General features: G+C 64.4%; 128 protein-coding genes, 2 tRNA genes, 2 pseudogenes and 1 riboswitch. Of the genes and pseudogenes, 47 read left to right on the top strand and 85 right to left on the bottom strand.

Annotated features, from left to right (window positions below; translation table 11 throughout):
* Positions 1-183: 183 nt before the first annotated feature.
* Positions 184-2289 (bottom strand): acyltransferase family protein, encoded by a 2106-nt coding sequence (locus tag BN2476_RS03685; protein ID WP_087732793.1) that lies wholly within the window; start codon positions 2287-2289, stop codon positions 184-186.
* A 554-nt stretch (positions 2290-2843) separates the two neighbouring features.
* On the opposite strand from BN2476_RS03685, the gene BN2476_RS03680 reads away from it, so the two are divergent.
* A complete protein-coding gene (locus BN2476_RS03680; RefSeq protein ID WP_087732792.1) occupies positions 2844-3905 on the top strand; it encodes a glycosyltransferase in 1062 nt (353 codons plus the stop codon).
* A 145-nt stretch (positions 3906-4050) separates the two neighbouring features.
* On the opposite strand, the gene BN2476_RS03675 is transcribed toward BN2476_RS03680, so the two are convergent.
* The 13 genes from BN2476_RS03675 to BN2476_RS03615 form a co-directional block, all read right to left on the bottom strand.
* Complete coding sequence (locus tag BN2476_RS03675; RefSeq protein WP_235850682.1) at positions 4051-5154, bottom strand: glycosyltransferase; 1104 nt, start codon at positions 5152-5154, stop codon at positions 4051-4053.
* A 26-nt stretch (positions 5155-5180) separates the two neighbouring features.
* Complete coding sequence (locus BN2476_RS03670) at positions 5181-6326, bottom strand: DegT/DnrJ/EryC1/StrS family aminotransferase (protein WP_328590274.1); 1146 nt, start codon at positions 6324-6326, stop codon at positions 5181-5183.
* A gap of 130 nt (positions 6327-6456) precedes the next feature.
* The gene (locus BN2476_RS03665) at positions 6457-7323 is read right to left on the bottom strand and encodes a glycosyltransferase family 2 protein (protein ID WP_143810892.1); all 867 of its coding nucleotides are present in this window, start codon (positions 7321-7323) and stop codon (positions 6457-6459) included.
* 77 nt (positions 7324-7400) lie between these two features.
* Positions 7401-8624, bottom strand: a complete 1224-nt coding sequence (locus BN2476_RS03660) for a glycosyltransferase family 4 protein (RefSeq protein ID WP_087732790.1) — start codon at positions 8622-8624, stop codon at positions 7401-7403.
* The gene (locus tag BN2476_RS03655; protein ID WP_235850681.1) at positions 8612-9745 is read right to left on the bottom strand and encodes a glycosyltransferase family 4 protein; all 1134 of its coding nucleotides are present in this window, start codon (positions 9743-9745) and stop codon (positions 8612-8614) included. Before BN2476_RS03655 ends, BN2476_RS03660 begins: the two co-directional genes overlap by 13 nt.
* Positions 9729-10769: a glycosyltransferase family 2 protein gene (locus tag BN2476_RS03650; protein ID WP_087732789.1), complete on the bottom strand. Its 1041-nt coding sequence runs from the start codon at positions 10767-10769 to the stop codon at positions 9729-9731. The genes BN2476_RS03655 and BN2476_RS03650 overlap by 17 nt, the downstream gene beginning before the upstream one ends.
* Positions 10766-12988, bottom strand: a complete 2223-nt coding sequence (locus BN2476_RS03645) for a GNVR domain-containing protein (protein ID WP_160111666.1) — start codon at positions 12986-12988, stop codon at positions 10766-10768. Before BN2476_RS03645 ends, BN2476_RS03650 begins: the two co-directional genes overlap by 4 nt.
* A gap of 83 nt (positions 12989-13071) precedes the next feature.
* Entirely contained in the window at positions 13072-14337 is a 1266-nt protein-coding gene (locus tag BN2476_RS03640) for a polysaccharide biosynthesis/export family protein (protein ID WP_235850680.1), read from the bottom strand.
* Between the two features lie 538 nt (positions 14338-14875).
* On the bottom strand, positions 14876-15940 hold the full coding sequence (locus BN2476_RS03635) for a sugar transferase (protein WP_087732786.1): 1065 nt from the start codon (positions 15938-15940) through the stop codon (positions 14876-14878).
* A gap of 154 nt (positions 15941-16094) precedes the next feature.
* Positions 16095-16955, bottom strand: coding sequence for a helix-turn-helix domain-containing protein (locus tag BN2476_RS03630; protein ID WP_087732785.1), 861 nt, complete (start codon positions 16953-16955; stop codon positions 16095-16097).
* 495 nt (positions 16956-17450) lie between these two features.
* Positions 17451-18551: a glycosyltransferase family 4 protein gene (locus BN2476_RS03625; protein ID WP_087732784.1), complete on the bottom strand. Its 1101-nt coding sequence runs from the start codon at positions 18549-18551 to the stop codon at positions 17451-17453.
* A gap of 193 nt (positions 18552-18744) precedes the next feature.
* Complete coding sequence (locus BN2476_RS03620) at positions 18745-20220, bottom strand: flippase (RefSeq protein ID WP_160111665.1); 1476 nt, start codon at positions 20218-20220, stop codon at positions 18745-18747.
* 38 nt (positions 20221-20258) lie between these two features.
* On the bottom strand, positions 20259-21806 hold the full coding sequence (locus tag BN2476_RS03615) for an O-antigen ligase family protein (protein ID WP_087732782.1): 1548 nt from the start codon (positions 21804-21806) through the stop codon (positions 20259-20261).
* Between the two features lie 185 nt (positions 21807-21991).
* On the opposite strand from BN2476_RS03615, the gene BN2476_RS03610 reads away from it, so the two are divergent.
* Entirely contained in the window at positions 21992-22873 is an 882-nt protein-coding gene (locus tag BN2476_RS03610) for a glycoside hydrolase family 16 protein (RefSeq protein ID WP_087732781.1), read from the top strand.
* Between the two features lie 6 nt (positions 22874-22879).
* Here BN2476_RS03610 and BN2476_RS03605 read toward each other — a convergent pair whose 3' ends face one another.
* The 3 genes from BN2476_RS03605 to BN2476_RS03595 all read right to left on the bottom strand — a co-directional run bounded on the left by BN2476_RS03605 (position 22880) and on the right by BN2476_RS03595 (position 27291).
* Positions 22880-24229: an acyltransferase family protein gene (locus BN2476_RS03605; RefSeq protein WP_143810890.1), complete on the bottom strand. Its 1350-nt coding sequence runs from the start codon at positions 24227-24229 to the stop codon at positions 22880-22882.
* Positions 24216-25688: an AMP-binding protein gene (locus tag BN2476_RS03600; RefSeq protein WP_087732779.1), complete on the bottom strand. Its 1473-nt coding sequence runs from the start codon at positions 25686-25688 to the stop codon at positions 24216-24218. The genes BN2476_RS03605 and BN2476_RS03600 overlap by 14 nt, the downstream gene beginning before the upstream one ends.
* A gap of 91 nt (positions 25689-25779) precedes the next feature.
* On the bottom strand, positions 25780-27291 hold the full coding sequence (locus tag BN2476_RS03595; protein ID WP_143810889.1) for a hypothetical protein: 1512 nt from the start codon (positions 27289-27291) through the stop codon (positions 25780-25782).
* Positions 27292-27525: 234 nt separating this feature from the next.
* Here BN2476_RS03595 and BN2476_RS03590 point away from each other — a divergent pair, with 234 nt between their 5' ends.
* Positions 27526-29202, top strand: coding sequence for a DUF8728 domain-containing protein (locus tag BN2476_RS03590; RefSeq protein ID WP_087732777.1), 1677 nt, complete (start codon positions 27526-27528; stop codon positions 29200-29202).
* 12 nt (positions 29203-29214) lie between these two features.
* Here BN2476_RS03590 and rpiA read toward each other — a convergent pair whose 3' ends face one another.
* The 4 genes from rpiA to rnr all read right to left on the bottom strand — a co-directional run bounded on the left by rpiA (position 29215) and on the right by rnr (position 34276).
* On the bottom strand, positions 29215-29910 hold the full coding sequence (rpiA, locus tag BN2476_RS03585; RefSeq protein ID WP_087732809.1) for a ribose-5-phosphate isomerase RpiA: 696 nt from the start codon (positions 29908-29910) through the stop codon (positions 29215-29217).
* A gap of 123 nt (positions 29911-30033) precedes the next feature.
* On the bottom strand, positions 30034-30900 hold the full coding sequence (locus tag BN2476_RS03580) for an N-acetylmuramoyl-L-alanine amidase (RefSeq protein WP_162849228.1): 867 nt from the start codon (positions 30898-30900) through the stop codon (positions 30034-30036).
* 70 nt (positions 30901-30970) lie between these two features.
* Positions 30971-31714: a 23S rRNA (guanosine(2251)-2'-O)-methyltransferase RlmB gene (gene rlmB / locus BN2476_RS03575; protein ID WP_087732775.1), complete on the bottom strand. Its 744-nt coding sequence runs from the start codon at positions 31712-31714 to the stop codon at positions 30971-30973.
* 105 nt (positions 31715-31819) lie between these two features.
* Positions 31820-34276, bottom strand: a complete 2457-nt coding sequence (rnr, locus tag BN2476_RS03570; RefSeq protein WP_087732774.1) for a ribonuclease R — start codon at positions 34274-34276, stop codon at positions 31820-31822.
* 346 nt (positions 34277-34622) lie between these two features.
* Here rnr and BN2476_RS03565 point away from each other — a divergent pair.
* The 10 genes from BN2476_RS03565 to BN2476_RS03520 all read left to right on the top strand — a co-directional run bounded on the left by BN2476_RS03565 (position 34623) and on the right by BN2476_RS03520 (position 47857).
* Positions 34623-34709 (top strand) — tRNA-Leu (locus tag BN2476_RS03565).
* A 233-nt stretch (positions 34710-34942) separates the two neighbouring features.
* Positions 34943-35029, top strand: a tRNA-Leu gene (locus tag BN2476_RS03560).
* A 564-nt stretch (positions 35030-35593) separates the two neighbouring features.
* Positions 35594-36817 (top strand): MFS transporter, encoded by a 1224-nt coding sequence (locus BN2476_RS03555; RefSeq protein ID WP_087732773.1) that lies wholly within the window; start codon positions 35594-35596, stop codon positions 36815-36817.
* A gap of 293 nt (positions 36818-37110) precedes the next feature.
* Entirely contained in the window at positions 37111-38040 is a 930-nt protein-coding gene (locus BN2476_RS03550) for a TetR/AcrR family transcriptional regulator (RefSeq protein WP_087732772.1), read from the top strand.
* 294 nt (positions 38041-38334) lie between these two features.
* Positions 38335-40845 (top strand): acyl-CoA dehydrogenase, encoded by a 2511-nt coding sequence (locus tag BN2476_RS03545; RefSeq protein ID WP_087732771.1) that lies wholly within the window; start codon positions 38335-38337, stop codon positions 40843-40845.
* Between the two features lie 145 nt (positions 40846-40990).
* Positions 40991-42463: a 3-oxoacyl-ACP reductase gene (locus tag BN2476_RS03540; protein ID WP_087732770.1), complete on the top strand. Its 1473-nt coding sequence runs from the start codon at positions 40991-40993 to the stop codon at positions 42461-42463.
* Positions 42464-42468: 5 nt separating this feature from the next.
* Positions 42469-43386, top strand: a complete 918-nt coding sequence (locus BN2476_RS03535; RefSeq protein ID WP_087732808.1) for a MaoC family dehydratase — start codon at positions 42469-42471, stop codon at positions 43384-43386.
* 182 nt (positions 43387-43568) lie between these two features.
* Complete coding sequence (locus tag BN2476_RS03530; protein ID WP_087732769.1) at positions 43569-44879, top strand: acetyl-CoA C-acetyltransferase; 1311 nt, start codon at positions 43569-43571, stop codon at positions 44877-44879.
* A 108-nt stretch (positions 44880-44987) separates the two neighbouring features.
* Positions 44988-46844 (top strand): AMP-binding protein, encoded by a 1857-nt coding sequence (locus BN2476_RS03525; RefSeq protein ID WP_087732768.1) that lies wholly within the window; start codon positions 44988-44990, stop codon positions 46842-46844.
* Positions 46845-46924: 80 nt separating this feature from the next.
* Positions 46925-47857, top strand: a complete 933-nt coding sequence (locus tag BN2476_RS03520; RefSeq protein ID WP_087732767.1) for a DUF1571 domain-containing protein — start codon at positions 46925-46927, stop codon at positions 47855-47857.
* On the opposite strand, the gene BN2476_RS03515 is transcribed toward BN2476_RS03520, so the two are convergent.
* The 6 genes from BN2476_RS03515 to BN2476_RS47150 form a co-directional block, all read right to left on the bottom strand.
* Positions 47858-48262 (bottom strand): hypothetical protein, encoded by a 405-nt coding sequence (locus BN2476_RS03515; RefSeq protein ID WP_087732766.1) that lies wholly within the window; start codon positions 48260-48262, stop codon positions 47858-47860. It abuts the gene before it with no gap.
* A gap of 45 nt (positions 48263-48307) precedes the next feature.
* Positions 48308-49888 (bottom strand): FAD-binding oxidoreductase, encoded by a 1581-nt coding sequence (locus tag BN2476_RS03510; protein WP_087732765.1) that lies wholly within the window; start codon positions 49886-49888, stop codon positions 48308-48310.
* Positions 49889-49997: 109 nt separating this feature from the next.
* Positions 49998-50555, bottom strand: a complete 558-nt coding sequence (locus BN2476_RS03505; protein WP_087732807.1) for a hypothetical protein — start codon at positions 50553-50555, stop codon at positions 49998-50000.
* Between the two features lie 266 nt (positions 50556-50821).
* The gene (locus tag BN2476_RS03500; protein ID WP_087732764.1) at positions 50822-51622 is read right to left on the bottom strand and encodes an anti-sigma factor family protein; all 801 of its coding nucleotides are present in this window, start codon (positions 51620-51622) and stop codon (positions 50822-50824) included.
* Positions 51619-52158 (bottom strand): sigma-70 family RNA polymerase sigma factor, encoded by a 540-nt coding sequence (locus tag BN2476_RS03495; protein WP_087732763.1) that lies wholly within the window; start codon positions 52156-52158, stop codon positions 51619-51621. Before BN2476_RS03495 ends, BN2476_RS03500 begins: the two co-directional genes overlap by 4 nt.
* 28 nt (positions 52159-52186) lie before the next feature.
* Complete coding sequence (locus tag BN2476_RS47150) at positions 52187-52336, bottom strand: hypothetical protein (protein ID WP_162849227.1); 150 nt, start codon at positions 52334-52336, stop codon at positions 52187-52189.
* A gap of 437 nt (positions 52337-52773) precedes the next feature.
* Between BN2476_RS47150 and hfq the strand changes: the two genes are divergently transcribed.
* The gene (gene hfq, locus BN2476_RS03485) at positions 52774-53217 is read left to right on the top strand and encodes an RNA chaperone Hfq (RefSeq protein ID WP_087732761.1); all 444 of its coding nucleotides are present in this window, start codon (positions 52774-52776) and stop codon (positions 53215-53217) included.
* 132 nt (positions 53218-53349) lie between these two features.
* Here hfq and BN2476_RS03480 read toward each other — a convergent pair whose 3' ends face one another.
* Positions 53350-53592 carry a hypothetical protein gene (locus BN2476_RS03480; RefSeq protein ID WP_087732760.1) on the bottom strand — a complete coding sequence of 81 codons (243 nt, stop codon included), beginning with the start codon at positions 53590-53592 and terminating at the stop codon, positions 53350-53352.
* Positions 53593-53867: 275 nt separating this feature from the next.
* Between BN2476_RS03480 and BN2476_RS47145 the strand changes: the two genes are divergently transcribed.
* Complete coding sequence (locus BN2476_RS47145) at positions 53868-54038, top strand: hypothetical protein (RefSeq protein ID WP_162849226.1); 171 nt, start codon at positions 53868-53870, stop codon at positions 54036-54038.
* 237 nt (positions 54039-54275) lie between these two features.
* Here the strand turns inward: BN2476_RS47145 and BN2476_RS03475 are convergent, their stop codons facing one another.
* From BN2476_RS03475 to BN2476_RS03410, 14 genes are all read right to left on the bottom strand, one after another.
* Positions 54276-54974: a DUF2968 domain-containing protein gene (locus BN2476_RS03475; protein ID WP_087732759.1), complete on the bottom strand. Its 699-nt coding sequence runs from the start codon at positions 54972-54974 to the stop codon at positions 54276-54278.
* Between the two features lie 47 nt (positions 54975-55021).
* Complete coding sequence (locus BN2476_RS03470) at positions 55022-56413, bottom strand: sigma 54-interacting transcriptional regulator (RefSeq protein ID WP_087732758.1); 1392 nt, start codon at positions 56411-56413, stop codon at positions 55022-55024.
* 70 nt (positions 56414-56483) lie between these two features.
* Entirely contained in the window at positions 56484-58292 is a 1809-nt protein-coding gene (locus tag BN2476_RS03465; RefSeq protein ID WP_235850679.1) for a TadG family pilus assembly protein, read from the bottom strand.
* Between the two features lies 1 nt (position 58293).
* Positions 58294-58680 carry a DUF3613 domain-containing protein gene (locus tag BN2476_RS03460; protein ID WP_235850678.1) on the bottom strand — a complete coding sequence of 129 codons (387 nt, stop codon included), beginning with the start codon at positions 58678-58680 and terminating at the stop codon, positions 58294-58296.
* A gap of 47 nt (positions 58681-58727) precedes the next feature.
* Positions 58728-59576, bottom strand: coding sequence for a tetratricopeptide repeat protein (locus BN2476_RS03455; RefSeq protein WP_087732806.1), 849 nt, complete (start codon positions 59574-59576; stop codon positions 58728-58730).
* Positions 59577-59602: 26 nt separating this feature from the next.
* Positions 59603-60658 carry a type II secretion system F family protein gene (locus BN2476_RS03450; protein ID WP_087732755.1) on the bottom strand — a complete coding sequence of 352 codons (1056 nt, stop codon included), beginning with the start codon at positions 60656-60658 and terminating at the stop codon, positions 59603-59605.
* Positions 60659-60660: 2 nt separating this feature from the next.
* Positions 60661-61722 carry a type II secretion system F family protein gene (locus BN2476_RS03445; protein ID WP_087732754.1) on the bottom strand — a complete coding sequence of 354 codons (1062 nt, stop codon included), beginning with the start codon at positions 61720-61722 and terminating at the stop codon, positions 60661-60663.
* On the bottom strand, positions 61715-63118 hold the full coding sequence (locus tag BN2476_RS03440) for a TadA family conjugal transfer-associated ATPase (RefSeq protein WP_087732753.1): 1404 nt from the start codon (positions 63116-63118) through the stop codon (positions 61715-61717). Before BN2476_RS03440 ends, BN2476_RS03445 begins: the two co-directional genes overlap by 8 nt.
* A 3-nt stretch (positions 63119-63121) precedes the next feature.
* Positions 63122-64393: a fimbrial protein gene (locus BN2476_RS03435; RefSeq protein WP_087732752.1), complete on the bottom strand. Its 1272-nt coding sequence runs from the start codon at positions 64391-64393 to the stop codon at positions 63122-63124.
* A gap of 93 nt (positions 64394-64486) precedes the next feature.
* Positions 64487-65923, bottom strand: coding sequence for a type II and III secretion system protein family protein (locus BN2476_RS03430; protein WP_087732805.1), 1437 nt, complete (start codon positions 65921-65923; stop codon positions 64487-64489).
* Positions 65924-66052: 129 nt separating this feature from the next.
* Positions 66053-66985, bottom strand: coding sequence for a Flp pilus assembly protein CpaB (cpaB, locus tag BN2476_RS03425; RefSeq protein WP_173819580.1), 933 nt, complete (start codon positions 66983-66985; stop codon positions 66053-66055).
* 85 nt (positions 66986-67070) lie between these two features.
* Positions 67071-67556: a TadE/TadG family type IV pilus assembly protein gene (locus BN2476_RS03420; RefSeq protein WP_087732804.1), complete on the bottom strand. Its 486-nt coding sequence runs from the start codon at positions 67554-67556 to the stop codon at positions 67071-67073.
* A gap of 14 nt (positions 67557-67570) precedes the next feature.
* The gene (locus tag BN2476_RS03415) at positions 67571-68065 is read right to left on the bottom strand and encodes an A24 family peptidase (RefSeq protein WP_087732750.1); all 495 of its coding nucleotides are present in this window, start codon (positions 68063-68065) and stop codon (positions 67571-67573) included.
* A 145-nt stretch (positions 68066-68210) separates the two neighbouring features.
* Positions 68211-68399, bottom strand: a complete 189-nt coding sequence (locus tag BN2476_RS03410; RefSeq protein ID WP_087732749.1) for a Flp family type IVb pilin — start codon at positions 68397-68399, stop codon at positions 68211-68213.
* Between the two features lie 590 nt (positions 68400-68989).
* Here BN2476_RS03410 and BN2476_RS03405 point away from each other — a divergent pair.
* From BN2476_RS03405 to BN2476_RS03390, 4 genes are all read left to right on the top strand, one after another.
* Entirely contained in the window at positions 68990-70486 is a 1497-nt protein-coding gene (locus BN2476_RS03405; RefSeq protein ID WP_087732748.1) for a collagen-like triple helix repeat-containing protein, read from the top strand.
* A gap of 178 nt (positions 70487-70664) precedes the next feature.
* Positions 70665-71957 (top strand): collagen-like triple helix repeat-containing protein, encoded by a 1293-nt coding sequence (locus BN2476_RS03400; protein ID WP_087732747.1) that lies wholly within the window; start codon positions 70665-70667, stop codon positions 71955-71957.
* A 281-nt stretch (positions 71958-72238) separates the two neighbouring features.
* Entirely contained in the window at positions 72239-73930 is a 1692-nt protein-coding gene (locus tag BN2476_RS03395; RefSeq protein WP_087732746.1) for a ShlB/FhaC/HecB family hemolysin secretion/activation protein, read from the top strand.
* Positions 73931-74126: 196 nt separating this feature from the next.
* The gene (locus tag BN2476_RS03390; protein WP_087732745.1) at positions 74127-74612 is read left to right on the top strand and encodes a DUF2147 domain-containing protein; all 486 of its coding nucleotides are present in this window, start codon (positions 74127-74129) and stop codon (positions 74610-74612) included.
* Between the two features lie 118 nt (positions 74613-74730).
* On the opposite strand, the gene BN2476_RS03385 is transcribed toward BN2476_RS03390, so the two are convergent.
* From BN2476_RS03385 to typA, 6 genes are all read right to left on the bottom strand, one after another.
* Entirely contained in the window at positions 74731-75189 is a 459-nt protein-coding gene (locus BN2476_RS03385) for a transposase (RefSeq protein WP_087732744.1), read from the bottom strand.
* Positions 75190-75345: 156 nt separating this feature from the next.
* A complete protein-coding gene (zapE, locus tag BN2476_RS03380) occupies positions 75346-76443 on the bottom strand; it encodes a cell division protein ZapE (RefSeq protein ID WP_087732743.1) in 1098 nt (365 codons plus the stop codon).
* A 96-nt stretch (positions 76444-76539) separates the two neighbouring features.
* Positions 76540-77970, bottom strand: a complete 1431-nt coding sequence (gene lpdA / locus BN2476_RS03375; protein ID WP_087732742.1) for a dihydrolipoyl dehydrogenase — start codon at positions 77968-77970, stop codon at positions 76540-76542.
* A 143-nt stretch (positions 77971-78113) separates the two neighbouring features.
* Positions 78114-79397 (bottom strand): 2-oxoglutarate dehydrogenase complex dihydrolipoyllysine-residue succinyltransferase, encoded by a 1284-nt coding sequence (gene odhB / locus BN2476_RS03370; protein WP_087732741.1) that lies wholly within the window; start codon positions 79395-79397, stop codon positions 78114-78116.
* Between the two features lie 142 nt (positions 79398-79539).
* Positions 79540-82395 carry a 2-oxoglutarate dehydrogenase E1 component gene (locus BN2476_RS03365; RefSeq protein WP_087732740.1) on the bottom strand — a complete coding sequence of 952 codons (2856 nt, stop codon included), beginning with the start codon at positions 82393-82395 and terminating at the stop codon, positions 79540-79542.
* A 364-nt stretch (positions 82396-82759) separates the two neighbouring features.
* A complete protein-coding gene (typA, locus tag BN2476_RS03360; protein WP_087732739.1) occupies positions 82760-84586 on the bottom strand; it encodes a translational GTPase TypA in 1827 nt (608 codons plus the stop codon).
* 313 nt (positions 84587-84899) lie between these two features.
* Between typA and BN2476_RS03355 the strand changes: the two genes are divergently transcribed.
* From BN2476_RS03355 to BN2476_RS03340, 4 genes are all read left to right on the top strand, one after another.
* A complete protein-coding gene (locus tag BN2476_RS03355; protein ID WP_087732738.1) occupies positions 84900-85415 on the top strand; it encodes a MarR family winged helix-turn-helix transcriptional regulator in 516 nt (171 codons plus the stop codon).
* A gap of 58 nt (positions 85416-85473) precedes the next feature.
* A complete protein-coding gene (locus BN2476_RS03350) occupies positions 85474-86985 on the top strand; it encodes an efflux transporter outer membrane subunit (protein WP_087732737.1) in 1512 nt (503 codons plus the stop codon).
* A gap of 81 nt (positions 86986-87066) precedes the next feature.
* Entirely contained in the window at positions 87067-88287 is a 1221-nt protein-coding gene (locus BN2476_RS03345) for an EmrA/EmrK family multidrug efflux transporter periplasmic adaptor subunit (protein WP_087732736.1), read from the top strand.
* 38 nt (positions 88288-88325) lie between these two features.
* Positions 88326-89891 (top strand): DHA2 family efflux MFS transporter permease subunit, encoded by a 1566-nt coding sequence (locus BN2476_RS03340; RefSeq protein WP_087732735.1) that lies wholly within the window; start codon positions 88326-88328, stop codon positions 89889-89891.
* Positions 89892-90029: 138 nt separating this feature from the next.
* Here BN2476_RS03340 and truB read toward each other — a convergent pair whose 3' ends face one another.
* The 9 genes from truB to BN2476_RS03295 form a co-directional block, all read right to left on the bottom strand.
* Entirely contained in the window at positions 90030-90959 is a 930-nt protein-coding gene (gene truB, locus BN2476_RS03335; protein WP_087732734.1) for a tRNA pseudouridine(55) synthase TruB, read from the bottom strand.
* Between the two features lie 24 nt (positions 90960-90983).
* Positions 90984-91349: a 30S ribosome-binding factor RbfA gene (gene rbfA, locus BN2476_RS03330; protein WP_087732733.1), complete on the bottom strand. Its 366-nt coding sequence runs from the start codon at positions 91347-91349 to the stop codon at positions 90984-90986.
* Between the two features lie 155 nt (positions 91350-91504).
* On the bottom strand, positions 91505-94393 hold the full coding sequence (gene infB / locus BN2476_RS03325; RefSeq protein ID WP_087732732.1) for a translation initiation factor IF-2: 2889 nt from the start codon (positions 94391-94393) through the stop codon (positions 91505-91507).
* 96 nt (positions 94394-94489) lie between these two features.
* Positions 94490-95965 (bottom strand): transcription termination factor NusA, encoded by a 1476-nt coding sequence (nusA, locus tag BN2476_RS03320; RefSeq protein WP_087732731.1) that lies wholly within the window; start codon positions 95963-95965, stop codon positions 94490-94492.
* Positions 95962-96420, bottom strand: coding sequence for a ribosome maturation factor RimP (gene rimP, locus BN2476_RS03315; protein WP_054926524.1), 459 nt, complete (start codon positions 96418-96420; stop codon positions 95962-95964). The genes nusA and rimP overlap by 4 nt, the downstream gene beginning before the upstream one ends.
* 456 nt (positions 96421-96876) lie before the next feature.
* On the bottom strand, positions 96877-98646 hold the full coding sequence (gene rluB / locus BN2476_RS03310; RefSeq protein WP_087732730.1) for a 23S rRNA pseudouridine(2605) synthase RluB: 1770 nt from the start codon (positions 98644-98646) through the stop codon (positions 96877-96879).
* 60 nt (positions 98647-98706) lie between these two features.
* The gene (scpB, locus tag BN2476_RS03305) at positions 98707-99765 is read right to left on the bottom strand and encodes an SMC-Scp complex subunit ScpB (protein WP_087732729.1); all 1059 of its coding nucleotides are present in this window, start codon (positions 99763-99765) and stop codon (positions 98707-98709) included.
* Positions 99766-100089: 324 nt separating this feature from the next.
* Positions 100090-101277, bottom strand: a complete 1188-nt coding sequence (locus BN2476_RS03300; RefSeq protein WP_087732728.1) for a pyridoxal phosphate-dependent aminotransferase — start codon at positions 101275-101277, stop codon at positions 100090-100092.
* Between the two features lie 89 nt (positions 101278-101366).
* Complete coding sequence (locus tag BN2476_RS03295; RefSeq protein ID WP_087732727.1) at positions 101367-102269, bottom strand: LysR family transcriptional regulator; 903 nt, start codon at positions 102267-102269, stop codon at positions 101367-101369.
* A 421-nt stretch (positions 102270-102690) separates the two neighbouring features.
* Between BN2476_RS03295 and BN2476_RS03290 the strand changes: the two are divergent.
* Both BN2476_RS03290 and BN2476_RS03285 read left to right on the top strand, forming a co-directional pair.
* A pseudogene (locus tag BN2476_RS03290) lies at positions 102691-103086 on the top strand (transposase); the annotation flags it as partial.
* A 415-nt stretch (positions 103087-103501) separates the two neighbouring features.
* A complete protein-coding gene (locus BN2476_RS03285; RefSeq protein ID WP_087732726.1) occupies positions 103502-103774 on the top strand; it encodes a hypothetical protein in 273 nt (90 codons plus the stop codon).
* Between the two features lie 352 nt (positions 103775-104126).
* On the opposite strand, the gene BN2476_RS03280 is transcribed toward BN2476_RS03285, so the two are convergent.
* A complete protein-coding gene (locus BN2476_RS03280) occupies positions 104127-104441 on the bottom strand; it encodes a hypothetical protein (protein WP_087732725.1) in 315 nt (104 codons plus the stop codon).
* A 251-nt stretch (positions 104442-104692) separates the two neighbouring features.
* Here BN2476_RS03280 and BN2476_RS03275 point away from each other — a divergent pair, with 251 nt between their 5' ends.
* The 3 genes from BN2476_RS03275 to BN2476_RS03265 all read left to right on the top strand — a co-directional run bounded on the left by BN2476_RS03275 (position 104693) and on the right by BN2476_RS03265 (position 106526).
* Positions 104693-105424 carry a YdcF family protein gene (locus BN2476_RS03275; protein ID WP_438942855.1) on the top strand — a complete coding sequence of 244 codons (732 nt, stop codon included), beginning with the start codon at positions 104693-104695 and terminating at the stop codon, positions 105422-105424.
* 326 nt (positions 105425-105750) lie between these two features.
* The gene (locus BN2476_RS03270) at positions 105751-105990 is read left to right on the top strand and encodes a hypothetical protein (RefSeq protein WP_087732724.1); all 240 of its coding nucleotides are present in this window, start codon (positions 105751-105753) and stop codon (positions 105988-105990) included.
* 278 nt (positions 105991-106268) lie between these two features.
* The gene (locus tag BN2476_RS03265) at positions 106269-106526 is read left to right on the top strand and encodes a DNA-binding protein (protein WP_087732723.1); all 258 of its coding nucleotides are present in this window, start codon (positions 106269-106271) and stop codon (positions 106524-106526) included.
* A gap of 211 nt (positions 106527-106737) precedes the next feature.
* Here BN2476_RS03265 and BN2476_RS03260 read toward each other — a convergent pair whose 3' ends face one another.
* Complete coding sequence (locus tag BN2476_RS03260) at positions 106738-107028, bottom strand: putative quinol monooxygenase (protein WP_087732722.1); 291 nt, start codon at positions 107026-107028, stop codon at positions 106738-106740.
* Between the two features lie 325 nt (positions 107029-107353).
* On the opposite strand from BN2476_RS03260, the gene BN2476_RS03255 reads away from it, so the two are divergent.
* Positions 107354-108628 (top strand): EAL domain-containing protein, encoded by a 1275-nt coding sequence (locus BN2476_RS03255; RefSeq protein WP_087732721.1) that lies wholly within the window; start codon positions 107354-107356, stop codon positions 108626-108628.
* An 84-nt stretch (positions 108629-108712) separates the two neighbouring features.
* On the opposite strand, the gene arfB is transcribed toward BN2476_RS03255, so the two are convergent.
* Positions 108713-109120 (bottom strand): alternative ribosome rescue aminoacyl-tRNA hydrolase ArfB, encoded by a 408-nt coding sequence (gene arfB, locus BN2476_RS03250; protein ID WP_087732720.1) that lies wholly within the window; start codon positions 109118-109120, stop codon positions 108713-108715.
* 163 nt (positions 109121-109283) lie between these two features.
* On the opposite strand from arfB, the gene BN2476_RS03245 reads away from it, so the two are divergent.
* Positions 109284-109943, top strand: coding sequence for a VC0807 family protein (locus BN2476_RS03245; RefSeq protein WP_087732719.1), 660 nt, complete (start codon positions 109284-109286; stop codon positions 109941-109943).
* 156 nt (positions 109944-110099) lie between these two features.
* Here BN2476_RS03245 and recD read toward each other — a convergent pair whose 3' ends face one another.
* Genes recD through recC form a run of 3 tightly spaced genes read right to left on the bottom strand, consistent with a single transcriptional unit; the run spans position 110100 to position 119232 of the window.
* The gene (recD, locus tag BN2476_RS03240) at positions 110100-112124 is read right to left on the bottom strand and encodes an exodeoxyribonuclease V subunit alpha (protein ID WP_087732718.1); all 2025 of its coding nucleotides are present in this window, start codon (positions 112122-112124) and stop codon (positions 110100-110102) included.
* A complete protein-coding gene (recB, locus tag BN2476_RS03235; RefSeq protein ID WP_087732717.1) occupies positions 112121-115849 on the bottom strand; it encodes an exodeoxyribonuclease V subunit beta in 3729 nt (1242 codons plus the stop codon). The genes recD and recB overlap by 4 nt, the downstream gene beginning before the upstream one ends.
* Positions 115846-119232 (bottom strand): exodeoxyribonuclease V subunit gamma, encoded by a 3387-nt coding sequence (gene recC, locus BN2476_RS03230; RefSeq protein ID WP_087732802.1) that lies wholly within the window; start codon positions 119230-119232, stop codon positions 115846-115848. The genes recB and recC overlap by 4 nt, the downstream gene beginning before the upstream one ends.
* 224 nt (positions 119233-119456) lie before the next feature.
* Between recC and BN2476_RS49885 the strand changes: the two genes are divergently transcribed.
* Entirely contained in the window at positions 119457-122006 is a 2550-nt protein-coding gene (locus BN2476_RS49885) for an FUSC family protein (protein ID WP_087732716.1), read from the top strand.
* A gap of 83 nt (positions 122007-122089) precedes the next feature.
* On the opposite strand, the gene BN2476_RS03220 is transcribed toward BN2476_RS49885, so the two are convergent.
* Together BN2476_RS03220 and BN2476_RS03215 are read right to left on the bottom strand one after the other, a co-directional pair.
* On the bottom strand, positions 122090-122293 hold the full coding sequence (locus tag BN2476_RS03220; protein WP_087732715.1) for a hypothetical protein: 204 nt from the start codon (positions 122291-122293) through the stop codon (positions 122090-122092).
* A 132-nt stretch (positions 122294-122425) separates the two neighbouring features.
* Complete coding sequence (locus BN2476_RS03215) at positions 122426-122908, bottom strand: Lrp/AsnC family transcriptional regulator (RefSeq protein ID WP_087732714.1); 483 nt, start codon at positions 122906-122908, stop codon at positions 122426-122428.
* Between the two features lie 132 nt (positions 122909-123040).
* Here BN2476_RS03215 and BN2476_RS03210 point away from each other — a divergent pair, with 132 nt between their 5' ends.
* Positions 123041-123679, top strand: a complete 639-nt coding sequence (locus tag BN2476_RS03210; RefSeq protein WP_087732713.1) for a cysteine dioxygenase family protein — start codon at positions 123041-123043, stop codon at positions 123677-123679.
* An 87-nt stretch (positions 123680-123766) separates the two neighbouring features.
* Here the strand turns inward: BN2476_RS03210 and BN2476_RS03205 are convergent, their stop codons facing one another.
* The 4 genes from BN2476_RS03205 to BN2476_RS03190 form a co-directional block, all read right to left on the bottom strand.
* The gene (locus tag BN2476_RS03205) at positions 123767-126385 is read right to left on the bottom strand and encodes a mechanosensitive ion channel family protein (protein WP_087732712.1); all 2619 of its coding nucleotides are present in this window, start codon (positions 126383-126385) and stop codon (positions 123767-123769) included.
* Between the two features lie 164 nt (positions 126386-126549).
* Positions 126550-127194, bottom strand: coding sequence for an NAD(P)-dependent oxidoreductase (locus BN2476_RS03200; RefSeq protein ID WP_087732711.1), 645 nt, complete (start codon positions 127192-127194; stop codon positions 126550-126552).
* A gap of 94 nt (positions 127195-127288) precedes the next feature.
* A complete protein-coding gene (locus tag BN2476_RS03195; RefSeq protein ID WP_087732710.1) occupies positions 127289-127747 on the bottom strand; it encodes an Rrf2 family transcriptional regulator in 459 nt (152 codons plus the stop codon).
* A gap of 107 nt (positions 127748-127854) precedes the next feature.
* Positions 127855-128322, bottom strand: a complete 468-nt coding sequence (locus BN2476_RS03190; protein ID WP_438942854.1) for a BCAL1086 family glycoprotein — start codon at positions 128320-128322, stop codon at positions 127855-127857.
* Positions 128323-128501: 179 nt separating this feature from the next.
* On the opposite strand from BN2476_RS03190, the gene BN2476_RS03185 reads away from it, so the two are divergent.
* The gene (locus tag BN2476_RS03185; protein ID WP_087732709.1) at positions 128502-129083 is read left to right on the top strand and encodes a DJ-1/PfpI family protein; all 582 of its coding nucleotides are present in this window, start codon (positions 128502-128504) and stop codon (positions 129081-129083) included.
* 125 nt (positions 129084-129208) lie between these two features.
* Complete coding sequence (locus tag BN2476_RS03180; RefSeq protein WP_087732708.1) at positions 129209-129532, top strand: hypothetical protein; 324 nt, start codon at positions 129209-129211, stop codon at positions 129530-129532.
* Positions 129533-129556: 24 nt separating this feature from the next.
* On the opposite strand, the gene BN2476_RS03175 is transcribed toward BN2476_RS03180, so the two are convergent.
* Positions 129557-131215: a sensor histidine kinase gene (locus BN2476_RS03175; RefSeq protein ID WP_087732707.1), complete on the bottom strand. Its 1659-nt coding sequence runs from the start codon at positions 131213-131215 to the stop codon at positions 129557-129559.
* A 458-nt stretch (positions 131216-131673) separates the two neighbouring features.
* Between BN2476_RS03175 and BN2476_RS03170 the strand changes: the two genes are divergently transcribed.
* From BN2476_RS03170 to BN2476_RS03155, 4 genes are all read left to right on the top strand, one after another.
* Positions 131674-132876 carry an ammonium transporter gene (locus BN2476_RS03170; RefSeq protein ID WP_087732706.1) on the top strand — a complete coding sequence of 401 codons (1203 nt, stop codon included), beginning with the start codon at positions 131674-131676 and terminating at the stop codon, positions 132874-132876.
* A 196-nt stretch (positions 132877-133072) separates the two neighbouring features.
* Positions 133073-133133: riboswitch (Fluoride riboswitch) on the top strand.
* Positions 133134-133208: 75 nt separating this feature from the next.
* Entirely contained in the window at positions 133209-133589 is a 381-nt protein-coding gene (gene crcB, locus BN2476_RS03165) for a fluoride efflux transporter CrcB (protein ID WP_087732705.1), read from the top strand.
* A 210-nt stretch (positions 133590-133799) separates the two neighbouring features.
* Positions 133800-134051 (top strand): hypothetical protein, encoded by a 252-nt coding sequence (locus tag BN2476_RS03160; RefSeq protein WP_087732800.1) that lies wholly within the window; start codon positions 133800-133802, stop codon positions 134049-134051.
* Positions 134052-134065: 14 nt separating this feature from the next.
* Positions 134066-134332, top strand: a complete 267-nt coding sequence (locus BN2476_RS03155; RefSeq protein ID WP_235850677.1) for a hypothetical protein — start codon at positions 134066-134068, stop codon at positions 134330-134332.
* Between the two features lie 26 nt (positions 134333-134358).
* Here the strand turns inward: BN2476_RS03155 and BN2476_RS49470 are convergent, their stop codons facing one another.
* Positions 134359-135006, bottom strand: coding sequence for a hypothetical protein (locus BN2476_RS49470; RefSeq protein ID WP_087732704.1), 648 nt, complete (start codon positions 135004-135006; stop codon positions 134359-134361).
* A 91-nt stretch (positions 135007-135097) separates the two neighbouring features.
* Positions 135098-135955, bottom strand: a complete 858-nt coding sequence (locus BN2476_RS03145; protein WP_087732798.1) for a CHAD domain-containing protein — start codon at positions 135953-135955, stop codon at positions 135098-135100.
* Between the two features lie 461 nt (positions 135956-136416).
* Here BN2476_RS03145 and BN2476_RS03140 point away from each other — a divergent pair, with 461 nt between their 5' ends.
* From BN2476_RS03140 to BN2476_RS03130, 3 genes are all read left to right on the top strand, one after another.
* The gene (locus BN2476_RS03140; RefSeq protein WP_087732703.1) at positions 136417-136884 is read left to right on the top strand and encodes a PRC-barrel domain-containing protein; all 468 of its coding nucleotides are present in this window, start codon (positions 136417-136419) and stop codon (positions 136882-136884) included.
* Positions 136885-137120: 236 nt separating this feature from the next.
* Positions 137121-137762, top strand: coding sequence for a 2OG-Fe(II) oxygenase family protein (locus BN2476_RS03135; protein ID WP_087732702.1), 642 nt, complete (start codon positions 137121-137123; stop codon positions 137760-137762).
* 300 nt (positions 137763-138062) lie between these two features.
* The gene (locus BN2476_RS03130) at positions 138063-138350 is read left to right on the top strand and encodes a GYD domain-containing protein (RefSeq protein WP_087732701.1); all 288 of its coding nucleotides are present in this window, start codon (positions 138063-138065) and stop codon (positions 138348-138350) included.
* A 134-nt stretch (positions 138351-138484) separates the two neighbouring features.
* Here BN2476_RS03130 and BN2476_RS03125 read toward each other — a convergent pair whose 3' ends face one another.
* Together BN2476_RS03125 and BN2476_RS03120 are read right to left on the bottom strand one after the other, a co-directional pair.
* Positions 138485-138952: an MTH938/NDUFAF3 family protein gene (locus BN2476_RS03125; RefSeq protein WP_235850676.1), complete on the bottom strand. Its 468-nt coding sequence runs from the start codon at positions 138950-138952 to the stop codon at positions 138485-138487.
* A 1299-nt stretch (positions 138953-140251) separates the two neighbouring features.
* Positions 140252-141061 (bottom strand): annotated as a pseudogene (locus BN2476_RS03120) (MFS transporter); the annotation flags it as partial.
* A gap of 447 nt (positions 141062-141508) precedes the next feature.
* On the opposite strand from BN2476_RS03120, the gene BN2476_RS03115 reads away from it, so the two are divergent.
* The 4 genes from BN2476_RS03115 to BN2476_RS03100 all read left to right on the top strand — a co-directional run bounded on the left by BN2476_RS03115 (position 141509) and on the right by BN2476_RS03100 (position 150814).
* Entirely contained in the window at positions 141509-142345 is an 837-nt protein-coding gene (locus BN2476_RS03115; RefSeq protein WP_087732699.1) for an IclR family transcriptional regulator, read from the top strand.
* Positions 142346-142931: 586 nt separating this feature from the next.
* The gene (locus BN2476_RS03110) at positions 142932-144341 is read left to right on the top strand and encodes an MdtA/MuxA family multidrug efflux RND transporter periplasmic adaptor subunit (protein WP_087732698.1); all 1410 of its coding nucleotides are present in this window, start codon (positions 142932-142934) and stop codon (positions 144339-144341) included.
* Positions 144342-144356: 15 nt separating this feature from the next.
* Complete coding sequence (locus BN2476_RS03105) at positions 144357-147482, top strand: MdtB/MuxB family multidrug efflux RND transporter permease subunit (protein WP_087732697.1); 3126 nt, start codon at positions 144357-144359, stop codon at positions 147480-147482.
* Between the two features lie 17 nt (positions 147483-147499).
* A complete protein-coding gene (locus tag BN2476_RS03100) occupies positions 147500-150814 on the top strand; it encodes an efflux RND transporter permease subunit (RefSeq protein WP_087732696.1) in 3315 nt (1104 codons plus the stop codon).
* A 144-nt stretch (positions 150815-150958) separates the two neighbouring features.
* Here BN2476_RS03100 and BN2476_RS03095 read toward each other — a convergent pair whose 3' ends face one another.
* The 3 genes from BN2476_RS03095 to BN2476_RS03085 form a co-directional block, all read right to left on the bottom strand.
* Positions 150959-151423 (bottom strand): hypothetical protein, encoded by a 465-nt coding sequence (locus BN2476_RS03095; protein ID WP_087732695.1) that lies wholly within the window; start codon positions 151421-151423, stop codon positions 150959-150961.
* 54 nt (positions 151424-151477) lie between these two features.
* Positions 151478-152041, bottom strand: coding sequence for a redoxin domain-containing protein (locus tag BN2476_RS03090; protein ID WP_087732796.1), 564 nt, complete (start codon positions 152039-152041; stop codon positions 151478-151480).
* A 229-nt stretch (positions 152042-152270) separates the two neighbouring features.
* The gene (locus BN2476_RS03085) at positions 152271-153632 is read right to left on the bottom strand and encodes an EAL and HDOD domain-containing protein (RefSeq protein WP_087732694.1); all 1362 of its coding nucleotides are present in this window, start codon (positions 153630-153632) and stop codon (positions 152271-152273) included.
* A gap of 304 nt (positions 153633-153936) precedes the next feature.
* Here BN2476_RS03085 and BN2476_RS03080 point away from each other — a divergent pair, with 304 nt between their 5' ends.
* On the top strand, positions 153937-155778 hold the full coding sequence (locus tag BN2476_RS03080; protein ID WP_087732693.1) for a putative bifunctional diguanylate cyclase/phosphodiesterase: 1842 nt from the start codon (positions 153937-153939) through the stop codon (positions 155776-155778).
* Between the two features lie 82 nt (positions 155779-155860).
* Positions 155861-157318, top strand: coding sequence for an HDOD domain-containing protein (locus BN2476_RS03075; protein WP_087732795.1), 1458 nt, complete (start codon positions 155861-155863; stop codon positions 157316-157318).
* A gap of 98 nt (positions 157319-157416) precedes the next feature.
* Here BN2476_RS03075 and BN2476_RS03070 read toward each other — a convergent pair whose 3' ends face one another.
* From BN2476_RS03070 to BN2476_RS03030, 8 genes are all read right to left on the bottom strand, one after another.
* Complete coding sequence (locus BN2476_RS03070; protein ID WP_087732692.1) at positions 157417-158775, bottom strand: EAL and HDOD domain-containing protein; 1359 nt, start codon at positions 158773-158775, stop codon at positions 157417-157419.
* A 346-nt stretch (positions 158776-159121) separates the two neighbouring features.
* On the bottom strand, positions 159122-159913 hold the full coding sequence (locus BN2476_RS03065) for an ABC transporter substrate-binding protein (RefSeq protein ID WP_087732794.1): 792 nt from the start codon (positions 159911-159913) through the stop codon (positions 159122-159124).
* Between the two features lie 1035 nt (positions 159914-160948).
* Positions 160949-162001, bottom strand: a complete 1053-nt coding sequence (gene astE / locus BN2476_RS03055) for a succinylglutamate desuccinylase (protein ID WP_087732690.1) — start codon at positions 161999-162001, stop codon at positions 160949-160951.
* The gene (gene astB / locus BN2476_RS03050) at positions 161985-163325 is read right to left on the bottom strand and encodes an N-succinylarginine dihydrolase (protein WP_087732689.1); all 1341 of its coding nucleotides are present in this window, start codon (positions 163323-163325) and stop codon (positions 161985-161987) included. Before astB ends, astE begins: the two co-directional genes overlap by 17 nt.
* A 9-nt stretch (positions 163326-163334) precedes the next feature.
* Complete coding sequence (gene astD, locus BN2476_RS03045; RefSeq protein WP_087732688.1) at positions 163335-164798, bottom strand: succinylglutamate-semialdehyde dehydrogenase; 1464 nt, start codon at positions 164796-164798, stop codon at positions 163335-163337.
* Positions 164799-164827: 29 nt separating this feature from the next.
* The gene (astA, locus tag BN2476_RS03040) at positions 164828-165868 is read right to left on the bottom strand and encodes an arginine N-succinyltransferase (protein WP_087732687.1); all 1041 of its coding nucleotides are present in this window, start codon (positions 165866-165868) and stop codon (positions 164828-164830) included.
* Positions 165865-166917, bottom strand: a complete 1053-nt coding sequence (aruF, locus tag BN2476_RS03035; protein WP_087732686.1) for an arginine/ornithine succinyltransferase subunit alpha — start codon at positions 166915-166917, stop codon at positions 165865-165867. Before aruF ends, astA begins: the two co-directional genes overlap by 4 nt.
* Before the next feature lie 40 nt (positions 166918-166957).
* Complete coding sequence (locus BN2476_RS03030; RefSeq protein ID WP_087732685.1) at positions 166958-168187, bottom strand: aspartate aminotransferase family protein; 1230 nt, start codon at positions 168185-168187, stop codon at positions 166958-166960.
* Between the last annotated feature and the right edge of the window lie 755 nt (positions 168188-168942).

The following is a 168942-nucleotide window of genomic DNA, read 5'->3' as shown; positions in this document are numbered from 1 at the left end:
TCAGGGAGTGCGAAGCGACACACTGAACACATGCATCGTCATCCGCTGCCGCTCATGCTCGACAAGCGTCGAGCATGAGCGTTGCGCATCGCTCGCGACCTTCCCATCTGTCGAACAAGACGGCACCGCGGATCTGTCCGGGGACCCGCAGCCGACGCTCGCGCCCCGAAGCCCCGCTCACGATCAGCTCTTGCGCCCCGCATCCATCAACTCGCCGACGAATTGCTCGAAGCTCGGCAACAGAAGCCTGTTCGCGTAGCCACTGATGTGATCGCCATCGAAAAACAGCGGCCGGCCGTCGGCGCGCGCGGAGCACACGGCATCCGGGCACAGCGCCGGCAACGGGTCCCATACGCTGACGTCAGGGACGAGACGGGCGATATGTGCGTATGACTCGAGCACGGGTGAGCGCAAGGCCTCCAGCTCGGTCCTGGCGATACGGTCGCCGCCCGAGCAGATCGGATTGCCACGATTGAACCAGTCAGAGCACCGGAACGGCTGACTCCGGAACACGGGCGTCGGCGCTTCCAGTACGACCTTCGCGCCCTTGGCCGCGAGCTTCTGGAGGATCGGCACGGCTTCTCGCACGCCCTGCTGCCGGCTTTCGACCGCCTGTGGCCCGAACATGCCTTTCCATGCACTCGCGTCGTCGAAACGTGCAAACTCGTCTGAGAACCGCGGCAACCGCAACGATGGCATGAACACTACGTCGCCGCGGCCGACGTCCGCGGTGATTTGCGCGATTGCCGCGTCACTCAGCCGTTTGCAGCGATCGAGGTCGTCGTGCCCGCGCGGCAGCAAGCCGATGAACGGACAGCCCCCGTTGTTGTACGCGAAGACCTTCACGCCCGTTTCCAGGGCGAACTCGCGCAACATCATGCTGTATGCCATCGCGTGCGAGTCACCGATCACATACAGTCGTCCCCGATGACTCGGGGCGATCTCACACCCCGAACGCGAATAGATCCACAGCAGCCCTCCTTCGACCTGGGTCGAATCCCATGTGCCCCGACACCCTGCAGAGCTGGCCTCGATAGGCCGGTACGCGGACCAGTCGTATGCACGCTGCGAAACCACGCTCAGCGACAACTGCGGCTGCGCGGCATGAATGCCGAGCGACAACAGCGCCCCGCACATCAGCGCACCCGCGCCCGCGCCCACGACGAACGGACGTCGCATGTTCTTCAGGATCATCGAGCGACGCACAGGGTTCTCGACGAAGTACCACGACGCCGTCGCCAGCACGAACGTCACGACGATCGCCACGACGCGCCATATGGGAGCATCCAGCCCCGTGGTCCACCGCAGCAGCACGATCACGGGCCAGTGCCATAGGTAGAGCGAATACGACACCTTGCCGATAAAGGTCGCGACTGGCGAGATCAGCAGCCCGTGCAGAAAACCTTGCGGCGCCCTTCCGTGCAGCGCGTACAGTATGCCAAGCGTGCCCATCACCGGTAGCAGCGGACCCGGGAAAGGAAACGAATCCGGCCTCGACGTCGCAAAGCTTGCCGCCAGAAGAACGAACGAGCCCGCAAGCACCGCCTGCGAGCGCAGCGTACGGTCACGGTCGATCACCCCGAGCGGGTGCTTCGCAAGCGCGAGTAGCTGATAGAGCAGAATGCCCGACGCCAGCTCCCAGAAACGTCCCGGGATCATGTAGAAGTCGAGCGCCTCGTTTCTCGTCGAGAGCCACCAGCCGTTGAGCAGCGACAAGACGAAACCACCAGCAAACAAGGCGACGCACAACTTCTTTCTGGGCCGTTTGCTGACCCACACGAAGAAAAGCAACGGAAATAGCAGATAAAACTGCTCTTCTACGCCGAGCGACCAGGTATGCAGGTACGGATTGAACTCGACACGCGGGGAAAAATAGTCGTTGCCGGTCCTGACAAGAATCAGATTGCTCAATCCAAAGAAAGCGAAGAGGCCTGTTTTCGTATTGGTGTCGCTCAACCACGCGGCCGGAATGAACAACGCGGACCATAACGCGGTGACCACCAGACAAACCACGAGCGCGGGCACAATCCGCTGCACCCGGCGCGAATAGAAATAAAGCACGAAGCTGAAGAACTGCATCGACTCGAGATCGCCAACCGATGCACTCACAACAAATCCGGAAATCACGAAAAAGATATCGACACCGGCAAATCCGCCGGGCAGCCATTGCGTGTGCAGGTGATACACGATGACAGACAGCACTGCAATCGCGCGCAAGCCGTCGATATATGCAGCGTGCGCTGGACGTTTCAGTCGCGCCGTGCTGATCTCGTGACAGCGTGGATTCATGTTGCGAGCTATCCGCCCCGTTATGTTGAGTGGTCCCGGCACAGGCCTGTGCCCGTTTCTGATTTTTTCATGTCGCGCCGCATGGGAATCGGCATCCCCCGGCCGCCCCCTTTAGATAACGTCAATAGTGCGTTGCCGGCTCCGTCCACCCTGGCCATTCGCCCGTCCTGAACGGTCAGAGGCGCATCTGTAAGCAAAAAGGCGGTGTGACACCGCACAAACGTCAACTTGCGGAATGGCAACTGAAAGCAGATATGACTCCGCCTGTCCGGCCTGTGAGGAATCAGGCGCGGGTTAGCACTTCTGCTAGAGAGGCCAGCCTCCGCCACGCGGAGCCATACCGACTGATGCACGCTGATCGCCGACTGACCCTGGCGCCCGATGGGCCGATTCTGCCCGGCGATGCGAGCTACGCCACATAGTCGGGCCATTCATTCGTGATAGAAACACTACGACGGGTTGCTCGCACGCCAGCCGGCCGGGCTGGGCGCGAGACGTACAGGAACGTGGCGCGTAACGCTGTGCAAATCTCCCCCAACGCTGGAGGTCGGGTCATGAAGTCTGTATCCGTGGCAATGGCCACCTACAACGGTGCGCTGTATCTGCGCGGGCAACTGGAGAGTATCGCGTCGCAACTGCGCTTGCCTGCGGAGCTGATCGTCACGGATGATGGCTCGACCGACGACACGCTGCTCATCCTTGCCGAGTTCTCCCGCACGGCGCCGTTTCCCGTGCGTGTCCACGAGAACGCGCAGCGACTCGGCTATCGAGCCAATTTCATGCGCGCGGCTAGCCTGTGCGGATCGGACATCATCGCGTTCTGCGATCAGGACGACGTATGGTCGACGGACAAACTCCAGCGCTGCGCAGGCGCACTCGAGTCGACGGGCGCGCTCATGGTCTGCCATAACGCGACCGTAACGGACAGCGACCTGAATCCCATCGATACCCTCGCAAGGGATGCACTCCCGAGGCCCTACAACCCGCCGCTGAGCATCGACCCGATGCGGCACAGTCTGGGGTTCACGCTGGTTTTCGATCGGCGTCTCCTACAATTTTCTGCCCTTTGGGATCGCTCCATCGACCTGAATGACGAATACAACCGCGAAGGCCACGACCAGTGGTTCTTCTTTCTCGCCAATGTCTTCGGCGCACTGGTCTACGTCGACGCGACTCTCGCTCAATACCGGCGGCACGCGTCGACTGCAACATTGACGAGCTGGGCCGGCGCATCACAGGCATCGCAGGCCATCCATTTTCTCTTCGAGTGCCTGCCTCGCTGGGAGAATCACGCGCTTGCCTTCGAACGGCGAGCCGCGATTCTGGACGAGATTGCGAAGTGGCCTTCGAGCCCGCACGAAGGCGCCGCACGGACGGGCGCAGAAAAGTATCGCGCGCTCGCGCGTCTCTACCGCGAGCGCGTCGAGCTATACAACGGCGCCACGATCGTTCGCCGATTCCGTCAGTTCATGCGCATCTTCGCCTCCGGCGGCTACCGGACAGGCGACGTGTGGGCCAAGGGACGAAAGAGCGCACTCAAGGATCTGCTGGCCGGCGTCTTGCGCCTGAGTCATATCATGCCGAGCGCGACGCGAACCAGGCTGCGCGGATATTGAACGCCACCCGGTGCCATGAAGAAGTGGCTGGCGAGGCGCCGTGCGGTGTCGGCACCCGGTGCCGCGGCCCGATCGTCCCGGCGTGGCCGGCTTACCGGCGATCATCCGTGAGCCGAACCGGACTCAGACTCTTCACGGCATGCCATCATCTGTCTGTCCGGGCGCCGACGACATCGCAGAAGAACTCGCGGTAGGATCGTCTGCATGCCTGCCAGCCGAACGCCTCGATCACCCGGTGTCGTGTCGCTCGCCCCTCCATGAGATCCGGCCATCTCTGCGCGACCTCCCGAACCAGATCGGGCACCTGCTCGATCCTGTCGAACAGGAATACGTTCTCGAATCGCTGCGCTGCCCAGACCATGAACGGCACCGAGCGCGCGATCAGCACAGGCACCCGACCGATAGCCTCGAAGAAAGCGCCGCTCACCAGCATTGAATCCGCCGCGTGGGGAAGAATGAGCACATCGGCTGCACAGACCTTGTCCTCGAACTCGCCATTGCTCAGAAAACGCGCGTCGATCGTGACCGTGTTCGACATTGCCCGCTCGCGCACAATCGTACGCAACGTATCGATGTAGGTCGCATCGCCCCTTCCGGCGATTTCGAGCACCTGTTCCTCGGGCCACACCCGGAGAAGCGCCGCGACATCCTTGTAAGGCTCGATGGTTCCCAGCAACGCGAAAGACGGTGCGGCGCACCTTCGCGACGCCAGCGCCGAAGTTCGCCCTGGTGCGTCCCAGTACAGCGGGTGAGGAAGATAGCGCGCTTCATATTTCGCTTCGAAATCGGGGGCGTGCACGACGCGATGATCCGCGAGCCGGCGCACGAGCGACATCAACCGTACTGAGAATTCCCGCACCTTGCCGCGCGCGTTATGGACTGCATGGTCGTGAACAAAATAAACGACCTGAGCCCGACCGACAGCCATGATCAGGCAATAGAACAGAAAGACGAGCACCCCTCTGAGAGAGAGCGATACCTTGCCGCCGCCACTGGTGAACGCGCGCAACTCGATCCAGTGAAACACGAGCACGGTGGAGGGACGAAACAGGTCGACGAAGCCGCCCCGCAGCATGCCTTTGGCCGAGAGAGGCTGCACGTCGTAGCCGATATCGACCAGCAACTCCTTTAATAGATCGATATAGGCGTTCGTCGTGTTCGTGAACGGCGAGAGCAGGATGCGCCGCCCCCTTGCCGGCATGCTCGTGCCGGCCGTCTCGCCGTCCCGCATGGGCTCCATCGTGGACATGTGCAGGCACGCCGTGGCGATGAACGTCAGGCTCGCAACGTCGCGGCACCCGCGAGCGCCACGATGATATCGACGATACGCTCCTGCACTTGTGCTTCGAGCATCGAGAAAATCGGCAAGCACAAAACCTGATCTGCAATGGTGCACGCCACAGGCAGATTGTCCCGATTCGCCGAAGGCAGACCGCGATAGTCGACGAACTCGCTTATCAATGGATAAAAGTACTTTCGCACCGCAATCTGGCTCGCACGCAGTTCTTCATACAGGGCATCCCGACTGAGCGGAAATTCGGGCGTGACCAGTATTGGGAAGTACGCAAAATTGCGGGTATTGATCGCGTCGATCTCAAGAAGGCGCAGCCCGCGTATTTCGCCAAGTGCTTCCCGGTATCGCCGATCGACGCCCGCGCGCGCCTCTTGAGCGCGTTCCACGTGCCTCAGCTGGAGCAGGCCGAATGCCGCCTGCACTTCATTCATCTTTCCGTTCAGGCCGGGGGCGACGACGGTCACTTCGTCTTCGATACCGAAGTTCTTCAGCCGGTCGATGCGACGCTTCATTTCCGCATCCCGGCAGATGATCGCTCCGCCTTCGAATGTGTGAAATATCTTGGTGCCGTGGAAGCTGAGCACCGACATGTCGCCGAAACTCAGAATCGATCGGCCGTTCCTGCGCACGCCAAACGCGTGCGCGGCATCGTAAATGACGTGCAAGCCATAGGTATCGGCGATCTTTTCGATTTTCTCGACTTCGCACGGATTGCCATACACATGCACGGGCAAGATGGCACGCGTTTGCGGTGTAATCGCGGCTTCGATCCTGGACGGATCGAGGTTCATGCTCACGGGATCGATATCGACGAATACAGGCTTTGCGCCATTCCAGTGGATTGCATGCGTCGTGGCAACGAAAGAATAAGGCGTGGTGATCACTTCACCCGTGATGTTGAGCGCCTGCAACGCGGTTATGAGCGCAATCGTGCCGTTCGAGAACAGGCACAGATGCTCGACGCCTAAATGCTCACACAGCGCGTCTTCCAGCTGGCGATGAAACGGGCCGCCGTTCGTCACCCAACGGTTCAACCAGATCTGCTCGAGATATGGCATGAACTCGGCAAGCGGCGGGAGGTACGGTTGCGCTACTGGCACGACGGCAGCCTTCATATCGTTCATCATGATCTTCTCGCTCCATCCGGTTTGGCCAGGCAACGCTCATCCCAAAGAGAAATGACGCGCCCCTCAACTACACTTTCGCTACGCGGCTCGCCACTGCTTGCCATCGACGGCCCGATGCTCATCGCTTTCGTCACATCTTCAGAATGCGTTGCGGGTGACTCGTACCCGCCAGAAGGTCCGCAAAGGCCAGCAGGTTTCCCCAGAGACGCCCGCGATAGTCGAAGAGAGGATCGCGACGCAAGCTATGAAACAGATTCGACAGGATGTGACGGCTAATGAATACACACGCTGTCTTGCGCGCCATCGTGTTCTTCTTCACGAGAAAGACGGGATTGGCGATCTGCGAATAGCCAAGACGCACCCCTGAAATGCGCCCCTTCTTTATGCCGAGATGCACGCCGCGGCACGCCGGCTCGTAGACGAACTTGCCGAAACGCTGCGCCTGCGAGGTGTAATCCTGGTCCTCCTGCCATCCATATAGCGGCAACGCTTCTTCGAACCGGCATACGCGTGCGACGCGATCGACGAATGCCATGTTGCAGCCGTAAGCCGAGGAGATTTCCCTGCGCTCCGTGCCCGACGCCCAATGCTCACGCGGCGCCAGGGCCCCACTCAAATACCTGCGCGCGTCGGCCTCGCAAACACCCGCTGTTTTCACGCCGTCCGCGAGAATCTGACCTGTCACGCCGACCACGTCCGGGTCTTGCGACAACAGCGTCTCGCAGCTCGACAGCCACTCGGCATGCGGCCGAAAGTCGTCGTCGAAGAACGTGAGGAACCATGACTTGCCGGCGTTCGCCCGATCGACCTCGCGCAGCATTGCGCTCACGCCGTAGTTGCGCTGTGCCGTCAGTCCCGCCGTCTCCGAGATGAGCAGGAACACGGGCAAGGCATCGCACATTGGATGTGTGTCGAGCCCTGCTATGTCCGCCTCTCCCGCACCGACCACATAGACGGCATCGGGACGGCGAACCTGGCCCAGAAGATAGTCGAACAATGTGGCCGTCTCCGCAGCTCGGCCTCGCGTCGCAACTATCACAAAGCTCTGCATGGTCATCCCCGGCCTTAAAGGTTCTATTCGCGCGATTCCACGAGTGCCTGCTGGTCGTCCGTGAGCAGACCCGCATGTCGTCCCATTGCACACTCGACGACGCCAGCAAAGTCCCGTCGAAACCGGGCCACTGAAAAGCGGGCTGCATTCAGCCGGCACACCTCTTCGTCGAACGGCGCACGAGCTTCGAACCGCTTGATCGTATCGACGATCGCTTCGATGCTCTGTTCGTAAAAGAACACTCCTGTGCCGAAACGTGGATCACTGGAATCGATCACTGTCTCCAGCACGCCGCCCCGCCCATAGGCGATCACGGGCGTCCCACAGGCCTGTGCCTCGACGACCGAAATCCCGAAGTCCTCCTCGGCGGCAAATACGAACGCTCGCGCGCGTTGCATGTAGTCGATCAGCACGTTCGAAGGCTGATAGCCAAGCAGCGTGATGTTCGGCCTTGCGAGCTCGCGCACCCTCGCGAACTCCGGACCGTCGCCTATCACGATCAGACGGCGCTCTGGCATCTTCGAGAAGGCCTCGACAATGAGTGGAATTCGCTTGTACGGCACCATCCTCGACGCCGTCAGATAGAAATCCCCGCGATCGCGGCCGCCCGGCACGAAACGCTCTACATCGACAGGCGGATACACGACCTGTGCAGCGCACCCGTAAATCTTCCGGATGCGACGCCCGATAAACGCCGAATTGGCGACGAATTCGTCGACGCCATTTGCGGTGCGCATGTCCCAGATCCGCATGTAATGCAGAACGGCCCTTGCAGCCCAGCTTTTTGGCCCGCGCAGCTTGCGTGTCTCGGCAAGATACTGATGCTGCAGATCCCAGGCGTAACGAATGGGCGAATGCACGTAGCTGACATGCACCTGGTTCGGGCTGGTGATGACGCCCTTGGCAACTGCATGGCTGGAAGAAATCACAAGGTCGAATCCGGAGAGATCGAACTGCTCTACCGCGAGCGGCATCAGAGGCAAATAGGCACGAAATGCAGTGCGTGCTCTCGGCAGCTTCTGAATGAACGAGGTAGTCGCGCGCTTGCCGCCAAGCACATCGGAACGAAGAACTTCCGGAAAGAAATCGACGACGCTGAACAGTTCCGCGTTGGGCCAAAGCTTGAGAATCTGCTCAACGACACGCTCGGAACCTGCGTAACTCACGAGCCAGTCGTGCACGAGCGCGACGCGACCGAAGCGCCGCGGATCAACGGCAACCGTCTCGTTGTTGGCTAGTTGAGCCATGGCAATACCTCTTCGAGCAGTCTGACGGCCGTCGCACGCCACGTTAATTGAGCAGACCGGGCGTACCCGTTCTTGCGCATGCGTTCGCGCAACGCCGAATCAGATGTGACACGATGCAGCACTTCTGCGAGTTCGCGCGGATCATCCGGCGAAAAGTAAAGCACCGCGTCGCCGCAAACCTCGACGGTGGAAGGCAGGCGCGAAGCAACAACCGGGCATCCGAGCGCCATGGCTTCGACGGGAGGCAGTCCGAAACCTTCGTAGCGTGACGGGAATACGAAACACGCGGCATCGCGGTATAGCGCGCCCAGATCCGCATCGCTGACATAGCCGAGATGCCGGACGAACGACGGCAGCGCGTCCTGCTCTTCACCATAGACGCGCGGGTCGGAACCTCCCACCACTACGATGTCGAATGGCGCGCCCACCATCAGCCTTGCGGCCTCGGCGACAAGCCTGAAGTTCTTGTGCTGGTTGCGACTGCCGACGGCCAGTACATAAGGGCGCTTCTGTCCGCGACAGGGATGGTTGCGGGCCGCCTGTACACGCAGCATATGTTCGCCGCTCTCCGACACGACGCCGATCTTGCTGGCCTGAATGCCATAGGCTTCGCATAGCTCGGTCCGGGCAAATTCCGACACCGTGACGATGCGGCGCGCAACCCGTCCGATCGTGGGCGCCATGCAGCGATACCACGCCGAAAACGCGCGGCTGTAGCTCTGAGGAACACGCACGGGCGCGGCATCATGCAGCACCGTCACCTGTCGCCGGTACACAATGGGTCCCGAATTGCAAAGGTTGAGCAACAGCGAGCCGTTCGCAACGAACGGCAAGCTCAGTTGTTCCCAGCACGTGCCCCGGCCGTGTCCGGCCGTTCTGAGCGGAATGTGAGCGAAAGGGCTGTGCGAGCGCCCGGCGTGAGCCGGTGCGACGAGCTCCACCTTCAAGCCGGCCACGATGCGATCTTCCGCACTCAGTAGTGCATCGATGGCCCTTACCGTCTCGAACGCAAAGCGGTCCACCCCGGTGGCCGGACGTCCGAGAAATCGACCGTTGATCACCAGTCGCCTGGTCGCCGACGAGGTCATGCGCAGCGCCCCCGTCTCATGAGCGGCGCGCATGCGCCTGGCGCGCAAGCGGATTCGCTATATACAGCACCGCCAGATCGCTGATACGGCGCAACGGCACGAGGCATGCGAACGTCAGCGCGATCGCCGAAATCTTCTTGCGGACGCTCCAGAAAGGATTCGCGACGATCGATCGGAAATACTGCCCTGATTCAAACAGGACCCATTTCCAACGCTTCCAGAGCGGCGCATTGTAGACGCGCATGCACAGATGCGCTTTCTCATACGAGAAGTCGAGCCCGCGCTCAGGAAGCTCTTCTCCCAGCCGCTCATTGACCAGTTGACGCAGTGCGGCCCAGCGGTGCGGGAACGCATTCACCACTTCATTGACGTCCTGGCAGTTGGCGATCGACAACCCAACCTGTCGATCCGTTCCTTGCTTTGACTCGGGTTTCGGACCATGGACACGGTAACCGCCGAGTTCCTCATCGATCGCCATCACGTCGCCGAGCAAGGCGATGCCGTAGATCGCGAAGAAGTCCGCGGCGATGCCACGCCCTTTCGCTTTCGGCAGCGGAAGGATTCGCCTGAGCGCACTGACCCGGTACACGTTGCCCGACGCCGGCGGAGATGGATAGAGCCACCCGCGCCGCAACAATTGCCCACACCCGGCAGGCGGCGTCGAGTTCGGCACGTGTGCGCCCGTCCGCACGCTCTCGCCATCGATCACGCTCAACCGGAACTGCACCTTCGCATACTGCCCGCTCTCGAACGCATCGAGAACCCGGGCGATTGCGCCTTCATACAAGACATCGTCGGAGTCGAGGTAAAGGATGTACTCCGTGTCGGCGAGCTCGAGCCCGAGGTTATACGCGCTTGCCTGACCGCCGTTTTCCTTCATCACGGACGCGATGCGGTCTCCATAGCTTTCGATGATTGCGCGCGATCCGTCCGTCGAACCGTCGTCGATGACGACGACATGTGTCCTGTCGGGCTCCTGGGCCAATGCCGAGTCGATGGCTTCCCGCAGAAACCGTTCATAGTTGTAGCTGCATATCACGATCGTGATGTCTTTCACGGCTGGCTTCCCTCGCTTTTGGGGTTCGGCAATGGGGCGGTGTAGCGATACGTTCCGTACTCCCGGCCGTACCTGGCGGGGCGCGAAATATCGTTGAACACGACGCCTCGAACGGGCACGCCGATCTGCGCGAATCGCCGCGCCGATTCGCGGATGTCCGCAAGACTCGTCACGCCGTGGCGTGCCACCATGAACACCGTGCCCGAATGCTTCGCGACGATGCCGGAGTCAGCGACGGGCAGAATGGGAGGCGAGTCGATCAGCACGACGTCATATTCGGCTTCCACCTGACGCATGAATGCATGGAAGCTGGGATGCAGGAGAATCGCACTCGGGTTCGGGCCGTAAGCGCCACAGGCTATGAAGTCCACGCCCGGCAGCACCGCGCGCCGCACCACGTCGTCGAACCGCAATCGCTTTGCCACCAGTTCGGCCAGACCCGGGCCTTGTGCGGCACCCAGACACCGGTGCAGCGTGCCCCTGCGCAAGTCGGTGTCGACGAGCAGCACACGCTGGCCCGATGCACCCATGAGCGCGGCAAGATTGACAGAGACGAACGACTTGCCGACGAACGGCGTCGGACCAGCAATCTGGACAATGCGGTTTGGCGCATTCAATAGCGCAAATTCCAATGCACTGTGGAAGGCGCGCAGGCTCTCGATCGCCGCGTCGTCGGCCGATGCATGGGCCAATACGAGGCTTCCCGGCTCAGCCGATGGATCACTGCGCGTAAGCAGTTCCTGGGCTTTGCTTCGCGGCACTTTCGCGAGGACGCTCAGCCCGGTACCGAACTCGATTTCCTCCGGCGCGTCGACCCGGTCGATCACCGCGCGCTTCAGAAGTGCAAGAACGATGCCGACGAAGATGCCAGACAGCAACGCTCCCACCACGGCCAGTGCCCGTTTGGGACGAATGGGGCTTTCGGGCACGACGGCCGCATCGAGCATCCGCACGTTGCCTACTTTGCCCGCCTTCACGAGGCGAAGTTGCTCCTGCGTGTTGAGCAGGTTCGTGTACAGATCGGTGTTGACCTGCACGTCCCGTTGCAGACGCAACAGACTCTGCTCGAGTGGCGGCAGCTTCTGCGTGTTGGAAGCCAGATCCGACACGTGACGTTTCGCCTCCGCCAGCTGGTCTTCAATGCTGCGTACGGCCGGATGTTCCGGCATAAAGCGCTCGAGCAGCAGCGTCCGTCTTTGTTCGAGATCCACTACGGCACTCTGCGCTTCGGAGGAGCGCGAGAGCAGCGCATTGGCCTCGGCGTTCAGGTCGACCGTGCCGTGCAGCGCGCGAAACGCATTGAAGCGGCTTTCTGCAGCCTCGAGTTGCGTCTTCAGCTCGGGCAACTGGCGATCGAGGAAGGCAATGGATTTCTCCGCCTCCTCGGCCGTGCGGCGGATGTTCTGCCGCACATACTCGGTGCCGATCGCATTGAGCACCTGGCTGATCTTCAGCGGATCGTTTCCCTGCAACGCGACGCCGATGACATCGGAATCCCGTCCCTTTTCGCTAATCAGCAAGCTACCCTGCAACGCCTGGATGGTTGCAAGCCGCGAGTTGCACACGACCGTGAAGCGGACTCCGTGCTTGCCGACCAGATCGGTGACGAGCAGAGACAGTTCACCTCCCGCCAGTGACGCCCTCAATGGTTCCCCGACATGCCCCAACAGATCGACGTTGTGCGTCTTCTCCGTGAGCCTGAACGCGCCGCCGCCCAGCGCGGTCAGCGTGAGCTTCATGCCGGCAAGCGCGTCCGGCACATCGATGGAGGCGACGTCGATGCGCTCCGCTCCCCACGCGTAACCGCCGATCCCCGAGTAGTCGAGATTGCTCAGATGCCTGGCAAGCCACTTTCCGACGACGGGGAAATAGCGTGGCTCGGCGCTCATGTAAAGGCTTGTTCTTTCGACCGCACGTGCTATCACCATGCGTGAACGGAGCACCTCGATTTCCGCCGAAGCCGCCGTCTTGACCGCGAACATCGACGAGAGGTCGGTCAATGCATTCTTCGCAGAATGGTCGTTCTCCTCGACCTGAATGAGAATATCCGATTGGTACACGGACTCGGCGAGCGTCGCATACGCCAGACCGCCCAACAGAAAGACAGCCGTCACAGCGCCGATCAGGAAGCGGCTCTGATAGAGCATTTCGCGATAGCTGCGCGCCTGTCCGCCCTGTTCCGCTTCGACATCTATTGCGGGCGTGCCGGGGTAGTTCATGCTTTTTCTCCACTTCCTCAAGCCTTCCAATGGTGCGCTCCCGCGATCGCAGGCGCGCATCGGACACATCTCGCACGCTCGTCTCAGTAGCCGATCATCCGGCCCGTCGCCGCAGCCTGCGTGCTTGGCAAGATCAGATTGATCACGCGGCTCCACCTGACGAGGCCCGATGCGTCCACGAATACGACATCGCTAGGTTTGAGATTGAAGCCGTCCGCAATGGCCATCGCAGTTGGCGATGTCGCATCGAGATGAAATACGGTCGGATCTGCGCCGTCTTGCCGGCGCACGACATACACCTGGGAGGCGTCACCGGACGCCTGATTGATTCCGCCCGCGCTGCCGATTGCGTCGCTCAACGACAGGCGCCCATTGTTGAACAGTACGTTCCCAGGATGCCCAACCTCGCCGAGCACATATGCCTTGCTGTCGTTCTGCGAGAAAACCCGCACCAGGTCGCCGTTTCGCAGAAGAATGCTGTCGGGGTTGACGCCCTTCTTGATCATGTCGGGAAGATTCACGACTACCGTTTTCTTGCCGCGCGTGATGCTGACCTCCGAGCGGTCCGCAGTGGTCGTGAAGCCCCCCGCCCGATTGATCGCCTCGGGCAATGTCATCGGCATGTCGTTGAGAACCTGCAAGCCGGGATTGCGCACCTCGCCGTCGAGATAGATCCGTTTGCCGCGATAGGCCGCGATACGCAATGTCACCTGCGGTTCACGCAGATAACGCGACAGCTTCCGCGCAACCAGGTCGCGAGCTTCCAGCTCAGTCAAGCCGATCACCTTGACGGGGCCGACGTAGGGAAGCTGGATGATTCCCGTGGAGTCGACGGTATAGCCCGATACGACGGAACTCGTTCCCGAATCTGCGCCGCCGCCCGTCGATGTGTTCGGCTGGTTCATCTCAGGGTGATCCCACACCATAATCTGAAGCACATCACCGTATCCGAGCGTGTATGGCGCAGGTTCTGCAAAGAGTTCTGCGACGTTCTGCGAGACTTCCGTCGAGCGATTCGACAGTTCCTGAGCAATCAGCTCGCTGTTGATTTCGACGAGCGCATGCGGCGGCGGAGCATCCGCGCCTTGCGCTGCTTTGGTTTGCGTCGCAGCCAGTGCGGTACCGGCTTCGCCACCCGTGCGCGGGTCGCCGGCAGCGCGCCCCATCGTCCCATAGCTCATGCCGGGCGACATCGCACATCCGGAAAGAAGCAAGGCCACCGCCGCGATTGCAGCGACGGTATGCCGCCAGGCACCCGCCTCGATACCTTCACGCGACTCGCCTTCCGACACGTGCGCAAGCCGGTCCGGCTGCGTGAACCTGCAACTGGATGGATCACTTCCCTGCACCGCCTGTGCAAAATCAGGTCCACTGTGTAACATTGTCTTAACCCCGCGCACGTGTCATTTTTTCGCTCAACGTTTTCAGCAATATCGCCAACTCTCATGAACAAGCGGCTTTCCCTTACGGTATTGAGTTCGTGCATGGCATTGGCGTTGACGAACGCCGTGGCACAAACAGTCCCTGCACATCCAGCCCCTGCGAGCGGGCCCGCCCAACACGCCGGCCGTTCCGGTGCCAACTACCACCAGTACCCGCAGTTTTCCTATCCACCCTCGACAGCGTCGCGTCGATCGCCATCGCGCACGGCCGCCCCTTCCGCCCAGCGGCGCCACCCGTCCGCGGCCGCCGCACAGAGCACCTCCGACCTGTATTCCTACGATGGCTGGAACCCCATGTCCTACGATCCTCCATCGCTGGACACTCCGTCGCTGAGTGCCCCTTCGGTGAATGCGCCGTGGACGGCTCACGGGCCTGCGGATCAGCCACCGGGACAGTCGCAGTAGTTCACTTCCCCAATGCTGTCCGCGAACGTCAGCTCGCGGGTCAATACGCGCCGCTGCCTTGCAGCACCACCTTGCACGTCTTGAAGAGAATCGCGATGTCGCGCGACATCGACCAGCTCCTCACATATGCGACGTCCAGCGACACTCTCGTTGCGTAGTCGGTATCGCTACGCCCACTGACCTGCCACAGGCCCGTCATCCCGGGCTTGGCCATGAGGTAGTAGTCCACATCATCGCCATAACGGGCCAGTTCCTGGTCGACGATGGGCCGAGGGCCCACCAGGCTCATGTCGCCGCGCACCACGTTCCATAGCTGCGGTAATTCATCAAGACTCGTGCGCCGCAGAAACCGGCCAATCGGCGTGACGCGCACATCGTCCTTCAGCTTTAGATCCCGCTCCCATTCGGCCCGAACTCGCGGGTCGGTCTCCAGCAGTTCCTTCAGCACCCGGTCGGCGTTCACGACCATTGACCGGAACTTCAGACATCCAAACTTTCGGCCGTTTCGACCGACCCGCTGGTGCACGAACAATGCCGGCCCGCCGTCGCGCCTGACCGTAAGCGCCAGGATGCCCAGTAACGGAGAAAGCACAACAAGCAGCACGATTCCGACCACGAGATCGAATGCTCGCTTCGTCATCTGCCGCACGATCGGCGCCCCCGTCACCGTCTGAACGGAGGACGCCATCCTCGCCTTGTTCTGCCACGCGCGCACGACAGCCGGCCATACGACGCGCAACAAAACAAACATGGCGGTGTGCGAGACGAGCAGCGATACGCCTGTGGTCAACGTCCAATAAATGAACCACGGCAATGCAAGGAGTTGAGTTCGACTGATCACGTAAAGAAGCACGAGTCCACAAAGCTGAACGACCAGCCATGCCATAGCGGTGCGGCCCGCAACGCTGACCATCGAGCCACTCTGCCCGGCGCGGTATGTTCCAAAGGCCGGAAAGACCGACAATGCAAGAGCCGAAACGAACGCGACCAGCGTCATCTCCATCTCATGAGGGTGGGCCGAAACCGGGAGGCGCAGGTGCAACGCGCTCACGCCGCCGAACACGATCAACAAAATATCGAAAGCTCGATGAAATAGTCCAGACATGTCTTGAACTCCAAACCAGCACGTCCGCCTGCCGAATTCAACTCCGGAGTACCCACCCCGATGTTTCTATAAATTTCGTAATCCTGCTTTTTTAAGTAGCACACACTTCACTTCTCTTTGTTGCACCATGAGCCAATGCGAGTTGACGAGGCCGCTAGATCGCCTGAAGTGAACTCCAATCTCGCTGGCTGCGGCGCGCCGGCATATCCACGACCACGCATTTGCCGCGACGATGGTGCTCGCGATATTCAGTCGGCGATATCGACAAACGCTTGCGAAAGATCTTCGCGAGGTTGTCCCCGTTACCCATTACGCAGCGCCGTGCGATCTTGTCGACGGGCAGCTCTGTCTCAGCCAGCAACCTGCAGGCCAATTCAAGGCGCGCCCGCAGCAGGTATTCGGATGGCGTACTACCCATTTCGAGCCTGAACCTGCGCAAGAAATTGCGCCTGCTCATTGCGACCTCCTGAGCCGCATCTTCGATTGTGATCGGCCGGTCGCAGTTTTCCATCAACCACTGTGCGCCCCAGCGCACCTTACGGTTGACGGCGTCGCCGCCACTCGCCGCCGGAAGCAGCCTGCCTGCCGCACCGGGAAGGAGACGCTCGGCAATTTCGCAAGCGACCGTTTCCCCGAAGTCGCGCGAGACGATCGCCAGTGCGTCACGCACTGTTTCGTACGACTCGCTCCATCGGGCATCGGATGGGATATGCACGGTACCGCTCACGGCCGGGCATGCCGTCCTGGTTCGATTACCCGCACCGCCGACCGACGACGCGATCTCGTTTCCCATCACATCCGGCGCCTTGAACGGTCCTGCCACCAGCAGGGTATCGCCGCATTCCTGACTATAGTCGTCGGGGGCGCAAGTCCAGATCCTTGCGCCCGCGGAACCCGTCACAGCCCCGCCGTCTTTCGACAATATCTGCACCGTGTATATCGCGCCTGCCATGCGCCCTTCACCCGTGCCTGCGCCCTTCATCTCTTGCACAAGCCTGAACACTTCGAGCAGCATGCCGAGACTGAGCAGCGAAAATCCATCAGCCACGACGACCCCGACTCGACGCGCCGCAGGCCGGAATTCTTCACATGGCGTATGCGATCCGTAGATTCGCGAGGTGTTGGCATGCACGATCAGTTATCCAAAGTAGAAAACGTCGATTCCCTCTACCTGTTGCGACGATCAGACGACACGATCACATCGTGGTCAGACATTTGCGCAGCCTGGGTACTGCGCGCATGACCTTCTGAATGTCGGCAATTGATTTATATCGTAGAGCGTGCAACCAGCACCACCGAGATCGATGAGCAAGTGTGCGGTCCTCAACACATGAGTTGGGAAAGGCGATAGCGCGGCGATACGAGGCAATCACCCGATTAGCGCTGGAATTTCAACCGACAATTTCCTTGTGAAGCTGGCCGCCGTTTCGTCTCGTATATAGTTCGCAAGCAACGGGTTGTGTGTACTGCCGAACGGTCTTTTTCCGCGCGTATGTCTAATCGGCCGCGCTCATCGCAGAACGCTTATCCAGATTTTTTCGATCTCAGGAAGTGCGAACCGCTGCGAATCTTCGATGGCATTTTTCGTCAGGAGCATCAGTCGCACACTGTCGTGCTGCAACTTCGATAGCGCGGCTGTAGCACCTTCCAGAAACTCGTTCTCGGCGAAGATGAATTCCTTCAAGGCGGAATCGCGAACGATGGTGCTCGGACCGGTATGATTCGTCGCCATGGGGATGCACCCGCATGCCATCGCCTCGACGAGGACCATACCGAATAGCTCTTCCCAGGCAGTGGTCCGCTTCGACGGAAGAACAATGACATGGTGTTGTCTGTAAATGGACGAGATGGCAGCGCGACCATTGACGCGTCCAAACAGCGTGACGTTAGGCAAGCCAGTCCATTCGATCCTTCTTTTGAGCGGGCCGTCACCGACCAGTCCGAACTCGACGGAAGGCAATCGTCTCGCGAGTTCGAGCACATCTTCCACACCTTTCGAATCATCGAGCCGCCCGGCGAAAACGACTTTCAACGGCGCCTGCTTCCGTGCGCAAGCAGGTCGAAAGATGACCTGATCATAAGAATGAAAAACGATGAAGATACGCTTCCTGTCGATCTTGAATCGACTCTGGATCTGCTCCGCGACGCGTGGCGTCACCAACGCGAAGCGCTCGACTCTTCGAGTTAGAAAATTAGACCAGACCCTGCCGATCGTTTTTCTGAGAACAGGCGGATTCTTTGCAAAGCGCGCCCCTCCCCAATCGGTCCACGACGAATGGTAGATGACTCGTGCGCGCTTCAATGCACGAGAAAGCATGGCAATTCGCCAGTCGAGAGGGGCCATGCCCAGAATCACTGTCTTGCCCTTGAGCGCCTGAGGAAACAGTATCCAGAAAACAAGAAAACAGGCATCTCTAAGGGCCTTCTTCATTGTGTCGTGATCGCCATGCTTGAGAGCATGCTTCAGCTTTCGCAGCGGCGTGAATTCGAGCTGCGCCACCGATGCGTAGTTGAGCGCCACGGCAGCACTCATTGCGCCCACGTAGTGAGAGGGTTCGCCATATTCATGCAGGATCAGCAGATCTGCATCAGCGACTTTTCGCAGCGCCATTTGAATATTCCAATGCGGTTCACGAAGGGAACGCGAAAGGAAGAAGCGTGTTGAACGCCAATCGTTCCGGATACCGAAGTTAAAAAAAACGGCAAAGACCTTGCATGAAATAAATCCGTAACACGAGTCATTCGTCTAACAACAGGCTAATCAAGTCTTATGTCACTCTCATTCAATGCGTTTGTCGCGTCCGTCACTGACCCGTCGCCCATCGCCGTGTCTGTCGGAACACCAGCGTGATGAAGCGCACCAGACGCACACGGGCCTGCGGTTCGGCCCTGCCCGCCCACGCGAGCGCCAACGCGGTGAAGAAGAGCCAGGCGGCCATGCGCAGCCACGAAGGCGACGTAAGGAGTCCGGCCGCGCCGTAAGTGGCGAGAATCAGTAATGCCGGTGCGGCGAGGTGCAGCATGACCTTTTTGCCGAATCCCGCAGCGCCGAACAGGAGGATGCCGTCGAACGCACATCGTGCGCTCCACGCGATAGCGGCGCCGACCAGGCCGAAGCTATGCAGCGCCCACCACAGCAGCGCGACGAACGGGACCAGTTCGACAAGATGGAGTCGCGCGATGACGTCGGGCCGCCCCATTGCCTGCAAGTGGTTGGCCGGAAGGAAAGCCAGTGAATTGATCCAGACGCCAAGCATGATCGTTTCGCCGACGACACTGGCTTTCGCAGCAAATTCGTCCCCTGTCCACAAAGTCAGGAACGGCCGCATCAGGAAGATGCCAATGACGATCATCGGCGTGGTCGCCGCGGCCAGCCCGCGCACGGCAGCAATGGACAATTCCTTCGCACTCTTCGATTCAAGCGCTGACAGACGCGGAAACAGCGTACGTGTGATGACGCCAGGCAGAATCCGCGCGCGCATCGCGAGATTGAACGGCACCTGATAATAGGCCACGGCCTGTGCGCCTATCGTGCCGCTGATCAGCAACCGATCGGCGGTCGAGAGCAGCGGGCTCAGAAGATTCGTGACCGTCACCCACGCACCGTAGGAAAACAGCGGCTTCACGAATCGCCGTTGCGGTCCGTGCGCGAAGCGCAACGGCGTAACCCGGCAGACCACGACAGCGAGCAGCACCACCGATGCCGCGCTCGACAGGATCGCGGACGGAATGAGTAACTGAAGCTTCGGCCCGGCGACGATGGCCGTCGCGAGCGGCACGATCTGGAACAGCATGCCCGCCGGCACCTGCACGGCATTGAGCGCCGCGAATTGCTCGCGCCCGATCAGCGCGCCGTAGAGCACGCCGCTGATCGTCGCGAGCGGCACCGCGCCCGCGAGCCACGGCAGCGCCGCCATGACTTCCGTATAGATGCCGGGACTGATGTGAAACTGCGCAAGCAGCAGGTCGCCCACTGCAAACAGCGCGACGCCGCCCAGCGCGCCGAATCCGGCGTTCAACGCGAGTGCCGTCCAGATCAGCGATTCGCGTTCGGCGTGATCGGCGAGCTGCGCCACACGGTTCGATGTCGCGGCCGCGAGACCGAGGTCGAAATAGCCGAAATAGCCCTGCAACATCCAGACGATCGCGAGCACGCCGTAGCGGGCCGTGCCGACGTGGTCGAGGTAGAGCGGGACGGTGACGAGCGAAACGACGAGCGGGAGCACGCTCCCCAACAGATTGAAAATCGCGTTTCGCGTCAGGCTAGGGCTTGAATTCACGATGCTTTGTCAGCCGGCATTGCTGCGTTGTTGTTGGGTCAACCTTTGTATGGCCATGCGGGCAGGCGGCTCTCGCGTTTGGTTTCAAGCAGTGGCGCCGCGGGACTCGCCGTATCGCCGGGCACCTTCGGCGGCAGCCACGCGTGCCGCGGCAGAGGCGCTGCCGGTGGCGGGTCGTCAAGACGGGCGCCGTTCGCGCGACGAACGGGCGCTGCCCTGCGCGCGGTGAACGACACCGTGGTCGCCGCAGCGGCGAACAGATAAAAACACGATCCGAGGTTGAACATCGTGCCCGCTATGGACCCCATGATCAGCGATGCGAACATGGACTGCCGCACGGCGTAGCAGACCATGCGATCGAACAGCGGCGCCCGCGCCGGGATCGCGGCGGCGAGGCAGTTCCACGCGAACACGCCGAACAGCACTGCGCCGACGAAGCCGAGGTTCGAAAGCAGCGCGAGGACAAAACTGGAGGTCCGCGCGCTACCGAGCCCGATACCAAACCCATAGGTCTCGACCAGATTGGTGAGCGCCTGCTGGTTCCACGCGCCGCGTTCGCGTCCAGAATCGCTGTCGGCCTTGGCAACAACCGAGTCGTTGAAGAAGTTGGCCACCGATTCGACGAGGCCCGGCTTGAATACCAGACCTAATATCAGCGCAACGATGGCGATCCAACCCACGGCGGCGAACAAATATCCCTTTCTCGCGCGGCTTCGCGGGAAAATCCGGTCGCAACGGCTGAACAGCAGCACCATCAGATAGGCGACGAATCCGACATATGCGGTGGCCGACGTGGACAGCAAGACCAGCACGGCCGACCCGAAGGCAATCAGGCCGGTGACACGCGGCCGGTAACCGAACAGCCACATATTGGCCGTGAACGCGAATAACAGCATCGTGAAACCGGCAAACGTGGACGCCTCCGTAAATGTCCCTGTAAGGCGCCGAAGCCCGCCCACTTCCTCGCCGTCGTGAATTGCGTAGTCCGCAGTCTTGAGCACGCTCAGCACGTTCATCCCGGCGGCACCCGACACCATATCGATGACGCCTGCGACCACGTTCAACCCCGCGAGCACGAGCATGGCTTGCGCAAGATGCCGGTAGCCGTCCTTCCTGACGAGAAGAATCGTCATGCAGCAATAGACCGCCACGTCGTTGATGAAATACACCGACTGCGTGAAGTTTCCGGACACCGGGCCGAGCGGCACTGGCCCAATCGCATTGGGATCGGCGGGGCCGTGGCTGATCGCGAACACGTTGGTGGCGCCCGCGAACGCGCGCGGCAGGAACCACGCGCCCACCAGCGCCACGATGGCGAGGCATAGCAGCGGAAAACCGGGGCTGCCGGGCGCCAGCGGCCGCCACAATCCCGCCGTGCCGCCTATATTGAACGCGCGGATGAAGATGAAGAGAAGAAACAGATTATCGGCAGGAATGCCCATGCCGCCCAGTGCCGGCAGCGAAAGGCTGGCCGCGCTCGAAAAAAGCCAACTTACGACGAGAAAGTAGATGGACCACCGGGAATCGACGTTCAGCGCGAGCAGGCCCAACACGAGCACGAGCACGCCGAATATATGAATTTCCATGTTGTCGATCCTTCGCAGACGCATTTTCCAGTATCCGTTTATATCGTGCGCCACGGCCGGCCGCCATCTGGATCAATCTCTGAGAGTGCGTTGCATAACAAAGCGCTCGCGCAAAAAAACGCATGATGCAAGGCACGCTTTACATGCCGCCTTGTTGAGCGAAAGACAGAGAAAGGAGATTGGCGATGAACCGTCCGGTGTCGATGGTGATGGTGTTGATCGCGGCTTGCGTGATGAAGGGAAATCCGGCCATCGGGGCAACTGACTCGACAACGGCGCATGGCGACATCGACCTGACCGGCTACACGCTGACCTTTTCCGACGAGTTCGACCGCCTGAGCGCAACCACCCAATCGCCGAAGGGCAATGCGACGTGGTACTACGCGCCGCCCTATGGGCCGGCCGGAAACTACTCCGCGTCGCGGTGGGACATTGGCGCACTTGGCGTTGCGAATGGCGTGCTGTCGATCAAGGCGTTCAAGGACACGGCCGGCAACTGGCGCTCGGGCAATATCTCGTCGATTGACGGACAAGGCAACGGATTTTCCCAGCTTTACGGCTATTTCGAAGTGCGCGCGAGAATGCCGCAATCGGGCACCGGTTCATGGCCCGCGTTCTGGCTCGTGAGTTCGACGAACCTGAATTTCGGCTCGCAAAACACGTCCGAAATCGACATTTTCGAGTGGTACGGCAATACGTACACGGACGGCAACGCCGTCATCCAGCAGGCGAGCCATAACTGGCCGGCAGGTGGCGCGCAGCCGACGGGCAAGCAGCTTTATTCGCCGTTCACGCGCATGCCGAACGGCGCGAAGCCCTGGGAGGATTTCCACATTTACGGCTGCCAGATCGATCCGGAGCACATTACCTGGTACATCGACGGCGTAAAGACGAACCAGATTCCGACCTCGGGCAGCGCCGGCTATATGACGGGGCCGTACTACATGATGATCGACTACGCGCTCGGCGGCGGCTGGCCGCTCTCCAAGGTGGTGGACGGCTCCACGTTCGCTGTCGACTGGGTACGCGTTTATGCGCTGCCACCAACCCGAAGCGCCCGCAAGTGAAACCGTTTACCCCTGACGATCCACGCCAGTCATCCGCAAAACGAATCCGCCCATCGCGTTCAGCCCTCTTTCGAACCGCGACCACAGCAGACTCACCGCAACCCCGCCAAGAATCCCGGCAAGCAGGTCGACGACCAGCATCTCCTTGCGAAGCAGCCCGTTGGCGGTCGCGAAGAAAATCTGGTGCGATAGGTAGATAAAGAGCGCACTGCCCGCGATCGTGCGAATGAATCGCGCAGCAAAACGCGGCACCCGTATGGTTGGCTGCCAGACCATGCACAATCCGGTGAAGGCCATCGCCAACCCACGGTAAAGCCCGAAGATCTGCGCATCGACCAGGCCATATGCGAGAAGCACAATCGTGGCCATCACGCGGTTGCCCCCGCGTATCCATTGCGTGAGCGTCATGCCTAACGCGAAAGGCGCCAGATTGCCAAGTGACGAGAGCTGCCAAACCGACAGTTCTTCGATCCCGGTCCTGAAATATTCCGGATGCAGCGCGAGCAGAAACGCGACCCGCAACACCACCCCGAGCGCGAAAAGGCAGACCGCAAAGCGCGTCGCGCGGATCGTGACCGAGGCAGCCCTTGACAGGAATTTCGCCGCCAGGGCAGCCAGGGTGGTCAGCGCGATCACCTGCAGCAGGCTATCGACGTACCAGAAGATCGAGGCAAGCGGCTCCACCTGCCCGCCGTGCGCCGTCAATTCGGCGTAGTCAATCCAGTTTGCGTAGAACTGCAGCGCCTCTGTCGGAAACCGTTTGCCCAGGGCCACCTTGATCGCACACGTCAATAGCGCGAAGACCAGCGCCGGCACGAAAATCCGCTTCATCGCGCTCAGCGAATCGGCCGCGCGGAACTCGCGTAGATCGGCTGGGAGCTTGAGCGTGCCGAACACGTAGCCACTGATCAGGAAGAACACGCTGGTCAGCCCGTTCCCTCCCGGGAACAGTTGAGCGTGATAGGCGATGATCATCAGAATAGCCACACAGCGGATCACGATCGTCGAGTCGATAACGGCCCAGAACGAATGCCCGGTGCGCCGCAGCCGCGCGAGCCGGGCGATGGGCTGGTCGGCCCAATCCGCGGGGAGCGTTCCCGGCAACGCCTCTGCTGCCAGATAAGCCTCCACATAGCTCAGCGAGTCGCCGCCGAGCGATTTGAAGGTATTGCGCGCCGAAAGCGTCTCGCCGGGAAAAATCGCCGCCCATTTACCGATCAGCGCGGCCTCCTCGCCTGATTGAGGCGCGCTTTCCACTACTGCTGGCATCGGCGTGTGCGCTTGCGCGAGGCGCTTCAATGCGAGGCGGTCCACCTTGCCGTTCGGCAGGAGGGGCGGCCCGTCAAGAAAGTGCACGCGCGCGGGCACCATGTAGCCATGGCAGGCGCCCAGCCAGCGCGCGCTGCAATCCATTCGCGTCCCAGAGATGGCCCGACACCTGCAAGAACGATTCGATGCGTTGACCGTTCGCTTCGTCGAACGGCAGCGACATGGCCCATTCGACACCGTCAAGGGCCCGCAATCCCGCGCTGATCTCGTTCAGGTCGACGCGAAACCCGCGTATCTTGACCTGATCGTCGCGGCGCCCCATCACGCTGAAAATGCCATGCTTGTCGCGTGCGCCAAAATCGCCGGTGCGGTAGAAATCCGGCTGCTCCGCCGCGACGAGTTCGCCCTTCGACATGTATCCCATCGACAGGAACGGCGAGCGCACGCAGATTTCCCCCGGCGTTCCCGGCGCCGCGGGTTCGCCGCTTTCATCGGAGATAAAAAGCTCGAAGCCATCGACGGGCCGGCCGATCGGAATGTCCTCACCTACGGCGTCCGGCTCGACATCGAAACAGCAGATGGCCTGGGGCGTCTCCGTGCAACCGTAATAGTTTGTCTGCAACGCGCGAGGCGCTACGCCGTGGAGGGCTTTCACGACGTCCCGAGTCAACCGTTCTCCACCCCAGAACACCCGGCGCAACGCGCTCAACTCCGGCGCCGCCTTTGCCTGCGCGCATAGCAGGCGGCCCATCGACGGCGTGAGGTGCGCGATCGTGATCCCTTGCTCATGGAACCACTGACGCAACTGTCCCGGTGCGACGATCGCTTCCTGAGCCGGAATCATCAGCCGCGCGCCGACCGATAGGGGCGTGAAGATATCCCTCATGACAGGGTCGTGCGAGAGGCCCGACAACAGGCTGAAGCGATCCGATCGCGACACGCCGGCTTTTTGCGCGTGCCACTCGACGAAATGAATCAGCGGCGCGTGTGAAACCGCCACGCATTTGGGCGCACCCGTCGAACCCGACGTAAAGAGAAGATAGGCGGGCTGCCCCGGAATGCTGTGGTCCGGTTCGTCGTGCCTGTCGTCCAGGCGCAACCGCGGGATGGGCGGACACGCCAGCTCTGACTGCACACTCTGCACGCTCATGACGGCCTTACCCGAAGCACGCGCGATGCTGCGACACCGCTCGACGAGACCGGCTCCGCCAGCCGCGAGTATCAGGCCTGGCCGGCAAATGTCGAGCAACTGTCCGATACGTGCATCGGGATAAGCGGCATCCAGTACGACGAACGTTCCATTGCTGAGGCTGCAAGCGAGCACCGCTACGACGAAGTCAGCCCCGCGCCCGGCGATGACCGCGACACGGCGCACGGGCGACTCGCAGCTGTCGCGGATGCGATCCGCAAGCGACGTCGCCCGCTCATGAAGCGAGCGATACGTCAGCTCGCCCGCCACGGACGATAGGGCGATCGCGTCAGGCGCCCGCGCTACCTGCTCCACGAAGCGGTCGGAAATGCGCTTGCCAGGTGCTTTGTGATTCATCGTCGCCTGCCCGTGCGATGGAATTCGGCCAGCAAGGGTAATTCCCACGGTCGGCGTGACTCTGTTCAGCAAACCACATTGAATCGCATTCTCATGAAGGGCACGGAACAAATCGTCCTGGCTGAAAGATCGACAGGAGGTAATCTCTCATGCCCGGATCGAAACTCCGCTGATACACGGTAGCGGGCAACCATCCGCCCGAACCGGACGAAAACGCGACGGGAAACGACCCGTCGAGGTGACGCTTTAAATCCTCGCGCGTCGCGAATGACGTGAAATCGATCACGCACGCATGGGCATGACGGCTGGCGATGTCCTTCCTGATATCCGCCACGCTATCGGGCTTCGAGTACGGGCCGGTACGAATCTCGACGACTGTTGCATGTTTCGGATAGTAGAGGCGCGCTTCATCGTCCACGGTCTCGGCGACGCGGGGGGGCCGCCGCACTGTCACGATCAGGTCAGCGTTCGTTGCAGGGCTGTGATAGCGCGCCAACGGGGCGACGGGTGATGCGTACCCGTTCGCCAGCGCGTCCTTCAGCATCGGCAGCAATGCACTACCCGAGTACGCCACCGCGTCGGCCGGGGCCGCCAGCGCGACGAGCAGGCCGTAGATCAGCACCGGCCCGGCCGGAAACCTGGGCGTCGGGATGTGCGTCCGCAATCCGGCCATCCCGGCGACGACGAACGTCAGCCCATAGCTGAGCGTTCGGGGGTCGTACAGGTCGTACTGGGTCCGCAACCGTAGAGAGAAAGCAAGCAGCAGAAAGCCCCCACCCACGAGGGCCAGCAACCGTGATTCGGGCACGCCGGTCTCGCCCCCGGTTCTGTCCTCCGATCGCTTCGACCAATATTTCCGGGTCATCCGCAACAGCGCCGAGACCGAAACGCCCAGGACCACCACCTCCTTCGTCAGTTGCCGAACGAAGCGGAACACCAGGAAAGCGGGCGTCTCCGGCGCGGGGATGCGCGGCATGCCCGTGGCCATCCCGGTGAGCGCCATGTTGAACTTCAGGTAGGCCACGAAGAACAGCGCCGCGACGACAAACGCGGGCAATGTCCTGATCGCGGTGCGCGAGCCATACACCAGCCACGCGCACAAGAAAACAACCGCCGCGAAAGGCGCGAAAAAGTAGCGCGACGACACGCCTACGAGCAGGAAGAACGTCAGCAGCGCGACCGCGCCATACGGATATCGCGCGCCGCCCCGATGCGCGCGCGAGAGCGCGAACAGGCTACCGCAGCAGGCGAGCAGAAACAGGTTCTCGGACCACGTATACAGAAACAACGCGATCGTGAACGGGTTGACGATCACGAATGTGGGAACGAGCACGTTGTGGAACGTACGCTTGAGCAACAGGAACGCGAAGAACAGCAGGATTACGTTCGTGCCCTTGCTGCTCATCATCAGGCTCGCCATGTCGGCGGAAGGCGCGGTCAGTGCGATCGCAAGCGGATAACCGCACGGAAACATCGCGAAATACGAGCCAGCGATCGAACACCCTTCCCCGCGCTTGAGCGATTGCGCGAGAAGCAGGTAATTCCACGAGTCGTGCGTCAGGAAGCCGAATGCCGCCCCGATCGCTGCGCCCAAAGCCAGCACGACCAATATCGCCAGCGGGTACGCGGATTTCGTCGAGTACCAGCGTTCCCTGGACTTTTCGTCCCGCGGTCGTGAGTCAAGCTGAGCCGTTCGCATCGTTGCGTGAATCCCCTCTTTAGCGACTCATTTATATCGCACGCACAGCCTGACTTTCGTGCGCCGGAGCACTTTCCCTGGCAACGAAACCGCCTAGCATCGCCATGCTTATCCACTGACACCCGCCCCCGCCTGCCAATGGAAACCACCCTCGACGCCGCCACCCGTCAACGCGGCCGCACGCACATTTTCCCCGCGCTCGTTGCAATCGGCGGCTTTGTTGCCGGCGTCATCGCCATCGGGTGGCCCGTGCTGAAGAACCACGGCTTTCCACTCGACGATTCTTGGATTCACCAGGTGGTCGGGCGAAATGCGGCGGAATACGGCATCCCGGGATTCATTCCCGGCATCGCGTCCTCGGGTTCGTCGAGCGCCATCTGGCCATGGATCATCGCCGTCAACTACCGGTTCCTGCCGGGTGTGGAGCCCTCGACTTTCCTGCTCGCGCTGAACGTCGCGCTGTTCGCGGTCGTTCTGGTCGCGCTGTGGTTCGCGGCGCAACGGGACGAGTTGCCGCCGCTGGAACGCATGGCGCTCGTCGCGCTGCCGGCGCTGTACGGCAATTTCGCGTGGCTTGTCTCGACGGGCATGGAGCACTTGCTGCTGGTGGCAACCACCTTCCTCTCCGCCCATTTCCTGTTCACGCGGCGACCCGTTGCGGGTCTGCCGCCGATCCTCGTGGCGGGCGTGTTGCTGGGCGGCGCGATCGTGACGCGTCCGGAAGCCGTCGTTTTCGTACCGCTGTTCCTCGCTGGCGCTTACCTGACCACGAGGCGCTGGCGCTCGCTCTTCGTGCTCGCGTTACCATGCGTCGCGGCGATTTCGTTCGTCGTCGCGAACAACTGGCTGACGTCCCATTCGCTGCTTCCCGTCACGGTGAGCGGCCGTAAGTGGCTGAACTTCGGCACCACCGATACGTTCCGGCTCGGCATCATTCTCCACTTCATCAAAGCCTGTCTTTTCCAGGTGGCCAGCACATTCGTCGATTTTGGCAAGGGCGAACTGTCGACTGTCGCCCGCATCGTCATCTCCGTTGCGATCGGCGCACTCGCCGTATTCGCCACGATAAGGCTCGTCAGGAGGCGCGCGTGGCGCACGCTGTTCCTGATCGCCCTCTCGCTCGCGAACTTCGGCGCGTATTTCTTTCTTTTTCCGACAATCGGCCACGGCATGAGGTATCAGGCGATGCTGCTCGTGTTCGTGCTCCCGATGATCGCGCTGGGACTGCTCGAACTCGGCCGTGCTCTTGCACGTCGCGGGGGGAAAAGGGGCGCGGCGGGCTGGTCGCAACAGGCGCGGCGCCGCTATGACTCACTCGCGCTCTGCTTCACGTTCGCGCTGGCGCTCGCTTCGCTCGTCGAATGGTCGAACATCGCCGACGACGGCATTCAGCACATCAACGGTACTCACGTACGGATGGGCGAGTGGCTCGCGGACCACCTTCCAGCCGACGCGAAGGTCGCGTCGTTCGACATCGGCGGCATCGGCTTTTACAGCCACCGGCGAATCTACGACCTCGGCGGGCTGGTCGATAGCGAATTCACGCCCTACCTGTTCGCCGGCAAAACGGCCGAGTACCTGCGGAAGGAAGGCATCGAATGGCTGGTGTTGCCGTATCCGCCAGCACGGCCCGGTACTGGCGAGGCCGCGTCATGCGCGGGATTCGAAATCCTGCTGAATCTGTGCGACGGCAACGGCTTCACCAAGCGCGAAGTAGTGGCGTATTACACGCCAGACGGCATCTGGGAGAAAGCGTATCAGGCCACCGGCCACGCATGGCAGGGGCAGATTCTCTACGAGATCGACTGGCACTGACGGCGGTGCGGCTCAGCGTGCCTCGTACTCGATCCGCTCGACGCCCTTCTCCGTGCCGAGCAGGCACAGGTCCGCGCCGCGCGCGGCGAACAGGCCCACCGTCACGACGCCCGGCCACGCGTTGATCTGCGCTTCGACGGCGCGCGGATCGCCGATCCGCAGCCCCTTGACGTCGATGATCTCGTTGCCGTTGTCGGTGATATAGGGCGAACCGTCCTTCGTCACGCGCACGACGGGTACGCCGCCCATCGCCGTGATGCGGCGGCCGATCGCCGTGCGCGCCATCGGCACGACCTCGACGGGCAGCGGAAACTGGCCGAGCACATCGACGCGCTTGCTCGCATCCGCGATGCACACGAATTTCTCCGCTACCGACGCAACGATTTTTTCGCGTGTCAGCGCACCGCCGCCGCCCTTGATCATCGCGCCGCCGTGGTCGATTTCATCGGCGCCGTCGACGTACACGGGCAGCGATTCGACGTCGTTCAAATCGAAAACCTGGATACCGTGCGATTGCAGGCGCGCCGTCGTCGCGACCGAGCTGGACACGGCGCCGCGATAGCGCGACTTGTGCGCGGCCAGCGCGTCGATGAAACAGTTCGCGGTCGAGCCGGTGCCGACGCCGATCACGGCGCCTTGCGGTACGTTCGCGAGGACATAGTCGGCGGCGGCCTGGCCGACCAGTTGCTTGAGTTCGTCTTGAGTCATGGTGAGGAAATGCGAAGGCAGGCGGAAAAGCGCAAGTTTACCGGAGTCGGAGCGCGAAGCCGGATTTATTGCTCGCGGCTCGTCGCCGATGTCGCGCACGTGCCCATCGCGCGCGAAGTGCATTCATGGCGCCGGCTGAGCCGGTTCTGACGCCGCCTGCGGCATGTACTTGTCGAGCAACGCCTGCGCAATCGCATCCGTTTGCGCGTCCGGATCGCCTGAATAGTCGGCGGGACGAAAGTGCATCTGGAACGCGGCGAAGACGCGGCGCGTCTTGTCGTCGAGCACGCCGTCCGTCGCGACTTCATAGCCGTAGCGCGCGAGCTTCTGCTGAAGCGCGCGCACATCGGCGCTCGCGTGCGGATCGCGGCCCGCGAGCTCTTTCGCGACCGTCGCATCGTCCGGCCACGCGCCGACGCCCGCGTCGTACAACTGCTTCCACGGAAAGAGCGGACCCGGATCGATCTTGCGTTGGGGCGCGATATCGCTGTGGCCGACGACGCGCGCCGGCGGAATGCCATAGCGCGTGACGATGTCCTTTGCGAGGCGGATCATCGCATCCACTTGCTCGGGCGGATACGGCTGCCACGTGCGGCCTTGCGGCGTGTCGACCGGGCCGAGGTTCACGTTCTCGATGCCGATCGACGCGGCGTTCAGCTCCGTCGTGCCTTGCCAGTAGCTGAGCCCTGCATGCCACGCGCGCTGCGACTCGGGGACGAGCTGCCAGACGATGGGCTCGCCGCCTTTCTCGCGCGGATGATCCGGCACGACGTAGTGCGCGCTGACCTGCTCATTCGTCAGCACGTCGAGCGACTGCGTCTCGTCGATTTCGGTGTAGTGCATCACGAGGAAGCGGATGCGGGTGTCGGCGTACTGCGCGTGGCGAGAGGTGTCGGCGTAATAGGTGCCGCGCTCGACGATGTTCGTCGTGCACGCGGCCGTGAGCAGCGCCGCGAGCGCAACGACGACCGCGCGGAGGACGGCTTCGATCTGGAAAGCAGCTTGTCGATTCATGAAATCCGGGCGCTACGGCCCCGGTCGTGGCTTTGCATCGTGAGGGCTACTTCTTCACCGACCTCTGCCGCACAGCCTCGAACAGGCACACGCCCGAAGCGACGGAAACGTTCAGGCTCTCGACCGAGCCGGCCATCGGAATGTGCATCACCTCATCGCACGTGTCGCGCGAGAGCCTGCGCATGCCCTCGCCCTCCGCGCCCATCACGAGCGCAACGGGACCATCGAGCTTCGTCTCGTACAACGACGCCGTCGCATCGCCCGCCGTTCCGACGACCCACACGCCCGCATCCTTCAGTTCGCGCAATGCGCGCGCGAGATTCGTGACGGTGATGTACGGCACCGTATCGGCTGCGCCGCTCGCCACTTTCGCCGCCGTCGCGTTCAGGCCGACTGCCCGATCGCGCGGCGCGATCACGGCATGCGCGCCCGCCGCATCGGCGACGCGCAGACACGCGCCGAGATTGTGCGGATCGGTGATGCCATCGAGCACCAGCAGCAACGCCGAGCCCTGAATCCCGTCGAGCAGTTCCGCCAGGTTCTGCGCGAGCGGCAGATCGCCGGCGCGCGCGACGACGCCCTGATGCCGCTCCGTATGCGCGAGGCCCCACAGGCGCGTTTCGTCGGCGGCGATCACGCGCACGCCCGCCTCTTTCGCCACGGCGAGAAACTCGTTCATCCGGCGATCGCGGCGCGACTGGTCGTAAAAGATTTCTTCGACCGTCGATGGATCGTGACGCAAGCGTGCCGTCACCGCGTGAAAACCGTAGAGAACCTTGAGACGTGACATGACTGAAACAACCTTTGAATGAGCGCGCCTGGCGAAAACGTTTGAGGCGCACCCGATGAGAACGGCGCCGCGCGCAGTGAAAACGCGCGCGGCGTTACAACAGAATCAACGCTTCTTGCGCGCGGGCTTCGCGGACGACTTCGACGCCGCGCGCTTCTTCGATGCGCCCGCCTTGCGCGCCGCACGCGCTTCCTTTACGGCCGCCGTCTGCGCGGGCGCGGCCTTCTTGCGGCGCGCGCCGTCGACGGGCTCCGCGCGGTCGATCGAACGCACGCGCGGACCGCCGAGATCGCTTGCCTTCTCCGCCGACGTCGCGCGATGCGCTTGCGGCTTCACGGGCAGATCGCGCACGAGACGGAAATCGATCTTGCGCGCGTCGAGATCGACGCGGCTTACCTGCACGCGCACGCGATCCGACAGGCGATAACGAATGCCCGTACGTTCGCCGCGCAGTTCGTTCTTGATCTCGTCGTACTGGAAGTAGTCGGAGCCCAGTTCCGTCACATGCACGAGCCCTTCGATGAAGAGCGCATCGAGCTGCACGAAGATGCCGAACGACGTCACGCCGCTCACCATGCCGCCATATTCTTCGCCAAGCTTGTCGCGCATGAAGTAGCACTTGAGCCACGCTTCGACATCGCGCGATGCCTCGTCGGCACGGCGCTCGTTCGACGAGCAGTGCAAGCCGAGTTCTTCCCAGATCGCCGTGTTCGGGCGGCCGCGGCCGCCGCGTTTTTCGTCTTCGGCCTGCAGTGCGCGGGCGCGCTGCGACAGCGCCGTGTTCAGCTCGACGCCATGCGGCGTCTTCGGCTCGTACTTGCGGCCCTGCAGGATCGCGTAGATCGCGCGGTGCGTGAGCAGATCGGGATAGCGGCGAATCGGGCTCGTGAAGTGCGCATACGCCTCGTACGCGAGACCGAAGTGGCCAATGTTGTCCGGACTGTAGACGGCCTGCTGCATCGAGCGCAGCAGCATCGTCTGCAGCATCTGCGCATCGGGCCGGTCGCGGATGTGCGCCATCAGCGCGGCGTAATCGCTTGCATGCGGCGTGTCGCCGCCGCCGAGCGTGAGCCCCATGCCGCGCAGGAACGTGCGCAGGTTTTCGAGGCGCTCCGCCGTCGGACCCGCGTGCACGCGATACAGGCCCGGATGCTTGTTGCGCTTCATGAAGTCGGCCGCGCAGACGTTCGCGGCCAGCATGCACTCCTCGATCAGCTTGTGCGCGTCGTTGCGGTGACGCGGCACGATCTGCTCGATCTTGCCCTGCGCATTGCAGACGATGTACGTCTCGGTCGTGTCGAAGTCGATCGCGCCGCGCTTCTGGCGTGCGGCGAACAGCGACTTGTAGACGCCGTACAGGTGCTGCAGTTGCGGCAGCAGCGCGGCGCGGCGCGTGGCTTCCGGACCCTTCGTGTTAGTGAGGATCGCGGCGACTTCCGTGTACGTGAGACGCGCGGCCGAATGCATCACGCCCGGATAGAACTGATACGCCTTGATCTCGCCGCGCGCGGTGATCACCATGTCGCACACGAGCACGCAGCGGTCCACTTGCGGATTGAGCGAGCAGAGTCCGTTGGACAGCTTTTCCGGCAGCATAGGAATCACGCGGCGCGGAAAATACACCGACGTGCTGCGCTCGATCGCATCGACATCGAGGCCGCTGTCGGGCAGCACGTAATGCGACACGTCGGCGATCGCGACGATCAGGCGAAAGCCATCGCCTCGTCCGACCTTGATCGGCTCGCAGTAGACAGCATCGTCGAAGTCGCGCGCGTCTTCGCCGTCGATCGTCACAAGCGGCACGTCGCGCAAGTCGACGCGATGTTTAATGTCGACGGGACGCACTTCGTCCGGCAGCTTCGCGGCATCGTCGAGCGCGGCCTGGCTGAACTCGTGCGGCACGCCGTACTTGCGCACGGCGATTTCGATTTCCATGCCGGGATCGTCGATATCGCCGAGCACTTCGACGACGCGCCCGAGCGGCTGCGAATGGCGGCTCGGAAAATCGGTCAGCTCGACGACCACCACCTGCCCGACCTTCGCCTTCTTCGTGTTCTGCGTGATCAGGATGTCGTGGCCGATGCGCTTCTCTTCGGGCACGACGATCAGCGCGCCATTCTCGTTCAGCAGGCGCCCGATCACGCGCTTGTTCGCGCGGTCCGTGACCTCGACGATGTGGCCTTCGGGCCGACCGCGCCGGTCATAGCCGACGATGCGCGCAAGCACGCGATCGTTGTGCATGACCTTCTGCATTTCGCCCGTCGGCAGGAACAGATCGTCCTGGCCGTCGTCGCGGATCAGAAAACCGTAGCCGTCGCGATGGCCCTGCACGCGGCCCGCGACGAAGTTCGACGGATGGGTCAACTGATAATGCCCGCGCTGATCGAGTCTGATCTGGCCATCGCGCTCCATCGCGGCGAGGCGCTTGAAGAACCCTTCGCGCTCCTGGCGCTTGATCGACAGTGCTTCGGCGATGTCGTTCGCGGCAAGCGGCGCTTCACTCGTGCGCAGCACGCCGAGGATTTCTTCGCGGCTTGGAATCGGATACGGATATTTGCTCAAGGGCTTGTCGATGATTGTTCTCGTTGCGTGGACGTCGGCGGGTGTGATGACGCTGCTCTATCTGACTGCAACTGCACTCGTGACTGCGACTGCTCTTTCTGACGGAAGACGACGGCGCGGCCCCCGTTGCCTGCCATGCGCGCGACGGGCCCATGCGCCGTGCCTGCGTACTATTGCGGGGATTCTAACACCCGTCTTGCCCGCCACGCGCCGCCCGGCGGGCGATTGCGCGACATGCGTGCGGCGTGTTCACCGGCATCGCGCGTGCCGCGCAGGCGATTTCGAGAAACGCTTGACACGGTTCGCCGACACGCTATAATCGCTGTCTCTGCTTCAAACGCACCTTGCCCAGGTGGCGAAATTGGTAGACGCACTAGGTTCAGGTCCTAGCGGTGGCAACACCGTGGAGGTTCGAGTCCTCTCTTGGGCACCAGATTCAAATGAAAAACCGCCTTCGGGCGGTTTTTCATTGTTGTGAGAGCAGCGCTTTGTGCTGCGGTTCAGGAACCGCAGCACAAAGCGCTGTGGAAGTTGCAGGTCGGTTGTTCACCGCGTCGCATCGAGTCATTTGATGCGCGAACAACCGGCGAAAAGATGAAGCGTTTTTCGAAATACCGATTGACACGCAGATTCTTCTCGCTAAAATAGCGGTCTAGCTTGAGACGTGCCCAGGTGGCGGAATTGGTAGACGCACTAGGTTCAGGTCCTAGCGGTGGCAACACCGTGGAGGTTCGAGTCCTCTCCTGGGCACCACGTATTTAAAAAGGTCGGCACATGCCGGCCTTTTTTCATTTCTGGACCAGGAAGCAAAGCCGACCGAGTCCTCTCCTGGGACCACGCTAGCACAGCTAAAACAGATCACCCCGCAAAGCGAACAGCCAGCGGGGTTTTTTGTTTTTGCGGTTCTTGTTCTGCGGACTCTGATCGCAAGACGCCCTGTCACGCCGGACTTGATTCCCATCGCGCTGCCATCGCAAACAGAAGGACCGGAAATTGAGCATTTCTCATTCCCGATAATTACAAAATAAAAATACCAAACAATCAAACCAACTACATTAATTACATTCATCAAACATTATTCCCGTTTCCACATCTGATTTCCCGGGGATTACCATCGACAAAGCGGTGTCGTTACATGCAGCCGCTTAATGGTCGGCGTACACTCGCTCGAAGCCTTCGCATACGGGGCGCGGCGTCCCGTGCAATTGCCCTTTAAACGGCATTGGGCGGCACGGGATATCGGAGACTGCAACCAGGTTGCATGGGACCAGAGCAGGCGTTAAAGCGTTGACTCCGGTCGACAGGAGAACAATTGAAATGAGCTGGACTCGGGAACAGAGAAACGTCACGATCGCTGCATATCTGGGCTGGACCCTCGACGCATTCGATTTCTTTCTGATGGTTTTTATTCTGAAAGATATCGCGGCCGAATTTAATACGAAAATCCCGGAAGTCGCATTCGGCATTACGCTCACGCTGGCGATGCGCCCGCTCGGCGCGCTGATTTTCGGACGTCTCGCCGATAAATTCGGCCGCCGTCCGACGCTGATGGTCAACATCGCGTGCTACTCGCTGCTCGAACTGCTGTCCGGCTTCTCGCCGAATCTCACGACGCTGCTCGTCTTGCGCGCCCTCTTCGGCATCGCGATGGGCGGCGAATGGGGCGTCGGCTCCGCGCTGACGATGGAGACCGTGCCCCCGAAAGCGCGCGGCTTCGTATCGGGCCTGCTGCAAGCGGGCTATCCGAGCGGCTATCTGTTGGCGTCGATCGTGTTCGGCGTGCTCTATCAATACATCGGCTGGCGCGGCATGTTCTTCGTCGGCGTGCTGCCCGCGCTGCTCGTCATGTACGTGCGCGCGCACGTGAAGGAATCGCCCGCGTGGGTCGCGATGGAAAAGCATGCGCGTCCCGGCCTGCTTGTCACGCTCAAGCGCAACTGGGTGTTGTCGATCTACGCGATCGTCCTGATGACGGCCTTCAACTTCTTCTCGCACGGCACGCAGGATCTGTATCCGACCTTCCTGCGCGAACAGCATCACTTCGATCCGCACACGGTGTCCCTGATCACGATCACGCTGAACATCGGCGCGATCGTCGGCGGGCTTACGTTCGGCGCGTTCTCGGAGCGCATCGGCCGCCGGCGCGCGATCTTCATCGCCGCGCTGATCGCATTGCCCGTGCTGCCGCTGTGGGCGTTCTCGAGCACGGCCATCGCGCTCGCGGCGGGCGCGTTCCTGATGCAGATCTCCGTGCAAGGCGCGTGGGGTGTGATCCCCGTGCATCTGAACGAGATCTCGCCCGACGAAATCCGCGCGACGTTCCCCGGACTCGTCTATCAGCTCGGCAACCTGCTCGCTTCCGTCAACGCGACGATGCAGGCGTCGTTTGCCGTCAGCAACAACAACAACTACGCGATGGCGATGGCCGTCGTCGCGGGCGTGGTGGCCGTCGTGATCGCCGTGCTGATCCTCTTCAGCCGTGAACGGCGTGGCATCGATATGACACAATCCGCCGAACAGGTCACAGCGACGGTAGACTGAGCACCGCGCCGTAACGACACACAGCAGCACACGACATCACATAAGGGCGCCGCGCGGCGCCCCAGCCAACGCAGCAACCACGAGGCCGCTCCGATCCGAATCGGAGCGGCCTTTTTTGTCCGCGTCGTCCGCGAGGGGATGCGCGGTCGGACGCTTTTTAGAGGAGTCCATCGACACTCATCTCTTGCCCGATCACGAGCTCCATTTTTATCCTGAAAAAAACGCACGTTTCAAAATCGAAATTCAATCGATCGTTTGCGGCCGGCAAAAAAGCCGACAGAGGGAGACGCAACATGGCAACTCGCACGACGAGCCGGCACACCGGCGACACGAAATCGCGCATCCTCGACGCATCCGAAACGCTCTTCATCGAATGCGGCTACGAAGCGATGTCGTTGCGGCAGATCACATCGAAGGCCGAGGTCAACCTGGCCGCCGTCAACTATCACTTCGGCAGCAAGGAAGCGCTGATGCACGCGATGCTGTCGCGGCGTCTCGATCTGCTGAACCAGGAGCGCCTGAAGCTGCTCGACCGCTTCGACGCGCTGCTCGGCCCGCGGCTCACCTGCGAGCACGTGCTCGGCGCGATGTTCATTCCGGCGCTGCGCGTGTCGCGCGATACGCGCATCGGCGGCAAGGCGTTCCTGCGGCTGCTCGGCCGCGCGTACACCGATCCCTCCTCGTTCATCCGCGACTTTTTGAGCGCACATTACGCATCGGTATCCGAGCGCTTTTTCGAAGCGTTCCAGCGCGCGCTGCCGCATCTTCCGCGCGAGGAACTCGGCTGGCGTCTGCACTTCGCGATCGGCGCGCTGTCGGGCGTGCTCGCGGGCGCGGACACGAACAACCTCATCACCGAATTCTCGCAAGGCAAGTCGATGAGCGATCTGCAACTGATCGCGCGGCTCGCGTCGCTGATCGTGTCCGCACTGAAGGCGCCGTTGCCCGATGCGAGCCAGCTCGCCACGTTTGCCTCCGTGCTCGGCGACGCGGGCAGCGCCGACATCGCTTGCGACGCCGTCCGCGACGCACAAGCGGATGTCGCGACAAACGGCACGTCGCCGGCCGCTGTTCACGCGCAGATGCCAGCACCTGGCACACCGCAGCGACCGCCGATGCGCGCCGAACCCAGGCCTGACGCGCAACCGTACGGGGAGCCGGCGCACGGCGGCGAGCAAGCGGACGCACACGATGCCGGCTCACGCTTCGCCGCGCACGGTTGACGCGGCGGATCATCCCTTGCGTGGGTAGATAGCGCGCGGTTCTCTCGCGCGGCGCAGCGCAGCACGGGCTGAAAGAATGGCCAAACCCAAGGCCAGCGAATCAGCCATCCACGGCGCGCGACGATGCGAGGAACCGCGCGGGCACGCCGGCTGCAACGGATAACCGCAGATGACGGCAGACACACTCGCCGCGCATCGAACAACTCGAGAACAACGCGAAGAACACGCGAGCCGCCCGCGCATCGAGGGACGCGCACGCGGCCAGGTTCGCGTCGTCGAACAGGAGGGGTCGTCATGCCGTGGTTCATCGTTGCACTGATCGTCGCTGCCGGGGCGCTCGTCTACGCGCGGGCGCGTACGTCGTGGTGGCTCGCGTTTCTGATCGTGTGGGTCGCGGCCGCGCGCCTGACGGGCGCAGCGGGCGCGCTGACGACTACTTGCCTCGCGATCGTGCTGATCGTTCCCGCGCTCGTGCTGACGATCAGGCCGCTGCGCCGCGCGTGGGTGAGCCGGCGCGTGCTCGACGTCTTCCGCAAGACCCTGCCCGACATGTCGCAGACCGAGGGCGACGCGATCGAAGCAGGCACCGTCTGGTGGGACGCGGCACTCTTCTCGGGACGCCCTCATTGGGACACGCTGCTCGGCCACGGCCCGGCAAAGCTCACCGCGCAGGAGCAGGCGTTTCTCGACAACGAATGCGAGCAGCTGTGCGATCTGGCGAACGACTGGGAAACGACGGCCGTCTGGCAAGACCTGTCGCCGCAGGCCTGGCAGTTCATCAAGGACAAGGGTTTCCTCGGGATGATCATTCCGGCGCAATACGGCGGCAAAGGCTACTCCGCGTACGCGCATTCGCAGGTCATCATGAAGCTCGCCTCGCGCTGCTCGGTGGCCGCCGTGTCGGTGATGGTGCCGAACTCGCTCGGCCCCGCCGAACTGCTGCTGCAATACGGCACCGATGCGCAGAAGAACCACTATCTGCCGCGTCTCGCACGCGGCGACGAAATACCCTGCTTCGCGCTGACGAGCCCTTACGCGGGCTCTGACGCCGCGGCGATTCCCGACATCGGCATCGTCTGCAACGGCACGTTCGAAGGACGCGAGACGCTCGGCTTTCGCGTGACGTGGAGCAAGCGCTACATCACGCTCGGGCCCATCGCGACGGTGCTCGGCCTCGCGTTTCGCGCGCTCGATCCCGATCATCTGCTCGGCAGCGAAGACGAGCCCGGCATCACGTGCGCGCTGATTCCGACTAGCCACCCGGGCGTGAACATCGGACGCCGTCACTGGCCGTTGAACGCCGTGTTCCAGAACGGCCCGAACTGGGGCAACGACGTGTTCATCCCGCTCGACTGGGTGATCGGCGGACGCGACCAGGTTGGCAACGGCTGGCGCATGCTGATGGAATGCCTCGCGGCGGGGCGCGCGATCTCCCTGCCGTCGTCGAATGTGGGCATGTCGAAAGTCGCGGTGCGCGGAGTCGGTGCCTATGCCGCCGTGCGACGGCAGTTCCGCACGCCGATCGGCAGGTTCGAAGGCGTGCAGGAAGCGCTCGGGCGCATGGGCGGCAATCTGTACGTGATGGACGCCGCGCGCCGCCTGTCCGCGCAGGCCGTCGATCTCGGCGAGAAGCCGTCGGTGATCTCGGCGATCTCGAAGTACCACATCACCGAGCGCAACCGCGAAGTGATCGACGACGGCATGGATGTCCTCGGCGGCAAGGGCATCTGCATGGGCCCGTCGAACTTCCTCGCGCGCGCGTATCAGCAGGTGCCCATCTCGATCACCGTCGAAGGCGCGAACATCCTCACGCGCTGCCTGATCATCTTCGGCCAGGGCGCGATCCGCTGCCATCCGTATCTGCTAAAGGAAATGGCCGCGGCGCGCGAGGCGGGCAATGAAGCGGGCCACGCGAACGCGCTGCGTGATTTCGACGAGGCGCTCTTCGGGCACATCGGCTTCACGCTGTCGAACGTCGTGCGCTGTTTCGTTGATGGCGTGACGGGCGGCGCGCTGATCGCGAAGCCGCAGCGCGCACATGCGCCGCTCGCGGGCTACTATCGCGCGACAACACGCCTGTCGACGACATTCGCGCTGCTCGCGGATGTGTCGATCTTCGTGCTGGGCGGCGACCTGAAGCGGCGCGAGCGTATTTCGGCGCGGCTCGGCGACGTGCTGTCGCAGCTCTATCTGATCTCGGCGACGCTCAAACGTTTCGAGGACGAAGGCCGCGAGGCGAGCGATCTGCCGCTCGTGCAATGGGGCGTCGAAGACGCGCTGCATCGCGCGCAAACAGCCCTCGATGGCGTGCTGCGCAACTATCCGAGCCGCGTCGCAGCGGGCTTCGTGCGGGCGCTCGCGTTCCCGTTCGGGCTGCCGTATCGCGCGCCGTCCGACGCACTCGGCAGCGCCGTCGCCGAGCTGATGCAGACGCCTGGCGCCGCGCGCGACCGGCTGCTCGCGGACTCGTACGTGCCGCATGTCGAGGTCGACGCGCTCGGTTGCGGCGAACTCGCGTTGGCGCTTGCGCCGCGTGTCGCGCAGATCGAACAGCGCCTGCGCGAAGCAATCCGGCATGGCCGTATCGATCCGCTTCCGCAAAGCCTCGCCGATCTAGCTGGCTGGAACGAAGCGGCGCAGCAGCGCGGTTTCATCGACGAAGACGAGCGCAAGGTGCTCGACGACTACGCGCGCTTTGCGGCCGAGATCGTGAAGGTCGACGATTTCCCCGCGGACTTCGGCATGCTCGCCGATCTGCAGCGGCGCAAGGACGCGCTCGACAACGCGACGCAGCTGGCCGCCTGATGTCAGTCACCTCGATGGCATCCTGATGGCCGTGCGATGAACATTCGATGAACGCGGGACGAATGCACGATTTAGCCACGCTTGCGGCAAGTCACGCGCACCGTGCACACTGACGCCATCCGTCAGGCCAGGAGCCAACAACGCGATGAACGATTCCTACCTGAACTTCGTCAATTCGCCGCTGGGCGCGCGGGTCGCGCGCTCGCTCCACTTGCCGAAGCCCGAAGTGCTGCGCCGCTACCGCGCCGATGCGCCCGAATTCGACGGCATCGTGGCCGTCGGCGCGGGGCCGTCGCCGCAACTGCTCGACGCGCTCGCCGGCGTGATCGCGCGTATCGGCATGACGAGCGTCGCGCACGCGGGCGCGAGCGCGTGGATGCCGCTCGCGAACCGCCACGGCCTGATGACGGGCCGCTTCGAGCCCGCCCAGCTCGCCGGTCACGCCGCTGGCTCGCAGGCGAGCGTGCGGGCGCTCGTGTTCGACGCGAGCGGCATCGCGGACAGCGCGCAGCTCGACACCGTCTACGCGTTCTTTCACGACGCGCTGCGCTCGCTCGACAAGTGCGGACGGATCGTCGTGCTGGGCCGCCCGCCCGAGGCCTGCGCGAGCCCGCGCCAATGGACCGCGCAGCGCGCGCTCGAAGGCGTGACGCGTTCGCTCGGCAAGGAAGCGCGGCGCGGCATCGCGTCGAATCTGGTCTATGTCGCCGAAGGGTCCAAAAGCAGCGCCGAAAGCAGCACCACAAGCAGCGTCGAACATCACAACGACAGCGGCATCGAATCGACCTTGCGCTTTTTCCTGTCGCCGCGCTCGGCCTATGTGTCGGGCCAGGTCGTGCGGATCGGCACGGCGCCTTCCGCGCCCGGCGAGGATTTCGACTGGACCCAGCCGCTCGCGGGCCAACGCGCCGTCGTGACGGGCGCGGCGCGCGGCATCGGCGCGGCGATCGCGAACGTGCTCGCCGCGCAAGGCGCGCACGTGACGGGCATCGACGTGCCCGCCGCCACTGACGCACTCGACGCCACGATGCGCCAGATCTCCGGCACGGCGCTGCCATTCGACATCGCCGCGCCCGAAACCCCCGCGCAGATCGCGGCGGCCCTCGACGAGCTCGGCGCCGATGTGTTCGTGCACAACGCGGGCATCACGAAGGACAAAACCATCGCGAAGATGGCCGAGCCGGCGTGGCGCGACGTGATCGACATCAATCTGTCCGCGCAGGAACGCATCGACGACGCGCTGCTCGAAGCGGGCACGCTGCGCGACGGCGGACGCATCGTCTGCGTTTCGTCGATCGGCGGCATCGCGGGCAACCTCGGGCAGACGAACTACGCGGCATCGAAGGCGGGCGTGATCGGACGCGTGCAGAGCATGGCGCCGCATCTGGCGAAACGGCGCATCACGATCAACGCCGTCGCGCCCGGCTTCATCGAAACGCAGATGACGGCGAAGATGCCGCTTGCAATACGCGAAGCCGGCCGCCGGATGAACTCGATGAGCCAGGGCGGCCAGCCCGTCGATGTCGCGCAGACCATCGCGTGGCTCGCGCATCCGGGCTCGGCGGGCATCACGGGTCAGGTCGTGCGCGTGTGCGGCCAAAGCCTGATAGGAGCGTGACGGTCATGGCCCTGTTCGACTCCCGCCCGATGTTCGGCGCGCCGCGCCCGAAAACAGTGGTCCTGCCCGAACTGCCGCAGCCCGCGAAGCTGTATGCGCGCGCGTTGTCGGGCGTGGCCAAGCGCTTTCAGCGCAACCGGCCGACGGAGCTGCCCGCGCTGCGCCTCGTGCGCCCTGCCGTCGCGCTAGATTCCGTCGCGATCGAACGCTATGCGCGCGTCTGCGGCTTTTTTCCCGAGCAGGGCATTCCGTTCACGTATCCGCATCTGCTCGCGTTTCCTCTGCATCTGCTGTTGCTGACCGACCCGGCATTTCCGTGGCCCGCGCTCGGCATCGTCCATCTGGCGAACAGCGTGCGCATGCGCCGCCCGCTTTCGTTCGACGACACCCTGCGCGTCGAAGTCGAATTCGGCGCGCGCCTGCGTCACGACAAAGGTCAGGCGTTCGTGATGCAGACGCGCATCTACCGGCGCGGCGAAGCCGTCTGGGACGGCGACAGCGTGTACCTGAAGCGCGGCGTCGCGGCGAACGGCGATCCGCTGAGCCCGCTCGAAACGGACGGCAGCGCGCTTGCGCGCAACTCGCGCTGGCAGCTGCCCGCGCAACTGGGCCGCGACTACGCGCGCGCATCGGGCGACTACAACCCGATCCACCTGTCGATGCTCTCCGCAAGGGCGTTCGGCTTTCGGCGCGCAATCGCGCACGGCATGTGGACGCTCGCGCGCACGGCCGCCGCGCTGCAGCCGCCGAAGCGGCTCGCCGATGCGACGCTCGCAGGCGAATTCAGGGCGCCGATGCTGCTGCCCGGCGAAGCGTCGCTGTGGACGGCATCGCCGTCGCCGACTGCGCGCGAGTTCGAAGTGCGCGATCCGCAGAGCGGCAAGCCGCATCTGCGGGGCCGGTTCCAGTGGAATCCGCTATGAGGCGGCCGATGTTCGGCGCAGACCGCGCAGAATCGCGCCCGCACCCCCCGCAAACCCGTCACGCACGCAATTCGCCATCACGATGGAATCATCGCCCCGCCTGATTCGTTCTGAAGCAGGCGCCGGGTGTTTCATGCCGACCTGATCCGTCGCACAGACGGACGCGACCACGGAGCTTCCCGATGCCTCACCCGTCACAACCGCTTCCCGCCGCGCGCCGCGTCGCGATACTGGGCGGCAACCGCATCCCGTTCGCGCGCTCGAATACGGCATACGCGACGGCCTCGAACCAGGACATGCTGACTTTCACGCTGCAAGGTCTGATCGACCGCTACAACCTGCACGGCGAGCGCCTCGGCGAAGTCGCGGCGGGCGCCGTCATCAAGCATTCACGCGATTTCAACCTGACGCGCGAAGCCGTGCTGTCGACCACGCTCGCGAAGGAAACACCCGCGTACGACGTCCAGCAGGCGTGCGGCACGGGCCTCGAAGCGGCGATTCTCGTCGCCAACAAGATCGCGCTCGGGCAAATCGACGCGGGTATCGCGGGCGGCGTCGATACGACCTCCGATGCGCCCATCGGCGTGAACGAACGGATGCGCAAGATCCTGCTCGAAGCGAATCGCGGCAGATCGGCGGCGCAACGCGTCGGCGCGCTGACGAAGCTGCGGCCAGGCATGTTCTTCAAGCCGCTGCTGCCGCGCAACAGCGAGCCGCGCACGGGGCTGTCGATGGGCGAGCATTGCGAGCGGATGGCCAAGCGCTGGAGCATTTCGCGCGAGGCACAAGACGTGCTCGCCTACGATAGCCACCGCAAGCTGACGGAGGCCTACGCGCGCGGCTTCCTGAACGACCTGATGACGCCGTATCGCGGACTCGCGCGCGACAACAATCTGCGCGGCGATCTGACGCTCGAAAAGCTGGCGTCGCTCAAGCCCGTGTTCGACCGCGACGCGGGCACGATGACGGCGGGCAACTCGACGCCGCTGACGGACGGCGCATCGGCCGTGCTGCTCGCGAGCGAAGAGTGGGCGGCCGCGCGCGGCCTGCCCGTGCTTGCATGGCTGACATGGTCGGAGACGGCCGCCGTCGATTTCTTCGACAAAAAGGAGGGCTTGCTGATGGCGCCTGCGTACGCCGTGCCGCGCATGCTGAAACGCGCGGGCCTGACGTTGCAGGACTTCGACTTCTACGAAATTCACGAGGCGTTTGCCGCGCAGGTGCTCTGCACGCTCGCGGCCTGGCAGGACGATGATTACTGCCGCACGCAACTGGGACTCGAGGGCGCGCTCGGCACGATCGATCGCGAGAAAATGAACGTGAACGGCGGATCGCTTGCGACAGGCCACCCGTTCGCCGCAACGGGCGGGCGCATCGTCGCGGGCCTCGCAAAGCTGCTCGCGCAGCTCGACAAGCCGGCGGGCACCGCGCGCGGCCTGATATCGATCTGCGCGGCGGGCGGCCAGGGCGTCGTCGCGATCCTGGAGCGGTAGAATCGCGCTCCCGACCGTTGCCACCCAATCGCCGGCTACCTTTGGCAACCCGAACGGTTCATGCCCAACCAGCACACAACGACGCCCAGAGACCCAGGAGACGCCACCATGACCGAGCCCACCGCTTCGCATTCCGCGCAGACGCAGACGCAAACGCAGTCCGGGTCGCCGTCGCAATCCCAGTCGCCGTCGCCGGCACAGCCGCCGTTGCAGCCATCCACACAGCCACCTGCCGCGCCCTCCTCCGCCCACGCCGCGCCGAACACGGACGGTATCTGGTTCGCGTCGTACTCGCCCGAAGTGCCGCGTGAGATCGACGCGTCGCAGTACGCGTCGCTCGTCGAGTTCTTCGACGATTGCACGACGCGCTTTCGCGAGCGCGTCGCCTATGTGAGCGTCGGCGAGAGCCTCACGTATGCGGAGCTTGCGCGCAAGGCGACGGCCTTCGCTTCGTACTTGCAGAGCATCGGCGTGAAGCCCGGCGAGCGCGTCGCGATCATGCTGCCGAACACGTTTCAATATCCGATCGCGCTCTTCGGCGTGCTGAAGGCGGGCGCGATCGTCGTCAACGTGAATCCGCTGTACACGGTGCGCGAGCTGTCGCATCAGCTGAAGGACAGCGGCGCGCAGACGATCGTCGTGTTCGAGAACTTCGCAAAGACAGTTCAGGATTCGCTCGCGGGCACGCGGGTGCAGCACGTGATCGTCACCGCGCTCGGCGATCTGCTGAAGGACGGCCTGAACCTGAAGGGCAAGCTGATCAACTTCATGCTCAGGCACGTGAAGAAGCTCGTGCCCGCGTACGAACTGCCGCAAGCCGTTCAACTGCTCGACGCGCTCGCGACCGGCTACGGCCGGGCGCTCACGCCTGTCCAGATCGCGCCCACGGACCTCGCGTTCCTGCAATACACGGGCGGCACGACGGGCGTCGCGAAAGGCGCGATGCTCACGCACCGCAACGTCGTCGCGAATCTGCTGCAGGCGAAGGTATGGGCCGAGAGCCAGCTCACCGACGACATCGAAACGGTGCTCACGCCGCTGCCGCTCTATCACATCTACTCGCTGACCGTGAACGCGATGATCTTCATGGGGCTCGGCGGGCGCAACATCCTGATCGCGAATCCGCGCGATACGAAGCGCGTGATGAAGATCCTGCGCCACGAGACGTTCACGGGCATCACGGCCGTCAATACGCTTTACAACGCGTTCCTCGACGACGAGGAATTCCGCCGACGCGACTTCTCGAAGCTCAAGCTCGCGATGGCGGGCGGCATGGCGATGCAGAAAGCCGTCGCCGACCGTTTTCGCGAAGTGACGGGCAAGCCGATCATCGAAGGCTACGGGCTCACGGAATGCTCACCGATCGTATCGATGAATCCGGTGGATCTGAAGCACATGCGCGAATTCGACGGCTCGATCGGCCTGCCCGCGCCGTCGACGCAAGTGCGCTTTCGCAAGGACGACGGCAGCTGGGCGAATATCGGCGAGGCGGGCGAGCTGTGCGTGAAGGGACCGCAGGTGATGAAGGGCTACTGGAACCGACCCGAGGAGACCGCGAAGGTGCTCGACGACGAAGGCTGGCTTGCGACGGGCGATATCGGCGTGATGGATTCGCGCGGCTACATCCGTCTGATCGACCGCAAGAAGGACATGATTCTCGTGTCGGGTTTCAACGTCTATCCCAACGAGGTCGAGGACGTGATCGCGATGCATCCCGACGTCCGCGAAGTGGCCGCGATCGGCATTCCCGATGTCGCGCAGGGCGAGCGCGTGAAGGTGTTCGTCGTGCGGCGCAATCCGTCGCTCACTGAAGAGCAGGTGATCGCGCACTGCCGCAAGAATCTGACGGGCTACAAGGTGCCGAAAGTCGTCGAGTTCCGCGACGAGCTTCCGCAAACCAATGTCGGCAAGATCCTGCGGCGCGAGCTGCGCGAGCAGGAGCTGGCGAAGCTGAAATCATCGTGACGGCCTGACTGACGCGTGCCCTTGCGCGTCTGAACGCGCAGCCGGGGCGACGAAGCCGTCCGCGCTTTTTGGAGCGATGCATGCATCAACCGATGTTTGTGAACAAACGCTCGCGCTGGACCCGGCTTCGCGCCGCCCATCTCGTCTGCGCGCTGATGGTGGGCATGGCGGGCGCGGCCTTCGCGCAGACCGAGGCAGCAGCACTGGCGCCGAATACCCCGCAGATCGCAAACGATGCCGCCGCGCAAGTCGCGAAGCTGCCGCTCGAACGGCAGGTCAAATGGCTGCGTCGCGCCGCCCAAAGCGGCGCGCTCGAACAGATGGACGATGCGCAACTCGTCGCGCTGTTCGAATCGATCGATCCGTTGACCGTGCCGCGTTATATCGAGGAAGGCCCGAACGGCTATCCGTCGTACGAGTTCACGATGCTGCGCCAGGAGCGCATTCGCGGCGTGTGGCCGCGCAAGCCCGATCATATGCTCGTGCGGCTCACGCGCGATCCGCTGCGCATCTACAGCAAGTGGCTGCCGGGCGGCCCGCACTCGGGCCAGGAAATCATCTACGACGAGTCCAGGCGCAGCGACGAAATGTACGGCCACCTCGGCGGCCTGTTCAACATCATGCCGCTGTGGACGTCGATCGACGGATCACTGGCGCGCGCGCAGTCGAATCATCGCGTGCGCGATCTCGGCACCGAATTCATCGCGCAGCAGTTTCTCGACGAAGGCAGAAAGTTCGCCGAGGCCGGCATCACGCATCCCGCGCAGATCGAGGTGAAGACGCTCGACGGCGTGCGCGTCGTCGCGTTCACGTACGAGACGCCGACGGGCCAGCCCGAGTTCTATGCGAAGAAGGAAGTGCTCGGGCTGGATCTGCGGCATCCGTATTTCAGAATGGTCGAATCGTATGGCAACGATGGACAGATCTTCGAGCGCATCGTGTTCGTGACGATCACGCCAAAGACCTTCGACGACATGGCGTTCGATCCGAAGAACCCGGAGTACAAGTTCTGATCAGGTCGTGAGCGCGAAGGCGACGGCCGCGCTCTGCGCCTGTGCAGACATCGAGGCATGTGCCCGCGTGAGCGCAGCGCCCGGCTGCAGCGCGAGACGCGCAAGCACGAAAAAGTCGGCGGCGCGCGTGACGCCGATCAGCGTAAGGCGCCCGCCCGCCTGCGCCGCGCGCGGCGCGAGCGTTTCGTACCACAGCGCAGCGATATCGGCGTGCGGCGCGTCGTTGATGTCGAAGGCGGGCAGACGTACGCGTGCCGCATGCGCCGACAAGGCCGCGGATTCCGGCAAGCTCGTATCGATCAACGCGATGTCGGCAAGCAGGCCATCGGCATGAAGCCACGGCACGCCCCAGGCCGCCGTCGCCGATAGCCACGCGCCCGCCGCGATGAATGTGCGACGTTTCATGTCGACGCTACCTCCTTCCCCCTGCATGCGGCGTCATCACGCCAATCACGTATAACCGCGCCTGTCGCGATACGCCTTCGGCCAGATGCCCTGCTTGCCCGGCGACAGAATGCCCGCGGGATCGAGCGTGTCCTTGATCGTCTCCGACAGCCGCAGCAGCGCGCCATCGTTGAAGTTGTAGCGCGCCGCCGCGAAATCCATGTAGACGAGATGCGAGCGGTATTCGCCATAGCCCGCGCCGTGCGCATCGCTCATCCATGCGCGCAGCAGATCGCCGGCCTGTTCGCTTTGCCGTGCGTCGCTGTGATCGAAGATCGCCGCCGCGATGTGATGCAGATGCCGCTCGCCCGCTGTGAAGCCGCCGTAGTAATCGAAGCCGTATTCGTTCGCGCGCGCCTGCGCCATCGTGTACTGGCGCATCGCATCGCGCCCCGTCGCCGGACATAGGGGCGAAAAATCGACATGCGCGCCGCTGCCGCCGCGCCAGTCGAGCATCCTGAACGCCGTCATCGCCGGAATGCCCGCCAGGTTGCGATCGCCGCCCGCTTCGGGCTCCGCTTTGCCGTCGTACACCTTCGACATCGTCCGCGCGCCCGGAATGCGGCCGAACGCGCGGCGCACGAGCGTCTCTTTCGCGTCGATCACGTCGCGATCGCCGTACAGCGCATAGTGCAGGTTCCAGCGGCCGATCTTCAGCGCGTCGGTCATCGACGCGATCGCGCTTTCCGGCATCGCGCCCTTGCCCCGATACCACTGCGAACGCGGCCCGAGGCCCGCCGCGCGCCGCAACGCGCCTTCGATCACGGCATGATTGGCTATCGTGCCGTCGAGGCGCAGCGGCCTCAGCGTCTCGACGATGGCTTCCAGATCGCCGTCGCGCTGAAACTGGATTTCGCCCAGCAGATACGCGCTCGGCGCAGGCATCAGCCAGACGCCCATCTTCGTGACGATGCCGTAGTTCGACTGCATGAACATCGGATCGAACGACGGCCCATAGCCGTACCTGAAGGCCTGCCACGACGTGCCGATCTCGATGCCGCCCATGCCCGTGCGCACGATGTCGCCGTTCGCGAGCACGACCTCCATCCCGCACTGTGTCGCCGCGTGATCGCCGTAGGCCGTCGTGCCGAAGCCGCGCTCGAGCGTATTGCCGACGATGCTGCCCCAGCCCGCCGCGGGCGGATCGACCCACAGCCTGTAGCCGCGCTCGCGCAAATAGTGATGCAGATCGAAGTAGCTGACGCCGGGCTCGACGAGCGCGTACGCGAGTTGCTCGTCGACGGCGAGAATGCGGTTCATCCGTTGCAGGTCGAGCACAACCGATCCCGTGAGCCGGGGCGCCGCACCGCCATACGCGAAGTTGCGCCCCGTCGACACCGTCCACAGCGGAATGCGATATTCGTTCGCGACGCGCAGGATCGCGCGGATCTCGTCGACGTTCGCGGGCAGCAGCGCCGCCGACGGCACGAACGACGCGGCGAGCGTGCCCGGCGCGAAAGGGTCGGCATAAGGCGCGAGGCTCGCCGCCGACGACGCGACCTGCGTCGCGCCGACGATCGCTTCAAATGCGGCGAGCGCGCGATCGAATGTCGCGGCGGAAACGTCCGGCGGCAAAGTGCGTGTCAAGGCGCCTCCATATGGCGTCGGCCATGCTGCGTTGAGTTCTGCGTCGAGTTATTGTTGCTCGTGGCGGCATTCGGCAGACGGCGCCCATGCGGCACGCGAGACGGCGTGTTCAGCGTCCGCGCGCGCCGCCTCCATGCATGCCGCCCATGCCGCCCCACGTGGGCGATCCGCCGCCCCAGCCGTGCATGCCGCCCCCACCGTGGAATCCACCGTGTCCGTTGAAGCCGCCGTGTCCGTTGAAGCCGCCGTGTCCGACGAAGCCGCCGTGCCCGTTGAAGCCGCCGCCCGGATGCCCCCAATGCACGTGATGCATGTGGTGAAAATGATGGAAGTGGTCGACGAACACGAACGATCCGCCGATACCAATCGCGACAGGCGGTCCCCAATACCACGGATCATAGTAAGGATAGGCCGGAACGGGATAGACGACGGTCGCGTCCGTGCCGTCGCCCTGCTGGATCTGCCACGTGCCGTCCGGCTGCCTGCACGCGATGCCGCTGATCTGCTGCATCGTGCCGTCGATTTCCGCCTGGCCCACGACGGGCTGACATACGGTGTCGCTCGCGTTGTCGATGAACTGCTCCTGCGCGGCGACGGGCTGCGCGGTGGGCACCGCGCAACTGGCGCATACGCACATCGCCGCGCCCATTCCTAACAAAGTACGCATGATTGATCCTGCTTCGACGGTGCGGTGTCGCGGCACGCGTCGCGCGCCGACGCCGTGAAGACGCCATCGATTCGCCTTGCAGGCAGGCGACAAGCCACTATTTCGCGCCCGTCGAAGCCGGCGGAACACCCGCCTGCATAACGACATAAACGCACACGCGTGCGGCGCTATTCCTGGGGCGCGGATTGCGGCGCGGCCGGTTTTGTTACCCGGTATTTCGGTTATATGGGCCAGACAAGGCGAAGCGAAGAGAAGCCCGGCGCGCGCTACTGCCACGCCTCCGGACGTCCGCCGAGCTCCCCGCAGACTTCGATCGCAATGGACCGCAGCTTGGCTTCCTCGATCGGTCCCGAGAGCGCGTAGCCCATGTGGTCGCTGATCCAGTAGAACGTGCGGCGATTGCCGTCACGGAACAGACGGAACGCGGTTTCGTCCTTAGGAATACCCGTCACGTAGAGCGTGAGCCGCGCGCCGCTCTGGCTTTCGTACATGAATTGCGCGGCGGGCCCCGCTTCGCCCGGCAGCAGCCGCCCGCCGACGAGCGTATAGCCGTATTCCTGCAGCGAAGGCACGGACAGATGACGGTTGAGCCGCTTCGACAGCCACGCGATCAGATGCTCTTCCTCGCTCGCGGCGACTTCGACGGGATGCCGGCTCTCCGGCGTGTAGACGGCGTAGGCGATATCCGCGCGCTTCGCGAACGACATGACGTCGCCGTTGCTGCCGCCCGTCAGATGCGGGACGAGCGGCCCCAGCGCGAGCGCAAGCCCCGCGCCCGCGATCACCCAGCACGCCGCAATGCCCACGCGCCGCCACCACGGCACGCGGGCACGCAGCACGATCACCGGTGGCTCCTCGCGCTCGCGCTCGTTTACGCCGCACAGCGCCTGCAAAGCGGCCTTTTGAGCGCGCCACGACGCGACCTGCGCGGCCGCCTGCGGATCTTTCGCAAGATGCTCGCGCACGGCCGCGCGTTCGCTCTCCGGCAATTCGTTATCGACGAATGCCGACAGCGCGCGCAGATCGGGCGCGCCCGTCGAACCGCTCGAATGTTCGTCGTTGTTCATTGCCCGTTCCCCGCCCCGTTTCTCACCACTTTCAGCGACGGCGACTTGTGTTGCACTGGCCCTTCCGTCAACAGCGCCCTCATATGCTCCCGCGCGCGGGACAGCCGCGACATCACCGTGCCGATCGGCACGCCGAGCGCGGCCGACGCCTCCTGATAGCTCAACTCCTCCACGCACACGAGCAGCATCACTTCACGCTGCTCGACGGGCAGACAATAAAGCGCGCGCTGCACGTCGCGCAACACCAGCCCGTCGACTTCGCCGTGCGGCGCTTCGAGATTGCGCCACGGCGCGCTTTCGTCGTCCACCGCGATCTCGCGGCGCACGCGCAACTGGTCGATGTAAAGGTGGCGCAGGATCGTGAGGAGCCACGCGCGCAGATTGCTGTCGGGTCGGAACCCCTTCCATCGCGCGAGCGCGCGCTCGGCCGTATCCTGAACCAGATCGTCCGCCCAAGCCGGGTCGCCCGTCAGTGCGCGCGCGTAGCGGCGCAACTGCGGGAGCCACGAAATCACCTCCGCTTCGAACTTCTTCACCCGGCGCTAGCCGTCAAGCGAGCGCGCATCAATAGCCGCCGCTGCTGCCGCTCGTGCCGCTGTTGCTCGCGCCCGACGAATTCATGTCGCCGGTGGACTGACACGCGCTCAACGACAGCGAAGCAAACCCTAACGCAATGATCACGAATGCTGCAGATACCAATCTGGACACTTTCATGAAGACCCTCCTGTATGGACCACGCCATACGTGACGCAGCCATGCGTTGAATGGACAAATCATGCGGAATCGCACGATGCCGGCAGCGAATGCCGCAGCCTTGTGTGCGATGCCTGATTGATGAACGCTCATGGCATGCGATTTATTCCGGAGCATCGGCCATTTATTACCTTTCCGCCTTCCGGTCTTGCCCTGAGTTACATGCTTTGCACGCGGCATGCTCATTGCCCGATGACGCACGCGAACGTTGGATGGCGCGCATTGCGGGGCAAGATTTGGTAACTCAACGTTACACATGGGCTTTAAAGGATGCTTCCGCGCTCACAAGTGGTTATAGTGGGCGTCAGTCAGTTCGCGTTTGGCGCCCGTCACGCCGGCCCGCGGCCACAACGGGTAAAATCCCCGGCGAACAACCGATTTTCTATACATAACTGTCCATGCCTCCCGCAGAATCGCATCCGCAAAACGACTTCATGAACGCGGCGCGCAAAGAACGCAAGCGCGTCGAAATTTACCTCGTCAACGGTATCCGGCTGACGGGCTGCATCGAGTCGTTCGATCAGTACCTGGTGATGCTGCGCACGCCCGTCGGGCTGCAAGGCATCTACAAGCGCGCCATCTCGACGATCCAGCTCGACACGGGCACGCGTCCCGCGCCGCGCGCAGGAGGACGGCCGTCGCATGGCGAACATGCCGCGCGCGGTCCGCACGGCGCGCGTGAGCATCGCGAGCCGCGCGAACAGCGCGAGCCGTATGGCGGCGCGCCGCAAGCGCCCTCGGACCGGTCGTCGTCGGACGGCCCGGTGGTCGTCACGCGCCGCCGGCGCTTGTATGGCGCGGGCAACGATCAGGGCAACAACAACGGCGGGAACGCGGAATAAGCGGCCCGAGCCGCCCGATAGCCCACCCCAAAGCCACCACCCAACGCGCCGCGCTCGATGAGCGGCCGAACGAGCCGCCGAACGAACGGGCGGCGACACGTCGAGAACCGGCGCGCGCGGCGCGCCGGCGTTTCAAGCGACGGACGAGCCGGCGCGATCGGCCAGCTGCTTCAGCATCCTCTCGATCCGCACGCCCTGCTGCGCGGTCAACTCATAGCCGCCCTTCACTTCCAGCACCCTGCGACGCCAATAGCGTGCGTTGAGCCTGCGCATCATCGGTTGACGCGTCGCCCATTCCAGATGCTGCAATTCCGATTCGACGAAGTGCGTCGCGTGCAGGCGCTGCCTCCTGCTGTGATATCCGTCCGGTTGCATGGGTCTCCTCGCATGTCCGCCGCCACATCGGCACGCTGCGCGCGCCGCCGTCCCGATGCGGAAAGAACGAATCGTCAGGCGAGCAATTCCATCGGCCTGCATCGACAGCCTCTTCTGCCTATTGCCACTTCATGACGCTTTCCGAATGTCGAATGACGGCGCGCGCGACGAGTGCGCATGCGCATCGTCCTATGCCATTCGGCGAGGCGGTCGCGTTCGCGCGATTGAGCTATTCTGATTGCTCGATACCGTAGAACGTCATAGCGGAGCACGTCATGTCAAACACGAAGCCGAAAGCACCGAAGCCAGCCGAGGAACCCCACACCACGGAGGATCGCCTCGACGAGGCGCTCGAAGAAACCTTTCCCGCGAGCGATCCGATCGCCGTCGATCCCGACGAACCCGACGAAGGGAGCCATCAGCGCAAGCAGAAGAAGTCGCGTTGAGAGCGGCTTTCGAACAGGAGCGAGCAGTCCGACGCGCGCGCGGCAATAATGCGCTCGCGGTCCGCGCATTCAGGCAATGGCGCCTAGGACGCGTGAACGATCGCGCACAAAACACGCACGCAAACACGCGCATGATCTCCGGCGACGCCGATCGGCGAGCGAGCCGCGAACGACCCGTGAACAAGCCGCGCGACCACAAAAGGCTTGCGCGGCTCGCACAGAAGTGGCCGCACGAAATCAGTGCGCAGGCAACCCGCTTTCGAGTTGCCGCTGCAGATCGCGCACCTGGCGCTGCGCGGCGCGCAACTGCTCCTGCGCCTGCACCTTTTGCTGCGCAAGCGTCGCCGCTTCCGCGCGGGTCTGCTGCTGCATGCTGTTGACGATGGTCTGCTGCTCGTGCGCGACATTCAGGTCGGCTTGCAGACGGTTCGCGCGTTCCTGCGACAGCGCGACGAGGCGATCCGTATACGCCTTTTGCGCTTCGAGTCTCGCGCGGCGAATTTCGATGTCGGACAGTTGCACCGTCTGGCGCGCGAAGTCGCGATAGATCTGCTCGGCGCGCACGTCGTCTTGCGTCTTGATGACGCGCCAGAAGTTCTTCTGCTGGAACAGCGCGACGTAGTACGTCATCTCCTTCGCGTTGAACAGCAGGCTTGCCCCGTAGCTGCCGTTGTATGTCGTGCGCAATTCAGCGATGTCGCCGCCGTGGATCATCTGTTGCAGTTCCGCGACGTTGCCCGTCGCTGACTGCCTGGCCTCGTCGGGCGTGAGTGCAAGCGTTTGACCCGCCGATGAGGCGGGAGCCACGGCGGTGGCGGCGGTGGCGGCAAGCACTGCGCCGTTTTCCTCTGAAGCCTGCGCGTGTGTTGCGTGAACAGCCCCGAAAAGAATGCATGCCGACAGCGCGATGTGTCGAACTTTCGACTTCTGGTCCATGTAATTCTGCCCGTATCGTGTTGTAGTTTTGCAAAACCGGCTAATTATTACTCACTTTCGCGCGCTTCGGGTTCCTCGTCGAAAATCTGGTACTTGCGCATCTTCTCCCACAGCACCTTGCGGCTGATCCCGAGATAGTGCGCCGTGTCCTGGCGGCGCCAGCTGTTCGCATCGAGCGCCGCGATCACGCGGCTGCGTTCGGCCATGTCCCATTTGCTGCGGTCGACGAGCACTTCCGCCGCGCTCTCGGCGGGCACGGGCTGGCTGCTGCGCGCGATCGCCAGCAGCCGGTGCAGCCGCGCCGCGTCCCACGCGCCGATCTGCCGCACGGTCACGCCGATCCGTTCGGCGAGATTGCGCAGTTCGCGCACGTTGCCGGGAAAATACGTATCGGCGACGGCGTCCGCAAGCCAATACGGAAGGTCGGACAGCGTCGCGAGCCGCTCGGCGCCGACGACGGCCGCAATGAAAGCCTTGAAGATCGCGATCTTGTCGACGGCGCCCCGCTCTTCCAGCGACGGAATCCTCAGTTCGATCACCGCGAGCCGGTAGTACAGGTCCGCGCGGAACGTGCCGTCCTTCACGAGCTGCGGCAGGTTCCTGTTGGTCGCCGCGACGAGCCGGAAGTCGAGCTTCACGGGCGTCGCCGAGCCGATGCGCGTGACGGCGCTGTCCTCGAGCACGCGCAACAGCTTGACCTGCTGATACAGCGGCAGATCGCCGATTTCGTCGAGGAATAGCGTGCCGCCGTCGGCCTGCTCGAAATAGCCCTTGTGCGCGCCGACGGCGCCCGTGAACGACCCTTTCGAGTGTCCGAAAAAGAGCGATTCGAACAGCCCGTCAGGAATCGCGCCGCAATTCACCGCGACGAACGGTCCCTGCCCGTAGCGCGAATGTTTTTCGTGCAGCAGTTGCGCGATGCGCTCCTTGCCGACGCCCGTTTCGCCATGCACGAGCACGCTCGTATCGCAGTCGGCGAATGTTTCGACTTCGTGCAGCAGCGCCTGCATGCATTCGGAGTTCGCGACGAGCGCGCCCGAATCGAGCGTCTGCGCCGAATGCGCGCGCAGTTGCGCGACAAGCTTCGACACCATGCCGCGCAACTCGGCGCACGTGAAGTCGAGCGGCAGCACGTGCGAGTACTCGGCGGGGAACATCGCCGGATCGTGGTCGCGTGGCGCCGCGCCGACCCAGATCACGGGCATCGCGTGCGTCGCCTGCAGATCGCGCACGGCGAAGCCCGCTGTATCGATCACCGACACGCTGATGATCGCGAGCGACGGTCGCGCCGACGTGCGCTCCGGCGAGAGCGCGATATCGTCGGCGCGAATCACTTCGACGTCAAAGCTCGCCATGCAGCGCGCGACGCGATCGACGATATCGGCCTTGCCTTCCCAGACATACAGGTCCAGCTCCTCGATCCTGGTCGTGGTTCTCATAGGCGAAGAATCCGTTCACCTTCGATTGATGGGATGGCCATGGGCGTTTTCTGTTGATCCGTTGATCTGTTCAGTTGACGAGCCGCGCGTCGCTGCACGTCTGCGAGATCGCGTGGACCGTGCTCACGCCGACCTGCGCGCCGAGCAGCTGCAAAAGCGGGACGAGCAGCGTGTCGAGTCCGTTGAGGAGCGGCGTCAGCGCGCCGACCAGAAAGGTCAGCAGCGGCTGCACCGCGCTCGACACCGCCGGATTCGCCGTGGCGCCGCCCACTGTCACGAAGAGCGTGTCCGGCTGTTCCAGTCGTGCCGCGAGTTGGGCCAGCAGTCCGCTCGTCGCCGAGCCAAGGCCGTTGGTGTTGGCCGATTGATAGTCGTCGGCGTCACCTGCGACGCCGTTGAACGTGAGCGTCGCCGGCTCCGCGGCCTGCAGCGTGGCCGGCAGACCCGACGGCGGCGAAAAGCCGCCGACATTGATATTCGCCGACACGGACGTCAGAAGCAGCGGCACCGTCAGCGATGCGATCGTGGCCGGCTGCTGGCACGTCGACGGCGACGTCGGGTTGCTCATGTTCGACGCGGCATCGCCGCCAATGCATGCGTTCGCGATGCCAGTGTGCACGACGATTGTGCTCGTGCTCGCCGCCCTCGATGCCGCGCACTGCGTCGCGGCCAGATCCGCCGTTCCCTGCGCGGCTTCGACATAGAGCGGCAGATCGACGGTCACGCCGGGCAGCAGCAGGATCGGCGGCACCTGCAACTTGAGGTCCAGATACACGCGCACCTGTGCGGCGTGCGCGCTCGTGCGGTAGTTGGCGCTGCTGTCCACGCCCGCTTCGCCTACTGCGATCACGGGCGGCTGAAGGATTGCGGCCTTCGCCGTCAGGCCGACCGGCAGCGTGACGCCCGGTATCGCCGACGGATCGAGCGCCGCGCCCAGATCGAGAGCCGAGTTGCCATGCGCGAGTTCAGCGGCGACGAGCAGTGCATCGAGCGCGCTGATCGTCGCGGACGCGGCCGCCTGCTTATCGGCGAGCCCGATCGCGAGCAGTCCAGGCGCGCCCGCGCTGTCTCCGAGCGCGAGCTTCGGCCCGCCGTTCGCCGCCGCCTGGATCGTGGCGAGCGCCGACGTCACACTCGCGCTCGCGGCGCGGTTGCGGCTCAATACCGTCGCCATCGCGCCCGCAAGATCGGCGACGGTCGTGTTCGAATCGAGCAGATCGTTCATCGAGGCCACGCCGAGCTGCGTCGCCAGATCGCCGAGCTTCACGTTCGCGGAAGCGAGCGCCTGCCATGCCGCGACATCCAGCGACACGTTCGCGCCGAGCAGCGCGCCCAGCAATCCGTTGATCGCGCCGCCTGACAGCGTGGCGAGGCTCGTCGACAGCGCGAACGACGCGGTATCGACGGCTTTTGCCGTTGCGACCGCCTGTACGTCGCGCGCGGGCCCGATGAAGAAGTGACGCACGCTTTGCGTGGCCGTTACCTGCACTGCGTTCAACGGCGCCGCGCCCGACGTATCGAATTGCGCGGCGCCGCCCGTCGCGCTCCATCTGCCGCATAGGACACTGACTGGGTCCGTGCCCTTGTAGCCGTTCTGTGCCGCGCTCTGTCGCGCGGAGGCCGTCGCCGTCGCGCAGCCGCCCGCCATGCCGATGGTCTGCGCGCCCGCGACGGCGGCCATGTCGGCCGCGCGCTGCAACTGACGGCGCACGAGGTACACGTTGCCGACGTCGATCACGCCCAGCGCGGCAACGGCCGCGCCGATCCACACGGCCGCCAGCACGGCCGCCGCGCCGCGCTGACGGCGCACGCTCGCGCGAAGGAAGCGCTCTCGCCGCAACGGCATCGACGGACGGCAACGAATGTCTGTCAACGCCATCTCAGTTCTGCGACGCCCCGCCGACGTTCGTGTAATCGACGTGCAGCATGTTGCCGTTTCCGTTCAACGACGAACCAAACGATGCGGGAATCTTCGTCCTGAACGAGTCCATGTAGCGCTGATACGCGAGGCCCGCTTCTTCGCCGAGCATCGGCAGCGCGGGGGCAGCCGCCGCGCCGCTGCGCTGCAGGTCGAGCCAGTCGTGGGTCGAGTGGCCTATTTCGCTGGCGAGCATGGGTGCGCCTGCGCTGCTCGCGCTGCCATTCACGCTGGCGCTCGCCGTGCCATTGCTCGCGTCCTGCGCACATGCGCTGCCCATTACGCAACAGGCTGCCGCCGTTACCCAGCACGCTGCCGCGACACCTCGCCATCCCATAGCCGTTTTCATCGTTCGCTCCTTTGCCTCGCAGCCCGTCAATCGCGTCACGCGCGCCTTCACTGTGCAAACCGTTGCAGCATGCGCTGCGACTGATCGACGTCCTGAACGCTCGCGACGGGCCCACCGGATGCAGACGCCGCGTGCGGCTTCTGCGCGCGCGGCTCGCTGTTCCGGCGCGCGCGGCTCGCGGCCGTCACCTTCGCCGCTTCGTCGCGAATCTGCGTGCGCACGTCCGGCGCGATCTTCTGGTCCTTGATGAGCGCCTGCGCGCGCGCCGTCTGCCCGTCGGCGAGCAGGTACAGCACCACGTTGCCAATCACCTTCTGGTTGTGTCCGTCGAGTTCGGCGGCCTTCATCAGCGGTACGCGCGCGCCCGCGATATCGCCCGCGCGCAGCCGCGCGTAGCCGAGATCGGAGAGCGTCGCGACATCCGTCGGCGCAAGCTCGACGGCCGTCTCCAGCGCCTGCGACGCACGTTCGAAATCGCCCGACGCGCCCGCCAGCAGACCTAGCCCGCGATAGCCGCGCGCCGCGAGCGGCGTGTTCAGCAATTGCGTGTAGGCGGCTGCGCTCGCCGCGGGCTGATCGGTCGTGCGCAATGCGTCGGCGCGCAGCAGGATCGAATCGGGCGACGCGCCGTACTGTTTTTCGTACGCGTCGATATGCGCGAGCGATGCGTAATACAGCCCCTGCCGCTGCATCCCGTCGATCAGGCCGAGATACATGCCGGGCGTATCAGGCGCGGCATCGCGCGCGGACTGCTGGAGCTTCGCTTCGCGCTCGGCCTGCACGCCGACGCCATAGCCCGCTTCCTTCACGGCGCACGCGCCGAGAAGCCCACAGACAGCGGCAAGCGCAGCGAGCCGGATCGCATGTGCGCGCACCGTGCGGCGAGATGGGTTCATTCGATCGTCCATGATGTTTCGTATCCCTAGCGATGCACGGCTGACGATGCCGCCAGCGAATGCACGACGGCGAGCACGCCCGGCCCTGCCGTCACGATCAGCAGTGCGGGCAGAAGCGTCACCACCATCACGCCTGTCATCTTCACGGTGAGACGGCCGATCCGTTCGCGCAGCATCGAGCGGCGCGCTTCGCGCAGACGGTCGCCGAACTGCCTGAGCGGCTCCTGCACCGCGCCGCCGTGGCGGTCCACCTGGATCAACAGACGCACGATCGCGCGCAGGTCTTCGTTCGCATAGCTCGACGCGAGGCGCTGCAACGACTGCTCACGCGTGCGGCCCGCCGCGGCCTGACGCTGCGCGATCGCGAGTTCGCCGGACAGCACGGGCAGCACGCCGCGAAAATCGTTGACCATCACCTGCAGGCTCTGATCGAGCGACAGGCCGACGCCTTGCAGCAGGCGCAGCAGATCGACGAGCATCGGCAGTTCGTCGACGACGGCCGCGCGCCGCGCGGTCGCGCGCCGCTGCACGGCGATCTTCGGCAACATGAAGCCCGCGAGCAGCGCGATCACGACGACGGCGGGCGCGCGCGGTCCATGCAGCTCGAAGCCCATCAGCGCGAGCGCTGCGAGCGGCAGCAAAAGCGCGCCGCCAATCCGCGCAAAGAGGAACAGGCCTCGCGCCCGCGCGTCGACGAATCCGCACTGCTCGAGCAGGCGCCGGTCCTCATCGGCGACGACATGGCGGCCAAGCGGCGAATCGAGCCAGCGCATGCCCGCGCGCGACGCCCGCTCCAGCAGCGGATGCGGACTTGCGACTTGCGCGGAGGCATCGGCATCGCGCTGCGTCGCGCCGTGGACAGCCCCTGTTGTGCTCGTGTTGGCGTTGGCACCTGCATTGGCGCTCGACGCCGCGCGCATCGCCGCCGCCTGCGCCTGCGACGCGCGCTGACCGAGCACGTCGGCGAGCATGCGCGCGCTGCGCCGGCCGGTCAGATGGCGCTTCCATAACGTCACGCCCGCCAGCAGCGATGCGAGCGCGGCAAACGCGAGCGCGAGAGCAGCAAGCGAAAACGCGCTCATCGTCAGCCCTTCAGCCGCGCGAGGCGGTACAGCAAAAACGCGCCGAACATCTGCAGCGCGAACGCGAGCCAGACGAGCTTGCGGCCCGTCGCATCGTTCCACATCCACGCGAAGTAGTGTGGGTTCGATGAGATCAGGAACCCGCCGATGCCGAGCGGCAGCAGCGTCAACACCCACGCGGACAGCCGCGTCTCCGCCGACAACGCAACCAGTTCGCGCTCCGCCTGTTCGAGATCGCGCATGAACGACGCCATCCGATCGAGCATCACGTCGGCGCGTCCGCCGTATTTCACCGACAGGCGCAGCACCGCGCCCACCAGCTCCAGTTCGCTCGTGCGGTAGACCTGCGCGACGTGATACAGCGCGCGGTCGATCTCGACGCCGGCGCGCAGCATCCGCGACACGTGATCGAGACACTGGCGCAGCGGCGCTTCCGTCGTCTGCAGCGATGCCTGGAACGCAGCGGGCACGCTGTTGCCAAGCACGATCAGGCGCACGATGCCGTCGAGAAACGACGGCAACTGACGCACGATCGTCTGACGCCGCTTCAGGATGCGGCGCGACATCAGCACGTGGAGCAATACGACGCACATCGCGAGCGTCATGAAGAACGCGCCCGCGCCGCCGCGGCTGCCCGCGAATGCGGACAGCGCGAGCGAGCCGAGCACCGGGGCAAGCGCCGCGACCTTTGCGTTCGAGATCCCCGCGCGGCTCATCGAGTGATCGAGCACGAGCGCGACGCGTGCGTTGAGCTTGCGCCAGTGGCTCGAATCGGTGGCCGTCTGTGTGAGCGGTTGCGCGCGCATCGGCTGCGTGGTGTGAGGCGCTGCGCGTGGCTGCGTGCGCGTTGCGCCCACGGGATGCATGCCCGCCGGATGCAAGCCCACCGCCGCTGCACCCGCCGATGCCGAAGCCGACGCCATCTGTACCATGCGGCTGTCGATGAAGCGCTCCGTGCCCGCACGCTCCTTGCGTTGCGCGCCGCGCCGCACGACGAGCAGCGCGCCCGCCACGCACAGCAGCGAAAGCGCGGCAACCAGCAGCGCGGCGCTATCGCTAGACATTGAAGCCTCCGTCGCCGCCTCTGCCGCCGAAGCCGCCACCGAATCCGCTCGTCATCGGCTCGCCGAATCCGCCGCCGAAGCCACCGCCCATGCCGCCGCCCATGCCGCCGCCGAGCGCCTGCCTGAACCGCGCAAGCTTCGGCGAATGCGGATGAATGCCGAGCGACGTCCAGTTGTCGGCCTCTTCGCCTTCGGGCGTCGTTAGCGGCTCGTAGCGATACAGCTCCTGTGTTGCGATGATGTTGTCCGACAGCCCCGTGACCTCCGTGACGGACAGGATGCGGCGCCGTCCGTTCGACAGCCGCCCGATCTGCACGATGAAGTCGATCGCGTTCGCGATCTGCCGGCGCAGGCTCGATTCCGTGCCTTGAAAGCCCGCGAAGCCCGCGAGCATTTCGAGCCGGTAGAGACACTCGCGCGGCGAGCTCGCGTGCACGGTGCCCATCGAGCCGTCATGGCCCGTGTTCATCGCTTGCAGCATTTCGAGCACTTCGCCGCCGCGCACTTCGCCGACGATGATGCGGTCCGGGCGCATGCGCAGCGTGTTGCGCAACAGGTCGCGGATCGTCACGACGCCGCTGCCGTCGAAGCCGCCCGGACGGCTTTCGAGCCGCACCACGTGCGGATGGTTGAGCGACAGTTCGGCTGTATCTTCGATCGTAACGACGCGCTCGACATCGGGGATATGAAACGCGAGCGCATTGAGCAGCGACGTCTTGCCCGAGCTCGTGCCGCCCGACACGAGGATATTGCAGCGCGCCTTCACGGCCGCGTCGAGCAGCGCGCCGATCTCGGGGTTGTATGTGCCGTTCGCGAGCAGATCGTCGGGACGCAGCGGGTCCTTGCGGAACTTGCGGATCGACACGACGGGACCGTCGATGGACAGCGGCTCGATCACGACATTCACGCGGCCGCCGTCGGGCAGACGCGCGTCGACCATCGGATTCGATTCGTCGAGCCGTCTGCCGATGGGCGCGAGAATGCGCCGCACGATACGCAGCAGATGCGCGTTGTCCGAAAAGCGCACGGGAATTTTCGTGAGGATGCCTTGACGCGACACGTACACGTCGTTGTAGCCGTTCACGAGAATGTCCTCGACGGCGGGATCGTCCAGCAGATCCTCGATCGGCCCGAAGCCCGCCAGTTCCTTCGTCAGCGCCTGCGCGATCAGCCGCACTTCGCTCTCGTTGATGGGAATCCGGCGCAGCCGCACGAAGCTGTCCATTTCCAGATCGACGAACTGATGAATCGCGTTGCGCGACCAGCGGCCGAACTCGGCGCCCAGTTCCTCGATGCGCGTGAGCAGATGTTCGTGCGCCGCGTTCTTGATGTCCTGGAACAGCTGGCTCTGCGCGAACGCGGGTGCGTCGTCGGCAAATTCGATTTCTTTTGCCATCGTCTATGACCGTTTGCTGGAAAGTGGAATGAAGCGCCGCAACGCATCGAGCGCGGCCTTGCCGTGCGGGCTCGCAGTGCGCGCCCCCGCGCCCGTTGCGGACGGCGCGCCCGCGACGCGCGTCACGAGCGCATCGAGCGCGCGCACGTAGGCGTCGCGCGGCGCGGCATCGGCGAGCAGATTGCCCTGGTTCATCGACTGCCCGAGCGCGACGCGCCGCTCGGGCAGCGTCGCGATCAGTTCGAGCTCGAGCCGCTGCGCGATCTGCGCCGCCGTGAGTCCCAGCTCCGGCTCGTACTTGCCGACGACGAGCCGCACCTTCTGCCGCAGCGTCTCCATGTCGATGCCGTGCTCGCGCAAGCCGTCCAGCACGGCGGCAGCCGACACCACCGACGGCACGCCCTGATCGCAGACGAGCCACGCTTCGTCGGCGGCCTGCACGACGTTCGCGATGAATTCGCTATTCGTGAAGCCGCCGAGATCGACGATCAACTGATCGAAGAACGCGCGCAGCCGGTTCAGCAATCCGATCGACGACGTGTGCGAGACCTCGCGCATCTCCGCGAGATCAACGGGCAAGCTCGTCAGCGCGAGGCCGCTCGCGTGATGCGACAGCGCCGTGTGCACGAAGGTCTGATCGATGCGGCGCACGTTGCGCACGGCTTCGACGAAGCTGAAGTCGCTGCGCGTGTTGAGCAGCAGCGTACCGTCGCCTGCGGGCAGGCCGAGATCGAGCAGCAGCGCTTCGCGCCCTTGCGCGGCATCGCGCCGTTGCAGCCGCACGGCAAGATTCGCGGCGAGCGTGCTCACGCCCACGCCGACGCGCGCGCCGATGAGCGCCGTCAGCTTGCCCTGACGGCTCACGGGCTCGACGACGTTGTCGAGCACCTGGCGCGTGATGCGCAGCGCGTCCGCGACGGGCGCGCACAGGTCGATGAAATCGCGCACGCCCGCGCGCAGCGCGGCGAGCGCGCTCTCGGGCTCGCTCACCGCACCGACCGCGACGATCTGCAAGCCCGGATACGCGGCGCGCGCCGCGTTCGCCGCCGCGCTCGCGGCCGCCATCTGGCCGCCCGAAAAATCGACGAACACGAGTGACGGATTGAGCGTGCCGATGCGCTGCACGAACGCCTTCGGATCGAGGCTCACGCGGTCGACGGCGCCCGCCGCGACGAGCGACTCGGCGAGCCAGCGCGCGTGTTCGTCGGCGAGCGTCGCGAACACGAAGCAGTCGCTGACGGCGCGCTCAGCCAAAGCGTCGGTTCTCGCGTTCATGGTGTGCTTTCCTTGCTGGCCGTTGCCTGCGCGACTGTCGTTCGCTTTCGGTCGGCCGCGTTTCGCATGCGCTGCTCGCCACGTATCGCGCGTTCATTTCGAAAACCCCGGCGCGGCATCGCGCGACGCTGCGCCGCCCAAGAGCGACCGCCAAACGGGTGCATCGCGCTGCTCGGACTGTTCGCCCGGCGTCGACGGCAACGCCGCGCCCCTTGCGAGCGGCGACACGAGATGCGGCGAGACGATGATTAACAGTTCCTTGTCGCTCTGCGAATAGTTCAGTTGCTTGAAGAACGCGCCGAGTATGGGGAGATCGCCGAGCACGGGCACCTTGTCGACGTTCGACGCCGTCTCGCGATCGATCAGTCCGCCGATCACGTAGCTCTCGCCGTCGCCGAGTTCGACCGTCGTATCGGCGCGGCGCGTCGTGATTGCGGGCACGGAGATGCCGTTCACCGTCACCGCGTGCACGAAGTCGAGCTGGCTCGCCTCGGGCGCGATCTTGAGCGCGATGCGCTGCGGGCTCAGCACCGTCGGCGTGAGCGTGAGGCCGACGCCATACGGCTTGTATTCGATCGACGTCGTGCCGAGCCCTTGCGGCACCGGCACGGGAATCTCGCCGCCCGCGAGAAAGCTCGCGCTCTGTCCGGACAGCGCGACGAGCGTCGGCTCGGCGAGGATGCGCGCGAGGTTGTTGCTCTCCATCAGGCTCAGGTCCGCGAACAGATCGTGCGCGACCGAGCCGAACACGAGATTGAACGCGGACGCGATCGGCATCGTCGAATCGAACGACGCGCCCTGGCCCGGCGTGAACGTCGCCTTGTTCAGCGACGACGGCGCAAACGAGCCGAACGCAAAGCCGTTGCTTCCCTTCGAGAAGTTGAAGCCGATCTGCTTGAGCACCGCGCGGCTGAATTCGACGACGCGCACATCCACCTGCACGACGGGGCGCATGGCGAGCGTCGATGTATCGACTGTCGTGCCGACTGTTGTGCCGGCGCTCTTGGCATCGCCGCCTTTGCCATTCGATGCGACTGACGCGACGGCTCCCGCCGCCACGCCTGCCGCGCGTTGATGCGCCTGCATCGACGCGGCCGTGCCCTTGATCACGGCCGTGCCGCCGAGCACTCTCACTTCAGGCGTGCCGCCGTCGAGCAGATCGGCCGCCGAGGCTGTCGCCACGTTGACGGTATAGGTGAGCGGCGTGTCGCGGTTGCGCTCCCACAGCATCACGCTCGTCGTGCCCGCCGATTTGCCGACGAGCAGCACGCCGCCACGCGGGTCCGCTTTCGCGCCGCCTTTGAGGATCAGCACATCGGCGACGTTCGGATCGCCGATGGCCACGCGCTGCAGCGTGTGCCCCGCCGCGAGCGTCCGCTGCGCGCCGACGGCGAGATCGATCGCCGGCGCAGCGGCGGGCGTTGGCGAACCTGCTGCGATGTCGGCGGCGCCGCTCACGACGGGCCACGCGATCATCGGCAGCATGCACACGCGGGCGGCCACTCGCCACGCAAGAATCCGTTTCCTCATGTTCCCCTGGACGCGCATTTGCGCCCTCTCCCTAAACACTCTTTTTTCGTTCGCCGGCGAATGCGTCGCCGGATTGTCTCGCTGTTTGCCCTGCTTTTTGCTCGTTTTCCCGTCGCACCTGGCGCGCCATTACCATGCGACCGTTTCCGAGCGGCCGCCCCGTATCACTTCGATTCCGCCGCCTGCGTCGTGAGTGCGCGCGACGAGCCTTGCCGGCACGGGCGCGCTTTTCGAAGGACCTGACGACGCATGACGCGCGCTGGTCCCCGACAGTTCGTCGAGCGCCACGCCTGCCGCCGCGCGCGTCGATGCGGGCGCATCGGCGCTCGCCGCAGTCTTCAGCACGCCGGCATAAGCGGGCAACGCAGCGGCGTCGAGCACGTCGGTATCGCGTGGATTGCGCAACGCAAGCATCAGATGGCCCGCGCCTTCGGCCAGCACGAGCCGGTCGACATCGGCAAGCGGCACCGCGAGAACGGCCGTGCGCGCGGGCGTGTTCGCATCGGGCGCGCCGCTCGCCGTGACATTGCCCCACGCGAGCACGCGCACGCGCGACAGCAGCAGACGCGCCTGCGTGCGCTCCACTTCCGCCTGGCCCGCTGGACCGGCGCTCAGGCCATCGCGCTTCAACGTGAAGAACACATCGACGACATTGCCGGGACGCAACCGGTTGCCGACGGCTGTCTGCTCATCGACGCGCACAGCCACCGCACGCTCGCCAGGCTCGATGCGCTCGGCAATACCCGACGACAGTTGCGTTTCGAGCACAGGCGCCTGCGCGCCGATATCGGCGACGGGAACACGGCCCGCGATCAGCGACGGATCGGCGAAGGCGCCCGACGGATCGATGGGAAGCCGCTGGATGCGCAGTGCGTCGGCGGGAATCGTCTGGCCGGCAGGCAGCGTGCGCATCGCGACGACGACGGGAAACGCCGGCTGCGTCTGCGCAACGGGCGCCGGCGCGGGCGGTTGGCGACGGGCCAGCGTCATCGCCAGCGCGCCGAGCACCACGGCAAGCACGATCAGCGCCCCTGCGGCGATACGAGTCAGATTCGGCATGATTCGCTGCCTTTCCGGTACGGCGCACGGCGCGCGGATTCACGGGTCTCGCGTGCGTGATATGGACGATGCAAGCGCAGTGTCGCGATCACAGCACATACCCCGGGTTGAGTTGAACCATCGACGTGCTCGTCAATCGCGACGGCAACGCCGCATCGAGCAGCGGAATCGGCGGGACGAGCGGATGGCTCCCGTAGTCGTACGTGAGCGTGACGGTGACGCAGCGCATCGTCGCGTCGAACGTACATGCCGCCCAGCTCGCGTCGCAGTTCGCCCTGGCCGCGAGCCAGTTCGTCAGACTCGACGCGGCCTGGCAGGCGGCCGCCGTGCGATCGTCGAGCGCCGTCTTCACGTCTTGCGCCTGCTGGTAGTTCAGCGCAGCGCGCGCGCCCTCTTCGGCTGCGAGCGTCAGGCTTTGCTGCGCGACGAAAATCAGGCTGAACGTCACGATCGCGTAAAAGATCATGAAGAAGAACGGAAACACCAGCGCGAACTCGACCGCGCTCGAGCCGCGCTGACGGGACGAAGATCCGCGCGCGCCATGGCGTCGAGGAGCGGGCGGCAGCGGTTGCATCGGCGTGTTCAACGTCAGCCTCCCCGGATGCATCGCGAGGCCAGCACGCCGAGCGCCGCGACGCCGAGGCACGTGACATAAGGCGTCGCGCGATGGCCGCGCAACGCGAATGTGGCCAAGCCGCCGCTGCCAGGCGCGGCAGGCCACGTTCGTGTCGCGACTAGCAGCGCGAGCGAATGCAGCCCGGCCATGACGGTCGCCGCGACCCAGAGCCCCGGCAGCGCATGCGCGCCACACCACGCGCCGAGCACGGCGAACGCTTTGACGTCGGCGGCACCCATCACGCGCAGCGCGTAAAACGGCAGCAGCGCCGCGAAGCCGAGCAGCGCGCCCAACGCGGCTCGCCCAGGCGGCACGCCGAACGGCGCACGCACGGTGAACGCGCATGCGAACGCCGCGGCCAGCCCAACGGCGATCCACGCATTCGCGACGCGTCGATGACGAAGGTCGCTCACCGCCGCCGTCGTTGTCCATGCAACGAACAGAAGAATTTCGATCCATGCAGCCATAAGAATCCAGCAGGCAATAGCGAGCAATGCGAAGCTTTCTGAAAGCTCGCATGACATCAAATCGTTTGAACAGACGCAAAGACTCCGCGAGCGTCGTGCGCGGACGCTCGCATCGTGATGCTTTGGAAATAACCTGATTGAGTCTTTACGACGATTTCGCCGGTGTGCTCGACGAAATGATTCCAGCAATGGAGTCGAACAGATTCGACAGATTGGTCCCGACCGAACCGGCAGCCGTTGCGATTGCGATGGCTACCACCCCCGCAATCAGGCCATATTCGATTGCCGTCACGCCCTCGTTGTTTGTCAGAAACCGGCTGATGATGTTTTTCACGTTGTAACCCTCGGACTTTCCATATTCGTTACTGGGGATGCGGCTCGCGCCGCCCGCAGTGGCATTGTCGTGGGCGTTCTCGTGTGCCCTTTATGTTTCTCTACGCTGGCGTTTACAGATTTTTTCCTGCGCGAGATGTGCCGGCTTTATAACCGAGCAACGATTTGTAAGCAATCCTGACGCGTGACGACTATCCGTGCCTGTTGCGTTTGAACATTTAGCACTTGCTTTAGCGTACCGGCAGTCTGTGCGTCGCAGCACATAGGGCTAACCATGAGTTAGAACGCTTGCACTAAGCACCCGTTTAAGCCGTTTGTTTCAAGCATCGCGTTACGCAGCGTTACCCGTCCTCACGTAACGAATCCCCCTTGCTGTTACGTTACGCCGCCGTTCGCCTCCTTGTCTTCCAATCACGTTAGCGTTCCTTATCAGTTTTCATGCGAGCCGCGCGATGGCTCGCGAACGCGCGCCCGTGCTGAGTTGAAACGCGCTGCGCAAGTCGATGCCGCAAATCGCCACACGGGTTGGCACAGACGTTGCAGATAGGGCGCCCGGCATCACTCGACACAAACGGCATATCCGAGGACGAAATGAAAATTCAAACGACACAAGGCCTGGTACGTGCATCGATGATCGCAGCCGCGGTGACGGCAATGTTGTCTCTTGCCGCTTGCGGCGGCTCGGGATCGTTGAGCCAAGGCACGGGGAGCGGCGGCAAAGGCGCGATTTCGACGGGAGGCACGAGCGGTTTAGGAGCCGGCGGTTCAGGCGGTTCGGACGGTAGCGGTTCGGGAAGCAGCGCTTCGGGCGACAACGGTTCGGCGGGCGCGGGCGGCACTGCAAGCAACGGTTCGGGCGATGGCTCCGGCAGCGGATCGGGCAGCGGATCAGGCGGCAACGGTGGATCGAATCCGACGCCGAAGGCAGCCAACCAGATCGGCAACGTCGTTGCCGGCGCAGGTGGCGTCGTTGCCGACGCGGGCTCGACGGTATCGGGTGTCGGCGAGGTGATCGGCGCGCAGACGCTGCCGGGCGTCGGCAACGGAACGACTCAGGCGGCGGGCGCCGTGGTCTCGGATCTCGGCGCGGCTGTGTCGACGCTGGGCAACGGCGTCGCGCAGGGGCTCGGTGAACTGGGCGCATCGGCCGATCCCGTCGGCACGACGGTCGCAAGCGTCGGCGGCGTGGTGAGCAATGCGGGCAGCGCGGTGACGAGCACCGGCGATCTCGTGAAAAGCCTCGGCAGCGGACAACTCGCACCGCTCGCAGCCGTGACGAACCCGCTCGGGGACGCGGTCGAGATGGTCGGCGGCGCGGTGACGAACGGCGGCGGCACGCTGACAGGCGCGCTGTCGTCGGGTCCCGTGCAGCAGGTCACGCAACAGGTCAGCACGGCCATCACGCCGATCACGTCGATGCTCGCGGCAACCACGCAGACGGTCGGCAACACGACGGGCATCGGCGCGCCCGTCGACGGCCTGCTGTCGACGCTCGGCGGGCAGCTCGCGAAGACGGGCGGCATCGTCGCCTCGACGGGCGGCAATCCCGTATCGACGGGTCTCGGCAACGTCGTCGCCGATACGGGCAAGACCACGATCGCAGTCGGTGGACTGCTGCAAGGCGGCGCGGCTGGCGGCAATCCGCTGGGCGCAGTAACGGGCGCGCTTGGCGGGCTCGCAGGCGGCGCGGGCGGCGGCAACCCGCTCGGCGCGGTGACGGGCGCGCTCGGAAGCGTTGCAGGCGGTGCGGGCGGCACCAGTCCGCTCGGCGCTATCACGGGTGCCGTCACGGGCGCGGCAGGCAACTTGACGGGCAGCGCAGGCAACGCGAGCGGCGGCAATCCGCTGTCCGCCGTGACGAGCGCCGTCACGGTCGTCGTCTCGACGGTAACGGGCACGCTCAACGCGCCCGCCATCGCCGCGCCGACGCCGTCGACCTCGTCCGCGCCAACGCCGTCGGCTTCGTCCGCGCCCGGCGGGCTGTCGCTCACGTCGACGGCGGGCGTCAACGCGAGCGCTCCGTCGAATCCGCTTTCCGCGGTCACGTCGCTCGTCGGCGGCGTGCTCGGCGGCGGCGCGAAGAAGTAGCGGCCGCGTCGGGGCGCGGCAGCCTGCTCGCGTCCCGGCCCCCCAGGCGCACGTCGATACAGGCAGCACGCTGCCTGCGTCGTGCGCGGCCGCGTCGGCAACCGCCGCGGCCTTTCACCCAACGCTTCAAGCCAACGAAGTTTTCAGGCGACATCCACAAGACAAAGAGGAGCATTCCATGCACACGCAACGTCTTCTTATTTCTCATGCCGCGCGCGCCACGGTCCCGTCGCTGCGCGCCCCGCTTTCCGCGTTCGCGCTCGCGTGCCTGCTCGCGGCTTGCGGCGGCCACAGCGTCACCTCCGGGCCGTCGCCCGCGCCCACGCCGTCGAGCGGCACGGGCACGACGGGCGGCAGCGGCACGGCGACTACGGGCACGTCGGGCGCGGTATCGACGCTGGCCAAGACAGTTGACGACCTCGGCGACACGATCGGCTCGACGAGCGTGCCGGGCGTCTCGCCGCAAGTCACGCAAGGGCTCGGCAACACGGTATCCGGCGCGGGCGGGACGGTCGGCGCGCTCGCGGACGCCGTCAGCAACGGCCTCGGGCAAATCGGCTCGACCTCCGACCCGGTCGGCACCACCGTCGCGGGACTCGGCCCCGTCGTCAGCTCGACGGGCGGCGTCGTGCACGGCCTTGCGGAGACCGTCGATGGTCTCGGCACGGGCACTCTCGCGCCGCTCTCGCCCGTCACGACACCCGTGGCCGGCGTGCTCGACAGCGTGGGCAACGCACTCGACGCAGCCGGCGCGGGTGGCTCCAGTCCGCTCGGCGCGTCGCTGTCGTCGGTGCCCGTTCAGCAGGTAACGCAACCGCTCAGCACCGCGATCACCCCGCTCGTGATCGCGCTCGGCCAGGCGACGCAAGCCGTCGGCACGACGACGGGGCTCGGCCAGCCAGTTTCGGGCGTGCTCGCGCAGATCGGCGGCGCGTTGCAGAACACGGGCGCGACCGTTGGCAGTACCACGCAAAATCCGCTCGGCGCGGATGTGGGCCTGCTCGTCGGCTCGCTGGGCAACACGGTGACGAACGCAGGCGGCCTCGTGAATCCCAACGGGCCGAATGGCTATGCGCCGATTCCCGGGCTGATCGTGAGCCTCGTCGGCGGACCGGCGGCTGTCGTCAGACCGGGGCCGCCGCCCTCGTCCGCGCTCGGTCCGCTTGGCCCGCTCGATGGCGTGCTGTCGAGCATCGGCCTGGGCGGCAACCCGCTCGGCTCCGCGACGACGCTGCTCGGTGGTGCACCGGTGCAAGGCGCAACGGGGACGACGGGCGCAGCGACGGGCGCGGGGTCGCTGTCGACGGTGACGAGCGCGCCCGGCGGCGGTGCGTCGAGCGGCAGTCCGCTCGCGCCCGTGACCAGCATCGTCGGCGCGCTCACAGGCACGCTCGCCGCCGCGGCCGGAAGCGGCACGACAGGCGGCGGTGCATCGCTGATCGGCGGACTCGTGCCGTCGGTGAAGAAGTAAAGCGCTCACGCAAACGAAGCGCGTGCTTCGCGCCAGACGGAGCACGCGACGCTGCGGCAACCGCGAAACCCGGCGTCGCAATGCGCGCGTGCCCGATGCGCGGGCAACGATCTCGCGCACGCGAGCGGCAGCAGCAGCAGAAGCAACGAAGCACGAAAGAAGCCGCAGCCGCACCACCACACGAAGCACACAAAACAAGACACGCGTCACATAAGCAGGCGCGACGCCCAGCCAGGCACCGCACCCGCAACGACAAAAACAGGCCAACGAGGACCCAACCGATGAAACTCGGTCACAAGCAATGGACACTGTTGCTCGCGGCAGCAATCGTGAGCACGACACAGACACACGCGCAAACGCGCCCGATCGTCAGCGGCAATCCGCTCGATGCGCTTCCGCAAATCAAGGCGCCCGACAAAGGACCCAGCGCGACGACGCAGATCCAGCCTCAAGCGCCGCAGCTTCAGGAACTGCTCGCGCGGCATCTCACGCCCGCAAAGTTTCAGGTCCAAGGCGTGAAGTCGATTCCCTTCGACGAGGTCGCGCAGCGCTTCACGCCGCTCGTCGGCAAGGACATCACGATCGGCGAACTGATCGAAGTCGCGAACGGCGTCACGCGTCTGTACCAGGAGCGCGGCTATGCGTTGTCGTTCGCGTTCGTGCCGGCGCAGACGTTCGAAAACGGCGTCGTGCGCGTGACGATCGTCGAGGGCTACGTCTCGAACGTGAAGATCACCGGCAAGCCCGGCAAGACGGAGGACAAGCTGCGCGCGATCGCCGCGCACATCACGGCCGACCGGCCGCTGCGCCGCGCGACCTTCGAGCGCACTATCAACGTGATGGGTCTCTTGCCCGGCGTGAAAGTCACGGCGAACGTGCCGCCGCCGCAAAGCACCGACGGCGCGACGACGCTCGAACTGAGCGTCGACAGCAAGCCTTTCGACATCAGCACGGGCATCGACTTCAATCACCCGGGCGTCCAGGGCCTGCTGACGGCGACGGAGAACGGGCTCACGTCGCTTGGCGAGCAGCTCAGCGTATCGGCGCTGCTGCCGAAGGGCCGCGACAACGTCACGTATCTCGCGGCGCACGGCGCGCTGCCCATCGGCACGGGCGGCATGACCGCGAAGATCGACGCATCGCACTATCGCGGCAATCCGAAGAACAACCCCGGCCTGCCCTCGTTCGTGGAACGCACGGTGATCAACGACAGGATCGGCGGCTCGCTGTCGTATCCGCTGATGCTGAGCAACACGCGCAGCCTGACGGGCACCATGACGGCGTATGCATCGCACGACGAAGACCGCTTCAACAACACGATCACGGGCGCGGCCATCGGGCTGCGCTCGCAGGTACGCGTGCTTCAGATGCAAGCCGACTATGCGCAAGTGCAGACAGGCCAGGTGCGCAAGGTCAGCATCAACGTCGCGAAAGCGTTCGACATACTCGGCGCAGGCAAGGCCGGCGACTCGAACATCCCCGGCACGACGACCGTCAATCCCGCTTCGATCACGTTCGTGCGCACGGGCGCGAGCGTGTCGCAAACCAACGAGTGGCCGTTCGGCATCGGCACGTCGGTCGCCGCGACGGCGCAATACAGCCCCGACACGCTGCCGACTTCCGAACAGATTTCGTTCGGCGCGCAACGCTTCGCGCAGGGCTATCAGCCGGGCGAGACATCGGGCGATTCGGGCTGGGGCGCATCGTTCGAAATCAATCGCGCGGTCGCGCTGGGGTTCACGTATCTGCGCACGCTCACGCCGTATGCTTCGTTCGACATCGCGCGCGTCTATCTGCATGCGGGCACGCCACAGCCGAACAGGCTGTCATCCGTTGCGATCGGCTTTCGGCTCTCCGACGCGAAGTACTACAGCCTCGATCTTTCGCTGGCGAAAGCAGTCGGCGATGCGCCCATCGAAAGCGCGTCGCGCAGTCCGCGCGTCAATGCGACGTTCTCGTATCAGCTGAACTGACGGCGGCATCGCAACCATGAAGCGCTCGCGAAATGGCGGCTTCGATTAGAGGCTTCACTATCAAACGACGCGCACGCTTTCACGTATTCTGCCCTCTCCAACGCAACACATAAAAGGCAGGGCGCCACCTCGCATCGATATTCTCACGGCGCCGCGCGAGTCCCGATCGCGACGATTTTCAACAAGGAGGAAGACGATGACATCACTCGCCCAGCTCGCGCATTCCGCGCTCGGCAAGACGTTGAAACAGGTGGCTGTTGCGGGCGTGCTGCTCGCCGGCGCCGTCACGGCATTCGCGCAGGCCGACAGTCCCGTCGGCACATGGCAAACCATCGACGATCACACGGGCCAGCCCAAGGCGCTCGTGCAGATCACGCAGGACGCGAACGGCACGCTGAGCGGCAAGGTCATCAAGGGACTCAACCCGAACGATCAGCCCGACCGGCGCTGCACCTCCTGCACGGACGCGCGCAAGGATCAGCCGATTCTCGGCATGACGATCATCAACGATATGAAAAAGGACGGCGACAACTGGGACGGCGGGCAGATTCTCGACCCGGAGAACGGCAAGCTCTACAAGTGCAAGATGCATGTAGAAGACGGTGGACAGAAGCTCGTGGTGCGCGGCTATATCGGCGTATCGCTGCTGGGACGCTCGCAGACGTGGGTCCGGCAGAACTGATGCAGCGGCGCGGCGCTTCGTTCTCGACGACGAAGCACGACTGCAAAAAAGCCGGCCTGGCGATTACTCTCGCGAGGCCGGCTTTTCGTTATTGCGTGCGTTCAATTCGTTCGATCCGTCAAGCCGCATTCATGAAGGGACTGGAGTAGTCGAACACCAGCGGCGCCGCGGGCGCGCCCGATGACGGGAACAACGGCGTGGCGGGCGTGACCGGTTGCGCGGTGGCCGCATCGTTTTCGGCTGACCCAACTGCGTTCGGCCCGTGGATGCGCATGCGCGCTTCCATCGTGTTGCACAGTTCGCTGCCGGCATCGCCGAACAGCTGGTCCATCACGCGCTTCAGCACGCCTGCCTTATGCCACGCCTTGAAGCGGCGGTGACAGGTTTGATACGACGGGTATTTGCGCGGCATTGCGGACCAGGTGGCGCCGCTATAGATCACCCAAAGCACGCCGTTGAGCACGGAGCGGGTGTTGGCGAGTGGCCGGCCGCGCAGCTCGGAACGCGGGCGCAGTTCCGGCAGCAGCGGCGCGACCTGCTGCCATTCTTCGTCGGTGATATCACGGTAAGGGGTCATGTTTTCTCCTTCGTCAAGGGTGCCTCGACGATATAGAGTTGACCCACTACCGGATATCAGACCAATCCGAATCCTGAAAATGCACGGCTAGCCGCTGCCACAAGGGTCAGCGCGGGTTGCGCTATCCCAAACGGCGTGCCGTCCGAAGCAGATCGATCAGGTGAGCGATGTATCGACGATCCGTCGCGGCGCATCCAGATACTCCTGCGACTGCATCTCGACGATACGCGACACCGTGCGCGTGAACTCATTGGCCATCGGCCCTTCCGTGTAGAGTTCTTCGGGCTGCACGGCCGCGGACATCAGCAGCTTGACCTTGTGATCGTAGAAGACGTCGATGAGCCACGTGAAGCGCCGCGCTTCCGATTGCATGCGAGGCGTCATCTGCGGAATGCCGGAAAGGATCACCGCATGGAAGCGGCTCGCCAGCTCGAGGTAGTCGTTTTGCGAACGCGGGCCGCCGCACAGCGTCGCGAAATCGAACCAGACGACGCCGTCCGCGCGCCGCAGCGCCTTCAGCTCGCGCTTCTCGATGTGCAGCAGCGGGCTTTCGTCGGGCACGGCCGCGAGCTTCGCGAACGCATCGCGCAACGCCTTGTCGGCGGCGGCGCCGAGCGGCGTGTGATACACCTCCACCTGCGACAGTGTGCGCCTGCGGTAATCGATGCCCGCGTCGACATTGACCACGTCGAGCCTGCTCTTGATGAGCTCGATCGCGGGCAAGAGACGGTCGCGATGCAGACCATCGGGATACAGCGTGTCGGGATCGTAGTTGGACGTCATCACAAACTGCACGCCATTCGTGAACAGGCGGTCGAGCAGGCGATACAGGATCATCGCGTCCGCGATATCGGACACGTGGAACTCGTCGAAGCAGATCAGCCGGTAGCGCTTCGCGATGCGCCGCGCGAGTTCGTCGAGTGGATCGGCCTGGCCTTTGAGTTCTTCGAGTTCGCGATGGACCTCTCGCATGAACTCGTGAAAATGCAGACGCGTCTTACGCACGAGCGGCACAACCGCATAGAAGCTGTCCATCAGGAAGCTCTTTCCGCGCCCCACGCCGCCCCACATATAGACGCCCTTCGGCAGATCAGGGTGCATGATCAGCTTCATAAAGGCATTCGGACGACGCGCCTTATACGCAGTCCACTCTTCATAGCACCGCTGCAGACGATCGACGGCGGCGCGTTGCGCCGGATCGGACTCGTATCCCCGTGTCTGCAGTTCCTGTTCGTAGTATTCGGTGACGTTCATTATGTGACGCAGCAATGAAGAAGGCGGGAGGGATTGAACCCACCCGCCTTCGTCGTGATTCGCGTTTGCCCGGATAAGACTCCGGGCAGAAGCTACTTACATATTCAGCGCGCGCTTGTCGACGGCGAGCGCCGCTTCACGCATCACTTCAGACAGCGACGGGTGCGGATGGCAGATGCGGCCGATGTCTTCCGACGCAGCCTTGAACTCCATCGCCACGGCGGCTTCGGCGATCAGATCCGACGCATTCGCGGAGATGATGTGCACGCCGAGCAGCTCGTCCGTCTTCGCATCGGCGATCATCTTGACGAAGCCATCCGCCTTGTTGATACCGAGCGCGCGGCCGTTCGCCATGAACGGGAACTGGCCCGTCTTGATCTCGCGGCCTTCCGCCTTCAGCTGCTGTTCCGTCTTGCCGACCCACGCGATTTCCGGTTCCGTGTAGATGACCCACGGAACGCAGTTGTAGTCGATGTGCGGCTTCTGGCCGTCGATGATCTCGGCCACCAGCACGCCTTCGTCTTCGGCCTTGTGCGCGAGCATCGGGCCGCGCACCACGTCGCCGATCGCGTACACGTTCGGCACCGACGTCGCGCAGTGGTCGTCGACGTCGATGAAGCCGCGCTCGTTCGCCTTGAGGCCGATCGCCTCGAGGCCCAGGTTATCCGTGTTCGGCACGCGGCCGATCGACACGATCAGGCGGTCGGCGTCGAGCGTCTGCGCGTTGCCGTCCTTGTCCGTGTACGCGAGCGACACGCTGTTGCCCGAGTTTTTCACTTCGCTGATCTTCACGCCGAGCTGAATGTCGAGGCCCTGCTTCTTGAACTGCTTGGCGGCTTCCTTCGCGAGCGCCTGGTCGGCGGTGCCGAGGAATTCCGGCAGCACTTCGAGCACGGTTACTTCCGAGCCCAGACGGCGCCACACCGAGCCCAGCTCGAGGCCGATCACGCCTGCGCCGATCACGGCGAGCTTCTTCGGCACTTCGGTGAACGACAGCGCGCCTTCGTTGTCGGCGACGATCTTGTTGTCGACGGGGACGTTCGGCAGGTGACGCGCCTTCGAGCCCGTCGCGATGATCACGTTCTTCGCCGTGACCACTTCGGTTTCGCCTTCGCCCGACACTTCGATCTGCACGCCGGCGTCCGTCTTGCCCGTGAACTTGCCGTGACCCTTGAGCCACGTGATCTTGTTCTTGCGGAACAGGAACTCGATGCCCTTCGTCATCTTGTCGACGATGCCTTCCTTGCGGGCCAGCATCTTCGTGATGTCGACCTTCACGTTTTCCACGACGATGCCGTGGTCCGCGAGGTGATGCGACGCGTTCTCGAACTCTTCCGACGATGCGAGCAGCGCCTTCGACGGAATGCAGCCGACGTTCAGGCACGTGCCGCCCAGCTTGAGCGCGCCGGCCGGGTTCTTCCACTTCTCGATACAGGCAACCGTCTTGCCGAGCTGCGCGGCGCGAATGGCTGCGATATAGCCGCCGGGACCGGCACCGATCACGACGACGTCAAATTCTTTGGACATGACTATCCTTTTGATGGCTAGCCGACGCGGCCGCGCTTCGCGGCGCGCGTGGCTTCAGGTACTGCGGAAATGCGAGAGGCACTGTCCTCATATCACGACGGCGGCGCGCGGTTTCAAGCCGCGGCCGCGTCGCGAGACAGGCATTACAGGTCGAGCAGCAGACGAGCCGGATCTTCCAGCGCGTCCTTCATCGCTACCAGCGACAGGACGGCTTCGCGGCCGTCGATGATACGGTGGTCGTACGACAGCGCCAGATAGTTCATCGGGCGGATCACGATCTGGCCGTTTTCGACAACGGCGCGTTCCTTCGTCGCGTGCACGCCGAGGATCGCCGATTGCGGCGGGTTGATGATCGGCGTCGACAGCATCGAGCCGAACACGCCGCCGTTCGAGATCGAGAACGTGCCGCCCGTCATTTCTTCGATCGACAGCTTGCCGTCACGTGCCTTCGCGCCGAACTCGGCGATCTTCTTCTCGATGTCGGCGAGGCTCATCTGATCCGCGTTGCGCAGGATCGGCACCACCAGACCGCGCGGCGAGCCGACCGCGATACCGATGTCGAAGTAGCCGTGATAGACGATGTCGTTGCCGTCGATCGACGCGTTCACGAGCGGGAACTTCTTCAGCGCGTGGACAGCCGCCTTCACGAAGAACGACATGAAGCCGAGCTTCACGCTGTGTTCCTTCTCGAACTTGTCCTTGTACTTGTTGCGCAGATCCATCACGGGCGCCATGTTCACTTCGTTGAACGTCGTGAGGATGGCGTTGGTCTGCTGCGACTCGAGCAGACGCTCGGCGATACGCGCGCGCAGACGCGACATCGGCACGCGCTGTTCCGGACGGTCCTTCAGCCACTGCTCGGCCGATGCCGGCGCGCCGACTTGCGGCAGCGACGGCTTCGCGGCACGTGCGGGCGCTGCGGCGGGTGCCGGCGCAGCCTTCGCAGCCGGTGCCGCGGCGCCTGCGCCCAGCACGTCCTGCTTCGTGATGCGGCCGTCGCGGCCCGTGCCGGCGACGTCGCCTGCTGCGATGCCCTTCTCGGCCATGATCTTCGTCGCGGCCGGCGATGCCGTCGCGCTTGCGCCTGCAACAGCCGCGGCCTGCGCAGGAGCGGCAGCCGCCGTTGCCGGCTCGGCTTGCGGAGCCGGCTTCACTTCGGCTTCGACAGCCGCTTCGCCCGGCTTGCCTTCCGTGTCGATCTTCGCGATCACTTCGTCGGCGACCACGATATCGCCGTCGTTCTTGATGACTTGCGCGAGCACGCCCGCCGACGGAGCCGGCACTTCGAGCACGACCTTGTCGGTTTCGATTTCGATCAGGATTTCATCCTGGGCGACGGCTTCGCCCGGCTTCTTCTTCCACTGCAGCATCGTCGCTTCCGAGACCGACTCGGACAGCTGGGGAACCTTGACTTCAACAATAGCCATTTGATTTCTCTGAATACGTATCGGGTGACAACGAACCTTGTGCGAGCCGCGTCTGATTGGTGCGCGTGCTATCGCGCTTACATGGGTGTTTCAGACGCGGGGCGGGAAAGCGCTCAGCGCTTTCCCGGTTCGCTCTCGTTGGTTATTTAACGATGGACGCGCCTTTCAGGCGGCCAAACGCGCCTTCGACCAGCGCCTTCTGCTGCTCGTAGTGCTTCGCGTAGTAGCCGACAGCCGGCGAGGCCGAAGCGGGACGGCCGCTGTACGCGAGCTTCTGTCCTTCCTTCATGCCTTCGCGCAGGTGATGCTCGATGTAGAACCACGGGCCCTGATTCTGCGGCTCGTCCTGCACCCACACCACTTCGGTTGCGTTGTCGTACTTCTTCAGTTCCGCTTCGAACTGCTTGTGCGCGAACGGATAGAGCTGTTCGATACGGAAGATCGCGACGTCCTGTGCCTTCGCTTCGCGGCGATGCGCGACGAGGTCGTAGTACACGCGGCCCGAGCAGACCAGCACGCGCTTGACCTTCTTCGCATCGATCGACGCGTCCGTTTCGCCGAGCACCGGCTGAAACGAGCCCTTCGCCAGTTCCGACAGATCCGACACGGCTTCCTTGTGACGCAGCAGCGACTTCGGCGTGAAGACGATGAGCGGCTTGCGGAACAGACGGATCATCTGACGGCGCAGCAGATGGAAGATCTGCGCCGGCGTGGTCGGCTGGGCGACCTGCATGTTGTGGTCTGCGCACAGTTGCAGGAAGCGCTCGATACGCGCCGACGAGTGCTCCGGACCCTGGCCTTCGTAGCCGTGCGGCAGCAGCATCGTCAGGCCCGACACGCGGCCCCACTTCACTTCGCCCGACGAGATGAACTGGTCGATCACGACCTGCGCGCCGTTGACGAAGTCGCCGAACTGCGCTTCCCATGCGACGAACGTATTCGGTTCCGCCGTCGAGTAGCCGTATTCGAAGCCGAGCACGGCTTCTTCCGACAGCACCGAGTCGATCACCGAGAACTTCGCCTGGTTTTCAGCGATGTTCTGCAGCGGAACGTACGTGCCGCCGTCCCAGCGCTCGCGGTTCTGGTCGTGCAGCACCGCGTGACGGTGCGTGAACGTGCCGCGGCCCGAGTCCTGGCCCGTCAGGCGCACGGCGTAGCCCGATGCGACCAGCGATGCGAATGCCAGATGCTCGCCCATGCCCCAGTCGAGGGACGCCTCGCCACGGCCCATCGCGCGGCGATCGTTGATCACACGCTCGACGAGCGGGTGCAGCTTGAAGCCTTCCGGAACCGTCGTGATGCGCTCGGCCAGACGCTTCAGCTCGGCGAGCGGCACAGCCGTGTCGGCGGCATCCGTCCACTTGCGGTTCAGGAACGGCACCCAGTCGACCGCGTACTTGCTCTTGTAGTTCGACAGGACGGGGTCGACCGTGTGGTGGCCTTCGTCCATTGCCTTGCGGTAAGCCTTGACGAACTCATCGCCTTCGGTGGCGGTGATGACGCCCTGCTGCACCAGCTTTTCGGCGTACAGCGCACGGGTGCCCGGGTGCTTCGCGATCGTCTTGTACATCAGCGGCTGCGTGACAGCCGGCGTGTCCTGCTCGTTGTGGCCCAGCTTGCGGAAGCAGATGATGTCGAGCACGACATCCTTGTGGAACTGCATCCGGAAGTCGATGGCCAGCTGCGTCGCCAGCACGACGGCTTCCGGATCGTCGCCGTTCACGTGCAGAACGGGCGCCTCGATCATCTTGACGACGTCCGAGCAATACAGCGTCGAACGCGCGTCACGCGGGTCGGACGTCGTGAAGCCAATCTGGTTGTTGATGACGATGTGCAGCGTGCCGTGCGTGCCGTAGCCGCGCGTTTGCGCGAGGTTCAGCGTTTCCATCACGACGCCTTGGCCCGCGAAGGCGGCGTCGCCGTGAATCTGCACGGGCAGCACCTGCAGGCCCTGCTCGTCGCCGCGGCGGTCCATGCGGGCCTTCGCCGAGCCCTCGACTACCGGGTTCACGATTTCGAGGTGCGACGGGTTGAACGCGAGCGACAGGTGAACCGGGCCGCCTTCCGTGGCGATATCCGACGAGAAGCCCTTGTGGTACTTCACGTCGCCTGCCGGCAGGTCGTCGACGTGCTTGCCTTCGAATTCGGCGAAGAGGTCGGCGGGCATCTTGCCCAGCGTGTTGACCAGCACGTTCAGACGGCCGCGGTGCGCCATGCCGATGACGATTTCCTGCACGCCGTTCTTGCCTGCGTGATGCACGACTTCGTCCATCGACGCGATAAAGCTTTCGCCGCCTTCCAGCGAGAAGCGCTTCTGACCGACGTACTTGGTGTGCAGGAAGCGCTCGAGGCCTTCCGACGCCGTCAGACGGTTCAGGATGTGCTTCTTCTTGTCGTTCGAGAAGTTCGGCGTCGAGCGGATCGACTCGAGCTTCTCCTTCCACCAGCGCTTCTGCTCCGGATCGCTCAGGTACATGTACTCGGCGCCGATCGTGCCGCAGTACGTGTCGCGCAACGCCTTGACGATGTCGCGCAGCGAAGCCTGCTCAAAACCGAAGTACAGGTTGTTCGTGTTGAACACCTGATCCATGTCGGCTTCGGTGAAGTCGTAGAACGCGGGTTCGAGCTCGGGAATGTTCGGACGTTCGCGGCGCTTCAGAGGATCGAGGTTGGCCCATTGCGAGCCGAGGAAGCGATATGCGCCGATGAGGGACTGCACATAAACCTGCTTTCGCGCGGTCGTGAGGTCTTCGCCGGCGACTCGCGGAAGGAACGCATTGGCCTTCGCGCGTTGAGCAAACGATTCGACGATCGGGCCGTGGGCCACATCGTTGGCCGCGGTGCCATCCGATGCAGGGACGTTCTGCAATGCGTCGAAATAGTTGCGCCAGGTCTCGGGCACTGACGCGGGATTGTCGAGATATGCTTCGTACAACTCTTCTACGTACGGAGCATTGCCGCCGAACAGATACGAGTTCGACTGGAATTGCTTCATCATTTTACGCTCACCTTTCTTCGAGCTTCTCGAGAAATAGCGGGTTACTGAACCTTCCGCGACACGGCCTGACCGTTTAGCGGATTGCGCGAATCAAGTCTTGCTTGGAAGGACCTAAAACTTGCATTCGCCGGAGCATATCACATAACCAATGGTTGATATAGGACAGCTCCCAATTGAAATCCCCGTCCCACGGGGCTTTGCGGCAAGTTTTATGCTTTCGCAACAGTCTTTGCCGCACTGCGCAAGAATATTCTAGGCGCATATTCGAACACCGTCCGACGAGGTGCCACGCGCAATGTAAAAAGCCGCCCGAAGGCGGCTTTTTACTGACGCATGAAACACATGCCCGCACAGGCACGCGACCTTAGCTGGCTGTTGCTTCGCGGCTCGCGCGGCGACGCTCGTGCTCCTTCAGGTGACGCTTGCGCAGACGGATGCTTTGCGGCGTCACTTCGACGAGTTCGTCGTCGTCGATGAATTCGACCGCGTATTCCAGCGACATCTGGATCGGCGGAACGAGACGCACGGCTTCGTCGGTGCCCGACGCGCGCACGTTGGTCAGCTGCTTGCCCTTGATCGGGTTCACGACGAGGTCGTTGTCGCGGCTGTGAATGCCGATGATCATGCCTTCGTACAGCGCATCGCCCGGCTTCACGAACATGCGGCCGCGATCCTGCAGCTTCCACAGCGCGTAGGCAACAGCCGCGCCGTCGTCCTGCGAGATCAGCACGCCGTTGCGACGCTCGCCGAGCGACCCTTCCTTCAGCGGCAGGTACTCGTCGAACACGTGGCTCATCAGGCCCGTGCCGCGCGTGAGCGTCATGAATTCGCCCTGGAAGCCGATCAGGCCACGTGCCGGAATGCGGTATTCGAGACGCGTGCGGCCGCGGCCGTCCGACGCCATGTCCAGCATTTCGCCCTTGCGGCGACCCAGTTCTTCCATAACGCCGCCCTGGTGCGCGTCTTCGACGTCGACCGTCAGCAGTTCGTACGGCTCGTGCTTCACGCCGTCGACTTCCTGCAGCACCACGCGCGGACGCGACACGGCCAGCTCATACCCTTCGCGGCGCATGTTCTCGACCAGGATCGTGAGGTGCAGTTCGCCGCGGCCCGACACTTCGAACACCGTTTCGTCGCCCGTGTCCTTCACGCGCAGCGCGACGTTGTGGTTCAGCTCCTTCATCAGGCGATCGCGGATCTGGCGGCTCGTGACGAACTTGCCTTCCTTGCCCGCGAGCGGCGACGAGTTGACGAGGAAGTTCATTGTCAGCGTCGGTTCGTCGACGGTGATCATCGGCAGCGCTTCGGGATTGTCGGGCGCGCAGATCGTCGCGCCGATGCCGACGTCTTCGATGCCGTTGATCAGCACGATGTCGCCCGCTTGCGCCTCATCGACCTGGACGCGCTCCAGGCCCTTGAACGACAGCACCTGGTTGATCTTGCGGTTCAGGCTCTCGCCTTCCGGACCGAAGCGCAGCGCCACCTGCTGGCCCGGCCTGATGCGGCCGCGCGTGATGCGGCCCACGCCGATACGGCCGACGTACGTCGAGTAGTCGAGCGACGTGATCTGCAGCTGCAGCGGGCCGTCCGGATCGGCCGGACGCACGGGCACATGCTCGAGAATCGCTTCGAACAGCGGGCGCATGTCGCCGTCGCGCACGCTCGGATCGAGGCCGGCGTAGCCGTTCAGGCCCGACGCGTATACGACCGGGAAGTCGAGCTGCTCTTCCGTCGCGCCGAGCTTGTCGAACAGCTCGAACGTCTGGTTGATCACCCAGTCGATGCGCGCGCCCGGGCGGTCGATCTTGTTGACCACGACGATCGGCTTGAGGCCCAGCGCGAGCGCCTTCTTCGTGACGAAACGGGTTTGCGGCATCGGGCCTTCGACGGCGTCGACGAGCAGCAGCACCGAGTCGACCATCGACAGCACGCGCTCCACTTCGCCGCCGAAGTCGGCGTGGCCCGGGGTGTCGACGATATTGATGTGCGTGCCTTCGTATTCGACTGCGCAGTTCTTGGCGAGAATCGTGATGCCGCGCTCTTTTTCGATGTCGTTCGAGTCCATCACGCGTTCCGCGATCTGCTGGTTTTCGCGGAAGGTGCCGGACTGGCGGAGCAGCTGGTCGACGAGCGTGGTCTTGCCGTGGTCGACGTGAGCAATGATGGCGATGTTGCGGAGAGCGCGGGACATAGGAACCTGGAGACGCTTGATACGAGTGGAGTGCGCCACCTGCCCAGCTACCTCGCCAAGCCCAAAGCGCACTTTTGGGAGCCAAAAATTATAGCACGCGCGCATGACGCGTTTCTGGTATTCCCCGATGGCGTGCCCCATTGTCTCGATAACGCGACGCGCGCGCCCTGCCCGCCCGCCGCGCCGGACAAGCTTTCTCCCGGCTTTCACCCGGCATGAGATAGATCCTTGCCTAAGCTGTAATAACGCTTGCCGCGTCAATTAATCGATTCTACAATCGTGCATAGTCAACCATTGCAGTCGCACGAGAATCATGACCGAACCGTCCAACACGCCATCGCCCGAGGTCAGCGAATACCAATTAGGCGAAAGCGTCGGCTATCTGATTTCGCGCGTGAAATCGGCGATGTCGAACCTCGTGACGCAACGCACGATGGCCGAACTCGGTATCACCAGTCAGCAGGCCAGCGTGCTGTTCATGGTCGCGAGCGGCAAATGCCTGCTCGCGGCCGAACTGGCGCGCGAGTACGGCATCGACGCGAGCGCGGTCACGCGCCTTGTCGATCGCCTCGAAAAACGCGGGCTGCTTACGCGGGTGCGCAGCGACGAGGACCGGCGCGTCGTCCGGCTGGCGCTGACGGGCGAAGGCCACGCAATCGCCGCGCGCATGCCGGCTGTCTTCACAGGCGTGACGGAGAAGCTGCTATCCGGTTTCACGCCGGAGGAAACAGGATTCCTCAAGAGTCTTTTGAGACGTGTCCTAGCAAACAGCTGCGAATTACTCGGCGAAAACCGTGACTCGGCAAGCAATGTCGATAGCAAATCGTAAGAAAATAGTTGCACCGTCCATTAAAGAAAAAATGCCATTACACGCAAAGAGTTCAGCGATGAAATTCCTGTCCAGGCGGGCGCACGCATCGTCGTACCGGGCGGCTGTCGCTGCCGTCGCGGCGCTGGCCCTGGCCGGCTGCGCGAACTACTTCGATCTGAAGGACGACAAGCAGATCGCGCCCAGCTCGCAGTTCGAGGCCTCGCAGAGCCTGCCGTCCGAAGGCGGCCAGTGGCCGACGTTCGACTGGGCGAATCAGTTCGGCGATCCGCAGCTGTCTCAGCTGATCGCGGAAGCACTCGAAGGCAGTCCGTCGATCGCGCAGGCGCAGGCGCGGATCGCGAAGGCATCGTCCTATATCGAATCGTCGAAATCGGCGCTGTATCCGAAGGTCGAAGGCAGCTACTCGTGGACCCGTGAGCTTTATTCGGCAAATGCCCTCTTCCCGCCGCCTTTCGGCGGGACGTGGTACAGCGAAAACAATGTGCTCGCGAGCGCCTCCTGGGATCTCGACCTCTGGGGTAAGAATCGTGAGCGGCTCGGCCAGGCCGTGTCGCAGGAAAAGGCAACCGAAGCGGACATGCAGCAGGCACGCGTGACGCTCGCCGCGTCCGTCGCGCGCACGTACAACTCGCTCGCGCAGCTGTACGCGCTGCGCGACATCGCCGAGCGCGAGATCAAGAACCGCCAGACGGTTGGCTCGATCACGAATGGCCGCGTCGCCGCCGGTCTCGATACGAACGTCGAACGTCAGACGGCGAACGGCAACATCGCGACCAGCCAGTCGAACCTGACCGAACTCGACGGCCAGATCACGACCACGCGCTACCAGCTCGGCGCGCTGCTCGGCAAGGGCCCGGACCGCGGCCTGCAGATCGCCAAGCCCGTGTTCAATCCGGGCGGCGCCGTCACGCTGCCCGACAACGTGCCCGCCGATCTCGTTTCGCGTCGCCCCGACATCGTCGCCGCGCGCTGGCAGGTCGAAGCCGCGATGCACGACGTGAAGGAAGCGAAGGCCGAGTTCTTCCCCGACGTGAATCTCGCCGCCGCGTTCGGCTTCGATGCGTTCGGCTGGAGCCGCTTCCTGACGTCATCGAGCCGTCAGATCCAGTTCGGCCCCGCGATCCATCTGCCCATCTTCGACGCCGGCGCGCTGCGCTCGCAACTGAAGGGCCGCTACGCCGACTTCGATCTCGACGTCGCGAACTACAACCAGACGCTGATCAACGCACTGTCCGACGTGGCCACGCAGATTTCGTCGATCCGTTCGATCGACCGCCAGCAAGGCGATGCGCAACGCGCGCTGGACGCCTCGACGAAAGCGTACGAACTCGCCGTGATCCGCTACAAGGCAGGATTGTCGCCGCAACTGCAGGTGCTGAACGCCGACGAGAACCGCCTCGCCGCGGAGCAGACGGTGACGAACCTGAAGATGCGCCGGCGCGACTTGCAGATCGCGCTGATCAAGGCGCTCGGCGGCGGCTTCGACGCCACGCAGACGGGCCTCGTCGTCCCGACGGATGCACCCGCGTCGGCGGCTGCGGCATCGACGGCCCATGCTGCGAACTGAGCGCGCCAAGCGAGCAAGCACACGCACAGCACATTGCGATCCGAATAAACGATACAGACTGACAGAATCCGGAGCCTATTCATGAGCACGCCCCAACAACCCGCTAACGCGCAGCCGGCCAGCAACGGCAAACGCAAGCGCATGATGACGCTGCTCGTCATCGTGATCCTGATTGCCGCGATCGCGTACGGTCTCTACTACTTCCTCGTCGCGCGCTTTCACGAGGACACCGACGACGCGTACGTGAACGGCAACGTCGTGCAGATCACGCCGCAGGTCACGGGCACAGTGATCGCCGTGAACGCGGACGACACCCAGACCGTCAAGTCCGGCGACCCGCTCGTCGTGCTCGATCCCGCCGATTCGCGGATCGCGCTGCAATCGGCGGAAGCGAATCTCGGCCAGGTCGTTCGCCAGGTGCGCGGCCTCTACGCCGACGACAGCCAATACCAGGCGCAAGTCGCCGTTCGTCAGGCCGATCTGTCGCGTGCCCAGGACGACTTGAAGCGCCGTATGACCGTCGCGCAAACGGGCGCGGTGTCGCAGGAAGAAATCTCGCACGCGCGCGATGCCGTCAAGAGCGCGCAAGCCGCACTGGACGCCTCGCAGCAGCAGCTCGCGTCCAACCGCGCGCTGACGGCCAACACGACGATCGCGAGTCACCCGAACGTGCAGGCCGCGGCCGCCAAGGTCCGCGATGCCTATCTGAACAACGCGCGCAACACGCTGCCCGCGCCCGTCACGGGCTATGTCGCGAAGCGCTCGGTGCAGGTGGGCCAGCGTGTGTCGCCGGGCAATCCGCTCATGGCGATCGTGCCGCTCAACGCCGTGTGGGTCGACGCGAACTTCAAGGAAGTGCAGTTGAAGCACATGCGCATCGGCCAGCCCGTCGAACTGACGGCGGATGTGTACGGCTCGTCGGTCAAGTATCACGGCAAGGTGGTCGGCTTCTCGGCGGGCACGGGCTCGGCGTTCTCGCTGCTGCCCGCGCAGAACGCGACGGGTAACTGGATCAAGGTCGTGCAGCGTCTGCCCGTGCGTATCGCGATCGATCCGCAGGAGCTCGAAAAGCATCCGCTGCGCATCGGCCTGTCGATGCAGGTTGACGTGAGCATCAAGGACGATACGGGCGGCGAGCTCGGCAGCGCGCAGAACACCGTCTATCAGACCAACGTCTTCGACAAGTACGGCGACGAAGCCGACACGGAAATCGCACGCATCATTTCGGAAAACGCAGGTCCGAACGCCGGCGTGCCGCAGAAAGCGGCATCCGGCGCGAAGGCCACGCCGAAGCTGATGTGAACGGCGTCCGTCGGCATTCAACAAGGTTCGAACAATAGATGGCTCAGGCTCAAGCGCACGCCCTTCATCCGCCGCTCGAGGGCGCGCAACTGGTGATCGGCACCATCGCGGTGTCGCTCGCCGTTTTCATGAATGTGCTGGACACGTCGATCGCGAACGTCTCGATTCCGTCGATTTCCGGCGACCTCGGCGTGTCGGCCGATCAGGGCACGTGGGTGATCACGTCGTTCGCGGTCGCGAACGCGATCTCCGTGCCGCTGACCGGCTGGCTCACCGACCGCCTCGGTCAGGTGCGGCTCTTCATGGCGTCGATCGTGCTGTTCGTGATCTCGTCGTGGATGTGCGGCCTCTCGCCGAATTTACCCTTCCTGCTCGCGTCGCGCGTGCTGCAGGGCGCGGTCGCCGGTCCGATGATTCCGCTGTCGCAGACGCTGCTGCTCGCGAGCTATCCGCGCGCGAAGGCGCCGATGGCGCTCTCGATGTGGGCGATGACGACGCTGATCGCGCCCGTCGCCGGTCCGATTCTCGGCGGCTGGATCTCGGACAACATCTCGTGGCCGTGGATTTTCTACGTGAACATCCCCGTCGGCATCATCGCCGCCGCCGCGACGTGGGCGATCTTCCGCAACCGCGATTCCGTCATCAAGAAAGCGCCGATCGATATCGTCGGCCTCGTGCTGCTGATCACGTGGGTCGGCTCACTGCAGGTCATGCTCGACAAAGGCAAGGACCTCGACTGGTTCTCGTCGACGACGATCGTCGTGCTGGCGCTCACCGCGCTGATCGCGCTGGCGTTCTTTATCGTGTGGGAGCTGACGGACAAGCATCCCGTCGTCGACCTGTCGCTCTTCAAGCTGCGCAATTTCACGGGCGGCACGGTGGCGCTGGCGATCGGCTATGGTTTGTACTTCGGCAATCTGGTGCTGCTGCCGCTCTGGCTGCAAACCGACATCGGCTACACGGCGACGGACGCCGGTCTCGTGATGGCGCCCGTCGGCTTGTTCGCAGTCCTGCTCTCGCCGATGACGGGCAAGATCCTGCCGCGCACCGATCCGCGTTATATCTCGACGGCGTCGTTCCTCGTGTTCGCGCTGTGCTTCTGGATGCGCTCGCGCTACACGACGGGCGTCGACACCTACTCGCTGATGCTGCCGACGCTCATTCAAGGCATCGGCATGGCTGGCTTCTTCATCCCGCTCGTGTCGATCACGCTGTCCGGTTTGCCGGGCCACCGGATTCCAGCGGCTTCGGGCCTGTCGAACTTTGTGCGGATCATGTGCGGCGGCATCGGCACGTCGATCTTCGAAACTGCGTGGGACCATCGCTCGATCCTGCATCACGCTCAACTGACCGAGCGCGCGAACGCGTACAACCCCGTGTTCGACCAGTCGATCACGCAGATGGGCGGCGTCGGGCTGAACCAGGCGCAAGCGTACGGACTCTTCAACTCGATGACGACACAGCAGGCCGCGCAACTCGGTGTGAACGACCTGTTCTATGTATCGGCGGGAATTTTCGTCGCGCTGATCGCGCTGATCTGGGTCACGCGTCCCGAACGCGCGGCGAGCGGCGATGCGAGCGCGGCGGCTTCAGCGGCGCATTGATTCTGCTGTTGGCCGACTGATGCCTCGATTCGTCGCGGCATTGGTCGGCAAGAAAAAAGCGGAGCCGCTCGATTGCGGTCCGCCTTTTTTGCTTCTTGCGCAGATTGTCTGGTAGCGGGTCTTGCTGCCGTCAGGTCGTCACGCCGTCACGATCAGGCGTTCGGGCGCAAGCACGCCCTCGCCCACTCTCGCCACGCCAAGCAATTTGCCTTCGCTCGCATAAACGCGCGTGCGGGCGGCTTGCAGCACATCGTCGCCCACGGAAAGATCGGCAAGCCGCAAGCGCTGGCCGTGCATGAAACGACGTGTCGCTTCCGCATCGAGCCGCACGGACGGGAACGTCGACAGCAACGCGTCGACAGGCTGCAGCCACGCGTCGCGCTCGCTCTCTGTCGCGCCGGACAGCGCGTCGAGCGGGACCGAATGCTCGAGCGTCAGCGCGCCGACGCCCGTACGCCGCAGCATCACCAGATGCGCGCCGCAGCCGAGCGCCTCGCCGATGTCCTCGGCCAGCGTGCGCACATAGGTGCCCTTGCTGCACGTCACGCGAAACGTCACGTCGGGCAGCGCGCACGCGACGAGTTCCAGCGCATGGATCGTCACCTGACGCCCTTCGCGCTCGACCGTCTGCCCGGCGCGCGCGTACTCGTACAGCGGCTTGCCGTCGCGCTTGAGCGCCGAATACATCGGCGGCACCTGCACGATGCCGCCGCGAAATTGCGCGAGCGCCCGTTCGACGGCGGGCAGGTCGCACGCTACGTCGCGCGTTTCGATCGCTTCGCCTTCCGCATCGCCCGTCGTCGTGCGTATGCCTAAGCGCATGGTCGCTTCGTAGGTCTTGTCCGCGTCGAGCAGGTCTTGCGAAAACTTCGTCGCTTCGCCGAAACAGAGCGGCAGGAGCCCGGATGCGAGCGGGTCGAGCGTGCCCGTGTGTCCCGCCTTCTTCGCGAGATACAGACGCTTCGCGCGAATCAGCGCGTCGTTGCTCGACAAACCCACTGGCTTGTCGAGCAGCAACACGCCATCGAGCGCGCGGCGCGGCACCTTGGGGCGTGGATTCTGAGTCATATGCGCGCGTGCCTCGACCTTCGATCAGTCGTCTTTCGCGCGCGTGGCGTTCGCCTCGTCGATCAGACGCGACATCTCCACCGCGCGCTCGATCGTCTTGTCGTAGTGGAAATGCAGCGTCGGCACTGTGTGGATGTGCAGGCGCTTGAACAACAGGTTGTGCAGATGACCGGCCGCGTGATTGAGCGCGTCCTGCGTCTGCAGCGGATCGCCCGTCAGCGTCGTGAAGTAGACCTTCGCGTGCGCATAATCCGGCGTCAGCTCGACGCTCTGAAAAGTGACGATACCGATGCGCGGGTCTTTGACCTCGCGAATCAGTTCGGACAGATCGCGCTGAATCTGATCGGCGATCTGCACGTTGCGGTTGGGAGAAGTACGTTTCTTAGGCATGGTGAATCCGTAATCCGGTGGCAATGTGTTCGCGCATTCGGCGGCAACGAGCCACGGACTCCAACGCAAACACAACAACACAACTCGATGCAAAAACAAAGGGGCGGGATTGGGCTCTAGCGCCCGCCCCGCCCCTCATGCGCTCGACGCCTGAATTACAGCGTACGCGCGACTTCTGTGACTTCGAAGACTTCGAACTGATCGCCTTCCTGGATGTCGTTGAAGTTCTTCACCGACATACCGCATTCGAAGCCCTGGCGCACTTCCTTGACATCGTCCTTGAAGCGCTTGAGCGAATCGAGCTCGCCCGTGTGGACCACGACGTTGTTGCGCAGCACGCGCACCGACGACGTCCGCTTGACGAAACCGTCCGTGACCATACAGCCCGCCACCGTGCCGACCTTCGGCACCTTGAAGACCTGACGGACTTCGACCATGCCCGTGACGACTTCGCGCTTCTCCGGGGCCAGCATGCCCGACATCGCCGCCTTCACCTCATCCACTGCGTCGTAGATGATGTTGTAGTAACGGATGTCGATGCCGTTGGTCTCCGCCAGCTTGCGAGCCTGGGCGTCCGCGCGGGTGTTGAAGCCGATGATGACCGCCTTCGACGCCGTCGCCAGGTTGACGTCCGACTCGCTGATGCCGCCGACCGCGCTGTGCACGATCTGCACGCGCACTTCGTCCGTCGACAGCTTGAGCAGCGCCTGCACCAGTGCTTCCTGCGAACCCTGCACGTCGGCCTTGACGATAAGAGGCAGATGCTGCACTTCGCCTTCGCCCATCTGCTCGAGCATGTTTTCGAGCTTCGCGGCCTGCTGCTTCGCGAGCTTCACATCGCGGAACTTGCCCTGACGGAACAGCGCGATTTCGCGAGCCTTGCGGTCGTCCGGCATGACGATGACTTCTTCGCCCGCCGCCGGCACTTCCGACAGACCCTGGATTTCCACCGGGATCGACGGACCCGCCGTCTTGGTCGGCTTGCTGGTTTCGTCGAGCATCGCGCGCACGCGGCCGTAGGCGCTGCCTGCCAGCACGACGTCGCCGCGATTGAGCGTACCCGACTGGACGAGGATCGTTGCAACCGGACCCTTACCCTTGTCGAGCTTCGCTTCGATCACGAGGCCCTTCGCCGGTGCTTCGACGGGTGCCTTCAGTTCCAGCACTTCGGCTTGCAGCAGCACGTTTTCGAGCAGATCGTCGATGCCCGCGCCCGTCTTCGCCGACACCGGGACGAACGGCGAATCGCCGCCGTATTCTTCCGGCACCACGCCTTCCGCGACGAGTTCCTGCTTCACGCGTTCCGGATTCGCTTCCGGCTTGTCGATCTTGTTGATCGCGACGACGAGGGGCACGCCGCCCGCTTTCGCGTGCGAGATCGCTTCCTTCGTCTGCGGCATCACGCCGTCATCGGCTGCAACGACGAGAATCACGATGTCGGTTGCCTTCGCACCGCGCGCACGCATTGCCGTGAACGCTTCGTGACCCGGCGTATCGAGGAACGTGATGACGCCGCGCGGCGTTTCGACGTGATATGCGCCGATGTGCTGCGTAATGCCGCCCGCTTCGCCCGCCGCGACCTTCGCGCGACGGATGTAGTCGAGCAGCGAGGTCTTGCCGTGGTCGACGTGACCCATGACCGTGACGACGGGTGGACGCGGCAGTTGCGGCGCGTCCGAGACCTCGCCTTCGATCAGCATCGCTTCCGGATCATCCAGCTTCGCCGCGACGGCATGGTGGCCCAGTTCCTCGACGACGATCATCGCCGTTTCCTGGTCCAGCATCTGGTTGATCGTGACCATCTGGCCGAGCTTCATCATCACCTTGATGACTTCCGAAGCCTTCACCGACATCTTGTGAGCAAGGTCGGCAACCGTAATGGTTTCCGGCACGTGCACTTCACGCACGATCGGCTCGGTCGGCGCCTGGAAGGTCGTGGCTTCCTGATGCTTGCCACGGCCCTTCGGGCCACCACGCCAGCCGCGATCGACGCCGCCACTGGTGTCGCCGCGCGTCTTGATGCCGCGACGCTTCGCAGCGTCGTCCTGCCAGGTGCCGCCCTTGCCGCCCGCCTTCTTCTTGTCGCCGCCGGGACCCGCCGGCTGCGCAGTCGCCACCGGTTGCGCCGCTGCTGCGGGCGCCGGCTTCTTCGCTGCGGGGCGTGCCGACGTTTCACCAGCCGGACGCGCCGGCTTGTGCAGCGTGCCCTTCGCTTCGGCGGGCTTGGCCGGCTCGGCGGGCTTCGGTGCCGGTTCCGGCGCCTTCACCTGCGCCTTGCGCGGCGTGCTCATCATTTCGCGGATCGCGCGTGCTTCGGCTTCAGCCGCCGCGCGGCGCTTCGCGATTTCTTCCTGTTCGAGGCGTGCCTTCTCGGCCTGCTCGCGTGCAGCGTCTTCGGCCTTCTTCGCCGCTTCGCGCTGCGCAGCGCGTTCCGCCGCCGCGCGCTCTTCGTCCTGCGATGCGCGCTCCTGCTCGGCCTGCTCGCGAGCCGCCGCTTCGGCCATGGCCGCTGCGCGCTTCTTCGCCGATTCCTCTTCGGCGCGGCGACGCTCCGCCTCGGCCGCCTGTTCGCGTTCCTGGCGCTCGGCTTCTTCGCGCGCGAGGCGCTCCTGGCGCTCCTTCAGCTCCAGCGCCTGCTTTTCGAGCAGCTCCGCCGCATGACGCGCTTCTTCCTCGCGACGCTGCAGTTCGAGATCTTCCGCTTCCTGACCGTTGCCCGCTACTTCCGCCTGTTCGGCCGCTTCATCGCGGCGGACGAACGTGCGCTTCTTGCGCACTTCGACCTGAATGGTGCGAGCTTTACCCGTGGCGTCGGACTGCTTGATTTCCGACGTATGCCGGCGCGTCAGCGTGATCTTGCGCTTGTCAGCATCGTTCGAGCCGTGCGACCTGCGCAAGTGGTCGAGCAGACGCGCCTTGTCCGTCTCGGACAAAGCATCGTCTTCACTCGCTTTCTGGACGCCCGCCGCCTGCAGCTGCTCGAGCAGCACGCCTGCAGGCATTTTCAGTTCCGCGGCAAATTGGGCTACGTTGTTACTCGCCATTCATTCCTCTTAGTGCAAGGACCGATTCCTTGCGGTTAGCATCGGGTCATGCAGCCTTGCGGCCGCGATCAGATCAGTGGTTCATGGTCGTGGATCTCATTGAAACCAGTGTTCACGGGCCTTCATGATCAACGCCTTCGCGGCGTCCTCATTCATCCCCGTCATCTCGACCAGCTCGTCGACAGCCAGTTCTGCCAGTTCGTCGCGCGTCTGGATCTGATGTTCAGCCAGCTTCGCGAGCAGGTCGGCATCCATGCCTTCCAGGCTCTTCAGGTCGAGCGCAACGCCTTCGACCTTTTCCTCATTCGCAATCGCCATCGTCAGCAGTGCGTCACGAGCGCGATTACGCAGTTCGTGAACCGTGTCTTCGTCGAATGCTTCGATTTCGAGCATCTCGTTGAGCGGCACGTACGCAATCTCTTCGAGACTCGTGAAACCTTCGTCGATCAGGATGTCGGCGACTTCTTCGTCGACATCGAGACGAGCCATAAACAGGTCGCGCAGTACGCCGCGTTCCTGGTTCTGCTTTTGCGCAGACTCGTCCGGCGTCATGATGTTGATCTGCCAGCCGGTGAGCTCGCTGGCAAGACGCACGTTCTGGCCGCTGCGGCCGATAGCGACGGCCAGTTCGTTCTCGTCGACGACGACGTCCATCGAATGCTTTTCTTCATCGACGACGATCGACTGGACGGCTGCCGGCGCGAGCGCGCCGATCACAAACTGGGCCGGATCTTCCGACCATAGCACGATGTCGACGTTTTCGCCACCGAGCTCGTTGCGCACGGCCTGCACGCGCGAACCGCGAATGCCGACGCAGGTGCCGATGGGATCGATGCGCTTGTCATAAGCGACGACACCGATCTTCGCGCGCACGCCGGGATCGCGTGCCGCCGCCTTGATCTCCAGGAGGCCCTGCTCGATTTCCGGCACTTCCATTTCGAAGAGCTTCATCAGGAACTCGGGCGCCGTGCGCGACAGTTCGATCTGCGGGCCGCGCGCAGTGCGGTCGACCTTCGCGATATAGGCGCGAACGCGGTCGCCGACGCGCAGGTTTTCCTTCGGAATCAGCTGGTCGCGGCGCAACAGCGCTTCGACGCGGCCCGATTCGACGATGAAGTTGCCCTTGTCGAGACGCTTGACGGTGCCCGTCATGATGTTTTCGCCGCGCTCGAGGAAGTCGTTCAAGATCTGCTCGCGTTCCGCGTCGCGCACCTTCTGCAGGATCACCTGCTTGGCGGCCTGCGCGCCGATACGGCCGAATTCGATCGACGGAACGGGCTCTTCCAGGAAGTCGTCGATCTGCGCGTCGGCCTTCTGCTCGCGCGCTTCGAACAACAGGATTTCCTGATCCGGCTCCTGCAGGCCCGCTTCATCCGGCACGACCTTCCAGCGGCGGAACGTCTCGTGCTCGCCGCTTTCACGGTCGATATGGACGCGGATATCCGCGTCCTCGTCGAAGAGTTTCTTGGATGCAGACGCGAGCGCTGCCTCGAGCGCGGCAAAAACCACGTCCTTGTCGACATTTTTTTCGCGTGCCAGCGCATCCACCAGCATCAACACTTCGCGACTCATTGTTTGCGGCTCCTAAAGTCAACTTTCGGAACGAGGCGTGCCTTGTCGATATCCGCGAGCGTGAAATCCAGCATCGCGGCGCCTTCCTTCCCTTCAAATTCCAGACCGATCGTTTCGCCTTCGGGTGCATGCAGGATGCCCCGGTACGATTTCCGTCCGTCCAATGGTTTTTTCAATGTGATGACCGCCTCGCTGCCCGCGAAGCGTTCGAAGTCCGCCAGTTTCTTCAGCGGGCGGTCGAGACCCGGCGACGATACTTCAAGCCGCTCGTAATCGATATTTTCGACCGTCAGAACGTGCTGGAGCTGACGGGTAACTTTTTCGCAGTCTTCGATCGCGATGCCCGCGGGCTGGTCGATATACACGCACAGCATGCCGCGCCCGGTGCGCTCGAGATCGACGAGCTCGTAGCCGAGGCCCACGACCGTGGTTTCAATCAGTTCCGTCAGTTGCACAGTGCTGCCCTTTAAGATGTTCGCGCTGCAAGCCTTTGCGATACACCCGCGGGCTGCGCGCCAAGCCGGCGCACGTTCGTGCTACCCGAGATGCCGACCCACGTAAGAACTGAGCGGCAAAAAAAAATGGGCGAAACGCCCATCATCTTATTGCCGGTGGTCGCACCTGAGCCGCACATGAAACCGCACGCCCAGTGACTTTGCGATTGTAGCCATTTTTCAGGACAAACGCAAACCGCCTGCGGGCTCACCAACCGCACTTGCGGCTGATTTCGCCGCAATCAAGGGTTAAAGCCGGGCCTTTTCGTGCGGTTCGCGCAGGCTTGCGGCCGCGCTTGAAACGACTTGAAAGTGCTGCAAACGGTGGAGGTGCATCCAGACACAAACACGGCGCAATCACAGCATCGCCGCAGACGGCTCGGCTGGAACCGGAGACCGTCCGCAGCGACTGAACCATCAACGTCCGCGCGAACGGTTGCGCGGAGCGCCGCCGCTGCGGTTGCCCCCGGCGTTCGGGTTGCCGCCAGCGCGATTGCCGCTGTTCGCACGATTACCGTTCGGCGTGCGATTGCCGCCGCCCCCACGCTTCGCATTGCCGCCCGCTGCCGCGTGGTTGCCCGACGGCGCGCGATTGCCGTCGACATCACGGCCTCGGCCACGCCCTTCGCGATTGCCGTTCGTGTTGCCGAATCCGCCCAAGCCGGAATTCAACGCGCCGAACGTGCCCGGCGCCTTGCCGCGGCGACCCTGCCCGCCGCGCGGCGGCTGCTGGTCGAAGCGACCATGCGACATCAGCACGGGCTCGCGGCTGATGAAGCCCATCGACGTCTGCATCGGATCAGGCTGACGACGCTCCTGCTCGTTGCGGCGGCCGCCGCCTTTCTCTTCGGTCGGCGCCTTCAGACCAACCGACGCCAACAGGCTGCGCACCTGATTGTCCTCGAGCTCTTCCCAGCGGCCACGCTTGAGACCGCGCGGCAGCAGGATCGGGCCGTGACGCGTGCGGATCAGCCGGCTGACCATCAGGCCGACGGCCTCGAACATGCGGCGCACTTCGCGGTTGCGCCCTTCGGCGAGCGCGACGTGATACCAGTGATTCGTGCCTTCGCCGCCGCCATCGCGGATACGCAGGAAGTTCGCCGGACCGTCGTCCAGTTCGACGCCGTGCAACAGCTTTTGCCGGTTGCCTTCCGTCAGCTCGCCGACCACGCGCACCGCGTATTCACGCTCGACGCTGTAGCGCGGATGCATGAAGCGGTTGGCCAGATCGCCCGACGTGGTGAGCATCAACAGGCCTTCCGTATTGAAGTCCAGACGGCCGACGGCGAGCCACTTTGCCGTCTTCATCGGCGGCAGCTTGTCGAACACGGACGGACGGCCTTCCGGATCGGCGTGACTGACGATCTCGCCCGTCGGCTTGTGATACAGCAGCACGCGCGGCGGCTTGTTCTGCAGCTTGCGCTTGACGGGCTTGCCATTGATGCGCACGAGATCGGTCGGCATGATGCGCTGGCCGATGTGCGCCGGCTCGCCGTTCACCGACACGCGGCCCGCGACGATCAGCTCTTCCATCTCGCGGCGCGAGCCCATGCCCGCTTCCGCGAGCACCTTGTGCAGCTTCGGTGCGTCGTCGTCCGGCGCCAGCACGCGCTTGGGCGCAGCGGCGCGGCCACGACGCAGCATCGGCGCGCGCACGCCGCCCGTCGTGGAGTTGTCCGCATCGAACGCCGGCGACGTCACGTACGCGAACAGATCGTCCTGCTTCTCACCATCGGCTGCCGCGGGCGCCGCAACGCTGCCGCCGCGATTCTTGCGCTGGCCGCCCTGGTGGCCGCCTTGCTGCCCACCCTGCTTGCCGCCCGCGCGGCGTCCGCCCTGGCCGCCTTGTCCCTTCGCGCCCGCGTCCTTGCGCGGCATGCGCACCCGCGCGACGACTTCGCCGTCGGGCGGCGCTTCCGCCGCGATGGGCGCCGGCTGCGCGTCGGCGGCTTCGCCCGTCTTCGCCTCGGCCGTCTTCGCCTTCGTGCCGGCGCGGCGACGCGCGATCAGGCTACGCGGACCACGGCGCAGGCCGCGGCGCGGACGCTCTTCGCCTTCGGCGTCGTGCGATTGCGCGGGCCGCTCGCTGTCGGTGGCCGATGCTTGCGCCGTACGCGTCTCGTCGGGGCGCGCGGCGGCAACGGCGCGCTCGGATTCGGGCGAATCGGTGTCGTGGATGTCTGTCAAAACAACCTCAAAATGTCTGGTCGCGCGCCCGTTGCGGGCGCGTTAAAAGGTATGGTTACGTCAAGCGCTGCGCGACTCGGCTTCGTCGTCGGTCAGTTCGCCTGCGTCCTGAGCGGTGTCGCGGCGATCGTGCAGATCGTCATGCACCGCGTGAGTCTGGTCTGTTCCGGCCGGATTGGCGCGCAGCGCGTGCCCGGTCTCGTTATGCGATTCGCGCGTGTCTTCGTGTTGGTCTTCCGACTGCGCGGCAGATCCGGCCCGGTGAGCCGGCTCCATTTCATGCGCCGCCTGTGCGGCGCCGTGCTGTTCAGCGGGCCGCAACACATCCGTTTGCCCAATGTTGCTTTTAGCGTCGTCGGGCGCGGCGTCTTGTGCATCTTGCGTTGTGCCGTGCATTGCTTGCGCTTCTTCCGCAGGCTCCGATTGCTCGCCGGCCTGCTCCGCTTGAGCGTCGGCTTCCGCGAGACCGGCGGGTTCCGCTGCTTCCGATGCAGCATGAGCCGTGCCATCGACGTCGCCCATATCCGCTGCAACGCTCTCTTCGCCCGTTTCGCCGTCTGCGAATTCGATCGCGTGCTGCGCGAGCAGATCCATGTTCGACTGCGCCGACGGATCGTCGAGCGGCGGCAGCTCTTCGAGCGACTTCAGGCCGAGGTCGTCGAGAAACGAACGCGTCGTCGCATACAGTGCCGGGCGCCCCGGCACGTCGCGATGGCCGATCACTTCGATCCAGCCGCGGTCTTCGAGCTGCTTGACGACCTGCGTGTTCACGGTCACGCCGCGAATCTCTTCGATATCGCCACGCGTGACGGGCTGCCGGTACGCGATGATCGCGAGCGTTTCGAGCACCGCGCGCGAATACTTCGGCGGCTTCTCGGGATGCAGGCGGTCGAGAAACGTGCGCATCGCGGGCTTGCTCTGGAAACGCCAACCGGAAGCGAGTCCGACGAGTTCGACACCGCGTCCGGACCAGTCCTGCTTCAGGTCTTCAAGCAACGTGCGAACCGTGTCTGCCGACACGCCGTCGGCAAAGAGCTTACGCAAATCGCCGATCTTCAACGGCTCCTGCGCGCAGATCAAGGCAGTCTCGAGGACGATCTTCGCCTCTTGGGTATTCATGCAGCTAGGTCAGACCCTGTGGTCAAAGAACCGGATCAAACAGACGATGTGGAACTGAAGACGCGCTCGCCCGATTTTGATCGGTCATATTGATGGGAGCACGCACCGGGGGGAGGCGAAACAGGCATCGAGCCATACCCAGCCGGACGACGGAGCAGCGAAATTCCGCGAGGGAACCGCGTGACTGGCTGCCATATTACGCAAAAACAATCGGTGCGTAAAGACGAAATCCAAACTGCACCTTAATCGCATACTCCGCTGCGCATCACGGTGCGGAGCGCCGCGCCGTTGCACCGCCCCGCGTTCTGAACTCTGACGATGCGCTCAATAGCGCGCGAGATAGTCCTTGAGCCGTGCGACACCCGCATCGAGACGCGCCGTGTCGCACGCATAACACCAGCGCACGAAGCCCTCACCCTCCGGCCCGAACGCGCTGCCCGGCGCAAGGCCGAGCCCCGCCTCGCGCACGAGCGCCTTGCACAGATCGAGGCTGCGCGAAGCGCCCGGCAACGAGAAGAACACGTACATCGCGCCCGGCGGCGCTTTCACGTCGACGCCCGGCAGCGCCGACAACGCCCCGACCAGATGATCGCGCGACACCCGCAGCTCGCCGACCAGCTCCCGCGTGAACTGCCCGCCCTGCTCGATGGCGGCGATGCCCGCCTGCTGCACGAACGCTGGCGCACACGACGTGTTGTACTCGACGAGCTTGCCGAGATCGTCCATCAGCGACGCCGGCGCGACGATCCAGCCGAGCCGCCAGCCCGTCATCAACCAGGCCTTCGAAAACGAGTTCACGCAGATCACGCGTTCGTCCCGGCCAGCGAGATCGAGGAACGACGGCGCGCTTTGTCCGGGCTCGCCCGCGTAATAGAGACGTTCGTAGACTTCATCGGCGACGATCCAGATGCCCAGGCGTCGGCAATGCTCGAGTACGGCGCGTTGCTCGTCGCGGCTCATCACCCAGCCCGTCGGATTGTTCGGCGAGTTCAGCATCAGCAGCTTCGTGTCGGGCGTGAGCGCCGCCAGCAGCCGCTCCAGATCGAGTTGCCAGCCGTTTGCACCGTAGACGAGCGACACGGTTTCGACGTGCGCGCCGAGAATCTTCGGAATCTCGACGAGATTCGGCCACAGCGGCGTCACGGCCACCACGCGGTCGCCCGCCCCGACGACCAGCTGCGCGGCCAGCATCAGCGCGTTGACGCCCGCGCTCGTGACGGCCACATGCTCGACCGACGTCGGTCCGTGCAGCGTGCTCACGTAGCGGGCGAGCGTCTCGCGCAACGGCGCAATGCCGAGGTTGTGCGTGTAGAACGTCGCGCCAGCCGAAAGCGCTGCGCTCGCGGCATCGCGGATGAACGGCGGCGTCACGCGGTCCGATTCGCCGAACCAGAACGGCAGCACGTCCGGCACGCCGAAGCCGGCGTTCGCCACTTCGCGGATCTGCGACGCGCGCAGCGAGCGCACGGCATCGCGTGCATTGGGGAACTGGGGCAAATCGGTTTCGCTCATCGAAGATCCCGGCGGGTCGGTGAAAAATGCGAGTGTAGCGTGCCGCAAAACGCGCGGCCTGGAAGCCGGCAACGCGGCCAGGCCCGCGCTCAGCGCAAGTCCTCGGTGCGGCCCGGCACCTGGTGGATCAGGTTCCACACGGCGTCGGCAGCCGGGGACAGCGAGCGGTCGCGCCGCCGCACCAGCTCGACGGTCCGCTCGGCGCGCGGCACGAGCGCCCGCGTGACCAGCGACGACCCCGCCGGCAACGGCATCGCGAGCCACGGCAGCACGCTCACGCCGATACCCTCCTGCACCAGTCCGTACACCGTCGACGGATGACCCAGCTCCTGCACGACGTTGGCGCTGACGCCGTACTCCTCCAGCGCGGCATCGATGATCGGCCGGCTGCCCGACGCATGGTCGAGCAACACGAGACGCTCGCCTTCCAGCTCGCGCCACGCCACCTCGCTGCGCCCCGCGAGCGGATGATCGTCGCGCGAGACGAGGCAGAACGAGTCGGTCATCAGTGCCTCGGCGATCAGATCGTCGGCGGACACGGGGCCGATGATCACGCCGAAATCCACCTCGCCCGACTTGACCTTGCGCACCACATCGCTCTGCACGTCGTCGCGCAGGCCGAGCGTGATGAACGGATACTGCTTGCCGCAAGCCGCGACGATCGGCGGCATCAGCCGGCAAGCGATCGTCGGGCTGGCGGCCACCATCACGCGGCCGCGCCGCTGCTCGCCGATCTCGCGGATCTCGCGCAGCGCGTCGTCGAGATCGCCGAGCAGCCGCGACACGCTCGCGACCAGATTGCCGCCGACGTCGGTGAGCTGCACTTCGCGCGTCGTCCGGTCGATCAGCTTCAGGCCGATTTCCGCTTCGAGTTCGCGCACGCACCGGCTCACGGCCGACTGCGTCAGCCCGATTTCGCTCCCCGCCCGGCTGAAGCTCTGCAGCCGCGCCACCTCGATGAACACGCGCAGTTGACGCAGCGTCACATTCATCCGCTCCCCTCATGAATGATGTTGTTTGATGCCGATTTTATGACCTGCGATGGGTTTACGCATCGCTTGTTTCGTGTCGCTGCAATGCAGCAAGAAGGCGCAAACGCACGCGGGGCGGGCCTGATTGCACAAGATTGGTGATTGTCCCGATTTGCTGAATGGTTTTTTTGGATTCTCATACGGGCCAGGCTAACGCCCGTAACGGCTTGATGCGGCGAGGCTTCGAGGCGGTTGGGTGAAAGATGGCACGCTTCGTGCGTTTCCTCCTGCACAAGAGTCGGCGCCGATTCGGACTGGCGAAAAAAGCGGTTCGCAAAGGTACAGGCCGGCTCTCCGCCGGCGCCCGATATGGATTTGGGTGCATGAAGAGTGCGCAGCGCGGGGCAGCGCACCGGAGTTAGCTTCGCTGAGGTGAAACATGATGGTGTTCGACGATTTGAGAGACAACGAGTGGGCGCTGGTCGAGGCGTTGTTCTGTGCGGAGCCGGCACGGAGCGAACGCCGTGGTCGACCACGCGTCGAAGCTCGCGCGGTAGTCAACGCCGTGTTGTGGGTTTTGTCGACGGGAGAAGGCTGGTCCAAGCTGCCGGGCCGCTATCCGTCGCCGCCGACGTGCCGTCGCCGTTTCGACGAATGGCAAGCCGACGGCACACTCGCTGAGATAGTCAAGCGGCTGGGCACGAGCGGCCGTGAGATTTCGTTGCGCGGACGCATTGGCGCAACGGCGGCCAAACCACCGGCACCGCCGAGCCGCGACCGTCTGCGCGGCGCGTTCTGGACCAATCCGGAATCCTGGCGCGCACCCGTCAAGATGGCCTGAGGCACTACATCACGCCGCCGGGCGCCCCTTGGGGCGCCCGGTGCGTTTCCGGGACCGGGCTTTCGCCCAGTTTCGTCCCTTGCCTCCCGCTTCCGAACTGAAAACGACCCGCTGAGGGATCGACGGCGCCGCACGCCCATTCCAATCGCGACGCCTCGCACCCTTCGCTGACGGCGCATCACGCGTGCCGCGGATTTTTCCACCCGTTACCACGCGCGTTGGTCAGCTTCGCAGTTCTTCCTCGTACTGCACGCGCTTGCCCTTGCCGCCCGCCGAACTCCGTTTTTGCGGCCTGCATGCCCGCCGTGACGGGACGAAACATCCATTTACTTTTATTTACAGCACGCTTTCGCAGTGCGGCATACCGTACAAGTATGCAAACAAGCCCCGACTGGCTTGTCGGGAGTCGATCATGAGGCCAATGTCACTGCGTGTCTGCGGCATGGTCGCTTCAGTGATTGCCGCGACTGCGTTCGCGCAGCAACGCCCGCAGCAGGGCTGGAACTGGCGGCCGGAACAGCCGGCCACGCTTCAGGCGTGGCAGCAGACGGAAGCGCGTAATCAGGGGTTCACGCCACCCTCGCCGCGTGGGGATTTGCGCGGTGATATCGCCAGCAACGTTCGCGCGCGGCCCGACGGGCAGCGAGACGAGCCCGTGCAACGGCGGGCGGCGGACGCGCGCTGAACCGCGCCGCGAGCAGGCGGATTGCCTTGCCGCTGCGCCGCTTTCGCAGCAGCGGCAACGAAGATGTGCGAAATCGGGAACCACCTGCCGGGTCGCCAGTCTCACAAATGCCATAAGCACAGCGTGGCAGAAGTAATTCCGGTACGCCCGTATCCTCGCGATACGGGCTTTTTTTCGTCCAATTTTTCTGCGGAGCCAGTCGGCGCGGATGCCGCGCGACGCCGCCCGGCATGTGTAAAGAAAGTGCTAAAACGCAGAAATGGCGGCGACATGCCCTCGACGCGCCCCGCACGACGCGTTTTCCGCACGCCGCACTGTCATGGTGAGCGCGCGTCCAGCAAGAGCCCGTCGTCTAGACGGCAGCTGCCCTCTCTCCGGCGACCGCGCCGGCAAAAACGTAGTTGCGCATGCGGCGCGCGTCCCAGTCGAGCGAACGCTCGTCGCGAGCGAGCCGCGCGAATTCGGAGCGGCCACTTTCGGTCAGCACCGCGATGTCCACGGGAGCATGGAAACCCGGCGCGGGAGCGACCGTCCGTTGACGAACGGTGTCCATCATGCCAAGCGAACGCAGATATTCAAAAACGCCTGGGCGCTTGGCCCATGGCACCTGACGGTATTGCGCCCGTCGCAGCGCCTCAAGTACGGCTTCGTTGGAATAAGTGGTCATCTCACTTCTTTCTTTAAGTGCAGCCATGACTTATTTGTTCGCGACACAATGGCGCGCCTGTCGACGCGCGCATCGCGGATGGCCGGAGATTTCCCCCGTAGGTCCGCGATTTCGGCATTGGCCGCCGTTTTTTTCGGTCCCCGTGTGAACGCTGTGCTAGCGTTCTGCTTCCAACCGGCGGCGATGCGACCGTATCGGCGCGATGGCCCGCGGGCGGAAATGTCCGAATACCATACGTTACCCCAATAAAATTGATTCTCTTAACTTTATTGCTGCTTTTTTTTGCAGCTTTCGTGCTGCTGCGCAGCGCACGCACGATAATCGGCGCGGCAGCGATTGCGTTCTACTGGGCGCTTGGCTCGGGCTGGCTGACCCAGCCGCTGCTCGATCTCACCCAGCGTGACGCGCCACCCGGCGGGCAGACGGTTGCCCCCGCAACGTACGCGCCCCATACGGCGATCGTGCTGCTCGGCACGGGCACCATCCATGACCATGACGGCAAGCTCGTTCCGCCCAGGGACGCCTACGCCCGCATCGCCAAGAGCGCCGACCTCTACGCCCACTGCAAGCAGGTCAGTCCCGTTTGCCACGTGATCGTAAGCGGCGGCAATCCGCAGGAGCATGAGGCGACGGAAGCCGACACCTACCTGCCCTACCTGCTGCGCGATCAGGTGCCGCGCGGCGACATCATCCTCGAGAACCGCAGCCTGACGACCTACGAAAACGCACGCAACGTCAGAGCGATTCTGCACGACGGATATTACGGTTCGTTGATTCTCGTCACATCCGCCTATCACATGCCGAGGGCGCTGCTCAACTTTCACCGTTTCGGGATGCAGCCGCTGCCTGTCGTGTCGAACACGCGTCACGCGAAACTCGGCTTCTTGCCGCGCGGCGAAAACCTGTTTGACGCGGAAATCGCGCTGCACGAACTGATCGGCCTCGCACAGTTCCATGTCTACAGGGAGATCGGCTGGTTCTGAGCGCGGCCAACCGACAGTCGCGCCACGATTTGCTTAGCTATCCGATGGAATTTTTGAGCCCATTGAAGAATCATCGGCACAACACTCACGAACGGGAAAATCTGACTTGTCGAGACGGATGCGGCGAACAGAAGCACAATACGTTTCATGCGCAATGGCTTCTGGGAAGCGGCTCTGTGACGACGATCCGCCGATGTAACAAAACGTAACCGTCTGTGAATTCTGTTACAGACAATACGCTGGATCAAACATTGCTGGCTAGAATGCACTGTCGTTCCAACGGACAGCCATACTCGGGTCCACAACCACTCTCTACGGAGGCAGCGATGAAGAAAGTGTCCCTGGCAATCCTGGTTTCCTTTTCGGCACTGACGGGCGCGGCGTACGCGCAGCAGGACCAAGGGGTGACGATGAGCACCGATCCGGCGAAGGCCGCCGACGTCGAGCAGCGCGCGCAAGAACTGCAATCGAAGCAGCAGGCAATGGAAAGCGCGCCGCCGCCTGCGCCGATGAAGCATCACAAGGGCTCGGCGCATCATAAGAAGCAGGCTGAGCCGGCGCAGTAAGCTGCCGCTGCAGCAAGTCCTCGCAGTTAGGCTCTATGCGCAACCGCGCGCGGCTGCGTTGATGGCGGGCATGTCGCGCCCGCTGTCGTCGCTCGATGCCAACGTTCGAACAGAAGCCGAAGCCGTCCCGCACGGCCTCGGCTTTTTCATTGCCGCCGCGCGCTTTCCGCGAGCGGCCAGCCGCGCAGCGCATGTCGCGGGATGCGCGCTGACGGTATGCTAAAGTCGCGCACCGAAGAACCCACCCAACCCGTGCGCACCCTGGTGCGGAGGACAGAATGAGCAACATCCAGCTGGACATCGAATGGACTGAAGCAGCATCCCGCAAGATCGAAAAACTCATGCCGCGCGGCAGTCAGGATGCGTTCCTTGCGCTGCCGCCCGTCGAATGTCTGCCGATGGAAGGCGATGTGCTGTTTCTCGGACCGGCCGGCAAGCAGCAGCCGTTCATCGTCGCGGAACGTCAGTACCATCACGACGGCGACGCGGACTGGACCATCATCCTGATCCTCGACGTGCCGCATTCGACGCATTGATCGCATGACGCCTCATGCGCGCGCCGGCGGAAATGGCATCGACCACACGAAGGCCGCGTGAAGGCCGCATGACCCCGCGCGAAGCGCACGAAAACGAAATGCGCATAGAGAAGCCGCAACCATCCACGGTGCTGCCAACGCCAGCATGCTCGAGCCCGGCAACGGCATTGCCGGGCTTTTCTCTTTCGGCTTCGCCCGCTGCCCTTTCGCTTCAGGCGATCTTCGACACGATGCGCAGCTCCGCGTACTCGATCCAGTCCGCCGACACCTTCCTGTACGCCTCGATATGCGCGGACTTCGCATGCGCAGCGAGCGCCTCTTCGCTTTCCCATCGCTCGAAGAAGACGAAGCGGCGCGGCTCGCGCAGATCGCGGTGCAAGTCGTACTGCAATGCGCCGCGTTCCTTGCGCGTCGGCCCGACGATGCCTTCGAGCGCCTTGCGCAACTGCTCCTCGTGCCCCGGCTTCGCCACCGAGATCGCCACCACTGCGATTTCCGACATGCTGGACTCCATTTTTGAGAAATCAGCAGCATAACGCCGCTGCCATAGATGCACCGTTCCTCAGCGCCAACATCAAGACGAAACGGCACAGACTCTCACTCCGTCTGTGATTACCCGAACATTCATTACGCATGCGAACTGCTAGACTGATTCGACGAACTGGACTGCACCCGAGCTGCACAACTGAGCGGAGTCGCGCGTGACGGGCATTGATCCGACTGCCTTCAGGCCCGACCTCCATTGCGCCGAAGTTGCGCATGCCTGCCGCGGACATGGCGCCTCTTCCGGGCGCGCGCCGCACGCTGCATAGGACAAATCTGCCGTCATGCCAAACGTCGAAGATACGACGCTCCCTGGCCTCCTGCAGCATATGGTGCAGGACGAAGCCGGATGGGCCGCGCCGTGGCGAACCATTACGTTGCGCAGCGTCTTCCAGCCGGTCATCTCGGTGACGCATCAGCGCGTGGTCGGCTATGAAGCGCTCCTGCGCGCCTTCGATCCCGTCGGCCACCCCATCTCACCCGCCGTGCTGTTTTCGGGCACCCGCTCGACGGCCGATGCGCGCGCGCTCGACCGGCTCGCGCGCTGCCTGCATGTCGCGAACTTCATGGCGCAAGGCATTGAGTCGGGCTGGCTGTTTCTCAACACGCGTCCGCAGGTGTTCGAAACGGGCTGGCCGCAGCGCCCGTTCATCGATGAACTGTCCGATCATTTCGGACTGCCGCAGGAACGCATCGTGATCGAAGTGCTCGAACAGCCCGCCGACGACGAGTCCGCTGTCGCCAGCATGCTCGCGGCATCGCAGCCGCGCGAGTTCCTGATCGCGATCGACGACTTCGGCACGGGCTTTTCGAACTTCGATCGCGTGTGGCGCTTCAGGCCGGACATCGTGAAGCTCGACCGCTCGCTGGTCGCGCGCGCCGGCCGCCAGGACAACGACAATTCGCTGATCGGTCATCTGATCAACATGCTGCATCAATCAGGCACGCTGGTGCTGGCCGAAGGCGTCGAGACGGAAAACGAGCTGATGACGCTGATGCAGGCCGACGTCGATTTCGTCCAGGGTTATTGGTTCGGTCATCCGAAAGCATCGATACAGGCCGCGAATGCGCGCGTGCCGGACCTGATCGATGAGATGTGGCAGCGCTTCGAGAGCTTCGAGTACGCGCACTCGCGCTATCAGCGTCCCGGTTTCGAGGGCTTCACGGAAGCGGTGCTCGCTGGCGCGAACGTGTACATGCAGACGGGCGATCTCGCGCGGGCCGCGCTACCCGTTTTTCTCGTGCCCGACGCGCGCCGCGTTTTCGTGCTGAGCGACCGCGGCGAGCAGCTGGAGACGTCGATCGCCGCTTGCGGCACGCCGCCTCCGCCCGCGCGGCTTGCGCCCCTCGTGCCCGACACGCGCAACAACTGGTCGCGGCGCGCCTACTTCAAGCATGCGCTCGCGGCGCCGGGACGCGTCGCGATGATGGGGCCGCACTGCTCGCTGATGGATGGCCGGGATTGCTACACAGCCGCCGTGACCGTCGAGCGTGACGGCGTCACGCGCGTATTCTGCGTCGACTTTCTGCCCGAGCTGCGCAACGCGAGTCCTGTCTGAAGGATTGTCCGGTTCCGCGCGGTTTTCAACGACGAGATTCGCCTCGCCTGACTCGCGCACGGCGAACCATGCGCTGCATTTGCACTACTCGTGCACGAAGCGCCGCCTGGTGGCTTTCACATCGCTGCGCTTCGCCTTGCTCTCCAGCCGGCGCTCCTTCGATGCGCGTGTCGGCCGCGTCGCGAAGCGCGCCTTGCGGGTGACGCTCACGCTGTCGATCAGTGCATCGAGCCGCGCGAGCGCTGCCGCGCGGTTCATTTCCTGGGTCCGGTATTCCTGTGCCTTGATGATGACGACGCCATCGCGCGTCAACCGATGATCCTGCAACGCGAGCAGGCGCATCTTCAGCACGTCGGGCAGCGACGACGCGCGCACGTCGAAGCGCAGATGGATCGCGCTCGACACCTTGTTGACGTTCTGCCCGCCCGCGCCCTGCGCGCGCACGGCCGTGAGTTCGATTTCGTTCGGCGGGATCGGATAGCGTGTAGTCATGTCAAATGGTCGGACGATGCAAAGTAAGTGTACCGGCTATGCTGGATCAGACGAAACCGCATGCGCCGCACGGCATGCACGCTCGCCGTACGCGCGACGCATTTGCTGCGATTCGCCGATCTCGCGGATACTGACACTTTTAGCTCATAGGCCAATCATCGTGATGAAGATGCGCCCCGCGCAGGTGCTGGAACTCGTGGTCAACCTGCTGTTGCCCTGGGTCACGTATCGCCTCGCGCAGCCGTACTGGGGCGAAACGGGTGGCCTGATCGCATCCGCTGTGCCGCCCGTCATCTGGAGCGTCATCGAACTCGTGCGCTTTCGGCGCGTCGATGCGCTTGCCCTGATGGTGTTGCTCGGCATCGTGCTGTCGATCGGCGCGATGGCGCTCGGCGGCGATTCGCGCGTGCTGCTGATGCGCGAGTCGCTGGTGTCGGGCGCGATCGGCGCCGCGTTCCTGCTGTCGCTGCTGCTGCGCCGGCCCATCATCTTCTACCTGACGCGCGCCTTCGTGGCCCGCGAGATGACGAACGGCGCCGCGCACGTCGACATGCTGTGGCGCGAGCAGCCCGCTTTCGCTCGCGCGCTGCGGGTGCTGACGGTCACATGGGGCGTCGGCCTCATCAGCGAAACCACGCTGCGCATCTGGATGGCGTGGCACTGGCCGATCGAGCAGGTGCTGGTGGTGTCGCCCGTCGTCGGCTATGGGATCTTCGGCGGCCTGATGGTCTGGACGTTCTGGTATCGACGCACGATGCGCGACCTTGCCGGACAGGCGCCGGAATCCGAAGCACAACCGCAGCGCGGGACGGCCGCGAACTGAGCGGCTTCTTCGGTTGCTTCGGCTTCCTCGTCTACCTCGCCGCTTCCTCGTTTGCCTCGCGGCTTCTTCGGTTGCTTCGAGGCATTCTCGTCTGTCTCGCGGCTTCCCCTTTGCCTCGCGGCTTCTTCGTATTCGTCGCGCCTTCCCCGTTTCGAATCAGCAACCGCCCTCTTGCGCCGCTTCGGCGATCCGCGCGGCGAGACCTGAATCGCGCTGCGTCGGCGTCGCGATCGCGCGCATCAGCACCGCCCGCGAGCCGATCACTTCGACCCGCTCGCGCGCCCGCGTGATCGCCGTATAGACGAGCTCCCGCGACAGCACGCGGCTGAACGTCGAAGGCAGCATCAGCACCGCGTGATCGAACTCCGATCCCTGCGACTTGTGGACCGTCAGCGCGAACGCGGTATCGTGCGGCGGCAGCGCAGCGGGCGACACCGCGCGCAAGCTGCCGTCCGCGCCACGGAAGTACACGCGCAGCGAGCCGTCCGCGCCCGGCAGCGCGATGCCGATATCGCCGTTGAAGAGACCCAGCGCATAGTCGTTGCGCGTGACCATGATGGGACGGCCCGCGAACCACTGCGCGCCCGCCGTCAGCGGCACGCGCGCGGCACGGCGCACTTGCGCCGCCATCGCGGCATTCATCTGATCGACGCCGCGCGCCCCAAGACGCGTCGCGCACAGGATGCGAAAGCGGTTGAGCGCGTCGAACAGCGCAAGCGGCTGCGGCGCCGTGCCGGATGCCGCTTCGCCGAGCGTCGCGGCGAGCGCGTCGGCATACGGCGCAAAACCGGCGGCAAGCCGCTGGATAGTGCGCTCCGAAGGCGCCGCGTCCGTGTCCACGTGGAACGCCGCCGCGCAATGCCCAACGGGATCGGTCTCCAGCACGTCGAGCGAGGCCTGCGCGTCGCCGCGCCGGATCGCGACAGACAGCCGGCCGATCGCCGACTCAAGCCCGAAGCGATAGTTGCGCTCCAGCCAGACGACGCAATCGGCTAACGGCGCGGGCTGCGATCGCGCGTCGCTCATCGCTTCCGACGGCGCGCCGAACAGATCGTCGATGAACGGCGGCACATCGTTTTGCGAAGTATCGCGGCCGGCGGCCGGCAACGCAGCGCGCAGCCGGCTTTCGCCGATTCCCAGCGCTGTCGCAATCGCGCTTACACCTTCGTCGCTGAACGCCGGCTGCACGCTCAGCTCAGCGAACACAGCGCCTGCTTCGACGGCCGCCAGTTGGTCCTTGTCGCCGAGCATCACGAGATGCGTCTCTTGTGCGAGCGCATCGAACAGATGCGTGGCCATTGCGACGTCGATCATCGATGCCTCGTCGATCACGATCACGTCATAAGGCAGCGGGTTGTCGCGATGATGCCTGAAGCGCCCGTCCGGCCCGGTGCCCAGCAGGCGATGCAGCGTAAACGACGTTTGCGGCAGACGCACGGCAAGCTCCGCCGGCAGCGAGCCTGCACGCGCGAGCAGCGCTTCCTGCATGCGTTGAGCGGCCTTGCCCGTCGGCGCGGCGAGCGCGATACGCAGTTCGGCGCGCGCATCCAGCAGACACGCAAGCACGCCGACGACAGTCGTGGTCTTGCCCGTACCCGGCCCGCCGCTGACGATCGTGAGCCGTCCGGACAGCGCCATCACGGCAGCCACTCGCTGCCAGTCGATCTCGTCGTCCCGGGGCTCTCCGAAATAACGCAGCAGTCTTTCGCGCAACGCGTGCGGCGACGCGCTGCGAGAAACAGAGTCCGCTTGCTGCGCTTCGCCGCGCGGCGCTTGCGCATGGCCGACGAGCGACCGCGCGAGCCGCCGCTCGTAATCGTAGTAACGCGCGAGATAAAGCCGCCCTTGCCCATCGACGACGAGCGGTCGCAGCGCCTGCGCCGTCTCCTTGCCCTCACTTGCGACACCGCTTGCGAGCAACGCGGCGCGCACATCGTCGGCGTTCGCATCGTAGCGCTGCGCAAGCTCGTCGAGCGACACGCAGACGTGCCCTTCCGACGTCGCGCGGCTCGCGGCGAATGCGGCGCGCGCGGCCCAGCGCACGCCGTCCGCCGGCGCGCGACCGCGCTGCGCGAGCGCGCTCACCCGCCGCGCAAAACCTTCGGCGAGCGCCGTGCTGAAGTCCGCCGGCGCGGGCACGTTCACTTCGACGTCGGGCAATGGCTGATCGAATGTGCTCATGCCGTGCCTCCATCCATCAACGCGTCGAGCGCGGCGACGAGCGCGTAGCCGGGCCGCCGCGCATGCACGCCCGCCGCACGGTCCGCGTCGCGCCACGCCGGACGCACGCCGCGCACGAACAGATACAAATAGCCGCCGATATGCCTGTCGTACTCATAGTCCGCAAGGCGCACGCGCAAATACCGATGCAGCGCGACGACATAAAGCAGCGCTTGCAGGTGATAGGCATGACTCGTCATCGCTTCGTCGAGCGGCGCGGCGGCGTAGTCCTCGCGCGTATCGCCAAGATGGTTCGACTTCCAGTCGATCACCCAGTAGCGCCCCTGATGCTCGACGATCATGTCGATGAACCCCTTCACATAGCCGCGCAGCGTGCCGGGCTCCAGCGCGACATCGGGAAAGCCGTGCCCGGCGAGCAGCGCGCGCAGCGCCGGAAAATCCAGCGATGTCGCCGAAAACAGAAACTCCAGCTCATTGAGCCGCCGCTTCGGATCGAGCGCCGTGAGCGTCATGCCCGGCACGAGTTCCGCGCTCACGACGTCGCCGAGCAGACGATGCATCATCGCGGGCAGCCGTTGCGCGAGATCGGGCGTGGCGGGCGCCGGCCGCTCGTGCAATGCGCGTTCGATCGCATGCGCCCATGTGCTGCGATCGGAGAAATCCGCGAGTTCGAACATGCGGTGCAGACATTCGCCCGCCGCCGCGCCGCGCGGGAACGCGAGGATATCGTCGGGCGCGAGTTCGACGGGAGCCGGTGCGGCGTCGAATGCGCTGGCGTGCAGCGGTGCCGGAACATCGGCCAGTTCGTCGTGATCGGGACGCGCTTCGTCGCTCGCCGCCGACGTTTCTTCTGCGCGCGAACCGGCCGCGATCAGCGAGCTGAAACTCGCCATGCGCCACGCGTCGCGCAGCGTGCGCCGGTTCGTGCGCGCGCGCATCAGCGCTGTGCCGTCGGCGATGCTTTCCAGCGGCACGCGCCGCCCAACGGCAGGCAGTGCGCCGACGGCCACCGGCCCGCCCGCGAGCGCCTGCCAACGCTGGTAGATCGCGCTTTCGTCGAGCGGCTTCGCCAGCCATTCGTCGAAATCGCGTCCGCTGCCTGCGACGAGCCAGTTCAACACGCTGCGCGCCGATTCCTTCGCCGAGTTGTGCGACAGATAGGTGCCCGCCACCAGGTAGCAGCGATACACGGCGCGCGTCAACGCGACATAGACGAGGCGCGCGCGCTCGGCCGCCTGCTCGCGCGTGGCGTGGCGGCTCGCGTAGTCCTTCTGCTCGTCGTCGCAGCCATAGTGAAGCACGGCCGCGCCGTCGTCGTCGTGATATTCGCGTGCATCGGGCAAGCCCGACGACGGCGGCTCGCGCATGCCGCCGTCGTTGAGAAACGGACAGAACACGACCGCGTATTCGAGACCCTTCGACTTGTGCACGGTGACGATCTGCACGAGATTGCGGTCCGATTCGAGCCGCAGTTGCGCCTCCTCGCCACCGCCTGCGCCGCCCGCACGCTGCGCGGCCAGCCAGCGCAGCGTCGGCGCGATGCCCGGCTGCGTCGCGGCGCGTGCCTGCACGAGTTCGGCAAGATGGTTGACGTTGGTGAGTCGCCGCTCGCCTTCCACACCCGCGACGAGGCGCTGCGCGACGTTCAGTTCGCGCATCAGCGTGCGCCACATCACGGCGAAGCCGCGCTCGTGCCACAACATCCGGTAGCGCGAAAGGCGCTCGACCCAGCTCATCGCATCGACGGATTGCGCGGCATCGCCCGATGCGGACGCGCCGTCGTCGATGTGCTCGAGTCGCCATAGCGAAGCGGCGTCGAGCCCGAACCAGTCCGTCGCGAGCGCGGCGCGCAAGCGGCGCAAGTCGCCGGGTGTATCGACGGCGGCTAGCACGCGCTCGATCTGCTCGGCGTCGAGCGATTCGAACACGGATGCCTGCGCCAGTTCGACGCTGCCCACACCCCACGCGGACAGCTCGCGCTTGATCAGACTGCCCTGCTTATGGGTCTGCACGAGCACCGCGATATTGCCGGGCGCGAGCGGCTTGTCGCCGATCGTCACGCTGCCGTCGCGCGCGCCGCGCAACAGACGCACGATCTCCGCAGCGCATGCCTCGCTCGCCACGCGCTGCGCGTCGCGCCTGGTCCGCGCCGCGTCGCCGGGCGGCAGCATCCAGACGCGAAAATCGCCGTCATCGGGTCCGGCTCGATCGACGAGCGGCGGCCGCTGACGCTCGCCCGCGCGCACCGGGTGATAGTCGAGCCCTTCGAGCACGAATGCCTGCGGGTTTGCTTCGAAGAAGCGATTGCACGCGTCGACGATGGGTGCAGTCGAACGCTGGTTGACGGCGAGCGTATAGCGCGCCGATGCCTGCGCGCGCGCCGCGAGATAGGTGTGCAGATCGGCCGCGCGAAAACTGTAGATCGCCTGCTTCGGATCGCCGACGAGAAAGAGCGGCCCCGCAGGCGCGAAGATGCGATTGAAGATCGCGAACTGCAACGGGTCGGTATCCTGGAACTCGTCGATCAACGCCGCGGGATAGCGCGCGCGCAACGCGTCCGCGAGCCATACGTGCGTGGCGAGCGCGCGATGCAGGTTCGACAGCAGATCGTCGAAGGACACGACGCGCCGCGTGCGCTTTCGCGCGACCAGTTCGTGCGGCGCATAGTCGAGCCACTTCTGCACGAGGCGAAGCCAGCGCGCGTGCTGAGCCGCTTCGGCGGCGACGGCGGCGGCCGCGAGTTCGTCGGCGGTCGCGAAGAACGGATGCGCGGGCGGCTCGAAATCCTTCTTCGTGCCCTTCGTCAGTGCGCTCGCCGTCAGCTTCAGCGCGGCTTTCGGCGGCGCGGCGTGACAGTCGTCCTGCGCGAAGTAGTCGTTCCACGCTGCAATCGCGGCGGCAATCGCGTCGGGCTTGTGCGAAGTCTGCTTCAGACGCGCCTGCGTCTCGTCGAGCAGACGCACGACGTTGTCGCGCTCGTCGCGCCACATTGCCCACGCTGCATCGAAGCGCTCGCGCGCGTCGTCCGACGCGTCCGTTTCCGGCTCGCCGATATCGTCTGTCTGGCCCCAGCGCAGTTGCGCGAGCGGCTTCTTCAGACGCCGCGCAAGCTGTTCATCGAGCGACGCAGGGCCCGCGCGCCTTTCGACCAGCCACGCGGCGAACGACGGATGCGCCGCGGCGACGGGTTCGACCTGCTCGCGCCAGAAATCGGCCGCGAGTTCGAAACGCAACGCGGCATCGTCGGCTTCCATCTCGAACGCGAACGGCATCGCGGCAGCAAACGGCGCTTCCTGCAATGCGCGCTGACAGAACGCGTGAATTGTGTGAATTGCGGCCTGATCGAAGGTGCGCAGCGCGCGGCGCACGACCTTTGCCGCCGCTTCGAGATCGGCGCCGCGCGCTTCGGAAAGCGTCGTTTCGAAAAGCCGCGCGATGAACGGATCACCGCCATCGTCGCCCGTTTCGATCGCGCGCTGCACTTCGGCGAGACGGCCCCGGATACGCTCATGCAGTTCCGCCGTCGCCGCCTTCGTAAAGGTCACGACGAGAATCTGATCGGCACTCAGATTCTTCTCCAGCAACAACCGCACGTAAAGCGCGCAAATGTTCCATGTCTTACCCGTGCCCGCCGACGCCTCGATCTGGTTGACGCCATCCAGATCGCAAGCGAACACATCGAGCTCTTGCGCGGCGGGCTCATGCATCCAGGCTGCGCCGCTCATGATGCGCTCCTCAGATGCGCGACGAGCGGCTTGAAGACAAGCGACGCCAGCGTGCCGAACGGTTCGTCGAGCGTCAGCGGCGTGCCTCGGAACGCGATGCGCAACGCGGCATCGTCGGATTCGGCGCGCACGCGGTCGCTTGCCCACTCGTTCTGCGCGACGGAGTCGCTGTCGCTGATCTTCGCCCACGCGCTCTTCGGGAAGAAGCGCAGCGGGAACGCGCGCCCTGCCCGGTATAGCGCGGCAAGCGGCGCAAGCTGATCGAGCGGCTGTTCGACGGGCGCGAGTTCGAACGACTCGCCGCTCGCGTGCCACACGGTGCGACGCGGGCCTTCGGGCAATGCCGCGCAATAGACGAGATGAGAGAGCCACGCGGCCAGATAGTCGCGTGCGCTGGGTCTTGCGTAACGGAAAATGACTTGCCCCGTTTCAGTCAACAGATTGAGCGTGCCTTGCAGATGCAGCGGGCCTTCCGAGCGTTCGCGCAGCGGCTCGTCGAATGGGCCGAAGAGCGCGACGTCGCCCGTACCGGGCCAGCGCGCGTCGATGTCGAGCGCAAACGGCAAGCGCGTGACACCCGACGCCACCTCGCGCCGCACGCGCTCGGCGAGCCCCCGCAACGCCGACAGCTCGCGCGCGCGCCACACGGCGCCCGTCGCGCCGCCAGGCAGTTCGGGACTCGCTTCCGCGACCCGGCGCGCGCGCGCCAATGCATCGTCGCCGGGACTCGCATTGAGCAGCGCGGGCAACAGCCGTTCGGCGAGCGCATCGCGGCCCGCGAAGTCGAGTTCGAACGGCTCCATATCGAGCAGCTCGCCTTGCGCATCGGAGAGCACGATGCCAAGCCGGCCGCGCAGCAACGCGCGCGCCGGATGCCGCCAGAAACGCTGGAAGTCGTCGAACGCAACTGGCTGGTTGCGTTCGTCCGGCTCGGCGGGCAGCGGCGCGGCGAAGAATGGCGGCGTCGCGTCGCGCGCCGGCGCAGCCAGCAATGCGGCCAGTTCCGCGCGGTCGGGGTCGTAGGTGAACAAGCCGCTCTTTCCATTGTTCTTCGCATCGAAGTACTCGGAAGCGAACGGCTGCAACGGATGATCGACGATGAACGCGCGGCGCGCCGCGTCAAGATCGGCGGGCGACGCATCCTCGTCGCACGACACGCGCGCGAGGTGATCGAGCAGTTCATCGACGAGCGCGGCAGGCGGCAACGGCGCGTTGTCGCGAATGCTTCGGCCCGTGTACGCGATCAGCAGCCGGTCTTGCGCGGCGAGCAGCAGATCGAGAAACAGATTGCGCTCGTCGTCGCGGCGCTGCCGGTCGCCCGCCTTGCCGAACTCGGCCATCAGGTCGAACTCGTCGGCGCGCGCGAGACTCGGCAACACGCCGTCGTCCATGCCCAGCATGCACACGATTCTGAACGGCAAGCCACGCAGACTCGTCAACGATGAAAACGTCACGCTGCCCCACGGCACGCCGCCGCGCGCCGGATCGTCGAGCGCTTCGGACAGCGCCGTGCGCACGACGGCCGCGGGCAACGCGATGTCGCCCGCGCCCGCGCGCATCGCTTCGCTCATCGCGTCGACAGCATCGCGCACGGTGGCCAGAGTATCCGCGAAGTCGACGCCGCCATCGAAGCAGCGGCCGAGCACTTCGAGCAGAAGCTGCGTCCATTCGGCGGGCGTCAGGTCGTCGGTGCAACGGCGCGCGAACGCGTCGACGTCGTCGACGAAGCTCGCGAGGCGCCCGAGCAGTTCCGCATCGGAGCCGTCGGCACCTTCGACGGGCAGCCACGCATCCACCGGCTCGCCGCCTTCTGGCATCGCGTAGCCGAGAAAGAGCCGCGTGAGCGCGTCGGCGAACGTGTGGCGCGCGACGGGAACGGCGCTGTCGGCGGGCACGACGGGCGCGAGGCCGCGTCGCGCGCCTGCTGCCGCGAGCCATTCCTGAATGTCTTCGAGCGCCGCCGCATCGATGCCGTAGCGCGCGGCGATCGCATCGACGCGCAGCCATTCGATCAGCTCCGGCGCGCCGACATTGCGTTCGGGCAACGCGAGCCAGTCGAGCAGCACGCGCGCAACAGGGTTCGCCTGCGAAGGCGGCAAGCCCGTGACGCGATACGGAATACGGCGTGTATCTCCCGTCGGCGCCGTGCCGAATACGGCATCGATCAGCGGCCCGGCCGCGCCGAGATCGGGGAACGTGACGAGCACGTCCGAAGGCTGCAGATCGTCGAACTCGTCGAACCAGCCCAGCAGCCGGTCGTGCAGCACCTCGAGCTGCCGCGCGAGGCTATGGCACACGTGCACTTCGATGCCGCGCTCCTGCGGCTTCGGGTCGAGATCGCGCTCGCTGCGCAGATCGAGCATCCCGTTCTGCACGGCGGCGAGCCACGTGGGCGCGGCGTTTTCCGCGAAGTACGAAGCCTCGCCCGATGCCGCGCTCTCCGTCAGTTCGTGCAGCATGTGCAGTTGCGCCTGCGTCTGCCGTCCCCATTCCGCGAGCAACGGATGACCGACTTCCTGATAGTCGAGCTGGCCCGCAACGTCGAGCGCCTGCACGCGACCTTCGCTGACGATATCGAACCAGAACTCGCGGCATGGATTCATCGCGTACAGGCGCACGTCAATCCAGCGCGACAGCTCACGCAGCAACGCGATGTGCAGCGGCGGCATGGTCGGCAGCGCGAACACACTGACGGACTCGGGCCAGTCGGCGTTCGCAATCGCTTCGAGATCGAGCGAGCGCACTTCGTCGAGGAAGCGATACGCGGGCGGCGTGGCGGCGTCGGCGGAATGCGCGTCGCCCGCCACTTCGCCGAGCAGCGCGCGCCACAGCGCAGCCTGCCAGCGCTCGTCTTCGCGCGCCGCGCCACTCGCGCCGACGAGGCGCGGACCTGTATCGTCGGCCGCGCTGCCTGCGAAGATCGAGCCGCCCTTCTGCCATTGCAACAGCCACTCGGGACGATAGGTCAGATAGTGGTCGAGCACCGTCGCGACGCGGCGCGCAAGCTCGTAACGCATCGGCGCGTCGGCGGCGTCGAGATAGCTGCGCAGGCGCGGCGACGCGTTCCACGACCGCGCCTCATCCGCGTCGCCGAGCAAGCGATAGCAGCGCCACACGAGCCGGTCCGGCGCGAAGGGAGAGCGCGGCGGCACTTCGATCACGCCGCCGATCTGCATCCACAGCCATTGCGCGAGATAGCCGAAGTCGATGTTCGCGCACACGCCCTGACGCGCGGCGATGTCCAGTTCGAGCCGCCGCCGCACAGCCGCGCTCGGCACGATCACAGGCTGCGCGGTCCATGGACTCGACGGTGCCTGAGCGAGTCCGTCGAGCAGCGCATCGACGAGCACATCGTACCGGTTCGAATAGAAAAGCTGGAGCATAAAGCCTGTGCGAAGAAGCGGCGCCGCGCGCCGTGCGCAGCCCGCATAGGGAAGAGCCGACAGCATAACAAAGGCACTTGCCGGCGCGAAACCTGGCCATTCGGACGATGGTCCGGGCGTGGGCAAATCAGTTAGACTCGACGGCAGTTCGGGCTCGGATGAAAGCCGTCAGGCACGTCCTCATCTGCTTTCGTCAACATACGGTACGAGACATCAGGCAGTCGATGCGCTATTCAGTCGAAATCAAAAAGTTTCTGTATAGCCAGTACTTCTATGGCGGCTTGCGCATTGCGGTCGGCATTTCGCTGCCGGCCATCCTTTGCCTGATCGTCTTTCATAACCGGGAACTCGGCTTCACGATCGCGACGGGCGCGCTCGGCGCATGTGTCGTCGACATGCCCGGACCGCTCAAGTACAAGCACAACGAGATGCTCGCGTGCAGCGTGATCGGCTTTCTGGCCGCGCTGGCCACAGGGCTCGCCACCGTCAGTTCGATCGCGCTGTGGTGCACCGTCGTGCCGCTCACGTTCGTGCTGTCGCTGATCGTCGTCTATGGCAACCGCTGGCCGCAGATCAGCTTCGCGACGCTCTTCATGATGATCGTGACGCTCGAAGAGCATTTCACGCCGTTGCAGGCGCTCGTCAACGCGTCGTGGATACTCGTGGGCGGCCTGTGGTTCACGTACTGGTCGACGCTCGTGAGCCACTGGATGTTGTACCGGATCGAGCAGCAGGCGCTCGCCGAAAGCGTGTTCGCGCTCGCCGACTATCTGCTCGCGCGCGCGAACTTCTACGATCTCGACAACGATCTCGACGAGTGCTATCGCAACCTCGTCGCGAAGCAGATCGATGCCGTCGCGATGCAGGATGCCGCGCGCGATATCGTGTTGCGCAATCTGCCCAAGCTCAGGAGCGGCCGGCTCGAGCCGCGCCGCGCGACGCTCTTCAACCTGTTCATCCATATCGTCGATCTGCACGAGCAGTTCGTCGGCGCGCATACCGATTATCCGCTCGTGCGCAACACGTTCGGCGGCTCGGACCTGCTGATCTTCTATCGCGATCTGATCCGCAAGGCCGCGTCCGATCTCGAGGACATCGGCCTCGCCGTGCTGCAGAACGAGCCACCGCGCGCTCGGATCAGCGTGAAAGCGGAATTGCGCGCAATCGAATATGAGATCGAGCTGATGCGCAAGCAGGATCTGCCCGCGAAGAACCCGGAGGCCTATTCGGCCGTCTCCGCTACGTTCCGGCGCATCTGGAGCGCGACGCGCCTGATCGACAAGATGCGCAAGAACCTTGCGAACGAGGAAAGCGCGAAGGAAACCGAGCTGCGCATCGACCAGGCGCTCACGCGTTTCGTGTCGAGCCGGCGCGTGCCGTTCGGCTCGATCTTCTCGAATCTCACGATGGCCTCGCCGAGCTTCCGGCATGCGCTGCGCGTGACGATCGCGGTGGCCATCGGCTTCTGGCTCGGGCGTCTCTTGCCGCTCACGAACGCATACTGGATCGTGATGACGACCGTCATCATCCTGAAGCCCGGCTACTCGCTTACCAAGCAACGCAACGGGCAGCGTATCGTCGGCACGCTGATCGGCTGCGCGGCGAGCATCGCGCTCATCTTCAGCGTAAAGGAGCCGCATATCCTGCTCGTCGTGATGTTCGCGTCGATGGTGATGAGCTATAGCCTGCTGCTCTTCAACTACACGGCGAGCGTCGTGTTCACGTCGTCGTATGTGCTGCTGATGTTCCATCTGCTCGCGCCGGGCAGCCTGCACATCATCGGCGAGCGGGCGATCGATACCGTCGTCGGCTGCGCGATCGCGATCGCGGCAAGCCATCTGTTCCCGTACTGGGAGTACCGGTTGATGGGCAAGCTCGTCAACAACATGATCGCGGCGATGCGCAGCTATCTCGAAGCGAGCTGGTGGTGGAGCGGCAAGCCGGCCGCCGCCGTCGCCGCGCCCGCCGCGCTGACGGAAGCGGCAGCGCTCGCGCCCGCCATGGCGATGGCGGAAGTCGCGGCAAGTGATGTGCCGATGAATGGGGCGTCGATGAATGAGGCGCCGGTGAATGAGGCGCCGGTGAATGAGGCGCCGGTGAATGCAGCGCAAGCCGATGCGAGATCGGCGACGGCGACGGTGACGGCGACGGCGACGGCGACGACTCAATCGTCCATGCCGGCGCCTGACGCGGGAAGCAACGCCGCACCGCGAAGCCCGACATCGACGACGCCAGCGAAAACATCGGCGCCGACGCCCGCGGCGGCAGCGGCAGCGAGTGCGCTCGATCGCGACTATCGTTATCGGCTCGCGCGCAAGAATGTGCACGTCGCCTTCGCCAATCTCGGCCAGGCGTTCCAGCGGATGATGCTGGAGCCCAAGTCCGCGCAGAAGTTCGTGCCCGAACTGAACGATCTGCTCGTGCGCTCGCATGTGCTCGCATCGCAGATCACGGCGGCGGCGCCGTTGTTGCGCACGTCGTCGCAGCAGATGGGCGGTCCATCGCATCAGCCGCTGCAACGCGCGCTGACGGTGATCCACGACAACCTCACGCAAGCGGAAGAAGGCAGCGCGCCGCCCGCCGATCAGGCCGACATCTCGAAGCAGTTGACGCGTGAACTCGATACGATGGTCGTCGAAGCGGAGCGTGCGCCCGGCTATTCGGCCGATGCCGTGCATGAACTGAAACTGCTCGCGCATCAGTGCAAGCAGATGCTGGCGGCGTCGTTTCTGATCCGCAAGGACGCGAGCGTGATCCGGCTGCCGGAGAACTGACGCAGTGTTTGCGTCGCTTGTTGCGTGGCGGGTTGCGACACGGGGTGAGACACGAACTGCCCCCCCTCCGGGGTTGCAACCTCTTACTGCGATGCGCCCTTGGCCGCATTCACCGCCGACGCCGCCGCCGATAGCGCCGACGTCGACGAACTGGAGGGATTCTCGCGCTCGTACTCGTGCTTTTCGGAGATCGCGTTGTAAAGGATCGTCGCGATCACGAGCAACACGACGACAACGATGAACACGGCGATGCCAAGCGTCGGGTTTTTCTTGCGCGGATCGTTCATGAGTCTGGCTCTGCTGGCTGATTGATTCGACAAAGCGGGCATTCTACGACGAAGCACCTTGCGCGCGGCTTGCGGTCCGTCGCACGCGTCCGCTGCGCCTCTGGCCGAAGCGCAAGCGCAATGCCCGATGAATCAACGCCCGTCCGCGACCACGGCAGCACGCACCGGCAGCGCCGTCGAATACTTGATCTGCTCCATCGCGAAGCTGGAACTGACGTCGTAGAGCGGTACCGCGCGGATCAACTGCTTGTAGACGCGATCGTAGTCGTCGATATCCGAGACGACGACGCGCAGCAGGTAGTCGGTCTCGCCGCTCATCCGATAGACCTCGACCACTTCGGGGATATCCTGCACCGCGCGCGTAAAAGTTTGCGCCCAGGCCTCGGTGTGCTGGTTCGTGCGCACCGCGACGAACACGGTCGTACCGACCCCCAGCTTGCGTGGGTCGCACAGCGCAACCTGCGCGCGGATCACCCCCGCTTCCTTGAGTCGCTGCACCCGCTTCCAGCACGGCGTCTGGGACAGATTCACCCGGGCCGCGAGTTCCGCGATCGGCATCGTCGCATCTTCCTGGAGCAGTTCGAGCAGCCGCCGATCAATGATGTCCATTCCCATCTTTGCACCCGGATAGAAAATTATTCTATTTCTCGTCAAAACGAGGGAATTATATGAAAACTCTTTCTCCGCGCAAATCGGTATAAATGTGGGCAGTGGCGTTCTCTAAAAACAACATCCGCGGAGCCTTTCATGAACCACACAACCGGCTTGAGCACACTCGACCGTTCGCTGACACAAGCCGTGCCCGCATCGTTCTCTCATGCGGCATCGCCCGACTGCGCGATCGCGCGCCTGTGCGAGGCTCTCGATGCAGCCTTCGACACGTGCGACGACGCGCGAGATCCGTCGCTGCACGCAAGTTTTGCACGCGGCGTGCGCGCGGCCCTCGCGGAAGCCGCCGCCGATACCGCGCTGCTCACCGACGCGCAGCGTGAAGGCGCAGCCAACGGTTATCGGCGGCATTTGCTCGCCGCCGATCCGCTCGGCCGCTACGCGATCGCCGCGCTCGTCTGGATGCCCGGCCAGGCAAGCCCGATTCACGCGCATCACACATGGTGCGGATATGCGGTGATCGACGGCACGTTGACGGAGACCGTCTACCAATGGAACCCAGCCAGCGAGTGCGCGACGCCGTTGCGCGACCAGTCGCGCGAGCCGGGCGCAGTCTCGTTCACGCGTGCGGGACGCACGGGCATCCATCGACTCGGCAACGGCAGCGGCAGAGCCGCCGTATCGCTGCACATCTACGGCGTGCCCGGCGAACGGATCGCGAGCCACGTGAACGACATCGTGCGTATCGCCGATAGCGCGCAAGCCCTGCTTGCCTGAAGTCCGCGCGCTGCTTCTCCGGTTGAAAAGAAAGCTGTCACACGTGACGCCTTTCCATCCTTTCCATCGAAAGCCCCAACTCCCTACTCAAGTCTTCCCGCCGTCCCCCGCCGTCGGAATCTGCGGCGGCACTGACGCCGTTTGCCCCGTCGACTGCGGCGCCGGCCGAGGCTCATGCGACACGTCGCGCGCGGGTGGCATCGCGCTCGTCGGCTTCGATCTGAACGGCGTCGTAGTGCCCGTCGCGGCTTCGCGCTCGCGAGCCGCATGCCGCACGGCCTCCTCGTTCATCATCGCCTCACCTTCGGCGTCGTCGCGCGACGAATGAATACGCATCTGCGGCACGGGAATCTCGATACCCGCCTCGTCCATCTTGCGCTTGACGCGCAGATTGAACGCGCGCGCGACGCTCCATTGCTGCAGCGGACGCGTCTTGATCTGCCCTTTGACCACCATCCAGTTCGGATCGAAACGGTCCAGACCCCACACTTCGACGGGCCCGAGCATCTCGCGCCGGTAGCGGAAATCGGCCATCAGATCTGCGCCGACCGCGCGTATCAGTTGCGTCACCTGATCGACGTCCGCCGAGAACGGCACGCGCACCTCGAACACCGCGTACGCGAAATCGCGCGACAGGTTCTTTACGATCTTGATCTGCGAAAACGGGATCGCGTGAATCGCGCCCTGACCGTCGCGCAGCCGCACAGTGCGGATCGACAGATACTCGACCGTGCCCGCATGGCCGCCGTCGATATCGATCCAGTCGCCGACCGAAATCGTGTCCTCGATGATGATGAAAAGGCCCGTGATCAGATCGCTCACCAGCGACTGCGCACCGAAGCCGATCGCCAGACCGATCACACCCGCGCCCGCGAGCAGCGGCGTCACGTTGATGCCGAGATTGGCCGCCGTGACGATGCCGGCGATCGTCAGGATCGTCACGAACAGCACGTTGCGCACGAGCGGCAGCATCGTGCGCGCGCGCATGCTCGGGTTTTTCGACTTGTTGCGCGGACTGCTCGGATTGACGGCTTCCTGAATCGCCGTGTCGATCAGAATCCACACCAGCCACGACACGAACACCGTGATCAGAATCGCCGTCAGCGCGTGCGCGATGCCGCGCGCCGTCACGCTCTCCTCGACGATCCGCGCGAGCGATACGTCCCACAGACGCGACGCGAACTCGAAGTACGCGAGCCAGATGAAGAGCGTCAGCAACGTGCCGACGAAGCGCAACAGGCGTGTCAGATACGGCGAGCGGCGTCGGCGGCGCGCGTTGCGCGGCCGCGTCACGCGCAGCACGATCGCCGACAGGAAAAACGCCAGCACGAGCAGCAGCGCCGTCACGACGGAGATCTGCAGCACGTTCTCGCCGCTGCCGATGCCGCCGATCGTCGCGATCACCGATGCCGTCGCGAGCACGAGCATCGGCACGTGCCACAGCGACGCGAGCACGTCGAATGCGTCGGTGGCGGCCTTGTGGTCGTGCCGCTGTTCGTACGCACGGTTGCGGATCAGATGCGCGACGGGCCGGCGGAACGCGAGCGCGAAATACGCGGTCAGCGCCGCCGCCGTCATGTTCGATACCGTCGACACCAGCGCTGCGAGATTCGTGCCGAGTTCATGCGCGACGTCGTAGTTGACGGCGGCATCGCCGAGCGCGCTGCAGATGCCGATCGCGAACAGCAGCCGGCGCGCCTGTTCGATCAGCATGCGCACGGCCGCGCGCCGGTGCCCCGAGCCGAACAGCGAGAACATGATCAGGCAGATCGCCGAGAACACCGCGCCCGCGACGATTGCATACGCGATCACCATCGCGATCGTGCGGCCCAATGAATCGGGCATCGCGCGCACGAACATCAGCGCAGCGACGAACGCGATGATCCACGGTCCGACGCGACGCAGCGCGAAGATCAGCAGATCGCGCGTGGTCGGATTGGCATCGAGCCGCACCACGATGCCGAAACGCTCATGCACCCTGCGCTGAATGTAAATGAGACCGGCCGCGCACGCGCCCCAGCCGGCCAGCACCGCGAACATGTTCAGCAGCACCCGGCCGAAGTGCTCGCGCCCCTCGCTCGTGACGATCGTGTAGATCTCGTTGGCTGCCGCGTTGAAGCGGCCTGACCAGTAGTTGAGCGGCGAGCGGCCCTGATGCACGTCTGATTCGAACGACGCGATGCCTGCCGCGATTGCGCCGAGCAGCCCAGGGCTCGGCTGTGCGGCCGCAGCGGGCGCGACGTTTTTCGTTGCATCGCGCAGTTTCTTCAGTTGTGCGACGAGTGCGGTGCGCTGGCGGTCGTTGTCGAGCGTCGTGATCACGCTGTCGAGCGATTTGGCCATCTCGGCCTGGCTGGCAGGCGACGGCGCCGACGCGGCATCCGCCGCCGAAGCGCCCGACGCGGGCGCCGCCGTCGAGACCGTTGCACTGTTGATCAGGCTTTGCAGCGCGGGAATCATCGGCGTGCCGCTGGCCGCGCCGGCGGCGTGCGCGACGCCCGGCAGCGTGACACCAGCGCCCACGAGCGCAAGCCATACGCAAACGGCATACACAAGCGAGCGCACGCGAAGGCAATCGCGCGTGAGACCGAACAGGCGCTCAAGCGACAAAATAGGGAAAACAAAGCAAAAGACGGCGTCAATCGCCAGAAGCCCGCCGCATAACGGCGCAGCCCGCGATTCACGCCGCGCAAGGCATGACTTCATGGCAATCCGTGACAGAACGGGAGAGACGCCAAGTTTAGCGGGTGTCGTCGAGGGAAACCTCCCCGATGCGTAACCGAATGTTAGTGCACTTGCGCGACGTCGTCGGACGCGCTCCGGCACGCTGCGTGCAGTTCGCGCGCGTGCCGGCCGATGCTTCCAAGCCGTCAGTACCCGACCGTCGCGAGCTGATGAACGAAACGGCCTTGCTCCAGCTCGTCGACGAACGCGATCGCGTAGTCTTCCGCCGAGATGCTGCTGTTGCCCTGCGCGTCGACGATCAGCGACCCCGCGCCCGTGCGGAATGTGCCCTTGCGCTCGCCCGGCGCGATCAGCGCGGCGGGCGCGAAGAAAGTCCAGTCGAGGTCGCTGGCGCGCAGGATCGGCAGCACGTCGCGATGCGCGAGCGCGATCGCCTTGTAGGCCTCCGGAAAGCCCTCGCTATCGATGAGTTGCTTGCCAGGCGCCACTTCCAGCGAGCCCGCACCGCCCACCACGACGAGACGCCTGATGCCCGCTTCACGCGTGCCGTCGACCAGCGCGCGCGTCGCCTTGCCGATCAGCGCGACGTCGTCCATCGGCGGCGCATACGCGCTCGCGACGACATCATGGCCGCGCGCCGCTGCCGCCACGCTTGCCGCATCCGTCACGTCGGCCTGCGCTGCCTTCAGGTTCGCGACATCCGCCGGCACGCGCGCCGGATTGCGCGAAAACGCCGTCACCTGATGCCCGCGACGCGCCGCCTCCGCCGCGATGCGCGAGCCGATCATGCCCGTTGCGCCGAACAGCGCGATCTTCAGTGTCTTGCTCATGTCGATAGTCCTTTCGTTAAATGTAACTTTATTGATTACATATTTCGTTAAAAAAATCGGGGCTTGGCCCCTTGTTTGCAGCTTCCGGCTTCGTTCAGCCGTCCGCGGCTTTTCGCTTGCGTTCGCGCGAACGCTCCGCGCGCACGACGTCGGCCGTCGCGTCCGCCAGCGTGCGCGACGCAAGCGACGACTCCAGCGCCTGCTGCGCATCATCGATGATGCCCGTCAGCACCGTCTGGATGTTGCGGCCGACCATGCATGCGGGGTTCGGCGTCTCGCGATGCAGCGCGAACAGTTGCGCATCGTCGACGGCGTGATAGACGTCGAGCAGCGTGATGTCGCGCGGCTCGCGCGCAAGCAGCGCGCCGCCGCCCGCGCCCAGTTGCGACGTGGTGAGGCCCGCTTCGGCCAGCATCGCGAGCAGCCGGCGGATCAGCACGGGATTCGTGTTCACGCTCCCCGCGATCATCTCCGACGACAACGGCACGCCCTGCTGCAATGACAGCAACGCGAGCACATGAACCGCGAAGGCAAATCGGCTACTCGTATTCACAGCGGTAGATCATCCGATGCGCTTAGCACGCGCACACATAGGCATCGTCCCGATCGACGATGTGCAATCATGATAGTTACATTTACGGGCCACAGTCAAGCGCGGGCTCATTTGTCCATCTGCTTCTGCGCGTCGCTGTCGGTGGAAGACGGCTGCGAGTTCGACGACGTTTCGCTCGACCATTGCTGGAGCTTGCGTCCCGCCGACTCGAGGCCGGCGCCCGTCGAACTCATCGCCCTGGCGACGGCCGCGTTCGTCGCGCTGGCTGCGCCTTGAAAATTGGCTTGCGCCTGCGACGCGAGATCGCCCGGATCGAGCTTGATCGACGGGCCGGATGCGGCTGCGTCCAGATTCTGCTGCGCCGTCGCCTTCGCGGCATCGACCTGCTGGCCGACGTAGCTTGCCGCCTGATCGAGCTTCTGGCTGGCCTGCTGCCCGATATTGTTGAGGCCCGGCGACGTCTGGCCTGCGGACGCATCGTTCTTCTGACAGGCAGTGAGGCCAGCGAGCAGCATGGCGGCGAACAGCGTCGAACGGACGAGCGGACGGTGTGAGATGGGTTTGATCGTTGTCATCGTTGCGTTTGAGCCGCGTCGAGCGGCTTCGTGATGCGAACACGCCTCAATGATACGCCGTTGCTTGTCACCGGCTCCGTTCGCAATGGGCCGTCAGCCGATCCTTCGCGGTGTTTTCAAATGTGCTGGAGTAGACTGGCCGACGTTCGACGTATCCCCTCAACAACTGGAGGCATGCGATGGCAGCAAAGAAGATTCTGTTCCTCACGGGCGACTTCGCCGAGGATTACGAAACGATGGTGCCGTTTCAGGCGCTGCAGGCAGTCGGCCATACCGTCGATGCCGTCTGCCCCGGCAAGCGCGCAGGCGAGCGCGTTAAGACGGCGATCCACGATTTCGAGGGCGACCAGACGTACTCCGAGAAGCCCGGCCACCAGTTCACGCTGAACGCCGCATTCGACGACATCGACGCGTCGCAATACGATGCGCTCGCGATCGCGGGCGGACGCGCGCCGGAATATCTGCGCCTCGACGCGAAAGTGATCGATCTCGTGCGTCACTTCGCGCAAGGCAACAAGCCGATCGCCGCTATCTGCCACGCCGCGCAGTTGCTGGCCGCCGCCGACGTGATTCGCGGCAGACGCATCTCGGCCTATCCGGCGTGCGCGCCGGAAGTGAAACTGGCGGGCGGCGACTACGCTGACATCCCAATCGACGCGGCCGTCACCGATGCGAATTTCGTCACCGCGCCCGCTTGGCCCGCGCATCCGGAATGGCTGCGGCAGTTCCTCGTCCTGCTCGGCACGCGCATCGAACTTTGACGCGTCTCGATGGCCGGGTTCGCGCCCGGTCTGGTTACGCGACATCGTCGAGATTGAGATTTCTCTGATTTTCCCTACGCGTAGCGCCCCCTAAAGTCGCAGGTTGACTTTAGAAGGGCTCTACCATGGATCTCACTAACTGGGTGATTATTCTCGCAGTCGCACTGATCTCGCTGACGTTCTTCTGCTCGCGCGCGCCGGCCAGCTGGTCGATTGAAAACCGCGCGCGGCGCTTCACGGGCACGCGTCTGCTCGCACAAGCCGTCTTGTCGTTCTGGGCCGCGCTGCTCGTCGTCGTGCGCGGGCTGTTCGCGCTGGGCGCCGGGGCCCTCCGTGTCTCACCCTCGTTCATTCTGGCGGGCGCGCTGCTCCTGATCGCGGCCAGCTGCTACTGGTCGATTCGCGGCAGCAAGCTGCTCAGGCCGCGTCGGCTGTTTTCGGCAACCTGATGCTCGCTCCCTGCGCGCCCCGCGCTACCGCGCTTCGGCCCGCAGCGCCTGCGCAGCGCCTGAGACCGCGACATCTTGCTGCTCGTCGCCCGACGTCGCCGGTGCGGCATCCGGCAACGCCACATAAAACGTCGTTCCGACGCCTTCCGTCGATTCCGCCCACACCCGCCCGCCGTGCCGCTCGACCATCCGACGCACGAGCGCAAGACCAATCCCCTCGCCCGCCGCGACGTTGCCGTGCAGCCGCTGAAACGCGTTGAAGAGGCGCGGCATCGCGATGTCGGGAATGCCGCGTCCGTTGTCCTTCACATAGAAGATCCGCAGCGTCTGCACGCCGGGCGGCGCGGCCGTCGTGCCGATCTCGACGACGCCCGCGCGCGCCGGGCTCAGATAGTTGATCGCATTGCCGATCAGGTTCGCGAAGACCTGTTCGAGCGCGGTCGGATCGCCCCACACGGGCGGCAGCGTCTGCACGATGATGCGCGCGCCGCGATCGCGGATCGTCGCCTGCATTGCGTCGATCACGCGCTGCACGATGTCGCGCACGTCGACCTGCTGGCGCAGGTACTCGACGCGGCCGACGCGCGACAGCCGAAGTAGCGCGTCGATGATGTGCGATGCGCGCAGCACCGCCGTTTGCAGGAAATGCAGTGCTTCGCCGATGTCTTCGTCGATCAGTTGCTCGACATGCTCGCGCTGCTGCCGCGTCAGCGACGACTGCCGCACAGCCGCGCGCAGATCGTCGCACGCATGGATCAGCTCCTTCGAGAAACCTTGCAAATTCACGAGCGGCGCGCGCAGATCGTGCGACACGCTGTAGACGAACGTCTCGTTCTCTTGCGTCTGCTGGCGCAGCGTTTCGTTGGTCCGCGCGAGCTCGGCGGCATGGCGGCCAAGATCGGACTGGAAACGCGCCTGCTGGCGCTCCGATTCGAGCAGCCGCCGGCTGGTCTCGTGCAGCATCAGGTCGAGCCGCGCGATCTCGTCGCTGCCCGGCGTGAGCGGCGCGAGCGGCTCGTTGCTCGCGAGGCGGCTCGCGTTGTCCGACAGCCGCGCGAGCCGGCCGCGCACGCCGCGCGCGAACATCCAGAACGCGATTGCGACGAACACGAGCGAGCTGACCTCCGCCGCGACGATCAGCGACTGCTGCCGCGAGCGTGCCGCAGCCGCCGCCGCCGAGCGCAGCGAATCGAGACGCCGCTCCTCCGCCTGGAAGTCGGCGACCTGCGAACGGAAGCGGTCGAGCACGTCGGTCACGGCGAGGTCGCGAAAGCGTTGCATCACGTCGCGCCGGCGCCCCGAGCGGATCAGGTCCTGCACGCGGTCCGACCATTGCCGGTATGCCTGCACGGACTGGCGGATCTGCACCGCGCGCTCGACCTGCGCCGGGTCATCGGAGACGAGTTCGGCGAGCTGGTCGATGCGCCGGTCGACATCCATCCATAGCGTGACGGGCGTGGCGATATCGCGCGCGCCGCTCACGACGGCGCCGCGCAGCCGCACCGATTCCAGCAGCACGGGCGCGAGAATGTCCGCGGTCTCACGCAGCACACCCTGGCTGTGCATGCTCGAGCGTTCGGCCTGATCGGCGTCCGACTGCGCCTTCAGCAGCCCCGACAGCAGCGCGAGTTCGAATACGGCGGGGATCGCGATCAGCAACAGCCCTTTGGTGGTGAGTCTCATGCGCGCGCCGGAAGAGTCGGAAGCCGGCGGGTTGAGCCGGGGACGGCACATTATGTCGGCGATCGGTTCCGATGACAAAAGGCCGTCCAGCCAGGATAGCTCGCCAGTCTGGTGCAAACGTGGGCGGCATAGGCGAATGCCGGCCGCACCAGGTCGCCACTCTTATTTGTGCGGCTTGTCGACCGTCGCATCGGTTATGCAAACGTAGGGTTTTATCAAGCAAACCATAGGAATTCGCACGTTTTTGGGACCACTCAATGCCCTAATTTGGATCAACCGCACACAGACGGTGCTTATCGCGCCCGATTCACCACATAGCCATTCCTGACGAATCGCCTTACAGAATTCTCGCGTCCCATTCCGGTGCGGCTTCGCACCGGCAGAACGCGTGCGCGCCTCGCTTTGGCCCGCTTCTTGCATTCGATGCCCGCTTTTTGCGCATCGCAGGATTCCTACCGATGGATAGTCTGAAAACCGGCACCGATACCCTCTTCCTGCTGCTCGGCGCGGCCATGGTGCTCGCCATGCACGCGGGCTTCGCATTTCTGGAACTGGGCACGGTCCGCAAGAAAAATCAGGTCAACGCGCTCGTGAAGATTCTCGTCGACTTCTCGGTGTCGACCATTGCGTACTTCTTCATCGGCTACACGATCGCCTATGGCGTTCAGTTCTACGGCAGCGCCGAGACGCTCGCCGCCCACAACGGCTACGCGCTCGTGCGCTTCTTCTTCCTGCTGACGTTCGCGGCAGCGATTCCCGCGATCGTCTCGGGCGGCATCGCCGAGCGCTCGAAGTTCAACCCGCAACTGTTCGCGACCTTCGTGCTGGTGGGATTCATCTATCCGTTCTTCGAAGGGATCGTGTGGAACGACCGCTTCGGCATCCAGTCATGGCTCACGCACGCGCTGGGCGCGCCGTTTCACGACTTCGCGGGCTCGGTGGTCGTGCACGCGTTCGGCGGCTGGGTCGCGCTGCCCGCCGTGATGCTGCTCGGCGCGCGCCATGGCCGCTACACGCGCGACGGACGCATCGCCGCGCATCCGCCGTCGAACATTCCGTTTCTCGCGCTCGGCGCGTGGGTGCTCGCCGTCGGCTGGTTCGGCTTCAACGTGATGAGCGCGCAGACCATCGACAAGATCAGCGGCCTCGTCGCCGTCAACTCGCTGATGGCGATGGTCGGCGGCACGCTCACCGCGTGGCTCGCGGGCCGCAACGACCCGGGCTTCACGTACAACGGCCCGCTCGCGGGGCTGGTGGCCGTGTGCGCCGGCTCGGACGTGATGCATCCGCTCGGCGCGCTGGTGACGGGCGCCGTTGCCGGCGTGCTGTTCGTCCGCATGTTCACGATCGTCCAGAACCGCTGGCGCATCGACGACGTGCTCGGCGTCTGGCCGCTGCATGGCCTGTGCGGCGCGTGGGGCGGCATCGCGGCGGGCATCTTCGGCCAGCATGCGCTGGGCGGCCTGGGCGGCGTGTCGCTCGTCGCGCAGGTGATCGGCACGCTCGGCGGCGTCGTGTTCGCGACGCTGGGCGGCACGATCGTCTACGGCGCGATCCGCATGAGCGTCGGACTGCGGATCGACCAGGAGAACGAGTTCAACGGCGCCGACCTGTCGATCCACAAGATCACGTCGACGCCGGAGCGCGAGACGGTCGGCTGAACGGCGCGAGATCGGATCATCGTCATGGGATTGAACGGACCGGCGAAAGGCGGAGCCGCCTCGCCGGAAGCACAGCGCGGCTGCGTGCGTCCGCTGACAGCGTCCGCGCTTCTGGTGCAACCTCGCGATGCTGGCGCGCGGCCCGCCCTGTCGAGCCGCTCACGCTTCATACAACGCGCGCGCCGGTGTTAGACTTGCGCGCGCCGGAGATGGCATTCTCCTGAACCGCCCTCGTGGCTGATGATGCCTGCTTCGCCCGGATCACTGCGGACGTTGCAGCCTCACGCCCCGCCGCAGCCGGTTTGTCGACGTTCGGCTTTCCAGGCTTCCCCATGTATCTGTCCATTCTTGCCGTCGGCATCGGCGGCGCACTCGGCTCGCTGTTTCGCTGGTTTCTCGGTCTGCGTCTCAATGCGCTATTTCCCGCGCTGCCGCTCGGCACGCTTGCGGCCAATGTGATCGCCGGCTACATCATCGGCGTCGCGGTCGCGTACTTCGGACGCAATCCGCAGATCGCGCCCGAATGGCGCCTCTTCATCATCACCGGCCTGATGGGCGGGCTGTCGACGTTCTCGACTTTCTCAGCGGAAGTGGTCCAGCACTTGCAACAGGGACGGCTGAACTGGGCCGCGGGCGAGATCGCGATTCACGTGATGGCTTCCGTGATCGCGACGGTGCTCGGCATCGCGACGGTGGCTGTCGCCGCGCGCTGAGCGCAGCACGTTGCCGCGTCGCTGCGAACGGCGATGACAGACATCCGCCCTTCACCAAAACATCACGGACGATCGCCGCCGCGCACGTTTCGCGCGGCTGTATCATCGGCGTCATATGCGGCGGGCAATGTGATGTCAGCCACTGGCGATGCCAGCGACATCGGCGCCGCTTTCGAACGCGTACATACCGACACGTCAGCCGGAGACCCTTTGAAGTACAGATATCTATCGCGTCGATCGTGCTACCCGCTGCGGCGCAGCGCGGAGGAACTGTCGTTTGCCTTTTCGGTGCTGCTCACGCAGCCGCTCAGCCGGCCCGAAGCGGCGGCGCGCTTCGAGACGTTGTGGAACGAAGTCAACGATGCGGCACAGTCGTGCGTCGACAGCGATGCCGCGTTTTCGTATATCGCGCTGCTGCACAGGATGGACCAGCGCTGGCGGTTCCTGCCATCGATGAACTAGCAGGCGAGGCGATCGTGTCCCCCGATCAGTCCGGCGACATACAGGCGAGCCCGCCAGCGCGGGCGCCCCGCTCAGCCGAAGCGATCGAAAAGGACTTTCTGGATCTGATGATGTCCGGCATTCCCGCGGACATCGCGCGCGACAAGTTCGAGCGCCTGTGGGATGAGACGAACGCCCTGGCCGCGTCATGGATGATGACGGATCAAGGGCGTCCGTATATCGCGCTGCTCAAGCGCATGCACTCGGCTTTCGCCGGGCACTATCCGCGCGACGCGGGATGACGGCGGCGCCTGCGGCCGCCGCATGATCACGACTTGGCGGGACGTCCCGTCTTGACCGCTTCGAGCTCCTGCACGGCCGCGATCAGCCGCTTCGCAGGCGAGACGGCGAGCAGGTTCAGACCCGCGCGCAGCAATTCGCTCTTCTTCACGGAGAGTCCCGCATCGAGGCAGCGCTGCTTGAGTTCGGCGATCTTCGCGTAGTCCGACTTCGGCATCGTGAAGCTGTCGCGGACGACTTTTTCTTTTTCTTTTTCCTTCTTCACGCGCGGCTTCTTCTCCGCGGCGGCGGTGGGCGCCGCTGTCGCCTTCGACGGCTTCGCTGCCTTCGGCGCCTTCACCGTAGGCTTGGTGGCCTCTGCCGTCTGCGCGGGCTTGGCGGCCTTCGCCGGCTTCGTTGCCTTGGTCGGCTTCGTCGCGTTCGTCGCGTTCGTCGCCTTGGCTGTCTTCGTCGTCTTCGCGGCCTTGCTCTTCGGCGCGGCCTTCGGTGCCTGCGCTTGCGTCGGCGCCGCTTCCGGCGCGCTCGCGGCCGCCTGTCCATCCTGCGGCGCCTTTTTCGCGTCCGACGCCCGCGATGCCTTCGCGGACGGCTTCTTCGCTTCAGCGGACGGTTCCTTCGCACTCTTCGGGAAGTGGAAGGCCTTCTTCGTGGGTTCCTTGATTCGTGGCGTGCTCATGTCGATTCCTCGTTAACGGTATAAACAGTATATACGGTTTCAAAGGCGCGACTTGCGCCCTCGCGCGCCCGATGCGCAGAAGCAACGGACGCTACGATTTGCGCAGCAGCCGCACGGCTTCGCGCTGACGATGCTTGCGCCGCTCCTTCAGATACGCGAGCGCCGCGCTGGCGTCCTGCTCGTCGGCGAAAAGACCTGTGTTGTCGCGCAACAGCGCGACGCTCGCGATCACGTCGTTGAGTTCGCCGAAGCACTGCTGCAGTTTCTTCATGTGCGCGAGCGTATGCCCATGTCCGTCGTCGTCGAGCATCGGCCCGAAAAACTCGAGCAGATAGCGGACCTTCTTTCCCGCCTTGCGCACATCATGAAGCGCTTCGTAATCGAAGCGCTTCGCATGCGATGCGCCGCGCTGCGTCTTGCGCAGCGAGCGTTCGGCGGCGCGCACGCGCTTCGCGGCGAACTTCTGCAGCGCGTGCCGTTCGGGCGCGGTGTTCAGTTCCTTCGACGTGCTCGCAAGCGCGCTGTGCAGCACGTTGTGGATATCGGCGTTGATCAGCGTCTCGCGGCTCGCCGCCAGCGCCTGCTCGCGCGCTTCGCGCAGGCATGGCGGCACGTCGCGGGGACTGTCTTCGTCGCCGGCAAGCAGTTCGAGGAGGATGTCCCAATCGCGCGTTCTGCCCGCGGCGTCGGCCAGATAGCGATACAGCGCGCGCTGCCGTGCGTTCTCTTCCTTGTCGAGCAGCGGCCGGTACGCCCACCACAGCGAGCGCAGGCGCCGCAGCGCGACGCGCAGCTGATGCAGGGATTCGGGAGAAGCGTCGGCGTGGATGGAGGCGACGCGCGCGAGCGCTTCGTCGATCAGGGGTGTCGCCAGCGCGGAGAACGTCGACTCGGCATGCGGCTCTTCACCCGGCACCGCGACGTCGTGAGCGCGATCGTCGTGTTTCATCTGGCCTCGTATCGGGAGCGACAACAAGATGACTTGTGATGCATCGACCGATGCAAACGACATCATACGCTTTCCATATCGCTTCAAAAGCAAGGTGCTACCGAGAGCCGCAACCAACCAGGCACACCGCTATGGATCGCGCGCGTCATTACCCATCGACAGGTGCGTCACCGGACTGCGCAATGTGTGCCATCGCTCGCCGCAGGCTACCGCCGATAGCGTCGCGCGGGCAGTCGGCCAGCCAACGCGTGGGAGCCACTGTCAGCTTGACACTGGTGCCTGAAGTTTCTGCCGCCGCACTTTCGCCCCGCAGCGCCGTACATCTCGGGGCGCGGGGTTCGAGTTGGGACCTGTCGTGTTCGTGACGATGCACGCTCGCGTGCATTCGACTTCACGTGAACGGCACTCGCGGGCACGGCGGATGCACATCGCATCCCGTGGACTTTTCCAGGGAGGAAATCATGACCACGCTGGACCCGAAAATGAACCGGGCGAAAGCCGGCGCAGGCATTGTCGGCGGTGGAGTCGGCGAAGGTCCGGGGCCCGAGGTGATGGCCGCGGCTACGCTGGATGGCAACAAGGTCGTCTCGTCGGATGGCGAACACGTCGGCAAGATTTCGGACATCATGCTCGACGTGCGCAGCGGACACATCGCGTACGCGGTGCTGTCGGAAGGCGGTTTCCTCGGTATGGGCGGCAATCTGCATGCAATCCCGTGGAGCGCGCTGACGCTCGATACGGACGAAAAAGTCTTCCGCGTCGACATCACCGCGCAGCGGATCAAGGACGAACCGGGCTTCGACAAGGACCACTGGCCGTCGATGGCCGACGAGACCTGGGGCACGCAGATGCACAAGTACTACAACCGTGATCCGTACTGGACCACGACTTCCGTCGATCCGACGATGGTGCGCGACCGCGGGCTCTGACAGGCACCCTCACGTCGCGCAGCCAGACGGGCGCCTCCGATTCTCTTTCCTTTGGGCGCCCCGCCGGCGGCGGCCGTGCAGACTGGCGTGCGCCACAAAAACGATCACGCTTTGCTTTTCAGGAGAATTCATTTTCTGCCTCCGATGTTCTTGGTTACCTGATGCGGCAACCCGGCGCCGACTTCCGACCTATAGTGACAAGTGGGTATCCCATACAACGCGGCACGCGCACGGCAATGGTGGCCTCCACTTCCACTCCAGATGTCATCCGCATCTTTCCGACTTTCGTATGGCAGCGCCGCCTCGAGCCCGCGTGTTACGAGCCCCTGGATCGGGATCTGATGGCATACGTGGACGACCTGATCCGGAGCAGCGATGGCGCCCGTAGCGGCGCTGCGTGGCAATCCGGACACCAGCAGCATGGAAAGCCCGAGCTCGCTGCGCTGATTGCGCTGATCGAACAGGCAGCGCGCGACGTACTCATCTTTCTCAAAGTAGCCGATGCCCCATTTCGCATCACCGGATGCTGGATCAATGTGCTCGCGCCAGGCGGGTCACACGCGATACACAGTCATCCGAACAACTTCCTGAGCGGCGTCTACTACCTGCGCTCGCAAACGGGCGCGGACACGATCAATTTTCATGATCCGCGCCCGCAGACGGCGATTATTCGTCCGCCCGTCACTGAGCTAACGGCATACAACACGGATCAGGTGGTCTTGCCGGTCGGCGAAGGCACGTTGTTAATATTCCCGGCCTGGCTACCGCATTCGGTCTCGGCAAATACGAGCGCGCAGGCTCGCGTGAGCATCAGCTTCAACATCATGTTCGCCGACTATGACGAGATCATGAGCCCCCCGCTCTGGGGGTTGCCATGACCCGGGTCGCGCGCAACTCGCCCGGCCGTTGCGCCGTCCCGGGTACATCCTGTCGCCAGGCCGTCTGCGGACAGTGAAAATCCCTTCCACCCGTCATGGACGGGCGTCGCATAAGGCCGTCGACCCGTCGCGTATTACCGGCGGGCAAACGACGAGCGAGACCCACGATCTCAGACTTTAACGGCAGGGGACCTTACTATAATGAAGAGGCACAGGAACGCGCACCGCATGACTAGTGGCCCTCAGCTTCAGCGTGAGGGCCGTACCTGATCTTGGAGCAATTTTGCACGGAGGTATTCCATGGCAACCTACGTCATCCTCAGCCGTCTCGCTCCTGACGCGTTCAAGGATCCCAAGGAACTCAAACAGATCGCCGACTCCGTGGCGGAGAAGATCAAAGCTGAATGCCCCGCCGTCATCTGGAAAGACAGCTATCTGACACTCGGGCGATTCGACGTCGTGGACATTGTCGAGTCGAACGATCTCAAACAGCTTGAGCTCGCGGCGTTGATCATCCGGGGTTATGGTCATGCCGCAACCGAGACCATGCAAGCGACTGTGTGGAAGGATTTCATCGGGGCGCTGTAGCCTCGCTGTTCATCTCTCTCTGTAGTGTGCCCGGACTTGCGCGCTCACCGGGCACTTCGTGACAAGGCGCCGTGGCGCCCCACGGTGTTTCGGTCGAGCTGGCTCGCCTTTGAAACGCAGCGCAAGAAGCGCCCCTAGCACGTGACATGCAGAATCGCGTTGGTTCGGCTTGTCTGCTCCTTGAGTCTGGCGATGGCCTCCTCCGTCGGCACGATAACCAGTTCGACTTTCCGGTGCTCGGCTTCCTGCTTTACCTCCTCCATCACCGGCAGAGCCCCGGTGCCGGTGCCGATCACGAGGCACTGGCAATTCCACGGGATGGCCTCAGCCGTAGATACCGGAGTATGGCCGAACGCTTCGCGAAACGCCTTGGATGGTTTCTTCTTGCGCTTGCGAACCTGCCCGCGGTCGATCACCACGTCATGCGCGTAAGTGACGCCATCTATACGGATGGAACCGAAGGAAAACGCGTCGAAGTGCATACCCGCCTCCACTTGTCCAATCGCCGCCGTCACCAGAATGGCCGCGGTACGGTACAAATAACCGGCTTTTGAGAAAAACCAGCGCCCATCGTTCATTGCGCGCGCACGCAGGAACGGCAAAGGGTCGTGTCGTCGACGGAACTTTCCACACCCGGTGTGCGTATGTCAGATGATTTGCGCCGCGAGGATTGCATCGGCGTCTACGCGATTGGCGCCACGCTGGCGGCGACGCGTGGACCTACGCAGCGGGTAGATCTGGCATGCTGTCGCAGAGATTCGACGTCGATAACCTCCGGCGAAGCGCGGTGGGCTCCGCCGTTCCACACCGATGCGACGACCCCATCACCGATCCGAACTCAGGCAGCCCCCGCTTGCATGGCGTCAATTGAAGGTTGCGGAATCGGAATTGCGTGCTTTTTGACTGCTCGAATACCGAAACAAGACGCCGGAGGCCCCAGTAGCCGGAGCGCACTGGGGCACGGAATTACGCGTTTCGACTTTCCGGACGATGGGCTCGTCCATTTCGACCCCTTAACGGCCTCTCATATCCCTGTGGCGACGACGACTGACTGTTTCCCAGAGTTTTTTCGCCTGCGTCTGGGCAAACCGTGCGTGTTCATCCCGTTGAGCTTGAGATTCCGCGTGGGCCGTGTCATCAGGGGCACCTGTCATTGGATGCCGCCTGAACAGATCTGAGAACTTTCGGACCATAGCAACCTCCGATACGGCAGCTGCGCCGTATTAGCAGTGTACGCCGTCGTCGGGCGGTGCGAGTAGGAAGATCCGCCAACCCGCGCGGCGCCATGTCGCGCACGATAGGAGTGCAGCCCGTCAAGCTCGCATCCGTGACAGCCAGAAGCGAAGCAAACGACCCGCCCTCGCCATATGAAGTGTTCTTTGATTGATACGCCCTTTGGATACGACCGGGTCGCAATAGACACGATCGTATCCGCGATGCGAGAGCGGTGGTACATCACAACGCGGGAATCGACGCTTCTAACATCGAAATCGAGTGCATCGTATTGCAGTTACAACCCAGATCAAAAGACATTTTTAGAGCGTTTTCAGAACCTGTGAAGCATTGCCGCACGCACCAGGAATTGGTTGACCTTGCCAGGTCGTCACTAAACGGAAGTGAGGTTATCTTTCCAAGCTTGTTTCAATCGCCATCACGTCCCGCGTACTGCGCTCGCGATTGATAACGCCACTTTCATGTCTTTCGTCCAGGCGAAACCATTTTATTGACCCGCCCATCAATGATAGGCTGAACGCGGAGCAACGGCGCCGGTTGCGCGATGCTTGCGCGTGCAAACTATGAAGATAGTGAAGGCGCTACGATTACGTGGTGCGGAAGGACAGGAGCTCTAAACGGCAGATTGTACGACCTTCACGCGCCGCACTTTCGGTTTGCACTTCCGATCAACGGCTCGATGACGCGGTCAGCGGCCCCTGCGTTGCGAGCATCCTCGTCTCCAAAGTCACGCTCGGGCGTATACGCAGCGCCGCGATGATGCCGACCAGAAGCATGACGACTGAACCCGCGAACGGCAGGGTCCAACCGCCGGTCGTGTCCACCAGCAGGCCGAATATGATTGGCGAGAGAATCCCGGCGACAGCAGAGCCTGCGTTCATCATTCCGCTCGCGATACCGGCGTGCTCCGGGGCGATATCACCTGGCACGGCCCAGATCGGCCCGATCGTCAGTTCGAGAAAGAAGAACGAGCCGGACAGGCAAAGGGCCACTCCGAAGCCGGAACGCACGAACAGCAACGGGAGAATGAAGACCAGGGCGCAAAGGAAACTTGCAACGATGACGCCCTCACGGGCAATTGTGAGGCTGCCGGTTCTGCGCAACAGTCTGTCACTCAGCCAACCTCCAACCGTATCACCAACCACACCAGCAAAGAACACACCGGAGGCGAAAAGCGCCGAGGACTTCAGGTCGAGACCTTGACCGTGAAGGAAAAAGGTCGGTAGCCAGGTAAAGAAGAGCCACGCCGTCCACCCATAGCAGAAGTAAACGAAGATGGTGGGCAGCATGCGCTTAAACAACGGTCCCCATGGCGTCGGGCCCTTTGGCTGGACACGCTGGCTAGCCTTCGAGACTGCCGCATGAGGAAACTCCCGAAAAGCGATGCACCACCAGACTAGCCAGACCGCCGTCACTACGGCAAGCACGAGAAAGGCGGAGCGCCACGAGAGCCAAGCCATCAAAAGCGCCACGAGCGGCCTTACGTTGCTGCAGACTTTGTTGTGTGCCAATAGGGACAAAAAAAAGGCGCCATGTTGCCATGGCGCCTTCAAAAAGTTCTAGCCATTCCGAGGGCCGTGCTAGAACCTGAGAGACGGTACTGAAGAAATCCTGCCTTCGAAGCCGCTGCGAAGCGAGCGGAACCGGGCTAATGCCGGCGCGCACGCTGGTTGTACGCGCAATGATCTGTGGGCGCGGGCCCACTTTTCCGGTTTCGAAATATAGTTCCATTTTTTATGGTAATGCTGACTAAGTCAAGCAAAATTTGAGCACTCGGACGGGCCTGCATCTCACAATTCGATACAATGAATGGTCGTACGAAAAAGGGACTTAGGCCTTGCTGAGAGAGGGCCGAGCGCGGCCTGGAGGCGTCTGTCTCCCGACGCGAGTTCAACTATAGTGAAATAACGTTTCATAAAAGCCACATGAACCAGTCATCGACGCGTCCGTCCGCCACCGATCCGCTGAAGGAAAAAGACGGCTCCGGCGACGAGGTCACCGCGCTCGCGCGCGGCTTGACCGTGCTCCGGCGCATTGCCGCCGCCGACGCGCCGCTGTCCAACCGCGAACTGACGGAGCTCACGGGCATTCCGAAACCAACCGTCTCGCGGATCACCGCGACGCTCGTCAGCGCAGGTTTTCTGTTTCGTCTGCCCGACAGCGAGCGCTTCGTGTTCACGTCGTCGGTGCTCGAACTGAGCAACGGTTTCCTGCGCAACTTCGACATCCGCGCGCGTTCGCGGCCCTTCCTGATCGAACTGGCCGAACGCACGTCGCTATCGGTGCATCTCGCCGTGCGCGACCGGTTGGACATGGTGGTCATCGATGCGATCAAGCCGCGCTCGGCCGTGCTGGTGTCGCGCCTCGACGTCGGCTCGCGGATGGATCTGAGCCGCACGGCCGTGGGCCGCGCGTATCTCGCCGCGCTCAGCGAGACGGATCGCCAGAATCTGCTGTCGGGCCTGCAAGCCGCGGCAGGCGACGAGTGGGGGCACATCAGCAGTCGCCTCGAAGCAGCGCTGCGCGAAACGGCTGCGCAAGGCTTCGCGATCGCGACGGGCGAATGGTACGAGGGGCTCAACGCGATCGCGGCCGGCTTCATCGGACCGTCGGGCGAGCGCTACGCGGTCAATTGCGGCGGCTCGGCGCATCAGTGCCCGCGCGACTGGCTCGTGTCGCGCGCGGCGCCCGTGCTGCTCGAAACGATCGAAAAAATCGTCCATGAGATCGGCGGAACGCCGGGCCGCCGACTCGACGATTGAGCTTCGCGCCGCGCGAGGCGGTGACTCGCAGCCGATCTCCACGCTGCGCGCCGGTTGCCGCGCCACCTTGCGCGCCACTCGGCTAATCCAGGCTTTCAATTCGCCCAGCCGCATGTAACGGCCGTAATCCGCCGAAAGATACGCCGCTGGACTGTAACTCGGCCGGGGACGTAGCATCATGCTTTCCCGCGCGCCGACGCTCGGTGTGGCCGGTTGCGTCGCGACCGGCCACGACGCCTGTCACATGCGACGCGACGCGCATCGGCAACGGCCAGCCCCGTCGAAACGATCATCGGACGGGTCTTTCGTTGCAGCAGCGCGAGCGCTGACGCGGCAATGCGACGTCGAATGCGCAGCGGGCAAAAGCACGGCCATCAGGGAGGAGCCGTCATTCATGTCGACAACGCGTCAGGCCACTAGCGCGGCCGCCGTCACCGTCACACGTCATGGTCATCTCGATGAGCCACGCATCGCGTAGCATCGCGCAGACAAACTCGAGCACGACAACCCGCGCGCGGCAGGGTCCCGTTCGCGCGCCGCGCATCGTACGTTTGCTTCAATTCACGCCAGCCATTTGAACGAACCGATGGACGAACAAAAAAATCAGCCAGAACCTTCACGCAACGCCCGTCCGTCCAGCCCTCCTCCCGGACAGGAACCCGGACCCGGCGCCGTCAGGCGGCATCGCGGCCGCACGATCGCGCTGATCGTCGCCGTCGTGATCGTCGCGGCGATCGTGCTGGTGCGCTGGCATCCGTGGAACAGCAGCGACGCCGGCGCGAGCGCGGCGGCGGGCGCGAGCGGCGCACAGGCGGCGCGCGGCGGACGACGCGGCGGCGCAGGCGGCATGAACCAGCCGCAGCCCGTCCATGTGGCTACCGCCATGCAAGGCGAAATGCCCGTCGTGCTGAACGCGCTCGGCACCGTCACGCCGCTCGCGAACGTCACGGTGCGCACTCAACTGACGGGCACGCTGCAGACAGTCGCGTTCCAGGAAGGTCAGATGGTGAAGCAAGGCGATCTGCTCGCACAGGTCGATCCGCGTCCTTATCAGATCAGTCTCGCCAACGCCGAAGGCACGCTCGCCAAGGACATGGCACTCCTGCAAACGGCCCGCCTCGACCTGAAGCGCTATCAGACGCTGCTGTCGCAAGACTCGATCGCGAGCCAGCAGGTCGATACGCAAGCGTCGCTTGTCAGGCAGTACGAAGGCCAGGTCAAGTCCGACCAGGCGAACATCGATACCTTCAGGCTCGATCTCGTCTATGCGCGCATCACGGCGCCCGTGTCGGGCCGCGTCGGCCTGCGCCAGGTCGACCCCGGCAACTACGTGACGCCGAGCGACACGAACGGCGTCGTCGTCATCACGCAACTTCAGCCGATCAGCGTGATCTTCACGACCTCGGAAGACAACCTGCCCGCCATCCTCAAGCAATTGCACGCGGGCACGAAGATGTCGGTGACGGCGTATGACCGCAGCAATACGACGTCGCTCGAAGCGGGCTATCTGGAGACCGTCGACAACCAGATCGACACGACGACGGGCACCGTGAAGCTGCGCGCGACGTTCCAGAACAACGAAGGCCTGCTGTTCCCGAATCAGTTCGTCAATACGCGCCTGCTCGTGAACGTCGTGAAGAACGCCATCATCGTGCCGACGTCGGCCGTGCTCAATGGCTCGATGGGGTCGTTCGTGTATGTCGTGAAGCCGGACAGCACGGTGACGGTGCGCACCGTGAAAATCGGCCCCGTCGACGGCGAGCGCACCAGCATCGCATCGGGTCTGCAGGTCGGCGAGCGCGTCGTGACGGACGGCTCGGACCGTTTGAAGGAAGGTGCGAAGATCACCATTCCGGCTGACCGGCCGCGGGGCGCATCGGGTGCCTCGGGTGCATCGGCTGCCCGCGCCGGATCGGGCACAGCGGGCGCATCGGGCGCGGCCGGCGCATCGGGCGCGCATCGTCGCCGGCACGCGTCGCAGACGTCGGCGGAATAAGGCAGTGGCTTTCGCATGAATCCATCCCGCGCCTTTATCCTGCGCCCGGTCGGCACCGCCCTTCTGATGGCGGCGATCATGCTGGTCGGTCTCGTCGCACTGCGCTTCCTGCCGCTTTCCGCGCTGCCCGAAGTCGATTACCCGACCATCCAGGTGCAGACGTTCTATCCGGGCGCGAGCCCAGACGTGATGACGTCGTCGGTGACGGCGCCGCTCGAGCGTCAGTTCGGGCAGATGCCGTCGCTGAACCAGATGTCGTCGCAAAGCTCGGCGGGCTCGTCGATCATCACGCTGCAGTTCAGTCTCGATCTGCCCCTCGACGTCGCCGAGCAGGAGGTCCAGGCCGCGATCAACGCAGCGGGCAACCTGCTGCCGTCGGACCTGCCCGCGCCTCCCATCTACGCGAAGGTCAATCCCGCCGACGCGCCCATCATCACGCTCGCGATCACGTCGAAGTCGATGCCCCTCACGCAGGTCCAGGACATCGCCGATACGCGCCTCGCGCAGAAGATTTCGCAGGTCGCGGGCGTCGGCCTCGTGAGCCTGTCGGGCGGCCAGCGCCCCGCCGTGCGCATCCAGGCAAACCCGCGCGCGCTCGCGTCGTACGGCCTCAATCTCGACGATCTGCGCACGACGATTTCGAACCTCAACGTCAACACGCCGAAGGGCAACTTCGACGGCCCGACGCGCGCCTACACGATCAACGCGAACGACCAGCTGACGGACGCCGACGCGTACAAGAGCGCCGTCGTCGCGTACAAGAGCGGCCGCCCCGTGATGCTGACGGACGTCGCGAGCATCGTCTCCGGCGCGGAGAACACGAAGCTCGGCGCGTGGGTGAACAACACGCCCGCGATCATCCTGAACGTGCAGCGCCAGCCGGGCGCGAACGTGATCCAGACGGTCGACAGCATCAAGAAGCTGCTGCCCACGCTCCAGCAGTCGCTGCCCGCCGCGCTCGACGTGCAGATCGTCACCGACCGCACCACGACGATCCGCGCGTCCGTGCGCGACGTGCAGTTCGAGCTGCTGATGTCGGTCGTGCTGGTCGTGCTGGTGATGTATCTGTTCCTCGCGAACATCTACGCGACGATCATCCCGAGCCTTTCGGTGCCGCTTTCGCTGATCGGCACGCTCGCCGTGATGTACCTGTGCGGCTTCTCGCTCGACAACCTCTCGCTGATGGCGCTGACCATCGCGACAGGCTTCGTGGTCGACGACGCGATCGTGATGATCGAGAACATCGCGCGCTACGTCGAGGAAGGTGACACGCCTCTCGAAGCCGCGCTGAAGGGCTCGAAGCAGATCGGCTTCACGATCATCTCGCTGACGGTCTCGCTGATCGCCGTGCTGATCCCGCTGCTCTTCATGGGCGACGTGGTCGGGCGCCTGTTCCACGAGTTCGCGATCACGCTCGCCGTGACCATCGTGATTTCCGCCGTCGTGTCGCTCACGCTCGTGCCGATGATGTGCGCGAAGCTCTTGCGCCATACGCCGTCCAAGGAAAGCCACCGCTTCGAAGCGAAGGCGCACGCGGCGATCGACTGGATCATCGCGCGCTACGCCGTCGCGCTGGAATGGGTGCTCAACCGGCACCGCTCGACGCTCGTCGTCGCCGTGCTGACGCTGGTGCTCACGGGCGTGCTGTATGTGTTCATTCCGAAGGGCTTCTTCCCGGTGCAGGACACGGGCGTGATCCAGGCGATCACCCAGGCGCCGCAGTCGGTGTCGTACGCGTCGATGGCCGAGCGCCAGCAGCAGCTGGCCACCGAGATCCTGAAGAATCCGAACGTCGAGAGCCTGACCTCGTTCATCGGCGTGGACGGCAGCAACATCACGCTGAACAGCGGCCGCATGCTGATCAACCTGAAGCCGCGCGACGACCGCGACGCGACGGCAAGCGAAGTGATCCGCCAGTTGCAGCGCGACACGTCGCACATTCCGGGCGCAACGCTCTACATGCAGCCCGTGCAGGACCTGACCATCGATTCGACGGTGAGCCCGACGCAGTATCAGTTCATGCTGACCGATCCGAACATCGAAGAGTTCGCAACCTGGGTGCCGAAGCTGATGGAGCGCCTGCAACAGTCGCCCGAACTCGTCGACGTGGCCACCGATCTGCAGAACAACGGCCAGTCGGTGTACGTGGAAATCGACCGCGCGTCGGCGGCGCGTTACGGCATCACGCCCGCGACCGTCGACAACGCGCTCTACGACGCATTCGGCCAGCGCATCATCTCGACGATCTTCACGCAGTCGAACCAGTACCGCGTGATTCTCGAAGCGCAGCCGCAGATGCAGCACTACACGGACTCGCTGAACTCGATCTATCTGCCGTCGTCGACGTCGACGGGCGGCCAGGTGCCGCTCGCGTCCATCGCGAGCTTCCACGAGAAGCCCGCGCCGCTGCTCGTCACGCATCTGAGCCAGTTCCCGGCCACGACCGTGTCGTTCAATCTGGCGCCCGGCGCGTCGCTCGGCGCGGCCGTCAAGGCGATCCAGCAGGCGGAGAAGGACATCGGGCTGCCCGCGTCGTTCCAGACGCGCTTCCAGGGCGCGGCGCTCGCGTTCCAGGCGTCGCTCTCGAACGAGCTGTTCCTGATCCTCGCCGCTGTCGTCACGATGTACATCGTGCTCGGCGTGCTGTACGAGAGCTTCGTGCATCCCGTCACGATCCTGTCGACACTGCCGTCGGCGGGCGTCGGCGCGCTGCTCGCGCTGCTGCTGACGGGCCACGATCTGGACATCATCGGCATCATCGGCATCGTGCTGCTGATCGGCATCGTGAAGAAGAACGCGATCATGATGATCGACTTCGCGCTCGAAGCCGAACGCGAGCACGGCAAGCCGCCGCGCGAAGCGATCTATCAGGCGTGTCTGCTGCGCTTCCGCCCGATCCTGATGACGACGATGGCGGCGCTGCTCGGCGCGCTGCCGCTGATGCTCGGCACAGGCGCGGGCTCGGAGCTGCGCCGGCCGCTCGGTATCGCGATTGCGGGCGGTCTGATCGTCAGCCAGTTGCTGACGCTCTTCACGACGCCCGTGATCTATCTCGGCTTCGATTCGATTGCGCGGCGCCTGCGCGCGCGCTTTCATCGTGACGGCCATCCGACGCCGCCCGTCACCGACGCGGACGTCTGAATGAAGAGGCCGAAACGATGAACCTGTCGCGCCCTTTCATCAAGCGCCCCGTCGCCACGACGCTGCTCGCTATCGGCATTGCGCTGTCGGGCCTGTTCGCGTTCGCAAAGCTGCCCGTCGCGCCGTTGCCGCAAGTCGATTTCCCGACCATCTCGATTCAGGCGAGCCTGCCGGGCGCGAGCCCGGAGACCGTCGCGACGAGCGTGGCGAGTCCGCTCGAACGGCATCTCGGAACGATTGCCGACGTCACCGAAATGACGTCGACGAGTTCGGTCGGCTCGGCGCGCATCACGATGCAGTTCGGCCTGAACCGCAACATCGACGGCGCCGCGCGCGACGTGCAGGCCGCCATCAACGCGGCGCGCGCGGACCTGCCCACGAGCCTCCGGCAGAACCCGACCTATCACAAGGTCAATCCCGCCGACGCGCCCATCCTCATTCTCGCGCTCACGTCGAAGACGATGACGGCGGGCCAGCTATACGACTCTGCCGCGACGGTGCTGCAACAGTCGCTGTCGCAGGTGGATGGCGTCGGCGAAGTGGACGTGAGCGGCTCGGCGAACCCGGCCGTGCGCGTCGAGCTCGAGCCGCAGGCCCTCTTTCACTACGGCATCGGTCTCGAAGACGTGCGCGCGGCGCTCGCTTCGGCGAACGCGAACAGCCCGAAGGGCTCGATCGAATTCGGCCCGAACCGCGTGCAGCTTTACACGAACGACCAGGCGAAGCGGGCCTCGCAGTACAAGGACCTCGTGATCGCGTATCGCGACGGCGCGGCCGTGCATCTGTCCGATGTCGCTGAGGTCGTCGACTCCGTCGAAGACCTGCGCAACCTCGGCCTGATGAACAACGAGCGCTCGGTGCTCGTGATCCTGTACCGGCAGCCCGGCGCGAACATCATCGACACGATCGACCGCGTGAAGGCGATGATTCCGCAGTTGCAGGCTTCGCTGCCCGCCGCCGCCCAGATCACGCCGACGGTCGACCGTTCGACGACGATCCGCGCGTCGCTGAAGGACACCGAGCACACGCTGATGATCGCCGTCGCGCTCGTCGTGATGGTCGTGTTCCTGTTCCTGCGCAACTGGCGCGCGACGCTGATTCCGAGCGTCGCCGTGCCGATTTCGATCATCGGCACGTTCGCGGCGATGTATCTGCTCGGGTTTTCAATCGACAACCTGTCGCTGATGGCGCTCACGATTGCAACCGGCTTCGTCGTCGACGACGCGATTGTCGTGCTGGAAAACATCACGCGCCATATCGAGAGCGGCATGCCGCGCATGAAGGCGGCGTTCGTCGGTGCGCGCGAGGTCGGCTTCACCGTGATGTCGATCAGCATCTCGCTCGTCGCCGTGTTCCTGCCGATCCTGCTGATGGGCGGCATCGTCGGGCGACTGTTCCGCGAGTTCGCGCTGACGCTGTCGCTCGCGATCGGCGTGTCGCTGATGGTATCGCTCACGCTCACACCGATGATGTGCTCGCGCCTGCTCTTCGAGCCACATGAGAAGCGGGAAGAAGGCCGTTTCGCGCGCTGGCTCGAACGCGGCTTCGACACGATGCAGCGCGGCTACGCGCGCACGCTCGGCTGGTCGCTGCGTCATCCGATGCTGATCCTGATGGTGCTGTTCCTCACCATCGGGCTGAACATCGCGCTCTACATCATCGTGCCGAAGGGCTTTTTCCCGCAGCAGGACACGGGGCGTCTGGTCGGCGGCATCCAGGCCGATCAGGCGACCTCGTTCCAGGCGATGAAAGTGAAGTTCTCCGAGATGATGCGCATCGTGCAGGCGAATCCCGCCGTCGACAGCGTGGTCGGCTTCACGGGCGGACGGCAGACCAACTCGGGCTTCATGTTCGTGTCGCTCAAGCCCAAGACGGAGCGCAAGATTTCCGCCGATCAGGTGATCCAGCAGTTGCGCGGGCCGCTCTCGGGCGTCGCGGGCGCGCGCACGTTCCTGCAGGCGGTGCAGGACATACGCGTCGGCGGCCGGCAGTCGAACGCGCAGTATCAGTTCACGCTGCTCTCCGACACCACGGCCGACCTGTACAAATGGGCGCCGCGCCTGACGGAAGCACTGCAAAAGCGTCCCGAGCTGACCGACGTCAACTCGGACCAGCAGCAAGCCGGTCTTGAATCGATGGTGACGATCGACCGCGCGACGGCGGCGCGCCTCAACATCAAGCCCGCGCAGATCGACAACACGCTGTACGACGCATTCGGCCAGCGCCAGGTCTCGACGATCTACAACCCGCTGAACCAGTATCACGTCGTGATGGAAGTCGCGCCGAAATACTGGCAGAGCCCCGACATGCTGAATCAGGTGTGGGTCAGCACGTCGGGCGGCAGCGCGAGCGGCTCGCAGTCCACCAACGCGACGGCGGGCACGGTCACGTCGGCCACGACGGCGACTGCGCGATCGTCCGCGGGCGGCACCGCGGGCACGGCGGCGTCGAGCGCGGCCGCCATCGCCGCCGACTCCGCGCGCAACCTGGCGAACAACTCGATTGCGGCGAGCGGCAAGTCGAGCGCATCGACGGGCGCGGCCGTGTCGACCTCGAAGGAAACGATGATTCCGCTTTCCGCGATCGCCCGCTTCGGCCCCGGCAACACGCCGCTCGCAGTGAACCACCAGAGCCAGTTCGTCTCGTCGACGATCTCGTTCAACCTGCCGCCCGGCAAGTCGCTCTCGCAGGCCACGCAGATCATCTACCAGACGATGGCCGAGATCGGCATGCCGGCGACGATCCACGGCAGCTTCCAGGGCACCGCACAGGCGTTCCAGCAATCGATGTCCGATCAGCCGATCCTGATTCTCGCGGCGCTTGCGGCCGTCTACATCGTGCTGGGCATCCTGTACGAGAGCTACATCCACCCGCTGACCATTCTGTCGACGCTACCGTCGGCGGGTGTCGGCGCGCTGCTCGCACTGCTGCTCTTCAACACGGAGTTCAGCATCATCGCGCTGATCGCGGTGATCCTGCTGATCGGCATCGTAAAGAAGAACGCGATCATGATGGTGGACTTCGCAATCGATGCGTCGCGGCAAGGGCTGTCGTCGCGCGATGCGATCGAGCAGGCATGTCTGTTGCGCTTCCGCCCGATCATGATGACGACCTGTGCGGCCCTGCTCGGCGCGCTGCCGCTCGCGTTCGGGCGCGGCGAAGGCGCGGAGCTGCGCGCGCCTCTGGGTCTTGCGATCGTCGGCGGGCTGATCGTGAGCCAGATGCTCACGCTCTATACAACACCCGTCGTCTATCTGTATATGGACCGCCTCCGCGTGCGATGGGAGGCGAGGAAGAACAAGGGGGCGCAGCCGGCTGCTTCGGGAAGCTGATCCCGTTCGGTTCGCTGCACGCGGTGGCTTGTGTTGCGGTTTGCATTGCCCGTCGCTGGCATCCGCAAGGCATCATGCGGATGCCAGCGTTCAGCGAACGGTTCGCCCAACCGTTCGGCTAGCTACAAGCCCCGCCGCCGCGTTTCAAAGCTTCTGCGCCATCGCCAGCGTGAAAATGCGCGTCCACTGACGCGCCTCGCGCGCCGACGTCATCGGCAAGCGCCATTCGGGATGCACCGCATCCTGTACATCGAGCTTGACCTGCCAGCGCTCGCCATCGCGCACCGGCTGCGCCTGCCGAAGGTCCGCGAAGATGTACGAGCCGCGCGTGCCGCTCACCTGAACGTCGCAAAGACGCTTGCCCGCCGCGAGCCGCACGTCGCCCCACTCGCCTTTGAGTTCGTGCGTCCAGTCGCCGTCGCGGATATTCGCCGCGACTTCCTTGCGGCGACGCCGCCACCATGCAAGCGCCGCGAGCAGCAGCGCGGCGACGAGCACCGCGACGCCGACCGCCACACCCAGCCCGAACTGCGCGGATAGCGTGTGAAACGCCTGCACGGCGCCATAGATCAGCGCGGCCAGTACGAGCAGTCCGACGACTATGGGCATCGCGTATCGTCGATCAGAAGTGGAATCACGCGGACTGCGCGCAACGAAGCAGCGTCAAGGCTGCTTGTGGGTCGCGGCCCACTCCTTGAGCGCCTGCATCGTGTTTTCGACGTGCTTTTCGGGCGACAGGCTCGTGTATTCGTAGATGATCTTGCCGTCGGGCGCGATCACATACGACACGCGGTTCGCCATCGGCACGTGCATCGGCAGGCCCGCGTCATACGCGTTGATGACCTTCGAATCGGGATCGGCCGCAACGGGGAATTTGCTGCGGCATTCGCTGACCGAGAACTTCGTCAGCTTGTCGATGTTGTCGTGCGACACGCCGATCACGGTCGCACCATACTTCTTGTACTCGTCGACGGCTTCCGCAAATTCGTGCGCCTCGATCGTGCAGCCCTTCGTGAAGGCGGCGGGATAGAAGTACAGGACGACGGGCCCTTTCTTGAGCGCATCGGCGAGTTGATACTGATAGGTCTTGCCTCCCAGAGACGCCTGCGTCGTGAAGTCCGGCGCGTCGTCGCCGGGCTTGAGCGTGGCGGAAGCCGTCAGCGCGTACAGCGATAAACTCGCGCACAGCGTAGCCGCCAGCGCGAGCGGCGCAATCTTCTTCTTCATGTCGAGTCCTCGAATCGTGAGCGCACGATGCCCGTGCGATGCCGCGCGAAGCCCGCGCATCAGCCATGCGAGCCGTCGCAATCTTGACCTTCAGTTCAATATTGGACCACGTTTGGCGAATGCGCGTCGGCGCGCAGCACGAATGCTGTCGAACCGGACATGAAGGTTGCAGTCCGCTGACATCGTGCACCATCACCCGCCGATGCATGAAACGAATGGGATGCGGACTTTAATCCGCGAGGTGCGCGCCAAACCACGCCGCCGCCGACAGGTTCAACTCGGCGAGCACGTCGGGCGTCAGCGCCGCAAATTCCGCCCGCGATTCCGCACTCGTTGCCACTGCAATCGAACCCGCATCCCGTGCTTCGCCCGCCGCTTCCGCGATCCGCAGCAGTGCGCCCATCGGTCCTTCACGTCCGACGATCGCATCGCGAATGACGGGCGACAGGTCCAGCGGATCGAGCGTCTCATCGGGCGTCGAATCGACGAGCACATGCACCAGCGAAAACACGCCCGTCAGAAACGCTGCATCGGCGAAGCCTTCGTCGTTCGGGCGTATCCAGCGCGCGGCCAGCTCCATGAAGCGCGCGCGCGTGCCCGCCAGCTGCACGAGGGGATCGGAACGCCAAGGCATGTCGCCGCCACCCGCGTACAACAGCAGTTGCGCCCAGCGCGCGATCTGCCGCGTGCCCGTCGCGATGATCGCTTCGCGCAGCGACGAGATATTGCGTCCGAGCCCGAACGCACTCGAATTGACGAGCCGCAGCAGTTGCATCACCACATTCGGATTGCGCTTCAATTCGTCTTCGAGCTCGACGATGCCCGCGTCGCGAGCGAGCAGCGCAAGCAGCCGCAGCAGCGACGTGTGCGATGAACGGTTGCGGCGCGTCGACAGCACTTGCGGCCGCGCAAAGAAATAGCCCTGGAACAGATGGAAGCCCAACTCGCGGGCGAGCGCGAAGTCCTTGCGCGTTTCGACCTTTTCGGCGATCAGCGTCTTGCCGTGCATGCGCAGCGTCCGAGCGAGCGTGCGCAGCTGCGCGCGGTCCGTCTGCAGGAAGTCGATCTTGACGATGTCCGCGTGCGGCAACACGGTGAGCAGATTCGGCGACAGCTCGCACACGTCGTCGAGCGCGATTCGAAAGCCCGCCCGCCGCAACTCGGCGATGCGTGCAATGAGCCGCGCATCGAACGTGACCGTTTCGAGGATTTCGAGCACGAAGCGCTCGGGCTGCATCAGATGCACGATGTCGTCGAACAGCAGCTTGCGGCCGATGTTCACGTAGCCGAGATGCGTGCCCAGCACGGACTGCACGCCGATGCCGCCGATCGTGCGCGCGACGACCTGTGCAGTCGCTTGCGCATCGTCGAAGACTTCCGCGTAGTTGCGCGCGCTGCCGCGAAAGAGCAGTTCGTATGCATGCAATGCGCCGTTGCGGTCGAGAATCGGCTGACGTCCCACATAGACGAACTGCGAGGCGGACTGCGGTGCGTCGTCCTCGCCATGCGCTTGCGCAAACGTTTGGAGGCGAGCGGCTTCGTCGTTGTCGTGGGGCGGATCGGATATTTTTCCCGGCGGCTTGAATTCCATAGCGAGTTGAATGGGGATGGCGCGCGCCACCCTTCGGCAACGCGCGTGCTTCGGCAAAGCGGCAGATCAGACGCGTTAACGGTGCGCGATCGCCGCGACTTTAACGGAATTCATCAGCGCATGCATGCGCCGGCTGCCCCTGGCACACGTTAAGGCGCTTTTTATGTGCGAACGCTAAAGATTCCGCCGCGAGGGTCGTTATCCCGTTCTGATGGATGGCCTTACGCCCCGCACGGACCCGTCGTGCCGCGGGCATCGTGCGGCCGTCCCGCCTCACGACGAACCCGGGTAGTCAGCGACATACATGGAAGCGACCAGGATCACCCCAGCCCGCCGGGGCTTGCTGCGCACGGCTATCGACCGGTTCCGCGCGGGCCGTCAGCCCGCGCGCGCGACGGTCGCGCAAAGCCTCGCGGCCGGCCTGGAGCAGGCTGCGGGTGCCGTCGACTTCCTCGCGCACGTGGCGCGCAATCTCACGTTCCTGTATGTGTCGGAAGCAAGCCTGCGCTTCATCGGCTACCACCGCGAATACCTGCAGACGGTCACGCTGCACGAACTCGTCGCGCCCGCCGATGTCGTGCGCCTCGATGCCGCATTGCGCCGCGCCGACGAAACGGGCGCCGTCGAAAAGGTCACGCTCGATCTGATCAAGTCTCTGACCTACCCCGTGCCCGTCGAGCTGCGCATCGTGCGCAACTGTCACGACGGCATCGAAGGCTACGCGATCGCGGGCTTCGACGTATCGAGCTGGCGCACCGCCGAAGCGAATCTCAGGCATCAACTGCACCACGATCATCTGACGGGCCTCGCGACCTTGCCCGCGCTGATCGAGGACATGCGCAACGCACAGCGAAAGGCCGATGCGACGGGCAAGGCGGCCGCGCTGCTGCTGCTCGATCTCGACGACTATCAGCGCGTGAACCGCGCGCTCGGCTACGACGCGGGCGACGAGATGTTGCGCGACACCGCGCGGCGCCTGACCAACATGGCGACACAAGGCGAAGTGATCGCGCGCATCTCCAGCGACGAGTTCGCGATCCTGCTGCCGCCCGTGCATGCGCGCGCCGATGCAGCGATCGCCGCCGAAGCCCTGGCGCGGCGTCTGTTGACGGCGATCCAGCAGCCCTACACATTCAACCGCCAGCCCGTGCATCTGTCGGCGAGCGTCGGCATCGCGCTGTATCCCGACGCGCAGCGCACACCGGATACGCAGCGCACGCCCGACTCGTCCGACGACGCCTCGCCGCGCGACAGCCAGCTATTGCGCTGGGCCGATCATGCGCTGCTGCGCGCGAAGGCGGCGGGCGGCAACACGCTCGCCTTCTATGTGCCCGACGACAGCCCCGCCGACGCCGAACGCCTGAAGCTCGAATCGGACCTGTACGACGGCGTGCGCAACGGCGAGTTCTCGCTGCACTTCCAGCCGATCACGAGCAGCCAGACGCGCGGCGTCGTCGGCGTCGAAGCGCTGATCCGCTGGCAGCACCCGGTGCATGGACTCGTGCCGCCGTCGATGTTCATTCCGCTCGCCGAATCGGTCGGCCTCATCAACTACCTCGGCAACTGGGTGTTGAAGGCCGCGTGCATGCAGTTGATCCGCTGGGACACGCAAGGCATCCGGCTGCAATACGTCGCCGTCAACGTGTCGCCGCAACAGTTCCGCGATCCTCGCTTCAAGGAGAGCGTGCGCGAAGCACTTGCGCTGACGGGCATCGATCCGCGTCGCGTCGTGTTCGAAATCACGGAAAGCCTGCTGATGCACGACCCGCAGCACGCGACCACGTTGCTCGAAGAACTGACGGGCCTCGGCATCCGCTTCGCCGTCGACGACTTCGGCACGGGCTATTCGAGCCTTGCGTACCTGCAACGCTTTCCGCTGGCCAAACTGAAAATCGACCGGAGCTTTGTGGAGAATCTGCTCACCTCGCGCAACGATCAGGCCATCGTCAGCGCTGTCGTGGGCCTTGCGCAGACGCTCGATCTGGAGCTCGTCGCCGAAGGTGTCGAGACGGAAGAACAGCGCAATCTGCTCACCGAGATGGGCTGCGATCACATTCAGGGCTGGCTCGTCTGCAAGGCACTGCCGTCGGAAGAGCTTGCGCAGCGCTTCGAATCGCGCGCGCTTCACGTGCATGGTGAAGCGTGACTGAGTTGACGTGTGTGCGCACTGCGCATCGGCGACGCTTCGTGCCGCTAACTGGAACTTGTATGGCTTTCGCGGAATTCTCATGCTAAAGGCTGCGCTGCTTGACCGGCTCTGGGCTCGCATGAACGAGCGCGGCGATTTTCCGATGCTGCAGCAGTCGCTCCGCACGACGATGGCCGCGATGAACAGCGACGACCTCGACTTCAGCGCGCTCGTGCAGATCGTGCTCTCCGACTTCGCGCTGACGCAGAAAGTGCTGCGTCTCGCGAACTCGGCGATGTACATGGCGTTCGGCGGCAACATCACGACTGTCTCGCGCGCGCTGATGGTGCTCGGCATGGACGCCGTCGGCCATCTCGTCGTCGGCCTGAAAATCGTCGATCACTTTCATCACAGCGTGCCGCGCCGCATCGATGCGAAGCTCGAACTGAACCGCACGATGCTCTCGGGCTGCGTCGCGCGCAAGATCACCGAACGCGGCGACCTGCGCCAGGGCGAAGAGGCCGTCGTGTGCACGCTGATGCGTCAGGTCGGCAAGCTGCTCGTCGTGTTCTATCTCGATGCCGAGTGGGACCAGATTCGCCGTCAGGTCGATACGGGCATGGGCGAGAACGAAGCGTGCGAAAGCGTACTCGGCGTGACGTTTCAGGAGATCGGACTCGAAGCGGCTACGCGCTGGCGCCTGCCGGACCTGATCCGCGTCGGCATGACGGAATTCGATCCGCAGCAGCACGACGAACCGCGCCAGGCCCAATGGCTGCGCGCGATCACGAATTATTCGACGGAAGTCGCGAACGTGCTCACGCAAGCGCATCTGCCCGAATCGCAGCGCGACGTGCGCATCGCCGAGCTTGCGCAGCGCTATAGCCGCACGCTCGGCACCGAGCCCGAAGTGCTCGTCGACATGAGCCTGACGCTCGCCGAAGAAGAGACCCGCGACGGCGTGATGCGCGAGATCTTCGAGTTGCGCGCGAACGCCGATGCGATCGCGCGCGCGTCGCTCGACCCCGAATCGTGCATTCTTGCGGGCGTAAGCGAGCTACAGGCGCTGCCGGGCGACAGCGGGCTCGCGCCCGCGCTCGCGATGGCATCGGAGACCGTGCTCGCAGGACTGAACTTCGAGCGCACCGTCGTGTTCGTGCGTCAGGGCAACGGCATCTTCAAGGCGACGATGGGCTTCGGCGCGAAGATCGAAGGGGCGTTGCCCAAGCTCAGCTTCGCGACGGCGTTCGAGCCCGACGTGTTTCATCTCGCGATCGCGAACTCAGTCGGCATCTTCATCGAGAACGCACGCGATCCGAAGATGCACGCGCGCTTGCCACAGTGGTATCGCCGCGCGTTCGACGACGTGCATTCGTTCGTATTGCTGCCTGTGGTACTGGAGAACAAATCGACGGTCGCGTTGCTCTATGGCGACTGGGCACGTCACGACATGCCGCGCCGCATCTCGCAGCGGGAAATGGCCGCGCTCAACGAACTCGCGCGCGAACTGGGACGGTTCTTCGCGCACGCGCCGGTGAGCGAAGTGGAAACGCTGTGAAGCACGGAAGACCGCGCTGACCTGCTCAGGCCGAGAGGTTTGGCGCGCGCCTTCTGACATCGACATGCGCGGCTCACGCTTCGAGCCGCGCGTCGTCTTCAATCCTCGATCCGCTCGAGCCCCGCCGCTTCCGCGCTGCGATCGGCGACGCCCGCCCACGCGGCTGCGACCAGGCCCATTTGCGCGATATCGTGCACCTGCAGGCCTTCGAGCCGCGCGCAGCCGTTTTCGATGTCGGCCCATGCGCCGCGCTCCAGCGCTTCGATCACGGTCAGCAACGTGCCGAGCACGCCTTCGCGCTGGAGAATCGCGTCGCGGATCGGCTTGGACAGCGTAAGCACGTTCAGCGTCTGTTCGAGCGAGCCGCCGAACACCGAATCGACAAACGAGAACACACCCGTGAGGAACGCCGCATCCGTTTCGTGGCGGCCCGCCTCGGGCAGGCGCTCGACGGCCAGTTCCATGAAGCGCGCGCGCGTGGCGGCGAGTTGCAGCAACGGATCGTCTTCGAGCGCGACCTTGCGGCCGTCCGCGTACAGCAGCAGTTGCGTCCAGCGCGCGATGCGGTTGGTGCCCGTCGCGTTGATCGCCTCGCGCAGCGTCGTGACCTTGCGCCCAATCGCGAGCCCACTTGAGTTCGCGAGGCGCATCAGGTGCATCACGAGCACGGGGTTCAACTTCAGTTCCGCTTCGAGTTGCGCAACCGTCGGCTCGCCGCCGAGCAGTTGCAGCAGGTTCAGCAGCGCATGACGAGGCGCGCTGACCTTGCGCGCGGCCGCGCCTTGCGGATGCGCGAAGTAGTAGCCCTGGAAGCGGTCAAAGTCGAGATTGAACGCTTGCTCGAACACGGCTTGCGACTCGACGCCGAGCGCGATCAGCAGCTTGCCCGCCGACTTCAGCACGCTCGCGAACTTCGGCAACATCGCCTGCGGGATGCGGTTCATGTCGATCTTCACGGCCTCCGCATACGGCAGAAGACGCGCAAACGTTTCGTCGGCCAGCGCGACGTTGTCGAGCACGAAGCGATAGCGGCGAGCGTGCAGCTCGACGACGCGTGCGATCAGCTGATCGTCGGCGCCGATTTCGGGCGGCAGCTCGAACATGAAGCGCCCTGCGGGAATCTGGCGGAGCGCGTCGTCGAACAGCAGTTCGCGCGTGACCTGCAGATAGCCCGGATGACCGGCGAGCGCGGCGCGCACATCGGCCTGCAAAACGCCGTGAATGATGGCTTCCGTCGCGCTGCGCCGGGGCTTCCTCGATGACGGCTCGTCTGCCGCTGCCGGCTCTTCGCTCGCTTGCGCGACGGGCTGCTGGTGCACCTTGAGTTCGAACGCGCACAACATGTTGTCGCGATTCAGAACAGGCTGGCGGGCAAATGAAACGTTTGCCTCCTGGTCCTGCGCGATGCCGGGAACGCCCTCGGCCTGGCGTTCCTCAGCGACTGCGTTGGTGGTCATTCATGGTCCCCTGTCGACCAGACCCGGCGTGTCGATGGGAGTGGGCACTCTGGCGCGTGCTCCTTCCCATGACTACCTGGTCCCATGCATGTGGTTGCGGCGAAGCGTGGCGCTTCGTACTCTCATCGTGTTCAGTGTTGTTCTTGAGGCTTCGAAGCGCCCGCTTCTCGAGCGCCGCGCATCGAGCCCTTTTCCCCGCTCGCCGATTTTAGCGCAGCCACAATGGCCCCGGAGCATGGCTGCTCGAAAAAGACCATAAAACAAGGGCAAAAAAACAAAACGGCCGCTCGAAGCGGCCGTAGTCGAACAACATCGGCGAGCTTATATGCAGCCGATGACGCGCGTATTACTTGAGCACGACTTTCACGTCGAAGTATTTTGCGGCGAGGCGGTCGATCGTGCCGTCGGCCTTCAGTTCCTTCAGCGCCTGGTTGACGGCGTCCTTCAGCGCGGTGTCGCCCTTGCGGATGCCGAAGCCGACGCCCGAGCCGAGCAGCTTTTCGTCCGAAACGGGCGGGCCGGCGAATTCGAAGCTTGCACCCTGCGGCTTCTTGAGGAAGCCCTTCGAGGCCGCTTCCGCGTCCTGGAACGATGCATCGAGACGGCCGGCGACGAGATCGGCGTACACCTGGTCCTGCGTCTGATACGGAATCACGTCGACGCCGGCGGGCGCCCACCTGGCCTTCGCGTAGGTTTCCTGGATCGTGCCTTGCAGCACGCCGACGTGCTTGCCCTTCAGCGATGCGGCCGTCGGCTGCAGGCCGCTGCCCTTCTTCGCGATCATCTGGTTGGGGATCACGTAGATGGGATCGGTGAAGTCGATGGCGGCGCGGCGCTGGTCGGTGATCGACATATCCGAGTTGATCGCGTTGAACTTGCGGGCCTGGAGCGCGGGGATCAGGCCGTCGAACGCGTTCTCGACCCACGCGCACTTCGTCTTGAGCCTGGCGCAGACAGCGTTGCCGATGTCGATATCGAAGCCTTGCAGTTCACCGGCCGGCGACTTCGATTCGAACGGCGCATAGGACGCTTCGACGCCGAAGCGGAGTTCCTTGATCTCGGCGGCCGTTGCGTTCACTGCCATCATCGCGCCCGCGAATGCGGCGAGCGCGGCCATCTTTTGCCAACTCATTTTCATCGATGCTTTCCTCAAGAAGTGCTGGTATGCGGTACGCCCCGCGTTGGGCGTGCGCGTGATCATTGCAACGCCAGAAATGCGGTTCAAACGCATGCGCGGGGCTTGGTGCGGCGCACAAGGCGGTGGATTTTACAGGGTCTGCGGTGTTCGCTCCGCGTGGCGGTGTTTTGGCCGTCGCTATGAGGGTTCTTGCTGCGCGCGAATTTGCAAGTTCTTGTCGGAAAGGGGCAATGGAATTGGTGTCTGCCGACGGCTTTTTGTCTGCGACGGCCTTTTGTCTGCGACGGCCTTTCTTTTGTGGTTTGCCTGGCTTGCCGCTGGCATCCGCATTGCGCCTCGCGGCGCGGGCGTTGCCCCTGTGCGGGGCGGCACTCACTTTCTTTGCCGCCGCAAAGAAAGTAAGCAAAGAAAGCGGGCTCACACCGCCAGTGCTTGACGTTTACCCACGGGCTCTCAACGTCCCCGTGTTTCACGCGGCAGTGTGCTGGCCTATGTTCGTTGCCAACGCTCCGGCTAAACGCCTCACCCGCTTCGTGCACGTGTGGCACGGCCGAGGGTATCGAACGTTCCAGAGCCGCATGCCGGTAGTGAATGCGGTTGCTGTGACGTACAGGACGCCGCCCGCACTTGTAGCGGCATTGCGTAGCGACGGTGTCCCGTGTGGCGCGAATGCCGACACAAAGTTTGCCGCAAAGGGGCGCGGGAACGTTCGATGTCGCGGGCCGCAACGCGGGTATATGAAGCGGGTGAAGCATTTGATCAGTACGCTGGCAACGAAGGCGGACCAGCAAGTTGCCGCGCGAAGTGTGGGGACGCTGAGAGCCCGTGGGTAAAGGTCAAGCACTGGCGGTGTGAGCGGCTTTCTTTTGCCTACTTTTCTTTGCCGCTGCAAAGAAAAGTAGGTGCCGCCCCGCACAGGGGCGACGCCTGCGCCGCGAGGCGCAATCGCGGATGCCCGCGAGGCGCGAAGCAAACGAACGCATTCGCGGATGCCAGCGACAAAGGCGAAAAACCAAAGCGTCGCAGACAAAAAACCTACATCAGTACCGAATGCGTCTCATCAGTCGTTTCGACAACCAAAAGCCCTGCCCTCAACCCAGGCTTGACGGTCGCATTGGGAAACACGATCCGCTCTTCATCGTGCCGCACGACATACCGATAGTCCCCATCCCGCGCGAGCACCGTATCGCGCTCAAACGCAGTGAAGTTCGCCACGTCCTTCGCGAACAGCAATTCAAATGCATCGCTTTGCTTGGTGATCTGATCGATCACGGTAAACACGCGCGGCAACGCCAGCGAAGCATCCCCCGCCTCACCCGCAATGAGCTGCCGCACGGCATGATCCGCGCCAGCAAACCGCGACAAGTCGTTTTGCCCAAAGGGCCTCACCTTTCCAAGCTCCAGCGTGCAGGCATCCGCGCCACACGACTCGGCCGTGAAATGCGAGTACGTGTTGCCCTTCGTCGTGTGCAGCAGCACAGCCGCGATACGCGCATCGCGCAGCCACTCGAACATCGAACGCGACAACGGCGCGCCCGTATGTGGCAACAATGCAAACTGCTCGAACACGGAAGCGCGAATCGCCGTGTGCATGTCGATGTGCCAGCGCGCGCCGGGCGCATCCGATGCATCGGCGAAAAACCGCATCGCGATGCGCTCGAGCGCGGCAGCGCGCGGCGCTTCATGACTTTCGGGCAACTGCGCATGACGCCCGCTGAAGAGCCGGTTCAGATCGTCGTCGATATAGCGGCACGACTCGCGCATCGCCTGCACGTTGCCGAGAATCACGAGCAACCGGCACGCGAGCGCAACGCGTCCGTGCGCAATGTCGCGAACCAGAAACGACAGCAACTCGATGGGCGCCGTCTCGTCCCCATGAACGCCCGCCGATGCAAGCACGCTGCGCGCCCCGCCGCGCGATGACGCAGCGGGCTCGAACTGCAGCACGCCATCGTCGATCCACGACCATTGCACGCCGTTCGCGCACGCGCCAGCGCGCGCATCGTCGGCCGGCTGCGTGCCCGCGAGCGTGAACGCGAGGAAATCGTCGAGCATCGCCGGCACGGGCGTATCAGCGCTGGAAGTCATACAGCGATCCCAGACCCAGAATCTGCGTCAGTTCGTCGAGCGCGGTGCGCGACTCCGTGAGCAACTGCGGGTCGGCCAGATCAACGGGCGCGAGGCGATCGCGATAGTGCTTCTCGATCCACGCATCGAGCCGCGTGAAGAGACTGTCGTCGATCCACACACCCGGCGTCACCGCGCCACGCTCCGCTTCGTTGAGCACCACGCGCAGACGCAGACAAGCGGGGCCGCCGCCGTTCTTCATGCTCTCGCGCAGATCGAACACCAGCACGTCGTCGATGGGCGCCTTGCCCGATGCCAGGTCGTCGAGATACGCCGCGACACGCGGATTCTCGCGGCACTCCTGCGGCACCACCAGCACCTGGCGGCCGTCGCCGCGCAACAGCAACTGGCTGTTGAACAGATATGACGTCACGGCATCGGCGACGCTCACCTGCGCGTCCGGCACTTCGATCACGTTGAACTCGGCGTTGAGCTTCGAGAGCTTCGCGCGCAGGTCGTCGTACACGGCCTGCTGATCGACGAACGCCAGTTGATGACAAAACAGCGTGCGCGCGTTGCCCACCGCGATCACATCGTTGTGGAACACGCCCGCGTCGATCACGTCGGGCGTCTGTTGCGCGTACACGGTTGCATCGTCGGAAAGGCCATGACGATGGGCAACCGCACGGCTCGCCTCGAACGTCTGACGCGCCGGGTAGCGTTTCGGCTCCGGTCCGCGGCGATATTCGCTGCGGCCATAGACGAAGAACTCGACGCCTTTCGCGCCGTACTGCGCGCAAAAACGCGTGTGGTTCGCCGCGCCTTCGTCGCCGAGTGCGGGCGTGCCGGGCAGCGCTTCGTGCACGACGAAGCGCGACGGGTCCGCGAAAATCGCGCGCAGCGTGCGGCGCGTCGATTCGTGTTCGATCGCGCGATGCAGCTTGCTCGTCAGGTTCGCGGGCGTGAAGTGCACGCGGCCATCGTGCGTGTCCGCGGACGGGCTGACGGTCGCGGCGTTCGCCGTCCACATCGCCGATGCGGAACTCGCCGCCGCGAGCAATTCGGGTGCATTCTTCGCGACGCGCGCGATCACGCTCGCCTCATCGCCGGAGAAACCCAGCTCGCGCAACAGGCGCATCGACGGACGCTCCTGCGGCGGCAGCACGCCCTGGTTGAAACCGAGGTCCGCGAGCTGCTTCATCTTGCGCAGGCCCTGCTTCGCAGCGGCCTTCGGGTTTGCAACGGACTTCTCGTTGGTCTGCGACGCGACGTTGCCGAACGACAGCCCTGCATAGTTGTGGGTCGGTCCGACGAGTCCGTCGAAATTCGCTTCAGTGGCTTGCATCGTCGATCCTTAGAAGTGAAGACCCGGGGACACGCTTGCGGGCATTTGCAGTTGCGCGCTTTCGACGGAGGCCATCGGGTACGCGCAGTAATCGGCCGCGTAGTACGCGCTCGGCCGGTTGTTGCCCGAGCGCCCCGTGCCGCCGAACGGCGCCGCCGACGATGCGCCATTGGTCGGCCGGTTCCAGTTCACGATGCCGGCGCGGATCGCGCGCTGAAAGTGCGTCCACAGCGCTTCGTCGTCGGCGAGCAGCCCTGCCGACAGACCGAACTCGGTATCGTTCGCGCCCGAGATCGCTTCGTCGAACGAACCATAGCGAACAATCTGCGCGAGCGGGCCGAAGTGCTCTTCGTCGGGCAGGCTCTGCACGTTCGTCACGTCGAGAATCGCGGGCGTCACGAAGCCGAGCTTCGGATCGCGCTGCTCCATCTTCAGGAGCGGCTTCGCGCCGTCGGCGATCAGGCGCGCCTGCGCTTCGACGAGACGCGCCGCCGCGCGCGCCGAAATCACGGCACCCATATACGGCTGCGGATCGGCGTTGTATTCGCCGACGGCGATGCGCGACGTCACGTCGACAAGGCGCTCGAGGAAACTGTCGCCGAATGCGTCGTTCGGCACGAAGATGCGGCGCGCGCACGTGCAGCGCTGGCCTGCCGACAGGAACGCCGATTGAATCGTGTGATGCACGGCGGCATCGATATCGGCGACGGGCGCGACGACGAGCGGATTGTTGCCGCCCATCTCCAGCGCGAGCACGATCTCGGGCCGGCCGCCGAACTGCTTGTGCAGCAGCGTGCCCGTATCCGAACTGCCCGTGAAGAAGAGGCCGTCGATCTGTCGATGATTCGCAAGCGCAATGCCCGTGTCCTTCTCGCCTTGCACGAGGTTCAGCACGCCAGCGGGCAAGCCCGCGTCGCGCCACACTTCGACGGTGACGCGCGCGACGCCCGGAGCGAGTTCCGAAGGCTTGAACACAACGGCATTGCCCGCGATCAGCGCGGGTACGATGTGCCCGTTCGGCAGATGCCCCGGAAAGTTATACGGACCGAACACGGCCACCACCCCATGCGGACGATGACGCAGCACGGCCGTGCCGTCCGCGATCGCAGCGCGCCGCTCGCCCGTGCGCTCGTTGTACGACTGGATCGAAATCTCGACCTTCGCCGCCATCGACGCAGCTTCCGTGCACGCTTCCCACAGCGGCTTGCCCGTTTCGCGGCCGATCGCCTCGGCGATCGCTTCCTTGCGTTCGTTGATCAATGCGGCGAAGCGGCGCACGATGGCGATGCGCTCGTCGAGGCTCACGGCCGACCACATCGCGAACGCACGGCGCGCGCTCATCACGGCGCGATCGACATCTTCGGCCGATGCGCTATTGCCTTCCCACACCGTCGCGCCCGTGCCCGGGTTGCGCGATGCGAATGCGTGTCCTGTGCCGGCGATCCATTCGCCGTCGATGAAAAGCTCGCTCATGTCAGTCCTTGTTTCTGTGTCACTTACGCTCAATTGCGTTTCAGCGGCAGCACGCGCACGGGCTCGCCTGCCTTCACATTCAATGTGGCCGCCTCGTCCGCCGACAGACGGAACACGCCGTCCTCGACGACGCCCGCCGCCACGCCCGTGCGGAAATCGGCAAGCGACGTGTTCGAAACGAGCGAACGCGGGCCGCTTTCCGGCGCGGCGTCTCCTTGCGCTTGAACCGAGGCGATTTCGACGGGCACGACGACGCTCTCGCGCACCGTGCGCAAGTCGGCGACGTGGCATTCGAGCACGGGGCCTGCATCGAAGATGTCGACGTGATTCTCGTAACGCAGCCCTTCCGCTTCGAGCATCTTGCGCGCGGGCAGCGTATCGCTATGCGTGAGGCCGATCGCCTGCTGCGCGTCTTCGGGCAGCAGTTCGACATACACGGGGAAGCGCGGCATCAGCTCCGCGAGGAACGACTTGCGGCCATGCGAGCTGAGATAGTCCGCGGCGTTGAAGTCGATCTGATAGAAGTGCGAGCCGACCGCGCGCCAGAAAGGCGACGTGCCGTCCGCGTCGAAATGGCCGCGCAGCTCCGCGCAGATGCGCTGCGGGAAACGGTCGCGAAACTGCGCGATGAACATGAAGCGCGAGCGCGACAGCAAGCCGCCCACCCCATGTGCGCGATAACGCGGGCTCAGGAACAGCGAGCACACTTCCGCGTAACCCGTCAGGTCGTGCGAGATGTTGAGCGCTCGCATGCGGGTCCAGATGCCGAGGTCCTGCGACGCATGCACGACCGTGCTCACGCGATAGTTGTAGAACGGCTGCTCGAGTCCCACGGCCGTTTCGATTCCGCAGACACCGGCAATGTCCTTCGTCTGCGAATCTTCCATCACAAAGAAGTAGCCCTTCTCGTGCGACGCGGCCTTGTCCTCGATCGTGCGGCGCGCACGCGCGATGCGCGCGGCGAGCGCATCGCGATCCGGCTTGAAGGTCGTGAGACCGGGCCCCGTCTCCTGAGCGAGCGCGACGAGCGCGTCCACATCGCCCGTCTGCACGACGCGAACGACGATCATTGTGCTTCTCCCGTAGTGTGTTTCTGTTCCTGCTGATGCAGCGGCACGCAACGCACGGCCTCGCCGTCGCGCACGCCGAGCGCATGACGCGCGGCCGCCGGCAGCGGCGCGCCCTCGTCTTTCTGCGCGGGCAGATCGGCGAGCACGCAGCGGAATTCGCCGGGCCTGTTGCTCGCGATCAGATACGTCGCGCCGTGCTGCGCCGATGCCTCGCGCACCGTGCGCGTCTCGTTGCGCGCGACGCATGTGCTGCGATCGACCTGTGCGGTAAGCACCGGGCCCGCATCGAATATATCGACGTACCGGTCCGTCTCGAAGCCCTCTTCCATGTGGATGTCGTAGGCGAGGAGCGCCTTTTCGTCGGGCTCGCCGAGCACGCGCTGCGCGGCTTCGGGCAACAGCGGCACATAGATCGGATAGCTCGGCATCACTTCCGCGATGAACGTGCTGCTGCGTCCGCCCGACTGCACTTCGATGTCCGCGAAATTGCGGCCGAAGAACTTGCGGCCGACGGCCTCCCAGAACGGCGACACGCCCGCGTCGTCGGTCACGCCGAGCAGCAGCGAGAAGACTTCGGACGTGAAGCGCTTGCGGTTCGCGGCGACGTACATCATGCGCGCGCGCGACATCAGGTGAGCGGCGGCATCGCCGCGCATCGCCGGGTCGATGTAGAAGCCCGCGAGACGGCTCTTGCCCGTCAGTTCATGCGACATCGTCAGCGCGTGAATCTTGCGGTTGACGTGCAACTCGCGCGACGCATGAATCAAGGCATCGTTGCGGAACACGTAGAACGGTTCCGAGTAGCCGGCTGCCGCGACGATGCTCGCCGTACCGTGCAGCTTGCCCGTCTCGCTGTCCTCCAGCACGAAGAGATAGAACTCCTCGCCCGGAAAATCGACTTCCGCGCGAAACGAGTCTTCCGACAACGCGACGCGCGCCTCCAGCGCGCGCCGGTCGTGCGGCAGCGAGTGCAGCACGGGCTGCGCGTTGCGCGCCATCTGTTGCAAGGCGTCGAGATCGGCCAGGCGGCCAGGGCGGACGAAGAGCATCGTGGTCTCGTGTAATGAAGCTTTAATGTGGCTCGACGGATTACTTGGCCAGCGCCGTGACGCCGACGACTTCCTCGATCGCCTTTTCGAAGCGCGCGAGACCTTCGTTCATGTCGTCGAGCGGAATGATCAGCGACGGCGCGAAACGCAGCACATCGGGACCCGCCATCAGCATGATCACGCCGTGCTTGCCCGCTGCCGTCACGAAGTCTTTGGCGCGGCCCTTGTAGGCGTCCGTGAGTTCGACGCCGATCAGCAGGCCCTTGCCGCGCACGTCGCTGAAAATGCCGAAGCGTTCGTTGATCTTCGCGAGCGTCGCCTTCAGCGCTTCGCTGCGGGCACGCACGCCTTCGAGCAGCTTCGGATCGCTGACGAGCTCGACCACCTTCAGCGCGATCGCCGTCGCGAGCGGATTGCCGCCATATGTCGTGCCGTGCACGCCAACCTTGAAGTGCGCGGCGAGTTCTTTCGTGGTCAGCATCGCGCCGATCGGGAAGCCGTTGCCGAGCGCCTTGGCCGTCGTCAGTACATCGGGTGTCACGCCCGTGTCCTCGTACGCGTAGAAGAAACCCGTGCGGCCCACGCCCGTCTGCACTTCATCGAAAATCAGCAGCGCGTTGTGCTGGTCGCACGCTTCGCGCAGCGCCTTCAGGAACGCGGGATCGGCGGGAATCACGCCGCCTTCGCCCTGCACCGGCTCGACGATCACGGCACACGTCTTCGGGCCGATGGCCGCGCGCGCCGCGTCGATGTCGTTGTAAGGCAGATGCCGGATGCCCGCGGGCACGGGGCCAAAGCCTTCCGAATACTTGGGCTGGCCGCCGACGCTCACCGTGAAGAACGTGCGGCCATGGAACGACTGCGTGAACGAGATGATTTCGTCCTTCTCCGCGCCGAAGCGCTCGAAGGCGACGCGGCGCGCGAGCTTCAGCGCGGCTTCGTTGGCTTCCGCGCCCGAGTTCGCGAAGAACGCGCGGTCGGCGAAGGTCAGCTCTTCGAGACGCTTTGCCAGACGCAGCACGGGCTCGTTCGTGTAACCGTTACCGATGTGCCAGAGCTTCGCACCCTGATCGTGCAGAACCTTCAGCAGCTCCGGATGCGCGTGGCCCAGCGCCGTCACGGCGATGCCGCCCGCGAAGTCGATGTAGTCCTTGCCTTGCGTGTCCCACACGCGGGAACCGACGCCGCGGTCCGGCACGAAAGACGCCGGCGCGAATACGGGGACCATGACTTCGTCGAAGGTCTGGCGGGTTACGTTCTGGTCGTTCATGGCGGGTCCTTGGGGCTCGTTCACAGTAGTGGTTCCTAGTTTAGGTGACATGGCGCGAGGCGTCTTGCGTGGAAGCGACGGGTTCTTTTTAATGTCTGGCGGCTCGTGTCTTGCGGCTTAATGTCTTGCGACGCTGTTTGGGTTCTTGCCGTTGTCGCGGGTTATTTCAGCGTGCCGCTGGCATCCGCGATTGCTTTCGTTTTCTTTGCCCTTGCGCGGGCATCCGCGATGCGCCTCGCGGCGCGGACGTTGCCCCTGTGCGGGGCGGCACCTACTTTTCTTTGCCGCCGCAAAGAAAAGTAGGCAAAAGAAAGCGGGCTCACACCGAAAGTGCTTGGCCTTTACCCACGGGCTCTCAACGTCCCCACGCTTCGCACACCGGTGTGCTGGCTTATGTAGTTGCCAACGTGCTGGCTCAACGCCTCACCCGCTTCATGCACGTGTGGCACGGCTAAGGGTATCGAACGTTTCAGCGCCGCATGTCGGTAGTGAATGTGGGTTGCTGTGTTGTACAGGGCAACGCCCGCAATCTGTGGCGTATCGAGTAGCGAAAGTTTCCCGTGCGGCGCGAATCCCTACACACAGTTTGCCGCAAAGGGGCCTAGGATATTCGCTGTCGTGAGCCGCAACGCGGGTGTGTGAAGCGGGTGAGGCGTTCAGATAGCGCGTTGGCAACGCGCACTAGCCAGTACGTTGCCGCAAGAAATGTGGGGCCGTTGAGAGCCCGTGGGTAAACGTCAAGTATTGGCGGTGTG

This window comes from Paraburkholderia piptadeniae (assembly GCF_900007165.1).
Lineage (GTDB): Bacteria > Pseudomonadota > Gammaproteobacteria > Burkholderiales > Burkholderiaceae > Paraburkholderia > Paraburkholderia piptadeniae.
The sequence above is the reverse complement of the archived record's forward strand: the minus strand, read 5'-3'. Positions and strand labels throughout refer to the sequence as shown.

What these genes read in the sequence shown, in the direction of transcription:
- BN2476_RS03615 (WP_087732782.1), bottom strand. Translation starts at nt 21,806, where the DNA reads ATGGAAATTCATATATTCGGCGTGCTCGTGCTCGTGTTGGGCCTGCTC.
- BN2476_RS03415 (WP_087732750.1), bottom strand. Translation starts at nt 68,065, where the DNA reads ATGGCTGCATGGATCGAAATTCTTCTGTTCGTTGCATGGACAACGACG.
- BN2476_RS03680 (WP_087732792.1), top strand. Translation starts at nt 2,844, where the DNA reads ATGAAGTCTGTATCCGTGGCAATGGCCACCTACAACGGTGCGCTGTAT.
- BN2476_RS03515 (WP_087732766.1), bottom strand. Translation starts at nt 48,262, where the DNA reads ATGAAACGTCGCACATTCATCGCGGCGGGCGCGTGGCTATCGGCGACG.
- BN2476_RS03355 (WP_087732738.1), top strand. Translation starts at nt 84,900, where the DNA reads ATGACCGAACCGTCCAACACGCCATCGCCCGAGGTCAGCGAATACCAA.
- BN2476_RS03110 (WP_087732698.1), top strand. Translation starts at nt 142,932, where the DNA reads ATGGACGAACAAAAAAATCAGCCAGAACCTTCACGCAACGCCCGTCCG.
- BN2476_RS49885 (WP_087732716.1), top strand. Translation starts at nt 119,457, where the DNA reads ATGCGCTATTCAGTCGAAATCAAAAAGTTTCTGTATAGCCAGTACTTC.
- rbfA (WP_087732733.1), bottom strand. Translation starts at nt 91,349, where the DNA reads ATGCCTAAGAAACGTACTTCTCCCAACCGCAACGTGCAGATCGCCGAT.
- BN2476_RS03555 (WP_087732773.1), top strand. Translation starts at nt 35,594, where the DNA reads ATGAGCTGGACTCGGGAACAGAGAAACGTCACGATCGCTGCATATCTG.
- BN2476_RS03350 (WP_087732737.1), top strand. Translation starts at nt 85,474, where the DNA reads ATGAAATTCCTGTCCAGGCGGGCGCACGCATCGTCGTACCGGGCGGCT.
- BN2476_RS03075 (WP_087732795.1), top strand. Translation starts at nt 155,861, where the DNA reads ATGCTAAAGGCTGCGCTGCTTGACCGGCTCTGGGCTCGCATGAACGAG.
- BN2476_RS03440 (WP_087732753.1), bottom strand. Translation starts at nt 63,118, where the DNA reads ATGGCAAAAGAAATCGAATTTGCCGACGACGCACCCGCGTTCGCGCAG.
- BN2476_RS03065 (WP_087732794.1), bottom strand. Translation starts at nt 159,913, where the DNA reads ATGAAAATGAGTTGGCAAAAGATGGCCGCGCTCGCCGCATTCGCGGGC.
- BN2476_RS03635 (WP_087732786.1), bottom strand. Translation starts at nt 15,940, where the DNA reads ATGTCTGGACTATTTCATCGAGCTTTCGATATTTTGTTGATCGTGTTC.
- BN2476_RS47150 (WP_162849227.1), bottom strand. Translation starts at nt 52,336, where the DNA reads ATGAAAGTGTCCAGATTGGTATCTGCAGCATTCGTGATCATTGCGTTA.
- arfB (WP_087732720.1), bottom strand. Translation starts at nt 109,120, where the DNA reads ATGACTACACGCTATCCGATCCCGCCGAACGAAATCGAACTCACGGCC.
- lpdA (WP_087732742.1), bottom strand. Translation starts at nt 77,970, where the DNA reads ATGTCCAAAGAATTTGACGTCGTCGTGATCGGTGCCGGTCCCGGCGGC.
- BN2476_RS03685 (WP_087732793.1), bottom strand. Translation starts at nt 2,289, where the DNA reads ATGAATCCACGCTGTCACGAGATCAGCACGGCGCGACTGAAACGTCCA.
- BN2476_RS49470 (WP_087732704.1), bottom strand. Translation starts at nt 135,006, where the DNA reads ATGAGCACGCCACGAATCAAGGAACCCACGAAGAAGGCCTTCCACTTC.
- BN2476_RS03140 (WP_087732703.1), top strand. Translation starts at nt 136,417, where the DNA reads ATGACCACGCTGGACCCGAAAATGAACCGGGCGAAAGCCGGCGCAGGC.
- BN2476_RS03550 (WP_087732772.1), top strand. Translation starts at nt 37,111, where the DNA reads ATGGCAACTCGCACGACGAGCCGGCACACCGGCGACACGAAATCGCGC.
- BN2476_RS03190 (WP_438942854.1), bottom strand. Translation starts at nt 128,322, where the DNA reads ATGACAACGATCAAACCCATCTCACACCGTCCGCTCGTCCGTTCGACG.
- BN2476_RS47145 (WP_162849226.1), top strand. Translation starts at nt 53,868, where the DNA reads ATGTCAAACACGAAGCCGAAAGCACCGAAGCCAGCCGAGGAACCCCAC.
- BN2476_RS03500 (WP_087732764.1), bottom strand. Translation starts at nt 51,622, where the DNA reads ATGAACAACGACGAACATTCGAGCGGTTCGACGGGCGCGCCCGATCTG.
- BN2476_RS03100 (WP_087732696.1), top strand. Translation starts at nt 147,500, where the DNA reads ATGAACCTGTCGCGCCCTTTCATCAAGCGCCCCGTCGCCACGACGCTG.
- BN2476_RS03470 (WP_087732758.1), bottom strand. Translation starts at nt 56,413, where the DNA reads ATGAGAACCACGACCAGGATCGAGGAGCTGGACCTGTATGTCTGGGAA.
- BN2476_RS03460 (WP_235850678.1), bottom strand. Translation starts at nt 58,680, where the DNA reads ATGAAAACGGCTATGGGATGGCGAGGTGTCGCGGCAGCGTGCTGGGTA.
- BN2476_RS03445 (WP_087732754.1), bottom strand. Translation starts at nt 61,722, where the DNA reads ATGTCTAGCGATAGCGCCGCGCTGCTGGTTGCCGCGCTTTCGCTGCTG.
- BN2476_RS03385 (WP_087732744.1), bottom strand. Translation starts at nt 75,189, where the DNA reads ATGACCCCTTACCGTGATATCACCGACGAAGAATGGCAGCAGGTCGCG.
- BN2476_RS03535 (WP_087732808.1), top strand. Translation starts at nt 42,469, where the DNA reads ATGGCCCTGTTCGACTCCCGCCCGATGTTCGGCGCGCCGCGCCCGAAA.
- recD (WP_087732718.1), bottom strand. Translation starts at nt 112,124, where the DNA reads ATGAGCACATTCGATCAGCCATTGCCCGACGTCGAAGTGAACGTGCCC.
- odhB (WP_087732741.1), bottom strand. Translation starts at nt 79,397, where the DNA reads ATGGCTATTGTTGAAGTCAAGGTTCCCCAGCTGTCCGAGTCGGTCTCG.
- BN2476_RS03540 (WP_087732770.1), top strand. Translation starts at nt 40,991, where the DNA reads ATGAACGATTCCTACCTGAACTTCGTCAATTCGCCGCTGGGCGCGCGG.
- BN2476_RS03675 (WP_235850682.1), bottom strand. Translation starts at nt 5,154, where the DNA reads ATGTCCACGATGGAGCCCATGCGGGACGGCGAGACGGCCGGCACGAGC.
- BN2476_RS03525 (WP_087732768.1), top strand. Translation starts at nt 44,988, where the DNA reads ATGACCGAGCCCACCGCTTCGCATTCCGCGCAGACGCAGACGCAAACG.
- BN2476_RS03625 (WP_087732784.1), bottom strand. Translation starts at nt 18,551, where the DNA reads ATGGCGCTGCGAAAAGTCGCTGATGCAGATCTGCTGATCCTGCATGAA.
- astD (WP_087732688.1), bottom strand. Translation starts at nt 164,798, where the DNA reads ATGAGCGAGCTTTTCATCGACGGCGAATGGATCGCCGGCACAGGACAC.
- BN2476_RS03390 (WP_087732745.1), top strand. Translation starts at nt 74,127, where the DNA reads ATGACATCACTCGCCCAGCTCGCGCATTCCGCGCTCGGCAAGACGTTG.
- BN2476_RS03070 (WP_087732692.1), bottom strand. Translation starts at nt 158,775, where the DNA reads ATGACCACCAACGCAGTCGCTGAGGAACGCCAGGCCGAGGGCGTTCCC.
- BN2476_RS03405 (WP_087732748.1), top strand. Translation starts at nt 68,990, where the DNA reads ATGAAAATTCAAACGACACAAGGCCTGGTACGTGCATCGATGATCGCA.
- BN2476_RS03030 (WP_087732685.1), bottom strand. Translation starts at nt 168,187, where the DNA reads ATGAACGACCAGAACGTAACCCGCCAGACCTTCGACGAAGTCATGGTC.
- BN2476_RS03170 (WP_087732706.1), top strand. Translation starts at nt 131,674, where the DNA reads ATGGATAGTCTGAAAACCGGCACCGATACCCTCTTCCTGCTGCTCGGC.
- zapE (WP_087732743.1), bottom strand. Translation starts at nt 76,443, where the DNA reads ATGAACGTCACCGAATACTACGAACAGGAACTGCAGACACGGGGATAC.
- BN2476_RS03270 (WP_087732724.1), top strand. Translation starts at nt 105,751, where the DNA reads ATGAAGAAAGTGTCCCTGGCAATCCTGGTTTCCTTTTCGGCACTGACG.
- BN2476_RS03420 (WP_087732804.1), bottom strand. Translation starts at nt 67,556, where the DNA reads ATGCAACCGCTGCCGCCCGCTCCTCGACGCCATGGCGCGCGCGGATCT.
- BN2476_RS03655 (WP_235850681.1), bottom strand. Translation starts at nt 9,745, where the DNA reads ATGCGCGCCGCTCATGAGACGGGGGCGCTGCGCATGACCTCGTCGGCG.
- typA (WP_087732739.1), bottom strand. Translation starts at nt 84,586, where the DNA reads ATGTCCCGCGCTCTCCGCAACATCGCCATCATTGCTCACGTCGACCAC.
- BN2476_RS03395 (WP_087732746.1), top strand. Translation starts at nt 72,239, where the DNA reads ATGAAACTCGGTCACAAGCAATGGACACTGTTGCTCGCGGCAGCAATC.
- aruF (WP_087732686.1), bottom strand. Translation starts at nt 166,917, where the DNA reads ATGCTCTTCGTCCGCCCTGGCCGCCTGGCCGATCTCGACGCCTTGCAA.
- recC (WP_087732802.1), bottom strand. Translation starts at nt 119,232, where the DNA reads ATGCTCCAGCTTTTCTATTCGAACCGGTACGATGTGCTCGTCGATGCG.
- BN2476_RS03430 (WP_087732805.1), bottom strand. Translation starts at nt 65,923, where the DNA reads ATGAGGAAACGGATTCTTGCGTGGCGAGTGGCCGCCCGCGTGTGCATG.
- BN2476_RS03175 (WP_087732707.1), bottom strand. Translation starts at nt 131,215, where the DNA reads ATGAGACTCACCACCAAAGGGCTGTTGCTGATCGCGATCCCCGCCGTA.
- BN2476_RS03630 (WP_087732785.1), bottom strand. Translation starts at nt 16,955, where the DNA reads ATGCTGCTCGAAGTGTTCAGGCTTGTGCAAGAGATGAAGGGCGCAGGC.
- scpB (WP_087732729.1), bottom strand. Translation starts at nt 99,765, where the DNA reads ATGAATACCCAAGAGGCGAAGATCGTCCTCGAGACTGCCTTGATCTGC.
- BN2476_RS03215 (WP_087732714.1), bottom strand. Translation starts at nt 122,908, where the DNA reads ATGGGAATGGACATCATTGATCGGCGGCTGCTCGAACTGCTCCAGGAA.
- rlmB (WP_087732775.1), bottom strand. Translation starts at nt 31,714, where the DNA reads ATGTCACGTCTCAAGGTTCTCTACGGTTTTCACGCGGTGACGGCACGC.
- BN2476_RS03090 (WP_087732796.1), bottom strand. Translation starts at nt 152,041, where the DNA reads ATGAAGAAGAAGATTGCGCCGCTCGCGCTGGCGGCTACGCTGTGCGCG.
- BN2476_RS03400 (WP_087732747.1), top strand. Translation starts at nt 70,665, where the DNA reads ATGCACACGCAACGTCTTCTTATTTCTCATGCCGCGCGCGCCACGGTC.
- BN2476_RS03520 (WP_087732767.1), top strand. Translation starts at nt 46,925, where the DNA reads ATGCATCAACCGATGTTTGTGAACAAACGCTCGCGCTGGACCCGGCTT.
- BN2476_RS03185 (WP_087732709.1), top strand. Translation starts at nt 128,502, where the DNA reads ATGGCAGCAAAGAAGATTCTGTTCCTCACGGGCGACTTCGCCGAGGAT.
- BN2476_RS03245 (WP_087732719.1), top strand. Translation starts at nt 109,284, where the DNA reads ATGAAGATGCGCCCCGCGCAGGTGCTGGAACTCGTGGTCAACCTGCTG.
- BN2476_RS03645 (WP_160111666.1), bottom strand. Translation starts at nt 12,988, where the DNA reads ATGAACTACCCCGGCACGCCCGCAATAGATGTCGAAGCGGAACAGGGC.
- astE (WP_087732690.1), bottom strand. Translation starts at nt 162,001, where the DNA reads ATGACTTCCAGCGCTGATACGCCCGTGCCGGCGATGCTCGACGATTTC.
- BN2476_RS03600 (WP_087732779.1), bottom strand. Translation starts at nt 25,688, where the DNA reads ATGAATCACAAAGCACCTGGCAAGCGCATTTCCGACCGCTTCGTGGAG.
- BN2476_RS03340 (WP_087732735.1), top strand. Translation starts at nt 88,326, where the DNA reads ATGGCTCAGGCTCAAGCGCACGCCCTTCATCCGCCGCTCGAGGGCGCG.
- BN2476_RS03590 (WP_087732777.1), top strand. Translation starts at nt 27,526, where the DNA reads ATGGAAACCACCCTCGACGCCGCCACCCGTCAACGCGGCCGCACGCAC.
- BN2476_RS03200 (WP_087732711.1), bottom strand. Translation starts at nt 127,194, where the DNA reads ATGAGCAAGACACTGAAGATCGCGCTGTTCGGCGCAACGGGCATGATC.
- BN2476_RS03080 (WP_087732693.1), top strand. Translation starts at nt 153,937, where the DNA reads ATGGAAGCGACCAGGATCACCCCAGCCCGCCGGGGCTTGCTGCGCACG.
- BN2476_RS03480 (WP_087732760.1), bottom strand. Translation starts at nt 53,592, where the DNA reads ATGCAACCGGACGGATATCACAGCAGGAGGCAGCGCCTGCACGCGACG.
- BN2476_RS03545 (WP_087732771.1), top strand. Translation starts at nt 38,335, where the DNA reads ATGCCGTGGTTCATCGTTGCACTGATCGTCGCTGCCGGGGCGCTCGTC.
- BN2476_RS03265 (WP_087732723.1), top strand. Translation starts at nt 106,269, where the DNA reads ATGAGCAACATCCAGCTGGACATCGAATGGACTGAAGCAGCATCCCGC.
- BN2476_RS03255 (WP_087732721.1), top strand. Translation starts at nt 107,354, where the DNA reads ATGCCAAACGTCGAAGATACGACGCTCCCTGGCCTCCTGCAGCATATG.
- BN2476_RS03260 (WP_087732722.1), bottom strand. Translation starts at nt 107,028, where the DNA reads ATGTCGGAAATCGCAGTGGTGGCGATCTCGGTGGCGAAGCCGGGGCAC.
- BN2476_RS03455 (WP_087732806.1), bottom strand. Translation starts at nt 59,576, where the DNA reads ATGAACCCATCTCGCCGCACGGTGCGCGCACATGCGATCCGGCTCGCT.
- crcB (WP_087732705.1), top strand. Translation starts at nt 133,209, where the DNA reads ATGTATCTGTCCATTCTTGCCGTCGGCATCGGCGGCGCACTCGGCTCG.
- BN2476_RS03435 (WP_087732752.1), bottom strand. Translation starts at nt 64,393, where the DNA reads ATGAACGCGAGAACCGACGCTTTGGCTGAGCGCGCCGTCAGCGACTGC.
- BN2476_RS03450 (WP_087732755.1), bottom strand. Translation starts at nt 60,658, where the DNA reads ATGAGCGCGTTTTCGCTTGCTGCTCTCGCGCTCGCGTTTGCCGCGCTC.
- BN2476_RS03465 (WP_235850679.1), bottom strand. Translation starts at nt 58,292, where the DNA reads ATGGCGTTGACAGACATTCGTTGCCGTCCGTCGATGCCGTTGCGGCGA.
- BN2476_RS03505 (WP_087732807.1), bottom strand. Translation starts at nt 50,555, where the DNA reads ATGCGTACTTTGTTAGGAATGGGCGCGGCGATGTGCGTATGCGCCAGT.
- BN2476_RS03105 (WP_087732697.1), top strand. Translation starts at nt 144,357, where the DNA reads ATGAATCCATCCCGCGCCTTTATCCTGCGCCCGGTCGGCACCGCCCTT.
- BN2476_RS03280 (WP_087732725.1), bottom strand. Translation starts at nt 104,441, where the DNA reads ATGACCACTTATTCCAACGAAGCCGTACTTGAGGCGCTGCGACGGGCG.
- BN2476_RS03210 (WP_087732713.1), top strand. Translation starts at nt 123,041, where the DNA reads ATGAACCACACAACCGGCTTGAGCACACTCGACCGTTCGCTGACACAA.
- BN2476_RS03115 (WP_087732699.1), top strand. Translation starts at nt 141,509, where the DNA reads ATGAACCAGTCATCGACGCGTCCGTCCGCCACCGATCCGCTGAAGGAA.
- astB (WP_087732689.1), bottom strand. Translation starts at nt 163,325, where the DNA reads ATGCAAGCCACTGAAGCGAATTTCGACGGACTCGTCGGACCGACCCAC.
- BN2476_RS03365 (WP_087732740.1), bottom strand. Translation starts at nt 82,395, where the DNA reads ATGATGAAGCAATTCCAGTCGAACTCGTATCTGTTCGGCGGCAATGCT.
- BN2476_RS03295 (WP_087732727.1), bottom strand. Translation starts at nt 102,269, where the DNA reads ATGAATGTGACGCTGCGTCAACTGCGCGTGTTCATCGAGGTGGCGCGG.
- BN2476_RS03135 (WP_087732702.1), top strand. Translation starts at nt 137,121, where the DNA reads ATGGTGGCCTCCACTTCCACTCCAGATGTCATCCGCATCTTTCCGACT.
- BN2476_RS03205 (WP_087732712.1), bottom strand. Translation starts at nt 126,385, where the DNA reads ATGAAGTCATGCCTTGCGCGGCGTGAATCGCGGGCTGCGCCGTTATGC.
- hfq (WP_087732761.1), top strand. Translation starts at nt 52,774, where the DNA reads ATGCCTCCCGCAGAATCGCATCCGCAAAACGACTTCATGAACGCGGCG.
- BN2476_RS03660 (WP_087732790.1), bottom strand. Translation starts at nt 8,624, where the DNA reads ATGGCTCAACTAGCCAACAACGAGACGGTTGCCGTTGATCCGCGGCGC.
- BN2476_RS03180 (WP_087732708.1), top strand. Translation starts at nt 129,209, where the DNA reads ATGGATCTCACTAACTGGGTGATTATTCTCGCAGTCGCACTGATCTCG.
- recB (WP_087732717.1), bottom strand. Translation starts at nt 115,849, where the DNA reads ATGAGCGGCGCAGCCTGGATGCATGAGCCCGCCGCGCAAGAGCTCGAT.
- infB (WP_087732732.1), bottom strand. Translation starts at nt 94,393, where the DNA reads ATGGCGAGTAACAACGTAGCCCAATTTGCCGCGGAACTGAAAATGCCT.
- BN2476_RS03670 (WP_328590274.1), bottom strand. Translation starts at nt 6,326, where the DNA reads ATGATGAACGATATGAAGGCTGCCGTCGTGCCAGTAGCGCAACCGTAC.
- BN2476_RS03130 (WP_087732701.1), top strand. Translation starts at nt 138,063, where the DNA reads ATGGCAACCTACGTCATCCTCAGCCGTCTCGCTCCTGACGCGTTCAAG.
- BN2476_RS03145 (WP_087732798.1), bottom strand. Translation starts at nt 135,955, where the DNA reads ATGAAACACGACGATCGCGCTCACGACGTCGCGGTGCCGGGTGAAGAG.
- BN2476_RS03610 (WP_087732781.1), top strand. Translation starts at nt 21,992, where the DNA reads ATGAACCGTCCGGTGTCGATGGTGATGGTGTTGATCGCGGCTTGCGTG.
- BN2476_RS03300 (WP_087732728.1), bottom strand. Translation starts at nt 101,277, where the DNA reads ATGAGCGAAACCGATTTGCCCCAGTTCCCCAATGCACGCGATGCCGTG.
- truB (WP_087732734.1), bottom strand. Translation starts at nt 90,959, where the DNA reads ATGACTCAGAATCCACGCCCCAAGGTGCCGCGCCGCGCGCTCGATGGC.
- nusA (WP_087732731.1), bottom strand. Translation starts at nt 95,965, where the DNA reads ATGAGTCGCGAAGTGTTGATGCTGGTGGATGCGCTGGCACGCGAAAAA.
- BN2476_RS03345 (WP_087732736.1), top strand. Translation starts at nt 87,067, where the DNA reads ATGAGCACGCCCCAACAACCCGCTAACGCGCAGCCGGCCAGCAACGGC.
- rpiA (WP_087732809.1), bottom strand. Translation starts at nt 29,910, where the DNA reads ATGACTCAAGACGAACTCAAGCAACTGGTCGGCCAGGCCGCCGCCGAC.
- BN2476_RS03475 (WP_087732759.1), bottom strand. Translation starts at nt 54,974, where the DNA reads ATGGACCAGAAGTCGAAAGTTCGACACATCGCGCTGTCGGCATGCATT.
- BN2476_RS03095 (WP_087732695.1), bottom strand. Translation starts at nt 151,423, where the DNA reads ATGCCCATAGTCGTCGGACTGCTCGTACTGGCCGCGCTGATCTATGGC.
- BN2476_RS03530 (WP_087732769.1), top strand. Translation starts at nt 43,569, where the DNA reads ATGCCTCACCCGTCACAACCGCTTCCCGCCGCGCGCCGCGTCGCGATA.
- astA (WP_087732687.1), bottom strand. Translation starts at nt 165,868, where the DNA reads ATGATCGTCGTTCGCGTCGTGCAGACGGGCGATGTGGACGCGCTCGTC.
- BN2476_RS03085 (WP_087732694.1), bottom strand. Translation starts at nt 153,632, where the DNA reads ATGGAATTCAAGCCGCCGGGAAAAATATCCGATCCGCCCCACGACAAC.
- BN2476_RS03220 (WP_087732715.1), bottom strand. Translation starts at nt 122,293, where the DNA reads ATGAACGATCCGCGCAAGAAAAACCCGACGCTTGGCATCGCCGTGTTC.
- BN2476_RS03285 (WP_087732726.1), top strand. Translation starts at nt 103,502, where the DNA reads ATGAGGCCAATGTCACTGCGTGTCTGCGGCATGGTCGCTTCAGTGATT.